Raw genomic sequence first — 230686 nt, forward strand, 5'->3', positions numbered from 1 at the left:
CTCGCTGAAATGGTGCCAATTCACACAAAGCGTCTGCTTTGAGAGATAAGAGACAGAACGGTAATCATTGCCTTTCTGTTCTCTTGAGCAGAAAGGCTTTCTTTTTGCGGCGAGCCGTCTTTTACATGAGGGAAGGTGGAAATGTGCATGATTACATTAGAAAACGTGACAAAAATATATGAAGCGGCCAATGGATCTGTAACAGCAGTGGATAATGTCTCTTTGCAAATTAAAGAAGGCGAAATTTTCGGAATCATCGGATATAGCGGGGCGGGAAAAAGTTCATTAATCCGTCTCCTTAACGGATTGGAAAAACCGACCAAAGGGAAAGTCATTGTCGCTGGACGGGATATTGCTAATATTAAAGGAAAGGAATTGCGAAAGGCCCGTCAGGAAATCGGAATGATTTTTCAGCATTTTAATTTATTATGGTCAAGAACGGTTCGCGAAAACATTGCGTTTCCATTAGAAATTGCCGGTGTACCGAAAGAACAGCGGAAAAAACGAGTAGACGAGTTGATTCAGCTTGTAGGTTTGCAAGGAAGAGAAAACGCCTATCCGTCACAGCTTAGCGGCGGGCAAAAGCAGCGCGTCGGCATCGCGCGCGCTTTGGCGAACAATCCAAAAGTGTTATTGTGCGATGAGGCGACATCCGCGCTAGACCCGCAGACAACCGACTCCATTTTGGAACTTTTGGTGGATATTAATAAGCGTTTAGGATTGACAATTGTATTAATTACCCATGAAATGCACGTGATTCGTAAAATTTGCAACCGCGTTGCAGTGATGGAAAACGGAAAAATTGTCGAACAAGGAGAAGTGCTGCAAGTGTTCCGGCAGCCAAAGCAGGAGATTACGAAACGATTTGTACAGCAGGTCATCGAACCGGAGGAAACGAAAGAAACGATTGCGCATTTACTCGATAAATATCCAAAAGGAACGGTTTTTCAATTGACGTTTGTTGGAGAGGTTACGGAACAGCCGCTGATTGCTAACGTTGTTCGCCAATTTCAAGTTGATGCGAATATTCTTCAAGGAAAAATTTCGCAAACTCATCAAGGCGCTTACGGTGTGCTGTTTGTTCATATGGATGGAGAGAAAGAGGAAGTTGCCCGCGCGATCGATTATATTCGAAAGCAGCAAGTAGCGGTGGAGGTGATTACGGATGCTCGCTAACCTCTTACCAAATGTAGAGTGGGATATGATTTGGGCAGCGACCGTTGAAACGCTTTATATGACAGGAATTTCTGTCGTTGCAACATTTATATTAGGAACGATTCTTGGACTGCTTTTATTTTTAACGTCAAAGGGAAACTTATGGGAAAACAGCTTGGCGAATATGATCATCGCCGCTATCGTTAACATTTTTCGTTCCATCCCATTTATCATATTAATTATTTTGTTAATCCCGTTTACGAAATTCGTTGTCGGAACGATTCTTGGCGCAAATGCGGCATTGCCAGCACTCATTATTGGAGCGGCGCCATTTTACGCGAGAATGGTGGAAATTGCGCTTCGCGAAATTGATAAAGGTGTCATCGAAGCGGCCAAAGCGATGGGAGCGACAACGGCCACGATTATTTGGAAAGTGCTTCTTCCAGAGTCATTGCCTGCTCTTGTATCTGGAATTACCGTCACTGCAATTGCTTTAGTTGGATATACAGCGATGGCAGGGGTCGTTGGCGCCGGCGGCCTTGGCAACTTAGCGTATCTTGAAGGATTTCAGCGCAATCATAACGATGTGACATTTGTCGCAACCGTGCTTGTATTAGTAATTGTGTTTGTGATTCAGTTTATCGGTGACTTTGTCACTTCCAAAATAGATAAACGATAAAAGGGGGAAGATCAATATGAAAAAATGGATTAGTGCATTATTTGCCATCGTTCTTGTGTTGGCTTTGGCAGCATGCGGAGGCAATAACAACGCTGATGGTGGCAAAAAAGAAGGGAAATTAACAAAATTAGTGGTTGGAGCTTCCAATGTCCCGCATGCAGAAATTTTAGAAAAAGCACAACCGATTTTAAAAGAAAAAGGCATTGACTTAAAAATTGTTAAATTCCAAGATTATGTTTTACCAAACAAAGCGTTAGCAGATAAAGAAATTGATGCCAATTATTTCCAACATATTCCATATTTAGAAGCACAGAAAAAAGAACATGGATATGACTTTGTCAACGCTGGCGGCATTCATATTGAGCCAATCGGTCTTTACTCGAAAAAATATAAAAGCCTCGAAGAATTGCCAGACGGTGCGACGATCATCATGAGCAACTCGGTTGCAGACCATGGTCGCATTTTATCGATGCTGCAAGAAAAAGGGTTAATTAAATTAAAAGAAGGTATCGATAAAACAAAAGCTACGGTCAAAGACATTGTGGAAAATCCAAAACATTTAAAATTTGAAGCAGATGTGGAAGCAGGATTGCTGCCGCAAATTTATAAAAACGGCGAAGGCGATGCTGTGCTCATCAACGCCAACTATGCGCTTGACGCGGGATTAGATCCTGCGAAAGATCCAATTGCTGTTGAGTCGCCGAAAGATAACCCATATGTCAATATTATCGCTGTACGCAAAGGCGATGAAAACCGCAAAGAAATTAAAACGCTTGTCGAAGTGTTACAGTCGAAAGAAATTCAAGACTTTATTAAAGAAAAATATAAAGGTGCTGTCATTCCAGCAGCGCAATAAAATAACGGAAGCGGTCCGCTTCCGTTATTTTTATAAAACAATCTTGATCAAAATATTTTTCACTATGAACATAGTGATATTCTCTTCAAAAGGTTGCTAATACTTTTCATTTGTTATAAGATTGTAATGAGAATAAAATGAGAATGGAAAGACAAGCAAGTCAATGATATACACAATTTTTAGTGAAAATTGGAGGTATTCTTCATGGCAGTGTTAACAATTAAAGATCTTCACGTATCCGTTGAAGGAAAAGAAATTTTAAAAGGTGTGAATTTAGAAGTAAAAGGCGGAGAAATTCACGCGATTATGGGTCCGAACGGAACGGGAAAATCAACGTTATCGTCGGCGATTATGGGACATCCAAAATATGAAGTAACAAAAGGAAGCATTACATTAGACGGGCAAAACGTGTTGGAGATGGAAGTGGATGAACGTGCACGCGCCGGTTTGTTTTTGGCGATGCAGTATCCAAGCGAAATCAGCGGGGTAACGAACGCCGATTTCCTTCGCGCCGCTATCAATGCCCGGCTTGGCGAAGGCAATGAAATCTCGCTAATGAAATTTATCCGCAAGCTGGATGAAAAAATGGCGTTTCTAGAAATGAACCCAGATATGGCGCATCGCTATCTAAATGAAGGATTCTCCGGCGGAGAGAAAAAACGCAACGAAATTCTTCAATTAATGATGCTTGAACCGAAAATCGCGATTTTGGACGAGATCGACTCCGGTCTTGATATTGATGCATTAAAAATTGTTTCAAAAGGAATTAATGAAATGCGCAGCAGCGAATTCGGCTGTTTGATCATTACGCACTATCAGCGTTTACTAAACTACATCACACCGGATTATGTGCATGTCATGATGCAAGGGCGTATCGTAAAATCCGGTGGTCCGGAGTTGGCACAACGTCTTGAAGCGGAAGGATACGATTGGATTAAAAAAGAACTTGGCATTGAAGATGAAACGGTTGAGCAAGAAGCGTAAGCGTTAGGAGGAGTATTATATTATGACGACAGGAACAAAAATACCATTCGACCAACAATATGTGCGCTCATTTTCCAGCGGACGCGGCGAACCGGACTGGCTTTTACAGCTTCGCTTACAAGCTCTTGCTAAAGCAGAAGAGTTGCCGCTGCCAAAGCCGGATAAAACAAAAATTGACAAATGGAATTTCACACAATTTGCTAATCATGTAGTGGAAAGCGCGCCGTTTGCTTCATTAGATGAATTGCCTGAAGCAGTAAAGGCGCTTATTGAAGCAGGAGAGGGAACGAAAAACTTATATGTCCAACGCGACCATACACCAGCATATTTATCTCTATCGGATGAGTTGAAAGCAAAAGGCGTCATTTTCACTGATATTTTCACAGCAGCACGTGAGCATGGGGATTTGTTGCAAAAATATTTGATGAAAGATGGCGTGAAAATTGACGAGCATCGTTTAACGGCGTTGCATGCTGCGCTACTTAACGGCGGTGTGTTCGTATATGTGCCGAAAAATGTTGTAGTGGATGTTCCGCTTCAAGCTGTTTATATTCAAGAAAATGATGATATCGCATTATTTAATCATGTCATCGTTGTAGCGGAAGATAATAGCCGGGTTGTTTATGTAGAAAACTATATTTCCGCAAAAGGAACTAGCAAAGCAGTTGTCAATATTGTCGCCGAAGTGTTTGCCAACACGAACGCTCGTGTGTTTTTTGCTGCGGTGGATAACTTGGCAAAAGGTATTACAACCTATGTAAACCGCCGCGGTATCGCTGCCCGTGATGGCCGCATTGAGTGGGCGCTCGGTTTAATGAACGATGGAGATACAGTTTCTGAAAACATTACCCGCTTAATGGGCGACGGTTCTTTCGGCGATACGAAAACGGTCGTTGTCGGTCGAGGAGAGCAAGTACAAAACTTTACGACAAGCGTTGTCCATTATGGTAAACATACAGAAGGCTACATTTTAAAACACGGTGTTGTGAGAGATAGCGCGACTTCGATTTTTAACGGAATTGGAAAAATTGAACATGGCGCTTCTAAATCGAACGCGCAGCAAGAATCGCGTGTTCTAATGCTAAGCGAAAAAGCGCGTGGAGATGCGAACCCTATTTTATTAATTGACGAAGACGATGTAATGGCGGGACATGCTGCATCGGTCGGCCGCGTTGATCCTACGCAGCTATATTATTTAATGAGTCGCGGTATTCCGAAACATGAGGCAGAACGTCTTATCATTCATGGATTTTTAGCTCCTGTTGTAGAGGCTATTCCGATTGAAAGTGTGAAAAAACAACTTATTGAAGTAATTGAAAGGAAAGTGCAGTCATGAATACGAAAGAGGTTCGGCAGCTGTTTCCGATTTTGGACCAAGAAGTAAACGGGAAGCCGCTTATATATCTTGACAACGCTGCGACATCACAGAAACCTCTTCCCGTCATTGAAGCGATTGATCACTATTATCGCCAGTATAATTCAAACGTCCATCGCGGCGTGCATACGCTTGGTACGAAAGCGACGGACGCATATGAAGGAGCACGTGAAAAGGTACGACGGTTTATTAATGCGAAGTCCACACAAGAAATCATTTTTACAAGAGGAACGACAACGGCGTTAAATATGGTTGCAGCGAGCTACGGCCGCGCTAATTTACAAGAAGGCGATGAAATTGTCATCACGTACATGGAGCACCATAGCAATATTATTCCATGGCAGCAAGTCGCTAAATATACGGGCGCCACATTAAAGTATATTCCGCTTCAGCCAGATGGAACGATCGACCTAAAAGATGTAGAAGCGACGGTCACATCCAATACAAAAATTGTCGCTATTGTACATGTGTCCAACGTTTTAGGAACGATTAACCCAGTAAAAGAAATTGCGAAAATCGCCCACAAACATGGCGCTGTCATCGTAGTGGACGCCGCGCAGAGCGCTCCTCATATGAAAATCGATGTTCAAGATCTAGATTGTGATTTTTTGGCGTTTTCTGGGCATAAAATGTGCGGTCCGACAGGAATTGGCGTATTATATGGTAAAAGGGAATTATTAGAGAAGATGGAACCGGTAGAGTTTGGCGGCGAAATGATTGATTTCGTCGGCTTGTACAAATCGACATGGAAAGAGCTTCCGTGGAAATTCGAGGGCGGTACGCCAATTATTGCGGGAGCCATCGGTTTAGGAGCGGCGATCGACTTCCTTGAAGAAATCGGATTAGATAATATCGCTGCACATGAGCAGGAACTTGCCCAGTACGCTTTAGAACAATTGTCCGCGATAGAAGGGATCACGATTTATGGTCCAAAACATCGCGGAGGATTAGTGACGTTTAACATAGAAGGAGTTCATCCGCATGATGTGGCAACCGTCCTTGACGCGGAAGGGATCGCCGTCCGCGCCGGTCACCATTGCGCCCAACCGTTAATGAAATGGTTAAACGTAACAGCTACAGCGCGTGCAAGTTTTTACCTCTATAATACAAAAGAAGAAATCGATCAACTCGTAGTCGCATTACAGAAAACAAAGGAGTATTTTGGCCATGTCTTCTAATAATCCTTTAGATCAGCTTTATCGCCAAGTGATTATGGATCATTATAAAAATCCAAGAAATCGTGGTGTTTTAGAGGGAAATAGTGTAGATATTGATATGAATAATCCGACTTGTGGTGACCGTATTCATCTAACGATGAAAGTCGAAGACGGGAAAATTGTGGATGTGAAGTTTGAGGGAGAAGGCTGCTCCATTTCGATGTCATCAGCCTCGATGATGACGCAGGCGATCAAAGGAAAAACGGTGGAAGAAGCGTTAAAGCTAGCCAATATCTTTTCCGATATGATGCAGGGGAAAGGACATGATGACTCTGTTGATTTAGGTGATATTGTGGCACTTCAAGGCGTTTCGAAGTTTCCGGCCCGTATTAAATGTGCGACATTGGCATGGAAAGCAATGGAAAAAGGGTTGCACCAGCGTCATTAATGGCAAGAAGAAAAAAGGAGGGTGAAACCGCATGGCGAAAAAAGCGCCAGAAATCGGCGAATATAAGTATGGTTTCGTCGATAAAGACGTATCGGTATTCCGCGCAAAACGCGGGTTGACACGGGAAGTGGTCGAAGAAATTTCCCGCATGAAAAATGAGCCGCAATGGATGCTTGAATTCCGTTTAAAAGCGTTAGATATTTTTTACAGCAAACCAATGCCACAATGGGGTGGCGATTTATCGAGTTTAGATTTCGATGAAATTACGTACTACGTAAAACCGACGGAAAAATCGGGCCGTTCTTGGGATGAAGTGCCAGCGGAGATTAAAGCGACATTCGATAAGCTCGGAATTCCTGAGGCGGAACAAAAATATTTAGCAGGAGTATCGGCACAGTACGAGTCAGAAGTTGTTTACCATAATATGAAAGAAGATTTGGAGAAACTTGGTGTTATCTTTAAAGATACGGACTCTGCGTTGAAAGAAAACGAAGACCTTTTCCGTGAGTATTTTGCAAAAGTTGTGCCGCCTACGGACAATAAATTTGCTGCGTTAAACTCGGCGGTGTGGTCGGGCGGTTCGTTCATCTATGTGCCAAAAGGCGTGAAAGTAGAAACGCCGTTGCAGGCATATTTCCGCATTAACTCGGAAAACATGGGACAATTTGAACGTACGTTAATTATTGTTGATGAAGGGGCGCACGTTCATTACGTAGAAGGATGTACCGCGCCAATTTATACAACTGCTTCGCTTCATAGTGCCGTTGTTGAAATTATCGTCAAAAAAGATGCGTACTGCCGTTATACGACCATTCAAAACTGGTCGAACAACGTGTTTAACCTTGTAACGAAACGCGCGGTTTGTGAAGAAAACGCAACAATGGAATGGATCGACGGAAACATTGGTTCCAAATTAACGATGAAATATCCAGCTGTTGTTTTAAAAGGAGAAGGTGCACGCGGCTTGACATTATCGATTGCGATTGCCGGAAAAGGGCAGCATCAAGACGCTGGTGCAAAAATGATTCATCTTGCGCCAAACACGTCATCGACCATCGTATCGAAGTCGATTTCTAAACAAGGTGGAAAAGTGACTTATCGCGGTATCGTTCACTTTGGCCGCAAAGCGTCAGGATCGCGTTCGAATATTGAATGCGATACGCTCATTATGGATAACCAATCTTCATCCGACACGATCCCGTATAATGAAATTTTAAATGACAACATTTCGCTCGAGCATGAAGCGAAAGTGTCAAAAGTATCCGAGGAGCAATTGTTCTATCTGATGAGCCGCGGCATCTCTGAACAAGAAGCGACAGAAATGATTGTCATGGGCTTTATCGAGCCATTTACAAGAGAGCTTCCAATGGAATATGCGGTGGAAATGAACCGGCTTATCAAATTCGAGATGGAAGGTAGTATTGGTTAATCCTATAAAATCAAAGGTGTGGCGCTTTTTCTTGAACGCCACACCCACAATTCACCCACAATTATATTTTTTCTGTGTACCGCTGATACAACTCCAGTGCCTCATCCTCGATTTTTTTGGTCACATGGAGGTAGGTGTCAGCGGTTGTTTTTATACTTGCATGTCCTAACCTTTCGGACACGTATTTAATATTTGCTCCGGCTTCGAGAAGATGAACAGCATGAGTATGCCGAAGAGCGTGGGGTGATAATATCGGAAGCCCAGCACGCTTACAAACCTCTTTAAAATATTCACGGACAACGTTTGTCCGTAACCAACGTCCGTCATGTTGATGAAACACAATGTTGGTTTCAGGTTTTTTATAGTTCTGGTATTTTAAATACATTTCATTCCGGTTGATACGATGCTTTTTCAACAGACGAACCGTCACATCGTCTAATTTGATTGTTCGTAAACTTGCTTTCGATTTTGGAGTCGAAAGATACGGCGTTGAGTTAGTCGGATACACTAGCGTTTTGTTCACCGTGAGTATCTTGTTTTCAAAGTCAATGTCATCCCACGTCAATGCCAATGCTTCTCCAATTCGCAAACCAGTCCGTGCCAAAAGAGTAAACAGCACATAGTACTGAATGGAATGCTGATATTTGGCATGCTTTTGTGTTTTTTTTACTTCGTTCAAAAATTTCTCCAGTTGTTTACGTGTAAAATACTTCAGTTCGTTATTTTTCTCTTTTTCCTTTGGAATGGTGATTTTAGCGATGGGATTCTCGCGTAAAATCCGGAATTCATGAACAGCGTCATTGAGCGCCGAATTCATGATACTGTGAATTCGTCTAACTGTTCCTTCGCTATATCGTTCCCTCAATTCATTAATACATTTCTGATATTCAACTCTGGTAATTTCTTTAAGCTTATAATTCCCCCAACGCGGAAGAATGTTTAGTCGGACGTTTCTTTCTTGGAGAGAATAAGTGATCGGCTTGACGTTTGGTTTTTTATACACTTCGAGCCACTTTTCAAAATACGCATCTACTCTTTCGTTCCCATCTTCAGAGAATCCGTAATACTCCAATTCCATTTCCGCCTGGGCGGCTGCCAATTGAGCTTTTTTTGTTTTAAATCCACGCTTAGATTTTTCTTTATACTTACCGGTCGACCGATCTTTATAGCGGATTCGATATTCCCATGTTCCGTTTGGGTGTTTACGGAAACTAGCCAATTTCACTCCTCCTTTTCTAAGTTTTGAATGATAACTTTTTGTCCATTCTCAAGCTCACCGATTAATTTGTTGTCCTCTACTGTAATTCGTGAAAATATAGGGATACTGACCATTGAACGGTCATTTCTTTTCTTTTTCTTCTTTTTCCGATAATCATCTAAATTAATGATCATAGCGAAACACCTCCTCAAATTAAACGAATATACGTTCTGTTTCATGGTTAAAATTTTTTAAATGAACAAGCTCTTGTGGCACACTGTACATTTTAGCTACGTCATATATGGTCAGATCGGTGCCTTGGTATTGAATGATAACGTCATCTGGAAGTAATAATTCAATAGCAAAAGTATTTGCTTCAATTTCGATTTTATCAACTGAAAAGAGAGTGTTTGCTCTCAAAAAAGGAGCATTCCTGTTAGAAGTTTTTTCGGGGACTTGAATAAAAAAAGCCCTCTTGGTATGATTCGGGGGGGTGTCAATCACACGAATTGACCCCTAATTTGGATACCAAGGAGGACTATACATGAATTCTATCTCAAACAAGAAGATTAATCAAGTCACCGATCAAACGCTGGTTGTTGGGATGGATATCGCAAAGAAAAAACATTATGCCTGCTTTGTGGATGAGCGAGGGAGGGGGTTAAAAAAGCCGTTTCCCGTTCTGCAATCGAAAGAAGGATTGGAATGGTTGTACCAGTGCATCGTGGAAGCCATGAAGGAATTTGGAAAAACCGAGGTGATTGTTGGCATCGAGCCAACGGGACATTATTGGCTGAATCTCGCCTATTTTCTTGATGAGAAAGGCATCCCTCTCGTCATGACAAACCCGATGCACGTGAAGCGATCCAAAGAGCTGGACGATAACCTTCCAACCAAGCATGATGCGAAAGATGCGCTCGTCATTGCCCGGTTAGTGAAAGACGGCCGATTCAGCTATCCGCGCATTCTGAAAGGGATGGAGGCGGATCTGCGCGTGGGAGCGACATTTCGCTCCAAATTGGTGGAAGAACAGGGAGCGATTCGAAATCAAATGATTCGCTGGCTTGATCGATATTTTCCGGAGTTTACGCAAGTCTTTCCGTCATTTGGGAAAATGGCGCTCGCGGTGCTGGAATATACGCCATTTCCGAGTGATCTGGCAGGAAAAGAACTAGAAGAGGTTCTCGCCCTTTACCGGCAAAGTGAGGGATTACAATCGCCACAAAAGCCGAAAGCGAAGAAGCTCATAGAACTGGCCCAACACTCCATTGGCGTAACGGAAGGACAACAGATGGCCCGTATCGAAATTGCCACGCTTGTCCGCCGGTACCGCCAACTGGAAGAAGAAATCGAGGCACTGACAGAGCAGCTGATCGAACTCGTACAGACATCTGTCGAGTACGATGGTTGAAGATCGTTCCGGGCTTAGGCGATGCGACCATCGTGGAACTGTTATCAGAGATCGGGAGTTTCTCCCATTATCAGGATCCGCGGCAGCTTATCCAATTAGCGGGCCTGACGCTGCGGGAACATTCCTCCGCCAACACAAAGGGCAAAAACGGATCTCGAAGCGTGGAAGAAGGCGGTTGCGCGCCCTTCTGTTCCGGGTGATGATGCCGATGATCCGCCACAACGAAGCGTTTCGGCAGCTGCACGACTATTACACGACACGTCCTGATAATCCGTTGCGGAAGAAGCAATCGATTGTGGCGTTATGCGGAAAATTATTGAAGGTATTGCACGCTGTATGTACGAAGCACCAAGCGTTCGATGCGAAGCGAATGATGCAGGACATCTTTGGTCTCGAAACGGCTGCTTGATACCTATAGTCTCGATTCTCTAGACAACAAGGATGACACGGAGAAGCTGGCGCGATATCATCCATTCGACCTTGAGTCCCTAAAGGAGCTTAGCCGGCCTCTGCCTGGTGAAGAGACCGAACGAAGGAATGTTGGCACAAGGATGCCCAGAGACATGGGAGGGTTCGTCCTCATCAGTTGTGCAGAGATCCAAGGTGCATCGCATACACATCCCCCCACTGGAGTGAAAAATACAAAAATATCCAGTGGCCGCGAAGCGCACCCATGGACTGTTAGATATCAACAAAAACTCAAAAGTATGTGATGAGTTTTGTCGAAAAATATTTTTTTGGCACCCCTAAGATGCCAAGAAACCTTGATATATCAACATTTCTAGAGGGAGGTGATATTAATGTTCAAATTGGTAAGAATGTTGAAATTGCGAGACCTAGAGTTGTTTCGTTTAGATAATCAAGATAATGAAACTGTCTGTATGCTATTGATTTTAGATTACAGAAGACCTAGTGTTTTAGATGATTTTCCTATTTTAAAGGAAATAGAGGATGAGGATTCATTTGAAGGCGCGGAGAATTATATCCACACGGTAATAATTTCAGAAAAAAAATTAGAAGAAAATATTGTGGACCAAATTGCTGAGGTAATCGAAGGGTTAGTTGAACATAAGCCAAATTGTGATAATAATAATTCTTTTTATATTAGTAAATTCCCTGATAATTTTGAGGCTGGCACACATTTAATAGAGTATATTAAACCTATCTTAGATAAGATGAATTTTGATATTGATTTAACATATATCACTGATAAACATTTTAATTACTTGACTCAAGAATAATCTTTAATTTAATTGTGGTTCTTGAGTGGTACAATGGGTAATGTAGCGGTGAACATTGATCCAATCGTTAACCTAAAAATAGCATTGAATGGCGCAGGAATTAGGGGTGGGAGGATTTTCGACAGCGATGGTAAAAAAGATTGCCATCGTTCGTCTTGTTGGTTCAAAAATTACTTTCGAAAAGTAAATAAAAAATCCTTTCTTCCCCGATTGACTCATGTATTTCTTTTCGTTTATCTAAAATGGTCTTCAAACTGTGTCGGGCTCAGGGTAAACGAAACAAAAAGGCGGAGTGAGGGTTTCGACTTTTAATATGGGTATTTATAATTGAATTTTTTATTGAGCCCCAAGTTTCGAAAACGAAACAAGGAGCGTGATAATATACACACATCATTATGCGCAGAGTGAAGGAGGTGAGTGAAAATGACACTTCCGATCGATCTTGATTTGCTTCAAAAGAGAAAGGCAATCCCGGTTAAACTTGCCTAGTTATCCTATACAAATCCAGAAAAAGCAATCGGGCTTTTACGAAAGTGGGGAGAGAAACAAGTCCCTATTACTCCCTTGGTATGCGGAAATTACCCAAGCATTAAATTCTGATGCGCAACGCAAAATAAAATCCCACGACACATCCGTGCCGCTTATTGAGAGAGACGAGCAAACAGTCGAAAGGATGGGTAACGTGAACAAAGTCTGGTGGTCCATGCAGGATCTCAAGGAGCGTACTGGATACAGCGAGGACTGGTTGAAAGAAAATATCCTTCTTCATCCTCGCTACCGACAAATGCTTGATTTAGAAAACGGCGGGTTTGTGTACTACCCGGAGAAAAAAGGGGAACGTTGGTGCTTCATCGCATCGCGGATGGAAGAGTTCCTTGAAAAGCATTTTCGCGACATATTCATGAAGAAACTCAGGCGATTCGAACGATAATTAAACCTACTCGATTTGAGTAGGCTATTTTGTGCATAAAAAAGAAGGCCAAGTAAGACTCCGGCCTTCTGATTAGATGCTTGTGGGTCACCCACAAAACACTTACAATTTTATAGTGGGTTACTTTTTTAATCAGGTTAAATAATTCGAAAAACCTTACAAAATCAATAATCGTAAAGTATTGTTTGCCCATGCTGTGAGCAAAAATAATCAAGTTCGAAATGGAAAGATCTATCGGTTAATGATTGTTGCAAAATCATCCATTTGCCTATGGTGAATGGATGGTTTTCACATTTTTATGTATTTCTCTACTTTTTGCTATACGTATTCTCCATTGTTCTCAAATTTTTTACAGTTGTGATATGATGAAGTTAGGTGATTGGTGTATGATTTATATCGGATTAACCGGCTGGGGAGATCACGATAGCTTATATCCTCCTGGTCTTGCAGCGAAAGATAAGCTGCAAGAATACGCCGCACATTTTCCCACTGTAGAAGTGGATTCGTATTTTTATGCGATTCAGCCGCGCCAAAATGTCGAGAAATGGATTCATGAAACACCGAATTCGTTCCGCTTTGTCGTGAAAGCGTACCAAGGAATGACGGGACATGAGCGGGGCCCGATTCCGTATTCGAGCAAGGAAGAGATGTTTGCTGCTTTTTTAGACTCGATTGAGCCGTTTATCCAGTCAGGAAAGCTAGCGATGGTGTTGTTTCAATTTCCGCCATGGTTTGATTGCCGCCGTGAGCATGTAATGTATTTGCGTTGGTGCAAGGCGCAAATGAAAGAAGTTCCGGTAGCGCTTGAGTTTCGCCATCGTTCATGGTTTTCCCCCCGCTTTTATGCAAAAACGCTGCAGTTTATGACAGAAGAAGGATGGATTCATAGCATTTGCGATGAGCCGCAAGCTGGGGAAGGTTCCATTCCGACCGTGTTATATCCTACAAATGCAGAAAAAACGCTCATTCGTTTGCATGGGCGTAATGTATATGGGTGGAATAAAGCGACAAGCGGAGAAAATTGGCGGGCCGTAAGATATTTATATCGGTATCGGGAAGACGAATTGCGCGAATGGGTGGCGCATATTAAAACATTAAAAACGAAGACAAAGGATATTTACGTATTGTTTAACAACAATTCCGGCGGGGATGCTGCGGATAATGCGAAGCAATTGATCCGTTTGCTTGGCATTGAATATACGGATTTAGCGCCGCGCCAGCTTGATTTATTTTAGTTATTGGAGATGAGAATATGGAGTATGTGCTGCTAGTCATTGTCGGCTTTTTAGCGGGAACGATCGGAAGTTTAGTCGGTTTAGGCGGCGGAGTGATCATCGTGCCATCTTTGCTGTTTTTAGGCTCTACACATTGGTTGCCGCATGTCACCCCGCAAGCGGCTGTCGGCACTTCGCTCGTCGTCATTATTTTTAACGGACTATCATCAACATTATCCTATATGAAAGAAAAAATGGTTGATTATCAAAGCGGCCTTTTATTTTTTATCGGAAGCGGCCCTGGAGCGATCATTGGCGCGTGGATGAATAATAAGTTGAGCCTTGAGCATTTTTCTTTCTATTTTGGGCTTTTTTTAATCGCTGTATCGTTTTTTTTATCTTTCAGCAAAAATGCTTCAGTACGTTCACAACGAAAAACATTTAAAATTACCCGCACTTACACAACGAATGAAGGGGAAACGGTGACATATGGATACAACCCGATCGTAGCTATTGTCATCTCTTTCATCGTTGGTTTTTTTGGGGGGATTTTTGGTATTGGCGGCGGTTCATTAATGGTGCCGGCGATGATGATTTTATTTTTCTTTCCGCCTCATGTTGCGGTAGCGACTTCGATGTTTATGATCTTTTTGTCGTCACTTGTCAGCTCGCTTACACATATTTTTATGGGGAATGTACAATGGCTATTTGCGCTTGCTCTAATTCCGGGTGTTTGGTTTGGAGCGAAAACAGGTGCTTTCATTAATAAACGGCTTCGCAGTAAAACAGTGGTCATCGTCTTGCGCCTAGTGCTTGTTCTTTTAGGAATCCGTCTTATTTACGAAAGCTTTTCATAAAGGGGGAGGCTCGTTGAAACGGACAGTATATGTATACCATACGAACGATGTGCATAGCCATTTTGAATATTGGCCGAAAATTTCCTATTTTTTATGTGAACAAAGACAAAAGCATGAAAAAAACAACGAAACGATGTTGTTGTTTGATATTGGGGATTTTATTGATCGCTTTCATCCGATTACGGAAGCAACAAGGGGAAAAGCAAATGTTGATTTATTAAATGAACTTCATTATGATGCGGTAACGATTGGGAACAATGAAGGAATTACCCTTGACCATGAGGAACTAAATGCATTATACAAAAACGCCCGCTTTCCAGTCATTGTCGCGAATTTATTTAAGAAAGACGGGACACGTCCTTCTTGGGCGCATCCGTACTATATTATTCCTATTTCTGATACGTTTCGTGTTGGCGTGATTGGACTAACGGCTTATTTCGCTAAATCTTACGAGTTATTAGGATGGAAAGTGACGCCGCCTCTTGAGATGTTGGAAAACATTGCGGCAGAAGTGAAAAAACAAGCGGATCTTGTCATTTTATTATCGCATTTGGGAATCAACGAGGACGAAAAAATTGCTCAGACGATACCAGAAATTGATATTATCCTCGGAGGGCATACCCATCATTTATTTCCAGAGGGAAAAAGGATTAATCAAACATTATTGTGTGGAGCCGGGAAATATGGAAAGTTTATTGGAGTAGTGAAGTTAGAAATCGGGGAAAGTGATCATACATATAAAGCATTAGCTACCGTTGTGGATGTAAAAAGTCTGCCGGATTTGGAGAAAACGAAGCGCACCTTATCGTTATTAGAACAGCAAAGTTTAGCAACATTGGAAGCGGAACAAGTCGCAGAATTGAAAGAAGACTTGCCGTTACAATGGTTTTCGCCGTCTCCGTTTGCCGAATTGCTCGCTTCAGCACTTAAAGAATGGTGTAAAGCGGAAATCGGCATGGTAAATGCAGGTGTCCTGTTAGAGCCGCTTTACAAAGGAGTAGTAACAAAAAAAGATTTACACCGTATTTGTCCGCATCCGATCAACCCGTGTAAAGTGCAGCTTCGGGGCGCAGAATTAAAGGAAATTATTTTACAAGCAAATACAGAAAGAATGAAATACTTAGAATTTAAAGGATTTGGTTTTCGCGGCAAGGTGATGGGGCAAATGGTATATGATGGAGTCGAACTGGAAACAGAAACAAGTAAAGATGGATCCGAACATATTCGCCACATTATGATTAACGGTGAGCCATTAAATCCAGATCAACTATATGATGTGGCGACGATTGATATGTTTGCGATCGGAAATTTTTATCCCCAAATCCAACGCGCTTCGAAAAAAGAATATTATATGCCGGAATTTTTACGGGATGTTTTGGCATGGAAATTAGCAAACCAAAAATAAGCACATTTCCTTCCCTATTTCATACATTAAAGTAGGGAAAGGAGTGTGGCTTTATCATGATCAACGTAACTCCTATTACGATCGATCATTATCCATTTATTGCTATTTCCGTTCAATTACCAAAGACGAATTTGCTTGCCGTAGCAAGTGAAAAAGGGTACATTATGTGCGGCGCGCTCGATGTGGCGCTATTGAATGAGAAACTGCGCGACCGCGGAATTGTCGCTGGAAGGGCGGTCGGGGTGCGCACGATTGAACAACTGCTTGAAGCGCCTTTAGAATCGGTGACAGTAGCTGCTGAAGAGTTGGGAATTACGGTCGGTATGAAAGGAAAAGATGCTTTGTTGAAGATGCGGTAAAAAATTATATAACAATTTGCGTTATCTCCCTCCTTTCAAGCATACATATAGCTTGTAAAGGAGGGATTTTATTTTGCCTAGATTTCCCGCACGCTTTCCGAGAAGAGGCCCGCTTCCCTTTCGATATGTATTTTTATTGACATTTGTTTTCTTTATGTTTTCCACAGCTCTCAGTCTTTGGATTGTGAATAAAAGGATCGAACCAGTTTTAATGGAAATTGCTGAAAAGGAAACGAAACGAATTGCCAATTTAGTCATTAATAATGCAATTGAACAACAGTTTTTAAAAGACAATCCGGAAATGAGTGATTTAATTACAGTACAGAAAGATGAAAATGGCAAAATTGCTTCGGTGGATTTTAATGCAGTCATTGTAAATCGAATTTTAGCAAATACGGACGACTATGTAATGCAAAGTTTAAAAGCGGCAACGGAAGGAAAGATTGAAGAACTCGAACTTCCTGACGCCGAACCGGAAAAAGGGAAAAATAGCGGAATTATTTATTATATTCCAATTGGCCAAGTCACCAATAATTCACTCCTTGGCAATCTCGGGCCGCATGTTCCTGTCCAATTTCAAATTATTGGTAATGTATTATCGGATGTAACAAAAGAAATTAAGCCGTTTGGGATTAATAACGTGTTAATTGAAGTGGATATTCACGTTTCCGTAGATATTCAAGTAGTAATCCCGTTTTCAGCAAAAGCTGCAACCGTCTCAACAAAAATTCCGATTGCGATGCATGTGATTCAAGGAGAGGTTCCGGAATTTTATAATAATGGCGGCAATGTCAACCCATCTTTTAAAGTGCCTTCTCATTAGCTTAACGTTTTTCGGTCGCCTGCCGGGTCGGTGAAGATTTTTTATATGTTCGCCGGCTCGGGTTACGGCGTAATAAGCATGTCATATCATGGGCGTTACTTATTTTATGTAAAGAAGAAAAAAAGTTTTGTAATATAGGACAAGTTGCCATTGTTTTTTCCTACATGGAAATAACAAACATAGAAGTCTAATATTGCTTTGACTTCTCGACTAATAGGAAGTATACTATACTTATAAAAGACAGATAAATCAGAAAATAAAAAATTATATTATTCTACAAAAAATGGGGGGACTGTAAATGGAGAATCGACAGCAATGGGGAACGCGCGCAGGGTTTATTTTAGCAGCAGCTGGCTCTGCGATCGGGCTCGGAAACATTTGGCGTTTCCCTGGGGTCGCTTATGAAAATGGCGGCGGAGCATTCTTTTTCCCGTATTTATTCGCTTTGCTTACTGCAGGGATTCCGTTGTTAGTGATGGAATTTGCCATCGGTCATAAATACCGAGGTTCTGCGCCCCTATCGCTTTCCCGCATTCATAAAAACGCGGAGTGGATTGGCTGGTGGCAAGTGCTTATTTCGTTTGTTATTTCTACGTATTATTCCGTTGTTATTGCATGGGCATTATCTTATACGGTATTTTCCTTTAATTTAAAGTGGGGAGAAGATACAGAAAGTTTTCTTTTTAAAAATTATTTGCATTTAGCGGATAAACCGGGTCAATTAGGAGGAATTTCGCTTAATGTACTTATTCCGCTGGTGATTGTCTGGATTGTTACGTTAGGTGTGCTCTATAAAGGCGTTAAAAAAGGAATTGAATTGGCAAACAAAATTTTCTTGCCAACGCTTGTTGTTCTTTTCCTTATCATTGTTATTCGCGCGGTTACGCTTGATGGGGCATTAGAAGGATTAAACGTGTTCTTTAAACCGGATTGGGACCAAATTATGAGCGGAAAAGTTTGGATTGCCGCGTATGGACAAATTTTCTTTAGCTTATCCATTGCTTTTGCTATTATGGTCACGTATGCCAGTTATCTTCCACAAAAATCAGATTTAACAAATAACGCGTTTATTACGGGATTTGCAAACTCTGGATTTGAATTGTTGGCTGGAATTGGAGTATTTAGTGCTCTTGGCTTTTTAGCGCAACAACAAGGGGTAGCGGTAGATGAAGTGGTAAGCAGCGGTGTCGGATTAGCATTTGTAGTGTTTCCGAAAATTATTAACGAGTTTCCGACGCTTAATGCCTTTTTCGGTGTTCTCTTTTTCTTATCGTTAACGCTTGCGGGACTAACATCTCTCATTTCGATTTGCGAAACGTATATTGCCGGGATTCAGGAAAAGTTTGGTGTTTCCCGTACGAAATCGGTATTGTTTGGAGGAGGCGTTGCGGCGTTATTATCTCTTTTCTTTGCGTCGCATGGCGGTTTATATTTGTTAGATGTCGTCGATTACTTTATTAACAACTTTGGCATTGCGTTGGCGGGACTTGTTGAGGTTGTTGTAATTGCTTGGGTTGTGCGCGAGCTTAATAACTTGCAAGAGCATGCGAACAGCGTTTCCGATATTATGCTCGGTGCCTGGTGGAAAGTTTGCTTAAGCGTCATCACGCCGCTTGTGTTAGGATATATGATGGTGGATAACATTCGGACAAATATTAAAGAAAATTACTCAGGATACGAAACTTGGTTTGTTACGTCGTTCGGCTGGGTTGTCGCGCTTGCTGTCATTGCAATCGGAATCTTGCTTTCATTCAAGCAATGGCACGGTTCTACTGTCAGAGAAACGCACCAGACGGAAAGCAAGGGGGTTTAAGATAGATGGAAACAAGTGCGGTTGTCATGATGGTTGTTGGTATCGTCGTCATTTGGGGAGGTTTAGCGGCAAGCATTATTCATGCGGTGAGAAAAGCAAAACAAAATGCATAATGATATGTAAAGGAAAAGGAGGTCGGTGTTTCATTCCGACCTCCTTATTTTTTCTTTTGTTTTTCCGCGCGTTCCCACGCTTTCAGGTGAGGATACGGATCGAAAGACCATTCCGTATATCCGTTATCTTTGTACATTCCATAATGAAGATGTGGCGGAAATTTTCCAGCCGTCCCTGGCGGTCCGTAGCCCGAACTGCCGACCGAGCCGATAATGGTTCCTGGTTCCACGATTTGTCCTTCACGTAAGTTAGGGGAAAATCCATTTAAATGAGCAAAATAGTGATAAGTGTTATTAATATCACGAATACCCACACGCCATCCCCCATATTTATTCCATCCTTTTAATTCTACAATTCCGTAGCAGGTCGACCGTACAGGGACACCGTAGCTGGCAAAAATATCTGTCCCTTCATGAATGCGGCGTCCTCCCCAACCTCTTTTGTCACCCCATGTATCCCGATAGCTGTAATTCGCATGAAGCGGAAGCGGGAATACATGATCATCTAACTTTAACGTCTGATACTTTTTGTAAATTTTTACTTTGCCTAAAATTAAATCAACCGTTTTGCTTCGCTGATAATAGTCCCAAAGGGCCATTTTTATATGTTTATGATCGATTCCATACGATTGAAGAAAGCGTGCCATAGCAAAAATAACATCTTCATCATCTGTCGGATCGGAGACACCGTCTCCGTTTCCATCCATACCAAAACCGCCAAATTGCGAAATCGTAAACGGATTGGTATCATGAGGGTTTTTATTTAAAGGCCCCGCCCAAATTTCCGGTTTGATATAGATGCCAAGTACGCCGGTAGGTTTAGGCAAATCACGGCGCACTTGACGGACGTTCCGTTCATATTGATCAATCGCCGCAAAATAATACCAAGGGATCAGCGAGGCTGCTTCTGCTTTTTTGTATAACTCCATTCGTTTCTGATAAATCTCTTCTTCATCGAATTTTTCTTGGCTAAATATGATTTTTGGTGTCGTGAATATAATTATCATCATTACAATGCCAAATATAAATCGGTACACATACTTCTACCCCTTTCCATTCATCTCCTTTATTTAGTTTGAGGAGATTCGCTTATTTCATAAATGTTAAAATGCGGAAAGTGAGGGGTGACTAATTTCTTTGTGTTTATTTGCTGTTTTTTTTATAATGAAAAATATAAATAAAACTATTGGAGTGAGAACAATGGCAACAAATGAAGAGCACCTTCGCAAACCGGAATGGTTAAAAATAAAGCTGAATACAAATGAAAATTATACTGGCTTAAAGAAATTGATGCGTGAAAACCGGTTACATACCGTATGCGAAGAAGCAAAATGCCCAAACATTCATGAATGTTGGGCGGTACGAAGAACGGCAACATTTATGATCTTAGGGAACGTATGTACTCGTGCGTGCCGCTTTTGCGCGGTAAAAACAGGATTACCGACGGAACTAGATTGGCAAGAGCCGGAACGTGTTGCCGAATCGGTTCGCCTTATGAACTTAAAACACGTTGTTGTCACTGCTGTCGCTCGCGATGACTTGAAAGATGGAGGAGCGGCTGTATTTGCGGAAACGGTCCGTGCCATCCGCCGCAAAAATCCATTTACGACGATTGAAGTGCTTCCTTCCGATATGGGTGGAGTATATGAGAACTTAAAAACATTAATGGATGCACGTCCAGATATTTTAAACCATAATATTGAAACGGTTCGCCGATTAACGCCAAGAGTGCGCGCACGCGCGACATATGAGCGCTCGCTTGAATTTTTGCGCCGCGCGAAAGAATTGCAGCCGGACATTCCAACCAAGTCGAGTATTATGGTCGGCCTTGGGGAAACAAAAGAAGAAATTATTGAGGCAATGGATGATTTGCGCGCCAATCATGTGGATATTTTAACGATCGGCCAATATTTACAGCCAACGAAAAAGCATTTGAAAGTAGTGAAATATTACCATCCAGACGAATTTAGAGAATTAAAAGAAATCGCATTAAGCAAAGGATTTACTCATTGCGAAGCTGGTCCGCTCGTTCGCTCTTCTTATCATGCAGACGAACAAGTAAATGCGGCTTCGGCAGCACGGCAGATGAAAGCGTAAAACGTGTGTAAAAAACGGTCTTGCCTTCATCGAGATGAAGACAGACCGTTTTTCTGTTCTCAGGTTATCGGTTCATTTTTGCAGGCTTTGGCGTACCATCATGGAAATCACGATCGAGACGGTCGTTTGTTTCGTTAATCATTTCCCCATTTTCGTTTTCCCCGTCACTTAGTTTGCGGCCTTGCGGATATTTCAGCATTCTTTGAATCGTTGCATCGATAATTTGATCGATATTTCGGCTGTTGGAATCTAAACGTCCAAAGCGCTCGATATCTTTCATGAGGCGTGGATCATCAGCCACATAGACATGATAATAGCGCGGAACGACAGAAAGAGCTGTCTTTTTTACTTGGTCTGCTGTTTCCTGACGATTTTTTGTATCTGTATCATAAACGATCAATACTTCTTCGTCTGTTACTAATGTGGCGACATCCTTAACGTTCGGCAGTTGTGTGCAAAGCTTGCTGATTAAATCAGCCGCGCGCTCGCGATTGAACGTTGGCATATTGTTATATAAGTTTGCATCACCGCGAACAGGGCTTTGTTGATGGCGGACATAGCCAAAATTGTTCATTCGTGCATCGTCGCCGTTTGGCACTCCTCTTTCATTATATAAATCGTTGCGATCGGTGACGTTCATCGTATTACCGCTTCGTTTATATACATCGGTATTGTTATCTTGTCCCATTTGCGCACAGCCTGCTAATGTTACAGCTGTACCTAATGTGACCGCAAGCAATGTTTTTCTCATTGCAAACACCCCCTTCACCTTCAGGATGTTCCTCTTTATGAACTTTGATAACAGTAATTGATTGGGAACGTTTCATCGTTTATGATGAAAGTGGAAAGGCAAGGTGAAAAGGATGATATGCATTAACAATATATGTTATGAATTAGTGGAAAACGTGAAAAATGCGTTTAATGAAGAGGCGTTTCGTGCGCGATATGCAGATATTTTAAGTAAGTATGACTATATTGTGGGAGACTGGGGATACAACCAACTTCGTTTGCGCGGATTTTTTGATGATCATAACCAAAAAGCAACATATGATACGAAAATTAGCACATTATCAGAATATTTGTATGAATATTGCAATTTTGGTTGTGCGTATTTTGTGCTTCGTAAGGTAAAACGATAAAACAAAACGCGGCTATCCTTTTTATGAGGATAGCCGCAACTATTATGCTTGACCGTATGGGAATTGTTCATTTTCCCGCGGGTCATCGTGCGGCGGATGCGCGCCAGGGTCTTGTCTTGGAATGTCTTGGTGGAATGATTTGTATTCGTAGTTAAAAGCACTATAGTAACGCTGTCCCTTTTTCCATGGGGTGCTTTTGTTTTGCACTGGTTCGTCTGCGCGGCGCGGAGAACCGTACGGTCCTTCTGGAAATTCTTCGGCCGTTAAAAAATTTTTCTGTTTTTCCACGGTGGAAAAATCGCTATACTTTTCCTTTTCCTGCATTTGTTTCACCTTCCTCAGGATGGGGATTATTTATAATGTCCCCTAATGAGAAGGCAGCTATGAAATGCATTCATATAAAAATGATCGTAAATCATTGGCATCTTCTTCACTCAAGCGGTAAGCATGTTCCAAATATCCCGGTTCTTCTAAATCGTCTTGTCCAATAATTGCAAAACGGTTGCTTTGCAAATCAAGGACTAAATATTTTCCGTAAAAACGATCTGTTTGGATAATGGCTAAATCAAATCGTTGCCGTTCTCCTAAAAAACTGACAAAACGCGTTTTCGTATCGACCGTATCGTCATATAAGTAAAAACGCTCGTTCATAAACTCCGCCCTCCAGTAAGAAATGTGCGTACTTCCATCATAACAAACGATATGTGAAATGTCTCGTATTCGTATAATTATGGTACAATGAAAAAGAGATGGAATATGGGAGGAAGTAATCATGTATTTTGTAGATCGTAATAAAATCGAAGAAACGTTGCGCTATATGGAAAAACTGTTGCATATTTATAAACAAAAGCCATCGTGGGATGATGAATTGTCTCAACTTGTTCTTGAGCGCATTGTTCATTTAGTGATTGAAGCAATTTTAGATGTCGGAAATGCGATGATCGATGGTTTTATTATGAGAGACCCAGGCAGTTACGAAGATATTATCGATATTTTAACGGATGAACGGGTTATAACGGCGGATGATGCAAAAGGATTAAAAGCGATCATTGGCTATCGGAAAATGCTTGTTCATCATTATACGAATGTCGACCACGCAAAATTGCTTGAGGAAGTGCAAAAACATTTTCCAGCACTGCAAGCATATCCATCCGCTATTCGCACGTATTTAGAAAACGAGCTTGGTCCCGTGTCCGCGTTCCGCAATTGATGGATCGTTTAGCAAACACGTCTCCAATGTTAACTTGTACCAAGGAGACTTCCACTCCATTTATCGGGTAGAAAGAGATATCCTCCTTCTGCGTGGAGACTTCTTTGTAAAGCCCCCCTCGCTTCTAAATGGAATACAGAAGGGAGGGGATTGGGGCGTGTTTGCTTTTTGACATTTTTCATTTCTTTTTATAAGTTTGTTACGTGATGATCAATAAAGAGGTGAAGATGTTGAAAAAGTATAAAGGATATTTGATCGACTTAGACGGAACAATGTATCGAGGAACAGAATGTATCGCGGAAGCTCGTGATTTTGTAAAAGAGCTGTATCGAAAAGGCATTCCGTATTTATTTGTCACGAATAACTCTTCACGCACACCGGCACAAGTGGCGGAGAAATTGCAGTCATTCGGCGTTCCAGCAACAGAAGAACATGTGTTTACAACAAGCCAGGCGACAGCAAACTATATTTTTGAAAAAAAAACGGATGCTTCTGTTTACGTGATTGGCGAAGAAGGAATTCGCACAGCTCTTGAAGAAAAAGGATTTACTTTTGCGAAAGAAGACGCTGAATTTGTCGTGATGGGAATTGACAGAAGCATTACATATGAAAAACTTGCCATCGCTTGTTTAGCCGTTCGCAATGGCGCGACGTTTATTTCGACAAATGCCGATATTGCGATTCCGACAGAACGAGGATTGTTGCCGGGAAACGGTTCTCTCACGGCTGTTGTTGCTGTGTCGACCCAAGTGCAGCCTATTTTTATTGGAAAACCGGAAAAAATTATTATGGAACAAGCGCTAAAAGTGTTGGGAGTGCCGAGAGAGGAAACATTAATGATCGGCGATTACTACGATACCGATATTATGGCAGGAATGAATGCGGGAATGGACACGCTTCTTGTCCATACGGGAGTAACGACAAAAGAACTGTTGCAACGATATGAAAAACAGCCAACATATACGGCCGATTCACTAAAAGAATGGATGGATCGCATTTAAAAAACGCCGCTCTAACGAAGAGCGGCGTTTTTTCTTTTCGCTAAAGCGCCGCTTACTCCACATTCGCCGCTCGATGGGCTAAGCGGCTTGAGGCAGCGGCAGCAATAGCGCCGACAATATCGTCTAAAAACGTATTGCACTTTCCTGTTGATTTATCATTTAAGTATTTCAAAATGCCTGGCTTTTGTTTATCAATATATCCATAATTGGTGAAACCGATGGAGCCGTATACGTTTACGATCGAAAGCGCTAAAATCTCGTCCACTCCATATAAACCTTCGTCACGCTGAATAATAGACTGCAACGGCTCATCTAATTTGCCTTCTTCTGCTAATTTATCAAGCTGGATGCCAGTGAGTATCGCGTTTTGTACTTCACGCTTGGCAATCACGCGGTTCACATTTTCAATACATTCTTCTAGTTTCAAATTTGGATGGTATTTCGATTGTAAATAATATACAAGTTCAGCGATGTCTTTGATTGTAACCCCGCGTTCTTCCAGCCATTGGCGGGCGGTTTGTTCAAGATTGTTCATAATTGGTTCTTTCATGGGCGTCACCTGTTTCTTTAAGGAGTTATTTTTTATTATATATGTTTATCATGGCATAAATGTGCCGTTTCTGTAAACTTTGATGCTTGCAAATATGGGAAAAAACAGATTTTTTTGCAAATGAATTCATATATTGCTTTTATAAGGAGGGAGAGAAGTGATGCAAGAATTTATTCGTCATGAATACGAAATTTCGGCAGAAAGAATGGGGAAAATTGGACGATATTATACATTTCTATACAAAAATCAATATTATACCGTTATTCCTGTACATGGGCGTACGGAAGCGGAAATAAAGGAATTGCAGAAAATGAGCCATTATTTGATATCGAAAGGAGATGTCACTGTCGCATCGTTTGTTCCAACCAAGTCAGGAGAGCTGGTTGCTTACAACGCCAGACAGCCCATTGTTATGGTTCGTACGTCCATTCCGCCATATGCAAGAAATATCTCGATTGGTCGGGAATTAGCGAAATTTCATCAGCGTGGCCGCACTTGTCCTATTTCGATTATTCATTGTCGGCGGATAGGCCAATGGAAAGAATTTTGGGGAACACGCCTTGATCAGATGGAGCAATTTTGGAGAAGAAAAATAGAGATGGGAATTACTACTATGTTTGATCGTCTTTTTATTGAATCATTTCCATATTATCTTGGCTTGGCGGAAAATGCGATTCAATATGTAGCGGATACGGAGTTAGATGAGGAGCCTGTCGGTATTGACTATGCAACTTTTTGCCATGAACGGTTGCCGGATGCAAAGTGGATAGAGGGAAAGGAGCATAAGTTAGCGACGGATTGGGTATATGATCATTGTGCAAGAGATTTGGCGGAGTGGGTTCGGCAAATATACACAAAAAGACAAAATGCTTCTGTGGAAAGAATCCGGCAATTTTTTCGAGACTATGAACAGGTCACCCCGTTATCGGCATTTGCCTGGCGCTTAATTTATGCACGGCTTCTTTTCCCGCTTCATTATTTTGAATGTGTGGAAGGGTATTATATATCAGAAGGAGAGAGAGAAAAACAAGCATATGAACAAACGTTACGTCATATTGTCAACCATTCCCGAGAGCATGAACAATTTCTCGCGTCATTTGTGGATATTGTCGGACTATCGAACCGCCAGCTTCATCTTCCGAAAATTGATTGGTTTTCTCACGTATCATAAGAGCGGTGATCACGGAATCATCGTTTTTTTTTTATGATAATGGCGCAATTATGATAAGATAGAAAAAAATACATAAAAGAAGGTGGGCGTTATGGGTCGACCATATGTGTTTATTACAAGAAAGCTTCCCGATGATATTATCGCTCCGATCAAAGATATCGCCGAAGTAGCGATGTGGCCGCATGACGATATACCAGTTTCTCGCGATGTGTTAATCAATGAGGCGAAAAAAGCAGATGCGTTATTAACAATGGTATCGGATGTCATCGATCAAGAGGTATTAAAAGCGGGAAAATCGTTAAAAGTTGTTGCAAACATGGGGGTCGGATTTGACAATATCGATGTCCCGGCCGCGACAAAATATGGAATTGCTGTTTGCAATACTCCTGATGTACTAACAGATACAACCGCTGACTTAACGTTTGCCTTGTTGTTGGCAACCGCCCGCCGTATAGTGGAGGCAGCGCAATTTATCAAAGAAGGAAAATGGAAAAGCTGGAGTCCATTTTTATTAGCTGGTGTGGATGTCCATCACAAAACGATCGGTATTGTCGGCATGGGGAAAATCGGGCAGGCTGTTGCAAAACGGGCAGCCGGTTTTGATATGAATATTTTGTACCACAATCGTTCCCGCAACATAGAAGCAGAAAAGCAGCTTGGCGCGACATATTGCTCGTTTCAAGAGTTATTGGCAACCGCTGATTTTGTTGTTTGCTTAACGCCGTTAACCAATGAGACACGTCATATGTTTAACAGGGAAGCATTTCGCAAAATGAAACAATCCGCGATATTTATCAATGCGTCAAGAGGGGCGGTCGTTGATGAACAAGCTTTATATGATGCGCTTGTAAGCGGAGAAATTGCCGGAGCAGGATTAGATGTATTTGAACATGAACCGATTGACGCTTCCCATCCGTTATTGACATTAAAAAACGTTGTTGCATTGCCGCACATTGGAAGTGCAACGGGAGAAACACGTACAAAGATGATGGAATTAGCTAGCCGAAATATTATTGCCGTGTTGCAAGGAAAACAGCCTGAAACGCTTGTAAACAAAGAGTGGAATTCACGATAAAGCGGTCCTATGAAGCAGGGCTGCCTATTTTTTGTAAAAAATTATCCGAATTTACTTGATATTAAACGTTTTCAATATTTATTATAAAAATTAGTCATTTTAGTCATTGTAAAACAAAGCAATATCTTTTATAATGTCTACTATAGAAAAACAAATGTTTATTCAGGAGATACAGAAAGGCGGGGGAATATGGAAAAGCCAATCTTAGTTGGTTTATTAGGATTAGGTACTGTTGGGAGCGGTGTTGTAAAAATTATTGAAAATCATCAAGAACGGCTGATGCATCAAGTAGGTTGTCCGGTGCAAATCAAAAAAATTCTTGTAAGAGATATATATAAAAAACGGGACGTGCGCGTGGAACCATCGTTGTTGACAACAAATGTTACAGACGTCATTGATGATCCAGAAATCAATGTCATTATCGAAGTAATGGGGGGAATCGAGGAAACTCGTCAATATTTGCTTCGCGCATTGCGGCAAGGCAAGCATGTGGTGACGGCAAATAAAGATTTAATGGCATTGTATGGGTCAGAGTTGTTGGCAGTGGCAGTGGAAAATCACTGTGATTTATTTTATGAAGCAAGTGTTGCTGGAGGAATTCCGATTTTGCGCAGCCTTGTTGATGGTCTTGCTTCGGACCGCATTACGAAAATGATGGGGATTGTAAATGGAACAACAAACTATATTTTAACAAAAATGTGTAAATACGGTGCATCCTATGAAGAAGTATTGGCAGAAGCACAAGCGCTTGGATATGCGGAAGCAGATCCAACCGCGGATGTAGAAGGATTAGACGCAGCAAGAAAAATGGCTATTTTAGCCCGTCTCGGATTTTCCATGAACATTGATTTAGATGATGTTCAAGTAAAAGGAATAACATCGATTACGGAAGAAGACCTTAACTACAGCAAACGTCTCGGTTACACGATGAAATTAATCGGCATTGCTAAGCGTGATGGAAACAAAGTAGAAGTAAGCGTCCAGCCGACATTGCTTCCTGATTCCCATCCGCTTGCGTCCGTTAATGATGAATACAACGCGGTATATGTGTATGGCGAAGCGGTCGGCGAGACGATGTTTTATGGACCTGGAGCGGGAAGTTTGCCAACAGCGACTGCTGTTGTTTCTGATTTAGTGGCCGTCATGAAAAATATGAGATTGGGAGTAAACGGATGCAATGCCGTTGCGCCGCAGTACGAAAAGCAGCTAAAATCCGCATCAGAAATTTTTTCGAAATACTTTTTGCGTATTCATGTGAAAGATCAAGTTGGTGCGTTTGCGAAAATTACGGCACTATTTTCTGAACGCGGTGTTAGCTTCGAAAAAATTTTACAATTGCCTTTAAAAGAAGATGGGCTTGCGGAAATCGTAATCGTTACTCATCGTGCGTCACAAAAAGATTACGAGGACATTTTACAGCAATTGCGTGATTTAGAAATTGTTCATGAAGTAAAGAGCTCGTATCGCGTTGAAGGAGAGGGAAAATAATGACATGGAAAGGGCTGTTGCAGGCGTACGGTGAATTTTTGCCAATCAATGAAAATACCCCGATGCTTTCTTTAAACGAAGGAAATACACCGCTTATTCCGCTGCCACGGCTATCGGAAAAGCTTGATGTGGAATTGTACGTAAAAGTGGAAGGCGCAAATCCGACGGGATCGTTTAAAGACCGTGGCATGGTGATGGCGGTCGCAAAGGCGAAAGAAGCGGGCAGCCATACGATTATTTGCGCTTCGACAGGCAATACGTCCGCTTCTGCTGCGGCTTACGCGGCAAGAGCAGGGTTGCGCTGTATTGTCGTGATTCCGAATGGCAAAATTGCAATGGGAAAACTAGCCCAGGCAGTTATGTACGGAGCAGAAATTTTTGCGATTGAGGGAAACTTTGATGAAGCGTTAAAAATGGTGCGCCGCCTTAGCGATATCGCCCCGATTACCCTTGTCAACTCGGTAAATCCATATCGTATCGAGGGGCAGAAAACAGCGGCATTCGAGGTTTGCGACCAGCTTGGCAAAGCGCCGGATGTGCTTGCGATTCCGGTCGGCAATGCGGGGAATATTACTGCTTATTGGAAGGGATTTAAAGAGTATCATGCGGCGAAACAAACTGGTCTTCCGCAAATGCGCGGATTCGAGGCGGAGGGAGCGGCGGCGATTGTCCGCAATCAAGTGATTGAGCATCCGGAAACGATCGCGACGGCGATTCGTATTGGCAATCCGGCAAGCTGGGAAAAAGCGGTGCAAGCGGCAACGGAATCAAATGGAAAAATTGATGAAGTATCGGATGCGGAAATTTTAGAAGCGTATAAACTGCTTGCGCGGGAGGAAGGAATTTTTGCTGAGCCTGCTTCTTGCGCATCCATTGCGGGAGTGATCAAGCAACGGAAGCGGAATGAAATTAGAAAGGGAAGCACCGTTGTGGCGGTGTTGACAGGAAATGGGCTGAAAGATCCGGCAATTGCGATGGAAACAGCGGAAATTGAACCAACCGTACTTCCGAATGATGAGGCGATTGTGTTTGAGCATATTCAAGGAGTTGTCCATCAATGAAAGAAGATGGGATGTTAAAAATCGTCGTCCCAGCAAGCACGGCGAATTTAGGACCTGGTTTTGATTCGATTGGTCTCGCAGTATCCCGTTATTTGACGTTAGAAGTCAGGTTGGCAGATGAATGGAAATTTATTCCCCGATCTCCTGAAGTGAAAGCAATTCCGCCGGGAACAGACAATTTAATTTATCAAGTGGCGGCGCAAGTCGCTCAAACATACGGGCGTACGTTGCCGAGCTGTGCGGTCGATGTATATAGTGATATTCCATTTACGCGCGGCTTAGGAAGCAGTGCAGCAGCAGTGGTAGCGGGAATTGAGCTGGCCAATGAGCTTGCAGGTCTATCGCTGACTTTAGAGCAAAAAATGAGGTTGGCCAGCTGTTATGAAGGGCATCCGGATAATGTCGGCGCTTCTTTATATGGAGGGCTTGTCATTGGCAGTCATCGCCAAGAAGAGACAAATATCGTTCATGTTCCAAACGTGCAATTCGATTTAGTCGCTGTCATCCCTTCGTATGAGTTAGAAACAAAAAAAGCCCGCAGCGTTTTGCCACAGCTGCTGGCGCGCGAAGAGGCCGTCGAGGCAAGTGCGGTCAGCAACGTATTAGTCGCGGCGTTATTAACGAAAAATTGGGAACTTGCCGGAAAAATGATGGCAGCTGATTTATTTCATCAGCCTTATCGTAAAGAACTTGTCCCGCAGCTATCGCTTGTAGAGACGTTGGCTGCGCGATACGGAGCGTTTGGGGCGGCATTAAGCGGGGCGGGTCCTACCGTTCTTGCTTTTGCCGAACCTGGAAAAGGAGAAAGCTTAAAAGAAAAATTGCTTCCGCACTTTCCAGATTGTGCGGTAGAATCCCTGAAGGTGGCACAAAAAGGCAGTCAAGTATATAAGCTGGCGCTTGAAAAATAACAGCGGTTTCCATTGGGAAACCGCTGTTATTTTTGGCATGAACCTCGTGATTAGAATACTTGTTCTACTTCGACAACGCCTGGTACTTCCTCTAAGAGTGCGCGTTCAATTCCGGCTTTTAATGTAATCGTTGAGCTTGGGCAGCTTCCGCATGCACCGAGCAAGCGTAATTTGACAACACCGTCTTCAACGTCGATTAATTCGCAGTCCCCGCCGTCACGAAGCAAAAACGGGCGCAGTTTATCCAAAACTTCTTGCACTTGTTCTTTGATTTCTTGATCCGTCATTTTTATCGACTCCTTTCTTTAAGTTTATTATAATCATGATAAAGAAAAAAATCTAATAATAAATTTTGTTTTTATGATATGAAAGGTGGAAATATATGACGCTGAAGCAAGTAGAAATATGCGTATATGGTGCCGATGTGATTTGTCCATCTTGTGTGCAATTGCCATCTTCCAAAGAAACATATGAATGGCTAGAAGCAGCTATTAAACGGAAATATCCAGACCAGCCGTTTTCCATTACGTATATTGATATTTTTAACCCACCAGAAGATGATGAGGAGAAAAAGGCGTTTGCCAAAAAAGTGATCGAAGAAGATTTATTTTACCCTGTTATTGTGATTGAGGGTGCCATTGTCGGAGAAGGAAACCCAAAGCTAAAGGCGATTTATGCAGAAATGGAGAAGTATGGTTATCGATGATAAAAAGGGGGATCTTGGAACGAAGATCTCCCTTTTTTCATTAATAACCGTTGTGATATTTATACATCCATAATACTCCTGATTTTAACAATCTAGGGACTCTCCCGGTGATTGGACGATCAGCGAGAAGGCCGAATCCATGTTTTCTGCCGAGCGACCCGAGAATACCTTTTAATTTAATTGGCGGGAATTCGCTCGGTGGCTCTTCTCCTTTCCAACGTTTTTGTAATACTTGAACGATTTGCTCCGCTTGCCCTTCTGCAAGCTGCGCGCTTGGAGAGTGCGGCAAACTTGCGCAATCACCAACTACGTATACATTTTCATATCCAGGAATGTGATGTTGTTTCGTTAAAATAACACGGCCTTGTTTGTCTTTCTCTACTGGCAAGTTTCTGACGACACGGTTTGGCTGTATTCCCGCTGTCCATACAATGACATCGCAATGAACCGGATGATCGTGATTATAAAGAGTATGTTCTTCTACTTTTGTAATGTTAGAACCGCGAACGATTTCAATATCGTGTTGTTTAAACCAACTTTCCACATAGTCGCTGAGCCGTTTTGGAAACATTGGCAAAATTCGTTCTCCGCGGTCAAACAGTTTGACGTGCAAATCAGGGCGGCTTTCGGCTAATTCACTTGCTAATTCAACGCCGCTTAGTCCCGCACCGACAATTCCGACAATAGCGCCAGGCGGTAAATTATTTAATGCTTCGTATGCCGCTCGCGCTTTCTCAATCGATTGAATGCTATGTGTAAATGTTTCAGCACCTGGGACGCCGTGGTATTTATCTTCACATCCTAACCCAATCACTAAATCATCATACTGGATACTGCTTCCATCTTGCAATTGTACGTTTTGATGGTTGAGATCAATGTTTACGACCTCACCGAAACGGTAGGTAAGACGCGGATGTTCTGGAAATGGAACGCGAATATGATGATCGCTAATCGTTCCTGCTGCGAGTGCATAATACTCTGTTTTTAAACAATGATATGGAATACGGTCGACGAGTGTAATATGAACATCTTCTGGTAAATGGTTTGGGAGGAGGCGAAGCAAAATTCGCATATTTCCGTATCCTCCACCGAGCAGCACAAGGTGTCTCATTGTAAAATACCCCTTTTATCGTTTTATAAAACGCAAAATGCCATAAAAAAGTATAACGAAATTGTGGCAAAATAACAACAATTTTTCGGAAAGCATTGACAAAGGAAGAAGATATAATGGCAAACGAAGTGTCTGAATTGACGTTTCTAAAAAAAACCGTTACGATGAAAAACAGTAGGAAGGTGAGAAAACGATGATTCAGCCAATGATTGAGTTTTGCATCAGCAATTTAGCGAGCGGATCGCAAAAAGCGTTAGAAATACTAGAAAAGGATCCTAATTTGGATATTATAGAATACAGCTGTTTAAGCTACTGCACTCGGTGTGCGGAAACTCTTTTCGCTTTAGTCAATGGCGAAATCGTAACCGGAGATACGCCTGAACAGCTAGTAGAAAATATTTATCGTTATTTAGAGGAAAATCCGATGTTTTGAACGAAAGGAAGCGGCTATATCAAGACGATTAGCCGCTGTTTTTATTAACTATTTTTACCGCACTTCGATCATTCTTGGAATATTATATGGATAGTATGTACTCGCTGTGACATAAAAAACGAGGATGTCCCATCAGACATCCTCTTTAAGGTGTATATTATGAAAAAACGGGGGATATTCTCATTGTGTCCCGTTTATTTTCGATTTATACTTATGTATAAAAAATTTTTTATTTCAAGGAGGAAATAATGAATAAATTTTCGTTTACAAAAATGCATGGGCTCGGCAATAGTTATATATATGTAAATATGTTTGAAGAAACAATTCCAGAATCATTATTATCGTCCTTAGCGGTGAAAGTATCCAACGTAAATACCGGAATCGGAGCGGATGGCATGATTCTCATTTGCCCGTCAGAAGTAGCTCCGGTAAAAATGCGGATTTTTAATAGCGACGGTTCTGAAGGGAAAAATTGCGGCAATGGCTTGCGTTGTGTCGCAAAATATGCATATGAGCATGGAATGGTAAAAGACCGATCCTTTTTTATTGAAACATTGTCCGGACTCGTGAAGGCAGAGGTTACCGTAGAAAATGGAGCCGTTACAAACGTTACCATTGATATGGGAAAGCCGCGTTTAAAGCGGAGCGAGATCCCGATGATTGGTCTGGATGCGGAACGAGTCGTTGCAGAACCGTTTGAAGTCGATGGAAAACAGTATGAAATTACAGCCGTTTCGATGGGAAACCCTCATGTCATTTTTTACGTGGATGATATCACAACAGCGCCGGTAACGACACTTGGTCCGATTGTGGAAAAGGACGAGCGGTTTCCTGAAGGGGTAAATGTCGAATTCGTCGAGGTGGTAAACGACCATGAACTCCATTTTCGCGTATGGGAGCGCGGCTCTGGAGTGACGCAAGCTTGCGGTACAGGGGCGTGTGCAGCTGTTGTTGCTTCCGTATTAAATGGAAAAACAGCGCGAAATAAAGAAACGGTCGTCCATTTGGCAGGCGGGGATTTAATCATTACATGGACAGATGAGGGAAATGTGCGGATGACAGGACCGGCGGAAACGATTTGTACAGGTGTGTATTACTATTAAATATTTGAGAAACATGTATGGAAAGCGATATACTATCCATAAGGAGGGATCGCAATGGCTGATATTATTACACTTACAGAAGCAGCTGCGCTTCAAATTAAAGATATGATGAAAGAACATGAGGAAGAAGGGGCATACCTTCGCATTGGAGTGAAAGGCGGCGGCTGCAGCGGTTTATCGTATGGAATGGGATTCGACCATGAGCGTCATGAAGACGATCATGAATTTGAACAGCATGGAATTAAAATTCTAGTCGATAAAGAAAGCGCGCCAATTTTACAAGGAACAGTGATTGACTATAAACAATCGTTAATGGGTGGCGGTTTTACGATTAACAATCCGAATGCGATCGCCACATGCGGTTGCGGTTCATCGTTTAGAACAGCAACGAATGCAGGCACGCCGGAACAGTGCTAATGATGCTCGCAAGCATTAGCGCAGGAAAATGTACAGTTAAGAGAACAAATCACGGCACGCAAACAGAAGGAAAATGGAAGTAATCTGTTCAAACTGGGCGCAACAAAGGGATGCTTTTTATACATAAAGCATCCCTTTCATTTTTGTGAACATAAAAGCAAATTAGAATAATGAAGTGGAGTGTGCCGGCTGCATTCTCGCTGTTGGGTCGATATACGTTTTTGCGCTGCTGATTGCGATCGGCGCTTCGCCGAATCCGCAAGCAATGAGTTTTATTTTTCCTTCATATGTGCATATATCGCCAGCAGCGTAAACGCCAGGAATATTTGTTTCCATTTTGGAGTTAACCTTTATGGAGTTTTTCTCAATTTCAAGTCCCCAGTTTTTAATTGGCCCAAGCGAGGAAATAAAGCCATAGTTCACAATCAGTGCATCGATTTCAATCGTTTCGCGCAGACCGTCTTTCACATGTTCGATGACAACTTGGCGAATGCCCTTTTCGTCACCGATTAACTCCACAGGGACAAATGGAGTTTTCACATTGACTGTGGAATTCATCAATGTTTCCACACTATGTTCATGAGCGCGGAATTTATCGCGTCGATGTACAATCGTCACTTTTTCAGCGATTGGTTCTAGCATAAGCGACCAGTCCACGGCGGAATCTCCGCCGCCGCAAACGAGTACTTTTTGCCCTTTAAATTGATTTAAATCATTAATGAAGTAGTATAAATTTTTTCCTTCATATTGCGTTGCATTTTCTAATTCAAGGCGTCGAGGCTGGAAGGCGCCGTTTCCTGCGGTAATAACAACAGTTTTGGAATAATGTATTTCTTTGTTTGTCGTTAATTTAAATGTTCCATCTTCCAATTTTTCTAACATTTCCACTGATTGATCAAGACAAACAGTTGGTGAAAATTTCTCCATTTGTTCTTTTAAATGATCAATCAATTCTTGAGCGCGTACTTTAGGAAATCCAGCAACATCATATATGTATTTTTCAGGATAAAGAGCAGACAGTTGTCCTCCTAATTGCGGCAAGCTTTCGATAATTTTTACGCTCATCTGCCTTAATCCCCCGTAAAAAGCGGCAAACAGCCCGACCGGTCCGCCTCCTATAATGGTAACATCATATATTTTTTGGTCTTCTTTCATTATCAAAGATTCCTCCCCCACAAATAAAATTACCCTCACCATCTTATCATACCATAAAAGCCATTTGTTATTTATGGGGATTTTTGTAGCTAATAAAAATATAAAAAACGCTTGAAAAGATTGAAAAAAAGGGCTAATATGTTTTGTGGATGCATTGTTAATTTTTTGTGACAATTGTTTAACATTTTTTTGACGATTAACGTGAATAATTTCACAAACTTTGCCCGATAAAAATGTGCATGGCGGCAAAATCTATAAACAAAATTACAAAAAAATTAAAAAGGATGGAAGTGATTTAATTGAAAAAACCAAATGTCGTCATTTTAGGTGCTGGTTATGGCGGTTTAATGACAACAGTACGTTTGCAAGAGCTTGTTGGGATCAATGAGGCGAGCATTACACTCGTGAACAAAAACGACTACCATTATGAAACAACATGGCTTCACGAAGCATCAGCCGGTACATTGCATCATGACCGAGTTCGTTATCCAATTAGCGATGTGATTGATCGTAATAAGGTAAAATTTGTGCAAGACACGGTTGTCAAAATACTTCCTGATGAAAAGAAAGTGTTAATGAAAAATGGCGAACTTACTTATGATTATTTAGTTATTGCTCTTGGATTTGAATCAGAGACGTTTGGAATTAAAGGGCTAAAAGAGTACGCTTTTTCTATTGCAAACGTGAATGCAGCGCGGCAAATTCGTGAACATATTGAGTATCAATTTGCTACGTATAATACAGAAGAAGAAAAACGGGATGAACGTCTAACGATTGTCGTTGGTGGTGCTGGATTTACAGGTATTGAGTTTTTAGGCGAATTGGTAAACCGTGTTCCTGAATTATGCCGCGAGTATGATATTGACCCGCATAAAGTTCGTATTATTTGTGTAGAGGCAGCGCCGACAGCGCTTCCAGGTTTTGATCCGGAACTGGTTGAATATGCGGTTAACCAATTAGAGCGTAAAGGCGTTGAATTTAAAATCGGCACTGCCATTAAAGAATGTACACCAGAAGGAATTATCGTAGCGAAAGGAGACGACATCGAAGAGATTAAAGCAGGCACAGTCGTATGGGCCGCTGGTGTACGCGGAAGCCATGTAATCGATGAGTCTGGCTTTGAAGCGATGCGCGGTCGTATTAAAGTGGACCCATTCTTGCGCGTTCCAGGACACGAAGATATTTTTGTCGTTGGTGACTGTTCGTTAATCATTAATGAAGAAACAAATCGCCCATATCCGCCAACGGCACAAATTGCTATGCAAGAAGGCGAAGTGTGCGCGAAAAACCTTGCTGTGCTAATTCGTCAGCAAGGAGAATTGCAGCCATTCCGTCCAGATATTAAAGGAACGGTTTGTTCGCTTGGCGAGGATGATGCGATTGGAGTTGTATTCGGCAAAAAAATTTGGGGAACAAAAGCAAGCTTTATGAAAAAAATGATCGACAATCGTGCTCTTTATTTAATTGGCGGTCCTTCGCTTGTAATGAAAAAAGGAAAATTCAAGTTCTTCTAATAGACGGGCAAACTTCAATGTTTGCCCTTTTTCAACATTTATATCATATTTATATACTGAAGCAACCTTTTCTTTTTTTAGCGAAAAATGGACGGTATTCGTACAAATGTAAATGTTTTTCGCATACGATTACTGTGCAAACCGATGAATTGTTCACGGCTGAATTTTTAAGCAAGCAAAGATTGCGAGAAGATCGACATACATCTCGGTTATTGCGATATTTATTGCAATTAGAACCATTTCACTATTTTCCGGCTCATGACGGACTCAATCCCGGGGAACCGTTTGGATACACAAAATATAGTTTATATTTCAAAAATTCGAAAGATTAAGGAATATGAAGAAAACAGAAGCATGCCACTGATGTATCCGTTTACATCACGATAAATGAGGAAAATCCCTCTTTTTCTTTTGAAAAAAATTTTGGTATATTATCAGAAAATTAGGGAAAATGGAGGGGCAAATATGAAACATACAGAACAAACGGTATGCCCATATTGCGAAGGGAACGGATACGTACAACTTTTGCTAGGTGGCTCGGAAACTTGTTATGGATGTTCAGGAAAAGGAACCGAACAAAAGAAGTAAGCCGTTTCTGAAAATTGACTCCCTTTATCCGATTCAGTACACTTAAAAAGGGTGTACTGGAGGTGATTAGGGATGCAAATGAGCTTGCCTGTTGTACTAATTTCCATGCTTTTATTTTTTGTTTTATTTTTCGGCATTGGCTTTTTATTAAATATGTTGTTGCGTATGACTTGGATTATGGCAATTTTATGCCCGTTTGTATTTATGTTTATTATCGATGATATTCCGTGGACGCAATATTTTACAGATCCACAAGCTTCTTTTATAGCGTTAAAGCGTAAAGTATTGTCGCTGGCTCCGGCTGATATTTTAATTTTATCTAGCGGATTTGCCGGTGCGCTTTGCGCTGGATTTGTCATTCGCACGTTGCGTGCGAAAGGATACCAGATGTTTTAAGGCTTTCATGGTGATATGAAAGTCTTTTTTTTTACCTCACTTTTCTCACAATGAATATTTCTATTTTTTTGTGGAGATAAATAGAAATGTGAGAGGAGTGAGGAAATGGTTCTTCTAAAAAATATAATAAGAAGAATAACCATGTCATTATTGTTTGTAATGGCGCTACTAGCGACATTACAATCGATTTCAGGTGTCGAAGCGAAAACGATTTCTAACAGTTTGTATGATGCATCATCATTTTTCTACACAGATGACCATTTTTTTGACATATGGAATAAAGGACAATATGTTGCGATAGATAAACAGTGGAAGCATTACGAGAAACAGAACAAACCGCAAATTTCTTCGAAAAAGGCCATTAATCAATCGCTTCGTCTTGAAGAAGCGTTTGATTGGTCAAAATATCCATCCATGGTTGTTGTGGCGACAGGATATACGGCAGGAGTAGAGTCAACAGGAAAAACACCAGATCATCCGGAATATGGGATTACCTATTCCGGGGTGCGTGTGAAACGAGACTTATATTCAACCATTGCTGCGGATTTAAATATATTCCCGATCGGTACGATTCTTTTTATCCCTGGATATGGATATGGGGTCGTAGCCGATAAAGGAGGAGCGATTAAAGGAAATCGCCTTGATTTATATTATGATACGGTCGAGGATGTATATAAATATTGGGGTAAAAAGAAGGTACAAGTGTATATCGTGAAAAAGGGTGATGGGACGCTTTCCGAAGAAGAGTTAATACGACTAAATGAGGACGAAACAATGCAAGTGTTTAGGCAACAGTATTTACAATCGAAAAGTTAAGGGCGGACAAGCACCGCCCTTTATTTTGTTAACAATGGGTCAATCCCGTCATCAGGTGGGAAAACAGACGGATGCAACAAGGCGGCAAGTTTTTTTAGACCAAGCAAAAGCCGCGGAGAAGGACGGCAATATAACGATTCTTCGAGCAAGTAAATTCTCTCTGTAAGGATAGCGTCCACTTTCTCTGCATCAAGTCTATTTTTGACAGCATCTTTATTCATTTTTTTTGTCTGCACGCCAACCCAGACGAGGCAAATATGAGAAGGATTTCGCTTGATCACCTCATCCCAGTTGGTTTGCACGTTTGCTTGCTCGATATCGGCAAAAATATTCGTTGCCCCGGCTAGTTGGCTAATTTCTGTTAGCCAATTTGTTTTACCAGGTGTAAAAATCGGCCTTGGCCACCACTCCCAATACAGCCGCGCAGGATGCTTAATATTCGCGGACAGCTGGCGATATTTCTCTATAAACGAGTGATAGCGGCGAACAACGGCTTGTGCCGTTTCTTTTTGGCCAAGTGTTTCACCGAGACGAAGCAAGTCATCCGCAATATCGTGCAATGAATTTGGCGCAAAAACGATGTAGGGAATGTTCCGTTTCTGCAGTTCTTGTACGTTTCGTTCCATACCTGGAACGCTTAAAGAAGCAAGCACTAAATCCGGTTTCATTGCTTCTACCTTTTCCATATCGATATTTAAGTCGGGACCGACTCTCGGGAGATGGCATACGGAAGATGGCCAATCGGAATGATTGTCTACGGCAATAAGGTGGTCGTGCATATCTAAATAAGCGAGCAATTCCGTGTTGCTTGGACAAAGCGAAATAAGTCTCATCGCACTTCTCCTTCCATTTGTCATTGGGGAACAATATGCTCCCTTCTTTTTTCATTCCACATGCGTATGCTGTTTCCTTGTGATATTTTGAAAAAAGGGAGAAGATAAGATTGTCAACATTATCTACTGGAATTATGATGAGTTTGGAATATCGAAATAGTCATTGTATTTCGATATAATGGAAAAAGAAACCGTATCGTAAGGAGAGATGATGAGATGTTTACCATTAAACAGCAGCTGTCCCTTGATACAACGCATGAAGTGCTAGTGGTTGGGATATTTGAAAAAAATCAGCCGTTAGACGGAATTGTTGCCGAATGTGACCGCCGCCTTGGCGGACAAGTATCGGTTTTGTTGAAAGAAGGGGATATTTCCGCTAAGAAAAAGCAAATTTCCAAAGTACATACTCTGAATCAAGCGGGAGCAAAACGTCTTTATTTTGTCGGATTAGGAAAAGAAGAAGAGTTGACATTTGACTTATTGCGTGAAGCGTTTGGTAAGCTGTTTAAAACATTAAAACAAGCGAAACGAACGGAAGCGGCAATCGCTTTAGATACGTTTGTCACAAAAGATATTGACGCAAATGATGCAGCACATGCGCTTTCGGAAGCTTATTACCTTGCGACATACGAATTTCCTGGATATAAACAAAAAAAGAATGAACCAGAAAAACGGATCGAATCCATTACGATTTACACAGAAGCGGACCAAGCAGAAATCGAAGCAAGCGTGTTTGTCGGTTCTGTATACGGAAAGGCAACGAATTCTGCGCGCACGTTGGTCAACACTCCAAGCAACTTATTAACTGCGGCAGATTTAGCGAATTATGCGGTGGAATTGGCAAACAAATATGAGTTTGAATGTGAAATTCTTGAAAAAGAAGATATCGAAAAGCTCGGAATGGGAGCATTTCTTGCTGTGAACCAAGGCTCAAAAAATCCGCCAAAAATGATCGTCCTCAAATATCAAGGAAAAGAAACGTGGGAAAATGTCATCGGTCTTGTCGGAAAAGGAGTGACGTTTGATACTGGAGGCTACTCCCTTAAACCGCGCGAAAGCATGGTCGATATGAAAACAGATATGGCTGGTGCGGCGGCAGTACTTGGCGCGATGGAAATTATCGGGGAGCTTCGGCCGGAACAAAATGTTGTTGCTGTCATTCCGGCTACTGATAACATGATCAGCGGTGAAGCGTTTAAACCGGATGATGTGATTACATCGATGAGCGGAAAAACGATTGAAGTAAAAAATACCGATGCAGAAGGCCGTCTTATTTTAGCAGATGCCATTACATATGCGAAACATCATGGCGCCAGCTATTTAATTGATGTCGCGACGCTAACGGGCGGTGTCATTGTAGCGCTTGGCGTTCATACAACGGGTGCGATGACCAATAACGAAGCGTTATTTGAGCAAGTGTTAGAAGCGTCTGCGGAAACAGGGGAGTTTATTTGGCGCTTGCCAATTACGGAAAAGGATAAGGAACGTGTACGCAGCAGTAAAATTGCAGACCTTAATAATTCACCAGGACGAGAAGGACATGCGATTATGGGCGGTGCGTTTCTCGGTGAATTTGCGGAAGATACACCGTGGGTTCATCTTGATATTGCGGGAACATCCGTTACTTCGAAAGAGCATGATCTCGGACCGTCTGGAGCTACTGGGGTAATGGTTCGCACGCTTGCGACGTTGGTGGAGCGATTCGAATAAGAATAATATGAAAAACGAAGCCGACTTGTATGGCTTCGTTTTCTTTTTGGAATGATATACTTAAAAAATATTTATAAAATGTTAAGGTAATGTAAATTTAGTGTAAATTTTTTATATGTTCATTGTAAATTCGACATTTATTGCTAAAATAGAACACAGTGGCCAAATTTCCATACGTTAAATAAATGGGGGTTTTCATATGATTTTTTCACCAAAAAAAGATGTCTTTTTTGATTTATTATTTACGATTTCCGAAAATGTGAAAGAAGCGGCGCAATATTTTGTCGAGTATAAAATCCATAATGTCAGCGATTTGAAAGAATTTGCGCGTGTGATGAAAGAATATGAGCGCAAGGGCGACTCCTATATTCATGAGCTTGTTGTCGAATTAAATAAAACGTTTATTACGCCAATTGAGCGCGAAGATATTCACCAATTAGCAATGAAGATGGACGATGTGTTAGATGGGCTAGAACAATGTTCCGCCCGCTTCGAAATGTTTTCATTTACGGAAATTGATGATCATATGGTGCAATTTTTTAATAATATTTATCAAAGCACGATTGAAATTGCCGATGCACTTAAACTGTTGTCTCATAAAAAGCTTCTCGATATGCGGACACATGCCATTAAAATTAAGGATTATGAGACAAAATGCGATGAAATTTTACGAGCTTCGATCAAAAATTTATTTGTAGAACAAAAGGATCCGATTAAGATCATTCAATATAAAGAACTATATGAAATGTTAGAGGAAATTGCGGATAGCTGCGAGGATGTGGCAAATACGATTGAAACAATCATCATGCGTAACGCATAAAAGGGGACGTTGTTTTTATGGATATGATATTTTTACTTACGGCTCTTATTGTCATTTTTGCGTTGGCATTTGATTTTATTAACGGGTTTCATGATACTGCCAATGCCATCGCAACATCGGTATCAACAAGAGCACTATCGCCACGACAAGCGATTATTTTAGCGGCGACAATGAACTTTATTGGCGCATTGACATTTACTGGGGTTGCAAAAACGATCACGAAAGATATTGTTGATCCATTCGCACTGGAGAACGGTTCCGTCGTCATTTTAGCGGCATTGACAGCAGCCATTGCGTGGAATTTAATTACGTGGTATTACGGAATTCCAAGCAGTTCTTCGCATGCGTTAATCGGTTCTATTGCGGGTGCCGCTGTTTCTGCAGCAGGGTTTGATGTTTTGCATTATAAAGGATTTTTCAAAATTTTAGAATCTCTTATTATCTCGCCATTTCTTGCTTTAGCAGTTGGTTTTATCATGATGAGTCTGTTTCGTGCCATTTTTAAAAACGCTAACTTGACGCGTACAACGAAAGGATTTCGCATGTTTCAAGTCGTAACTGCTGCTCTTCAAGCGTATACGCACGGAACAAACGATGCGCAAAAGACGATGGGGATCATCACGATGGCGCTTATTGCCGCAAATTATCATACATCGACAGATATTCCGGAATGGGTTAGAATCTCTGCAGCGACGGCCATGGGGCTTGGAACCGCAGTAGGTGGATGGAAAATTATTAAAACGGTTGGGGGAAAAATTATGAAAATCCGCCCAATCAACGGGGCGGCGGCAGATTTATCGTCCGCTCTGATCATTTTTGGCGCCACCACGATTCACTTGCCTGTTAGTACGACCCATGTTATTTCTTCCGCAATCATGGGGGTTGGTGCGGCACAACGAGTTAAAGGCGTTAAATGGGGTGTGGCGCAGCGCATTGTATTAACATGGATTATTACGTTGCCTGTTTCTGCACTTATTGCTGGATTTGTCTATCAAATCTTTAGATTGTTTTTTTAAAAAACGTGCATGTATTCACATGCACGTTTTTTTTATGAAAAGTTTTTATGGGAGCGCTACTCTATGCCACGCGTTGATGGTATGAGGCGGATTTACGGACAGACATATAAATTCGCGGTGAAAGGATGCCAGCGATCACGGATAAAATAATGTCTTTTGGAAGCGGGACGATCATCCAACTCCATGCCAAAGCATAGGAAAATCCTTTAGGCGCTTCCGCCCAAAATTTATAAGCGATATACATCCAGTTGGTGCCGATCAGATAGTTAATGGCCATACCAGCGAGCGTAGCAGCGATAAATCGAACAACGGACGGATTTCCGTTTCCCCGTTCAATCATCCATCCTGTTACATAAGCAGCAAAAATGAACGATATAATAAATCCAAACGTTGGTCTGGCAACGCTGCCAAATCCTCCGCCAAACTGTGCAAACACAGGAGCGCCGAATAGCCCAATGAGCATATAAACAATCATTGCTACTGCTCCCAATCTTCGCCCTAAAATTGCGCCAGCAAGCACGCAAAAAAACGTTTGTAATGTAATCGGAACACCGCCGATAACTAGAAATGGCGCCCACGACGTAATATTTGCTCCAATTGCCATTAATGCTGCAAACATGCCGACTAATGTTAAGTCAATAGCCCGCCATTTTGGGCGTGTTTCTTTCATATGTAAACCCCCTTTTATTTATCGGTTAACAAAATCGTACCGAACAATGTTTTTTATGTCAACTATAATATTTTTTCAGTATGCACATAACAAATCATCTCAATGGAGACTTTATACAAAAGTTGGATTAACAGGCGGATACTGCCTTATCGGATAGGATAAGGGAAATGAGGCATAAAACATGGTGGTGTTCCCCCTTATTAGTGAATAATCTATATTACTATATGTGCATTGCGGGAGAACGGAATGAAAAATGGAAGAGTTTTTTATTTTTTGCCAACCTTAGAGCAATGAAATGGGAGTTGTTTCGTCAATTATAACATGGTTAAGAGAAAATCGCGTCGCTTCATGAAGGGAAAAAAGGGGAAACGTGTATCGCTGTTGGACAACCCCCATTGGTTTAGTCAATGTGAGCAAGCTGAATTGAACAAAAAGACATTCAAATGTTATCATAAAATAAAACGCAATTCATTCATAAGGAAAAACGTAAATAATATAGACATGATAACGAACGACCATTTATGGAATGGGGAAAGATGAATGGTAGTGTATATCGACAACATGCAAGGCAGAATAGTAGTCAGAAGCACATTTCACTATTTCTTATAATTAAAATAGGCATGTTTGCTGCATTGGCCTCACTTCAAATAGTTAGCAAAAGGTTATTGTATATAAAATATGGCGGTGAGGCAGCTAAAGTAATATAAGTTAGGAGGATTAAGCGGTGTCGATGTTGCATTGGGCAATTATATCTCCATTTTTATTAGCTATTTTTGTTCCGTTTCTGTATAAGTATGTTCGCCCTATTCATACCGGTTTGTTTATTTTGCCTTTGCCTATCATCTTATTTATCTACTTTATTCAGTATATTTCGATTACAGAGAAATATGGCACACAAATAGAAACCGTACCTTGGATTCCCTCTCTAGGATTGGATTTTACTGCTTATGTAGACGGGTTAGGTTTATTATTCGCACTCTTAATTACAGGAATTGGTTCCCTTGTTATTTTATATTCGGTTTATTATTTATCAAAAGAAAAAGAAAAGCTTCATCATTTTTATGTATATTTGCTTTTATTTATGGGAGCGATGCTCGGCGTCGTTCTTTCCGATAATTTAATGGTGCTGTATTTGTTTTGGGAATTAACTTCGCTTTCTTCTTTCTTATTAATTGGCTATTGGAATGAGCGTGAACGCTCCCGTTACGGGGCGCAGAAATCGATGTTGATTACGATTTTTGGCGGACTTGCCTTGCTTGGGGGCTTTTTGCTGCTGTCCGTCATGGGAGGAACGTATAGCATACGCGAATTAGCTGCCCAATCTTCCGAGCTGGCAGGCCATTCGCTGTTTGTGCCGGCGTTATTGCTAATTTTGTTAGGGGCTTTTACAAAATCTGCGCAGTTTCCGTTTTATATTTGGCTTCCTGATGCCATGGAAGCGCCAACGCCAGTAAGTGCATACTTGCATTCCGCAACGATGGTGAAAGCAGGGATTTACTTAGTTGCGCGCTTAACGCCAATATTCGCCGTATCGCCGTTATGGATTTGGCTAGTTGGCGGAATAGGAATTTTGACACTGTTTTGGGCGTCGTTTCACGCTCCACGGCAGACGGATCTCAAAGGTATATTAGCGTATTCTACCGTTAGCCAGCTCGGCTTAATCATGTCGCTGCTTGGTGTTGGAGCGCTCTCGTTTCATTACGATACTATTGATGACAATATATATATAATCGCGACGGTGGCGGCAGTGTTCCATTTGATTAACCATGCGACGTTTAAAGGAAGCTTGTTTATGGTCGTAGGCATTGTTGACCATGAAACAGGGACGAGAGATGTTCGTCGTCTCGGCGGTTTAATGACGGTGATGCCAATCACATTTACAGTTGCGTTGATTGGTGCGCTATCGATGGCGGGAATGCCACCGTTTAATGGATTTTTAAGCAAAGAAATGTTTTTTACGGCAATGGTTCGGGTGCTGCAGGCGGACATTTTTTCGCTTGATACATGGGGAATTTTATTCCCGGTTATTGCATGGATTGCTAGCGTTTTTACGTTCTTGTACAGCTTTTTGTTACTCGGCAGAACGTTTTTCGGCTCCTATCAGCCTGAACAATTGCCGAAGAAACCGCACGAAGCGCCGTTAGGAATGCTTATTGCTCCGGTTGTTCTCGCGCTTCTCGTCATCGTATTTGGACTTTTCCCAAACATGTTGTCACATACGCTCATCGCTCCAGCTGCTGATGCGATTTTAACCGGTCCATTTCGCACGGAAGGATCGGCGCTGCACATTAGCCACTGGCACGGATGGACCATTGAGCTATGGATGACGATTGGCGTTATTGTACTTGGGACAATGTTGTACAAGACATTTCCAAGATGGAAAAGTCTATATCAAAAATTTCCGAAGCGTCTTTCTCTTAATCATCTGTATGACCGTATGGTAGATGGAATGGAGAGAGGATCGTACACGTTAACCGAAAGCTATATGACAGGCTATATCCGTACTTACTTTGTGTATATTCTCTCCGCTTTCATTGCGTTGCTCGCTTTCTCCATCTTGGTGAAAGGAAAATGGCATATTTCAACTGATCATTTGGCACCAGTAGGGGCTCATGAACTTGTATTATCACTAATTATCATCGCTGGAACCATCACTACTATCATGGCTAAATCACGTTTAACCGCCATTATTGCACTTGGTTCCGTCGGCTATACGGTCACTCTTTTCTTCGTATTGTTCCGTGCACCGGATTTAGCGTTGACGCAGTTAGTCATTGAAACGATTTCCGTCTCGCTATTTTTGCTTTGCTTTTATCACCTGCCACAGCTCAGCCGTCATGAAAAAGGGATTCGTTTTAGATTGGGAAATGCCCTCATTTCCATAGGGGTCGGAGTGATAGTTAGCTTGATCGCTTTACTTTCCTATAGCCAAAAAAATTTCGACACCATTGCCCAATATTATGTGGAAAATACGTATGAAAAAGCCGCGGGAAAAAATATGGTCAATGTCATTTTAGTTGATTTCCGGGGTTTTGATACGATGTTTGAAATATGTGTGCTCGGTATTGCAGCTTTGGGCATTTACGTGATGGTCAAACTACGAATGTCGAAAGGAGAGAAATAGTGAAAACGAACGACGTTATTTTGCGGACGTTGACCTGTGTCGTGACGTTTATTATCATCTTATTTTCCATTCATCTCTTTTTTGCGGGGCATTATCATCCAGGCGGGGGATTTATTGCCGGGCTAATGACTTCCGGCGCCATCGTGTTGTTGCTTTTGACGTTTGATATAAAGACAGTTCGATCAATGATTCCGGTTGATTATAAAATTTTAATCGGTGTTGGGCTTTTATTTGCTGTCGGTACGGGAATAGGGGGACTTGTTTTTAATGTCCCCTTTTTAACCCATGCTCACCATCACTTTCATCTCCCGCTGTTAGGCCAAACATCGCTGCATACCGCTGTTCTTTTCGACTTAGGCGTATATCTTGTCGTTATCGGAACTACGATGACCATTATTGAAACGATAGGAGAGAGCGATTAATGGAAATTGTCATGATCATTGTCATTGGCTGTTTGTTTGCCGGGGCTACTTATCTCATATTGAGTAAAAGTTTGCTCCGAATTATTATCGGAACCGGTTTACTAAGTCATGGAGCACATTTACTGTTGTTAACAATGGGGGGATTAAAGGCTGGGGCCCCGCCTCTATTAGAAGAACAGGCGAAACAATATGTGGATCCAATACCACAAGCGCTCATTTTGACAGCGATTGTGATCAGCTTTGGTGTAACTGCCTTTTTTCTAGTTCTCGCTTATCGTTCATATCAAGAAATTGGAACGGATAATATTGAAAAAATGAGGGGAAAGGAAGAAGATGATTAATTTACTGATATTGCCAATAATCATTCCATTAGTTACTGCTATTGTCCTAATTTTTTTCGCGAAGAATATTTCTGCTCAAAAAGCGATATCCGTTTTTGGAGCATTAGGAATGATATTCGCTAGCATCATGCTAGTACGCCGTGTTCATACGGAAGGAATACAAACGTTGGATATCGGAAACTGGCCTGCTCCATTCGGTATTACGCTTGTATCGGATATGCTGTCTGCCATGCTTGTATTGACGACAAGCATCATTGCGTTTGCCTGCTTGCTTTATTCTTTTGCCACCATTGGCCGCAGCCGCGAATCATTTTATTACTATTCGTTCTTCTATTTTTTGCTTGTTGGTATTAATGGTGCGTTTACAACCGGAGATATTTTTAACTTGTTTGTCTTTTACGAAGTGATGCTTATATCTTCGTATGTTCTTCTTGTATTGGGAGGAACGAAAATACAGTTGCGGGAAACGATTAAGTATATGCTCGTCAATGTTTTTTCATCCGCTCTATTCGTTATTGCTGTGGGATATTTATACGCTGTAACTGGAACGTTAAACATGGCCCACCTTTCTGTTCGTGTAGCCGAGGTGGAAAATCAGTCTATTTTAACGGTGATTGCTATTTTGTTTCTTATCGTTTTCGGGTTAAAAGGAGCGATTTTCCCGTTTTATTTCTGGCTTCCAGGGTCGTATTCCGCTCCGCCATCCGCTGTTTTGGCTCTTTTCGGCGGCCTTCTTACGAAAGTAGGAGTATATTCAATTTTACGTACATTTACTCTTATTTTTCATCATGATGTAGGTTATACGCACACTATTTTAGCATGGTTGTCCATTGGAACCATTGTTGTCGGAGTCATCGGGGCAATTGCTTATCGTGATTTGCGGCAAATCGTTATTTATAACATTATTGCGGCGGTCGGTGTCATGACGTTTGGGATTTCACTGATGACGAACGAAAGTTTGGAAGGTACTGTCTTTTATTTACTGCAAGATATGGTGATGAAAACAACGATGTTTTTGATTATTGGAGCGATTGCGTATGTTACGGGAACGAATCAGTTGAATCAATTTAGTGGATTAATGAAAACCTATCCGCTGTTAGGATGGATGGTGTTTCTTTCTGCTCTCGCGCTTGCAGGCATCCCGCCGTTCAGCGGCTTTATAGGAAAAGCGCTTATTGTTCGCTCCAGTTTTGCTGACGGCCAGCTTCTTTCTGCTCTCGTTATTTTGCTGTCGAGTTTGTTCGTGCTCTATTCTATTATGAAAATTTTTGTTTATGGATGTTGGGGCGAACAAAAAGGATATGAAGCAAAAGAAATTCGCACACTTTATATTCCTATCGCTATGTTGCTAGGATTGACGGTTTTATATGGAGTCGGAATTGAATTTGTTCGTCCGTTCGTGTCACAAGCCATATCGGTGCTAGCGGATCCAGCGATTTATATCGAGTCGGTGTTAAAGGAGTAGAGACGAATGGCATTACAAATATTGCTGAATGTTTTATTAGCATTTGTCTGGATGTTTCTTTCCGCTTCGTTTAATGCTTCCACCTTCATTGTCGGGTACATTCTTGGTTTACTGATTATTTTCATGTTAAGAAGATATTTTCACTCTCGTTTCTATGTCATCCCTTTTCTTGTGATATGCAAGCTTATTCTTATCTTTTTGAAAGAACTGTTGTTGTCGAATATTGCTGTCTTAAAAGTGATATTAGCCCCGTCAATGAATATTCAACCGTGTATTTTCGCGCTGCCGCTTGAGGTAAAAAAAGACTGGGAAATCACGGTGCTATCTAACTTAATTACGTTAACTCCCGGAACGCTCGTTGTAGATGTGTCGGAAGACGGTAATACGCTCTATGTCCACGCACTTGATGCTCCTAATGTCGAGGAGACGATTAAACAAATAAAAGAATCGTTTGAAAAGACGATTCTGGAGGTGAGCAAATGACGGTTATTTTTAATATTGCGCTCGTTATCCTGTCCATTGCCATGTTTTGTTTTCTTTATCGGGTTGTGAAAGGGCCGAGCGTTGCTGACCGAGTGATTGCACTTGATGCAATGGGAATTTGTTTGGCAGGAATTGTAGCGATTTTCTCCATCATATTAGAAACGAGTGAGTTTCTTGAAGTGATTTTGTTAATTGGTATTTTAGCTTTCCTTGGAACGGTGGCGTTCGCAAAATTTTTACAGAAAGGTGTGGTCATCGAACGTGAAAGGGATCGCTGATGCAGTTGTTATTTTCTTCGTGGTTGTTGGTGCTATTTTAGTGTTAATTTCAGCTATCGGCGCGATTCGGCTGCCAGATGTGTATACAAGAAGCCATGCTATCAGTAAAAGCACCACACTTGGGATTATGTTTATTTTACTTGGCACGTGTTTTCATTTTTTCATCCAGGAAGGTCATTTTAATTCCCGTCTTTTATTAGGAGTTGTCTTCATTTTTATGACCTCTCCAGTTGCAGCGCATTTTATCAGCCGTGCCGCTTATTATTCCGGGGTTGAACTATGGGAAAGAACCGTTCGGGACGATCTCCGCAATCAAAAGGAATAAAGGCGGCTCTCCCAATGGCAAGCGAATAGGCTTAATAAAGGCGCACTTGCACTGTTTCATCACAGGGGGCTGTAAAAAAGTCCCTTTTTTTCTTTTTGAAGAAATATCCGTTTCGTTGAAACGAATCAAGAAGAAGCCCTTTAATAAAAATCAATCAGCTAAGAAAAAAGTTTGCTCTTTAAAGGTCGCTTTTTTGGCGGATTTTTCGCTTGGTTTATGATAATATAATAATTGATGTATCATTTTATGCGTGAGAGGTTGTCGAACGATGATCATTCCATATATATTAAACTGGACTTTTTTATATTTTCCTGAAGATAAACGAGAGTACATTCCAGCTGCCATCACATGTACGATTTTTCTTATTGCCGCAATTTTAACGATGCGGCTGATCATAAAAATTTCGAAACGTCAGGAAGAAAAGGCAAAGGAATTAGAAGAACAATTAAAGAAAGACAATATTGTTCATAATGAAAAATGATGGTTTAATTGTTTTCCCCTTTGGCAATACTATATGTAAAAAGGTGTTGCTGGAGGGGTTTTGTGTTTCAAAAGTTAGGTTTGTTACTGGCGGTGTTTTTATTTGCCGCCGGTTGTAAAAAGGAAAACGTGACGAATTTAGAAGTTAATATGATTAATAGTGCCGGTGATTCGATCGGTACGATAAAACTATCAGAACAAGCGAAAGGCGTTAAATTGAAACTGGATTTGGAGGGACTTCCGCCTGGTGAGCACGCGATTCACATTCATGAAAAAGGAGTTTGCAAAAAGCCGGACTTTCAATCGGCTGGAAGCCACTACAATCCAGATGGAAAGAAACATGGATTGCTTCATCCAGAAGGGGCTCATGCCGGGGACTTGCCTAATATTATCGTAAAAGAGGACGGAACGGTAAACGTGGAATTGACAGCGCCAAATGTGACGCTGAAAGAAGGACAGAAAGGTTCGCTGTTGACAAAAGACGGGACGGCGATTGTCATCCATGAAAGAAAAGATGATGGGATGACACAGCCGGCTGGAGATGCTGGTGGACGAATTGCATGTGGTGAAATTAAAAAATAGATAAAAAGGCTCTACCTTGTGTAAAGGAAAGAGCCTTTTCTTATTTTTTAAAATCTCGTTCGTTGCTCGAAGATGAAAGCTATTGCAACGCAACTGATAGGCGGAAAAGAGCATCTTCTAACGTTTTTCGCGGGCAAGCAACATTCATGCGAATAAATCCTCTCCCTTCTTCTCCGAATTTGCTTCCAAATTCTACAGCAATCTTCCCTTTCTCTAAAAGCAGCTGCCTTAGTTGTTGTTCTGTCACATCTAGTTGCCGGCAATCGATCCACACGAGATATGTCGCTTCAGGGCGAATGACACGAAGTTTTGGCAAGTTTGCTTCTATGTAAGAACATAAGTAATCAATATTTTCTTGTAAATATCGCAATAATGCATCGAGCCATTCCTGACCGTGCCGGTAAGCTGCTTCGGTGCCGGCAACCGCGAAGGTGTTGAGTGTAAAAAAGCCTTGCCGTTGTTGTACTTTGTTAAATTGCCGTTTTAATGTTTCGTTTGGAATAATCGCAGCGGCCGCTTGCAGTCCGGCAAGGTTAAATGTTTTCGTCGGAGCGATGCATGTGACGCTGTTTTCCGCAAATGCCGGATCAATCGAAGCGAACGGAACATGTCGGTGCGGCAGAAATGTCAAATCGGCGTGAATTTCGTCGGAAACGACGATGACGTTATGTTTGATGCATAATTCCCCTATTTTTGTTAATTCCTCATATGTCCAAACACGGCCGCCAGGGTTATGAGGGCTGCATAACAGCAATAATTTGGCACCTTGAATTTTTTTCTCGAAATCTTCCCAATCGATTTCATAGCGGTTTTCTGCAAGTCGCAAAGGGCTTGTTACAAGCGTGCGCTGATGTTTTTTAACAAGCTGAAACAGTGGAGGATATACAGGCGTAAAGACGACGATGCGGTCATTTTGTTCCGTAAACGCTTCGATGGCATTGGCAATCTCCGGCACTACACCAGTAGAAAACGAAAGCCAGGATGGTTCAATCTCCCATTGATGCCGCAACTTGAGCCAATTCTTTATGGCGTCTTTTAGCGAATGGGGAATGACTGTATATCCGAAAATACCGTGTGCAATTCGTTCATGCAGCGCTTTTATGACGGCTTGAGGGGCTGGAAAATCCATATCCGCTACCCACAATGGCAGCACGTCTTTCGCTCCAAAAACGCGCTCTGTATCATCCCATTTCAAGGAGTGGGTATTGCGGCGGTCGATGACATCGTCAAACGAATACATAAAATGCGTCCTCTCCCTTCTTTTTTTAAGGATTATCGCTTATAATTTTTGTATGCTCAACATTTTTGCTTGGAAGGTGTGGGCAGACGATGGATGCGCAACAAATACAGAGCGTTTTTGTTCCATATTGTATGCTTCGTAATAAAGCTGAATATTATTTAACTGGATTGTTTGCGCACTTGGTTGCGATGTTGCCATCGTTCGCTACCTCTCATAATTTATTGTAGCATAGTTGTATTATTTGCCATTTTTTTCGTGCAAATTGATAGAATTTATGTGAAAATGTTTATCGGGGGGATGGAGAGTGAAACTGACCGAAAAAGAAATAGAAATTATCGAAATATTAGAAAAAGACGCGCGTATTCCGATCGAAACGCTGGCAAAAATGGTATCGTTATCCGTGGAAGAAACAGAAGCGATCATGAAAAAACTTGAGGAAATGAAAGTGATTGTGCAGTACGCGGCGCTTGTCGACTGGCGAAAAGTAGACGGACATGAAGGAGTTACGGCGATGATTGATGTCAAAGTAACGCCAAAACGAGGAGTAGGGTTTGATGAAGTGGCGGAGCGCATTTATCGTTTTCCAGAAGTAAAATCCGTTTATTTAATGTCAGGAGCGTATGATTTATCCGTTGTCATTGAAGGGCGTTCTATGTCGGAAGTGGCGCAATTCGTTTCTGAAAAATTATCAACGTTAGATTCCGTCATTTCGACGACGACTCATTTTATATTGAAAAAATATAAACATGACGGTACGGTGTTTGACCAAGGAGATCAAGATCGTCGCATCGTGATGGCGCCATGATGCAACGAACGAAGAAATCCTATTTGTCGGAAACAGTCGCTCGTCTGAAGCCGTCAGGAATTCGCCGTTTTTTTGATCTTGCTTCCAGCATGGAAGGAGTTATTTCTCTAGGGGTGGGCGAGCCTGACTTTGTCACATCATGGAACATACGTGAAGCATGTATTTTGTCGCTTGAGCAAGGATATACATCATATACGGCAAACGCTGGACTTTTAGAGCTTCGTCAAGAAATTGCCGCTTATTTAGCCCGAAAATTCCATATTGAATACGATCCCGAAACAGAAATTCTTGTCACGGTCGGCGCAAGCCAAGCCATTGATTTAGCACTGCGGGCAACGGTGAATCCTGGGGATGAAGTGATCGTTGTTGAGCCTAGCTTTGTTGCTTATGAATCGCTTGTTACGTTGGCAGGAGGAGTGCCTGTTCCGGTAGAAACAAATGGGGATGAACATTTCAAGCTTCGTGCAGATCAAATCGAGCGGGTTATTACCGATCGAACAAAAGCGCTCATCATCTGTTCACCAAACAATCCGACAGGGACGGTGCTCCATAAAGAAGAGCTAGAAGCAATTGCGCAAATCGCAAAAAAACATGATTTGCTTATTATTTCGGACGAAATTTATGCAGAGCTGACGTATGACGATTCATACATAAGCTTTGCGGCGGTAGATGGAATGCGGGAGCGGACCATTTTGATTTCTGGTTTTTCGAAAGGATTTGCCATGACGGGCTGGAGGCTTGGATTTACCGCGGCGCCTGCGGAAATTTTACAAGCGATGTTAAAAATTCATCAATATGCGATGATGTGTGCGCCGACGATGGTGCAATACGGTGCGATTGAAGCGTTAAGAAACGGAGAGCAAGATGTCGAATATATGAGAAAAAGCTATCGTCGCCGCCGCAACTATTTTGTGCAATCGTTAAATGAAATTGGGCTTAGCTGTCATATGCCTGGCGGAGCGTTTTATGCATTTCCGTCTATTCAATCGACTGGGCTGACATCCGAACAATTTGCAGAGAAATTGTTGTTGGAGGAAAAAGTTGCGGTCGTACCTGGAAACGTATTTGGCGCAAGCGGGGAAGGATATATTCGCTGTTCTTACGCTTCCTCAATGGAACAGCTGCAAGAAGCGATCAAACGAATGAAACGCTTTTTAGATCGATTGTAGCCATGAATGTTCTGCCATTCCATCATTGGGATGGCAGAACATATTTTTTCTATTGGACAAAAATTATGTTATAATATAAAAACACATATTCAATTAGGAAAATAGGAGTGTTTTGTTTGTCTCATATTGAAGTAGGGAGTATCGTGAAAGGAAAGGTTACTGGCATTCAACCGTACGGCGTCTTTGTGGAACTAGACGAAGAGACGCAAGGACTTGTTCACATTTCGGAAATTTCTCATGAGTTTGTCAAAAACATTAAAGATTACGTCAATGTTGGTGACGAAATAACCGTAAAAGTATTGTCCATCGATCCACAAACAAAACGGGTCAGCCTGTCCATGAGAGCGGTGGAAGAAAGACAAGGAAAAAGGAGAAAACGGCACGTGAAGGTGAAAATGTCGTTAAACCCAGGGTTTAACACATTAAAGGAAAAGCTGCAAGAATGGATCGAACAATCGAAAAAAGAAGACTTATCCAAGTAAAACACCCACCCTTTTCCAAGGTGAGTGTTTTACTTTTTTATGTCCGGGAAGTTTTTGGTTCTGTGCGCCCTAGCTCTTCTGCAGGCTTAAAAAGAAGCGCAAGGTTAATGAGTCCGGCAATACCAATGAGTCCATAAATGACGCGTGATAATGCGGAATCTTGTCCGCCGAATATAGCTGCTACTAAATCAAATTGAAAAAAACCGATTAATCCCCAGTTAATAGCGCCGATAATCGTAAGCAACAGTGCAATGCGCTGAAGTGCACTCATCGGTAAATTCCTCCTTGAAATTTTCAATCGTTCGCTTATAGAATGCATAATACTCACGGAAAATATGCATAGTTTGTGAAAAAAATTAATTACTTTACATCCAAAGGAAGCAGCCTCCATAATAGAAGCAAAGGAGGGATGGATACATATGCAAAATTTTACTTTTCGAAACCCGACGAAGTTGATTTTTGGAAAGGGGCAAATTGAGCAGCTGAAAGAGGAAATACCGCGTTATGGAAAAAAGATACTGCTTGTCTATGGTGGCGGCAGCATTAAACGGAACGGATTGTATGATGAAGTCATCCGTCTATTGAATGAGTTGAACGTGGAAGTGACAGAGCTTCCAGGAGTGGAGCCAAATCCGCGCTTGTCAACGGTGCGAAAAGGTGTAGACATTTGCAAAAAAGAAGGAATAGAATTTTTGCTTGCCGTTGGCGGCGGCAGTGTCATTGACTGTACGAAGGCGATCGCTGCGGGTGCAAAATACGATGGCGATCCATGGGATTTCATCACAAAGAAAGTAACGGTTTCAGAAGCGCTTCCGTTTGGAACTGTATTAACGCTTGCGGCAACCGGCTCGGAAATGAACTCTGGTTCAGTTATTACGAACTGGGAGACAAAAGAAAAATATGGATGGAGCAGCCCAGCAACGTTCCCGCAATTTTCGATTCTTGATCCGACATATACGCTAACTGTTCCGAAAGATCATACGGTTTACGGAATCGTCGATATGATGTCCCATGTGTTTGAACAATATTTCCATCATACAACGAATACCCCGCTTCAAGACCGGATGTGTGAAGCGGTGTTGCGTACAGTAATGGAAGCGGCGCCAAAGCTAGTTAATGATTTACAAAACTATGAGTTGCGGGAAACGATTTTATACTGCGGCACCATTGCCCTTAACGGCTTTTTGCAAATGGGAGTCCGCGGCGACTGGGCGACCCATAATATTGAACATGCGATTTCGGCTGTTTATGATATTCCGCACGCTGGGGGACTTGCAATTTTATTCCCGAACTGGATGAAACATGTGCTTGATGAAAATGCCAGCCGGTTTGCACAATTAGCCGTCCGCGTTTTTGATGTAAATCCAGAAGGAAAATCGGAGAGAGACGCAGCGTTAGAAGGAATTGAAAAATTGCGCGAATTTTGGTCGAGCATCGGAGCGCCATCGCGGCTTGCCGATTACGGAATTGGTGAAGAAAGTTTGGAATTAATTGCCGATAAAGCGATGGCGAATGGCGAGTTTGGAAAGTTCAAAAAGTTAAATCGCGATGATGTGCTTGCGATTTTACGTGCATCATTGTAATTGGGAAAAGAGGCAGCAGCGGCTGCCTCTTTTATTTTGTTTATGGCCATGAAATGTTCAAAATGAATTCGTTTACACGATAGGGTGTGACTTGATTCCTTCTGATTGTTTCGTTAAAGTGTAAAAAGGGAAAACATTTTTGTTTGGAGGATCGAGCGTATGACACATATTCGTTTTGATTATTCAAAAGCATTATCGTTCTTTGGTGAACATGAGCTTACATATTTGCGCGATGCGGTGAAAGTTGCTCACCATTCCCTTCATGAAAAAACCGGAGTGGGCAATGATTTTTTAGGCTGGCTTGATTTGCCGGTGAATTATGACAAAGAAGAATTTGCCCGCATTCAAAAAGCGGCCGCAAAAATTCAAGCGGATTCCGACGTATTATTAGTCATCGGAATCGGTGGTTCATATTTAGGAGCGCGTGCAGCGATCGAAATGCTTCATCATTCATTTTATAATGCGCTTCCGAAAGAAAAGCGAAATACGCCGCAAATCATTTTCGTCGGCAACAACATTAGTTCGACATACATGAAAGAAGTAATGGACTTACTTGAAGGAAAAGATTTCTCGATTAACGTTATTTCTAAATCGGGAACAACGACAGAACCAGCTATTGCGTTCCGTATTTTCCGTAAGCTTTTGGAAGAAAAATACGGAAAAGAAGAAGCACGCAAACGTATTTATGCGACAACAGATCGGGCGCGCGGCGCATTAAAAACACTTGCGACGGCGGAAGGATATGAAACGTTTATCATTCCGGACGATGTCGGCGGCCGTTATTCTGTATTAACTGCGGTAGGGCTTCTTCCGATCGCAGTAAGCGGCGCAAACATCGAAGAAATGATGAAAGGGGCGGCGCAAGCGCGCGAAGACTTTAGCAGCTCAGAACTCGAAGAAAACGCTGCTTATCAATATGCGGCGATTCGGAACATTTTATATAACAAAGGAAAAACGATTGAACTGCTCATTAACTATGAACCTGCGCTGCAATATTTTGCGGAATGGTGGAAACAGCTGTTTGGCGAAAGTGAAGGGAAAGATCAAAAAGGGATTTTCCCTGCATCGGCCAACTTCTCGACTGACCTTCATTCATTAGGGCAATATATCCAAGAAGGACGCCGCGATTTGTTTGAAACGGTATTGAAAGTCGAAAAACCGCGCCATGATTTAGTTATTGAAGCAGAAGAAAACGATTTAGATGGACTGAACTATTTGGCAGGAAAAACGGTTGATTTTGTCAATACGAAGGCGTTTGAAGGAACGCTTCTTGCCCATACGGATGGCGGAGTGCCGAATTTAGTGATTACCCTTCCGGAACTAAATGAATATACGTTTGGCTATCTCGTCTATTTCTTTGAAAAAGCGTGTGCGATGAGCGGTTACTTGTTAGGGGTAAATCCATTTGACCAGCCAGGGGTAGAAGCGTATAAAGTCAACATGTTTGCGCTTTTAGGCAAACCTGGATATGAAGAGAAAAAAGCAGAACTTGAAAAGCGATTAAAATAATAAGAAGGGCTTTCCTTATGGAGAGCCCTTTTTTCATGGCATAAATAATCGTTTTGGAAATATAAGGTTTTAATTCCTCTTTATTCTAGTTTTTGCGCTTTATTTTGGCAATCAGGAGCAATAATACAAGAAATACACGGTGTCATTAAGTAGTGTTTTCCATACATGAACTTGCTTCACTAACGCACATTAATAAATGCTCGAAAAGAAAATTTTTTCGAGCGCAAGGGAAATCCGAAAAGAGGAGTGTACAGATCATGAACCGTCTATTTAATTTTGGGAGTAATAGAGGAATGTGGAATCAGTTATTGCGCTTAACAGGACACCGAAGCAATAACAACGCCATATGGACTATATTGGGGCTGGGAATTGCCGCAGCTGCTTTCAGCATGAGAAGGAGACGCAACGCTTATTATATGACGCCAAATCCGATTCAGCGGGCGATGCGTGGCATAAACAGCTTTATGAATCAAAGAAGAATGCCAAATTTAGCGACTATGGAATTTTCTAAAGAAATAGCGGAAAAGCCAAAAAGCCTTCCAATGAATAGCCACTCCCAACAACAAAAATAACTTGGCGCGGTTCGTCATCCTCCCGATGTTTTATAATACCTCTGATGTGATCTCTTCTGTGCAGACAGCGGCAAAAACAACTGCACTGTCGAACAGTTTACAGAAATACCATGATATAGCCGCTGATCAACAACAGCCCTTCCCGCAAACGGAAGGGCTGTTGATTTTTTGTTTTTAGCATTTTGCAGATTAGCGGTCGATGACATTGGCAATCGGGAAACATTATTTTCGAAGGGATGAGTAGAATGAAATTTTTTTTAAATTATCGCTAAATAGGGAAACATAGATGAAAAAGGAGGGTGTTTGCGATGATTGAAATTCCTTCACGATTAGAAGGAAAGACGTTTCCGTTATATAAGCTGGAGCAGTTGTTAAAACCGCTTGGTTATACGATTGGTGGAAATTGGGATTATGATCATGGTTCGTTCGATTATAAAATTGACGATGAAGCAGGATATCAATTTTTGCGCGTTCCGTTTGAAGCAATTGACGGGCAGCTCGATTCCCATGGAACAACCGTCAAGCTCGGCAGGCCATTTTTATTGTCCCATAAGTATCAAATAGGGATTGATGACCACGCCGATGGCGGCAATCTTGGCGCAGCTTTTAACCAATTTGCGGAGCCGCAAGACCCTGATGCGACGTTTCCGGAAAAATATATTGACATTGGAAAAGCGCTTGTCAAAGATTTAGAAAGCCAACTGCTTGATTAAGTCATGATCACGAACAAACGGTCTCCCTTTTCGATCAAAAAATGTGGAGAAGGATTTATATATCCTTCTTCTCCCCTCATTATACCGATTAAAATTATTTGTTTGTCTAATAATATTTGGCTGATTTCAAAAAATGTTTTTCCGATGAATAATCCTTCCGCATCGATAAGCTGTAGTTTTCTATTATGAAGTTGATGAAGCAACTCTTCCGTCGCTTTCGATACCCCTGGCGACTGAAGGCTGTTTACCATCGCAAAGCTTGACAGCAAATTGGTCTGAATGACTTCATCGGCGCCAGCCCGCTTTGCGTTATTCACTTGCTGTTCTGTTAAAATTTCAACGATTGCATATATACAAGGATTAAGTCCTTTGGCCGCCAACAATGTTAAAATCGAATCTTTATCTGCTTCTGCTTCATTTTTATGCTGATCGGCTGTAATTAAAATCATTTGCGCTTCGGCAATGTTCGCTTTATGAAGCACATCATCGTAACTGGCATTTCCTTTAATAAAATGAACATTTTTATAGGAAACCGGAAGTTCCTGTAAAGTCGCATCGATAATCACGCATCGAAGCGATGAGTGATATTTCGTTAATTTTGTTATTACCTCGCGCGCCCGTTCATTCCAACCGACAATGATGATATGCCCTTTCTGCATGTAACGTAGCTGCCCGCTCGATAACATAGACTCTTTTGCCGCAGCGGCTGCGGATAATGTAGCGAAATAAGTGGTGATGACTCCCGTTCCTAACAAAATGAGGGAAATGGCGATGATTTTCCCGGCAAACGTCTTCGGCACCATATCGCCATAACCGATCGTCGCGGTTGTCACAATGGCCCACCATATTCCATCGAATACATTGCGAAATGTAGATGGTTCAACGAAATGAATCAATGTTCCGAAAAAGACGATCATTATACTTCCAACTAACAACAATCGTACCAAAACAGGAAGGCGTAAATACGATATTAGTACATCCCAGTTTTTCATTGGTTTCCTCCAAATATAGATCGTTTTACATAGCTAGTCTTTACCGTTTTGCACATTTTTTTGCATAAAAATTCCTCCCTGTTTCATACTACATCATGATAATTACAACAAGGAGTATGTCATTTTGAACGATAATTATGGTATTCTTTTCTGTAGAGGAATATTATTCCATAAGGTGGAGATACGATGATTCGAAATGCAAACAGAGAAGATTTACCAGCAATCGTTCAGATATACAATGAAACGATTCCGACAAGAATGGTAACAGCAGATCTCGAACCAGTGACTGTTGAGAGCAGGGAAGCATGGTTTTTCGCGCACGATCCGCATACGCGCCCGATCTGGGTTGTGGAGCTGGACGGTCATGTGTGCGCATGGCTTAGTTTTCAGTCGTTTTATGGGCGGCCGGCATATCGTCATACAGCGGAAATTAGCATTTATATTTCCGAGGCATATCGGGGAAGAGGAATTGGCACACAGCTTCTTCAAAAAGCGATTGAGGAAGCGCCTAGTTTGGAGATAAAAACCCTTTTAGGGTTTATTTTTGCGCATAATGAGCCAAGCTTGCGGCTTTTTGCCCGCTTTGGCTTTGAAACATGGGGGCATCTCCCGAAGGTTGCGGAGCTAGAAGGGATCGAACGGGATTTGATCATTGTTGGCAAAAGAATTGTATAGAATACGGTGGGATTGGACAATTGTAATAAAGAAAATACACCGTAGAAAGAGGGAAATATATGGACGTGATGCCGGTTCGCTTATTTACGATTCAAGACGGGGAAGGATTTGTCGCTGATGCGTTTCAATGTCCGGTAACAGGCAATTTAATTTATAAGTCATCAGGAACCCCTTCGGTGATTGCTTATAATGACTTGACGGAAGAGCAAATAGAGAGGTTAGAGAAATATGGCTTTAAGCGGCTAAATGGCGCTTCTTTCTCCACAGCGGCTCATTTGTCCGAGCAGTCGGTGATTGAAGAGTTGCTGCCGGAGCAGTAACAGGTCCCGGTAGTCATTATAAAACAAAAGGAGCTAGTTGTTAGCTCCTTTTGTTCGTTCGGGGCGGGATGCTGCATATAGCCGTATCATATTATTTGCGGGCGAAAGCGTAAATAATGATAATCGCAACTGCGCCAATGAGCAAGTAAAGGAATGAATTTGTTTTGTCGGACTCTGCATCGTGCTGTTTTTGCTGGTCATCGTGCTGCGCTTCATTTTCTTGTGCCGGTGAGTTTGGTGCGGGTGTTGTTTTTTTGCTTTCCGTTTTTTCTTCCGCTGTTTGCTGCTGACGGGAGGAATCAGGTTTTTGCGCGGATGAACGGCCATACATTCCCGCGCCGTTTCGTTTCGCCTCCGCCATGGCGTCGCGGATTCGACCTTCGTATTTATAATCCCCGTAATCGTAAAAGTCTTCGACCAGTCCTGCTTTGGTCACTTCTTCCTGAAGCAATTTGTCTCCTACCCACACCCAAGCGAGCAAGCGATGATACTTATCAAACAGCGTGCTGCCGTCAGTTTCCAATGTGATGTTTCCTTGTTTTAAGAGGGAACAAGTAAATCGGCTTGCTTCCTTTCCATACGGCTCGACTTCGATTGTACTTTCCGGCGTATCGATGAATAGAAAGCGGGTTGTATATTCGCGGCCATTGACGATAAACTTTGCTGTATCTCCATCAATGCACTCTACTAATGTTGCAGGATATTTTTTTCCTAATCGCAATGTGGCCGATGAACTTGATTTCGTTGCAGGGACTCCGCCCAGCGTATGCCCTTCTAGGTCAATTTTATCCACCGTCAGCTGTCGGGTGCACTTGGCATTGCTATTGTATTTTTTGACTAATTGGACAAGCTCTGCTTTATTTTTGGCCTGCATGGCAAGCGCTGTCGGTTCATGCAGCAAGTATACGCAGTCTGAATTGCGGAAATGTCCGCCTAGTTCGTCAAGAGTTCCTGGATGGGCGAAGCTGCTGGTTGGAAAAAAGAGAATGAATAAAGCTGCTGCCAGCAAATTTGCTAATTTTCTCATCTGCTTATACCTCCTTCAATATGAGTCAACGCGCAATTTTTATATATGATCGTCCTTTTGTAATGTAAAAAAGAAAGCCCTTGCCATGCAAGGGATCGGCTTGTCGATTTTGTCGACAAGTTGATTCATGATGTTTGCCGGGTGCTTTTTTATTGGCTGTTTTCTAAAAGATTATTGCTAAATAAAAATGCCCCCCCTATCTAGATAAAAAGGAAAAACCCTTGCCACGCAAGGGTTTCTCGAATGGAGCATACCGGGTTCGAACCGGTGACCTTCGCGCTGCCAGCACGACGCTCTCCCAACTGAGCTAATGCCCCATTTTCACGGAATATTATTGTCCGTTTTTATTATATATACGCCTTTTTTGAAATGCAATACAATTTTATCTAATTTTTGTTTAGAAGGATTAGGCGCTTTCTATATCGATATGGACGATCGAATCAATGGTGCGAATGGCATAGTAGACGTCGGCGGCGGCGCGTTTTTGGTCAACAGATGCTTTTAGTTTAATTAAATGATGGTTGTCGTCTAAGTCTTTAATACGCATTGTTTTAATGTCGATATTTTGTAGTTTAATTTTTTGGATCACCTCGGCAATATTTTTTGCATCGGCAACGGTGATTTGTAAAAGAATTTCTTTTTCGCGTAACTGTTTTGGACCAAAAATGCTCATTACAACAGGAATTAACTCGACACTTACGATTAATAAAGCGACGCCAAATGCAGACTCCCAATAAAATCCGGCACCGACTGCAACGCCGATACCAGCTGCTCCCCAAATGATCGCAGCAGTTGTCAACCCAGAAATACTATCGTTCCCGCGCCGTAAAATGACTCCTGCCCCGAGAAATCCGACTCCTGAGACAATTTGAGCGGCAAGGCGGAGCGGATCCATCGTAATATGATTTTTTAGAGGAAATACATAAGCAGATTCAATCGATACAATGGTTAATAAGCAACTAGAAATGGAAATTACTAGGCACGTCTTTAAACCAACGGGCTTACGTTTTAATTCTCTTTCTAGCCCGATAATTAATCCCAATATAGCTGATATACCTAGTTTGATAAAAGGATCAAAGCTCATATTGTAATCACCTCTTTCTATTGAATCGTGGTATAATCATGATAAAACGTTTGTAGGGGATGGACAATGAAGTCATCGAATTTATTAAAGCCATACTTAGCATTGTTTATCGAAGCGCTTTCCGTCTCTACTTCTGCCATTCTTGTAAAATGGGCCCATGCTCCGGCTCCGGTCATTGCATTTTATCGGTTGTTTTTTACTGTGCTATTCATGACGCCATTTTTTGTTAAATATGTCCGGGAGCTAAAAACGATCTCGAAGCGCGATTGGATATTTTCCATCATTTCGGGCATTTTATTGGCGTTTCATTTTATTCTTTGGTTTGAGTCATTGAATTATACTTCTGTAACCAGTTCTGTTGTGCTGGTAACATTACAGCCGCTGTTTGCATTTATTGGCGGATATGTCTTTTTTAAAGAGAAATTGACAGCAGGAGCGTTTTTTAGCGCGTTGCTAGCCATTGTTGGAAGCGCGATTATTAGCTGGGGAGACTTCCAGGTTAGCGGTAACGCGTTATTTGGAGATATGCTGGCGCTTTTAGCATGTGTGATGATAACAGGATATTGGATGTTTGGTCAAGAGTTACGAAAACGCCTGTCATTAATGACATATACATATATTGTATATGGGATTAGTTCTCTTACTCTTTTTCTTTATGTACTTGCTTTCCGCATTTCGTTATTTACATATAGAAAAATAGATTGGGCTTGTTTTATTTTGTTGGCGATTGTGCCAACGTTGCTTGGGCATTCGCTTATGAACTGGTCGGTAAAATGGGTAAGTGCAGCGACGGTTTCGATGAGTATTTTATTTGAACCAGTCGGTGCAGCGATATTAGCTTACTTTTTGCTTGGAGAGCTTATTCAACCGTCCCAATGGATCGGAGGCATTTTCATTTTAACAGGAATCGGAATATATTTGTGGGGAGAAAATCGAAAAGGGTCGCTACCAGTACAAAAAAGTAGCTGACCCAAGCGTCCCGGTAATGAAATATTGCTTGTTTATCGGAAGACGATAATGGTCTAAGTTGTGAGCAAACTGAGATAAATATATAAAATTGACTCTTGTTGTTTGCGAAAGCAAGTAGGCTGATTTTGTAGCATCTTTTTTCCTTTTTTTATTTAAAGCGGCGATGATTTCTTCTGACGTTTTAATCCCGATTCCATGCCCGTAATGCAAGTCGTTTCCTAAATAGATCGTATTTTCTCCCTGCCACTGCGGCGTTTGCGGATCGAATTCAGGGTTTTTAAAATAAAGACAGTCGCCTGGGAGATAGTCTTCTCCCTTTTTTGTTTTTACTCCTAAGTCTTGATCGACATGCCAATCGTATAATAAGAGATTGGAAAACAATCTATTAAATTCCTGTTTCTCAATAACATCTAATACTGCCTTGTAAAACACGATAACGATGGCAGTAGCGCACTCAAAAGCATACAAATGGCTGTTTGTGAAAATATCGTTTACCGCATCTGATGGAAGTTTGTCTTTTTTTAATTGAAAACCTCCTAACTCATTTTTTGTCCAAAATTGCTCATTGCATTTCGAAAAACGAAAAGTGGCAAACCTTACTTTGCTTTTTGCGAGTAAGATGGCCGCATCGATAATGCGGTCGCGTAAGATAATTTCAAACAAAAGTTGATGTTCGTTTTTATATACGTAGGTTTCTGGTGATTTTAATAATGCTTCAAATATTTTTTCTTGCTTTTTTGAAAGAGAAGAATGCGCGAGAAAGTCGTTATACACAATCGTATCTTGAATTTTAATCATATTTTCCTCCTTAACAACAAGTTATTCACATGTTATTCACGAATTATCCACATTATTAACATGAGAGGAGATCGGCTCATTTAGTAAATTCAAAGTAAGATGTTTTGTTTTTTATCGAACGAATCGATGAAAAACGGCAATATTATTTAATTTATATGTATGAGATATGTGTAATTATTATGTTTATAAAGCGGTGTATAGTTGATTTGTAATAAATAATTCGGTTAAAGTTGTAATCGTAAACAGTTGAAATGAGAATGTCCAATTCCGATTGTTGTGAAAAAGTTAATTGCGCCATTTAAATAAATTTGAAGGAACAAAAAAATATAAAAAAGGGGTTGCATTTTTTAGATTAAGGTGTTATATTAAATAGCGTCGCTAATGAATTAATTGAACAATCTTGATAACGAAAAAATTAGTTGACAATAAAAAAACGCTGTGATATTATTAAGAAGCTGTTTTGAGTAGCAAATGTTCTTTGAAAACTGAACAAAACGAAGCGTCCACATAGAAAAGCGAAGGCGACTTGACACCTTCGGTGTCAGTGCCGAATTAAATAAGCCAATCAACTTTCTTTTTGGAGAGTTTGATCCTGGCTCAGGACGAACGCTGGCGGCGTGCCTAATACATGCAAGTCGAGCGGACCGAACGGAAGCTTGCTTCTGTTCGGTTAGCGGCGGACGGGTGAGTAACACGTGGGTAACCTGCCCGTAAGACCGGGATAACTCCGGGAAACCGGGGCTAATACCGGATAACACCGAAGACCGCATGGTCTTTGGTTGAAAGGTGGCTTTTGCTACCACTTACGGATGGGCCCGCGGCGCATTAGCTAGTTGGTGAGGTAACGGCTCACCAAGGCGACGATGCGTAGCCGGCCTGAGAGGGTGACCGGCCACACTGGGACTGAGACACGGCCCAGACTCCTACGGGAGGCAGCAGTAGGGAATCTTCCGCAATGGACGAAAGTCTGACGGAGCGACGCCGCGTGAGCGAAGAAGGTCTTCGGATCGTAAAGCTCTGTTGTTAGGGAAGAAGAAGTACCGTTCGAATAGGGCGGTACGGTGACGGTACCTAACGAGAAAGCCCCGGCTAACTACGTGCCAGCAGCCGCGGTAATACGTAGGGGGCGAGCGTTGTCCGGAATTATTGGGCGTAAAGCGCGCGCAGGCGGTCCCTTAAGTCTGATGTGAAAGCCCACGGCTCAACCGTGGAGGGTCATTGGAAACTGGGGGACTTGAGTGCAGAAGAGGAGAGCGGAATTCCACGTGTAGCGGTGAAATGCGTAGAGATGTGGAGGAACACCAGTGGCGAAGGCGGCTCTCTGGTCTGTAACTGACGCTGAGGCGCGAAAGCGTGGGGAGCAAACAGGATTAGATACCCTGGTAGTCCACGCCGTAAACGATGAGTGCTAAGTGTTAGAGGGGTTTTCCCTTTAGTGCTGTAGCTAACGCGTTAAGCACTCCGCCTGGGGAGTACGGCCGCAAGGCTGAAACTCAAAGGAATTGACGGGGGCCCGCACAAGCGGTGGAGCATGTGGTTTAATTCGAAGCAACGCGAAGAACCTTACCAGGTCTTGACATCCCCTGACAACCCTGGAGACAGGGCGTTCCCCCTTCGGGGGACAGGGTGACAGGTGGTGCATGGTTGTCGTCAGCTCGTGTCGTGAGATGTTGGGTTAAGTCCCGCAACGAGCGCAACCCTCGCCCCTAGTTGCCAGCATTCAGTTGGGCACTCTAGGGGGACTGCCGGTGACAAACCGGAGGAAGGTGGGGATGACGTCAAATCATCATGCCCCTTATGACCTGGGCTACACACGTGCTACAATGGGCGGTACAAAGGGCTGCGAACCCGCGAGGGGGAGCGAATCCCAAAAAGCCGCTCTCAGTTCGGATTGCAGGCTGCAACTCGCCTGCATGAAGCCGGAATCGCTAGTAATCGCGGATCAGCATGCCGCGGTGAATACGTTCCCGGGCCTTGTACACACCGCCCGTCACACCACGAGAGCTTGCAACACCCGAAGTCGGTGAGGTAACCCTTTAAGGGAGCCAGCCGCCGAAGGTGGGGCAAGTGATTGGGGTGAAGTCGTAACAAGGTAGCCGTACCGGAAGGTGCGGCTGGATCACCTCCTTTCTAAGGATGATACGAAAAGCGAAGGACGCTTACGTTTTGTTCAGTTTTGAGGGAACATGTTTATGTTCTCTTCAATCAATCCGTTTTGCGCCTGCGTCTACCAGCGGATTCAAGGAAGCTAGATTCCTCGGCGCAAGGCAGCAGAGAAGTTGATTCAAGGTAGTAGCCTTGTTCAGTTTTGAGGGAACATTTATTCCTTCAATTGCTTTGCGTCTGCGTCTTCTAGCAGATTCGGGGAAGCTGGATTCCTCGACGCAAAACTGCAGGGAAGCAGACTCAAGAAGCCGTTTCGTTCCTTGAAAACTAGATAACCGAGAAGAAAAGCGGAGGCGCCGCGGTTAGCTCTCGAAGCCAAATGTTCTTCACCCACAGAAGTGCTTGCACTTCGAGGGGGAAGGTTATTTGGCACAAGAGAGCTAGGCGCCGAAGCTAGACAGTGGAAGAAGCCGAGAAGCGAAGGCGGCAAGCATGAAGCTGTTTTCGCATGGTTAAGTTAGAAAGGGCGCACGGTGGATGCCTTGGCACTAGGAGCCGATGAAGGACGGGGCAAACGCCGAAACGCTTCGGGGAGCTGTAAGCAAGCGTTGATCCGGAGATGTCCGAATGGGGAAACCCACTGCCCGTAATGGGGCAGTATCCATACCTGAATCCATAGGGTATGGAGGGCACACCCGGGGAACTGAAACATCTAAGTACCCGGAGGAGAAGAAAGCAACCGCGATTCCCTGAGTAGCGGCGAGCGAAACGGGAACAGCCCAAACCAAGAGGCTTGCCTCTTGGGGTTGTAGGACCACTCACATGGGAGTTACAAAGGAACGGGGTAGACGAAGCGGTCTGGAAAGGCCCGCCAGAGAAGGTGACAGCCCTGTAGTCGAAACTTCGTTCCCTCCCGAGTGGATCCTGAGTACGGCGGGACACGGGGAATCCCGTCGGAAGCAGGGAGGACCATCTCCCAAGGCTAAATACTCCCTAGTGACCGATAGTGAACCAGTACCGTGAGGGAAAGGTGAAAAGCACCCCGGAAGGGGAGTGAAAGAGAACCTGAAACCGTGTGCCTACAAGTAGTCAGAGCCCGTTCATGGGTGATGGCGTGCCTTTTGTAGAATGAACCGGCGAGTTACGATGACGTGCGAGGTTAAGTCGAAGAGACGGAGCCGCAGCGAAAGCGAGTCTGAATAGGGCGTTAAGTACGTCGTCGTAGACCCGAAACCAGGTGATCTACCCATGTCCAGGGTGAAGGTAGGGTAACACCTACTGGAGGCCCGAACCCACGCACGTTGAAAAGTGCGGGGATGAGGTGTGGGTAGGGGTGAAATGCCAATCGAACCTGGAGATAGCTGGTTCTCCCCGAAATAGCTTTAGGGCTAGCCTCAAGGGAAGAGTCTTGGAGGTAGAGCACTGATTGAGCTAGGGGCCCTCATCGGGTTACCGAACTCAGTCAAACTCCGAATGCCAACGACTTATCCTTGGGAGTCAGACTACGAGTGATAAGATCCGTGGTCGAGAGGGAAACAGCCCAGACCACCAGCTAAGGTCCCAAAGTGCACGTTAAGTGGAAAAGGATGTGGAGTTGCCCAGACAACCAGGATGTTGGCTTAGAAGCAGCCATCATTTAAAGAGTGCGTAATAGCTCACTGGTCGAGTGACTCTGCGCCGAAAATGTACCGGGGCTAAACGTGCCACCGAAGCTGTGGGATGACCATTGGTCATCGGTAGGGGAGCGTTCTAAGCGCGCCGAAGCGAGACCGGAAGGACTCGTGGAGCGCTTAGAAGTGAGAATGCCGGTGTGAGTAGCGAAAACAGAGGTGAGAATCCTCTGCACCGAAAGCCTAAGGTTTCCTGAGGAAGGTTCGTCCGCTCAGGGTTAGTCGGGACCTAAGCCGAGGCCGAAAGGCGTAGGTGATGGGCAACAGGTTGAGATTCCTGTACCACCTCCTCACCGTTTGAGCAATGGGGGGACGCAGGAAGGTAGGGCGAGCAGGCTGCTGGAATAGCCTGTCCAAGCGGTTAGGCTGCCAGATAGGCAAATCCGTCTGGCGCAAAGGCTGAGCCGTGATGGCGAAGGGACCATCGGTCCCGAAGTCCCCGATCCTACACTGCCAAGAAAAGCCTCTAGCGAGGTGAGAGGTGCCCGTACCGCAAACCGACACAGGTAGGCGAGGAGAGAATCCTAAGGTGCGCGGGAGAACTCTCGTTAAGGAACTCGGCAAAATGACCCCGTAACTTCGGGAGAAGGGGTGCTCTCTTGGGTGATGAGCCCGAGAGAGCCGCAGTGAAAAGGCCCAAGCGACTGTTTATCAAAAACACAGGTCTCTGCGAAGCCGAAAGGCGAAGTATAGGGGCTGACACCTGCCCGGTGCTGGAAGGTTAAGGGGAGCGCTTAAGCCGCAAGGCTGAAGGTGCGAACCGAAGCCCCAGTAAACGGCGGCCGTAACTATAACGGTCCTAAGGTAGCGAAATTCCTTGTCGGGTAAGTTCCGACCCGCACGAAAGGTGTAACGACTTGGGCACTGTCTCAACGAGAGACCCGGTGAAATCATACTACCTGTGAAGATGCAGGTTACCCGCGACAGGACGGAAAGACCCCGTGGAGCTTTACTGCAGCCTGATATGGAATTTTGGTATCGCTTGTACAGGATAGGTGGGAGCCTGAGAAGCCGGAGCGCCAGCTTCGGTGGAGGCGCCGGTGGGATACCACCCTGGCGGTATTGAAATTCTAACCCGCACCCCTTATCGGGGTGGGAGACAGTGTCAGGTGGGCAGTTTGACTGGGGCGGTCGCCTCCCAAAAGGTAACGGAGGCGCCCAAAGGTTCCCTCAGAATGGTTGGAAATCATTCGTAGAGTGCAAAGGCACAAGGGAGCTTGACTGCGAGACGGACAGGTCGAGCAGGGACGAAAGTCGGGCTTAGTGATCCGGTGGTTCCGTATGGAAGGGCCATCGCTCAACGGATAAAAGCTACCCCGGGGATAACAGGCTGATCTCCCCCAAGAGTCCACATCGACGGGGAGGTTTGGCACCTCGATGTCGGCTCATCGCATCCTGGGGCTGTAGTCGGTCCCAAGGGTTGGGCTGTTCGCCCATTAAAGCGGTACGCGAGCTGGGTTCAGAACGTCGTGAGACAGTTCGGTCCCTATCCGTCGCGGGCGCAGGAAATTTGAGAGGAGCTGTCCTTAGTACGAGAGGACCGGGATGGACGCACCGCTGGTGTACCAGTTGTCCCGCCAGGGGCACCGCTGGGTAGCTATGTGCGGAAGGGATAAGCGCTGAAAGCATCTAAGCGTGAAGCCCCCCTCAAGATGAGATTTCCCATCGCGTCAAGCGAGTAAGATCCCTCGAAGATGACGAGGTCGATAGGTCCGAGGTGGAAGCGTGGCGACACGTGGAGCTGACGGATACTAATCGATCGAGGACTTAACCAAGCGAAAAGCGGAGGTGCCGCGCTTAGCTCTCGAAGCCAAATGTTCTTCGCCCGTAGAGGTGCTTGCACCTCAAGGGAGAAGGTTATTTGGCACAAGAGAGCTAGGCACCGGAGCTAGACAACAGAAAGCGCAGGCCGCCTATGCAAAACGGCTTCTTCCAAACAGACGGTTATCTAGTTTTGAGGGAATGAAATAAATAAAAAAACTCTTGACATGGTAATATTGGTCATTATAATAATATTTGTCCAATCAATGAAAAAGTTTATAACAATTTATTATATAACTCCTTCATATTATTCCGCAGTAGCTCAGTGGTAGAGCAATCGGCTGTTAACCGATTGGTCGCAGGTTCGAATCCTGCCTGCGGAGCCATCTTGGAGAGCTGTCCGAGTGGTCGAAGGAGCACGATTGGAAATCGTGTAGGCGCGAATAGCGCCTCAAGGGTTCGAATCCCTTGCTCTCCGCCACTAATTTTGTTACTATGGCCCGTTGGTCAAGTGGTTAAGACACCGCCCTTTCACGGCGGTAACACGGGTTCGAATCCCGTACGGGTCACTTTCTTTTTGTGGAGGATTAGCTCAGCTGGGAGAGCACTTGCCTTACAAGCAAGGGGTCGGCGGTTCGATCCCGTCATCCTCCACCATGATCGTCGCGGGGTGGAGCAACGAGCCTAAGCTTCCATGAACTCGCTGCGAGTTGCCTCGACGCATCCAGCATCTTTGGATTGGCTAGTAGAGGAAGAGGCAATGAATTTAATTAAACCTTACTAATTCAACTATTTCTTTCTATCATCGCGGGGTGGAGCAGTCCGGTAGCTCGTCGGGCTCATAACCCGAAGGTCGCAGGTTCAAATCCTGCCCCCGCAACCAATATTGGTCCCGTAGTGTAGTGGTTAACATGCCTGCCTGTCACGCAGGAGATCGCGGGTTCGAGTCCCGTCGGGACCGCCACAATGGAATTAATGCTAATTAAAAAAATGGCTCGGTAGCGACGAGCGATACTTCCATGAATATGCTGCGAGTTGTCCCGACGCATCTAACATCGCTGAATGAGCTAGAAGAGGAAGGGACACGACAACACAGAATTTAAATTAGGATAATAAAATGGCTCGGTAGCTCAGTCGGTAGAGCAAAGGACTGAAAATCCTTGTGTCGGCGGTTCGATTCCGCCCCGAGCCACCACTTATTCTTTTAGGTTCATTTGCCGACTTAGCTCAATTGGTAGAGACGAGCATCCGCTTCATCGAATCGGCTGCGAGTTGTCCCGACGCATCCAGCTTCTTCGAGTTGGCTGGTAGAGGAAGGGACACAACAAATGAACAATGAGCCGCGATTTATATCATAATTATGCCGACTTAGCTCAATTGGTAGAGCAACTGAATCGTAATCAGTAGGTTGCGGGTTCAAGTCCTGCAGTCGGCACCATGGTTACGGAGGGGTAGCGAAGTGGCCAAACGCGGCGGACTGTAAATCCGCTCCCTTTGGGTTCGGCGGTTCGAATCCGTCCCCCTCCATTTTATACTAGGGGCATAGTTTAATGGTAGAACAGAGGTCTCCAAAACCTCCGGTGTGGGTTCGATTCCTACTGCCCCTGCCATAAAATAAATATGTATGGCGACTATGGCGAAGTGGTTAACGCACCAGATTGTGGCTCTGGCATGCGTGGGTTCGATTCCCACTAGTCGCCCTTCCTTCTATTTTTTTGGGGTATAGCCAAGCGGTAAGGCAACGGACTTTGACTCCGTGATGCGTTGGTTCGAATCCAGCTACCCCAGCCATGATCACGATGCGGAAGTAGTTCAGTGGTAGAACACCACCTTGCCAAGGTGGGGGTCGCGGGTTCGAGTCCCGTCTTCCGCTTCCCTGTGGCGGCATAGCCAAGTGGTAAGGCAGAGGTCTGCAAAACCTTTATCCCCGGTTCGAATCCGGGTGCCGCCTCCATATATGGCAGAGCCGGGGTGGCGGAATTGGCAGACGCACAGGACTTAAAATCCTGGGGTAGGTAACTACCGTGCCGGTTCGAGTCCGGCCCTCGGCATGAAATAAACAGTTGACTTTGTATTATTTGTAATGTAAAATTATATACGTCTTTACGCCGATGTGGCGGAATTGGCAGACGCGCACGACTCAAAATCGTGTGGGGTAGCCCCCCGTGTGGGTTCGACTCCCACCATCGGCATCGAAAATAGGGGAAAGGCTTTAGGGACAAGGGGTTTCACGTAAGTGAAATCCCTTGTTTTTTATTTACCGAATACGTTCGAGAAAAGAAAATCGTGTGCGTACAATCGTGTTCGGTGAGGTGAAATGGAAAGTGGGAAGAATGGAAAATGAGAGAGAATTGCAGAGAAAGAGCAAGAGAGGAAGAAGAGGAGAGCTGAGTCGTGAAGAGTTGTTGTTAATATCTGACGACATTGGAGAAATTGAATACACATTTGAGGAATTGTTAGAGATATTTATTGAGGATTGCGAATTGAGGAATTTAAGGGAACATACGATTAAATATTATCGCAGCGAGTTAAACGCATTTATAAAATTGCTGAAAGAGCAAGAAATCGAATTACGTGTAAGTGAATGGACAGGAGAAACCATTAAGCGAAACGTCATTATGTACATGAAAGAAAAAGGTCTTAAGACAGTCAGTATCAATTCCCGTTTGCGAGCCATGAGGGCGTTTTTTAACTTTTTGGAAGGACGAAATCTCATAAAAAGCAATCCGATGAAAGACATCAAATTGCTGAAGGATAGAAAAAGGATTGTAGAAACATTTGATAACCAGCAGATAAAGGCGTTATTTAAAGCGTGCGACCTTCGCACGTTTGTAGGTTTAAGGGATTATACGATTATGATGTTGCTGTTAGAAACGGGAGTTCGAGTAAATGAACTGGTGGGTATAAAAACAACAGATATCATTTGGGAGCAAAAAGTCATCCGCATTCGAAACACAAAAGGGGGCTTCGAACGTTTTGTTCCTATTCAAGATACACTGTTGTATTGTCACTACGATAGTGAACCATATTTAGGTAAATCCAGCTATAAAAATGACGTACAAACTGACATCAGTTTCAGTTTTGGTACGTCATTTATTACTTTTATAACAATATTTATCTGAATTTTTATTAAAATTTTGCTGCTTTTTAGAAGAATGATGTCTATCTAATGTAAATACATTTAATAACCCGTGGTGCTAGATAAACTCAAACAAGCATAAAAATAGCCCTTGCATGAGGATCCCCTTAAAATGAAAGTGCAACCAACCATTAAAAAGGAGCATTCCCGTTAGGAGCTTTTCCGGGGACTTGATCAAAAAAAGCCCTCTTGGTATGATGCAGGGGTGTCAAACAATACCTACCATCATGCCAAGGAGGACTTCAGATGAATTGTACACAAAACTATAAAATTGATCAAGTTACGGAACAAACGCTTGTCGTGGGCATCGATATCGCGAAACGAACCCACTACGCCTGCTTCGTGGATGACCGGGGGCGCGTGCTTCGCAAGTCGTTCCCGATCTTCCAGTCGAAAGAGGGGTTTCAGCAGCTGTATAAAGCGATTCAGGAGGCGATGCAAGCGTTTGGGAAGTCAGAGGTGATCGTCGCGGTGGAGCCGACCGGGCACTACTGGTTGAACCTGGCCTACTTCCTCGAGGAGCACGGGATCCCGTTGGTCATGGTCAACCCGGCGCATGTGTGCCGGTCGAAAGAACTCGATGACAACCTGCCGACGAAACACGACGCCAAAGACGCCCTGGTCATCGCCAGACTGGCGAAAGACGGACGATTCCTCGTCCCCCGGCTGCTGCACGAGATCGAAGCCGATTTGCGCGTCGGGAGCACGCTCAAAGAGAAGCTCCGCAAGGAACAGACGGCGGTGAAAAACGCGATCGTCCGCTGGACCGACCGATATTTTCCGGAGTTTTGGACGGTGTTTCGCGACCTGGGGAAAACGGCGCTTTCGGTGCTGGAGTGGACGCCGCTTCCAGCCGATATGGCCGGCCGGGCGGTGGAGGAGCTTCTTGAGGTGTACCGGCAAAGCGAAGGGCTGAAATGCCCGCAGAAGGCCAAAATTCAGGCGTTGATCGACGCCGCGAAGGACTCGATTGGGGTGACGGAAGGGACGACGATGGCCCGGTTTGAGATCGCCGCGCTCGTCCGCCGATACCGCCAATTGGAGGCTGAGATCGCCGCGTTGGACGCCGAGTTAAAGGCATTGGTTCAAACGACGATGGAGTATCAATGGCTGAAAACGGTCGACGGGTTGGGAGACGCCACGATTATCGATCTGTTGGCGGAGATCGGCAGCTTCGCCCATTATCGGGACCCGCGCCAATTGGTGAAGTTGGCGGGCCTGACGCTCAAGGAGAACTCCTCCGGCCAGCGCAAAGGGCAAAAGCACATCTCCAAACGGGGACGGAAACGGCTGCGCTCGGTGCTGTTTCGGGCGATGATTCCGCTGATCCGGCACAACGAGGCGTTTCGCGAGCTGCATGAATATTACACGACCCGATCCGTCAACCCGCTGACCGGAAAGCAATCCATCGTCGCCTTGTGCCGGAAGCTGTTGAATGTGCTGTTTGCGATTTGTACGAAGAAACAAGCCTTTGACGCGGAGCGAATGAAACAGGACGTCTTGTCCCAGGTGCAACGGGCGGCCTAAGGCCTCCCCCTGCGAACGGAAGAATCGTTGGACAACAGGATGACACCGGAGAAGCTGGCGTGATTTTATCCATTCGACCTTGAGTCCCCAAAGGAGCTTGGCCGGCCTCCGCCTGATGACGAGACCGAACGAGGGAATGTTGGCGCGAAGACGCCCGGAGACATGGGAGGGTTCGTCCTCATCAGCGACGCGGAGATCCAAAGGGTGCATCGAATACGCTTCCCCCCACGGAAGGAAAATATAACCAGCCGTGGCCGCGAAGCGCACCCTAGGTCTGTAAGATATCCACAAAACTGAAAAAGGATGTAAGGGATTTTGTCGAAAAATATTTTTTGGACACCCCTGAGAGGCCGAAAAGCCTTGATACATCAACATTTCTAGAGGGAGGATTCCTATGCAAGAGCACTTTCATTTTACTACAGATCGGGCCAAGATTCAAAAGCAATATGCCGCCAGGAGTCAGTCAAGACTTTGTGGGAACTTTTTTGATTCCTGAAAACAGATGTAAGTCATAGGTCAGCGAACCATTTTTTTGAATTTCATCCGTAAGCGCTTTCGGACTCTCATCCCTTGCCATGACAGACCGATATGTATACCTTTTTTTACCATCCCTTGAGTTCAGACAGGGCATGATAGATCGGTGTCCCGGACGATTGCTGTAAATATGGCACGTTATTCCGCGTTACCTCCGGAAGAAGACGGCGGACGCGTTGTTTCGCCTTGTTCACGATCGTCTGTTTGGTGGATGCCGTCGACGCCGTTTCCTCCGCCGGCTGCGACGATTCTTCTCCTAAACGACGTCCGAAAAGACGAATCCCATCCATCCGGGCAATCATTACCTTGAAAAACGCCCTGAGTCCCTTGTCTGTCCAACTGCGGCGGTATTTCACCCGATACGCCAACTGGCTCATCACGCTTTCAGCCCTCCCCATCGGATACATGCCCGTTGTGTCCACTCCTTGCTCCTTCAGCCATTCCCGGTAATCACGGATGCATCCCGGCATCGATTCGATCCGGTGGATCAAGGCAGCCAGCTGTTGTTCTTTCGCTTCGTCCCCCAGCGTGCCGAGGGCGCTGTTCAGTTCCACAAGCAACCCCTCTTCATCCTGCTTCGCCAGCTTTTGCCGAATCGCCTGCCACCGTGGATGGCCCGAGAGGCATTGGCGCAACTCACGCGCCACGTGGAATCGATCCAATTGGAAGCAGACCCGTCCCTTGAAATACTCCCGACACGCGGTAATCCATGGAGCGCCGTCCCCGTTGATGACAAGAAGATCCCGACACGGATCATAGGCATATTCATTCATCAAAAATTCCTCGAAGCCTTCCCACACCTCCCTCTTGCCCTCATGGACGTAATGGCGCTGGTTCACGAATTCGATCCGTGAGCCGTTGCGCTTCCACCCTTCGTGAACGGTCAGGATTTTGTCTTCCTTGGCCCGTTTTCCCTTCCCTTGGCGAGAAACAAACAGTCCATCGGCCTCCACAAACAGCACCCGTCCATATCGCTGGTCCACCGGGCAGTGCAGCGGAGCTTCAGCTTCGAGCACCAACTGGCGGATCGCCTCATGGCTCATCACCGGATACCCGACCATCTGGGCAAGCGTACGAGCCGCTTTGCGATAGGAAGAGCACTCCACAGCCAATCCCACCGCCGTTTCTTCTAGACAAGGGCTGATTGACTGCGATCCATCAAACGCTAAAAAGGAATCAAGCAAAAACGTGTAACGGTTTTGTTCTCGATCCAAATAGTAGTTCCGCTCAAAGGTGACTTCGCCAAACAGGGTTTGAATCGTGGTGCGTCGTTTGTCTTTCAAGTGGTATCGGCGCTTGTCTCGATTCTCTGCCAATTGCCGGTCGATGTCCTCCAACAGAGCCGTAAACAGCTCGGCGAAGGCGTTTTGCAAGGCTCGAAACAAAGCAAGTTCGATCTCTTTCCATGTCAACGAATTTGTGGTAAGATGTTGTTGAATATTCATAGGACTCTCTCCTCCTGTTTGTAGTGTGGTCAATGAACATCTTACCAGGGAGAGAGTCCTTTTTTCATGTTTCCTGCTTGGGATCCTACCGCGCTTCGCTTGGTGGCCCCGATGAGGGGGGATTGCGAACCTACGTTCCCAACCCCCTCATCGGGGAATTCTAAGAATTTCTCCCACAAACATTTTACTCACACTTTTTACTGCACTCGCTAATGATGCGTTTTAGCAAAAAGCCCTTCTCATTCTGATATTATCCCTCTAGTGTAGACAGTTGGGAAAATGCCCATACTGTCATTAAAAACACTGGAGGGATTTGTTTATGTTCGAGAACAAGCAAACACCGAAAGGGAAGACCACTTATTCCGTGGAGTTTAAATGGAGGGCTGTCCAGATGTACATCGAAGAAGGATGGGGATATAAGCGGATATGCCAAGAGTTAGGGATTCCCTGCACGAAAACGATCAGACTTTGGGTAAAACGTTACCATGAACATGGTCTAAAAGGACTCGAAGAACGGCGCGGGACATCCAAGTCTCCATTCAAGGGAAGGCCTCGAAAAAAAGAGTGCAGTTTAGAGGAAGAGAATCGAAGACTGAAAGCAGAGAATGATTATTTAAAAAAGTTACGAGAGCTGGCAAGGAGGTGAAACCGAAAGAGCGGTTCTCGATCATTCAGGAGTTATCCAACACCTATCCGATTGCCTGGCTATGCCAACTGGCCGGTGTGTCAAGAAGTGGATACTATCGATGGGTGAACCGGCAGGGAATCGTCACAGAGAAGCAAAAGGAAAATGAACAAATCAAACAAATGATCCTCGAATGCCATCAAAAGGTCAATGGGATCTATGGATACTACCGCGTGAAGGCATGGATCAAACGAAATTATGGGAAGACCGTGAATCATAAGCGAGTGTACCGACTGATGAAAGAGTTGGGGGTTCAGGCCAAAATCCGTCGAAAAAAGCCGAAGTATAAAGCGGGAAAGGAGAATATCGTAGCGTCGAACGTGTTAAACCGTGATTTTGCGGCCACTGCAGCCAACCAAAAATGGGTGACGGATATTACCTATGTGCCATTTCAAGGAACCTATTTGTATCTGTCTGCTATTAAAGATTTGTACAACAATGAAATCATTGCGTATCGCATCAGTCGTTCGAATGACTTAAAATTGGTGATCGAAACTGTCAAGGATGCCATCAAAAAACGGGATGCGCGAGGAGTCCTTCTCCATAGCGATCAAGGCTCCCAGTACACATCCCGCCAGTACCATCAACTGCTGAAGGCTCATCATATCATTCCTAGTATGTCCAGAAGAGGAAACTGTTTAGACAATGCCTGCATGGAAAATTTTTTCGGGCATTTGAAATCGGAAATGGTGGACCTTCCCACCTTTGAAACGGAAGAGGAAATGATCGAGGCGATCGATCAGTACATGTATTTTTATAATTATGAACGGTGCCAGAAAAAACTAGACTACCTCAGCCCAGTGGAATACCGAATTGCCCAAGCAGCGCAGACGAACGGCTGAGAATGTCTCCTTCTTCAGCTTGCCAACGATGAAGTGGAATGAAGGAGACGTTGTCAAGTGCTTTCCTTGACAACGTTTCCTCATTCCACTATCCTAACAAGCAGCTGAAGAAGGTGGGTATTTTTCACACTGTCTACTTGACAGGGATATGTTCATTCGAGAGGGGCTTTTTTAATTTAAATGTGACTCATTTTCCTTAACTGCACTGATATAACGAACCTCGACTCTTATTGTATTCTGTCATTTTCCCATTTCCTTCAATGCTTTATCCATCTGTCTTTCATTCGATTTTACGGCAGAACTATTCACAGTATCCACACCGCGATATGTATATTTTAAGTTTTGATGATAGTCAAAAGCAAAATCTTTTACAGCACCTTCACTGTTTCGTTCAACAATATAAGATTTAAAAATATTAGTTAACATGCGTTCATGATTATCCAATTCACTTAAATAATTTCCGGATTTGTAATCATTGATTATGTCATTCTTGAATTTTTCAATCTCATCCTTATTGAATTTTGTTTTATATTCCATCATTAATTTTTCAACTGCATAATATTTATCTGCCGGTTTATCATCATTTTCGGCAATTTCTTTAATTTTCGATTTCCAATCTACATCTTCTTTATTGGTTTGCTCTTCAGCTTCCTCTTTTGCTTTAGTATTTTCTTCGGCTGGTTTCGATGATTCTTTTTGGATTTCCTCTTTAGGTGTTTCTGCGGATTCTGTGTTTTTCTGTTCCTCAGTCGGCGGCATAGCTATTAATGCGATAATAAAAAGAACCAATGAAACAATTGTAATTACCCCACCGTAATATTTTTTCTTTTTAATTTTACCTACGATAAACAGTACAACACCAACAATTATCCCGACAAATCCCAGTGCGACAAGAAATTCCACTGTTTTATCATCCCCTTTGATAATTTTTTTAATAATATTATCATAGTTGGTGTTTATCTGCCATTACAGAGAAAATACAGTTAAAAGAGTGATATGTCATTTGGTACTTAAAATGAGGAAATGCGGATAAAATTCAATGGATTAAACTAAAATGGTCTGCACATGTTGGCGGTGCAGATGAGTTTGACGGAGAAACGAAAGAATACGAAGTTGAATTGAAATTGAAGTAATGAAGCCTACTCACTTTGAGTAGGCTCCAGCTTGTTGACAAAATTGACAAGATGGGCTCAGATCTGATTTAGATCCATTGATTAGGAGCTTTGTCATACATTTTCTCTAAATAAAAACCTCTTCGAGGAAATTTTTGTAATTTTTAACATATAATAGGTTCATCACCAAAAGATGTACTTGATTTTTACGTTAAAATGTGATAGAGGTCTCTAGACGGACACGCAAAGTAAAACGCTGGATATTTCGATACCCATATCCTCGCCTTTTGATCAATTTTATTTTGTTGTTGATTCCTTCCATTGGACCATTTGAGTAAGAAAAAACGATGCAAGAAAGCACTGCGTCTCTTCGGGTGATGAGTGCCTTGGCAATACTGCGTACGGCGGCACAGTCGCTAAAAAGGTACCGATCAAACCATTGGGTCAAACGAGTTTCGGCTTGCTTTCTTGTTTGGCTTTTGGATACGTAACGGAAATGTTGAAGTGCTTGATAGACATCACGTAAATAAGCACTTTCTTGGCACCATTGTCGAACTTCCTGTCTCTCTTCTTCTGTTAATTTTTCTGGACGTTGGCTTAACAATCGGCACACGCGGCGAACGCTTCCATGTTTGGTTCCGCCTTTGGCAAGGTATTTGCGACAACGTTCCAGTGCATCGGTGAATAACTGAATCACATGGAAGTGGTCAAGAACATGGATGGCTTTTGGACATACCTTTTCAATGGCTTTTCTCATGGCAGGAGCCAAGTCGCTGACAACATACTTCACTTTGGAGGCGACGGGTTGAAGCGCCTCCACAATGGCTTCTTCATTTTTTCCAGAAGCAATGGAAAGGACATTCCGAGTCTGTGTGTCCATCACCGCTACTCCGTAATCATGTCCCTTTCGGAAAGCGAATTCATCCACACATACTACTGTAGGATTCGATGTTGGTAAAAGAGCCGGGGCATATTGATAAAACCAGCGTTCTACTGTCGTATAGGCGAGTTGTAACAAGCGAGCGACTTCTTGAATCGTTTTTCCGATGCATAACTGGGCGACCCAATGTTGAAACGATTCCGTCGCGATACTGTGAGACGGAAGTCCCGGATAAGAAACGGTGAACGTCAGAAAACAGGCTTGGCAACGCCGTCTTTCTATGGGAAGTTCAATCCAAAATAAACCGACCGTATTGGTATAGCCATGAATCCATTGTTTTCGTTTCGATGATATTTTGGTTGTCCGTCCGAAGCAAGTCGGGCAGATCGGACAATGAGGAGGGAGGGAAAGTTCAAAAATCCATCGTTCTCCCTCTTTTCGTTCTCCATGAATAAGAAAGCCTGGTAAAGTGATCAAATCTTTGATAAACTGAGATTGCATGCGAAATTTCCTCCATGGTTGATGGTTTGGTCACCTTTACCATACAGGAAATTTCGCATTTTTTGTACCCTTGATCAGAAAACAACCTGATTGTCAAGTACATTTTGTGGTGAAGAGCCATATAATATAATTTTTGTTTTAAAATTACTTATTTCTATTACTAATTAACTAAATTTAAAAAACTGCTTAATTTTTTCGAATCGTTTCCGATATAACTATTGAAATTAAATTAAATTCTAAAAGGAGGATGTATAATGAAAAAAGTATTTGGATTTTTGTTTGCTATAGCTTTTGTGTTTACTCTTAATCATAATGAAGCAAAGGCTGCTCCTGCACCTCCTTTAACCGATCTACAAATTATTGGTGTTACTTCGGATGGTGCAAATTATAAATGGGAATACATTTCATTTGATCAAACAAGTGCATCCTATCCTATGTCAGGGGAAACTGGATATATAGCAGTTTATGTAGAAGGTACTGAATTATATGGTTGGTTTAGAATATATAATAAGGGACAAGACATAACAAGTATTGCAAAAGAAATTATTGATATGAGAGAACCAGTAACAGATTCAAGCGGAATGGTTATTGGATGGATTAAATATTATGAAATACCACTAGATAAAGTAGAAAGTGGACAATTTACTGTATCTGCAAGAGACTATTATCCACCTAATAATACTTTTTACGATAATCTTTATATAAATGTAGAGTAAAAGCAGAGGAGGAGGATTATGAATATCAATAAAGCTGCATTTGCCGCTTATACACAATTAACTTTAGGAGCTAAGTTTAGAAATCATATTCGAAACGGTGAGCCCTTTGGAGGAAGAGAAGGCCAAAATAAATCTATGGATTTCATAGAGTTTCAAAAAGCGCTTGAAGAGGATAAAGTTGTTAACAAAAATTTATCTAGAGAAACTTCAAAATATCATAAACAAATACTTGAAGACAAATTGAAGTATGGTACAAATGTCTTTTTCTCAACAGAGGTAGCTGAAATTGTCAATAAAGCGTTTAAGCTAGGACTAGTTGGAAACGATGAATATCTAATTTCAAAATATGAAGAAAGGGTGTAATACAACAAAATATCATAGAAGGTTCAGCTTGTCGGCTTTGTCGACAAACTGAAGCCTACTCACTTTGAGTAGGCTCCTTTTTTATCCATATCTCCTCAAGCGGTCTCTTCAGTTCTGTACAGATCGCATAGGCCAGATGGAACGAAATGTTGGAAAGAGAAAAGGCGGATCGCTCCGCCTTTTTTGCACGGGATAGCAGCCGAAAATAATTTTGCACAAATTTTGCACGGCAAGGAATTTGAAAGACTATAAACTTTGGAAAATCAAGGTTTGGAGGGTGATGGTTATACTCCCACCATCGGCATCGAAAATAGGGGAAAGGCTTTAGGATCAAGGGCTCTCACATTCGTGAGAGCCCTTGATTTATTTTTACCGAATACGATTCGAGAAGGAAAAATCGTGTGCGTACAATCGTGTTCGGTGAGGTGGAAGTGAGAAAAATGAGAAATTTTGTTTGCTTCGCTAACGTGACAAGATAGTTAAGACTAATGTTATAATGTTAAGAAAAAGGAAGGTAACGATGAATACTTTCGGAATTGGTGTGATTATGTTAGTAGTAGGTATAGGACTTTTCCCCTTTGGAGTAATATATTTCAAGCAAAGTTGGAATGAATATAAAAAATTACCATCAAACAAAAAGAAAGTAGCTATTTTTCTTGAAATATTAGACGTATTCTCATTATCATCTTCCCTATCAACGTGGTTAATTTTTATCTCACTCCTACTTATTATTGGAGGTTCTGGATTAATTTTTTTATACCTAACAAGGGCAATGTTTAAATAAGCCATTGCTTCTTTTATTCAAATATCTTAAAAATTTATGAATCCAAAAAGGCAGCACTCCCATACGAACTCGAAGTATCAGTTTGTAATCGACCTCTGACTTCAGCTGACATATATTTATTCTTCTGATGGTGAAGTATAGATGCGGCATGGTTGTTTCCTGTGGAAGAACGAATGTCCTTTCATCATATGTATTAAAGTTCACGAGAACATCCGCCGGAAGCCCACTGCTTTAGCTGTGGGAGGAAGGCGGGGTTTATATTTTCAGTATATATTGAATTTTTTCGTTCAATATAAGTACACTGGATTTAGAAAGGTAGGTGAATCAAGAATGCTCTGCACTCTCAAGATTAAATTAATGCCAACTCTTGAACAGTTTCATGCGCTGCTGGAAACAATGAAACGGTTTAACCAAGCATGCAACTATATTAGCGAGATTGCTTTTCGCTCCAGAACCTTTTCCAAAACGAAAATCCAGCGGCTTTGCTACTATGACGTCAGGGAAAAATTTGGCCTCTCTGCCCAAATGACCGTTCGTGCCATCGGCAAAGTGTCGGAAAGCTATCGTTTGGATAAAAAAACCTTGCATAACTTTAAAGAAACCGGTGCCATCGTGTATGATGAAAGAATCCTGTCCTTTAAAGGGTTAGAGTATGCTTCCATCCTTACCTTGCAAGGAAGAATGGAAATCCCTATGGTCATTAGCCGCTACCATCAAGGTTTGCTGTGCGGCAACCGTGTTCGGGGTCAAGCCGATTTAGTCCTTCAAAACGGTATTTTTTATTTACTGCTCGTGGTGGACGTTCCCGAAGGCCAGCCCAATTCCGAAAACGGATTTATCGGTATGGACCTTGGCATCATTAATATCGCCGTCGATAGCACCGGTGAGGTATTTTCCGGCTCGAAGGTCAACGGGCTGCGCCGCCGCCATGCGAAACTTCGCGCCAAACTCCAAAAGAAAGGCACCAAGTCAGCGAAACGCCTGCTTAAAAAGCGTTCCAAGAAGGAAAAACTATTTGCCCGTGATGTGAACCACTGCATTAGCAAGAAGATTGTTGAAAAGGCAAAGGCACTCGGATGCGGCATTGCCCTTGAAGATTTAAAGGGCATCCGCCAACGCACCGAGAAAACGGTTAAAAAGCAACAGCGTTGTCAACACTCTTCTTGGTCTTTTTATCAGTTGAGAAAGTTTATTGAGTATAAAGCGGTGATCGCTGGCGTGCCGGTGGTATTGGTTCATCCAAAAAATACTTCCCGCACCTGTCCGGTTTGCGGACAGGTGGCCAAAGAAAACAGACCGTCAAGGGATCAGTTTTGTTGTCGAGCTTGTGGGTACGCTGCCCCTGCCGACAACGTGGCTGCGGAAAACATCCGCAGGGCTGCTGTCAACCAGCCGAACGCGGCAGCCAATTAGGCTAGTTGCAAGCCCACGGCTTTAGCCATTGGGTAGTTGACCTCGTTATATTCATCGGTTCGATAGAAATTCCGGAACAACTCTTTCAGATAAATAAGCAAAGGAGAAGGAGTTTTTTATAGATGGATTTTTCTATATTTTGGTTTTATGGAATAGTAAGGATATACGTTCGGTTGGAGGAAATGAACGGATGATTATCAAAAATGAGAAAGATATCATTCAACTGATTAAAGAAGACGAGTGGATGATGGATATATTAAAAGCCGTGAAGTCGTTGAATTTACCTGATTGGTGGGTCTGTGCTGGATTTGTTCGTTCGAAAATATGGGATACGTTACATGGTTTTAAAGAAAGAACACCTATTCCAGATATTGACGTTATCTATTTTGATGATACCAATATGGACGAATTAGAAGAAAAGAAGTTCGAAATGAGGTTGAGAAATATCCTTCCTAACATTCCTTGGTCAGTGAAAAATGAAGCAAGGATGCACGTTGTCAATAACGTTCCTCCTTATTCATCTTCCGTAGATGCGATATCAAAGTTTCCAGAAACAGCAACATCTTTAGGTGTAAAATTAGATGAAAAAGATGACATCATCTTGGTTGCTCCTTGGGGAGTAGATGATGTGATTAACATGGAAGTAAAACCGACACCCTATTTTAAAGAATCAAAAGAACTATCACAGATTTACGAAGAACGGATAACGAAAAAGAATTGGAAAGATATTTGGTATAAGGTTAAAGTTTTTCATATTGAAAATTCTTATTAGAAGAACGAGTGCTATACTAAAAGAGTGACTGGGAGAGATAAATGTGAAAAGCAATCCGCCGATCCTAAAGGGAACGATGGTCACGTTACGCCCCGTTTCCCCGGAACATGACTGCATTCCATTCTACAATATAATGTTAGAGCCAGAAATGCATGTATGGACGGGAAATACTGTCCCTAAAAATATAGGCGAGATAAAGCAGCTGCTTCAACATTATGCACAGTTTGAAGAAGTGATTGCTTGGGCAGTTGTTAGAAATGATACAGAAGAGATGATAGGAACTTACTGGATAGCAGCACCAACAGATGTAGATGGAAAAAAGGTTATCTCGCCGAAGCACAGCGAATTGCAAAAGAATGCTGGAGGAAAGGGTATACTAAAGAAGCGCGTAAACTAGTTTATGATTTTGCTTTCAATCAATTAGGCGTTGACGAGATTCATGCACAAGCATGGGAGAAAAATGGAAATTCTTGCAAGTCTATGGAACGTGTAGGATTTAAGTTAGTAAGGCAAGAAGAAAGAGTATTTGAGAAATACGGCCGATTTTTTCAAGAAAATCATTATTGTTTAACGAAAGAAACATGGGAAATCATCAAAGATTCATATTGGATTCCCTTTCGGTACGTTATGGATGGTATGGCTTCCTTTTTTTGTTGTTAGTGTCATTCTATCTGTTACGTTTTTGGTCCGTTATAGAAGTGAGTCCAATGCTAACCTGTTTTTATCTCTTGCTGTTCTATTAAGTAGTCTTAGTTCTTTAGGCGTTTGGAGTTTTTATTATTATTTAGCTCGTATTATGGGAGGATAAGCACGCAATTTTGTAATGCTGATTATGGAGGAGATCTTTGGTGATAATGGAATTTCTTTATAATCATCTTTTAAGTACGGCAACAATACTTGGTATATTGTTCTTATTAGCCATTGCGTTAAAAAAAAGAATATTTTCGATATTTATTTCTCTAATAGTTATCTTACTGGGTATCTCTTTTTTTCTTTACGGATTAAACACAGTTAAAGGGTTTGAGGGAATGGGGGCTTCTTTAGGCGGTTTGATTTTCATAGGTATTGGACTAATCCTTTTCTTTGTTTCTATTTTGATTATTTTTTTTGAAGAAAGAAGGAAGAAATCTTCTTAGAAATTGATGCATATTTTAGTCGCTGAGGAGGATTTTTTTGCATTGAGTGAATTTATTTCAAGCTTTTTATTAATCGTAGGTTGGTTTGGTGTTGCGGTAGGGACATATTTCCTTGTTGCTTCTCTGTTTGCAGGTGGTCTGTTAATTGCTATAGCGATTCTCTTATTCAGCTTTGGCTGTATTTGGATTTCTAAGCTAATAAAATAAATAAAATTAGAATAAGTTATTCCACTAATGCGTGATTGATTTCAAAAAACTTACCGGGAATTTCGGCCTTTTTGTTTCTTTTAAAAATCAAAACTAAGGTTCAAAGTTATTTCTTGGTAGAAAATTTAAAAATGAAGGAGCGAGAGAATGAATGATTTTAATTTACTACGCAAACTTCTGTTAGTAATATTGCCATTGGTGGCAACATTGCTTTTATTTGGGTTAGCTTTAGGTTCAGGTATTGCAGAGAGAACGAAGATAAGTTTTGTAGTGTACGTTTTTAGTTTTAGTACGCTTTTAATGATTGAATTTGTACTTTTGCTAAAAAAGAAGTGGGTAAAACCAGTTTCTGTAATTTCAATTGCAACGGTTCTTTATTTGGTTGGGGAATACTTTGAAATATTTCATTTACCCGTGGTGCTAGATAAAATCAGACAAGCATAAAAATAGCCCTTGCATGAGGATCCCCTTAAAACTCACATTTCGCACCCTCTCGACGAAAATCGGGAGGATTTTTTCGTTCCGATGTCGAATGAATCCTTGACACACAAGAAACGTAAAGGAGTTTTTCTCTTATGAACGTTCAAGTCAAAAAGGTCTATCGCAATTCTTATTTGAATATAATAAGTGCCCTATTCAAGAAACTGGGTCTGCCTCAATTGATTGACCATCTCGTGCCCGTCGATCCGCAGTGCCAAACGCGAGTCAGCGATGCCGTTCAGGCCATCCTCTACAATGTGTTTGACGGCCGGCAAGCCCTTGTTCACTTGGAACATTGGGCTCAGGAGGTCGATTGTGAGAAACTCATCCGTCCCGATCTCCATCCTTCCTGGTTGAACGACGATGCGTTGGCCCGTCATCTCGATCGCCTGTATGAGGCTGGCATTCACAACGTCATCAGCACTTGCTTGATTCATATTTATCGAAAAGAAGGCCTTTCCCTCCGAGCCTTCCACGCCGATACGACGGACAAGACCGTTTACGGCGCGTATGAATCGGCCTCGTTAGAGGCCTTACAAATCACACATGGCTACAACCGCCATCATCGTTGGCAAAAACAGATCGGTTTCGGACTGGTCGGCAACGAGGACGGCATCCCGTTTTACGGCGATGTGCACGATGGCAACCTGCCCGATAAAACATGGAATCCCGAGGTGCTGTCTCGTGTCCATGAACAGCTGAAGCAGGCCAAAATCGAAGACGAATGGATTTACGTGGCCGATTCCGCCGCGATGACGAAAGAGACCCTGGCGCAAACCAAAGCGGCCAACGCCTTTTTGATCACCAGAGGCCCTTCGTCGCTCCGGATCGTGAAAACCGCGCTGGCCGAAGCGGATGCTGAGGACACGACGTGGAGCGATCCCTTTACGTTGGCGGAGAGAAACGGCGCCACGTACCGGGTATGGGAAACGGCCTCGACGTATGAAGGCCACCCCGTTCGGCTGATCGTTGTTGAATCGAGCGCGCTCGACCAGCGAAAAGGAAAGACGCTTGAAAAAGAACGAACCAAAGAAGCGGAGCTTCTTCGCGAGGAACAAGCCCGTTGGGAGCGTCACCCCTTCTCCTGCCGGGAAGATGCCGAACAAGCCTTGGCGTCCCTCAAGGCGTCCCTTCGCCCCCGGTTTCATCGGGTTGAGGCCGCGGTCGAAGAGATCGTACGCCTGAAAAAACGGCGCGGACGGCCGAAAAAAGGGGCGGAACCCGAGGTGGAGACGCTGTATTTCTTGCACCTTGACGTCGAATTCGACCAAGACGCGTGGGAACAGGCGAGACGGAAAGCGTCCCGGTTTGTCCTTGTCACGACCGTTCCGAAGGAATGGAAGGGCCAACCCATGGATGCCCAAGAGATCTTGAAGCTGTATAAAGGGCAGATCTCGGTGGAAATGAACTTCGCTTTTTTGAAAGATCCGTTTTTCACGGATGAGATTTACGTCAAAAAACCAGAACGGGTCGCAGTATTAGGCTATTTGTTTCTGTTGGCCTTGGCTATTTACCGCGTTTTTCAGCGCCGAGTGCGTCAGTTTATTACTCCAGAACACCCGTTGAAGGGTCCTGGAGGCCGCAAGCTGACCCGGCCGACGGGACAGGCGATTTTTCAGCTGTTTCAATATGTGAACGTCGTCCTGTTCAAGCTGCCGGATGGGCGCATCCAACGCTCACTGGATCGCTCCCTTACCCCTGATCAGCGAAGGATTCTGCAGGGATTGGGCATGGATGAGAGCATCTACGTGTAACGTGATACGGAACGACCAGCGATGGTAAAAAAAGGATTGCCATCGCTCGTTGTGTTGGTCAAAAAGTTATTCTGAAAAACTAAATAAAAAATCCTTTGTTTTGACCTTGTTAGGGTGCGAAATGTGAGTTAAAATGAAAGTGCAACCAACCATTAAAAAGGAGGGATTTTGTCGAAAAATATTTTTTGGACACCCCTGAGGGGCCGAAAAGCCTTGATAGATCAACATTTCTAGAGGGAGGAAGATGATGAAGAAACTGTTCTTGTCTATTATGTTGTTATTTTCATTCACTGTTCCTGCATTTGCCAAAACCACATCTCCTTCATTAGTTTTAAAAGTAAATAACGTTCAACTAAATGCAAAAGAAGGAACGCCGTTCGTATCGAATGGAACCACTTATGTTCCTGTTAATGTGATTGTTCAAAAAATGGGGGATAAGGTGACATGGATAAAGTCTCAAAAGAAATCCATCATTCAAAAGAAAAATAAAACGGTGATAAGCATTAAGGCGGATCAAACTTTTGCGGTGTTTAATGGGAAAGTGGTTCCGTTAGTGACCAAGAAGGTAAAAGGAAAAACCGTTAATGCCAATATCAAAGCGTTGTATAAAAATAATGTACTTTATGTTCCTGTACAGTTCGTTTCGGCTTCTCAAGGTCTTGGTTATCCAATAAAAATCGCTAAGGAAAGCAGTAAGACGGTTATCTATGTGGGAAAAATCCCTACATCCTCAAAACCTTCTAAACCTAATACGAATACTCAACAATCATCTGGCAAAAAGTATCCTGACGGTTGGGTAGCACCAGTGTTGAAATCTTCTTGGACTCCTAACAACGAAAAAAACCGTCAAATCCTTGAAAGAGAACTTGGATTTGAAAATGGAGTTTATTATCACATTTCTGGTCAACCTTTCGCAATTACGATTTATAACAATTGGAGTAATTGCGAAGTTATGATTGCATTTAGCATGTGGAGAGACGAAGCAATTCCACAATCCTATAGAATACCTATTGTTTCTAAAGAGTTGTTTAAATTCTATTTTGGAAAAGATGCAGATAAAGTGTGGAATTACTTCAACAGCGGATACGTTCCAGACCGATTCACTGCAAACGGTAGAACGGTAAAAGCAGAAAATAATCCTGTGGATGGTAGACTTTATCTTTATATAGGATATCCTAACAAACCATTTTAAAAAACAAGAGGAATCTCTTTTTTTGATTTTCTAACTGTAGATGAGCAATTTTCATAACAATAATTACCATGTAAAAAGAAACAAACAGGGTACCCCTTATGCCACATGAAGCTGTTTTTTAACGACATCAATGGGAATATCTTGTTTCGCTGCATCGTAAATAAACTCCACGAGGCTATGTCCTTTTCTCTTGCGCAAGAGATCGAGCCCATCAGAAAAATCGCTGTTCGACTCGAATAGGCTGTACACGTAAGCAAGCTGCACCAAGATCCAGTAGCGTTTCACCGCCCGACGTTGACGAACGCGGTACCCATCGAGCTTCAGCTGGTCTTTCGCTTGTCGAAAAAAGCATTCGATCGACCAACGCTGGGCATAGTAGCGCAAGATCTCTTCATCGCTTAGCTCCCGGTCGGTGCTCAAGACGCAGTGAAGATGTTCCGATGTCATCGGCTGATTGGCTTTCCAAGCGAGCAGCACCATCGCATGGTCGAGACCGTTGAGCGCTCCTTCGTAACGATAGACGCGATAATGCTCTTCTCCCACCGTGACGAGGTGAGTGTCATTCGGTTCGATGGAGCGGGCCAACTGCTTCGCTTGGACGGCAACGCCGTTCGGATAGAGAATCCGGTTCGTCTTGAGCATCGCGATGACGTGGAATCCTTTTTTCAGACAAGCTTCCACGAGCGCTTTCGATGGATACCACGAATCCATCAGCACATAAACGGGACGGCGTACATCCAACGAAGAAAGCATCTCGATCGCGAGTTCCCCTTTGCTTTTTCCCGCCGTCTTGTCATAGAGGCGGAAGGCAAAGGGAAACGCCTGGGTTGCAGTATGAACCATGAACCAAACAAGAGAATGGCCCCAAATCGATTTTTTCTCTGAGTGAGAGAGTAGTGCCAATCACATCCCTGAATCGCGTGTGTTGCCCGTGACGAAGGCTTGGTTTTTTGGCAAATCGTATCATCGATCGAAACAAACAAGGGTTGATTCTCCTGTTTGGCGATGCGTTCGACACGACGAAGGATCCACTGCTGGAGTTTGCGAAGCAGTGTCTCTTCCTCCCACGGACTTTTCGTGAAAAAATGGCTGAGTGTCGTGCGGTGGTTCGGATGAAAGCTCCCATGATGAAGATCGGTCAATGTTCCCGAAAAGCCCTTCGTGATCATCGCATCCACGATATGAACGAGATGCTTCATAACAGGTTTTGAAAAATAAAGGGTCAACCCCAACATCGTGAAAAACTTGTGAATTCCTTGATGATGTGCTAATCTATTCATGAGACATGAACCTCCTTGTGAATGGTTTGTTAGCACATCTATTCTAACCAAGGAATCGGGTTCATGTCTCCTTTTTTGTTTCGATGTAAATTTATGTTAGTGATTTTGCTCATCTACAGTTTCTAAATAAAAATCTAAATACTAGAAAAACTAAAGCGACAGAAACAAAAATAATAAGAACTGAAGAAGCCTGAAAAAAGAAATCACCAATTCCCATTTTCTATTCCCCCCATTTCTTGATTTAATTTACAATACATAAAGATTATAACATATTGAATTTAATTAATCGTTAATTTTTCTGATAAATCGATGATGTATAAAAGTTTGTGTAAAGCATTTTGCTAGAACAAAAGAAAAAAGGTAGGGTATTCTCTGATTTGGACCACAACACATTCCAGAGAAAGGAGAACCCTACCTATGTCTAAAAGTATATCGAATGTCGACTGGGCAAATCAACTGGAAAGTGTCATTCGTCAGTTTGTAAAGGAAAAATTAGAACTGATCATGCGGGAAGAAATCAAGAATTTCCTCGAAATAGAACACGATGTAATAAATTTAAAATATATTTCGAGTTGTTAACTCTCTGAACCTCCCGATGGCTAAAGCCACGGGGTTCTTGTGTACTATAGAGCTTCTTCCATACCTTCGCATGGATACTGACTCTAATTCCACAAGACTTTCATGGGCAAACACCTCACTGGTGCTTATCGCCCTGTGCGCCCGATTCAAGACGTTGGATTTTTCTTCTCTATAAGAGTAGTATACCATCTTTGACTACGTCAAAGCAATCGGTTCATCCCATGTCTAAAGACGGGCTACACCCTGCATGGGCTTTCTCCGATTGTACTTGTAAAAAAGAATAAGGACACAAGAATTATAGCCCCTATTTTCATATTTACGATTAAGTATCAAAATTGGTGCAATAAATATATGCTATCTCCCATGGGAGAACGGAAATTCTTCTTTAATCTGTGGTGCCGCGAAGCGATGGGCTAATGGGATAGTTTAGTTGAAAAAGGGGAGAATTGTACATGGAGACAGAATATTACAAGTAAAAAGCTTTCGGGGGAAGTGTGAAGATGAAAATTGAAGATATAGATAATGATTTACCAACACTCGAAACTGAAGGACTTTAGAAATTATTTGCAATTGACAATATAAACTGTAATCATTATTATTACAGTTAGGAGGAAGGTTCATTATGAATAGCGATTTTTCGATTGCCGTTCACTGCGTCGCTTACCTGGCCCAAAAGCAAAGCCAACGAGTGACCAGTGAAGACATTGCCCAAAGTGTTTCTGTCCACCCAGCAAGATTAAGGAAAATTTTGAGCATATTAAGGAAAGAAAATATTATTACTTCTAAAGAAGGGGCAAAAGGCGGATTCTCTTTAAACGATTCACCGGAACATATTACGTTAGACAAAATATTTAAAATCACTAGTGAGGAAACGCTTGTACCGAAATGCCCTGATTCCAATGAGAATTGTCCAATAGGCAGAAACCTATCAAATATACTCATTCGCGTTTTTCACAATGCGGAAGAACACTTTTTAAATTATTTAAAAGGTGTAACGATCAAAGATATCATTGATGAAATCAATAGTAGTTAGGTTTTCATGCCTGAAACAAAAGTACGACTAATGCTTTTATGTTAGTTGTGCTCCATCAATTTTTTTTAAACATAACTGTAACAAAAAATATTTCAGTTTAAGAAGGTGAATAAGGTTGAAGAAAAAACGGGTTGTCGTTGGAATGTCGGGTGGGGTTGATTCCTCTGTGGCAGCCTACCTTTTAAAACAAGAGGGGTATGACGTAATCGGTGTATTTATGAAAAATTGGGATGACACTAATGACGATGGTGTATGTACAGCAACGGAAGATTACGAAGATGTTAAGAGAGTTGCCAATCAACTCGGGATTCCTTATTACAGTGTGAACTTCGAAAAAGAATATTGGGATCGAGTATTTACGTACTTTATAGATGAGTTGAAACGGGGGCGAACACCAAATCCAGATGTTTTATGCAATACAGAAATTAAGTTTAAAGCGTTTGTTGACTACGCTCTTTCACTAGATGCTGATTATATCGCGACAGGCCATTACGCAAGAATCAGCAGAGAAAATGGCCAAATCGCCTTATTGCGTGGAAAAGATCCCAATAAAGATCAAACGTATTTTCTTAGCCAATTAACAGCAGAGCATTTGTCAAAAGTCCTGTTTCCTATTGGAGAATTAACGAAAGATGAAGTACGAAAAATCGCTCAAGAATTGAACCTTGTTAACGCCAATAAAAAAGATAGTACAGGAATCTGTTTTATTGGAGAAAGAAATTTCAAAAGCTTTTTAAAGAATTATTTACCGGCACAGCCCGGAGAAATTCGTTCTCTAGATGGAGAAGTGCTAGGTACTCATGATGGGTTGATGTACTATACGATTGGCCAACGAAAAGGACTTGGAATCGGTGGAAAAGGAACAGGGGAACCTTGGTATGTCGTCGATAAAGATTTAGAAAACAACGTTTTACTCGTCGCTCAAGGTAAAAATCATCCTGCTCTGTTTTCTACCGGTCTTATTGCATCGAACATTAGCTTTATTAACGGGGATGTTCGTCCACGTACATTTGCATGTACAGCTAAATTCAGATACCGTCAAGAAGATCAGAAAGTAACCGTTCATATTCGTCCGAATGGAACGGCTTTTGTGGAATTCGAAAAACCAGTTAAAGCCGTTACTCCAGGACAAGTAGCGGTATTTTATGACAATGATGTTTGTCTTGGCAGTGCGATTATTGACGAAGTGATAAAAATGGATGCTTCAACTGCCACTGCGGCATCTTAAAACAATACACTATTTGACTATAGAATGACACCCTGTATGCACGCTATCTTGTCAGGAATAATAAGTGCTGTGATAAGGAATAAATCTCGGGGAATTTTATCGGCTATCATACAAAGAGTAACTACAAAACATCATACTGAATCATCTTTAAGATATTTTATGTTTTGATGGAACGTTTTTCTAGATACAACGAAATTAAAAAATAATTGGAAGGTAGATGTGAAATGGAAAAATTTAAAAATCACAAAGGGTATTCACGCATGTATCAAGAAAACAAACTAACTTTAGGATTGTTCTTTCCGATTGAATCGTATATGGGCGATGTCCCTGAGATGAATATAGAAAAACAAATGAAGTTAGCCAAACGAGCAGAAGAACTCAATTTCGCTTCATTATTTGTGAGAGATGTACCGTTGCGCGATCCTAATTTCGGGGATGTCGGGCAAATATATGACCCGTTTACGTATTTAGGGTATGTTGCTGCCAACACAGAAAAGATTGCCTTGGGAACGGGAAGTATTATTTTAACATTGCGCCATCCTCTTCATGTCGCAAAAGCGGCGGCTTCTGTAGACAGATTATCTGGTGAAAGACTTATTCTCGGTGTCGCAACAGGTGACCGTCCAATCGAGTTTCCAGCATTCTCTGTGAATCCAGAAGATCGGAGCGAATTATTCCGAGAAGCAATTGGTGTCATGAAAAAAGCATGGAAAGAGCATTTTCCGACCATTGACTCTACACGAGTTCATCTAGCTAATGGAGATCTTTTACCAAAACCGAAATTGTCAGACATCCCATTAATGGTGACAGGTCACAGTGGACAGTCTCCTGAATGGATTGCTGAACATAGTGATGGATGGATTTACTATCCACGTGCACTCAAATTTCAAAGAGCATTAATCGAGAATTGGCGTTCGTTAACAGAGGAATTTAAGCCATTTACCCAATCGCTTTATGTTGATTTGGCGGAAGACCCATATCATGTACCAATACCGATTCATCTTGGATTCCGTACGGGCCGCGTTTTCCTTATCGAATTTCTTGAAGCTTTACGAGATGCAGGTGTGAACCATGTCATCATCAACTTAAAATATGGCCAACGCCCAGTAGAAGAAGTGATCGAAGAATTAGGTGAATTTGTGCTTCCACACTTTCCGGCTTTATCATGATGAGGACAATCCATTTGGTTGATAACCTTTAAAGACGTAAATATAAGAAAGGGAGGATGCGTATGAAAGTTTTGGTCATTGGCGCCAACGGAAAAGTAGGCCAACAAGTGGTGAGCATGCTTCATGCGCATGAGCGGCACACCGTTCGTGCAATGGTTCGAAAACAAGAGCAATTGGAGGCTTTTCAGAAAAAAGGAATTGAAGCGGTACTCGCTGATCTTGAAGGTACTGTCGATGAAATTGCCGAAGCAGCCAAAGGCTGTGACGCGATCGTATTCTCCGCCGGTTCAGGTGGACACACAGGAGCGGATAAGACATTGCTTGTCGATTTAGACGGTGCCGTAAAAGCGATGGAAGCTGCAGAAAAAGTCGGAATTAAACGATTTGTCATGGTGAGCTCATTCCAGGCCCACAACCGTGAGAACTGGCCAGAAAACCTCAAACCTTATTATGTCGCTAAACATTATGCTGACCGTATGTTAATGAATAGTGGTTTAAATTATACGATTATTCGTCCTGGATATCTTCTTAATGAAAAAGGCACAGGGTTGGTTGCTGTAGCAGAAAACTTAAATGTCGGGAGCATTCCACGTGAAGATGTAGCAAGAACAATCGTTCAATCTCTTGATGAACCAAATACGTATAAAAAAGCATTCGATTTAATGTCGGGGGATACAGAGATTGCGGAAGCATTGAAATCACTGTAATGAAGCATTCATCCGAAGGGAGAATTTAGAAACATGGCTTACAAATTTTATGCAATGGAAATAGATACGTATAAAAGAGTGAACCTTATGCGGCAAGAGTTCGGCATTCCACCGGACTCTTGCCGTATTTTGTTTATATTCGTTTTTCGTTATAGTTGGATAAAGATGAGATAAATAAGGGATACATAACAGATATCAGCTTCATCGAATTGAAGCTCCAATCATGCTTCTAATGATAAATTTTAGGTTCATCACCCAATTTTGTGATTTAGTGGCAAAAAAGAGAAAGCACTGACGAGATCCTGGCAATAATGTTAGCGGTGAAATAAACATTAGGGAGGTCTCGTAAGTGCTTTCTATATCACTAGGATTGCCAGAATTTAAAGTGATTAAACACGAACTTCTTTCCTATGGTTATGCGATTCATGTAGAGAAAACAGAGACACAGGAACGTTGCCCTCATTGTGGGTTTGCCACTTCCTCTGTCCACGACAGACGGACAAGAAAAGTACGGGATTTGGCGATTTTCCATCAACCGGTGTACTTGTTCGTATTCGTAAAGGTAAAGTGCTATCGGTGCTGGAATTGTTCCCAAGTGTTTTCCGCCTCTTTGGAATCGATTCCACCCAATCAACACTACACCAATCGATTTGGTGAGTACTTGCATGAACTTTGCGAAGGCTCCACCATTCAAGAGGTTAGCCGAAAGCACCGCATCCCATATACGACATTGGAACGCATTTATTACTCCATCGCATCGAAAAAAGCAAAAGAGCGTCAAACAGCGATAGAAGCATCTTCTCAAGAAGGAATGGTGCTTAGTTTAGATGAAATCGCGGTAAAAAAGGGACATCAGTATGAAACTGTATTGATGGATGCCAGAGCCGGATCGGTCATGGGAATGCATGCCGATCGCCAATGTAACTCCGCCGTTAACTTGTTGAGCCAAAATGGACTGTCGAAAGAAATGGTCCAAACGGTGATTCTTGACATGTGGGAACCTTATCATAAGGCGGTTCGCGCCCTGTTTCCATCTGCTTCGATTGTCATCGATAAGTACCATGTGGTTCAAAAAGTGACACAAGCCTTGGATCAAGCAAGAAAGGAATTTTCTCCATTGAAAAAGGCTCGATATCTTCTCTTAAAAGGCTGTGAAAAGCTTCGTAAGGACCAACGGCTTCGATTAGACGATATCTTGGAGGAGTATCCGGTACTTTCCATTGCTTATTATCTGAAAGAGTTGTTTCGGGATTTTTACCGAACCGATGGATATAACGAAGCAAAGGAACGCTTAGAAGAATGGATTGGGTTAGCCAAACAGAGCCCTTTTGCTTCTTTTCAGGAAGCAGCCAACACGCTTGAAAGGTGGAAGGAGCCTATTCTTTCCTACTTTTTGTGCCCATATACGAATGCCCGAATCGAGGGGACGAATCACAAGATCAAAAACATCAAACGCCGGGCATATGGCTATCGAAATCTAGAACGGTTTCGTTTGCGTGTATTTCTGGAGTGTACAGGGAACACTACAGGTAGTCAGGCTGCTTAAGCGCTCCATTCTACCAACTTCGTGGTCTGTATGCGGAAGAAGGATCCTGACTGATGGACCTATTTCATCCAGCTAACATGTCTCTAGGATTGAGTAGAAATCACAGAAAATGGTGAAGACCCAATATGTGTATATCTTACATTGACTGGGCACGCTTCGCGGCCACTACTGGTTAAATTTGGTTGTAGTGGGGGAAGCGTATGGGATGCACCGTGGATCTCTGCATCGCTGATGATGACGAACCCTCCCATGTCTCTTGGCATCCTTGTGCCTACATTCCTTCGTTCGGTCTAGTCATCAGGCAGAGGCCGGCTAAGCTCCTTTAGGGACTCAAGGTCGAATGGATGATATCGCGCCAGCTTCTCCGTGTCATCCTTGTTGTCTAGAGAATCGAGACTATAGGCATCAAGCAGCCGTTTCGAGGCCAAAGATGTCCTGCATCATTCGCTTCGCATCGAACGCTTGGTGCTTCGTACATACAGCGTGCAATACCTTCAATAATTTTCCGCATAACACCACAATCGATTGCTTCTTCCGCAACGGATTATCAGGACGTGTCGTGTAATAGTCGTGCAGCTGCCGAAACGCTTCGTTGTGGCGGATCATCGGCATCATCACCCGGAACAGAAGGGCGCGCAACCGCCTTCTTCCACGCTTCGAGATCCGTTTTTGCCCTTTGTGTTGGCCGGAGGAATGTTCCCGCAGCGTCAGGCCCGCTAATTTGATAAGCTGCCGCGGATCCTGATAATGGGAGAAACTCCCGATCTCTGATAACAGTTCTACGATGGTCGCATCGCCTAAGCCCGGAACGGTCTTCAACCATTCCATTCGTACTCGACCGATGTCTGTACGAGTTCGATCAGCTGCTCTGTCAGTGCCTCGATTTCTTCTTCCAGTTGGCGGTACCGGCGGACAAGCGTGGCAATTTCGATACGGGCCATCTGTTGTCCTTCCGTTACGCCAATGGAATGTTGGGCCAATTCCATCAACTTCTTCGCTTTCGGTTTTTGTGGCGATTGTAATCCCTCACTTTGCCGGTAAAGGGCCAGCACCTCTTCCAGCTCTTTTCCTGCCAGATCACTCGGAAATGGCGTATATTCCAGCACCGCGAGCGCCATTTTCCCAAATGACGGGAAGACTTGGGAAAACTCCGGAAAATATCGATCAAGCCAGCGAATCATTTGATTTCGAATCGCTCCCTGTTCTTCCACCAATTTGGAGCGAAATGTCGCTCCAACGCGCAGTTCGGCCTCCATCCCTTTCAGAATGCGCGGATAGCTGAATCGTCCGTCTTTCACTAACCGGGCAATGACGAGCGCGTCTTTCGCATCATGCTTGGTTGGAAGATTGTCGTCCAGCTCTTTGGAGCGCTTCGCGTGCATCGGGTTTGTCATGACGAGAGGAATGCCCTTCTTGTCAAGAAAGTAAGCGAGATTGAGCCAATAATGTCCCGTTGGCTCGATGCCAACGATCACTTCCGTTTTTTCAAATTCCTCCATCGCTTTCACGATGCACTGGTACAACCATTCCAACCCTTCTCTGGATTGCGGAACGGGAAACGATTTTTTCAGCACCCTCCCTCGCTCATCCACAAAGCAGGCGTAATGCTTCTTTTTCGCGATATCCATGCCAACGACGAGCGTTTGATCGGTGACTTGATTAATCTTCTTGTTTGAGATAGAATTCATGTATAGTCCTCCTTGGTATCCAAATTAGGGGTCAATTCATCCGATTGACACCCCCGAATCATACCAAGAGGGCTTTTTTTATTCAAGTCCCCGAAAAAACTTCTAACAGGAATGCTCCTTAAAAATTGTTCTATACATAACATACTTAGGTCTGTTATTTAACATATTTTATGTATCTTCAAAGAAAACAAAATATTTGGTGAACAGTACGACGAAAATGTTCAATAACGTTATTTCAAAATATAAAACTCAATAGATGTTCCACCATATAATCCGAATATCTTATTTTTTTATATAATTCCGAAATTAACGTTTCCACCACTTAATCCGAGGAACCGAATTAAATAAATAATAGGGTGGTATCTATGGGAGAGATACAAACAAAGCAATTTATGACTAAGAGCGGTAAAAAATTTGTAGTAAGAACTGCTTTGCCCAGAGATGCAGATAAAGTGGTAACATTTATCAAAACCGTTATCTGTGAAGCACCTTATTTACTTACTACCGAAGCAGAATTTAAGGTAACAAGTGAACAGCAAAAACAATTGTTGTAGCAAATGCTTGATGACAATGGAAAATTGGCTATTTTAGCTGAGTATGATGGAGAAATTATTGGATTTTTAGATTTTCATAATGGACATAGGCAGCGAATAAAACATCAAGGCTCTTTTGGTATGAGCGTTAAAAAAGATTTCAGAAACCAAGGAGTAGGCAAAGCATTGCTAACTGTGTTATTAGATTGGGCAAAGGAAAACCCTTTAATTGAAAAGGTTTGTCTTGAAGTATTTGCTAACAATACGAGTGCCCTTCGTTTATACAGAAATTTTGGGTTTGTGGAAGAAGGTCTTAAAACAAAAGCGATTAAGATAGATGAACAGACTTATTATGACTTGATCTTAATGGCTTATTTTGTGAATTAGTTTCAAGTGTTCTTCAACTCTTATGGAAGAGCGAATTAACTTCGTCATCTGTGGCGAAGCTCGCTTCATGGGTGGCTAAGGGGTAGGATGGTTGAAGGAGCAAGGAATTTAATCTTAAGTCAAATAATATTAGTCAAAACGTGAGATTAAACAAAAGGGGATGGGGAAATGATTGTTCTTGAGACACAAAGGTTGATATTAAGACAATATGAAGATGAAGATATAACTCCTCTACATAGTATTTTTTCTGACCCAGAAACCATGAAGTTTTATCCAGCTCCCTTTAGTATTGAGCAAACTCAAGACTGGATTAAACGAAATCAAGATAGATATCGGAATGATGGTTATGGATTATGGGCGGTTTGTTTGAAGGAAACGAATGAATTGATCGGGGATTGTGGTCTTGTTAAACAAAAAATAAATGAGGGTATAGAAGTGGAGATTGGATATCACATTAATAAAAAGTATTGGTCAAAGGGGTTCGCAACAGAAGCAGCTAAAGCGTGCAAGGAATATGCGTTTGATAAATTGGGTTTAAATAAGCTGATCAGTATTATTGATCCAAGAAATGTTCCATCCATTCGTGTGGCAGAGAAGATTGGTTTCATTAAGGAAAAAGAAGTATTTATTTTCGGTAAGAACCATTATATATACTCGGGATTTAAAGAAAGTAACGAAGGGTTATTGAACGAATGGTGCGATAGTTAAATAAAATATGTACAAAAAGCTGCCTTATCATCACAAGGTGGCTTTTTCATCGGTCGAAAATCAACCATTAACGATAATAGAGCCTTTTAGAAAAGGGATAATAACATGGATTGTTGAATTCTGTAAGATAGGGGGTGGATCTATGTTGCAAAAGTTGTCGCTGACAGGAAAAAGAATATTTCTGCGGACACCAACGCACGATGATTTGCCAATTCTGTATAACCTGATATATGGTGTGGAGAATCCAGAATGGAAAAAGTACGATGCTCCTTATTATCCGCTTGAATTTTGTACCTTTGAAAAGTTTTCTAAGAAAATGGAAGAAAGAATGAATGTTACGGATGTACCAAGTCAAATGATTATAGAATATCAAAGTCAAATTATAGGTATGGTTAGCTATTATTGGGAGGATAAACGTACACGATGGCTTGAAATGGGAATCGTCATATATTCTCCTGAACATTGGAATGGTAGATTTGGAACAGAAGCATTATCTCTATGGATTGACTATCTCTTTGAAAATCTACCCATTGAGAGAGTGGGTCTGACGACTTGGTCTGGAAACCCACGAATGATCAGATGTGCGGAAAAATTGGGAATGCGATTAGAAGGGAGAATGAGAAAATGCCGCTACTATAATGGCGAATACTATGATTCCATTCGGATGGGTATTCTTCGAGAGGAATGGGATGAGTTTAAAAAGAATAATCCCTTATTCAATTCCCATGGAAGAACAAATTAATTTCCATCATCTGTGGTGAAGCTTGCTTTATGGTTGGCTAACGGGTGCGATACTTCAACAAGAGGGTATCGCTTTTTTTATTGAACTAACAGGGTAGTTTATTTTAAGAAGGAAAACTATTTAGAAATGAGGAAATAATTCAATAATAACATTAAATGAAGGAGGAATCGTATGGAAATTAGAAAAGCTACTTCTAATGATATTCCTGAATTAGCATCTTTAATGGAGCAACTTGGTTATCCAACCTCTGTTGAACAGATGAGAATTAGATTTAGTAATATTGAATCAAACCCAAGCTATCATACTTTAGTTGCTGAATATGATGGAAAAGTTGTTGGAATGATTGGATTATGTACTGGGGTTTTTTATGAATTGGATGGTTCTTATGTTAGAATCGTAGCTTTAGTTGTAGATTCTAACTATCGTAGCAAAGGTATAGGAAGAAAGTTAATAGAAGAAGCAGAAAGTTGGGCAAAAAGACAAGGAGCTATCAGTATTGGAGTAAATAGTGGAAATCGTACAGAACGTTTAACTGCTCATCAATTTTATATTAATATGGGTTATGAACAAAAAAGCATTGGATTTGCAAAGAAGCTTATTTAACTATCCTGAAAATTAATATTTTCATTCTTTTGATGGTGCCGTATAGATACGGCATGGTTATCTCCCATGGAAGAACGAATTAACTTCCATAAATGTGGTGAAGATCGCTTCATGGGTGGTTAACGAGTGCTTTACTAAAAGTGCGTAAAAGAGAGAGAACTATAGAAGCGATTGTTGAAGAACAAAAAAACACTTGAGTCTAAAAATTTTCCGAGAGTTTTTGCTTGCTTACCACATGCTCAATTTTATTTAGTACAGAATAATTTATGAATTCCCAATAATGCAGAAAAAAGCAAGAAAAATTATTGACCTAAAATGAGATCATTTATATAATATCCATAGTCAGCACGATAGCTCGGGTCGTTTTCGGTAGTAATTGATCAAAGAGTGAGAAAATGAAAAGAACCCTTGATACACAAGTTTTTTCAATAATTGAGGGGAATGCACGGTTTCATAATCGACTCAAAATCGTGTGGGCTTTACCCGTGTGGGTTCGACTCCCACCATCGACACTGGAAATTAGGAAAAGGATTTAGGGACAAGGGATTCCACTTATGTGGAATTCCTTGTTTTTTTATTTGCCGAATACGATTCCATGTTAGAGATCTTTCACGAGAACATCCGCTGGAAGCCCACTGCTTTAGCTGTGGAAGGAAGGCGGGGGTTATATTTTCAATATATATTGAATTTTTCGTTCAGTATAAGTACACTGGATTTAGAAAGGTAGGTGAATCAAGAATGCTCTGCACTCTCAAGATTAAATTAATGCCAACTCTTGAACAGTTTCATGCGCTGCTGGAAACAATGAAACGGTTTAACCAAGCATGCAACTATATTAGCGAGATTGCTTTTCGCTCCAGAACCTTTTCCAAAACGAAAATCCAGCGGCTTTGCTACTATGACGTCAGGGAAAAATTTGGCCTCTCTGCCCAAATGACCGTTCGTGCCATCGGCAAAGTGTCGGAAAGCTATCGTTTGGATAAAAAAACCTTGCATAACTTTAAAGAAACCGGTGCCATCGTGTATGATGAAAGAATCCTGTCCTTTAAAGGGTTAGAGTATGCTTCCATCCTTACCTTGCAAGGAAGAATGGAAATCCCTATGGTTATTAGCCGCTACCATCAAGGTTTGCTGTGCGGCAACCGTGTTCGGGGTCAAGCCGATTTAGTCCTTCAAAACGGTATTTTTTATTTACTGCTCGTGGTGGACGTTCCCGAAGGCCAGCCCAATTCCGAAAACGGATTTATCGGTGTGGACCTTGGCATCATTAATATCGCCGTCGATAGCACCGGTGAGGTATTTTCCGGCTCGAAGGTCAACGGGCTGCGCCGCCGCCATGCGAAACTTCGCGCCAAACTCCAAAAGAAAGGCACCAAGTCAGCGAAACGCCTGCTTAAAAAGCGTTCCAAGAAGGAAAAACTATTTGCCCGTGATGTGAACCACTGCATTAGTAAGAAGATTGTTGAAAAGGCAAAGGCACTCGGATGCGGCATTGCCCTTGAAGATTTAAAGGGCATCCGCCAACGCACCGAGAAAACGGTTAAAAAGCAACAGCGTCGTCAACACTCTTCTTGGTCTTTTTATCAGTTGAGAAAGTTTATTGAGTATAAAGCGGCGATCGCTGGCGTGCCGGTGGTATTGGTTCATCCAAAAAATACTTCCCGCACCTGTCCGGTTTGCGGACATGTGGCCAAAGAAAACAGACCGTCAAGGGATCAGTTTTGTTGTCGAGCTTGTGGGTACGCTGCCCCTGCCGACAACGTGGCTGCGGAAAACATCCGCAGGGCTGCTGTCAACCAGCCGAACGCGGCAGCCAATTAGGCTAGTTGCAAGCCCACGGCTTTAGCCGTTGGGTAGTTGACTATGTCGTAAATAAAGGAAAAAATCAATCGCCGTGCTAGGTGGTCTTTTTGGGCCAGATCGTCCAGTTTCATCGAAGTTTCGGTATAGAGCCGAGGTGGGAGAGGTTCATGTATCGTATGCATTTCAAGGGACGATTTTTGCCGGATGGGATGGAAAAACAACCTTTTACCTTTATCATGAAGACAACAGCTAGCATAACGAATACAATTTAATAAAAAAGATGAATGTAAAGGAGGCGGGCAGAATGAAAGTGTCTTTGGATATTGACAGCGATTACGCTGAGACAATCGTGACCATTCACTGTAAGGAAGTAGATGACACGATTAAAGAAATTCTTGATTTTTTAAAAGGGATGGAGACGGAATTTATTGTCGGAAAAAATGGTGATATGCATTATATATTAAAGCCAAATGAGATCCATTTTTTTCGTGCTCATGGGGATAGCATCGAGGCGGTGACAGCCGAGGGAACATTTAAATTGAAGGAAAAGCTGTATGAGCTCGAAAAATTGCTTCCCTCTAACAAGTTTGTTCGCATTTCTAAGTCGGTCATTGTAAATCTCTATGAGTTGAGCCGGTTTGAAGCATCGTTCAATGGCACTTTATGCGTTTATTTTAAATCAGGAGTGAAAGAGTACGTTTCTCGACGTTATGTTCATGCCATCAAAAAAGCATTAAAAATGAATAGGGGGAAAAAAGAATGAAAAAATTCTTATACAGAAGCATCATCGGGATATTGATCGGTTCCTTTATCGCAGTAGTGGTAACTAGCTCTATCATCTATTTCGGTCATTTCCCTGTCATTAATGGTGAAGAATTTATAAAAAACTCATTTGGAAGCATATTTTGTGGATGGTTTTTTGCCGTATCTTCGCTTTATTTTGAATTAGAATCGCTCCGTCTGTCGCAACAAACGGCATTGCACTTTGTTACAGTAATTGTTTTATATTTTATCCTGTCCTTGGGAATTGGGTGGATCCCGTTTGATTTGAAAAACATCCTTATTTCAGCAGCTATATTTATTGTAGTCTATTTAGTTATATGGGGTTGCTACTATTTATATTTTAAAAACTTAGCAAATCAAATGAATGAAGATTTAGAGAAAATATAAATAAATATCCCCTTCAGTCAGGATCGGATTTTCACAGTTTGGTCCTTTGTTTGCTGATGCGGATAAAAAAACATTAATAATAAAAGTGAAATAGGAGAGGAGTTGAAATGAACAATGGCAAACAAGCAAATGACTGCAGATGAAATTTTGGAAGCGATCCAAAAAATGAGCAATGAAGAACGTTGGAAATTGCTTGATAAGATGTACGACCTGTATTATTCCAAAGAGCATTTGATAATAAAAGCAAAACGTAAATATTTAGAAGAGGACGACTATTGACGAGCAAGCCTAAGCTAATTGCCTAGGCTTTTCTTTTTTTGTTCATTATGAAATTTATTACATTAATGTTATATATTTTACAATATTAAATCATTTTGCTTTCATTTATACTAAACTCGTATATTTATATTATTTTACTATGGGGATTATTTTATGAAAAAATTGATTCCTTTTGCTGTTGCGGCATTCCTTGCCATCGCAACATTGCCTGCTTCTGCTTTTGCGATTGAATCCAATGATCCTGAGCTCCAAAGCTATCTAAACGAGATCGGTATGACCCAGGAAGAGCTGAAAGAATATTTAGACTACGATGGCTACACATTAGAAGATTTTCAAGATGTCGATGAGCTTGGCGATGTATTGACAGAAGAAAATTTACAACAATTGCTTGAAGATTATGGCTTAACGAAAGAGGAATTAAAACAACTTCTTATCGATAAAACGGTCGCTGGAGAGTTTACCTACAAAGTCCGTAAAGTGCGAATTGTAGACGCCGATGACAGAACCGTGATTGTGCCAAAGCCAAAAGCCATATTAACCGTATCCACGTGCTATCCATTCGGCTACATCGGCGCAGCACCGAAGCGGTATATCCTTGTCGCTAACTTAGTGGAGGCAAGGAATTGATGTCTTATCCCTTTATCTCTATCAAATGTGAGTCGAAAATCCTTTCACATGAAAAAACCCCACAGAGTTTCTGTGGGGTTTTTTAGTTGGTATCATTTGCCTCGAAGGTTTATTTGACTTACATTTTTGTTTTCGTTTTCTGAAGCAAAAACTCTTTTCCATAGCTGCCGTGATCGTGAATCATCGCATGCTCAACCTGGATGGTCGTATGTTTGATTCCGTATTTTTTGTTTAGCATCTCGTTAATGGCCAAGATGACACAAAACGGCTGGATATGCTCGCTGATAAATACGTGTGCGGTTAATGAATAGTGGTCGGTGGAAACGGCCCATAAGTGCATGTCGTGTACATCTTCGACTCCTTCGACTTGACGGATGTCCTCTCTAATCTGGTCGAGATGAAACTGATCAGGCACCGCTTCCATTAAAATGAGATACGATTCGCGAATAATTTTTGCCCCGCCTGTGAAGATGATGGCAGCAATAATAATGCTGATAAGCGGGTCGAAAAAATAAAAACCAGTAAAATAAATGAGTATTGCTGAAATAATGACACCGATGGAGCTAAGAAGATCTCCGATAAAATGCCATAAGGCGCTTTTAATATTTAAGTTTTCCTCTTCTTTTGTACTTCGGCTAAGGACAATGGTCAATATGAGATTCACAATGAAACCAATCGAGGAAATAGTCAGCATTAAGCGAAAATCGATTGGTTCGGGAGAAATGAATCGTTTAATCCCTTCCCAAAAAATCCAAATGGAAATAATAGCCAACGTAAGACCGTTTAAAAAGGACGTAATAATTTCAAATCGCAAATAGCCGAACGTAAATCGATGATTTGGCGGACGCGTGGCAAGGTAAAGAGCGATCATGCTAAGCCCAAGCGCCAATACGTCAGATGCCATATGGGCAGAGTCGGAAAGCAAAGCCAAGGAATTAGATAATAGTCCTCCAATAATTTCCACAATCGTAAAAAACAATGTTAAACCAAGAGTGATCCAAAGCGTTTTTTTGGATTGATTTTGCGTTTTTACATGAGGAAGATGGTGATAATCGTATTGGATTGGTGACATGGCACACCTCTACTTTATAATAATTATTAGTTTATATATATTATAATATAATCATCTAAAATTGTGCAAAAAAATTTTTCGGCTCGTTTTGTTGGAAAATATCAAAAAATAGAAAATTTTTTCTCAAGGAATTTATACACCGTTGTGGAATATAAGTATCAACAGCAAGAAAATTTAGGAAAGGACGCGATGCAGATTGATCTCCGTCAGTCCCACTGATTTAGAAATTTATTTATTTCATGAAGGCAGCTTATATAAAAGTTATGAATTGTTTGGTGCACATGTGATAAAGAAAAACGGCATGGTTGGAACTCGATTTTGTGTGTGGGCTCCGCATGCGCGGGAAGTGCGGTTAGTCGGCAGTTTTAATGAATGGAACGGAACTAATTTTAACCTGATGAAAGCAAATGATCAAGGCGTATGGATGATTTTTATTCCCGAAAACTTAGAAGGGCATTTATATAAATATGAGATTAAAACTAGCGATGGGAATGTCCTGCTCAAATCGGATCCATATGCGTTTTACTCCGAATTGCGCCCCCATACTGCCTCCATTGTCTACAACATAAAAGGATATCAATGGAATGACCAAGCATGGCGACGAAAGAAGCGGCAAAAACGAATTTATGATCAGCCTTTATTTATTTATGAGCTCCACTTTGGTTCATGGAAAAAGAAGGAGGATGGCAGTTTTTATACATATCAAGAGATGGCGGATGAGCTAATCCCTTATGTTCTTGAACATGGCTTTACTCATATTGAATTGCTTCCGCTTGTCGAGCATCCGCTCGACCGCTCTTGGGGATATCAGGGAATAGGTTATTATTCAGCAACAAGCCGTTACGGGACACCGCATGATTTGATGCATTTTATTGACCGCTGCCACCAAGCGGGAATCGGTGTGATTATCGATTGGGTCCCTGGCCACTTTTGTAAAGATTCCCATGGGTTATATATGTTTGATGGCGCACCGGCATATGAATATGCCAATATGCAAGACCGAGAAAATTACGTGTGGGGAACGGCGAATTTTGATCTTGGCAGGCCGGAAGTTCGCAGTTTTTTAATTTCCAATGCGTTATTTTGGATGGAATATTTCCATGTGGATGGATTTCGAGTGGACGCAGTAGCAAATATGCTATATTGGCCAAATAGTGATGTACTGCATAAGAATCCGTATGCTGTGCAGTTTCTGCAAAAATTAAATGAAACCGTATTTGCGTATGACCCAAGCATTTTAATGATTGCCGAAGATTCGACAGACTGGCCGCGCGTCACTGCCCCAACGTACGACGGAGGGTTGGGATTTAACTATAAATGGAACATGGGATGGATGAACGATATTTTAACTTATATGGAAACTGCCCCAGAGCAGCGAAAATACGTGCACAATAAAGTAACATTTTCCCTCTTGTACGCGTATTCAGAAAATTTCATTTTACCTTTTTCCCATGACGAGGTCGTACATGGAAAAAAATCGCTGTTAAATAAAATGCCGGGGACATATGAGGAAAAGTTTGCGCAATTAAGGTTGCTGTATGGATATTTGTTGACACATCCCGGTAAGAAGTTATTGTTTATGGGCGGTGAATTTGCTCAATTTGATGAATGGAAAGATTTAGAGCAGCTTGATTGGGTGCTTTTTAATTTTGATCTGCATCGGAATATGAATATTTATGTGAAACAATTATTGAAATGTTATAAGCGCCATAAACCTCTTTATGAGCTAGATCATTCTCCAGATGGGTTTGAGTGGATTGATGTTCATAATGCTGAACAATGCATTTTCTCATTTGTTCGCAGGGGAAAAAAAGAAAACGATTTACTTGTTATTGTTTGCAACTTCACCAATAAAGTGTACTACGATTATAAAGTTGGCGTACCGCTGTTTGCTGCATATCGAGAAATAATCAATAGCGATGCAGTCGAGTTCGGGGGATGGGGGAATATCAATGCGAAGCCGATTGCAGCGGTCAAAGAGCCGTTTCATGGAAAACCGTATCACATTCGGATGACGATTCCGCCGTTTGGCATTTCTATTTTAAGACCAGTAAAAAAACGAGGGGAGAGAAACATTAATGGTAAAGAAAAAGTGCATCGCCATGTTATTGGCAGGAGGGCAAGGTAGCCGTCTATGCTCATTGACGGAAAACATTGCAAAGCCAGCGGTTCCATTTGGCGGAAAATATCGAATTATTGATTTTACATTGAGCAACTGCACAAATTCCGGCATCGATGCGGTCGGGGTATTAACGCAATATCAGCCGCTTTTATTACACTCTTATATCGGTATTGGCAGCGCTTGGGATTTAGACAGGAAAAATGGCGGTGTCACCGTTCTCCCTCCTTATTCCGTATCGTCTGGTGTGAAATGGTATGAAGGAACGGCAAACGCCGTTTATCAAAATATCAATTACATTGAACAATATGATCCGGATTACGTGCTAGTGTTATCAGGCGACCATATTTATAAAATGGATTATCGAAAAATGTTGGATTATCATATTGCGAAACAAGCGGATGTAACCATTTCTGTTATTGAAGTGCCTTGGGCAGAGGCAAGCCGGTTCGGCATTATGAATACCAATGAACAAATGGAAATTATTGAATTTGAAGAAAAACCGGCGAATCCGAAAAACAACCTTGCTTCGATGGGTATTTATATGTTTAACTGGCCGCTTTTAAAAGAATATTTGCAAATAGACAACGAAAATCCATATTCCAGCCACGACTTTGGAAAAGATGTGATTCCGTTATTGCTTCGGGAGAAGAAGCGGCTTGTTGCCTATCCATTTAAAGGCTATTGGAAAGATGTTGGAACGGTACAAAGTTTATGGGAGGCCAATATGGATTTATTGGACGAAGAAAATGAATTAAATTTATTTGACCATTCATGGCGGATTTATTCTGTCAATCCGAATCAGCCGCCACAATACATTTCCGATGAGGCCGTCGTCATTAATTCGCTTGTGAACGAGGGATGCATGGTGGAAGGGAATGTCGAGCATTCCGTATTATTTCAAGGGGTTCATGTCGGGAAAGGAGCAATCGTGAAAGATTGCGTCATTATGCCAGATGCGGTGATTGGCGAGGGGGTATATATCGAAAGAGCGATCGTGCCGCCGGACGTAGAGATTCCGCCACATTCAGTTATTTGCTCCGATGATATTCTTCTTGTTACAAAGGAATGGTTAACAGAACGGAAAATGGAAGATATTCGGAAAGGATGAGCAACAGTGAATAATAAATGGATGCTGGGAGTTATTGACGCAACAACGTATATCGAGCCGCTTCAACCGTTAACATTGCACCGCTCTGTTGCAGCTGTGCCGTTTGCGGGGAGATATCGATTAATCGATTTTGTATTGTCGAGTATGGTTCATTCGGGAATTGAGAGTGTGGCGATTTTTCCAAAATATCAATACCGCTCATTAATGGATCATTTAGGGTCAGGGAAAAATTGGGATTTAAACCGAAAACGGGACGGACTGTTTTTCTTCCCATCTCCAGATTTATCGATTCCAATGCATCACGTTGGAGCATTCGCCCATTTTGAACAACATATTGACTATTTTTTGCGCAGCAGACAAAAATATGCCGTTATTTGCAATAGTTATACGATTTGCAATATCGATTATGAAGCGGTGTTAGAGCGCCATATTGCAAACGAATGTGATATTACCGAAGTTCGTTATAAAGGGCGTTCGCTTGAAATGTTTGTGTTAGAGACATCATTGTTGCTCGATTTAATCGCTAATCACCGAAATACCGGCTATTACAGTATTGTAGATGTTGTTCGCGACCATCGCCATTCCTTAAAAATTTGTGACTATGAACACGACGGATACGCAGCTGTTATTGATTCGATTGAAAGTTATTTTCGGCATAGTATGGAATTGCTAAATAAAGATGTTTGGCAGCAGTTGTTTATCCAGTCACGTCCGATTTATACGAAAGTGAAAGATGAACCGCCAACGAAATATACAGAAAAAGCGGTCGTGAAAAATTCGATGATTGCCAATGGATGCATTATCGAAGGCCATGTGGAAAACAGCATCATTTTTCGTTCCGTGAAAATTGGAAAAGGAACGGTCATAAAAAATAGCATTATTATGCAAAAAAGCCAAATTGGCGATCATTGTGAACTAGATTGCGTCATTGTTGATAAAGATGCGAAAGTAGAAAATAACGTTTCTTTACGTGGAACAAAGCGGGCGCCATTTGTGATTCGTAAAGGAATGGTACAAGGAGAGTTGATCAACCGGTGAATGTATTATTTGTCGTGTCGGAATGCGTACCGTTTGTAAAGTCTGGAGGATTAGCGGACGTTGCCGGAGCATTGCCGAAACAATTGCGAAAATTAGGCATAGACATTCGGGTAATCATGCCAAAATATGAAACAATTGCAGAAAAATATAAAAAAGAAATGAAAAAAATTGCCGAGTTTGTGGTAAGAGTTGGATGGAGACGGCAATATTGCGGAATTGAAAAGTTTGAATACGAAGGAGTTATTTATTATTTTGTGGACAATGAATACTACTTTAAGCGCCATCAGTTATACGGACATTATGATGATGGAGAACGGTTTTCGTATTTTTGCCGCGCTGTTTTAGACGCGCTTCCTGTGATTCCGTTTCGTCCAGATATTATTCATTGCCACGATTGGCATACCGGCATGATCCCTTTTTTATTGCGCGAAGAATATCGAAAAAATTCATTTTATGAACGAATCCGCACCGTGTTTACGATTCATAATTTACAGTTTCAAGGAATTTTTCCACGCGAAATTTTAGGAGATTTATTGAATTTAAGTGACCGTTATTTTACGATTGAGTATTTAGAGTTTTATGGGAATGTGAGCTTTATGAAGGGAGCGCTTGTTTCTGCCGATATTATTACAACGGTCAGTCCGACATACAAAGAAGAAATTCAGACGGAATATTACGGAGAGCGGCTCGATGGTCTATTACGGGCGCGCCAGCGTGATTTAATCGGAATTTTAAACGGTATCGACGATGAAATGTATAATCCGAAAAAGGATCCATTTATTGCGGTGCCATACGATATACATACTATTACTAGAAAACAAATGAATAAACGCGCACTTCAACAATATTTTGGTTTATCGATAAGGGAAGACGTCCCGGTCATTGCGATGGTAACCCGTTTGACAGAGCAAAAAGGGATGGATTTAGTCAAGTGCGTTTTCCATGAAATTATTGCCGAAGATGTTCAATTCATTTTGCTAGGGATGGGTGACAAAAAGTTTGAGCAATTTTTCTATGATATGGCGGCAACGTATCCAGATAAAGCAAAAGTGTGTATCGGCTTTAACGAAGAGTTAGCACATAAAATTTACGCGGGAGCTGATCTATTTTTAATGCCATCTAAATTTGAACCGTGCGGTCTCAGCCAAATGATTGCTCTTCGATACGGAACGATTCCGATTGTGCGGGAAACGGGAGGATTAAACGATACGGTACAATCGTATAATGAGTTTACGGGAGAAGGGAATGGGTTTAGTTTTACGAACTTCAATGCCCATGATATGTTATATACCATTCGCCGCGCGCTTACGTTTTATAAGGAAAAACAAATATGGGAAAAGCTAATGAAAGAAGCAATGAGCCGTGATTATAGCTGGCGGCAATCAGCGTTTAAGTATAACCGAGTATATGCAGATTTAATGGCTGGGAGTGAACATCATGTTCTCGAATAAAGAAGAATTTAAAAAAACGTTTTTAAAACGGCTTGAGATGCTGTGCGGCAAACGGTTTGAAGAATCAACACTGCGTGATCAATATAATACATTAGGAAACATGGTTCGTGAATATATTAGCCAAAACTGGATTCAGACGAATGAGCGAAATCGTGCGCGAAAGCAGAAGCAAGTATATTATTTGTCGATTGAATTTTTGTTAGGACGCCTCCTTGGCAGCAATTTGCTTAACCTTGGCATTCGCAATGTCGTGGAAGAAGGGCTGAACGATTTAGGAATTCGCTTGGATGATATGGAAGAAGTCGAGGCGGATGCGGGGCTAGGCAATGGCGGTCTTGGCCGCCTTGCTGCGTGTTTTTTAGATTCGCTTGCTTCTCTTGATTTGCCTGGTCACGGTTGTGGAATTCGCTATAAACATGGGCTTTTTGACCAAAAAATTGTTGATGGATATCAAGTCGAGCTGCCAGAACAATGGCTGCGCCACGGAAATGTATGGGAAATTAGAAAAGAGGAATTAGCGGTTGAAGTGAATTTTTTGGGAAAAGTGGAAATATCCAACCAAAACGGCCGTCTGACATTCCGCCATATTGACAGTGAGAAAGTAATGGCGGTTCCATATGATATGCCAGTCATCGGTTATGATACGAAAACAGTGAATACGCTGCGGCTTTGGAGCGCAGAACCAGCAAAAACCTTTCCGCCTCATAAAAGCGTGATGCAATACAAACGGGAAACAGAGGCGATTTCAGAATTTTTATATCCTGATGATACCCATGACGAAGGGAAAATTTTGCGATTAAAACAACAATATTTTCTTGTTGCTGCAAGCGTTGGCAGCATCGTTCGCGCCCATCGCCGCCAGCATGGGCACCTGTATGAGCTGCATAAGCATGTGGCGATTCATGTGAATGATACTCATCCGGTGTTAGCGATTCCCGAACTGATGAGGATTTTATTAGATGAAGAAGGAATGAGCTGGGAAGATGCCTGGCATATTACGACAAATACGATTTCTTATACGAACCATACGACATTATCGGAGGCGTTAGAGAAATGGCCGATTCGTATTTTCCAGCCGCTGTTGCCGCGCATTTACATGATTGTGGAGGAGATTAATGAGCGATTTTGCCGCGAACTTTGGAATCATTATCCCGGCGATTGGAAGCGAATTGAAGAGATGGCGATTATCGCACACGGTCTTGTGAAAATGGCGCATTTAGCGATTGTTGGCAGCCATAGTGTGAACGGAGTGGCAAAATTGCATTCGGAAATTTTAAAGAAGCGGGAAATGAAGCGGTTTTACGAGTTCCAGCCGCAAAAATTTAATAACAAGACGAATGGAGTGACGCACCGGCGTTGGCTGTTAAAGGCGAATCCAGAGCTTTCTTCGTTAATTACAAAGGCGATCGGCACCAGTTGGATAAAAGAACCGCAAGCATTAATTCATTTAAAGCCATATGCTTTTGATTCGTCGTTTCTGCAGGAACTCGCAAACGTCAAGCAGCAGCGCAAAGCGAAATTAGCGAAGCGCATTTATGAAAAGACGGGGATCGTCGTGAATGAATCATCGATTTTTGATGTACAAGTAAAACGGCTCCATGCTTATAAGCGGCAATTGTTAAATGTTCTCCACATTATGTATCTGTATAACCGCCTGAAAGAAGATTCGAGCTTTTCAATTTATCCGCGCACATTTATTTTTGGCGCCAAAGCTTCCCCTGGATACTATTATGCAAAACGGATTATTAAGCTTATTCATTCTGTCGCTGAAAAAGTGAATAATGATAAAAAGACAAACGAACAATTAAAAGTGATTTTTTTAGAAAACTATCGCGTTTCACTAGCGGAAGAAATTTTTCCAGCGGCGGATGTAAGCGAGCAAATTTCAACGGCCAGCAAAGAAGCATCCGGCACCGGTAATATGAAATTTATGATGAATGGAGCGATTACGCTTGGAACGCTCGATGGAGCGAATATTGAAATATTGGAGGCGGTCGGGGAAGAAAATATATTCATCTTTGGGCTTACTGCGGAAGAAGTGTTAAACTACTATCAAAATGGCGGATACCGCGCGCACGAATATTATCATCACGATAAACGGATTAAGCAGGTCGTCGATCAGTTAGTCAACGGATTTTTTCCAGATGTCCATGACCATTTTGAGCCGATTTATGATTCGCTTTTAACACAAAACGATGAATATTTTGTGCTGCGTGATTTTGCATCATATGTGGAAACACAAGAAAAAGTAGAAGAGGCGTATAGGCAGCGTGAACGATGGCTGAAAATGAGCGCGATTAACATTGCTCATTCTGGTTGTTTTTCCAGTGACCGGACGGTTCAGGAGTATGCAAATGAAATATGGAATATTCATCCGTTGAATAAATAAAAAAAGAGAGGTTTTTCGCCTCTCTCTTAATCATCTCCATCGAACCAATCGCCAATGCTGCCGAGAACGCTTCCTTCTCCGACAGAGCGGCCTCCCGAGCTTGGAGCGGCGGCAATAATTCGGTCGGCAAGCCGGCTGAATGGAAGCGACTGCACCCAAACGGTTCCCGGACCGGTTAATGTTGCAAAAAACAACCCTTCGCCGCTAAAAAAGGCGGTTTTAATTTTGCCTACATATTCGATGTCATAATCGACCTCTTTTGTCATGGCAACTAAACAGCCGGTATCGATGCGCAATTTCTCACCAGGCTCTAGCTGACGCTTGTAAATGGTTCCGCCTGCATGTAAAAAGGCAAGGCCGTCTCCTTCGAGTTTTTGCATAATAAATCCTTCTCCACCGAAAAAGCCAGTGCCAAGTTTACGTTGAAAATCGATGCCGACGGAAACGCCTTTCGCCGCACAAAGGAAGGAATCTTTTTGGCAAATCACTTTGCCGCCAAGTTCGCTCAAATCCACTGGAATAATTTTCCCTGGATATGGAGCGGCAAACGAGACGCGGCGTTTTTCTGCGCTGTTGTTTGTAAACACGGTCATAAATAAGCTTTCGCCTGTCAACAGTCGTTTTCCCGCTCCAACTAATTTGTTGAAAAACCCTTTTCCAGAATCAGTGCCATCTCCAAAGATCGTCTCCATCGTAATGCCATCTTCCATCATCATCATGCCGCCAGCTTCCGCGATGACGCTCTCTTGGGGATCTAATTCAATTTCAACAAATTGCATATCGTCTCCATATAGCCTGTAGTCGATTTCATGGGCATTCATTGTCTTCACCTCAATATCATTGTTTCTTTGGTACATATTCTCTATACGAGTTTAGATCCCTTTTTGTTTCAAAAAAAGACCATCATTGTCGATGGTCTTCTTTTTCTGTATAAGGGTCTTTTTCATATGCTGGCAAATCGCCGATATTGGACATGATTCCTTCATCGTCCAAAATATTTTCCAGCTGTTCGTGTTCTCTTGTTGGATATACTTTCACATTTTTTCCATATAAATCTACCGCCGCAAAATTTTCCAATTCCTCGACATAACCGACATGTTCTTCTGATTCAGCGTATACTTCCCCATAATAGTCGACATTTTTCCCTAAATCGGAAGGAGTATCGGATGAGCCATAGCGTGCTACTTCTTGCCAGGCATCTTCCGCATCATATGCTACTGATTCGTTGCGGTCATCGAAATCAAATTTTCCAAATGGAGGAATCAACACTCCTTCTTCGAGCGGCCGCTTTTGAGAAACCGTTTGATCAGAGCTATGTTCCTTACAAAACGTTGTTGTCGGCAATGCTTCGAGCCGTTCGTACGGAATTGGCTTTCCGCAAACTTCGCATGTGCCGTACGTGCCGTTTCGAATGGCCTCCAGTGCATGTTCAATTTCCTTTAATTCTCGTTCTGTATGTTCGTTTAGCGCCAAATCTTTTTCGCGTTCGTATAGCTCCGTTGCTTCATCCGCCGGATGGTTGTCAAAGCTAGAAAGCTCGCCGACTGAGTCATGGGCATGGCTTCGTTCTTTGCCAAAATGGTCATTATGACGTAAACGTTCTTCAATATCTTGTTTTGCCTTAAGAAGCTGCATCTGGAAGGCAGATAACTGTTTGTGTGTTAACATATTTCATAACTCCTTCCTAAAAATAAACCGTTTATCTTGTAGTATGAACGAAAAATAAAAAAAAACACGGTTCATTCAGACCGTGTTACAACCAATAGCTAATAAGCAAACCAATTGCCAATAGAAAGCCAAACTGTGTATTCGTTTGTGCTGTTGCTTTCATCGCCGGCATCATTTCAATCGGCTTTGTTTTGCCGATAAATCCTTTCGTCGCTGTAATCGCTTTTGGCACGCTGAAAAAGACGAGCAACGTCCAGACGGAAACAAGGTGGAAAAGGACTAAGCCAATCATCCAAATAAACGATATGGCAAACATGCCGGCAAGAATGCGAATCGCATTGTTTCGTCCGACTAAAATTGCTAATGTTTTTCGCCCGTTCTCTTTGTCTCCATCGAGATCGCGAATGTTGTTTGCCAGCAAAATCGCTCCGACTAAAATGGCAATCGGAACAGAAATCAAAATCGCTGTCTTTGTCACTTCTCCAGTTTGAATGAAAAAGGAAATTAAAATGATAACTAGTCCCATAAAAAATCCGGCAGCAAGCTCCCCAAACGGGGTATACGCAATTGGTACAGGACCGCCTGTATAGAAATATCCAGCCGCCATACAAATGGAACCGATCAGTGCAAGCCACCAGCTGCTATTCATGCAAATATAGACACCAATTAACATTGCGATGGCGAAAAAGGAAATAGCTAGATGTAAAACTGCTTTTGGATGAATTCCTTCGCGGACAATCGCCCCGCCAATCCCTACGGATTCTGGCGAGTCAAGCCCGCGTTTAAAGTCATAATATTCGTTAAACATATTTGTTGCGGCTTGAATGAATAAAGAAGCTACAAGCATTGCAATAAATAGCGAAAAGCGAATATTTGTTTCATGAACTGCTAATGCTGTGCCAATACAAACGGGAACAAAAGCGGCTGTCAATGTATGCGGACGCGTTAACCTCCACCAAACACGCCAATCGCGGCGGCGATTGACCGGCGGAAAACGACGATCTGTTTGCAATGACGAGTGCATAATCATACCTCTCATATCAGATAAAATAAAAGTAATGTTCAAAAAACGTTCACAATAAGTGTAGGAAAACGGTTATAAGGTGTCAACCCCTTTAGAATAGATAAATTATTTCCTATTATATATAATGGAAAATAGAAAATAAGTAATAAAACAAGAAAGCGGGATTACAGTGGCGATTTTATACCAGCATAAAATTCAAGAACAATTGCATTTCATCGGAAAAAAAGCGAATCGTCCGTTTATTAGCTGGAGCGAGGAAATTGATCATGTAGATCCGGTTTATTTTTTTGCATTAGGACAAGCGTGTTCCTTTCGTCAGCGGTTTTATTGGTCTGATCGCACGAATGAAACTGTCTATGTAGGACTGGGCTGCACATATATCATTGAAACCGAAGAAAAAGAACAACGGTTTCGCACAGTAGAGACAAAGTGGAATCGATGGATGGCACAAACCGCTTCCTATTCTAACGGAACAGATGCGACTCCTATTATATTTGGGGGTTTTTCATTTGATCCGTTCAAACCTAGGACAGAGAAATGGCGCGCTTTTCCTCATGCGAAAATGATTGTGCCAACGGTTCTTTTATCGATCAAAAAAGGAAAAGCAACATTAACGGTGACGATGCGTTCTGAACAGAATGAAGAAATGATGGAAAAAATAGGGGTGTTGATTCGGTTATTATATCAGGGACAGGAACAAAGACAGACAACATCTTCATTGCCGTCGTTAATAAAATATGAGGAAGTGCAAAAAGAAGAGTGGATGGGTGCGGTAACAAAAATAATCGAGAATATTCGCAATGGAAAATTCGATAAAGTAGTGCTGGCGAGAGAGGCGCGTTTATCGTTTGCTGATGCGATCGATCCAAGCGTCGTTTTGCAGCAATTGCGTGAACAACAGCCATTTAGCTATATTTTTGCATTTGAACAAGAAGGGCAATGTTTTATTGGCGCTTCTCCGGAACAGCTTGTGAAGAAGGAAAAAGATACATGTTATTCTATTTGTTTAGCTGGGTCAATACGCCGCGGAAAAACACTTCAAGAAGATGAACAGCTCGGGAAATGGCTAATGAATGATGAGAAAAACCTTCGTGAACATCAATTTGTTGTTCAGATGATTAAAGAAGCGATAGAAGCGGTTTGCAAGCGTGTACAAATCCCATCTTCACCGCAACTGTTAAAATTACAGCATATTCAACATTTATATACGCCTGTGATCGGGGAAAAGTGCCGCGCCGCTTCTGTTTTATCGATCGTAGAACAAATGCATCCGACGCCGGCGCTTGGCGGAACACCGCGAGAAAAGGCGATCAAAGAAATTCGGGAAGCCGAACCATTAGACAGGGGATGGTATGCGGCACCAATCGGATGGATGGATGCAGAAGGAAACGGAGAATTTGCCGTAGCCATTCGTTCGGGGCTTTTACAGGGAAAAGAAGCGTCCATTTTTGCAGGTTGCGGTGTAGTCGGCGATTCTGACCCGATGAGTGAATATGAAGAAACGAAAGTGAAATTTACCCCGATGTTATCGGCGCTGGGAGTGGAGCGAGATGAATGAAGCACTAACATTATATATAGCAGCTTTTGTGGATGAGTTAGCGAAAATCGGCGTGCAAGATGTGGTGGTTAGCCCAGGATCGCGTTCGACACCGCTTGCCATTATGATGGCAGAACATCCGGCGATGCGCGTACATATAAACATTGATGAGCGCTCCGCCGCATTTTTTGCTCTCGGCATGGCGAAAGCAAAACGGCATCCTATCGCTCTTCTTTGTACGTCAGGAACGGCGGTTGCGAACTATTTTCCAGCGGTGGTGGAAGCTTATTATTCGCGTGTGCCTCTTATCGTCATTACGGCAGATCGCCCGCATGAATTACGGGATGTCGGGGCGCCGCAAGCAATTGACCAGCTGAACATATATGGAAGATATGCCAAATGGTTTGTAGAAATGGCGCTGCCAGAAAAGTCGACAGACATGCTCCGCTATGCGCGGACGATGGCAGCAAGAGCGGCAGGGGTGGCAATCAGCGCCCCGGCAGGCCCTGTTCATCTAAATTTTCCGTTGCGTGAGCCGCTTGTGCCGATCGTTCATGAAGAAACGTGGGAACAAATCGAAGCGAAAGAGCCGTCTTATACGACGGTCATTCCGGGGAAAATGACGATCGGCATGGAACAAATTCAGGAGTTATACAATGAACTTTCTTCGGCTGAAAAAGGGCTGATCGTTTGCGGACAAATCGATCAGCCAGCGTTTGCTGAGGCGGTCACGAAGCTAGCGGAAATGCTCGATTTTCCTATTTTAGCGGATCCGCTTTCTCAACTGCGCAGCGGAACACATGCAAAAGAGTATATTATTGACAGTTATGACGCGATATTAAAAGATGAAACGATTGCAGCTTCATTAGTTCCGGATGTCGTTATTCGTTTCGGCGCCATGCCGGTTTCTAAGCCGCTATTTCTTTTGCTGAAACGATATCCATCCATTAAACAAATCGTTGTGGATGGAGAAGGCGGATGGCGGGAACCGACATTAATGGCATCGTACATGGTGTATTGCGATGAGGTTGAATTTTGCCGCCGACTTATCGATATTGGGGCGTCGAAGCAGAGCAAAAGTCAATGGTCAACGACGTGGAAAATGATCAACGATATCGCAAAATCTGTACTTCTTGAAGCAACGATGGAAGAGGAATTATTCGAAGGAAAAGTGTTTACGGAACTTTCGCAATTGCTTCCGGACGGTGCTACCTTATTTGTTGGCAATAGTATGCCGATTCGCGATACGGATACATTTTTCTTTACAAACGACAAGCAAATACGCATTTTGGCGAACCGTGGCGCAAATGGGATTGACGGCGTTGTGTCAAGCGCGCTAGGAGCTAGTGCTGTTACCGAACCGCTTGTGCTTGTCATTGGCGATCTTTCCTTTTATCATGATTTGAATGGGCTATTAGCCGCAAAAATGCATGGACTACACGCGACGATCATCGTTCTTAATAATAACGGCGGCGGAATTTTCTCGTTTTTGCCGCAAGCGAAACACAAAAAACATTTTGAAATGTTGTTTGGCACGCCAACAGATTTGCAATTTGAGCATGCTGTCCGCATGTATGAAGGAAATTACCAGAAAATCAAGACATGGGATGAATTTCGCCATTATGTTACACAATCATTGACAACAGATGGCCTTCACGTGATGGAAGTATGCACGTCAAGAGAAAATAATGTAAGAAAACATCGTCTTTTGTGGGAAAAGGTTTCCCAGGAAATAGCGGAATTTCTCGAAAAAGGGAGAATGGTATGAATATTTTCGTCAACGGGGTTTCCTATCATGTTGAACGATACGGAGATGGAGAACCGCTTTTACTGTTGCACGGATTTACTGGCAGCGTTGAAACGTGGAAACCTTTTCTCCCATATTGGCGTGATTATCAGCTCGTTCTTGTTGATATTATCGGGCACGGCCTTACCGATTCGCCAAATGATCCAGCTCGATATGAGATGGAAAAAGCAGCTGCTGATCTGGACGAAATATTGCGGTATTTTCATTTGCAAGATGCCCATGTGCTAGGATATTCCATGGGTGGGCGGCTTGCGTTAACGTTTGCGGTTCTTTACCCTCATCGTGTTCGGACACTGATATTAGAAAGCAGTTCTCCGGGATTAAAAACGATGCAGGAAAGACGAGAACGAATGAAAAGAGATGAAGCGTTAGCGGAAGAAATAGAGCAATATGGCGTTACAGCATTTGTCGAAAAGTGGGAAAACATGCCGCTTTTCGCATCCCAAAAGCGCTTGCCTCTTAGCGTGCAGCAGCAAATCCGTAATGAACGGCTAAACAATAATGCGCTTGGATTAGCAAATAGTTTGCGCGGGATGGGGACTGGAAGACAGCCTTCCTTTTGGAATCGTTTATCCAAAGTAAACGTACCGACTTTGCTTTTGTGTGGAGAATGGGATCAAAAATTTTGCCGTATCGCTGAAGAGATGAAAGAATATCTTCCTAATTGTGAAATGATAAAAGTTCCCGAAGCAGGTCATGCAATTCATGTGGAACAACGAGAAATTTTTGCTAAAATAGTAAGTAGGTTTATAACAAGGAGGAGAGTATAATGGCTATCGAATGGGTAAAGGAACGCGAGTATGAGGATATTATATACGAAACGTACAATGGGATTGCGAAAATTACGATTAACCGTCCAGAAGTACATAACGCGTTCCGTCCAAAAACTGTCGAGGAATTAATCGATGCATTTTCTTATGCGCGCGATGACGCAAATATCGGTGTTATTATTTTAACAGGTGCAGGCGGAAAAGCGTTTTGTTCCGGTGGGGATCAAAAAGTGCGCGGCCACGGAGGATACGTTGGTGAAGATCAAATCCCGCGGCTAAATGTGTTAGATTTGCAACGATTAATTCGTATCATTCCAAAACCTGTTATTGCCATGGTGGCCGGTTATGCCATTGGCGGCGGTCATGTATTGCATGTTGTTTGTGATTTAACGATTGCCGCAGATAACGCGATTTTTGGACAAACTGGTCCAAAAGTAGGAAGTTTCGATGGTGGATATGGCGCAGGCTATTTAGCGCGTATTGTTGGTCACAAAAAAGCGCGTGAAATTTGGTATTTATGCCGTCAATATACCGCGCAAGAAGCATTAGAAATGGGACTTGTCAATAAAGTGGTGCCATTAGAGCAATTGGAAGAAGAAACAGTAAAATGGGCGCAGGAAATTTTAGAGAAAAGCCCAACGGCGATTCGCTTCTTAAAAGCGGCATTTAACGCTGATTCTGACGGTTTAGCTGGTATTCAACAGCTTGCCGGTGATGCAACGTTGCTATTCTATACAACCGATGAGGCAAAAGAAGGACGAGATGCATTTAAAGAAAAACGCAAACCAAACTTTAAACAATTCCCACGTTTTCCATAAGAAAAGCGGAAGGCGGGTTTTTTCAAAGCAGCTTGGTGAGTTCCATCAAGCTGTTTCTTTTATTGGGAAAAGGAGAGTGTCATCATGCAAACATCGATTCCAAATTGGCTTATGCAGCGGGCGTTTTTAACTCCTGAACGTATTGCGGTTTACGACGGGCAAGGAAAAAAAACGTTTATGGAGCTCCATGAGTCTGTGATGAAGCGGGCACGTCAACTTGCAAACACCGGGGTGCGTAAAGGAGATATTGTCGCTGTTTTCATGAAAAACAGTGTGGCGATGATCGAATGCATTCATGCCCTTCATTATATTGGCGCGATTGCTTTGCTGCAAAATACACGTTTAACTTCGCATGAGCTTGCATGGCAATTAAAAGACAGCGGAGCGGTATACGTAATTGCCGATGATGAGTTGGCGGACCGTATAGAAGGAAACATTCGTGTTATTACCATGAGTGAATTGTCCGCATTGCCTGAGGAAAATGTTGAGTTTCAGCAATATTATCATTTCGATGACATCGCTACGATTATGTATACATCAGGGACAACAGGAAAGCCAAAAGGAGTGCTGCAAACATACGAAAATCATTGGTGGAGCGCTATTGGTTCGGCGTTAAATTTAGGATTGAATGAAAATGACTGCTGGCTTGCGGCTGTGCCGTTTTTTCACATCAGCGGTTTGTCGATTATGATGAGAAGCGTTATATATGGCATGAGCATGTATGTGATGCGCGCTTTCGATGCGAAAAAAGCAAATGAGCTCATTATCGGCGGAAAAGTTACGATTATGTCTGTTGTCAGTGCAATGTTGCAAAAAATGATCGCTGACCTTGGCGAAAGACGATATCCTGAGACATTTCGCTGCATGCTGCTTGGCGGCGGGCCTGCTCCGAAACCGCTGTTAGAAGTGTGTAAAGCAAAAGGAATTCCTGTCTATCAAACGTATGGCATGACGGAAACCGCATCGCAAATTGCCACCCTTGCGCCGGAATATAGTTTAACCAAACTCGGTTCTGCAGGAAAACCATTGTTTCCAGCACAGCTTCGCATTGAAAAGGACGGTCAAGTTGCTCGTCCGTATGAACCAGGAGAAATTGTTGTAAAAGGGCCAAATGTCACGAAGGGATATTTGCATCGTCCGGATGCAACGGCGAAAGCGATTCGCGGCGGCTGGTTTTATACGGGAGATATCGGATATATAGATGAAGATGGATTTCTTTATGTATTAGACCGTCGTTCTGACCTTATCATTTCCGGTGGAGAAAACGTTTATCCGGCTGAAATTGAAGCGGTGCTTCTTTCACATGAAGCGGTAGAGGAAGCAGGGGTAACAGGGATCGATGATGAAACATGGGGACAAGTGCCGTGTGCGTTTGTGAAACGAAAACGCGGTTATTCTGTCACCGTTGAACAGTTAAAACAGTTTTGCCAAGCCCATTTAGCGAAATATAAAATTCCAAAACAAATCTATTTTGTCGATGAACTGCCGCGCAACGCTTCACAGAAATTATTGCGCCATCAGTTGAAGCAGCTCATTCCAAACAATGAAAACGGGGCTTTATAATTAAGCCCCGTTTTTTAAATCTCATCGTCATCCATTAAACCTAATTCCATAATGCGATAGGAAATTAGTCTCTCCACTTCTGGCGGCAGGTCATCCAATGATCCAAATTCATATTGCCATAAATTTGTAAATGAGTCGACGCAGATCGGAAATGTTATTGGATTTGATCGTTTTACTTCTTCTTTCAATGCTTTAATTAAACTGTCCTTTTTCATCTCAGCACGTTGCCTCTCTTTGCTAAACTATGTAGGCGCTGCGCCTCTGGCGCTAAAACGCGCCAAAGGCTTCGGGTTTTTCTTCTTTACATTTCACTTGAAGGGACGAATGTTTTGCAATCGGTTTCAGTGGAATCAGACGCCATTTTCCCCGTATGGCTTACAACGTAAATCGATTCCGCGTTGCAGCGGTTTCCTTCTGCCCAATAATAGCAGTTTTTCACTTCACAAAGTACATCTTTTGCCATAATAAACTCCCCCCATTGTAAAAAATGAGTTACACGTTTAGTTTGGCTTTTTGAAAAAAAGTTATGAAGGAAACAATAAGTAATTTTTATTGAAAATATTTATCATTGACATAGAAAATCATTCTCAATTAGAATAAAAATAAGAAGAGACAAATGGAGGGAGAATGGCGATGACATCTTTATTAGTGGTAGGTGCAGATCATTTAGGAAATATTACAGATAAACTAATCGATTCAGGATTTCGAGAAATTATCCATCTTGATGGTCGAAAAGTGAATATGGTGAAACGCGACATTCCGGAACATGTGGATATTGTTTTCGTCATGACCGATTACGTTAATCATAATTTAGCAAAAACAATTAAGCAAAAAGCGAAAAGTAAAGAAAAGCCAATTTATTTTGTTAAGCGTTCCTGGAGCTCGATTCATTCTGTTATTCAAAAAATAGAAAAAACGAAATAACGGAGGTACATAGCGATGAAAGCGATCATTCGCCATGAAGGAGACCGAACATGGCAGCAAGACGTGAAAAATGTGATACGCAGCGTGATGATTGAATATTATCATGCCGCTCCATCATTACGATCTCCCTTTTACATGTTAAAACTTATGGAAACATATCGACAGCTGCTTCATCCCCATTTATTTGAGTCACCAATTCATTATTACACCGTTTTAGCAAAAATCACCGATCATTTACTTCAATTTTTTACCTCTTCCGAAGAAGTGCAACGGTCTCCATTTCTTTTGTTTGAACAAGCAGTCTATCGGCATTGGAAAAGATATCAAAAAACGCATGTGGATATTGATTTTGCTTATAAAGATGCCGGAACGTACACGGTCCGAAAGCTGTTGTTGGAAGACAATCAACGTCTTGTTCAGCATTATACACAAATGGCTCCGGTTGCTTGTCGACAAACGTTTGGTTTTTTCCCAAAAAGGATCGAGTTTTGGTCTGTTCTTACGGGGAAACGGACGGTTGAAATGATCGATATTCAACCACCTTATATTGGTTACAAAAAATAGTTTACGTTTAAAGCACACGAAGCCTGGAAATAAAATGAGAAGCCCTAACACACAATGAATGGATAAATCATCCATCAAAAAACGCCCCAAAAAAACCGTCTGTCTCACAGAATGGGACAGACGGTAACTTTCATTGAAGCGCTTTTTGAAGCACTCGAATATTTTCTTCCATAATGGAAAAATAATCTTTATTTGCTTTTATATCTTCGGAAGTTAGTGATTCTAAGTTGTGCAGCCGGAGTGAGTCAGCTCCAATCTCGTTTTTTACAATTTCAGTAATTTTGGACGTTGTATTTTGCTCAAAAATGACATATTTAATGTGATGTTGTTTGGCTGTTTTAACGATTTTAGCTAATTCTTTCTGAGAAGGCTCATTCGTTGGCGAAAGCCCGGAAACGCTCAGCTGTTTAATGCCATAGCGTTCTTCCCAGTATCCGTATGCAGCATGTGCAACGAGAATTTCTTTTTTCGGAGCTTTCTTTACGACTGTTTGAAATTGTTGGTCAAGATGTTCTAATTTTGCTTTCAATGATTCAAAGTTTTTTGTAAATGTTTCTTTCTTCTCTGGCTTTAGTTCGATGAGCAAATCGCGAATATGTTCAGCCATTGTAATAGAGCGTACTGGATCAAGCCATACGTGCGGGTCTTTATCGCTGTGATGCTCGTGTTCATGCTCGTGCGCATGCTCTTCATGTGCGGAGTCTAACAGTTTGATCCCTTCAGCAGCAGCGAGAAAATGAACCTGTTCATTCTCTAATGTTTCTTTTATTTTATCAGCAAAGCTTTCCATCCCTTGACCAATATAAATAAACGCATCCGCATCCGCCAACTGTTTCATCGTTTTTGTCGTTGGCTCAAAGGTATGTGCCTCAACGCCCGGAGGATAAATGCTTTTCACGTTAACATAGTCGCCCCCGATTTTTTTCGTAAAATCTTCAAGTGGATAAACGGTCGTATAAATCGTTAAAACGTCTTTTGCTTTTTCAGTCTGTTCGTGATTTTTTTCAGCATTGCAACCGTACAAAAAAGCAGAGACGACAAGTAAAAGGGATAAAATCAATGATTTTGTTTTCATGTTAAGCCCCTTCCTAGTAAATGTGTTTAACAAGCAAACTTCTTTGTTATTACATCGTAATAATTACGATTTAACAAAGCTAATCATACAAAAAAATATCCAAAACGGCAACGGTTATTTTGGCGTCATTAAAAATTTTTTAGAGGCCGAAAGTCTTGCGATGAAACGAGGAGGAAGCAGACAGGAGATATCACTAACATCGATGATAAGTGGTTAAAAATAGTTTTCACCCGTGGTGCTAGATAAAATCAGACAAGCTTTCACTACTTTCCATTCCTCTATATTAGCAGAGGAAACTTCAAATAACGAAATTATAGAAGAAGCGAAAGAATTGATAGAGGATACTGAAGTTGTGGAAATTAGGCAAGATGATCCACTCGTGAATGTTTTTAAAGAATATATCCTTAGTAAAGGAGAGACCATTGACATTTCAGGAGATGTATTTGTTGGTGTAAAAACAGGAGATATTATAACTGTGCAATTTAATTCTTCTGCTTCCGATACAAATGTTACAATTTTTGAAATGCAGTATGATTTAAATAATGAGAAGATCATATCAGTTTTTAAAATACATTATGATGGAACTTCAAAAGAGATAACTGATTATGAAACAGGCGAAACAGAAGTTATTACAGTACAGATTGCTCTGTTTCAAACGAGGAATTTAATGAAATACAAGATACATTACAAAACATAGAAGAAGTTGCTGTTTTACAAAACGAAATAGATGCTATTTTAGATACACAAAGTAATACAAATAATGAAAATAATGCGGAGAATATCATCTTTAGAGCAAGCGCTATTTGCCCAAAAGGTACTTATCCAAGTCAAATATGCAAAAATGTTCCGGCGTTTAGTATTTCGAAATATCTTGCTTGTATGTTGGTGATTAAAAAGCACAGAACATGCAGAGCAGTAGCATCCTATGTAAAGAAAGAATGTATATTGGAGTGTATGCCTTATACTTAAAATAAATTTTAGCAAGGGAGTGTTTGAGTGAAGTTTTTTCACGATATTAATGAGGATAAAGAGTATTCCCTAAGCCTTATTTGCTACTCAATATTAAACATAATCACTCTAGGAAAGATAAGGTTTTTTCGTATGAAAGTAGCTGAACTGAAAAGAATTTTAGAGGAAACCAAAAGACTTCGTTAATCTTTAAGGAAGAAATAGCTCCTTTAATTGATAAATGGAAGGTTATTCGTGGATAGGCTTTGAGTGAATGGCCATTATTTCTGGCTTCTGACGGTGTTATACCATGCAAGTTTTGAAAAGCCCTTGTAAAAGAATCTGGTGAGTTGTACCCGTATTTCATCGCAATGTCAATGACCTTTACATTGCTATCTTTCAGCTCAAATGCTGCAAGAGTAAGGCGTCTGCGGCGGATGTATTCCGATAGCGTAATGCCCGTAAGGAAGGAAAACATCCTTCTAAAATGATATTCTGAGCAAAATGCCCTCCTTGCCACTTCTTTAAAATCTATATCGTTTGTAAGATTTTCTTCAATATACTTTATTGCTTCATTCATATTTTTAAGAAAATCCATTTCGCTTCCCTCCTTTCTTTATCAATAGAATAGCAGAAGTCGAAAAAAAACTTCCGACATTTCATGCACACTTATGTAGGGTTTCATCTTAATATTCGTGCAAATTAGTATATAGTTTGCACCAAAACTATATTGATGTTTCAAAGGAATGATTTCATTGAGAAAGAGGTATATTCAGCAGTCTCTTATTAAAAGGGAAAGGGGCTGCTGGATGCAAATATCAAGGATAAAAAATATGCGGATTTCCTTAATAGGAATCCGCAACGTAAGAATTGAAAGAAGCGATTTGATTTAGGTCCATCTGAAAATCGGATGTTTTTCTAATTTGGAGAATCAGCGCAGGCATTGATTTAGTAGAAAAAGACAATCTCCTCCGCTGTTTCAATATGTTCCAAGTTCATGACTTCCACGGTCTGATAGGCGAAATTTACTTGTTCGCCCCGTTGTTTCAGTTCTTCTTCCGAATGAAGTTGTTGTTTTGGGTCGTCGGGGACATAAACATGGTCAATGGCTATTTTCTCGATAGGAAGATCCACCGCGCGAATGAGCTGGATGGCTGCGAAAATTTTTTCTTTATCTTCAGTGCGGTCATAGCGCAGTTGCATGCCATTGCCATATTGGTCTTCGGTCAAAAGGGTCATGGAATAGGCATGGCACCGGTTGTACTGGATCATTTCCACACATTCGAGTTCCGGTTTGCTGCTTTCCGGGTTGAACCCGAGGCTTTTTAGGGCCGGCAGGATGTTGGCTGCTTTCGCTATGTCTTGTTCGATGAAAGAATCATCAAACAGGTCGATGTTGTCCGCTGCCCATTGATTGCCGAGATCTTCGGGTGATTCATAGTCTCCATATAAGGATAAAGCGGCCCCATTTACAGAAATGGTGTCAATATAGTAATCGGTCCCGTTTTCGGATAAATCATTCTGCAGGTTTTTCAAAACGGGAAACGCTTCGTAAAGCATGCGGAATGTATCCGAATCCGCCAGTTTCCGATCTTCGGGAAGCTCCAAGTACAACGGAGGATCTTCCGGTTTATGACCGAATGTGATTTGAGTAAACCCCAATTCCCGCAGCTCCTTAAAAAATCTGGAATCCGCATACTTCTGATCGAGTTCATATCGCTTTTTGACATTCTCATAATTGTCGCCGGATATTTTCCCAAACATGTTGATGTTTACATCGAATTCCAGATCCGTGCCGTCCGTGGTCCGAACCCGCGCGTCTTCAAAACCTGGAACGCCTTTGTTAGGTTCTGCTTCCCGGATGACTGTCACTTCTATTCCGTGTTTTTCCTTTATGTATGTTAGAATTTTTTCGTTGGAATAGCCAAAGTCGTCCCCGATTTCCTGAATGCCTTTTATCAAAAGAAAGACAAGGGCGAGAAACAAGAGAAGAAGCGCTACGAGAAACCCTCCGACCGCGCTTGATACAGCAATCAATGTTTTCTTCTTTTTCTCCAAATCGGTTCACCGCCATTCTTTTGGATTCGGAAGCCATGCAGCTGGTTTAATTTTTTTCGCTAGTTAAATATATATGTAAAAAGAAAAGGGAGAATAAGGATGGACTTTCCGATAAACTCAAGGAACCATTCACATACTGTCAACGTTCTTCATCATTTTTTCAATTTTTATTTTTAATATAATTCTCTCTTATGATGACATAATATGATGGTGTTGTAAAACCTGACTATTTATGAATAAACAAAAAGGAAATAGGGATGCCCTTGTTAACAGGGCTATTCCCCATTTCCTCTTTGTTTATTTTTTCGTCTACAACTTTATAAGCTAAAATCTTGCTTGTCCTACTAATCCCGCAATGACAATTCCTATAATTAGTGGGATAATGATTTCCACACTATCTAGCACAATATGTTTGGCATTGTATCATAATCCGTAAGTTAGCAGGGAATTCATGTCCTACGTTTTTTTATAAATTATCTTTGCACCAGAACCAAAAAAATTCCCACATGCCCGTGACAGTGTTTTACCAACACCTTATCGGGCAGGGGGAAATCCAACCCAAACAAGGGACGGTCCCAAGGTTGTTTTTAGATATTTTCTTTTCGCTGGGTTGTTTTTAGATATTTTCTTTTCGCTGGAAATACAACAGACCGCCAAAGAAGAAAATGAGAAAGCTGCCACCGACCACTGTTAAGACTTGCTCCCATGGGACAAAGAATATATCATTTTCCGCATTCCCAGATACATACATCATCAAGAATGGCTGTGCCCAAGGGTATAACGGTCCGAATTTTTCCGAATTTACCGCCAAAATGGCCGGCAAAGTGAAAACGACGTTCACGGCAAAGGGCGCGGCGAAACTTTTAAAAAGCATCGACATCCACAATTGCAAAGCAAGAAGAGGGAACATCGCGATCCAGCCGCCAAAAATGCTTTTCCAAAGGAGCATCATAGGAAACGGCCCCTCCGCCTCCTTCAGCACTCCAGAAGTCCAAATAGCAAGAAAATAGAGCAGTTGGATGGCTAATGCGATGAGGATGAGGATCGTATATTTGGCGAGAAATACCCGGTTTCTTGTCACCGGTGTGGCCAACAGTTGCTTCCACCCTCCGTTTTGATGTTCATACCGGCAGATGAGGCCAGCCAAGATGCCGGTCGTGAGCGGCAAAAAATGCAAGGCGTAAAGAAGCGTGGTAAACGTGATCAAAAATTCCCATAAAAATGTTTTTTCGAATCCGAATTTGTCCGGCTGGAGCGTCAGTGCATAGAAAAACGTAATGAATGGACCAAGCAAAATGGCGGCGAAGACGAATTTGGATTTTCTTAACTTAAACCACTCCGACTGCAAAAGAGAAATCATTTATTTCACATCCCTTCGAGCAAAATCCAGCATCCCGGCGATATAAAGGATGACACCGACACAAATGCCCAAAGCGACATTGACGAGCGGTTCATCCCATTGGTTTTGCAACGATGGCCACTTCCATGGCAGCCAATCCGGCAACTTAAAACTGTATGTGGCAAACAAAAATCCAACCACTCCGAGGGAGATCGGAATTCCCTGGTTATTGCTTACGGTTGCTACCCAAAGGTGCAAAGCCAACAAAGGAAGCGATGCAAAATACGGGTAGAAACTGAATTTGGCGATTTCCGCGTACGGTATGGCAGAACCGAGATCCAAATAAATACCTAGAAGCCATGTGAAAAAGAATAATAGAACCGAAGCGACAGCCAACAAGAATGCCAATACCGTGAATTTGGCCAAAAACACTCCCATTTTCGATACCGGCAAGGCGACAAGTTGCTTCCAGGCATTCGTTTCATTTTCGATACTGACTGCAAGGGATGTCAAAATGGTGATCCCAAGCACCAGTGCCGGCGGTGTGAAACTGTTGACATTGTGCAAATAAAACAGCCAGTCATCATTGCTTCTTTGAAGGAGCCATTCTCTCCTGCCGGGGACGAGCTCGTAATTGAACCACTGCAGCAGAACGACACCAAATGGACCTAGGACGGTCAAAAACCATAATCCTTTCCGTTTGATTTTCAAAAAATCGGTCGCAAGCAGTTTCGCGATCATCTGTCGTCACCACCTGCGGTCATCTTCAGGAAAATGTCTTCCAGTGATTGATGTTCTTCTTCCACCCGGTAAACCGAGTATCCTTCATCCACGAGGATTTCGACCACTGCGGCGACCGCTTCATCTGACTGTTCATACAAATAAATGATGTTATCCTTATAGTCCGTTTTTATTCCTTTTGCCAGCAAATAACGATATGCATTGTTGGTGTCACTCACCTTTAATCGGATTTTCAGTTGGGCTTTTTTGCGCATTGCTTTAATGGAATCTTGGAAAATCAGCTTCCCCTTCGAAATGACACCGACATAGGTCGCGACTTGATCGACTTCAGAAAGCAAGTGGCTTGAAATCAGCACGGTCATGTCTTTTTCTTTCGGTAGACGCTTAATTAAATTCCGCATTTCAATGATTCCCGAAGGGTCGAGGCCGTTTGTCGGCTCATCCAGAATCAGCAATTTTGGATCGTTCAACAATGCCATCGCAATCCCCAACCGTTGTTTCATCCCGAGAGAAAAGCCTTTTACCTTTTTGTCGGCTGCTTTACTCAGGCGGACAAGTTCCAGGACTTCGTCAATTTTTTCCTTGGGAGAGCCCAAGATTTTCCGCATGGCTTCCAAATTTTCATAGGCGGTCAAGTGGGAGTAATAAGACGGGCTTTCCACCAATGACCCAACATTCCGAAGAATCGAAATCCGATCTTTTTTCAAGTCTCTGCCAAAAATCCGGACCGATCCAGCCGTCGGTCTCATGAGGCCTAAAAGCATCCGGAGAGTCGTCGATTTCCCCGCTCCGTTCGGACCCAAAAACCCGTATACTTCCCCTTTGGGAATTTTCAGGTTCAGGGCGTTTACGGCGATCTCCTTTCCAAATCGTTTCGTCAGATTATGAGTTTCGACGATATATTCCATCTTCCATCACCTCGCAACACCATCATAAGAATAGAAGGTTAAAATGAGGTGTCGAGACAGTTTAAAATTTGTTTAAAAAACAAAAAAGGAAAGGAAATGGATTCCTTTCCCAGCTTTATCGATAATGAATGATTTTTATGATTGTCCCAGTTTCTGATGATTCGATTTTCCAGTCCAGCCCCATCTTCTTCACCATCAAATCCACGATGGCAAGCCCGACTCCCGCCCCTTTTTCGGAGCTTTTGTGCCGGAACCCTTTGCCGCGGTCAAGCACGACCAACGCGTCATAAGAATCGGTTTTTTTCGTTTTCAGCCCGATATATTTTCCGTCCTTGGCGTGGCGGATGACATTTTGAAACAAATTGTCAAAAATCCGTTCCATCCAAAGCGGATCGACGTTCCAATGCTTTTGTTCCAAATTATCCAGCTGCACATCTATAGAAAAACCTTCTTTTTCAAAAACTGGATACCAGGCGGCGATGAAGGAACGGACAAGCCGGACCACATCCGTCGGAGCCGGTTCATATTTCAATTTTTTAGCGTTTAAAAGCGTATACGCCATCAAATTCTCGATCAATCGGTCCATTTTCGAAACCGACTGTTCGATCGAGTCCACCGCTTGTCTTGCCACTGGAGTTAAAGCCTCTTTCCCCAACGTATAGGCATGCGCCCGGATTTTGGTAAGCGGCGTGCGCAAATCATGGGACAGATTGGCGATCAGTTCTTTCCGCAGCTGTTCCTCTGCTTCTTCCCGTTTTCGGCTTTCCCGGAGTTCATCCACCATTTGGTTGAAGGCCATCTCCAGTTGGCCGATTTCATCCTGTTTTCTCACCGTGATGGACACCGGCAATCCGTCCACGTCCCGTATCTCCATGGCATGTTGCAAATAAAGGAGACGTTTGCGGATCCCCAAGAAAAACAAATACGATACGGTCACAAATAACACGATTCCCGCGGGAACGATAAAATACATAAATTCGGTGTTCACTTCGGTAAATGCGGGTTGAAGCAGCTTCCTCTCGATTTCAAAAACGACGAATCCATAAGATGCGTCATTTTGCGGAAAGGCAATGACCGTAAAGGGGTCATTGTCATAACGCGACTTGATGAAGTTGGCGGTATAGGCGGCATTCCAATGTTTCGGAATATCCGCAGCAAGGTTTCTCCCGGAGGCGAGCCGGCCTTTGCTGTCTACCCAAAACAAGCGCGCTTTCGGATAACGGTTTTGCCATTCTTCAAACATCCGGTTGATGTCTTCGCTTCCGGGGTTTTTGAGACTACGGGCATCCTCGTGCCAGGCTTTTTCGATCTGCAACGTTTCCGGGTCTTTATGGCCATAGACATTGTAGACCAAGAGGCTAGTTCCAATGATAAGGAGGTTGATGAAAATCAGGGCGGTTAAAATAATGGCCATATACTTTGCCGTAAGCGACCGCAATCTTTTTACTCTTTTCATTTTCTCACCCGATAACCGATTCCCCGGATTGTTTCAATGATTTCCGGATTTTTTGGATCTTTTTCTAGTTTTTCGCGAAGATAACGGATGTGCACCATCAATGTTTTATCCCCTTCAATATAAGGTTCACCCCAAACTCCCTCATATAACTGCTCCTTTGTCAAAATTTGATTGAGATGACGAAGGAAGTATTGAAAAATTTGATATTGTTTTCCTGTCAACAGGATTTCTTCCCCCGTTTCATGATTGACGATGCGCATATCCTTTGTATGGATGGTCAAATGCTTCAGTTTCAGGATTTCATCATTTTTGTTGAAGCGCCGGAGCAAAACCTCCATACGGGCGGCCAACTCATCGGGGTGGAACGGCTTGGTCAGATAATCATCGGCGAAACTCAATCCTTCCACTTTGTCCTCGATGGCAGTCCGCGCTGAAAGCATCAAAATCGGCAGATCTGGATGCTCCTTTTTAATCCGTTTGCCGATGGAAAAGCCGTCCAGACCCGGCAGCATCACATCCAAAATGACAAGGTCGCAATGGGCAAGGTGCTTTTCGACCTCTTCTCCGGACCGGAGCCAAGTCACATGATGCCCACGTTCCGTAAGGCTCATGGTCACCCAACGGCCGATTTCCTGTTCATCTTCTATGTATAAAACTCGTGCCAACGTTCTCCCTCACTTTCTTTCATAATCTTAACTCTATATTAACCAATACTTGTTTGACGTGGTTAATCCCTTTCTATTTGTTTGTGGCATTGTTGTAGAATAAGGGATTAAACGCTCTTATTTTTTTGTCGTTGTTATTTTAATGCTTTGTAATTCTTTACTAAGTAGAGAGGTAATGAGATTATGCAAGGATTAGTTTTAGTTGGTAGTGCTATTAAGCCAGAAAGTGTTAAAGTACAAACACCTTTGGAAAACCCTGCTTTAACCAATATAGTGAACAAGATTAAACAATATCGTGACTTTGCAGACCATAAATTAGAAGTAGTAGAGTGAAATTTTATAAAAATTCGTTTGATAGGACAATTACTAATGCGACCTATTAATTTTTACTAGACATATAATATACATTATATGTATTCCAATCCCATCTCGTTTATGTTATACTCGTCATATAATATTATTTTTTAAATTAATTATCCTCTTTTTGAACCTTTCCAAACTAGACGTATAAGTGAAAGGGTGGAACGATGCTCAACGAATATGTGGACTATCTTCGGGAAAAAGGGGCTTCCCCAAACACAATCATCTCTTACACGAATGACTTGAATATCTTTTTTAACGACTTACATATCCGCCCAAGCGATTACGTCACGTCGGCTGACATCCGCAAATGGATCCAGCAAATGTTGAATCCAATAGAAGGGAAACCGTTGGCCATATCCACGATCAATCGCCGGCTCAATTCGCTGCGAAGCTTTTATGCGTGGGCGGTCGAACATCATAAGATCGAACAAAACCCAATGAAAGACATACAGGATTTAAAATCGGCTGATGAAGACAACGAAAGAATTATGTGGCTCACAGAAGAAGAATTTGAGGACCTGTTGCATCGGATGCGGAAAAAACCGGTCCGCAGCAGAGGGGTCGATCCAGAAGAAAAGTATCGCCGCGACCGTGCGGTGGTGTATCTGCTTACCTATGCAGGATTGCGGGTAGAAGAGTTATCCAACTTAAAATTAACGGACCTAGATTTAGAGATGAAACGAATTCGGATCGTGGGAAAAGGGATGAAGGTAAGAACGGTGCCTATCTCCAATATCTTGCTGGCAGAACTCGAGGATTGGCTTAAGTTTCGTGCGGAAATGGCGAAAAAGAAACCACATGTCGCTCAATCGCCATACGTCTTTTACAGCCAGCGCTCGCCGAAGTTTTCGGTACGGGGCATTCAGCGAATGATCGAAAGCTACAGCCTGCCGAATAAAAAACTTACGCCTCATATGTTCCGACATACGTTTTGTAAGTGGATGCTAAAGGCTACGAACAATGACATCGAGAAAGTGCGGCGGCTTGCCGGCCACAGCAATATCGCCACGACATCACGATACTTAAAAGATAGCTACAGTGATTTGGCGGATGCCGTGGAGGCGTTGCCGAAATTCTAACATCAAGATAGATGACAGTTTTGGCATCGGAGCTGTCCAAGTACATTTAGAGACTATATAGAAAAAATGCCCTGGAGGGTAGAATTTCAGGGCATTTTTTTGTTCCCTTTCCGAGAAGAGTCAATTAAACTACGAAACCTTCAAAATTTACCTACCTTGTTAAAAAACCTCTTAGTAAGGTTTACAATCACTAAGATCTTCCTTGCTGGTCAATTAATAAATAGCTAGGAGAAATTTTTAATTTAGCATTGCTGCTCTAATAAAATCATATACGGGTTTAATCATTTTTGGTCCTCCATTGTAAGTGGTACCATTGACACTAAAACTGCCTCTATGAACAGCAATGATTTCATTTGATGAATTTAATAAAGAAGAACCGGATTGCCCATTGTAAGTATCAATTTGATAAAATGCAAGTTCATTGGTTTCTTTTGAAATAGAGCCAGTCATTCCCCATTGAGAAACTTCGTTATACTGTTCGATTTTATCCCCTGGGTATCCATAAAGTTTTGCTGATGTACCTTGAATGCTAGATACTTGTCTTAATGGAAGGTATCCAACTACATCACCAATATTTTTTCCTAAGTATGTGCTAAGCTTAAGTACTGCAAAGTCTTGAGTTGGATCGCCTGTTTGAACATAGTTGCTTGTAATATAATAATCTACTATTTGATATACCCCATATGAATACGTATTATTATTGACAGCGGGATATACATAACCGTTTATCGCACCAGACTGATTTGTAACATCCATAACACAATGTGCATTTGTAAGGACTTTATCTTTCCCAATAACAGTTCCTGTGCAAGTATACCAACCATCTCTAAATTCTAATTCAATGTACGCGATTTGTCTGTGAGGAGTGACTGAAGTATTGGAAACCTTTGTACGACCATCAGCACCAATAACGACCTGAGGGAAATATTCATTTGGAGATTTACCACCTATATATGTTGTTTCAGGGGTTAAATTATATTTGTAAGGTTTATTTTTTTTGAAATCCGTATTTATCTCTGTTTTTGGAAGAACTTCACCGGTACCTTCCGAGCCTTCTGTGACTAAAGATTTGGAATTCTTTAACTTTTTTATGTAGTCTTCATACTTAATGACTTCACCTTTTGAATTAATCATGTCATAAGCATTATTACTATTTTTTTGAGCGTTGACGGTTTCTGGAGCATTAATTATGGGCGAAATGATAAACCCAACCATTACTAAAATGATAAATCCAATTTTTTTCATAAAGTAGCCCCCCTTTATGAATTTTTCAAAGTTATTATAACCAAATAGTTCATATATTTCAATTATTTTGAAAATTATAATTACATAGGTTCAATCTTTATAACTTCGACTTTGCCCGGATACGATTCTAAAATCTCTGAATACCACACTTTTACTTTTTGTCCATTTTCTATTCCCCTCAAAGTACCAAACCCCTTAATTAATAACTTACTCATATTATATTTTCTTCTTAATTCCTGTATTGTTAATTTGTTTGCGTCTTCCTGAACAAAATCTGGATCTTCAACTAAATATACTTCCCCTTCTTTCATAATTATAAAACCTTCCAAAGTAGCTTCTTGATTAAGAGATTGGTTAGTTCTATATTCGCTAAAGAAAAATAATAATAATATAAGACCTAAAATAGTACTCACTAAAATATATCTTTCCATACGCTTGCCTCCTAGCTTTTATATGGTATTGTCAAAAGTTTATCCTCCACATTCACTGTTTTTCATTGAGTTTCAACGGTTAGAATAAAAAAAGCTTGCCACCCCCGTTGTTTTAGGCCATCATTGAGGTAACCCCACACCCAACACCCAAAACAAAGGAGTGACAAGCTTGTTACCTCAATTATTAGCCTATTTGCTCGAAATAATCAAGTCCCAACATCAAATCATTGTCTATTTAATTGGTGCCTTATTAGGAAAATCCTTAAGCCGCAAAGACATGGACGAACCGGTTCGAAAACCGTACCGAAAACTTCAAGTCGATGACCTTCCCATCATCGTTGTCCCAGAAACACTCGACTACCGGCAGCTTTTAGCCGACTACGAAGCCCGGCACGGCCGTCCGTTGCCGCCGATCCAACGCCGGGACAACGCTAAACACCGTGTTCCGGATTCGTTGACGTGTCCCCGTTGCCAGGCGCCGTCATCCTACCTGTACGCCAACAACGGCGGAAAAGGGCAGTACCAATGCAAAGTGTGCCAATGCCGGTTCAACCATCGAAATCGGTTCAAAAAGCAAGCGGTCTTTCGTTGCCCGCACTGCTTCCAAACGCTTGAGAAAATCAAAGAACGCAAGGACTACTACATCTACAAATGCAAGAACAACGACTGCCCGTTTTACCAAAAGAACCTTCGCCGGATGAGCCAAAAAGAACGCCAACAATTCCAGCAGAACCCTCAAGCCTTCAAGGTGCGGTATCTGTTCCGTGAGTTTTTGTTTGACTTTCAACCATTGGCCCCATCGTCGCCGAAAAAGCCAAAAGTCGATTTGTCCCGTCTGGCGGTGTCGTCGCACACCCTCGGACTCGTGTTGACGTACTACGTTAACTATGGGATGTCCTCCAGACAGACAGCCGGAATCATGAAGGATGTGCATGGCGTGTCGATCTCCCATCAGACGGTACTCAACTACGCCAATAGCGTCGCGCTCATGATTCAGCCGTTTGTCGACCAGTTCCCGTACGAGCTGTCCGGCTCGTTCTGTGGGGACGAGACGTATATTCGCGTGAAAGGACGCTGGCATTACCTGTTTTTTATGTTTGATGCCGTGAAAAAAGTGGTGTTGTCGTATCGCGTCTCGCCCCACCGGGATACGTTGTCGGCCATCCGCGCCATCGATGACGTCCTGCGAAAGCTGCCGTCCATCCCGGACGATTTGTCGTTCGTCGTCGACGGCAATCCCATTTACCTGCTGGCGCAGCACTTTTTTGCCCAGCACGGGATTCCGTTTGACGTCCGCCAAGTGATCGGACTGACCAATGAGGATCCGGTGTCCGAAGAGTTCCGCGCGCTCAAACAAATCATCGAGCGATTCAACCGGACGTTTAAAGGCAACTATCGGCCGACTCACGGATTTGGCGCGGAAGAAGGCTCGGTCTCCTTTGTCACGCTGTTTGTGGCGTATTTCAACTTCCTGCGCCCGCACGGTGCACTCGAAGGCCGGGTTCCTGTCGTCATCCCGGAGCTCGCCGACCTGCCCCATATGCCGGCCCGGTGGACGAAGCTGATCGCCATGGCTCAAGATTTCCTCCAACAAGAGGCAGCCTAACTTTTTTGTCCACCGGAGCCCATGGATCAGAAGAACAGCCGGATTCGGCGAAGCGAACCCTTGACCAACCGAACCTCGTCAAAGGTAAAATTCGGTAAGGGCAAGGGCGGCTTTCCTATGCCCTCTTTTTTGTCCCCGTCGCCCTTGACGTCCCTTTCACACCTTTGGCGGGTGTTGGTCAAGGGCGAATCCGGCTCCAAGGATGCCTTACGATGCTCCATGGGATGGCGGATGTGGAGTTTTCATAAAACTTTTGACGCTACCTTTTATATTTTGTGTTATATAATGGTCTATCTTCTATAGATCCATAGTTTTCCCTTCCCAAGATAACAGAGCATTTTATACTGAACCTCTGCACGACTAAAGTCGGCAGGTTCTTGTGTACTAAAGAGCTTCGTCTATACCTTCGTATAGACACTCACTCTCATTCCACAAGACTTTCATGGGCAAACACCTCAATGGTGCTTAGCGCCCTGTGCGCCCGGTTCAAGACGCTTTTCATCATTTAAATTCCCATACTGCTTAATAATTTATTACCACTATTTTTTAAACGTTCTACTTCTTTATCATGCAGTCGCTTAAATCTTTCCCATGTCGCAAAACATTTTTCTCTATCGATTTCTTTTAAGTGATCTTTCGCATTCATGATGAGGAACGCACTATATAAATCTCGTTGAATTTTACAGCCATTCATATCGTTCCATCGTTCGGATAACCTCTTTTTTACATATTCACCCGTGATATGATTATATTGGCTGGCTTTCGCAGAGAATGTATCTATTTTTTTGAGCGTTTTTCCGTCATACCGTAATTTTCTGTCTAATATGGCTAAAAACATGCTTGGAGCTTTATTCGCTATACTTTTACCAAATCGTTTCTTTCTATTATACCTTCCTGTTTTCTCATTCATCGTTGTTTCTTTCGCTCTTGCTTGCAATGCTTTATAATTCATTGTTTCCACTTTAATATCATTGCCTAACGATAATATCCAATTTGCCAGCTTATTATGATCTTGCTTGCGTTTTTCCGCTAACTTCCTTTGCAGTTCCGCTAATTGATTTTTTGTTTTGATATAATTTTTGCTCCACATCCACTTTTCTTTGTTTCCTCGCTGGATGGTTCCATCTTCGTTGTACTTATTTGGATTATTTGCTCTCCGCTGCCGGTCTAGTTTTCGCTGCAGCCGCCTTTTTTCCGGATGGATGTCATCCACACTTGGAGCGAGTTCCAACAATTTTACTTCGTTCGGAGCGCAAATGGCGATCGTTTGCGTGCCAATGTCAATGCCGACCACTCCTTCACCACGGGGATGCTTGGCTTTGCCGGTTTGCCGATTGATTTTTTGCGGCGGAACCCCTTCCAAAATGAGTTGGGCATAATACTTTACTTTCCCCCGAATCCGTTTACGTACAATGCGGCAATACTTGATTCGGTCTTGCAAGGCGAGATGGGCATACACATCATTTGGTTGGATGATGACAGGGATCATCAGCCCATTCCAATGGATGGCATGGCTTTTGAAGCGAATCCCTGCGGAATTCGATTTTCCCTCTAACGAACCCATTTCGCCGAACCGTTTAAAATACACCCGTTTGGTAGCGCCAAACAAGAACCTTTCTACCGCTTTCCACGCTCTGGTGGCGATTTTTTGCGCCGTATGCGCGTCCATGTGTTTGCGGAAGTGGCGCTGCATTGGCTGAACGAAAGCGTGCATCGCATATTCGGAGAGTCCGTACTCGGTTCGCAGGTCGGAAAGTTGGCGATTTTTTTCTTTGGAGGGCTTCTGTTGAGCAAGGTCTTGATAGCGGGAATCATGTTGGAGTTTTTTGTACCGCTTCAAACATTCCTCTAAACAGGCGTTATACAAACAGCGGCCGATTTCAAACCGCTTTTCGAGGATATGTTTTTGCCATGATTCTGTCTGGAGCCGCAACGTCAATACATAGCTTGGTGTTTTCGCTCCCGCCAATGCAACCCACCTCCTTTACACATGTTTTTGATTTTCAATGTATTTCCTAACGGTTTCTTCTGAAACACATCCAACTGTACAGCAAAAATAGCCGCGAGTCCAAAGGGAAGGCAGTCGACTTTTCAAGGGCGGATATTTTTCACGAAAAATACGACTGCTTCGACCTTTCAATTTCTGGATTAACGCATGAATATGAATTCTTGGATCATAAGGAAATAAACCAATGAACATGGTCAGGCATGATTTCTAACGATTGGATTTCAACATCCTTTTCTTTCACCACTTGATAAAAAATTTTTCTTAAATCTTTTTCCATCTCACCGACTAACACTTTTCGTCTGTATTTTGGGTAGAAAATCACATGATATGGATGAAGATAAACCATTCCTTCTTTATGTAATATTGATCATAGAGATTTAATAAATCACCCCTATCTAATATCATGATAACCAAACATTAGATAGGTTAAAATTATAATAATAAAGAATATTCTAATAATTTTATTATTCAGCCACTTCATCCCGATGACTAAAGTCACGGGCTTTCGTAGCAGTTATTCTTGTGAAGGCTGTACTTTGGAAACCTCGCAACCACCTCTAGGTATCGTTGAAACTCTCCATTCTTGAAAATGCGCTCAATGGCTCGATCAACTTCTTTTTGGATTTTGTTCAGCTTTTCTTTGTATTCATTCGATTGTTGGTAATAACTCATGATTCATCCCTCACTATGGCGTACAGTGGCTCATACAGTTTTTTCCCGTTCTCTTCATATTCCAGATACCCTACTATCTCATAATCAATGAGAAATTCTCCTGAAGGAATCTCAGAAATGGTCTTAAGACCCGGCGGCTTAGTGCGATAAATCGGCTTTTCGCTGCCCAGGATTTCATGGTACTCGTACATAATTGGTCATCCTTTCTTCAAATGGTCTTGGTTTATTGGAATGTCAACTACCCAACGGCTAAAGTCGTGGGCTTGCAACTAGCCTAATTGGCTGCCGCGTTCGGCTGGTTGACAGCAGCCCTGCGGATGTTTTCCGCAGCCACGTTGTCGGCAGGGGCAGCGTACCCACAAGCTCGACAACAAAACTGATCCCTTGACGGTCTGTTTTCTTTGGCCACATGTCCGCAAACCGGACAGGTGCGGGAAGTATTTTTTGGATGAACCAATACCACCGGCACGCCAGCGATCGCCGCTTTATACTCAATAAACTTTCTCAACTGATAAAAAGACCAAGAAGAGTGTTGACGACGCTGTTGCTTTTTAACCGTTTTCTCGGTGCGTTGGCGGATGCCCTTTAAATCTTCAAGGGCAATGCCGCATCCGAGTGCCTTTGCCTTTTCAACAATCTTCTTGCTAATGCAGTGGTTCACATCACGGGCAAATAGTTTTTCCTTCTTGGAACGCTTTTTAAGCAGGCGTTTCGCTGACTTGGTGCCTTTCTTTTGGAGTTTGGCGCGAAGTTTCGCATGGCGGCGGCGCAGCCCGTTGACCTTCGAGCCGGAAAATACCTCACCGGTGCTATCGACGGCGATATTAATGATGCCAAGGTCCACACCGATAAATCCGTTTTCGGAATTGGGCTGGCCTTCGGGAACGTCCACCACGAGCAGTAAATAAAAAATACCGTTTTGAAGGACTAAATCGGCTTGACCCCGAACACGGTTGCCGCACAGCAAACCTTGATGGTAGCGGCTAATGACCATAGGGATTTCCATTCTTCCTTGCAAGGTAAGGATGGAAGCATACTCTAACCCTTTAAAGGACAGGATTCTTTCATCATACACGATGGCACCGGTTTCTTTAAAGTTATGCAAGGTTTTTTTATCCAAACGATAGCTTTCCGACACTTTGCCGATGGCACGAACGGTCATTTGGGCAGAGAGGCCAAATTTTTCCCTGACGTCATAGTAGCAAAGCCGCTGGATTTTCGTTTTGGAAAAGGTTCTGGAGCGAAAAGCAATCTCGCTAATATAGTTGCATGCTTGGTTAAACCGTTTCATTGTTTCCAGCAGCGCATGAAACTGTTCAAGAGTTGGCATTAATTTAATCTTGAGAGTGCAGAGCATTCTTGATTCACCTACCTTTCTAAATCCAGTGTACTTATATTGAACGAAAAATTCAATATATACTGAAAATATAAACCCCGCCTTCCTCCCACAGCTAAAGCAGTGGGAGGAAGGCGGATGTTCTCGTTGAGCGTTAAGACTCAACTAGCACCACGAGTATAGTTTTCATTAGAACCGAACGAGAAAGGTTCAGGCATACTAATGCTGCCCGATAGCTTTCTCGTTCGAGTATATTGCTGACAAAAAATCGCTGCTTACGATTTGCCGTTTTCCTGCTTCTCGGGAACGGGGTCGAATCCACCGGGATGAAACGGGTGGCACTTTAAAATTCGCTTTATTGTCAGCCATCCGCCTTTAATGGCGCCAAACCGTTTCACCGCTTCTAGACCATAGTGCGAGCAGGTTGGATAAAACCGGCATGTCGGCGGCTTTAACGGAGAAATGAAAATTTGGTAAAAACGGATGAAGGAAATCAATAATTTTTTCACCACTTCCCATACACCCAATCAATAAATGATTTCGTTAATAATGTATCATAAATGTAAAAAAGATGAAAAAAATCGAATTTCAGTGTATAATGAAAAGAGAAAATAAAGTAGGAGTGATTTGTATGCCTTCGGTAGAAAGCTTTGAATTGGACCACTGCGCTGTGAAAGCGCCGTATGTGAGACATTGTGGTGTTCATAAAGTCGGAAGCGATGGAGTTGTGAATAAATTCGATATTCGTTTTTGCCAGCCGAACAAACAGGCGATGAAGCCAGATGCGATTCATACGCTGGAACATTTATTAGCTTACACCATTCGTAAACATGCGGAAAAGTATGATCACTTTGATATTATTGATATTTCGCCGATGGGCTGCCAAACAGGATTTTATCTTGTTGTGAGCGGATCGCCGACAGTGGATGAAATCATTGATTTGCTTGAGGAAACGATGAAAGATGCGCTAAACGCGACTGAAGTCCCAGCAGCGACAGAGCGGCAATGCGGGCAAGCGAAGCTGCACGACCTCGAAGGGGCAAAGCGGCTCATGCGTTTCTGGCTAGAGCATGATAAAGAGGAGTTAAAGAAAGTATTTGGATAAAGTGGAAAGGCTATCATTATATTGATGATAACCTTATTCATTTTGCGAATGATCCTTTTCAGAAGGCGGGTCGATTGTGTGTTTGTACTTATATGCTTTTGATGTAGCAATCAAGGTTAAAGCAAGAATGAGCGCAGCAATGATCAGTGATGCCACTAAAGTCAAATACATCGCTAATTCACCTTTTTTCTTTCCATTGTAACACATTATCATCGTATTGGTGAGATGACACTTTGCACGAATGGATAAATAACAGGCACAATTTTAGTGATTATTGGTAATGAATATGTGTTAGGTAATAGCAAATAATATAGTTTGATTATGAATATATCTCAAGGTTATCCAATTGTACACATTCATATTAGAGGAGGAATGAGGATATGTCCAAACAATTAACAGACATTGTAAACAAGCAAATTGCCAACTGGAGTGTTCTTTACATTAAGCTCCATAATTATCATTGGTATGTCAAAGGTCCGCAATTTTTTACGCTTCATGAGAAATTTGAACAATTGTACAATGAGGCAGCGTTACATATTGACGAGTTGGCGGAACGTCTTCTCGCGCTTGGCGGAGCGCCGATCGCTACGATGAAAGAATGTCTTGAACAATCATCCGTAAAAGAAGCGACTGGGCAAGAAACAGCGGAACAAATGGTCGCAACCATTGTGAGCGATTTTGAAACAATGATCGGAGAATTAAAAGAAGGAATGCAAGTTGCCGAGGAAGTCGGGGATGAAACAACAGGCGATATGTTGCTTGGGATTCATCAAAGCTTAGAAAAACATGTATGGATGTTAAAATCGTTTCTTGACCGATAAAATGAATCACTCCTTCGATGATGAAGGAGTGATTTTTTTGTAGGAGGTTGTCTATGCCTCTTTCCTCCTTTGCGCATATCATAATAATGCTTATTCACAGGAGGAGAGAGGATGCAAAAGTATGCGTCGATGTTTGGCATTTCGTTAGTTGGGTCGTTCGTTTCATTTCTAATTGGAAGCATGGACTCATTGGTAATGATTTTACTTTGTTTTGTGATAGCAGACTATGTAACAGGACTGATCGCTAGCGCTATTGAAGGAAGATTGTCAAGTCAAGTCGGATTTCGCGGCATTGTCCGTAAGCTGCTTATTTTTGTTTTAGTGGCTGTTTCCCATTTATTAGAGATCGCGATTGGCTGGAACAATCATTTTATTCGTGATGCGATTATCTTTTTTTATATCACAAATGAATTCATCTCCATTGTTGAAAATGCAGGAAGAGCAGGTGTTCCGATTCCATCCTTTTTAAGGAAAGCGATCGAACTTTTTAAAGACGAGATGAACTAATTTTTAGCATAATTTTTTTCCATTCACCCACACTAAACATAAAGAAAGTGATCATAAGGAGATGACAAGTGTGGCAAAGCAGCAAAAAAAAACCTATTATGTGTCGATCGCGACGGGAGAAATTTCGCAAGTAAAAACCGCTTCCCCTTGGGATTTTCAAATTGAAGCTACAGATGACGAAATTATTCAATTGCGTGAGTACTTTGATCAAAACTATTCTACAGATTGGCAAGCGTTTTGGCGCGCTCACGTTCCATATGTTCAATATCATTATGATCGTCAAAACGATGCTTATGATGAAACGCTAACGAAAATTTATCAACTCATTTATAAGCTTGGCAACGAAGAAGCAAAGGAACATATTCGTTCGCTTGGCATTCTCTCGGAGGAGACAAAAGATAAATGAGCTGCCAACCATGTTGGCGGCTTTTTTTGTTATGTCATTTGTCAGTATAATAAATAGAGAGAAAAATGGAATGAGGGTATGGAATCATGTATACGTTTTTGGATTACTACGGGAATCGTGTTTGGTTATCGTTTGCTGATCATCCATTTTCCCCATCCCCCGGCCATGTGTGGATGGTCTGCCGCTATCAAGGGCAATGGTTGTTGACGAATCATTCACAGCGAGGATTAGAGTTCCCAGGCGGGAAAGTGGAAAAGGGAGAAACGCCGGAACAAGCTGCGGTTCGTGAAGTGAAAGAAGAAACGGGGGGAATTGTCGGTTCGTTAACGTATATTGGCCAATATAAAGTAGAACCGTCCATCATAAAAAATATATACTTTGCGGAAATTGCAGCGATGGTTAAGCAGCCTTCTTATTTAGAAACAAACGGTCCGGTGTTGTTTCCGGAGTTGCCGGAACATATTCGGTCGGACGATCGGTTCAGCTTTATTATGAAAGATGATGTGCTGCGCTTAGTGTTAGAAGAAATAAAGAGACGTTCTTTATAACGCGGTGAACGTCTCTAGCGATGTTTCATTAATTTTTTTTCAATGATGCTGACAGCTTGATACATAATGGTCGATAAAAGCGCAATGACAAGCAGGCTCATTAAGACAAGCGTAAAGTTAAAAACTTGGAACCCGTAAATAATCATATAGCCAAGCCCTTGTTTCGAGACAAGAAATTCGCCGGTAATGACTCCGACCCACGATAAACCGACATTGACTTTTAACGTAGAAATAATGGTAGGAAACGATGACGGCAATACCGCTTCTTTGAAGCATTGGTAGCGGGTAGCGCCGAATGTTTTTAGCACTTTGAGATAGTTGGCATCCACTTCTTGAAAGGCAGAATAAACGACGATCGTTGTGATGATGACAGAGATAATGACTCCCATTGCGATAATCGAAGTAAATCCCGGACCGAGCGCGACGATGAGAATGGGAGCGAGCGCTACTTTTGGCATGGCATTAAATACGACTAAATATGGATCGAGCGTTTTCGATAGGCGCGGAAACCACCATAGGAGAGCGCCCAAGCATGCGCCTGCCAACGTGCCGATAATAAATCCTAATACGGTTTCAAACAACGTGACGAGCGTATGGGTAATAAGAGAGTGATCCGCAATCTTTTGAGCAAATAAGTTCCAAATCGCTGACGGAGAGCTGAACAAAAGCGGGTCGACCCAGTTATATCTGCTTGCCGCCTCCCATAGCAGGAAAAAGGAGACAAAGATAATGAACTGAAAAAAGCGGATGAGCCGCTTTTCTTTTTTCAATGTGGCGATGTACTGCTGATGAAGAGAACGAACGTGTTCATTTGTTTGTTTCAAGTTGATCAAGCTCCTTCCAAATGGATTGGAATAGCGAGGAAAATTGCGGGTGCTGACGTGCCGCAAATGGAGATAAACGGCGCAATTCATCGGGAACAATAAAGATGCGCGCGATTCGCCCTGGTTTTGCGGAAAACAGAAAAATACGGTCGCTCATCGCAATCGCTTCACTGATATCATGCGTAACAAGAAGCGCAGTTTTTCCGTAATCCTTTAGTGTTTGCCACACTAACTCTTCCAGTTTTAATTTCGTTTGGTGATCGAGAGCGGAAAACGGTTCATCCAAAAGTAACATTTTTGGGTCTGTCGCAAGAGTTCTTACGAGTGCGACGCGCTGACGCATACCGCCTGAGAGCTGATTTGGATAATGTGTTTCGACCCCTTTTAAACCGATGTAGGCAAGCAAATCCAGCGCCCGTTTTTTTGTTTCTTCCGTCAATGTCCCCATGATTTTTAAGCCAAGCAAAATGTTTTCCTCAATCGTTTTCCAAGGAAATAAATAGTCTTGCTGCAACATGTATCCAGCTGTTGGATGAGCGCGGTCCAATTCTTTTCCTTCGACGAAAACCGCTCCTTCTGTCGGCTGGATTAATGCGGCGATAATCGAAAGCAGCGTTGTTTTGCCACAGCCGCTAGGGCCGAGAAAGGAGACAAATTCCCCTTTCTCTACTGTAAACGATATATTTTCAAGGGCGATAACGGCTGTTTTTTCCGTAAAATATGTGTGGGAAACGCGGTCAACGGCTAAAAAACTCATATTTTCACCCGCTTTCGTTATTTGGACATCACTTTTTCCGCGAATGAATTGTCGACAAGTGTTTCATGATCGATGCGTTTTGGCAATTCACCCGCTTCGTCCATAATGTTTTGCAAATTATTCCATTCTTCTTTGTCAAGAACCGGATTTGTCGCATATGTCCCTTGGCTTTTATAACGATCGACGACTTTTTCGATAATTTGAATATCCGTATCTTTAAAGTAAGGATGAATTGCTTTTGCCACTTCTGCTGCGCTATGTGTTTCCACCCATTGTTCGGCTTTATAAAGTGCGCGTGTGAATTTTTCGATCGTATCTTTGTTGTTTTTAATAAAGCTTTGTTTTGCCATAAAAGTCGTATACGGGACGTGGCCGGATTCCGTGCCAAATGATGCGACAATATACCCTTTGCCTTCCTGTTCGAAAATGCTTGCTGTTGGTTCAAATAGTTGGACGAAATCACCTGTACCGCTGGCAAATGCGTTCGCGATATTAGCAAAATCGACGTTTTGAATTAGTTTTAAATCTTTATGTGGATCGATGCCATGCTTTTTCAAGACAAACTCTCCGACCATTTGCGGCATACCGCCTTTGCGCTGGCCAAGAAATGTGCTACCTTTAAGTTGGTCCCAAGTAAAGTTTTCAATTTTATTGCGGGAGACAAGAAAAGTTCCATCCGTTTGCGTCAACTGCGCGAAGTTAATGACTGGATCATTTGTTCCTTGGCTGTAGACATAAATGGATGTTTCTGAACCGACGAGGGCGATATCGGCTCCTCCCGAAAGAAGAGTTGTCATCGTTTTATCGCCGCCCCATGTTGTGGTGAGTTCGACCTTTAATCCTTCGTTTTTAAAAAATCCTTTCGATAGGGCAACATATTGCGGGGCATAGAAAATCGAACGAGTTACTTCCGCAACACGTACTGTCTTTATTTCTTCCTTCGTTTGCTTGTTGCAAGCAGCTAGCGGAATAATAAGAAGGAAGAGAAAAAGCGATATCATAGCAATCTTTTTCATGCAGGGAACCTCCTTGGAAAGGTGAAATGAAACTTACTTCACCTTATCGTATGCGCAAGACAAAAATGTGTGAATGCCTAATGGAAAGGAAGAAATATATGGAGATGGACGGATATATCGTGGATCAATATAGATTTCCTTCCCCCAACCCGCATGTGGATGTATTTCTCGTCACGTATTTATGTCAAGGGCTGAAAATTAAAGGTTTTTTGGCCCAGCCGAAAACACCTGGAATATACGATGGTTTTTTATACTTGCGCGGCGGAATTAAAAACGTCGGGCAAGTGCGCCTATCTCGCATTACACAGTTTGCTTCGTACGGATTTGTTGTCATGGCGCCATTTTATCGAGGAAATCAAGGGGGAGAAGGAAATGAAGATTTTGTGGGGGAAGATCGGTATGACGCCCTCGCAAGTTTCCGCCTTTTGCAGCAGCATCCCTGGGTGAATACAAAACGCATTCACGTATTTGGCTTTTCTCGCGGCGGAGCGATGGCGCTTCATACAGCGATTTTGGAGCCTGCGGTTTGTTCTGTCGTTGTCTGGGGCGGAGTATCTGATATTGCATTGACATATTGGGAGCGAGAAGATTTGCGGAGAATGATGAAACGGGTAATAGGCGGAACGCCAACGAAATATCCAGAGCGCTACCGGTGGCGAACCCCATTGTATGAGATCGAAAAGATTCAAGCCCCTGTGTTAATCATTCATGGGGAGAAAGATCGAAACGTTTCGATTGAACACGCGTATCGCCTTGAAAAAAGACTAAAAGAGGCAAATAAACAAGTGACGGCATGGTATTTTCCAAACTTTACTCATTACTTTCCACCGAAAGATAACCGCGAAACAGTTCGTCGGTTAACGGAATGGATGAAACGACAACCAAATGTATGATACGATAAAAAGAAAAGGGGTGTGTTTCAATGGGCATGCCGCTGGAATTTCAAACACTCATTGTGACAAAAGGCAAGGAAAAGCGAGTGAAAGACAATCTATTTATTCTAGAAAAGGAAGGGTATCGTATTTATCCGATCGATATTCCGCTTGAAGTGAGAAGAACGTTGCAAAGCGAAGCGAGCGGCCAAGCAGTGGTAAAAAAGTTGGAACTTGCCAACAATCAGACGATTGTAACGTATGAGCTGATTTCGTTGCATTCGATAAACTAAAAAAGGAGGGAATGATTCCCTCCTTGGAAGTTATACGATTGGACCGCCCAGCGCTTCGATTTCCGGAGCGATATGTTTAAACTTTTGAAAGTTTTCCCGGAATTTTGCGGCAAGTTCTTTTGCTTTTTGTTCATATGCTTGCTTATCGGCCCATGTATTTTTTGGCTGCAGCACTTCATCTGGTACACCAGGAATATGAATCGGAATTTCTAAACCGAAAATAGGGTCCTTCACTGTTTCGACATTGTCGAGTTCTCCTTCGACAGCTGCTTGCACCATTGCACGGGTATAGGCAAGCTTTATGCGGCTGCCGACTCCGTATTCTCCACCTGTCCATCCTGTGTTAACGAGGAACACTCGCACGTTATGTTCAACGATTTTTTTACCGAGCATTTCCGCATATTGCACAGCTGGAAGCGGTAAAAACGGAGCTCCAAAGCAAGTAGAGAATGTCGCTTGCGGAGAAGTGATGCCGCGTTCTGTACCCGCCAGCTTGCTCGTATAGCCGCTTAAGAAATGATACATCGCTTGTTCGCGCGTTAGCTTGCTAATCGGCGGCAATACTCCGAATGCGTCTGCCGTTAAGAAAATAATCGTCGACGGATGACCAGCGATGCTCGGATCAACGATATTGCTAATCGCTTGAATAGGGTAAGCAGCGCGGGTATTTTCCGTTAACGTAGCGTCATCATAATTAGGCAGTCTTGTATGCTCATCGATAATAACGTTTTCGAGCACCGCACCGAATCCGATCGCATCAAAAATTTGCGGTTCTTTTTCCCGTGATAAATTGATGCATTTTGCATAGCAACCGCCTTCGATATTAAAGATGCCGCGGTTGGACCAGCCGTGTTCGTCATCACCAATAAGACGGCGGTTTGGATCGGCGGAAAGCGTCGTTTTTCCCGTGCCGGATAGACCAAAGAATAATGCGACATCCCCTTCTTTACCGACGTTTGCCGAACAATGCATCGATAAAATTCCTTGTTCTGGGAGCAGATAATTCATCACAGTGAAAATCGATTTTTTCATTTCGCCAGCATATTCTGTGCCACCGATTAGCACGATCCGCCGTTCAAAAGAAATAATGATAAATGTTTCCGATCTTGTTCCATCAACAGCAGGATCTGCTTTAAAGTTTGGTGCGCAAATAACGGTGAATTCCGCTTTGTGTGTTTGCAGTTCTTCCGCTGTTGGGCGAATAAATAGTTGATGTGCAAATAAATTTTGCCACGCAAATTCATTAATGACTTGGATAGGTAAGCGGTATTTGGGATCAGCGCCGGCAAATCCTTTAAAAACAAATATTTCATCTTTTTTCATTAAATAGTCAATTACCTTATTGTATAAGTTTTCGAAAACTTCTTCAGAAATCGGCTGGTTCGTCGTCCCCCAATCGATTTTTGATTTCGTCGAAGCTTCTTCTACAATGTATTTATCTTTTGGAGAGCGACCTGTATATTTTCCTGTCGTTACCGCAACTGCTCCGGTAGCTGTCAACCGACCTTCATTTCGTTGCAACACTTTTTCTACAAGCTGTGCTACCGATAAATTATGAAACACATTTGGCTGTTGTAATAATGTGGTAAGTTTACTTGTCATATTAGCGACTCCCATGTACAAAACCTTCCTTTTTATTGAAATGGTCTCCTTAAAATAGTATAACACATTTTTATTATTAGTCCATACTATTTGTGACAATTTCTTTTCTTTTATTTTTCTCATTTTTGTTCATAAAAAAATTGTCTAATTTTGTTGACTTTCTTTATTTAATTACGATATGATAACTCATTGAACGGATACTCTTATCCCGAGCCGGTGGAGGGACAGGCCCGATGAAACCCAGCAACCGTCACAACTGGAAATGTGTGAAATGGTGCTAACCTGTGGCAAGGCAACGTCCTTGAGCGATAAGAGTGAAAGGAGCAATATGATTGCAATGACCTTTCCTCAAAATTACAGGAAAGGTTTTTTTATATGTCTATGTGTCAAGATATATAAAAGCTATAATAAAAGGGAATGAGTACCGTATCATCTGCAGTTTGCAGGAATACAATATTTAGACGTTCGATTATGAAAAGAGGAGGAAACTGACGAATGTCAAAAAAAAGACGTTTATTTACTTCGGAATCTGTAACGGAAGGTCATCCTGACAAAATTTGTGACCAAATTTCCGATGCCATTTTAGATGCCATTTTAGAGAAGGATCCGAATGCTCGCGTCGCATGCGAAACGAGCGTTACAACAGGGCTTGTGCTCGTAAGTGGAGAAATTACGACATCAACATATGTAGATATCCCGAAAATCGTCCGCGATACGGTTCGCGAAATTGGCTATACTCGTGCGAAATATGGTTTTGATGCCGATACTTGTGCTGTATTGACATCGATTGACGAACAGTCTCCAGATATCGCAATGGGAGTCGATAAGGCGTTAGAAGCCCGCGAAGGTCAGATGACTGACGAGGAAATTGAAGCGATCGGTGCTGGAGACCAAGGGTTAATGTTTGGATTTGCTTGCAATGAAACGAAAGAATTAATGCCGCTTCCGATTTCGTTAGCGCATCGTTTGGCACGCCGTTTGTCAGAAGTGCGGAAAGAAGCCATTTTGCCATATTTGCGTCCAGATGGCAAAACACAAGTAACAGTAGAATACGATGAAAATGGAAAACCAGTGCGTATTGATACGATCGTTGTATCAGCGCAACATCATCCGGAAATTACACAAGAACAAATTGAGCGCGATATTAAAGAACATGTCATTAAGCCGGTTGTACCAGCAGAACTGATCGATGAAAACACAAAATATTTTATTAACCCGACAGGCCGTTTCGTCATCGGCGGACCTCAAGGCGACGCTGGCTTAACAGGACGGAAAATTATCGTTGACACATATGGCGGTTATGCTCGCCATGGCGGCGGTGCGTTTTCTGGTAAAGATCCGACAAAAGTAGACCGCTCCGCAGCCTATGCAGCGCGTTATGTAGCGAAAAACATTGTTGCTTCAGGACTTGCGGATAAATGTGAAGTGCAGTTGGCATATGCGATCGGTGTTGCAAGACCGGTTTCCATTTCCATTGATACGTTCGGAACCGGAAAAGTATCCGAAGATATTTTAATTGAAGTGGTGCGCAACAACTTTGATCTTCGCCCAGCTGGCATTATTAAAATGTTAGATTTGCGCCGCCCAATTTATAAACAAACAGCGGCTTATGGCCATTTCGGACGCACGGACATCGATCTTCCATGGGAGCGCACTGATAAAGCGGAAACATTGAAAGAGCAAGCTCTTGCGTTAGCAAAGCAATAACAAACAGAAAAGGGAGTTACGTTATGTAGCTCTCTTTTTTTGGCAAAATCAAGGGCAAACGCAACGAAAAAGCATCTGCTTTGACTGCTCTGCAGAAAAGATTGGCAACAATTTGTTTCAAAAGAGTAAACGAAATGCTATATTCCTATTATGTATGGTATAACCAATAGGGTAAATATAAGAGGACAGGTGAAACAAAACATGTGTGGGTTTATCGGATGCGTTCATGATGAGCCGAAAATGCCAGACGAACAATGGCAGAAAACGTTCGAAGAGATGAATGATATGATTACACATCGTGGTCCGGACGATCATGGATACTATTTTGATGAATATGTCCATTTCGGGTTCCGCCGCTTAAGCATCATTGATTTAGAAGCAGGTCATCAGCCGCTTTCTTACGAAAATGAGCGGTATTGGATTATTTTTAATGGCGAAATTTACAATTACCTTGAGCTGCGGGATGAATTAGTGGAAAAAGGATATGAATTTGCAACCAACTCGGATACGGAAGTCATTATCGCTCTTTACAGCGCTGAAAAAGAAAAAGCGGTAGAAAAGCTTCGCGGCATGTTTGCGTTTGTCATTTGGGATAAAGAAGAAAAAACGATTTTTGCCGCGCGCGACCCATTCGGCATTAAGCCGTTTTTCTACTTAGAAGAAGCGGGTCGTACGTTTTTTGCATCGGAAAAGAAAAGCATTTTGCATGCGATGGAAAACGACGTTCTTGATTATAATGCACTGCAGCACTATTTAACATTCCAATATGTGCCTGAGCCAATGACCATGTCCGCTGGGATTAAAAAATTGGAGCCGGGCCACTATATCAAAAAGAAAGTCGGTGAAAAATTAACGGTACACCGCTATTGGAAAGCGCGGTTCCAGCCTGTATGGAAATCGGAAGACGAATTTGTGAAAGAAATTCGCGATGTTTTATTCGATTCTGTACGCGTACATATGCGCAGTGATGTGCCGGTTGGTTCATTTTTATCGGGCGGAATCGATTCTTCGCTGATTGCTTCGATTGCGAAGCAGTTTCATCCGAACATCAAAACTTTTTCGGTTGGTTTTGAATGGGAAGGGTTTAGCGAAATTACTGTTGCGGAAGAAACAGCGGAAAAATTAGGTGTCGAAAACATTAGCTACGTCATTTCACCAGAAGAGTACATGGAAGAATTGCCGAAAATTATGTGGCATATGGATGATCCGCTTGCCGATCCAGCAGCTGTTCCGCTTTATTTCGTCGCCCGTGAAGCGAGAAAGCATGTAACGGTTGTTCTTTCCGGAGAAGGAGCGGATGAGCTGTTTGGAGGATATAACATTTATCGTGAACCACAGTCATTAAAACTGTTTGATTGGATGCCTGGCGCGGTAAAATGGGTATTGCGCATCATTGCTCGCATTCTTCCAGAAGGGGTGAAAGGGAAAAGCTTTATCGAGCGCGGTCTAACGCCAATGGAAGAACGCTATATAGGGAACGCGAAAATGTATAGTGAAGAAGAAAAGCAAGGTTTGTTGAAATCTTACAAACATGGGTTGGAATATACGAAGATTACTCGTCCGTTTTATGAAGAGACAACCCATTATCCACCGATGAATCGGATGCAATATATTGATATTCACACATGGTTGCGCGGGGATATTTTGCTAAAAGCCGATAAAATGACGATGGCACATTCTTTGGAATTGCGCGTTCCGTTTTTAGATAAAGCGGTCTTTGAAGTAGCGGCAAAAATTCCGCCAGAAATGAAAACGGCTCATAATACAACCAAATACATTTTACGCAAAGCGGCAGAGGGCATTGTTCCCGATCATGTTCTTCACCGCAAAAAGCTTGGCTTCCCAGTGCCGATTCGCCATTGGCTGAAAAATGAAATGCACGATTGGGCGAAAACAATTATCAAAGAAAGTGAAACGGATCATTTATTCCATAAAGATGTGTTATATCGCTTGTTAGAAGAGCATTGTGCCAATAAAGCGGATCATAGCCGCAAAATTTGGACGGTGCTAGTATTTATGATTTGGCATCAAGTGTATATCGAAAGAAAGTACGATTTTTCCCATCTATATAAAAAAGACAGACAACCCCTATCCATCTAATCAGGTTGATAGGTGATTGCCTGTCTGCCCATTTGCGCCCAGGCGTCTAAAAAATCGGCCCTGGGTGCTTTTTTATTTTTTTCGCCTGTAAGCGGGTCATTGAAATAAATATAATCTTGGTCGTATCCCGTAATAACGACGGAATGTTCGTAATACGTAATTTTAATGGGCCCTCTTGGCGTTTCCCATTCACGGAAGGCGGATTCAGGAAGTTTTTTATACGTGCTGTTGGTAATAATCCAAATCGGTACTCCTTTCGAAAGATATTGCTGCAACACGGAAAAGTCGCTTCCTGTTAAGTCAATGATTCTATCGGGCAGATACATTTCAGCAAGCTGTTTAATCGGCTTATGGTACACACCTAAGCCTGGCGTGGTAAGCGAGTACATATCCCCGACAAAACCATCATTTGGATGGCCAAAATACACTTTGCCATTTTTTCGCTGAAACGGAGTAGGATCTTTTTTTATTTGTTTAGCAAGCGTCAGTTTGTCGGCTTGTACGCCGGCATCCTCAAGAAGCATCGCCAGGCTCGTGACTTCACAACCGCGAGGCAACTCGGGAAGTTGGCGAATGGCTGGCACATCAAGCAGCACAGAAGGTTTGATTTTCTTCTCAACAGCGGAAGAAATCACATTCTCTATCAGTGCTTCTTCTTTTGTTAAATAAGATTGTGTTAAACGCACGATCGTTGTTTCTATTTTTTGGTTGAACAACAGTGCCGCGAGAAGACAAAACATCAAAAGAGAAACAAGTGCTGATTTCGATAATGCTTTCGTTAGGAAAAATATAATCAACAATGCGACAGCAATGATGAAAAGAAGCAAGACGATAGGCATAATGCTACTCCTTAATTGATCGGAATGACTTTAAATTACTGAAAATAAGGAACGATGATCACGGTTTTAGCTGCAACGCCTTATAGTATTGTCCCTTTTCCACATACTCGCGGCGAATTCGCTCCATCTCGCGGACATCTTCGTCAGTTAATTCACGAATGACTTTAGCGGGACAGCCAAATGCGAGCGTGTGCGGCGGAATTTTTTTTCCTTGTGGGACAAGGCTTCCGGCACCGATAAACGCTCCTTCGCCAATTTCCGCACCATCGAGAATAATCGAGCCCATGCCGATTAAAGCGTTTTTTCGGATGATGGCGCTATGTAAAATGACTTGATGGCCGACGGTTACACCATCTTCAATGATAAGCGGATTGTTTGGACTTTGATGTAAAATTGAGTTATCTTGGATATTGACGCGATTGCCGATAATCGTTGGAGCGACATCTCCGCGAATAACAGTATTAAACCAAATGCTTGTTTCTTCCCCGATAACCACATCACCGGTAATGGTGACATAATCGGCAATGAAGGCAGATTCAGCGATCTTTGGAGACTTTCCTTTGTACGGATAAATCATACGCTTCTTTCCTTTCATTTTATAAAATGGTTCAGTATTATTTATTATTGTACAGATAGTGGCACGATTCGTAAACGGAGGAGATTGACGATGTGGAAATGGGAGGCAAATGAAGGAAAAGGAACGGTTGTGATTGTCCACGGAGCCGCGGAGCACCACGGGCGCTATCAATGGTTGATCGAGCAGTGGGTGAAAAGCGGTTATCATGTTGTAGCAGGAGATTTGCCTGGACAAGGGCGGACAACGAGAAGAAAACGTGGACATATCCAATCGTTTGATGAATATATTAATGAGGTGGCCGATTGGATCACGGAAGCCAAACAATTTCATGTACCGGTATTCCTTCTTGGACATAGCATGGGAGGGCTTGTTGTTATCCGTACATTGCAAGAAAAACGCCCTTCTGTACAAGGGGTTATTTTATCTTCGCCATGTTTAGGACTTGTATCGTACCCATCGAAAGGGCTTGATATGTTATCAAGAGTATTAAATTATATCGCGCCATCCCTTTTGATCGATTCAGGATTGTCTGTCGAACTGGCAACAAGAAATAAAGAAGTATATGAGGCCGATAAACATGATGAGCTTTATGTGACGAAAGTATCTGTCCGCTGGTATCGTGAATTAGTAAAGGCGATGGAATTGGCTTTTCGCCGTATTCAGAAATTCCCTGATATCCCATTGCTGCTCATGCAAGGCGGGGACGATAAAATTGTCGATAAAACAGCTGTAAAAGAATGGTTTGACCGTTTGCCGATATCGGAAAAAATGTATAAAGAATGGAACAAATTATATCATGAAATTTTTAATGAACCGGAGCGGGAAGATGTTTTCTTATATGCAAAATCGTTTTTAGATACACAATGCCGACTATATCGCTAGACAATGTAAACATATCTGAGGTGAGCCTGTTGAAAATCCCGACACATCCGATCACTCTTATGAAAAAAGTCTATCGCGACGTCTTTCCGGTAGTGCATCGCGAATTAGCCTATTGGAAACAAAGAGCACAAAATATTCCAGACCCGGAACTTCGAAAACAAGCGTTGGCAAGTATTGAAACAAAAACGTTTCACTGTGAAGGAGGCTCCATTTTATCGTTATTAGCAGGAGAGAAAATGGAAGAGTGTATTCGTTTTATTGTCGCTTATCAAACGATCAGCGATTATCTTGATAATTTATGTGATCGAAGCACTTCATTAGATCCGCATGATTTTCGAGCCCTTCATGAATCGATGCCTGACGCGTTATCGATTGATGCCGAAGTTTCGAATTATTACCGCCATCGTCAAGAACAAGATGACGGTGGCTATTTGCATGACCTTGTACGAACATGTCAAAGTGTTTTAAAGAAAGTGACACATTACGATAAAATTGTTCCGTTTTTGCATGAATTAGCTGGATATTATTGTGATTTACAAGTACATAAACATGTGCATGTAGACGAGCGAGTACCGCGTCTTGAGAAATGGTTTAAACAATATAAAGATCAGCTTCCACCAATGGAATGGTATGAGTTTTCTGCTTGTTCCGGTTCTACGCTGGGCATTTTTTGCTTAGTTGCCTATGCGTTTACCGAAACATTTCATGAGGAAATGGCAAAACAAATACGCGACGGTTATTTTCCTTATATTCAAGGGCTGCATATTTTGCTTGATTATTTTATTGACCAAGAAGAAGATCGTCTAGGAGGAGATTTGAATTTTTGTTTTTACTATCCAAATCAATCTGTTTTGTTAGAGCGGCTTTGCCATTTTATTGAAGAGGCGGACCGCCATGTGAATCAATTGCCGCATGGGGAGTTTCATCGTCTCATTCATCGAGGACTTCTTGGTTTATATTTATCGGATGAAAAAGTAAAGAAACAAAAAGAACTCCGCCGCCTTGCGAAAAAGCTTGTTCGATCAGGCGGGATGATTGCTTGGTTTTTCTATTGGAATGGAAAAGCATATCGGTTATGGCAAAAAAAGTTCTCTGTAATAGCAAAATGAAGGAGGCTGTCCTGATTAGAAGGGCAGCCTCATGATCGTTTTTCGATCGCGATAATAAAAGGGGGATTGTTTATTTGGTTGATGAATTCATATTTTAATACGTGGGCTCGCTTTTGGTCTATCGTCTTCACGTAGTTAAGAAGCTCGTCACGTTCGATGATGCCTTCCGGATGGCCATGATAGACGACGAGAACGATAAGCCCTTCTTTCGCCATAATTTGTAGCAATTGCTCAATGGCGCGGATCGTTGAATCAGGTTTTGTTACAATTCGTTTATCGCCGCCCGGCAAGTAGCCGAGATTAAACATTGCTCCGGTGATGCGGCCATGATAAATAGAGGGAATTTTTTCGATCAGTTGATCGTGGCTTGCTTGAAATAACGTTACTCGGTTTAGCACGTTATGTTCTTGGAGGCGGGCGGATGTTGCCGCAATCGCCTCTTTTTGAATATCGAAGCCAAATACGCGGCCGGATTCTCCAACGCGCTGTGCTAAATAAAGCGTATCATGTCCGTTTCCGACCGTAGCGTCGACGGCGATATCCCCTTCGTTCACAGCGAGGTCCATCAATGTTCGTGTAAAAGGGAGAATTTTCGCTAATTTCATTGTTTGACCACTTCTTTTTTGTAATACTTTCCTTGATAGCTATCGCGGCGTTCGAGTTCCGCATCAATCGCGTTTAACACTTCCCATTTATTTACACTCCACATTGGACCGATCATTAAGTCGATTGGACCGTCCCCTGTAATTCGGTGCACAATCATTTCTGGAGGCAAAATTTCCAGCTGATCACAGACAAGGTTTACGTATTCTTCAAATGACAAAAATTTGACTAGCCCTTTTTCATATTGCTTTACCATCGGTGTTCCCTTCAATAAATGGAGCAAATGAATTTTAATTCCTTGAATGTCCATGCTTGCCACTGTTTTCGCTGTTTCCATCATCATGTCGTAATCCTCAAGCGGAAGCCCGTTAATAATATGTGCACAAACGCGAATGCCATGTTTGCGGAGTTTTTCGACCCCTTTTACAAAACATTCAAAATCATGGGCACGGTTAATAAGCATGGCTGTCTGTTCATGAACGGTTTGCAAGCCCAGTTCGACCCATAAATATGTGCGCTCGTTCAGTTCGGCTAAATACTCTACCACATCATCAGGGAGACAATCTGGACGAGTCGCAATCGACAATCCTACAACCCCGTCCAAGTTTAAGACGGTTTCGTATTTTTCCCGCAGTACGTCTACGGGAGCGTGTGTATTCGTGAATGCCTGAAAATAAGCTAAATATTTTCCGTCTTTCCATTTTTTATGCATTTTTTCTTTAATTTTATTAAATTGGGTAACAAGATCATCGGCGCGATTGCCGGCAAAGTCGCCAGAACCTGCCGCGCTGCAAAACGTACATCCGCCGTAAGCAACTGTCCCATCGCGATTCGGACAATCAAAACCGCCATCAAGAGCGACTTTAAATACTTTATAGCCAAACGTTTGTCGTAAATGATAATTCCATGTATGGTAACGTTTATGATCGTTTGTATATGGAAATGGGTTGGGCTGTTTCAAAACAGCTTCCTCCTTTTTGAAAATAATATCATTTTAGCATTGTAACATGATTAGCGGGAAAAATCGATGATTACCAATCATTAACGTGATATTCGCAAAATGAAATGTGCACATTAAAAGATGAAACAAACGATTATACGCTTGGAGGGAACATAATGGCAACGCGGCAATCGGTCGATGAATTTTTGCAGCATTGCGAAGATGTCATTCGCTATGCAAAAGAGCAATATACAGAGGCGCAAAAGCAAGAGCATTATAATGACCTTGAATATACACAAGCACAGCAAATGTTAGAGAGCGCAATCAATGATTTGGCGCATTTAGCGCTTAGCTGTAATGCGCAACAGCGCGAGCAGCTGCATCGGATGCGTTTGCAGCTTCAGCAATTGCAAAACGAAATGATTTTGCTTAATCATTAAGGAAGGGTGGGCGCTGTGAAAAAACGTTCTAAACAGAACAATCCTGAACAAAAAACGAGAAATGGCCTTAACAACAATGATATCGAACTTGGAAAAGATTTTGATCCAGTGAAACAAGCGAAAAAAGCATATGAACAAACAGGCGGGCAGCCGCAAAAATCAAAGCAGCACGTCGAAGAGTAAAAAAGCTTGTCGACAAAGTCGACAAGCTTTTTTATTGCCTTTTTTCATCCATCTACATACAATTTACTTTGTTACTCAAATATTGAAGGAGGATTACATATGCCCCGTGCGCTTTGGATATTAATGATCGGCATGGCCATCAACGTGACAGGGGCTTCTTTTTTATGGCCGATGAACACGATTTACGTTCATGAACAGTTAGGAAAATCGCTTTCTGTCGCTGGAATGGTGCTTATGCTCAATTCCGGAGCAAGCGTGGTTGGAAACTTAGCCGGAGGGCTATTGTTTGATAAAATTGGCGGTTTTAAGTCGATGATGATCGGAATTGTCGCGACGATGTCCGCGCTTGTCGGCCTTGTTTTCTTTCATGGCTGGCCGCATTATGCCATCTTTTTAACGATCATCGGGATGGGAAGCGGGATTGTATTTCCAGTAGCGGCTGCGTATGCGGGAGCAATTTGGCCAGAGGGCGGAAGACGGGCATTTAACGGGCTTTACGTTGCACAAAACATTGGTGTGGCGATCGGTTCAGCGCTTGGCGGGGTCGTCGCGTCATATTCGTTTACGCTCATTTTTGCCGCTAATTTGTTGCTGTACGTTATGTTTTTCTTGTTGATTGCGTTTGGATTGCGTCATGTTCAGGTTGCAAAATCAATCAAGGCTTCAGCAAAACCGGCGGAAGCTATCAACATGGAAAGCCGTGCAAACTGGTATGCGCTCGTGACGCTTTGTACCGGTTATTTTTTATGTTGGATTAGCTATGTGCAATGGGCAACGACAATTGCTGCATATACGCAAGAGCTCCACATTACGCTGAAACAATATAGCCTTCTTTGGACGATTAATGGTGCGCTTATTGTATTCGCGCAACCTTTCTTGTCAGCAGTTGTGCAACGATGGATGCGGCATGTAAAACGGCAAATGCTTGTTGGATTTGCTATTTTTGTCGTTTCTTTTTCTCTTTTGCTTCAAGCGAATTCGTTTTTTGAATTTGCGCTGGCAATGGTTGTATTAACGATTGCGGAAATGCTTGTATGGCCGGCTATTCCAACGGTGGCGAGCGAACTCGCGCCACAAGGAAAAGAAGGATTTTATCAAGGATTTGTCAACAGCACGGCAACGGCAGGGAGAATGATCGGACCTGTGCTAGGCGGCTTTATCGCTGATTACGCTGGCATGAAACCACTGTTTGCCGCGCTTGTTTTCTTTTGCGCGCTTTCGCTTGTCACGACGTTCTTTTATGATCGGAACTTGCCAAAGAAGCAAAACAAGGGGAAACAAACGCTTACAGTAGGGTAGACATGTTCTCTGCTTCATTTTTTATCTGAAAAAATATGGAGGTTGACAACAAACATCTAATTTGATACAAATCTAATTAGATAATCATCAAATATAGGGGTGTAGTCATGCAGCTTCATCGTTTAGTAACATTTTTTAAGACGATTGGTGACCCAACGCGTCTTCGTATTATAAAACTGCTTTCGCAAGGACCGCTGCACGGTCAAGCAATTGCTGGGAAGCTTGGATTGACCCCGGCAACGATTACCCACCATCTGAAAAAACTTCGCGACACGAACGTTGTTTATGAACGTCGCGATGGAAACATCATTTATTTTTATTTACAGCCGTCTGTAGTAAAGCATTACGCGTGCGCATTGCTTGATTTGGCTGAACAAAACGAGGTGAAAAAAGAGATGAAAGAGAAAGCTGCAGAGCGTCAAAAAGTCATCGAAAACTTTTTTACAAGCGATGGTCGTTTAAAAAATATTCCAGCGCAAAGAAAGAAAAAGCTGATTGTGCTTGAGCATATGCTAAAAGGGCTTCAGCCGGGAAAACAGTATACAGAAAAAGAAATCAATGAGTACATTAAAAAGTTCCATGAGGATTACGCAACCATTCGCCGCGAATTTATCATGAATAACTATATGTATCGTGAAAACGGCATATATGAACTGAATCCGCGGGAAATGTGGCATAGAATAGATGAATAACACAAGCAACGCGCGGATATTGACAATCTCTATTTTCCCTACTTGCAATAAAACGACAAATTTTTTAAAATATTATACACGAACAATATCGGTAAATAACGGTGAAAAGGAGTAGTAGTGAACAAAACGGACTGCAGAGAGTTGACGGCTGGTGCGAGTCAACCGAAGTTTGTTCACGAACTCGCCTTGGAGTTGCGAACATGAGCGGCTGTGTGGTTGCCTCGTAATGTTCGCCGTGAATCTGCGTTAACGATATTGAGTGAGCATGCGCCGATGCATGCTAAGAAGGGTGGTACCGCGGGAATTTTCACCTCTCGTCCCTTTTGGGATGGGGGGTTTTTTCATACGTATTTTCGTTAACAATGATGGATATGAAAAAAGAATAGGAGGAAAGACAATGAGCTTTAATCATCGGGAAATCGAAAAAAAATGGCAAGAATACTGGGAAAAAAATAAAACGTTTAAAACGGTCGATGACGATGACAAACCGAAATTTTATGTGCTAGATATGTTCCCGTATCCTTCGGGAGCTGGGCTTCACGTCGGACATCCGGAAGGCTACACAGCAACGGATATTTTAGCACGGATGAAACGAATGCAAGGATATAATGTGCTTCACCCGATGGGGTGGGACGCTTTCGGGCTGCCTGCGGAGCAATACGCCCTTGATACAGGAAATGACCCTGCGGAATTTACGGAGAAAAACATTAATACATTCCGCCGCCAAATTAAATCATTAGGATTTTCGTACGATTGGGACCGGGAAATTAATACGACCGATCCGAATTACTATAAATGGACGCAATGGATTTTCTTAAAGCTATATGAAAAAGGATTAGCTTATATGGATGAAGTTCCGGTCAACTGGTGCCCGGCGCTGGGAACGGTACTGGCAAATGAAGAAGTGATTGATGGTAAAAGCGAACGCGGCGGCCATCCAGTCATCCGCAAACCGATGAAACAGTGGCTGCTTCGCATTACAGCGTATGCGGATCGCCTTTTGGAAGACTTAGAAGAGTTAGATTGGCCGGAAAGCGTTAAAGAAATGCAGCGAAACTGGATTGGGCGCTCAGAAGGTGCAGAAATTCGTTTTGAAGTCGATGGCCACGATGAAACGTTCACTGTCTTTACAACTCGCCCAGATACGCTATTTGGCGCAACATATACCGTGTTAGCGCCTGAACATCCTCTTGTCGAAAAAATTACAACTCCGGAACAAAAAGCGGCAGTAGAGGCATATTTAGATACAATTAAAAGCAAAAGCGACCTTGAGCGTACGGATTTGGCGAAAGAAAAAACAGGAGTATTCACCGGTGCATACGCGATTCATCCGGTCACTGGCGAGAAGCTGCCAATTTGGATTGCTGATTATGTGTTAATGAGCTACGGTACGGGCGCGATTATGGCCGTGCCAGCGCACGATGAGCGCGACTATGAATTTGCGAAAAAATTTAATTTGCCAATCAAAGAAGTCGTCGCCGGCGGCGATATTACAAAAGAAGCGTATACGGGCGACGGAGAACATATTAACTCCGATTTCTTAAATGGTCTTAACAAAGAAGAAGCCATTAAGAAGATGATTGAATGGCTAGAAGCCAATGGAAAAGGACAAAAGAAAGTTACATACCGCCTTCGCGACTGGCTGTTCAGCCGTCAGCGCTACTGGGGCGAACCGATTCCGATCATCCACTGGGAAGACGGTACAATGACACCGGTGCCGGAAGAAGAGCTCCCGTTAAAGCTTCCAAAAACAGATAAAATTAAACCAACGGGTACAGGAGAATCACCGCTTGCGAACATCGAAGAATGGGTGAATGTCGTCGATCCGAAAACCGGCAAAAAAGGGCGCCGTGAAACGAATACGATGCCGCAATGGGCAGGAAGCTGCTGGTATTATTTGCGCTATATTGACCCGCATAACGATAAACAGCTTGCAGATCCGGAAAAATTGAAAAAATGGCTTCCGGTTGACGTTTACATCGGCGGGGCGGAGCATGCTGTACTCCACTTATTGTACGCACGTTTCTGGCATAAATTTTTATACGATATTGGCGTTGTACCGACAAAAGAGCCGTTTAGAAAACTATTTAACCAAGGAATGATTCTTGGGGAAAACAATGAAAAAATGAGTAAATCAAGAGGAAATGTCGTCAACCCGGACGATATTATCGAAAGCCACGGCGCTGATACGCTGCGGTTATACGAGATGTTTATGGGACCGCTCGAAGCGTCGATCGCCTGGTCGACAAAAGGGCTGGACGGAGCGCGCCGCTTCTTGGACCGCGTCTGGCGCTTGTTTGTCGGTGAAAATGGCAATTTGAATCCGAAAATTGTTGACAACCCAGAAACAGATACACTTGAGCGCGTATATCATCAAACGGTAAAAAAAGTAACGGAAGATTATGAAGCGCTTCGTTTTAATACAGCGATTTCGCAATTGATGGTGTTCATTAATGAAGCATATAAAGCACCGGTATTGCCGAAAGAATACATGGAAGGATTTGTGAAGCTATTATCGCCAGTTTGCCCGCATATCGGGGAAGAATTATGGGAAAAACTCGGCCATAACAATACGATCGCGTACGAACCATGGCCAACATATGATGAGTCAAAATTAGTCGAAGAGGAAGTTGAAATTGTTGTTCAAGTAAATGGAAAAGTGCGAGCTAAATTACGGGTGCCTGCGGATATATCGAAAGAGAAGCTCGAACAGCTTGCGATGGAAGATGAGAAAATTAAAGAGCATATTGCAGGAAAAACGGTGCGTAAAGTGATTACCGTACCAGGAAAATTAATCAATATCGTGGCAAACTAATAAAAAATGCCCCTCTTTTTACGAGGGGCAAATGATTGAAGGGAGATTCGAGGATGGAAGAAATTAAAGAAATTACCGCGGCAGAAGTAAAAGAAAAACTCGAACGCGGTGAAAAGCTAAATTTAGTCGATGTGCGCGAAGATGAGGAAGTGGCGCTCGGCATGATCCCTGGCGCCAAACATATCAAAATGGGGGAAATTCCAAGCCGGCTCGATGAATTCAATAAAGAGGAAGAGTATATTTTCGTCTGCCGTTCCGGCCGGCGCAGCGAAAACGTTTGCCGCTATTTGCAGGAGCTAGGCTACCATGTCCGCAATATGGTGGATGGGATGCTGGCATGGGAAGGAGATACCGTTCCGAAAAAATATTAAAGGTCATTGATTATTTGTGAAGATATAAAAAAAGCGTTTGGCTATTTGGTCTGGAAATAGCTGAACGCTTTTTTCTTTAATTGTTTACGTGAAATATAACGATATAACAAATCTTAATGCGGCAGAATGTATGAAAGGTTAGGGAGAGTTCTTTCGCTGATATTCTATTTTTAGGAAAGTGAAGGAATTTCTCTTTGTAAATGGAATGAGTAAATGAGGGGAAACCATAATGGGGGAGGAAGGGAAATAAAAAAATGTATAAAGTAAAATTATTTGATGAAGAGCATGAAAAAGATTTAGAACGCGCGGTGAATGCGTTTTTGGCAGGATTAAAAGAAGGGCAGCTGATGGATGTGAAATATAATGTTGCGATGATGGAATCCGAAGGAGAGCAAATTTATTGCTTTTCGGCAATGGTTATTTATCGGACCTAACGCCATCCGTTAGGTCCGTAAAGAGATTGCGTGGTTGGCTGCGTTCACTCCGGCAAGCCTTCCAGTGACAAGGGCTGCTGTGATGTTATATCCTCCTGTATAACCATGAATATCTAAAATTTCTCCGCAAAAATAAAGTCCCTCCATCAATTTCGAAGCCATTTTTTTCGGGTGAATTTCTTTGACGGAAACACCTCCGCCGGTGACGAATGCTTTTTCTAGCGGCAACGTGCCGTGAACGTGAAACGTAAATTGTTTACAATGATGAACGAACGTTTGAATTTTTTCGTGTGAGAGCATTCCAGCCGGTGTTTGCGGATCGATATGGCTTTGTTCGAGTAAAAATAATATATATCGCTCCGGTAGCAAGCCTTTCAACACGTTTTTGATCGCTTTTTTAGGCTCTTCCTTGCATAGATGGGTAATGTGCTGAAACAGCTCTTCCTTATTTTGATCAGGAAGTGCGTCAATGCTCATCATAACCGCGTCTTTGCCATGCTTTTTCAGCTCTTTTACGACAAATTGGCTGCAGCGAAGGGCGGCGGGACCGGAAATGCCGAAATGGGTAAACAGCATGTCCATTCGATGGGTAATGATCGGTTTTCCGTTTGGTTTCAGGACGCTTAAAGCGACATCGCGCAATGACAATCCTTGCAGTGTCCGCTCTTGAATAAACGGTTCGTTTGATGTAATCGGAACTTCAGTTGGAAAAAGTTCGGTGATCGTATGTCCTGCCTTTTCCGCCCAAGCATAGCCATCGCCGGTGGAACCTGTTTGCGGAACCGATTTGCCGCCAACGGCGACAACAACTGCTTTTGCGCCAATAAATTCGCCTGTTTTTAGCGTTACGCCGATCGTTTTTCCATGCTCGTATTCGACGTCGGCAACCGGTGTGTTGAGCCGAATGTCTACATGCAGCCGTTTTAATTCGTTTACTAACGCTTGTACAACAGATTGCGCGTTATCGGTCACCGGAAACATGCGGCCATGATCCTCTTCTTTTAACTGTACGCCTAACCGTTCGAAAAAGCGGATAATATCTTCATTATTAAATTCAGAAAAAGCGCTGTATAAAAACCGTCCATTTCCTGGAATATGTTTAATAATTTCCTCCACTGGAAGGCGGTTTGTTACATTGCATCGCCCACCGCCGGAAATGGCAAGCTTCCGCCCGAGCTTGTTCCCTTTTTCAATAAGAAGCACTTTTGCGCCCTGTTCCGCAGCGCCAATTGCCGCCATTAATCCCGATAGCCCTCCCCCAATAACAACAACTTCATATGTCATCTTCTTCACTATCCTTTCCTTCTGGATTATAATGGAGCGGGGGAAATTTTCTCGACCTGACCAAAAATATGATAAAATAACATAGTTATTATTTTCAATGTGATCAAATTAGGGAAGGGATGGTATGTCTACCTCAAAATTATTGCGCGGGACGTTTATTCTGACAGCTGGTGTTATGATTTCCCGGATTCTCGGTTTAATTTATGTCATTCCTTTTTATCATCTTGTAGGGGAAGAAGGCGGTGCGCTTTACGGATATGGATATGTGCCGTACCAAATTTTTCTCAGCCTTGCTACAGCAGGACTGCCACTGGCGGTTTCCAAGTTTGTGTCCAAATATAACGCTTTAGAAGAGTATCGTGTCGGTTATGTGCTATTTCGATCGGGATTACGATTAATGATCGTTACCGGCATCGTTTCTTGTGTTGTTTTATATACCATTGCCCCATGGATTGCTCCGTTTGTGATTGATGAACGTGCGAACGTCAATTCTACTGATGACGTCGTAACTGTTATTCGCGCGGTAAGTTTTGCGCTTATTATCGTTCCTGTCATGAGCTTAATCCGCGGTTTTTTCCAAGGCCATGAATCGATGGGGCCGACAGCGCTATCACAAGTAGTTGAACAAATCGTCCGCATCACCTTTTTGTTAATCGGTTGTTACGTTGTGTTGCGCGTATTTGAAGGTTCTCTCGTTACGGCAGTCAGTGTGGCAACGTTTGCTGCATTTGTCGGCGCACTCGGTGGGCTCGCTATTCTTATTTGGTATTGGTGGAAACGAAAGAAGTATCTGGATGATTTATTAGAGAGAGATCGTGGACAAGTCACGCTTTCCTTGAAAGAAATGTACAAAGAATTGTTTCTGTATGCAGCGCCGTTCGTTTTTGTTGGGCTGGCGATGCCGCTTTACCAGTTAATTGATCAGTTTACCTTTAACCATGCGATGGCGAACATAGGGCTTGGGAAAATTTCTGAGCATGCTTATTCTATTTTTAATATATGGGCGCAGAAACTTGTCATTATTCCGGTAACGCTCGCGACATCGTTTAGTTTGACGCTGATTCCAACGATTACAAAGGCGTATGTAGAAAAAGACCGGAAATCATTGCGAAAATATTTAAACCAAACGTTTCAAGTCGTCATGTTTTTAACATTGCCTGCCGTTGTCGGCATGGCACTTCTTGCAGAACCAGTTTATGCCGCGTTTTATAGCTATGATCCGCTTGGAGAGCAAGTGTTGCGCTGGTATGCGCCAACCGCCATTTTGTTCGCATTGTTTTCCGTGACAGCGGCGATGCTGCAAGGCATTAATCAACAACGTTTTTCGGTCGTCAGCTTAACGATGGGACTTTTTGTGAAACTGTTACTCAATACGTTTCTTATCACAAAATTGGCGACGATTGGCGCGATACTTGCGACGATGTCTGGTTATTTTGTTTCGGTTGTATTTAATTTATGGATTATTAAAAAATACACCAACTACCAATATCAGTTTGTCATGCGCCGCACGATTTTTATTGGAATATTAACGGCGCTTATGTCAGGATTTGTTGCGATTGTGCAGCTGCTTTTGAAATCAATGCTGCATTATCATGGCGGAAGAGTGGAATCGATCGTGATTGTTGCGATTAGTGCGCTTATCGGCGCTGGGGTGTATTTCTTTTTCAGCGAACGGTCTGGGCTGCTTGCCTCGCTGTTTGGAAATCGATTTGCGTTTTTGCAGCGCAGAAAGGAAAAGAAGGCGATCTCTTAGCCGCCTTCTTTTCTAAAAGATTAAAATTGTTCAAAAGGAAGCCCAAGTCGGCGCTCGACGCGTTGCAAACGGCGGTTAAGGAGATTGAGACGATCTTCATGACGCTGTAACGTCCGTTCGATCCGATTCAGTTGCTGTTGAATGTTTCCGAAACCTCCTGGGAAGCCTGGGCCAAAAGGTTGAGTAGGTTGTTGACGATAATCATCTGTCACTGGAAGATAATAATAATTCATTATGGGCAAATCTCCTTTCTTCTTTTTTCTTTCATAGTGTATGGAAATTAGGGAGAATGCGGACTAGACAAACGCCTAATCGAACGAAAATTTTTTAAAAAGGTGGTGAAAACAATGGGGTTGCGCATTGATAAAATGCTGGCCAACATGGGATATGGAACAAGAAGAGAAGTAAAAAAATTGCTAAAATCAGGTGTCGTAAAAATTGACGGCAGGATCGTAAAAGATCCGAAAACACAAGTCAACCCGACGGAGCAGGTCGTGACAGTGCGGGGAAAAGAAGTGGAGTATAAAGAATTTATTTATTTAATGATGAACAAGCCGCCGGGAGTCGTTTCGGCGACGGAAGATGTGGTGGAAGAAACGGTTGTTGACCTGCTAGAAGAGGAAGATCGCGTGTTTTCGCCATTCCCAGTTGGGCGTCTGGATAAAGATACAGAGGGGCTTTTATTGTTGACGAATGATGGGCAATTAGCTCATCAGCTGCTTTCCCCGAAAAAGCATGTGCCGAAAACGTATTTTGCCGTTATTGACGGGGAAGTGACGGAAGAAGATATTGCGTCATTTCGCCGCGGCATTGTTTTGGACGATGGATATGAAACAAAGCCAGCGGAACTGGTGGTTTTAAAATCGGGACTTCGTTCGGATGTGGAGGTAACGATCACAGAAGGAAAGTTTCACCAAGTGAAGCGAATGTTCCGGGCGGTAGGTAAACGGGTCATTTACTTAAAACGGATTCAAATGGGGCCTCTTGTGCTTGATCCGTCGCTAGATCTTGGTGAATATCGAGAATTGACGGATGAGGAAGTGGAGATGTTAAAACAATTTCGCCCATGAACCTTCCTCCCTTCACTCCGTTTAGAGGAGGAGAGACTTCTCTGGGATTAAAGCTGAAAAAAAAGGAACCGCACTTAGGTTCCTTTTATATGCAAACTAATACGTATTCTTTTTTGGCATGTTGAGGCTTATTCTTATCTCGCTATAACCTCTCACCTTTCTCTCTCTTCTTCGCACCCATTAAGAAGATATTCGTACCTTCTTATTGGTTGTCGTCCATTTGCCTTTGCTAGGGCTGCGAACTAGGTCGTTATACGCTAACACGTTTAAATCACGCTGAATCGTTCTTGGGGTGGTGCCAAACTCATCAACAAGCTCTTGTGTCGTTACGGTTCCTTTCTCACTAATGTACATGTATACGGATTTAATTCGTGTTAGCATACGATGTGTTGAAGGTTTCAAAAAACCACTCCCTATCATTGCATAATTCGCATGGCACAACATCGCTGCTTCTGAGATGAGAGATTATATCTTGCTGTGATTTACTATCATTTTACACGAAAATAGATGAAAAATGCTACCTATTTACCGACATTAACAAAATATTTCAATATTTTTTAATAAGATATTAATATTATCGTAAAAAAGAAAACTTTGACTTCATTTCTTCGTTTATGTTACGGTTGCAGCAAGAAAAAAATGAAAAAAGAAAGGAAGAATGGCGATGAATATCGATTGGATGGAAGAGGTATTGAAGCGAAAAGAGGCGCTTATTCAAGATACGCAGGCGCTATTGCGCATTCCGAGCGTTCTCGATGAAGAGAATGCAACAGAAGAAGCCCCGCTTGGACAAGGAGTATACGAGGCGTTGCAGTTTTTATTGCAGAGGGGCCAAGAAGAAGGGTTTGCGGTAAAAAACGTCGATGGCCTCGCGGGACATCTTGAAATCGGACAAGGAGAGGAACTCATCGGCGTATTATGCCATGTGGATGTTGTACCACCGGGAGATGGCTGGTCAAGTGACCCGTTTGCTGCAGAAATCCGTGATGGGAAATTATATGCTCGCGGCGCGATTGACGATAAAGGACCGACAATGGCTGCATTTTATGCTATGAAAATTGTGAAAGAACTCGGGTTGCCATTGCAAAAACGGGTGCGTATGATTGTTGGAACAGATGAAGAAAGCAAGTGGCGTTGTGTCGAACATTATTTTAAACATGAGGAAATGCCGACAATGGGATTTGCTCCGGATGCGGATTTTCCGATTATTTACGCGGAAAAAGGAATTGTCGATATGGATTTGCGCAAGCCATCAATAGGAACACAGGAAGAAAGTGAAATTCAGCTGCAGTCGTTCCAGGCAGGACGACGTTATAATATGGTTCCTGACTTTGCTAAAGCGGTATTGCTCGTTCGTGCAGACCGGCAACAAGAAATCGAACAGCAGTATCGCCAGTTTCTTCATGAAACGAGCATGAATGGAAATGTTGTTATGGAAGGCAATACCGTTACTCTTCAATTAGAAGGAATTTCCGCTCATGCGATGGAACCAGAAAACGGGAAAAATGCAGGTTTATGGCTGGCGAAGTGGCTATCAGATGTTGCGTTGGATACGCAGGCGCAATCGTTTATCCGTTTTGTGACGGACTATTTCTTTGCCGATTCTCGCGGAAAAGCGTTAGGCATTGCTTACAACGATGAGATTACCGGCGATTTAACAGTCAATGTTGGAATATTATCATATGATGCGCAAGCTGGAGGAAAGCTTGGCATTAACATACGCTATCCGGTCACCAATGATATAGAACAAACGAAGCAAAAACTACAGAACATCGCAGCGCAGCATGGTTTTGCGTTGGAACATTTTAGCGATTCAAAACCGCACTATGTTGATCCAAATCATGTACTTATAAAGACGCTTCAACGCGTATACGAAGAACAAACAGGAGAACGCGCTTCCTTGCTTTCCATCGGCGGCGGTACATATGCCCGTTCGCTGAAAGCGGGAGTAGCGTTTGGACCGCTGTTTCCGGGACGGCCGGATGTGGCGCATCAAAAGGATGAATATATCATGATCGATGATTTATTGAAAGCAACGGCGATTTACGCTCAGGCAATTTATGAATTAGCAAAATGAAAAAATTCTAAACATATGTTACGATAAAGAAAAACCGCTCTTTTTAGGGCGGTGCTTTTTCATGAAAGGATGCGGAATCAAGTATGGAGGCAGCGTTAAAACGAGGGGAATCGACTGGTAAGTCCACATTTTCGTTATTTTATTTCTTTGTATTTTTTGCATTCGGAGCATTATTTCCGCTTTTATCCGTATATTTACAAGAAGTGGTCGGTCTTTCGGGAACAGAAATTGGAGTCATTATGTCCATAAGTCCAGTCACAATGATTTTTGTACAGCCGATTTGGGGGATGATTACCGATTATACACGTAAACCGGTTTTCGTTCTGACAATCGCACTATTAGCTACTTCATTCATTGGACTAATGTATTCATTTGTGCATGAATATCATTGGCTTATTGTCATGGCTGTTTTACTGGCATCCGCCCAAAGTGCGATCGTTCCGATTTCCGACAGCATTACGCTTCATTATGCGCAAAAGAATGGCGAAAAGTATGGATCTATTCGTTTATGGGGATCGATCGGCTTTGCTGTTGCCGTACTGATTGGCGGGTGGCTATCAGACCGCATTGCGCTTGTTGTCATTTTTTATTTGTTTTCGTTTATGCTAATACTGTCCGGCTTGCTCGCCAGCCGGCTTCCAAAAGAAAGCCAAACGATGAAAGCGGAAGCGCTGCGCGGTATGGCACAGCTGTTTCGAATTCCTCATTTTGTATTATTGTTGCTCGCTACTTTCTTTATTTTTGGTCCTATTTTAGCGAATAACTTTTATTTTGGGATATTCATTAAACAGCTTGGTGGTACGTTGACGGGAATAGGCTTGGCGTTTTTATTGGCGGCGGGAAGTGAAGCCCCATTTATGAAAATGACAGATGGACTTATTCATCGGTTTGGGATGGTTCCACTTTTAATGTTTGCTACTGCTGTATCATGTTTACGTTGGCTGTTTTATTTTTTCGAGCCGCCGCTCTTTTTCGTATATATGACAACGATTGTTCAAGGTCTTTCCGTCGGCTTATCTATTCCCGCGGCGCTTCAATACGTACGTGATGTTGCGCCAAAACAAGTAAGGGCGACAGCAGTATCCCTTTATTCCGCCGTAGGCAATGGGTTAGGCGTTTGGTTTTGTACATTTATCGGTGGATATATGCTTGAACGTTATCATATTGGGGCTATATATTTATTTTTCAGCATTTGCACGTTTGTCGGCATGCTTTCATTAGTGTGCATTCATTTGCTGAATAAGAAAAAAGCTTCGGCATAAGAAAAGGTGGAGAACGATGAAAAAAACGCATTATTTTATCGCTATCCCTATCGCTAGCGAAGTAAAAAAACAGATTTCACAATGGAGAGATGGAATCGTTTCCCATTTTCCATTTCGTTCATGGGTGCATGAAGAAGATTACCATATTACATTAGCATTTTTAGGATACGTTCCACCCGCAAAATTGGACGCGATATGCAAAACAATGACGCAAGTGGCAAAGCGCCACGCTCCATTCTCATTATCCTTATCAGAAATACATACATTTGGAAATCGAACAGCGCCGCGAATTTTATGGCAAGGGGTGGAAAAAGAAGAAAAACTATTTGCCCTGCAACGCGATGTGTATACCGCCTGTATCGATATCGGATTTTCTTTAGACAAACGGCCGTTTACCCCGCATATTACGATTGCTCGCAAATGGCAAGGAAATGAAGAGTTTCGCTTAGATGCGCTTAAGCAGAAATCAAGAGTAACGGCGACCTTTTCCGTTCATGAAATAGTGTTATATCAAACCCATTTAGAGCGAACACCAAAATATGAAGCGCGCGCTTTGTTCCCGCTTTTCTAAAAGTAAACTTCTTATTTGAAGGAAGTGTTGTGAGTGTGGGCCAATTAATAAAGCTTCAAGACTATATTTCCAGGTATGAAACGGATGTGTACCGCTACACAAGTGAATTTATTCGTCTAAAGAAAAAACAATGGGAGCAGACGAAAGAACAATGGGAAAACAATAGAAGAAATAATGATGCTCCTCAACCGGATGAAACGTGGGAATGGCTAGTAGAAAAACCGTCATTGTTGGAGCGGATGAAAAAATGGTTTTGCCGTTCTTCCGTATTGGAAGAAGCAACAGAATCGCAAATAAATGATTGGAACGAAGAAGAGAGCTTGTCGACCATGATTGCGGAAGCAAAAAATATAGATGAATTAAAAATTTTATTTTTGGAAAATATGTTCGAATTGCAATTAAAATGGGCAAGCTCTACGATATGGTATGAATCGAAGGTAAATAAAAAGTTTTACTATGAAGAAAGGTTGAAATATTTTTTACAGCGTTTTCCCGACACATATTTATGTTTATACAAACCCGTATTTTTGGTCAAAAGCGCTCCGGTCGAATTAGATGTCATTTTATTAAGTCCGACCACAACATGGTGTATTACGTTTGCCGAAGGGGAAAAAGATAATATTATCATAGCGGCTTCAGACCGTTTTTGGACGGAAATAACGAAGCGGGAAGAAAAGAAAAAAATCAATCCGGTTATCGCTTTGCAACGAATGGAAAAAATCGTGGCAGATATATATAAACAGTACCATATTGATTTTCCTATCAAAAAAGCAGTGGTGAATCGTTATGGCTATATCGATGATCACCGTACTTTTAGCAATGTGCAGTTTATTGACAAACGAAATTATGAACGTTGGTTTTCGTCTTTGCGGGAATTAACGATTCCGTTGAAGCATGTGCAATTAAAAGCGGCATCTTTTTTGTTGCGTCATTGCTATAGTCACTATGATATACGAACAAATTGGAATACGGATGAAGAAAAGGTGTAAAGCTAATTACACCTTTTTTATCTTAATTAGGCGAGAAGACTCCCACTTCAACGAAGCGAAGCGGAGTAAGTGGGAGATGAATCGCCTTAACTATATTTTGCTGAAAATAGGATAGATTCAGTAAAATATAGTATCATATAGTTAGATGGGAGGTGAAAAAATGTATTTTTGTATCAAACAACAGCTAAATGGTTTGACCAAAGAAGAATACTTGACTCTTCGAGAACTGTGCCATATTGCCAAGAACATGTACAACGTCGGATTGTACAATGTCAGACAATACTATTTTGAACACAAGGAATTTCTTAATTATGAGAAAAACTATCATCTTGCAAAAACGAACGAAAACTATAAGCTGTTGAACAGCAACATGGCACAGCAAATTTTAAAAAAGGTTAATGAGGCTTTTAAATCTTTCTTTGGCTTAGTAAAACTAGCCAAACAAGGCAAATATGACTACAAGGCTATCAGTATCCCAAAATATCTTAAAAAAGATGGCTTTCATTCACTAATCATTGGTCAAATTCGTATAGACGGCAACAAATTCACGATACCGTATTCGAATCTGTATAAAAAGACTCATAAGCCTATCACGATAACGATTCCGCCTGTGTTACTGGACAAAAAGATTAAGCAGATTGAAATCATTCCTAAACATCATGCCAGGTTCTTTGAGATTCAGTACAAATATGAAATGCCTGAAGATCAAAGAGAATTAAATGACCAAAAAGCACTGGCGATTGATTTAGGAGTGAATAATCTTGCCACTTGTGTCACATCAGACGGCAGATCGTTCATCATTGATGGGCGGAGATTAAAAAGTATTAATCAATGGTTTAACAAAGAAAATGCCAGACTTCAAAGCATGAAAGATAAGCAAAAAATCAAAGGTACAACCCGTAAACAAGCTTTGCTTGCTATGAATCGCAATAATAAAGTGAATGATTATATCAACAAGACTTGCCGTTACATCATAAACTACTGTATTGAAAATCAAATTGGCAAACTTGTCATTGGCTATGCGGAAACATGGCAGCGCAATATGAATCTAGGAAAAAAGACAAATCAAAACTTTGTCAATATTCCTCTCGGTAATATAAAAGAAAAACTAGAGTATCTTTGTAAATTTTACGGCATTAAATTCTTCAAACAGGAAGAGTCATATACGTCTAAAGCCAGCTTTTTTGACGGGGATGAGATTCCTGAATATAATGCCGACAATCCAAAAGAATATAAGTTCAGTGGCAAACGTATTAAGCGAGGTTTGTATCGAACAAAGTCCGGCAAACTAATCAATGCTGATGTCAATGGCGCATTAAACATCTTAAAGAAAAGTAAAGCTGTAGACCTGAGTGTCTTATGCTCTAGCGGCGAAGTGGACACGCCTCAAAGAATAAGGATTGCTTAAAGCAGTCAAACTTCTTTGGAAGCCCCCACTTCAAATTTTCGCTAGAAATTAAGTGGGGTAGTTCACCGGACAAAGCAAGGAGTAGAAAATAGCTATAATGCTCCCGATTCGATTAATCAAATCGACTGGAAACGAAAGAGCGAGCATGAAGACGATGTCCGCTATGTTCAAGGGCTTATTCAGCTCCGAAAGTCCCACCGTGCTTTCCGATTTACTACCGAAGCAGAAATAAACAATCACCTTTTTTTCCTTGAGACACCAGCATTCATCATCGCATACCATCTTCGCGATGTACAGCAATATGGACCTTGGCGCGATATTATTGTTATTCACCATAATCAAGAAGAAAAACAATCTGTTTTTCTACCTGATGAAGAAGAATGGCATGTCATTTGTGACGGGATTCACAGTGGAACGGTTCTATTGTTTTCCGTGCATAAACAAATAAACTTGGCTGGAATTGGAACATGGGTGCTTGTGAAACAAACATAAACATATCTTTCCTATTTTTTACAAAACACACAAAACATTTGCAAGATGTGGCGATATTTCAGTATAATACAAGTAAAATAAACGAGCAAGAACGGAAACTTGGATGTCTTTTTGTTTGCGGAAAATAAAAATGTGAATTGACGAAAAAAAGCTCTTCCATATAAAATCTAGTAAGACAGCTATTGTCTGAAAATACGAAATCAGGTGATGCTGTCTCTTATTTTTTTAAGTCGAAGGTGAACTTGCTTTGGAACAGTTACTAGGAAAGGAGTGGGACATCACTCCTGCTGGCGGCACAACTGGAGATGCGTATTTTGCGGAATATGAGGGGAGAAAGTTGTTTTTAAAACGGAATTCTTCGCCATTTCTTGCGGTTTTATCAGCGGAAGGCATCGTCCCAAAACTGATTTGGACGAAGCGAATGGAAAATGGCGATGTGTTTACCGCTCAACAGTGGTTGAACGCAAGGGAATTGAAGCCACAAGATATGGGAAGTGAACAAGTGGCGAACTTATTGCGGAAAATTCATCGTTCCAAAGATTTAGTAACAATGCTGAGAAGGTTAGGAAAAACGCCATTACTGCCAGAGATGATGATGGAAAAACTAAAAGAGCAATTCACTCTCCATTCATTTGAGGAGCCGTTAGTGGAACAGGCTCTCGATTGGCTCGAACAGCATATGTCTTCACTTCAATGTGATGAGTATGTCGTCTGCCACTGTGATATTAACCATAACAACTGGCTGCTTGATGAAGATGGAAAATTGTACTTAATTGATTGGGATGGTGCGATGATTGCCGATCCGGCCATTGATATCGGGATGTTGCTTTATTCCTATATTCCTGAAGAAAAATGGGAAGATTGGCTCGAACTTTACGGCCTTAAGTTAACCGATGATTTGCGTTTTCGCATGAAATGGTATACTATAGCGCAAACCCTTCACTCGCTTATATGGCAAAAAGAAAAAAATGCAAAAAAGGAAATGCAACAGTCGCTGCATTTCCTACGTAAGCTGATTGACCCACTCCGATAATTGCTGTTGATGGGATAAAATGTGAGAGTTTAAATCAGCGCTATACTTTCCGTTTTGTCCGTATGTGTAAATGTTTGGAAGCACGCTTTTTATTTTCGGATGCACTTGTTCATTTCCCATCAATGATTTTACGAGCCGTTCGATTTGTTCACATTCGGAGACGGTGCCGCAGCAGTCAGCTTGATGTTCCGATAAAATATCTTTTAATATGGTGATTTGATGCTCGTGATTTAGTGGCAACACTACCACCATCCTTTGAAAAAGTATGCTATACATTTATAATATGCGCAGATATAGGGGATTTTATCATTCGTTTTTCGCAGTCGTACGCACGGCTGTGTTTTTTTATGGCGAAAAAGTTTTGTCCCAGGCGTTGATAAATGAGCTTGCATATTTGTGCTTATTCATGATATCGTTGACAACGATGAACAAAGAAACAGAGGTGTCCGTATGCGTCTACGTAATAAACCATGGGCAAAAGAAAAAATTGCTGCATATCCGCAATATGTTATTCCAAATCCAGAAGAACATAAAGGAAGATGGAATGAGCTATTTGGCAATGATCACCCAATTCATATCGAAATTGGTACAGGAAAAGGAAAATTTATTACAGAAATGGCGAAAGCAAATCCAAACATTAACTATATTGGTATTGAACTGTACCCAAGTGTACTTGTCTCTGCATTAGATAAACTCATTGAAAATGAATTGCCGAATTTGCGTTTATTAAATGTGAATGCGAAAGATTTAACGAATTTTTTTGCGGAGGGAGAAATCGAACGCATTTATTTAAACTTCTCCGACCCATGGCCGAAAAAACGGCATGAAAAGCGGCGATTAACGTATCGTGCGTTTCTTGAGTTGTATGAGAAAGTGTTAGTGGATGAAGGAGAAATTCATTTTAAAACCGATAATCAAGCCTTTTTTGAATATTCGCTTGTTAGTTTTTCACAATATGGATTAGTGCTGACATACGTAAGTTTGGATTTACACAATAGTGATTTTGAAGGAAATGTGATGACGGAATATGAAGAAAAGTTTTCAGCAAAAGGAAATCGCATTTACCGATGTGAAGTAAAATATCCGCCAAAGCATCAAAAGGCTGGTCTTTGAAGAAAAGACAGCCCTTTATTTTTTTGTTTTCGAAATATTTGCAGAAATGATACACTAAAATAGCGAGGTGATGGGGAAATGGAACAATTGCAAATTGGAAAAATTAAAATGACATGGTTAAACGGAGGGGTAACACATTTAGATGGCGGAGCAATGTTCGGAGTTGTGCCGAAGCCGCTTTGGTCGAAAAAGTATCCGTCTAATGACAACAATCAAATTGAATTGCGTACCGATCCTATTCTCGTACAAGTGAACGGAAAAAATATCTTGATTGAATCAGGGATTGGCAATGGAAAATTATCGGATAAACAAAAACGGAATTTCGGTGTAACGGAGGAATCAAAACTCGAACAGTCTCTCAACGAGCTGGGGCTGTCGATGGATGATATTGACATCATTCTAATGACACATATGCATTTTGATCACGCTTGCGGCTTGACAAAATGGGAAGGAGATCGGCTTGTTTCTGCTTTTCCGCGCGCGGAAATTATTACGTCACAGAGAGAATGGGACGAAATGAGACATCCAAACATTCGCTCGCGTAATACATATTGGAAGGAAAATTGGAAGCCGATCGCCGAGCAAGTCATCCCATTTGAAAAAGAAAGAGAAGTAGCAAATGGGATCAAAATGGTACATACCGGAGGACATAGTGACGGGCATTCGATTATTTTGATCGAATCAGATGGAGAAATGGCGATTCATATGGGTGATTTATTAGCGACGCATGCCCATCAAAATGTATTATGGGTAATGGCATATGATGATTATCCAATGACATCGATTTTCGAAAAACAAAAATGGATCCCATACGCGATCGAAAAACAGGCGTGGTTTACGTTTTATCACGATGCGTATTATCGTGCGCTAAAGTGGGACGAGGACGGAAACATCATCGCCCATGTTGATCGAAACCGCCTGTGATTTTGATCCATGTTGAAAATGGAAAGGGATGCCTCCTGTTGGGATGGGGGCACCCGTACGGTCTTAAAGCGGTTTCGTTTCGATGATGGTTCCCGTATAGGCGTCGATGACAAATTCGTATTGTTCATGATCACGGCAGACGCCTCCTTTGTACACCGTGTAGATGATATTGTTTTTTTCGTATGTTTCCGGATTTGTTTGAATCCATGAGCCGCTGATTGGCGCTTGTTGCAAAAAGGCTGCTTTGGCTAGTGAAAGTGCTTTTTCCGAAGAAATCATTCGCTGTTTTCGCTTCGTTTCAACGACGTATGCCGCGATAAATCCAACGGCCATACCAGCTATAAATTTTTTCCAGTTCATTAGTAGAGACCTCCGCAGTTTCTTGTCTACCGTTTAGTATATCCGATTTTACCAAAGAATGTAAGGAAAGTGGAAAAACGTTTACTTGTTCGTTACAATAAAAATGATTAGAAAAAAGGAGTTAAGAACGATGAATGTAGAAACGCTTCGACTGTTTCAAACATTGACCGAATTGCCGGGAGCACCAGGCAATGAACATGCGGTGCGGAATTTCATGCGCAAAGAGCTGGAAAAGTACGCGGATGAAGTCGTACAAGACCGGCTTGGCAGCATCTTTGGCGTCAAACGCGGCGATGAAAACGGTCCGACTGTGATGGTCGCGGGGCATATGGACGAAGTCGGCTTTATGGTCACCGCTATTACCAATAACGGTATGATTCGTTTTCAGCCGCTTGGCGGCTGGTGGAATCAAGTATTGTTAGCACAGCGCGTACAAATCATTACCGATCATGGTCCAGTTGTTGGAGTGATCAGCTCGATTCCGCCGCATTTGTTGAGCGAAGAACAACGAAACAAGCCGATGGAGATCAAAAACATGCTCATCGACATCGGTGCTGATGACCGTGAAGACGCGAAAAAAATGGGGATTAAACCAGGACAACAAATTGTACCGATTTGCCCATTTACCCCAATGGCCAATCCGAAAAAAATTTTGGCAAAAGCGTGGGACAATCGTTATGGCTGTGGATTGGCGATTGAATTGTTGAAAGAGTTGAAGGATGAGAAACTGCCAAACGTGCTATATTCAGGTGCTACTGTCCAAGAAGAAGTCGGGTTGCGCGGGGCGCAAACCGCCGCAACCATGATTCAGCCTGATATCTTTTTCGCGTTAGACGCAAGCCCGGCGAACGATATGACCGGAGACGCGAAAGAATTTGGGCATCTTGGAAAAGGGGCGCTTGTCCGCATTTATGACCGTTCGATGGTGACTCATCGCGGTATGCGTGAATTTGTATTAGATACGGCGGAAACGCACGGCATTCCATATCAATTTTTCGTTTCACCGGGTGGAGGAACGGATGCCGGAAGAGTGCATATCGCCAACAGTGGAGTGCCTTCTGCCGTGATCGGTATTTGTTCCCGTTATATTCATACACATGCGTCGATCATTCACGTCGATGATTATCAGGCAGCAAAGCAACTGCTTATTGAACTTGTAAAGCGGTGCGATAAAGCAACAGTCGATGCAATTAAGAAAAACAGCTAATCAATATGAGAAGTCTTGTTTGACAAGACTTCTCTTTTTCCGTAAAAAGGAGTGGGAAGCATTGAAAATCATTGCCATTGGCACAACGAATCAAGCAAAGGTGGCGGCCGTCCGCAGCATTTTTTCTTCGGAACATTATACCCTTGTACCGACGGATGTTCCATCAGATGTTTCCGCCCAGCCGATTTCCGACCACGAAACGCGTCAAGGAGCGATAAATCGAGCTAAACACGCGCTACAAAAAGAGAACGCGGACATCGGCATCGGTTTGGAAGGCGGTGTGATGGAGATAGACGGAGAGTTATGGCTTTGCAATTGGGGAGCGCTTGCCGACCGTGATGGCACCGTTATTACCGCCGGCGGAGCGCGCATTCCGCTTCCTTTTGAAGTGGCAAAAGGAATTCGTGCTGGCAGAGAACTCGGAGATGTGATGGCGGAATATACAGGAGAAAGAAACATCCGCCATAAAGAAGGAGCGATCGGTGTTTTTACAAACGGTTATGTCGATCGTGCCGGCATGTTTCGACATATTGTTCAGTTATTAGTCGGTCAGTATGAATTTTTTTGTCAAAATCACTGATTCGCGATATCATAAAAAAGACATAGAAAGGAGTTTTTATCAATGAAAACGATTGAAACAGCAGCACAATATGAGGAAGTGAAAAAAACAAAAAAAGCAATATTCGTTTTTTCTGCCGATTGGTGCCCGGACTGCCGATTTATTCAACCATTTTTGCCGGAAATCGAGCAGGCTTTTTCCGAATATGAGTTTTATTACGTTGATCGCGACCAATTGCTCGAAGTATGTCAGCAAGAAAACGTTTTTGGCATTCCAAGCTTTATTGCTTATGACAACGGCAAAGAGTTAGGCAGATTTGTCAGCAAAGATCGCAAAACGAAAGAGGAAGTTGAACGGTTTATCCAGAGCTTGTCATAATATAGGGGGCATATCCATGGATAGTAAACAAATGTGTGAGGAAATAAAAAAAAGGCTTGCCCGCGATGATTGGACGTTTCAATTTGACCGAAAAAAGGATACGCTCCGCATTGAAGATAAAGAAACGAAAAAAGGGGTAACGATTTCGCTTCCGGGTGTCATTGCGAAATGGCACGAACAAAAAGACGAAGCCGTTGACGAAATTGTATATTACGTTGAACAAGCGCTAAATACCATGCATGAAAAACATACGCTTTCCGGCAAAGAAAAAGATATTTACCCGGTTATTCGCTCGACATCGTTCCCGACGGAGACAAAAGAAGGCATTCCGCTTCTTTATGATGAACATACGGCGGAAACCCGCATTTATTATGCGCTTGACTTGGGCAATACGTATCGGCTGATCGATAAAAAGATGATGGAACAAGAACAATGGAATGAAGAACGAATAAAAGAAATTGCTCGTTTTAATGTCCGTTCGTTGGATGTTCATGTCAAAGAAGACAAAGTAGCCGGAAATACGTTTTATTTTGTGAATACAAATGATGGCTATGACGCAAGCCGCATTTTAAACGAGCCATTTTTAGCGAAAATGAAAAAGAAAATAACGGGAACGATGGCGCTTGCTGTGCCACATCAAGATGTGCTGATTATTGCTGATTTGCAAAATGAAGTTGGATACGATGTGCTCGCGCAAATGACGATGAGCTTTTTTGCGAGTGGACGAGTGCCGATCACCGCTTTATCATTTTTATATGAAGATGGAGAACTCGAACCGATTTTTATTTTAGGAAAAAATTATCGCAAAAAATGAAGAAAGGATGAGTGGGGATGAACGTATTTTATAACCGTCAAGGAGTCGGCGATGTACTTCTCGTTTCATTAAAACCGATTCAGCCAGATCAGCGGGCGTTTGAAAAAAAAGGAGACGTTGTCCGCATCTTTGATGAAAAAACAGGAGAAACAGCAGGATATAATATTTTTCAAGCTTCTACTTATCATCATTTTGACGGTAACGGCTTATTGGAGCTGAACGAGGAGCTTGTTTCTGCCATTAACAATATATTAGAGAAAAACGGCTGGAACGAAACGATTGAAGCCGATCTTTCTCCAAAATTTGTAGTTGGTTATGTAAAAGAGAAAAAGAAACATCCGAATGCGGATAAATTGAGCGTATGCCAAGTGGACGTCGGAACAGAAGTATTGCAGATTGTATGTGGCGCACCAAATGTGGAAGCAGGGCAAAAGGTCGTTGTCGCCAAAATCGGTGCGGTGATGCCAAGCGGACTTATTATTCAGGAGGCAGAATTGCGCGGTGTTCCTTCGTACGGGATGATTTGTTCCGCGCGCGAATTGGAATTGCCAAACGCTCCGCAAGAAAAAGGCATTTTAGTATTATCCGATGAATATGAAGTGGGTCAGCCATTTACTTGGTAATGCGATGATAGTCACTAGATGGATTCTAGTGACTTTTTTTCCGAAACGAATTTAACAGAAAGAGTGATTGAGCGATGAAATGGTTAAAACGATTCGTTCGTTATTTGCTGGAAACAGAGGAAGAAGAACAATACGTTTCGTCGCAGAAAAAACAGAGGGAGAAACTTTCTTCTTCCCAATTGGACGTAAAGGTGGCATATCAATATCCAAAAGGAAACTTCCGGTTTCCGCTTATTCCAGATGAACCAACATCGAAACGCCGTCATTCATCATTTCGGCAAGAACATCATGAACACGTTTCTTCTGTATGGAATTCCGATCATTTGCCAAGGCGTGTAAAGGAAAGCCAACAAGATCATTCGGCAGATTCAGAAAAAAAACGGTTCCGGCCTTCTGATGTGCTGTCTCCTATTTATGGATATAAAAGAGTAACGAAAAAGAACGAACCTGTAATAGAATGGGAGCTGCCATCTAGCTCCATAGAACGTGCAACAGATCTATTGCCATCTGTACCGGAAGAAAAAGTAGATGACATCAATGATCCGATACCAACGCCGTCGGAACGATTAGAAACAAGCGAAAAAGAATCAGTGGACAACGCTCCTCAAGAAAAAGAAGATGGATTCCAATCACCAAAAGGAAAAGAGGAAGAACAAATCGAAACAATCGCGGCGGAAAAGGAGACGAATTTACAAGAAACGGAAGCAGCAAAAAAAGAAGAGACAAAGACGGATATGCCCGAAAACGACCATCATACGAGCAAACAATCATCCCATTCGACACGTTCTCGCATTCCATACAATGTTATTATGCTAAAACAAGATCGGAAAAAGTGGGAAGAAAAAAGACAATCTGCCGCAAGCGGGTATCAATTCCCGTCCTTATCGCTGCTAGAGAGTCCCAAACGAAGCCAAGAAAGCGATGAGCAATGGATTCGCGATCAATGTGAACGTCTGAATCGAACATTTGCCAGCTTCCATATTGGCGCCAAAGTGGTCAACACAACACAAGGGCCAACGGTAACGCGGTTTGAAGTACAGCCGGACCTAGGGGTAAAAGTAAGCAAAATTACGAATTTAGCAGATGATATTAAGCTAAATTTAGCAGCAAAAGATATTCGGATTGAAGCGCCGATTCCGGGAAAACGCACCATCGGTATTGAAGTTCCAAACTTGAAAAGCCGGCCTGTATGGATTCGGGAAATTTTAGAAAGCGATGCGTTTCGAAACAATCCATCCCCGTTAACGGTCGCGCTTGGACTTGACATATCGGGAGCGCCAGTAGTAACAGATTTAAAAAAGATGCCGCATGGATTAATTGCCGGAGCGACCGGTTCAGGAAAAAGCGTGTGTATTAATGCAATGCTTGTCAGTTTGTTGTACAAAGCTGCTCCACATGAAGTAAAATTGCTCCTGATTGACCCAAAAATGGTGGAACTCGCTCCATATAATGATATTCCGCATCTTGTCAGCCCGGTCATTACGGATGTGAAGGCAGCAACGGGAGCGCTAAAATGGGCGGTGGAAGAAATGGAGCGGCGGTATGAACTTTTCGCCCATGCAGGTGTCCGTGATATTCAAAAATACAATGAGCTCGTGAAACAGAAAAACAGTCCAGAACATCATCTCCCGTATATTGTTATTATCATCGATGAGCTCGCGGATTTAATGATGGTAGCGCCGGCGGATGTCGAAGAAGCGATTTGCCGCATTGCGCAAAAGGCAAGGGCGTGCGGAATTCATTTAGTTGTTGCGACACAACGCCCATCCGTTGATGTGATCACCGGGTTAATCAAAGCGAATATCCCGACAAGAATCGCTTTTTCTGTCTCATCCCAAGTCGATTCACGGACGATTATCGATACGAATGGTGCGGAAAAACTGCTCGGACGCGGCGACATGTTGTTTTTAGAAAATGGATCATCGAAAACGGTACGTGTTCAAGGAAATTACGTATCTGATGAAGAAATTGAGCGGGTAGTGGCCCATGTGAAAACGCAGATGGCGCCGTCTTATTTGTTTCAGCAGGACGATTTTGCCAAAAAGACGGTTGCTCATCATGAGGAAGATGAGCTTTTTTATGAAGCTTGTGCATTCGTTGTGCAACAAGGAGGAGCTTCTACGTCGAGCTTGCAACGTCATTTTCGCATCGGCTATAATCGCGCAGCCCGCTTAATAGAGATGATGGAAGAACAAGGAATCATTTCTGAAGCACGAGGCAGCAAACCGCGAGATGTATTAATTACTGAAGAGGAATTGGCGAATTTGCAAGAAAATAGTATGATATGATAGAAATGTGTTATACATCACATGAAGACATAGGCGAGGGAGCAGCGATGAAGGAAATCGAATTAAAATTACAAGGGAAAATTAAACGATTAACGAATAAAACGTTTAAATTTGATGAGCGGATTCGCGACGGCTGGTTTTCCGCCGTTTATTTTTTAAAAACGCGTGAAATTGTCAAAGAGTTTTGTCCAAATAATATTGTTACGATGCAATTTTTTCAAAAGGAACATGCTGTATTATGTGGAACAGATGAGGTGATCGCACTCATCAAAACATTTGCTGACGAACCTGAGAAGTTAGAAATTTATTCATTAAAAGACGGGGATAAGATCAGTCCATTTGAAACCGTATTGACCATTACTGGCCCGTATCAAAATTTCGGGTTTTTAGAAGGGGTTATTGACGGCATTTTAGCCCGGCGTACGTCAGTGGCGACGAACGTTTACAATGTCGTGAAAGCGGCGGCGTTATCGGGTGTGCAAAAACCAATTATTTTTATGGGTGACCGCGACGATCATTACACTCAACAAGCCGGCGATGGCTATGCGGCGTTTATTGGCGGTTCAACGGCGCAAGCGACTCATGCGATGAATGAATGGTGGGGGAAACAAGGAATGGGAACAATGCCGCATGCGCTCATCCAGTTATTTGACGGCGATGTTGTTGCGGCGGCAAAGGCGTATTACCAAAAATATCCGGAAGATGACTTAATTGTGCTTGTCGATTACAATAATGACTGTATTACCGATGCGCTTCGCGTTGCCCGTGAGTTTGGCGATAAATTAAAAGGGGTTCGCGTCGATACATCGAGAACGATGATTGACCAATATTTTATTCGGCATCCGGAAGTGCTCGGAACGTTTGATCCCCGCGGCGTCAATCCACCGCTTATTTTTGCGCTCCGTGAAGCGTTAGATCGTGAAGGATTCCACCATGTGAAAATTGTCGTCAGCGGCGGATTTAATGAGGAACGCATTATCGAATTTGAAAAGCAAGGCGTGCCTGTTGATATGTATGGCGTCGGCAGAAGCCTTCTTAAAATTCATATCGGCTTTACCGGCGATAATGTATTGTTAAACGGAAAGCATCAGGCGAAAGCAGGAAGAAGATATCGGCCAAATCCACGCTTAGAAAGAGTCGATTTGTCGGAAATATAAAGGTTGCTGATAGAAAGACCGTCCCATTCGTTTTCTTTTTGGACGTACTCATAGTTTTTAGAAGCAAACAATGTTATAATGATGAAATATGAGAATACATATGCCAAATGAAATAAATGGCAAAACTAGATGAACGTCATATACTGTCTTACAGATAGACGATTGTTGGAGGGCTTAATTATGACAGTTTACCATTTTGTTGGCATTAAAGGAACAGGAATGAGCGCTTTAGCGCAAGTTCTTCATGATATGAACTATACGGTCCAAGGTTCAGATGTCGAGAAGCGTTTTTTTACCCAAAAAGCATTAGAGGAGCGGGGAATTCCCATTTTGCCCTTTAACAAAGAAAATATTAAACCGGGCTATACGGTGATTGCAGGCAATGCTTTTCCTGAAACGCATGAAGAAATACAAGCTGCTCATGAATTAGGAGTGCCTGTGATCCGGTATCATCGCTTTTTAGGGGAATTTTTGCAAAAGTTTACAAGCATTGCGGTTACGGGATCGCACGGAAAAACATCGACGACTGGCTTGCTTGCACATGTGATGCAAGGGGTGCATCCAACATCATATTTAATTGGTGATGGAACGGGAAAAGGGATAGAAGGAAGTAAATATTTTGTATTTGAGGCATGCGAATACCGCCGCCACTTCTTATCCTACTTTCCAGATTATGCAATCATGACAAATATTGATTTTGATCACCCTGATTATTTTGCCAATATCGATGATGTATTTTCAGCGTTTCAAGAAATGGCGTTGCAAGTGAAAAAAGGGATTATCGCTTGTGGGGATGATGAATACTTACAAAAAATTCAAGCAAAAGTGCCGGTGTTGTTTTACGGATTTGGGGATGATAATGATTTCCAAGCGCGCAATGTGGTGAAAACAACAGAAGGAACAGCGTTTGACGTGTTTGTCCGCAATACGTTTTTTGCTTCGTTCGAAATTCCGCGCTCTGGCGACCATAACGTATTAAATGCGCTTGCCGTCATTGCGCTTTGCCATTATGAAGAGATGGATGTCCGCATTATTCAAGAACGATTAAAAACGTTCCAAGGCGTAAAACGCCGTTTTAGCGAAAAAGTGCTTGGCAATCAAATTTTGATTGATGACTATGCGCATCATCCGCGGGAAATTATCGCAACGATTGATGCGGCGAGACAAAAATATCCGGGGCGCGAAATTGTTGCGATTTTTCAGCCGCATACGTATACGCGAACACAAACGTTTTTGCGGGAATTTGCGGAAAGCTTGCAGCAAGCTGACCAAGTATATTTATGTGATATATTTGGCTCTGCTCGCGAGCATCATGGCAAATTATCTATTCATGACCTGCAGGCGCAAATTCCGAATTCCCGTCTCATTCAAGAAGATAATACATCTATATTAAAACAGCATGAAAACGCGGTATTAATTTTTATGGGCGCAGGAGATATTCAAAAGTTTCAAGAAGCATACGAGCGGACGGTTCACTCATAATTTGGTGCTTTTTAGTAAAAAGAAAAACGAGCTAGGCATCCACTTGCCGGCTCGTTTTTTATCGCCAAATTTATCAGCTCACATTGTGAATAAATAAGCATGTCTCGTAGGAAATTTCACCGCCTCGATATCCTGAAGGCTGCTTATTATGACCATGCCGCGATGAATGAGCGTTATGCAATGCCCTTGTTGGAAATGGAAACATTGATTTCGCATCATTTTTTGAATGAATATACTTGCAGGAATTTGTCGGATGGATGTCGAACATTTGAAAAGGGAAAAATGTGGAGAACCCAAAACGGCTGCTAGCAAGGAGGAAATTAAGTGGAAATCATTTTATATGCCAGCATCGCGTTGATTGCCATCTCTTTTTTCATATTAGTCATTTATATCGCAAGGACATTAACGGTATTGCAGGAAACGATCCGACGCTTAACGGCGACCATTGACCATTTAGACAAAGAAGTGCAGAGCATTACGACGGAAACGGCACAGCTGTTAAAGAAAGCGAATGCGCTTGCTGATGATGTTCAGAAAAAAGTGGAAGGATTGAATTCGCTTGTCCATGCCGTAAGTGATGTCAGTTCTACCGTTCAGTCGTTCAACCATTCGCTGCAACAATTTTCTTCCTCTGTGACAAAGAAAGTAGATGCATACCAAGAAAAAGTAGTAAAAGTAATGCAATGGGGAAATGCTTTTATGGAAATATGGGAAAAATGGAAGGAAAGGAAGCAAAAAAAGACGAAGGGGGCTATATTTGATGGCAAAAAATAATGGAGGATTTTTGTTAGGAGCGATTGTCGGCGGAATTGCTGGTGCGGTGACGGTGATGCTATTGACAAGCGAAAAAGGAAAACAATGGCTCGCTGAAATCAATGAAACAGGAAAATTAGAGCCGATGAAAACAACAGCAACAGAATGGTTAGAAGTCGCCAAAGAAAAAACGAAAGAAGTAACGAAATTTATTCCAATTGGAAAAACGGACGAGAAGCTATCTTCTTCTGAATCTACAACAACGTCGGAAACATCGGTCATCCCGATTTCGGTGCCGGCGAGCGAAAAGGATAAAGAAAATGAAAAGGATAAAGAAAATATAGAAAAATTGTTGAAAGAAGCAGAAGAAGCGTTCCATGATGCGGAGCAAAAACTGCAAAAACAAAATGAAACGGAGTGAGCAAAGTGGGAAAGAAGAAACTGGAGACGATTGAACAATTTCAAGAAGTGTTAAAAGAGGGGAAACGGTTTTTATTCATCAAACATAGTCTTACATGCCCAATTAGTCAAGCAGCGTTTCAAGAGTATGAAAAATTCTCAGCCGACTATCCGGAAGTGGATACATATTATTTGTTTGTGCAAGAGGCGCGTCCACTTTCGAACTATATCGCTGAAACGTTTGGTGTGAAACATGAATCTCCGCAAGCACTTTTGTTTGAAAATGGATCTGTCGTGTGGCATACATCGCACTGGAATATCACATATGACTCTCTAAAAAAAGAAGTAATACAAGCATGAATGGCGTCTTTGGCCGAAGACTCCATTTCTAACATATAGCTGTAAAAGACATGCACCTCCAAGCGTTTACGAAAGGATGATGCATGTCCTTTTTTTATTGTCCATTGGCGTTTGTTTCCGAGTGATTCAGACACTTTTTATGCAATTCTCATAAAATATCTTATGCAATTTCTTATAAAATACTTTATTGCTTAAAAGCGTTTAATAAATAAAGTATTTTTTGATGACAACTGCTTCTGTTTCCATTATAATAATGACTAATTAAAAAATAATAACCACAAAGTCCGTGACTGGAGTCATCCGGATAAGGTGGAAAATGGTTTTGAACTAAACTGCACGAAAGAAAGGATGGGAAAGCATGAGCAATAAGAGATTAGATGAGCTACGGGCAAAGGTGGATGAGATTAACTTACAAATTTTAAAATTAATTAATGAACGAGGGAGACTTGTTCAAGAAATTGGAAAAATCAAGGAAACGCAAGGAACATATCGTTATGACCCAGTGCGTGAACGGAAAATGCTTGATTTAATTTCTGAGCACAACGATGGACCATTTGAAACATCGACATTGCAGCATATTTTTAAAGAAATTTTTAAAGCTGGTCTTGAACTGCAAGAAGATGATCATCGTAAAGCATTGCTTGTATCGCGCAAGAAGCATCCGGAAAATACGATTGTTGATGTAAAAGGCGAAAAAATTGGCGACGGCAACCAATATTTTGTGATGGGACCGTGTGCGGTCGAAAGTTATGAACAAGTTGCGGCTGTTGCAAAAGCGGTGAAGAAACAAGGATTAAAACTTCTTCGCGGCGGTGCGTACAAACCGAGAACATCGCCATATGATTTCCAAGGACTAGGCGTGGAAGGATTAAAAATTTTAAAACGAATTGCCGATGAGTTTGACTTAGCTGTGATTAGTGAAATTGTCACCCCTGCGGATATTGAAATAGCGCTAGACTATATTGATGTGATTCAAATTGGTGCGCGCAACATGCAAAACTTTGAGCTTTTAAAAGCGGCAGGCCAAGTGAACAAGCCAATTTTGTTAAAACGCGGGCTAGCGGCAACGATTGAAGAATTCATTAATGCGGCAGAGTACATTATGTCGCAAGGAAACGGTCAAATTATTCTTTGTGAACGCGGTATTCGCACATATGAGCGCGCGACAAGAAATACGTTGGATATTTCTGCGGTGCCAATTTTAAAGAAAGAAACACACTTGCCTGTATTGGTTGATGTTACTCATTCAACAGGCCGTCGTGACTTATTAATTCCTTGTGCGAAAGCAGCGTTAGCAATTGGCGCGGATGGAGTAATGGCAGAGGTACATCCAGATCCAGCGGTTGCATTATCGGATTCGGCACAACAAATGGATATTGCTCAATTTAATGAATTTATGGAAGAAATAAGAGCGTTCCAGCGGCAAATGGTAAAAGCATAATGGAATTCAACGTCCCCCTTCAGCAATTCTCTGAAGGGGGAATTTTCTGTTTACTGCCATTTGGGTTGTGATGTTTTTTGGAATGTACGTTTCTCTTTCCAAGATGTAGCGCGGATTTCCTGAACTAATCTTCGTGAATGCATTATTTTATGAGAATTTGTGTTCGGTTGCAAAATATATCGGAAACGGAATGGAAATGGACCATAAAGTTATCATTGTTCATAGGTTGGGTATGATATACATAGAAAGTTTTCCTCAATATTAGTGAATTGTTTGTGAAAACATTTGCAAAATAGTTGCCAATTCGTTGCGATTCAGCCATAATGTATCATAATGATATTTTTGCATAAACGGATATTTGTGGTTATGAAAATAACAATCGATGTTTATTTATAAAAAAGAGGAGTGAAATCAATGAATGTAACGATTTACGATGTGGCACGAGAGGCAAACGTGTCGATGGCGACCGTGTCTCGTGTCGTGAATGGAAACCCAAATGTGAAGCCATCAACAAGAAAAAAGGTGTTGGAAGCGATTGAACGTCTAGGCTACCGGCCAAATGCGGTTGCACGGGGACTTGCTAGCAAAAAAACAACGACCGTTGGGGTTATTATTCCTGATATTTCTAGCATCTTTTTCGCGGAATTGGCACGTGGAATTGAAGATATTGCCACGATGTACAAATATAATATCATTTTAAGCAACTCTGACCAAAATAAAGAAAAAGAATTGCATTTGCTCAATACGATGCTCGCTAAACAAGTGGACGGCATTTTGTTTATGGGTGGAAACATTACCGAAGAGCATGTCAATGAGTTTCAGAAATCACCTGTGCCAATCGTGTTAGCCGCAACGATTGAACCAAATAATACCATTCCATCAGTCAACATTGATTATGAACAAGCTTCCTTTGAAGCGGTTGCTTATCTTGTAGAAAAAGGAAACAAGCGGGTCGCCTATGTGACGGGACCGACGGATGATCCAATCAATCAAAAGAAATTGGCGGGCTACCGCCGCGCTTTAGAAACGCATGGAATAGCCTATGACGAAGAGCTTGTAATTGAAGGAGATAACTCCTATGATTCCGGCATTGAGGCATACGAAAAAATCGCTGAATTAGCCGAGAAGCCAACCGCTGTTTTTGCTGGAACTGATGAAATGGCGCTTGGCATTATCCATAGCGCGCAAGATCATGGCGTTCGCATTCCGGATCAATTAGAAGTGGTCGGTTTTGACAATACACGGCTTGCGACAATGGTTCGTCCTCGTTTAACGACGGTAGTGCAGCCGATGTATGACATCGGTGCGGTTGCGATGCGTTTATTAACTAAATATATGAATAAGGAAAACGTCGAAAACCATATCGTTGTGCTGCCGCACCGTATTGAATATCGTGACTCAACGAAATAACGAAAAGGGGCTATCGTTTTTGCTAAGCCCCTTTTTGTTTTTTATGAAGATGATAAAATATCATTTATTAGAAATAGTTTGATCGGTTGATTTTTGTCGCTGACTGCGAATTGGATATAACGCTTTTTCTACCGTTTGAGCATTTTTTTCGGTAATTTCCGCTTTTCGTGGAATCGGTGGATATAGTGGTTCCGGATCATCCCATTCTTGCGGCAATGGGACAGGAGAACGCGATTGCCATTTATCAAGCCATGGCTTCGGTAATTTTCCGGAAATATTCGATTGTTCTGTCATTTCTAGCCAAATAAGCGCCCATGCCCGCGGAACAACGCGCCAAATATCGTAACCGCCGCCGCCAACTGCGATCCAACGCCCGTCACAATATTCGTGAGCGATTTGATGGGCGAGTTTCGGGATTTCACGGTATGTTTTCATCGTTACGGACAAATGAGTAAGCGGATCGTAATAATGAGCGTCCGCTCCGTTTTGCGTGAAAATCACATCGGGCCGGAAAAATTCCGCAATTTCTCGAAGCGCTTGTGTATAAGCGTCAAGCCATGATTCATCTTCTGTAAACGCATCTACTGGAATGTTAAATGAGTACCCATATCCTGCCCCGTGTCCGCGTTCATTCACACCTCCTGTTCCGGGAAATAGGTAGCGGCCTGTTTCATGAATGGAAAACGTACATACATTTGGATCATCATAAAATGCCCATTGGACGCCGTCTCCATGATGGGCATCCGTATCGACGTAAAGAACGCGGAGTCCGTATTTTTCTCGAATATACTTAATGGCGACAGCGCTATCATTGTAAACGCAAAAACCGGATGCTTTGCCGCGAAAGCCGTGGTGAAGCCCTCCGCCTAAACTTAACGCATGCTTTGCTTTTCCGGATAGCACATAATCGACTGCAGTTAATGTGCTTCCTACCAACAAAGCGCTTGCCTCGTGCATATTTGGGAAAATTGGCGTATCTTCTGTCCCTAGTCCGTAGTTTAAGGCTACCTGTTCAGGCAACTGGCCTTTTCCGGCTGCTTTGACCGCTTCAATATATGATTGATCATGAATTAAGGCAAGTTCTTCGTCCGTTGCGACTCTTGGTGTGACAATTTGTTCATCTTCTAATGCATTCATCGCGCGCAATAAATCGTATGTGAGTTTAACGCGAAGTTGGTTAAACGGGTGCTCATCATGAAATTTATACCGAAGGAAATCATCACTGTAAATAAATACACAATCTTTTTTCATGACGAAACCCCCGGCAAGTTTGGCCATAACACCGTATAGCCAGCATTTTTTAAATCGTTAATAATCCCAATTGGATTCATGGTTTGCACGCGGAAAACAAGAATTTTGTAATTTTCATCTTTATCAGGATATAAAAGAACGCTGGAAATATTCGTATGTCTTTTGGCAATAATAGCGGCGACATTGCTCAGCATCCCGCTTTCGTTTGGAACTTTGACTTCAATTTGCGAGCCCGGCTGATGTGCGCCTGTCAGCTGAATGAGCGTATATAATAAATCTGTCTCCGTCACGATGCCGACAAGTTTGCCGTCTTGGACGATAGGTAAACAGCTGATTTTATGCTCGTAAAACAGCGCTGCTACTTCTTCCACAAAATCGAGCGGATGTCCGACGATGACGTCTGTTTTCATAATCGTGCTGAGCGGTTTTTGTAAATCTTCGAGATGTTCGTGAAGACGAAAAATAGAAGGGCTTGCATCGCGAAGATCTCGATCTGTTACAATGCCGATAACATGGTTTTCGGCATCAACAATCGGAATATGGCGAATGCGCAGTTGTCGTACTAACTGAATCGCTTCTGCAATCGTATTTGTCGGCTGGAGTGTAACGACAGGAGTTTTCATAATTTGTTCGACAATCACTGATTCCTCTCCCCTTTGTTGTCAAGAAAGATTTTTAATACATGTACCGATTCATAAAGCGAAGGCGATCGAATTTTTGGATAGATTCTTGATCGACCCGTTTGCCGATGCGAACCATTAAGCAGTTAGCCGGATGGGAACAAATTTCAGGATCATCCGTTGCATACCAAACAAGCCCGCCGGCGTTCATCATTTTCTCCATTAATTTCCGGTATTCCCATACATTTAACCCCGTCCCTTTTAAATCCCAATGCCAGTAATATTCTGTTGTAATAATAATGTAATCTTCCATTGCATCATCCATCATCGATACAATCAATAAATTTTTTCCTACCCCATAGCCGCGAAACTCCGGGATGACTTCAATCGCGCCTAACTCGATTAAATTTTCCATGTTTCCTTGTGACCAACGTTCAAGCGGGTCGGGATAAAGAAACGTAACATAACCAACAATGGTTTGGTTATGACGGGCGATAATAATTCTTCCTTCTGGCAGCTTTGCGATTTCAATGAGTGCTTTATGTTGCTGCGGCGGCTGGCGGAATGATGTCAAATCGTGATGAAATTCGTAACTTGCTAGTTTTTCAGCAGATACTGGGCCCTCAATAATTAATGTCCCTTTTGGGGTTTTTAGTTCTTTCGCATTATACGTTTTTTTATGTTCCATAGAGCACCACCTAGATTTGTCTTTCTGCTAACATTATACATGAAAAAACGACTGGAAGACCGGTTTCAAAAAAAGTTCATAAAAAATAAAAAGGAAATTTTAAAAAAATTGAGAATTCGAAAGAGATATACTATAATAGGACTGTAACCACTTACATAAGGGGGAGTCGGAGAATGAAAACGGAAGTACTACCGGTCATACAAGGGGACTATAATTTAAAAAATTATGAAGAAACATATAAAAATTTTGATTGGAAAGAAGTAGAAAAGGAATTTTCGTGGTTTGAAACAGGCCGGGTCAATATGGCGTATGAAGCGATCGACCGCCATGCGGAAACGTTTCGAAAAAATAAAGTAGCTCTCTATTACCGTGATGCATCGAGAAATGAAAAGTATACATTCAAAGAAATGAAAGAAATGTCCAACAAAGTTGCAAACGTGCTAAAACAAGTAGCAGAGATTGAAAAAGGAGACCGCGTATTTATTTTTATGCCGCGCTCTCCGGAATTGTATTTTTCTGTATTAGGAATCATTAAAACAGGCGCGATTGTTGGTCCGCTGTTTGAAGCATTTATGGAAGGAGCGGTGCGCGATCGGCTTGAGGATAGTGGAGCGAAGGCAATCATCACGACACCGGAACTGTTGCCGCGGGTTCCAGTCAATGATCTGCCTGAGCTGAAATACGTTTTTCTTGTCGGGGATAACATTGTGGAAGAAGGTCCGTATATTGACTTAAAGAAACGAATGAACGAAGCGAGCAAACATTTTGACATTGAATGGGTAGACCGCCAAGATGGACTTATTTTGCATTATACATCTGGTTCTACCGGCAAACCAAAAGGGGTTTTGCACGTTCACAACGCAATGATTCAACATTATCAAACAGCAAAATGGGTGCTTGATTTAAAAGAAGATGATATTTATTGGTGTACAGCTGACCCTGGTTGGGTAACGGGAACATCATACGGCATTTTCGGCCCTTGGTTGTGCGGCGCTTCAAGCGTCATTATTGGAGGACGTTTTAGCCCGGATGCATGGTATCAAGCGATTCAAGATTTCGGCGTAACCGTGTGGTATAGTGCGCCAACGGCATTTCGCATGTTGATGGGGGCCGGCGATGAAATTGTCAAAAAATACGATTTAAGCTCACTTCGCCATATTCTCAGTGTTGGAGAACCATTGAATCCAGAAGTCATTCGCTGGGGGATGAAAGTATTCGGGCGACGCATTCATGATACATGGTGGATGACAGAAACAGGCGCTCATCTTATTTGTAACTATCCTTGCATGGAAATTAAGCCGGGGTCGATGGGGAAACCGATTCCTGGTGTAAAAGCAGCTATCATCGATGATCAAGGAAACGAGCTGCCGCCATACCGTATGGGGAACTTGGCGATTAAAAAAGGCTGGCCGTCGATGATGAAAACGATTTGGAATAACCCACAAAAATATGAGTCGTACTTCATCGGCGATTGGTACGTTTCCGGCGATTCCGCTTATATGGATGAAGACGGATATTTCTGGTTCCAAGGTCGTGTCGATGATGTGATTAATACATCTGGGGAACGTGTTGGTCCGTTTGAAGTTGAAAGCAAGCTAGTCGAACATCCAGCAGTAGCGGAAGCAGGCGTTATTGGCAAACCTGACCCAGTTCGCGGGGAAATTATTAAAGCATTTATTTCGCTTCGGGAAGGATATGAACCATCAGAGGAATTGAAAGAAGATATTCGCCAGTTTGTCAAAAAAGGATTGGCGGCACATGCGGCGCCGCGGGAAATCGAATTCCGTGACAAACTGCCAAAAACGCGAAGCGGAAAGATTATGCGCCGCGTCTTAAAAGCGTGGGAACTCAACTTGCCGACAGGGGATTTATCGACAATGGAAGACTAAGAAAAAAGCTGATCGATATGATCAGCTTTTTTTAATGGTTCTTTGAAGGGCTATCTGATGTTTTCTTTTTTCCTTGATTTGGTACAGCGACATTTTGTTCAGAAATGATGTTCGATGGTGGGGATTCATTGCCGCTTATATCTACTGCTGTCACATAATATGTTGCTTTTGGCTGTAGATTGGAAAATGTTAAAGATTTTCCAGCTTTAACGATAGAGACAACACGAAACGGCGCTCCTTTTTGTTCCGCACAATATACACGATAGCCAATGACGTCGTTTTCGTGGTGCGGCTTCCAAGTTATTGTTTCATTGGTTAGTTGGACGGTAGGCGGGTCTGGACGTTTTCCGTTTTCTTTCATTTCGCTAACCAATAATGTTCCGTTCCACTCGGCGGAGTTTATATGGTAGATTCCTAGTTCTTTGAGCAATTTTTTATTAAGTATGACCCCGCTTGAAACAAACTCGCTCGGCGTTGTATTAAGCGCGATGTACCGTTTGCCGTTGACTTCAACAAAGCGTCCTTCGATTAAATATTGGTCCTTACTTTGCTTTGGGGTGAATTTTGTATTATATAAATCATAGTTGACTAATCCAGCTTTTTCGCATAAATCAGATGGAACGAACCCTGAAACTGTACAATATGCACGACGGACGATGCCGCCTGGCATATTGAATCGCGTTTTTGGAGCGATTAGCTGCGGCTTTACATCATAAGCCGCATTCATTAGTTGTGCCCATAATAGCTGGGTTCGTTTGCTATAGGATAACCCTTTATATTTTAGCTGCAGCGGTGCCGGAGTATCATATCCCATCCAAACGCCAAATGTAACGTTCGGATTTGTTGCAACAAACCAGGAGTCTTTATTATTTTGTCCTGTTCCCGTTTTCCCAGCCCAATCCGCTTGGAATTTTAAATAATACGGAAGAGAGGACGCTGTGCCTCGGCGAATAACGTCTCTCATCATATCAATCATTAAATAGGATGTCTGCGGAGAAAAGACAGGAACAGGTTTGCTTTGATGTTCGTAAATGACTTGTCCATCTTTCGATACAATTTTTTCAATTAAATACGCATCGATAAATGTTCCGTAATTCGCAAATGTGGCATAGGCGTTGACATTTTCTTCTACTGTCACTCCTTTATCCGTTCCTCCGATCGCCAAGGCGACGTGATTTTCTTCTGTTTTTGCCACACTGGTAATGCCCATTTTATGCAAATATTGTACTGGATGTTGGTTCATGATCTTCATATATGTTCGAATCGCAGGAATGTTATAAGAATACTGCAAGGCGCGTCGAGCGGTGACTAAACCGTGTGTTTTTCGGTCCGCATTTTTTGGAGTGTAATAACCTTTACCTGTCTTGATGTGTAATTCTGTGTCTGGGATGATGGAACCGGGCTGAATAATGCCCATTTCCATTGCTGGCGCATATACGAGCAGCGGTTTCATTGTCGAACCGTTTGATCGATATGCTTGTGTGGCGTGATTGAGCTGCTCTCGCCCGTAATCTCTGCCGCCGACAAAGCTAATAATTCTCCCTGTCTTATTTTCAATAAGGATTGCACCGACTTCGACAGGTTCCCGCTTTGCAACCGTTTTGCCCGTCTGTTGATCTTTTACGTATTGAATAATGTCGTCGCCGTAATATTGATAATTTGCAACTACTTTTTGCATGCGATCGTAAATATTTTTGTCAATCGTTGTGTAAATGTTATACCCGTTTTGGCGAAGCTGTTTTTCTGCTTTTGCTAAATAGCGTTTATAAAGAGATGCGTCTTGCCATAACTGCTGTTTCTCATACCCATCTTTTTTGGCTAAAACTTCCGCTAGCGCTTCTTTCGCACGCTTTTCAATTTCCATCGTGAGCCACGGATATTTCTCAAACGGTGATGGCTTCGGTGGTGCAAAATGTTTGGCGATATCATATTGCAGCGCTTCTCTATATTGCTTTTCGGAAATATAGCCTTCCTGTTTCATGCGTGTTAACACCGTTTTCATGCGATGCAATGCTGGGGATAAATCTTTTTTCACTTTTCCATCGCTTGTAAATGGCGTATAAACGAAAGGGCTTTGCGGAAGGCCGGCTAAAAATGCTGCTTGGGCTAGATTTAAATCTTTCGCATTTACTCCAAAAACGCCTTGGGCCGCTGCTTGGATGCCGGCAATGTTGCGCCCGGATGAGTTTCTGCCGAATGGAACGACATTTAAATATGCCTCTAAAATTTCATTTTTGCTAAAAAATTTTTCGAGGCGAAGCGCAAGCAATATTTCTTTCGCTTTCCGTTCAAACGACGCTTCATTGGTTAATATTTGATTTTTCACAAGCTGTTGCGTTAGCGTGCTTCCGCCTGTTTGCATTGCAGAGTTGGTAGCTTCTTGAAAAAGCGCCCGGATAATTGCTTTTGGAACAATACCGTGATGTTCGTAAAAATATTCGTCTTCTGTTGCGATCAGTGCTTTTATGACGTAAGGGGAAACATCTTTCAATTTTACTCCTTCTCTCTCTAAATCCGTGCGGAAATTTCCAAGATAAACGTTATTGGCGAAGTAAATATGCGTTGTTTCCTCATAGTTGTAAATATCTGTTTTCATTTCTTGATACGAAGGAAGCGGCATATCTTTTACTAAAAAAGCAAAATATCCGGCGCCAAGACCGACCGCAAAGCAAATGGCGCATAGCGCGAAAATAAGAAAAATAAGAAAAAGATTCCAACATACTTCATATGTAATGAGAAAATAGCGCCATGCTTTCTTTAGGGAAAACGTTTGTTTTATATGCTCCATGGGTATTCCCCCTATATAAACAACAAATAAATGTAAACACAGTATATCATATTTTTTGTTGAATATTGCGGCTTTTTGTCATTTTTCTTTCATTATAAATGCGATCTGATTCGGTTTGACAAATTTATGAGAGTATGATAAAAATATGTATATCAAAAACGATATACATAAAAGCGATGACAGGAACGAGTAGTGTTTATCTCCCTGTTTCAGAGAGCTAGTGGTTGGTGTGAACTAGCACATAGATAAACACGAATTACCTCCTCGAGCAGCTTTTGCGAACGGATTGTCCAAGTAGCAAAAGACGGCATTTGCCGTTATCGAAATGAAGTGAGAAAGCGCTATGCTTTCTAAGTAGGGTGGTACCGCGACGTCAATCGTCCCTTCAGTTTAAGGGGCGATTTTTTTATGAAAAAATAAAAAAGGGGTGGATCAAATGGACTTGTTGCAAGAGTTGGAATGGCGCGGATTAATTAACCAAGTCACGGATAAGGAAGGGCTTCAGAAATTACTAAATGAGGAAAAAGTGACGCTATATTCCGGATTTGACCCTACGGCGGACAGTTTGCACATCGGACATTTATTGCCGATTTTAACGCTGCGCCGATTTCAGCTAGCTGGCCATCGTCCAATTGCGCTTGTTGGCGGTGCGACCGGGCTAATCGGAGACCCAAGCGGAAAAAAAAGCGAGCGTACATTAAATGCAAAAGAAACGGTGCAACAATGGAGTGAACGCATTAAAGAGCAATTGTCAAGATTTTTAGATTTTGACGCGAAAGAAAATCCGGCGAAAATCGCCAACAACTATGATTGGATTGGTTCGCTTGATGTGATTACTTTTTTGCGCGATGTTGGAAAAAACTTCGGGCTAAACTACATGCTGGCGAAAGAATCGGTGCAATCGCGCATCGAGACAGGCCTTTCGTTTACGGAGTTTAGCTATATGATTTTACAATCATTGGACTTCTTAAAACTTTATCAAAACGAACAATGTCGTTTGCAAATTGGCGGCAGTGACCAATGGGGAAATATCACAGCAGGATTAGAGTTAATCCGAAAAACGGAAGGAGATGCAAAAGCGTTTGGATTAACCGTTCCGCTTGTTACCAAAGCAGATGGAACAAAATTCGGGAAAACAGAGAGCGGAGCCATTTGGCTTGATCGGAAAAAAACATCTCCATATGAGTTTTACCAATTTTGGATTAACACAGACGACCGTGATGTCATTAAATATTTAAAATACTTTACGTTCTTATCGAAAGAAGAAATTGAAGAGCTAGAAAAACAATTGCAGAAAGCTCCGGAACAGCGTGCGGCGCAAAAAGCGTTAGCCGAAGAAATGACGAAACTTGTCCATGGAGAAGAAGCCTTGAAGCAAGCGATTCGCATTTCGGAGGCGCTCTTTAGTGGAAGTGTGTCACAATTAACAGCAGAGGAAATTGAACAAGGGTTTAAAGACGTTCCTTCTTTTGAATATAAGGGAGAGGAAGTTCCGCTAGTGGAACTCCTTGTCATGGCGAAGATTGTGCCATCGAAACGGCAGGCGAGGGAAGATATTACAAACGGAGCGATTTACATCAATGGCGAGCGCATACAAGACGTCAATGCAGTGATTACAAAAGAAAACCGCATCGAAGGACGTTTTACCATCATTCGCCGCGGAAAGAAAAAATATTATTTAATTCGCTACCAATAAAAAAACCCGGGAAGACCGGGTTTTTTTATTGGTAGATGATCACAAGAAAAAAATCCCTCCAGAACCATATCTGAAGGGATGCAGCGCATTAACGAGAGTAGAACTCAACGATTAATGCTTCGTTAATTTCCGCTGGCAACTCGGAACGCTCAGGTAAACGAGTATACGTGCCTTCCATTTTGTCTGCATCTAATGTTAAATAATCAGGAACAAAGTTGTTTGCTTCCAATGCTTCTTTAATGACTTGAAGGTTGCGAGATTTTTCGCGGACAGAAATCGTTTGGCCAGGTTTCACACGGTAAGATGGAATGTTTACACGGTTTCCGTCAACTAAAATATGGCCGTGCGTTACAAGCTGACGAGCTTGGCGGCGAGTACGCGCAAAGCCTAAACGGTAAACAAGGTTGTCTAAACGTGATTCTAAAAGAATCATAAAGTTTTCCCCGTGTTTACCAGGCATTTTGCCAGCTTCTTCAAACGTTTTGCGGAATTGACGTTCGTTTACGCCGTACATATGGCGAAGTTTTTGTTTTTCTTGCAATTGCAGACCATATTCCGAAAGTTTTCTGCGTTGACTTGGACCATGTTGACCTGGTGGGTAAGGACGTTTTTGCAACTCTTTACCTGTACCGCTTAAGGAGATTCCTAGGCGGCGAGAAATTTTCCACGTTGGACCTGTATAACGAGCCATTCAATGCTCCTCCTTTTGCTTTTATTTCGGGTAAAATAAAAGCAGGCGTGCATCAACAATTATGGCCATTTTGTTTTCATGTATCCTCGCTCTAGCAGCTAAGAGTTACACGATACACCTCGTTATCGAGGAACAAAATGGAACCATAAAGGTGAGCACTAAGGCTGCTATATTTTACACAAAGGCTATTATATGACTTTTATAGGGCAAAGTCAATATTTTTATTTTCCTTATTTCAAGATAATATGATATAATAAAAGATGTAATTTTTTGAAAAGTTTTGTATATACTCCATTCTAAAACTAACTGGAATGAGAACATCAGTTTAGGTGAAAAGGGCGATGAAATTAGAAGAAGAAAAGGTGTACGGAGCCTTTAAACAAAAATTTTTTCATTGGTTTTTATCGTATGATGATTATGAGAATTTTTCCAATGTGATCACAGAATTGCTGTTACTACTCAAACAGGAGCTTATGATAAAGCAAGCTGCTTTTTTTGTGTTTGATCCTTTAAATAAATCGTTTTATCCGGAAGCAATCACGAAATCAGAAGAAAGTCACTCTCCTTTCTGTCATCAAATTCTGCCTGACAATATAAAAGCAATGGTAGATGATGAGCAGCAGACGATACAAATTCATGAAGATGAAAAGTATATAACCGCGCAAATTTTCCTTCGTCTTTCCGAGGAGTTAATCGGGATGTTGCAGCTAGTGTATGATCGCCAGCTTTTCATAAGCAGAAAGCTGCTAAAAAAAATCAAACAAGATTTTTCAACGCTTTTCCGAAAGTTCAGGATGATATCCCAAGGGCTTAGCGATGAAAAACGTTATGAACAGCTTCATCGGTTTGCCGCGAAAATTCATTCATCGATGAAGATTGATGATGTGCTCGAGGAAATTATTAACACTCTTAAGCAAGTATATCCGTCCTTTACATACCATTTGCTTTTGTCGCACGATAATCAGCATCACGGGCATTTGCCAATCAAACCGCTTGTTTTTGATGAAAGCGGCGAAAATATGGCAGCGATGCAGGCTTTTTTGACGGGGAGAATTCAGTTTGAAGACTCCATTTCGCTGCGTCGTTCCGTTTTGTATGCGCCGATTAAAGGAGCGCAGGGCATTTACGGTGTTATTGAAATTATGGCCCCTTACATTATGGAGTTTCCAAAAAGAGAAATAAATTTTATTTCTTTGCTTGCCAATACGGCGGGAAGCGCGTTGGAAAATGCGAAATTGTATGAGCAATCGCGCCGTCTCATTGCTGATTTACAGCTAATTAATGAAACGATACACCAGTTGAATGCAAATTTGCGTCTTCAAGATGCCATTGAATTTATGGTAAAGCAAATTAAGCAATCGTTTTGTGCGGATGAAGTCGGTTTTTTCTGGTTTGAAGGGAGGAAACGAAAGCTATTACCTGGGAGCACACCATTTTTTCAATCCTGTAAATCCAAAAAGTATATTGAATTTGTGGAAAAGAAAATGAAAACGGAAAAGGATATCGTCTTTGTTGGAGATGCAAAAATTCATGCTTCTCTTTCCGTTCCTGTCTATCACTCTCTAATGGCTGCTCCTATGGTTCAAAATGGGGAGCTAAAAGGAGTTACGATTGTTTTACATCGCGAACCATACCATTTTACGTTTGAAATGTTTAAACTGTTGCAGTCACTGATTCAACATTCCACCCTCGCATTTACGAATGCGATGTTAAGAGAAGAGCTTGAAAAGCACGTTGTTACGGACTATTTGACGAAATTGTATACAAGACGCTATTTAGATGAACAAATCAAAACATCGATGCTTCATGACGAATTTGGAACGTTTATTTTAGTCGATATTGATAATTTTAAACAAGTAAATGATACATATGGACATCAAATCGGGGATCATGTGCTCGTTCAGGTTGCCAATATCATTCGTTCCAATATTCGCGCTAGTGACATCGGCGCTCGTTGGGGCGGGGAGGAACTTGCCGTCTATTTGCCGAAAGTGTCATTAGCCGTAGGAATTTCGATTGCGCATCGTCTTGCTGAAAAAGTAAGAAAGGAAACACATCCTCCTGTAACGATTTCATGCGGCATTTCGTATTGGAAAAAAAATCGTCCCGAAGAAGCGAAAGATTTATTTAAACGGGCTGATGAGGCGCTTTATGCGGCGAAAAGAACAGGAAAGAATTGTATTTTTGTGAAAGATTATGTTCGTCAATATAAAGTGTAAAAAGGAATCCGTTCATTCGGATTCCTTTCTTCTCGATTATTGTTTTCTATCCTATAATATCGCTATAATGACGTCAACGAACTTTTCCAAATATTTTTGATCTGTTTCATCAAAACGATTTTTGATCGGACTATCAATGTCTAGTACACCGATTACATTCCCATCTTTTATCATAGGTACGACAATTTCTGATTGCGATGCAGCATCACATGCAATGTGCCCTGGAAACAGATGAACGTCAGGAACGATGATGGTTTTTTTGTTTTTTGCGGCGGTGCCGCATACACCTTTGCCAAACGGAATGCGTACACAGGCCGGAAGCCCTTGAAACGGACCTAACACAAGCTCATCGTTTTCCGTTAAGTAGAAACCAACCCAATTGATTTGTTCGAAAAAATGATTTAATAAAGCGGAAGCGTTGGCTAAATTAGCGATGAAGTTTGATTCTCCTTCAATTAACGCGCGCAGCTGTTGAATGACAAGTTCGTAGTTTTCTTCCCGTGTTCCGTTATAAGCGACAGCATGAAACAATGTTTTTCCGCCTCCTTTGTCCATATGAGGATATTCTATGGTGGTTATAGAAACTTTGTCAATCGAAAAACGCTTCTTTTAGCATAACGTCCGTTCCTTGATGTAAATCGTTTGCGCTATGTGCGTCTGAACCATATATAATACGGATGTTTCGCTTCATTGCCTCGCGGATTACCCAGTTTGGCGGATACGGCTGCAAACAAAGCGGTTTTCTAGCACCTGCACCGTTATAGTCAAGCTCATAATCGCGGAGTTTTATTTCATCGAGAATCTGTAACAGCGGCTCCGTCATCGGTGAAGAACAAGGGAAGCGTTTTTGAAATTTATGGATAAGCGTCATATGGCCAATGCGTTTCGGTTTATACGGGCCAAGATTTGCGCGAATCGATTGCAAAACTGTGTCGTAATACGTATTGTACACATTGTCGATCGAGCCGAATAATGTTATGATATCGGCGAACATTTCAGGGCTGTAATCGATACAGACGTACTGTCCTTTGCAATAGAGAAAATGTACAGATAAAATGCCGTCATCTAACAACGGTCCGACATCTTCTAAAAATCGTGCTGTTTTTTCTTCGAAACCGAGAATAAAATCGACTTCAAGACCGATGTGGATGATAATATCATTTTGATAACGTGCTTTCAAATCGGTTAATGATGCGAAATAATGATCGATTTGTTCGCGACGCATTGCGCTATCTTGATATGGTGTCGGATCGGTAAATCCTTCCGGAAGCGGGGCATGCTCTGTAAAAGAAATTTCTTTATAGCCAAGCATAATGGCCCGTTCAACGTATTGTTCTAGTGAATCGCCGCTTCCGTGCGGACAAAACGGGGTATGGATATGCCCGTCACGCAAAATGACTCACTCCTTCCTTAATATAAGAAAAATGAAGATTTCTGTGAAAAAAATAAAAAATTTGGTCAAAAAATGTCGTTAACATGGTATCATAAAAACATTGAAAAAACATTACGCAAATTTGCCTTCTCGGTTAACCTCATTTTCTTTTGTGACTAACTCGGGTGCAAGGGGGCTATTTCTTGATGGAAATCGCAGTTATCGTTCTACTCCTTCTTGGCGGAGTAATGATATATAATCATGTGTACCGAAAAAAAATGTATAGCGAAATTGATCGACTGGAAGCGTGGAAAATTTCGATTATGAATCGACCGGTGCCCGATGAGCTTTCGAAAGTAAAACAATTGAATATGACGGGAGAAACGGAACAATTGTTTGAGAAGTGGCGGCAAAAGTGGGACGATCTCGTAGCTGTTAAGTTGCCTGACGTGGAAGAAAAATTATTTGATACAGAAGAATTGCTTGATAAATATCGTTATGCAAAAGCAAAAGCGGTGTTGCGTGAAATCGATCAGCTGCTGCGTCAAGCGGAAGAGGAAGTTCAACTCATTATTGATGAAGTGCATGAATTGATCGGCAGTGAGGAGCAAAACCGTACTGAAATAGAAGAGTTAAGAACAATGTATCGTGAAGCGAAAAAAACGTTGTTGGCTTATCGGTATACGTTCGGAGTTGCAGCGGCAAAGCTAGATGAAAAATTAGAAGAGATCGAATCAAAATTTAAACAGTTTGAGGAATTAACAGCATCAGGAAACTACTTGGCTGCGCGGGAAATCGTTCTTTCATCAAAAGGGGAACTAAACAAAGTTACAGAGATGATGAGCGATATTCCAGAATTATTAACAGAGTGTCAAACAACGATTCCAGCCCAGCTGGAAGAGCTTTACGATGGATATAAAGAAATGAAGCAGGAAGGCTATATCCTTGATCATTTACAAATAGATCGGGAAATAGTGCAAAAGCGGGAAAAAATTGAACAGTGTATGCAAATGATTGGCGATTTGCAAATAGAAGAAGCAAAACAAGGGATTACTGAAATAAAAGAAGAGATTGATACATTATACGATTTATTGGAAAAAGAAGTAATTTCCCATCACTACATAAAAACAGAAATGTCTCGTATTGAAGAAATGTTGAACGAGCTCAACGAAGAAGCGAAAGAAACAAGTGAAGAAACATTGTTTGTACAGCAAAGCTATCGGTTATCGACAAAAGATCTTGAAAAATATCGCAGCATTGAAAAACAAATCCATCAGTTAATGAAGCGTTTTGAAATCATTCAAGCCCGCATTTTAGAAGCGAAAACCGCTCATTCGCTTTTAAAAGAAGAATTAGAGCAGCTGTTGGCGCAAATAGAAATGATGAAAGAAGAGCATGAGGAGTTTCGCAAGATGTTGCAAACATTGCGAAAAGACGAGCTAGTTGCCCGCGAAAAACTAGATGAGATGAAGAAAAAGCTGTCGGAAGCAATGCGGCTTGTGCAAAAAAGCCGGTTGCCAGGGCTTCCAAAATCTTACGAATTGCAATTGTCGGAAGCAAAAGATAGTTTGATGAAAGTCGCGGTGCGTTTGGAGGAAAAACCGCTTAATATGTCTGCTGTCCATCAAGCGTTGGAGGAATCCGGAAACATGGTTCAGCGCGTATATGAACGGACGGTGGAAATGATTGAGCAAGCATCTCTTGTCGAAAAAGTGATTCAATATGGGAACCGCTACCGCCGTCGCTATCCTAGCGTAAAAGAAGGATTGGAAGAAGCCGAATTTCTATTTCGCCATTACGATTATGAACAGGCGCTGGAGCAAGCGGTAGCTGCTTTAGAAAAAGTGGAGCCTGGTGCGCTTCAACGCATTCAACAAATTTTTCGTGATGAACGTTCCAAGGAAGAATAAACGATTCGCAAGACCGATAAATATCAATGGATAGATAGAGATATTTATCGGTTTTTTTGCGAATAATGTAAGTATAATATGTTTCGGTTGATGTTTAACGGCTTTCTTTATTATAATTACTTACTAGTGTACAATTTGTTAACGATAATCGGAGGATGGACGTGATGATTTATTTAGATAACAGCGCAACAACAAAACCGTTTCCTGAAGTGGTGGATTCGTTTGTCACTGTGGCTACAAAGTATTTCGGAAATCCGTCCTCTCTTCACGAATTAGGAATGAAAGCGGAGCGGCTATTAACGCAAGCTCGTGAACAAATTGCCGCGTCATTGCAAGTCAAACCGAGCGAAATTATTTTTACATCTGGAGGAACGGAAGCAAATAATTTTGCCATAAAAGGAGTTGCCTTTCAATATCGCCATCGCGGCAATCATATTATCACGACGGCGATTGAGCATCCATCTGTATCAGAGGCTTGCCATCAATTGGAACAATTAGGATTTGAAGTGACATATTTACCGGTGAATGAAAATGGTGTCGTTACAGTTGAGCAAGTAAAAAAAGCGCTGCGCGATGATACGATTCTCGTTTCGATTATGCATGTCAATAATGAAGTTGGCGCTATTCAACCTGTAGAAGAGATTGGTGAGCTGCTTTCGAGCTATCCGAAAACGATTTTCCATGTCGACCGAGTGCAAGGAATCAGTAAAGTACCGCTTGATATGAAAAAAGCGCATATTGATTTATGTACAATGTCGGCTCATAAGTTTCATGGGCTGCGTGGTGCGGGAATTTTATACGTTCGCCAAGGAATTCAGCTTTCGCCGTTGTTAGCGGGCGGAGGGCAGGAAATGCAGCTCCGTTCTGGGACCGAAAATGTTCCGGCAATTGTAGCAATGGCAAAAGCGTTGCGGATGTCGTTAGAAAAATACGACAAACAAATCGATTATTTACTTGAAGTCAAGCAAGCTTGGCTCAATGAATTAAAAGAGATTCCCTTTATTCAAATAAATACGCCATTAGAGCATTCCGCCCCGCATATTATTAACTTTTCTTTAGATGGCATTAAACCGGAAGTGTTTGTTCATGAATTGGAAAAAAACGATATTTTTGTTTCCACTACATCGGCGTGTTCTTCGAAAAAGAAGGCGCCAAGTAAAACATTATTGGCGATGGGAATGGGGGACAAACGGGCGGAAAGCGGCATTCGCATTAGCCTTTCCTTTGAAAATACGCTCGAAGAAATTCCGATTGCTATCGCCGTGATGAAAAAGGCAATCGAAAAATTAAGAGAGGTAACGAGGTAATTGCTATGAAATATGACCGTATTTTAATTCGCTATGGAGAAATGACGACAAAAGGTCGAAATCGAAACTTGTTTGTTCGCCGTTTAAAAGATAATGTCGCTAAAAAACTTCATGCGTTTCCGAATATTAAAATCGAATATATGCGTGATCGCATGTACATTTTACTAAACGGAGAACCGCATGAACCGATTATTGACAAATTAAAAAATGTATTTGGCATTCATTCATTTAGTTTAGCAATGAAATGTCATAATGAATTGAACGAAATAAAAGAAACAGCATTGGCAGCTGTTAAGCAGCTTCCTCATGAAGGAAAAACGTTTAAAATAAGCGCTCGAAGAGTGGACAAGCAATTTCCGTATGGAAGCAGCGAGTTAAATTATGAAATTGGCGCTCATATTTTGCGCAATACAGACGGGTTAACGGTAAATGTACATGATCCTGATATCGATGTCCGCGTGGAAGTTCGCCAAGAAGGCACATATATCACGTGTCACGATATTCCAGGTCCCGGAGGCTTGCCGGTGGGATCGAGCGGCAAAGCAATGCTCATGCTTTCCGGTGGAATCGATAGCCCAGTTGCCGGGTATTTGGCAATGAAGCGCGGATTGGAAATAGAAGCGGTTCACTTTTTTAGTCCGCCGTTTACAAGCGATCGGGCAAAACAAAAAGTGATTGATTTAGTGAAAAAATTAACCACGTACGGAGGAAAAATAAAACTTCACATTGTTCCTTTTACAGAAGTGCAGCAAGCCATTTATACACAAGTGCCAAACGAATACTCGCTTATTTCAACAAGAAGAGCAATGCTAAAAATTACTGATGCATTGCGTCAGCGGCATCGAGCACTTGCGATTGTGACAGGGGAAAGCCTTGGACAAGTTGCCAGCCAAACTCTAGAAAGCATGTTTGTCATTAATGATGTCACCACAACGCCGATTTTGCGGCCGCTTGTATCGATGGATAAAATAGAAATTATCGACATTGCTAAAAAAATTGACACACACGATATTTCGATTCTTCCATATGAAGATTGTTGTACCATTTTTACGCCAAGATCGCCAAAAACAAAACCAAAAAAAGAAAAAGTGGTTCATTATGAAAGTTTTGTTGATTTACAACCATTAATAGAGAAGGCGATCGCAAATACGGAAACGATGGTCATCGACGAACATTCCGCAACGGAAGATGAGTTTGAACAGTTATTCTAAATCCCGAAATTTACCAATGAGATAAATGCATGAAGCCATATGTTTTCACACATTCTATAGGTACAAGGAGGTGAAAACATATGGCACGCAACAACAATTCGAATCAATTGCTTGTTCCAGGAGCACAACAAGCTCTTGAACAAATGAAATACGAAATCGCTCAAGAATTTGGCGTAAAATTAGGCGCTGATACTACTTCTCGCGCTAACGGTTCTGTTGGGGGAGAAATCACAAAACGCCTTGTTGCTATGGCGCAACAACAATTAGGCGGTACTCAACAACAATTTTAATTGAATATATATGGCTACGAAGGCGGGTTTATCCCGCCTTTTATTATTTTTTAAAAATATTCAAAATATATAAATTATTTTGTATAATGTAAGTAGCATGCGCTAAATTGGCACCTATCATATTGTAAAGGGGAGTTGGAGAAAATGAAGCGGGAAAATTTCATCGCGCCGGAACGCTATAATTTAACGTCTGAGATCGAAAAACATGCGATGGCTAATCCGAATAAGCTTGCTTTAAAATGGGAAAATGAACAAGGGGAAACACGGGAGATTACATATGGCGATTTAATCAAACACGCCAATCAAATTGGAAACGCTTTATTAAAACGTGGGCTTGAAAAAGGGGATAAAGTGCTTGTTATGGTGCCCCGCTTAATTGAAGCGTATGAAGTATATTTAGGAACATTAAAAGCGGGACTGGTAGTCATTCCGAGTTCGGAAATGCTCCGCACAAAAGATCTGCAATACCGTATTTCCCATGGTGAGGTAAAAGCGATTATTGCGTATGAGCCATATGTGGATCAATTTGAACCGATCGGAAACATTGACCATATTATGAAATTCGTTGTCGGAAAGACGAAACCGAGCGGTTGGATCAATTTAGAGGAAGCGATGAAGGCAGAAAGCGATGAGCTTGTTGCTGCTGACACATCCCGTGATGATATGGCATTTTTATCCTATACATCGGGAACGACCGGAAATCCGAAAGGGGTCGTTCATTCGCACGGGTGGGGGTATGCGCATTTGCGCATCGCTGCGAAAAATTGGTTATGCATCGAAGAAAATGATCTTGTCTGGGCGACTGCCGGTCCAGGATGGCAAAAATGGATTTGGAGCCCGTTTTTATCGACGCTCGGTTCAGGCGCCACTGGGTTTGTGTATTATGGCCGGTTTGATCCAGAAAAATATTTACAGCTTTTAAGCAAGTACGAAGTAAATGTGCTTTGCTGCACGCCGACGGAGTATCGGCTAATGGCAAAAGTGCCAAATATCGGCGATTATAAGCTTCCGCATCTCCGCAGCGCCGTATCAGCCGGAGAGCCGCTTAACAGGGAAGTGATTGATACGTTTGAAAAATATTTCAACATTCAAGTCCGGGATGGATATGGACAAACGGAAAATACATTGCTTGTCGGCGTTATGAAAGGTATGAAGATCAAACCAGGATCCATGGGCAAACCGACGCCGGGAAACATCGTTGAGATTATCAATGAAAACGGGGAACCTTGCTCCGTCGGCGAAGTTGGCGATATCGCCGTCCACGTCGACACTCCAACGCTGTTTAAGTATTACTATAAAGATCCAGAAAGAACGGCGATGCAATTCCGCGGTGATTATTATATTACAGGGGATAAAGCGAGAAAAGATGAAGATGGATATTTTTGGTTTGAAGGGCGTGGAGATGATATTATCATTAGCTCCGGTTATACAATCGGACCGTTTGAAGTAGAAGACGCCCTTGTCAAGCACCCTGCGGTAAAAGAGTGTGCTGTCGTCGCTAGTCCAGATGAAATACGCGGTTATGTTGTGAAAGCGTTTGTTGTTCTTCGCGAAGGAGTAGATAAAAATGATCCGGCGCTGATTCCAAAGCTGCAGGAGCATGTCAAACAGCTGACCGCACCGTATAAATACCCGCGTAAAATTGAATTTGTCGATGATTTGCCGAAAACGCCGTCAGGAAAAATCCGTCGCGTGGAGCTGCGCGAACGCGAGATGCGCCTTGCAAAGCAGCAATAAAAAAGTAAAAAAAGGACTGTTTCAAACAGGAAACAGTCCTTTTTTGCTCTTAAACGGCATTGTGGGCGAAAGACTGTCTCCAGACTGACTTGTCTTATCAAAAAGCTAAATCACAACAAAAGCAAGAACACCCCAGCGGGCGAAGAACGGTTTACTTCCAGAGAGAGAGTTTTCTTATAAAAACACTCGTTTTACTTTGTCCCAGAAAGAATTGTCTTTTAAACGGACGGTTTTAATCACTCTGTCGCTTAAGATGACATCAATTTTTTCAATATGTTGAATGCTTAATGCTTCATTATCTAAACCAATGATTGGAAAATAGCTTGTTTCATCGGACATTTTTAAAGTTAATTTTCGCTCTCCGCTTAAAATAAACGATGAACCGAGCGTCCGGTAACGGTTATTATTGAGTGAAGCTAACTCGCTTACTTGAAAGCAAGGAAGAAGCGGATCAACGACAGCGCCGTTTACCGATTTATTATATGCCGTACTTCCTGTCGGTGTCGAAATGATGATTCCATCTCCACGAAACGTTTCAAAGTGCAGGTCGTCAATAAATACGTCCATCGTTAATGTTTTAATAATTTGCGAGCGAATGGAACATTCGTTTAAACAGAAAAATGAAGCGGTGCCATCAATGGTAACTTGAATAATTGGATATTTTCTTACTTCCAGCTGTAAATTTTTTATTGCTTCTGCCATATGATCAATGTCATCAATTTGAAAGTCGCAGTAAAACCCGCGTGACGGAAGTGTGGAAATCCCGACATATAAGCAATCGTTGCGAAATCCTGTTTGACGCACCGCTTGTAAAAACGAGCCATCGTCCCCGATGCTGACGATGATATTCGCTTTTTTATGATCATCGACTACCACAAACGGACCTTGTTTTGCAAGCGTGATCAGCGGTTCTACACGTTTCATCAGTTGTTCATCACGCTTATAAAAAAAATAAAGATGATTGCGCTCGTCTGCCATTTTGAAGCCCTCCCATGATCGTATTTTAGTTAATCTGTAATTATGGTACAATAAATGAAGTATACATAATTAAGTGTAACACGTTTACACGAAATCTAAAAATAGTCGTTTTCATAGGAGGAAGAATGATGAATCGAAAGCGCTGGATAGCGTTATCTATCGCCGCTGCATTATTTGTTATTTCTGTGTTAGTGAACATCATTACTGCACTATTAACAAGCGATGCGGAAAAATGGTCGGAAAGCTGGCTTGCATTAGCGGAGCAAGAGTTCAGCGAAGAGGTGCTTGAAGATGGCGATGAATTGCAAAAAATCGTTGTTCTTGAAGTAAATGGAGTCATTCAAGATGGAGAAGATACGGGGGCGTTGTTGGCTGCATCAGGATATAATCATCAATCATTTTTGCGAATGATTGAGCAAACGAAAAATGATGATACGGTAAAAGCAATTGTCCTAAGAGTAAATTCGCCTGGGGGCGGTGTCGTAGAAAGCGCGGAAATTCACGACCAACTGCTGGAACTAAAAAAAGAAACGAAGAAACCAATTTATGTTTCCATGGGATCGATGGCAGCTTCGGGAGGATACTACATTTCGACGGCAGGGGATAAAATTTTCGCGAGTCCAGAAACGATTACCGGTTCGCTGGGGGTGATTATGCAAAGTTTAAACTATGAAGGACTTGCTAAAAAGTATGGAGTAAAGCTTGTCACGATCAAAAGCGGACCGTATAAAGACATTATGAATCCGACAAGGGAAATGACGGAAGAAGAAAAGAAAATATTGCAGCAACTAATTCAAAATTCTTATGAGGGATTTGTGAAAGTGATTTCCGAAGGCAGACATCTTCCGGAAAGCGAAGTTCGAAAAATTGCCGATGGGCGAATTTATGATGGAAGACAGGCAAAACAATTGCATTTGATTGACGAATTTGGTTATTTGGACGATACGATCGCCGCATTAAAAAAAGACCATCATTTGGCGGACGCGCAAGTGGTGAAATATACAAATGAATTTTCATTTAGTTCCCTATTTCAAATGGCGTTCAATCGAAACGCAACGCCAAAGCATGAAGCAACTGAATTAATAAAATTGCTTTCTAAACCTTCTTCACCGCGCTTAATGTATTTATATGCTGAATAAAGGAAGTGGAAAAATGACCGGAGAGTATCTGCCAGTTCCAGTAGAGGCAAGAAACGAAACTGGCGCAAATGTATCTTCTCATGTACGATATGCTGGGTTTTGGATGCGCTTTTGGGCATATTTGCTCGATTTGCTTGTTGTCGGCAGCTTAAACCGTTTGCTTATTTTTCCGCTCTTTCATCTGTTGGATATTTCTGTCGATCGGACGAATATGTTTGCGCCAGCAACGATTGCTACGACCTTGACATTTTATGCATATTTTGTATTGATGACAAAATTCTTTCAACAAACATTAGGAAAAATGGTATTTGGATTAAAAGTGATTGATGAGTCAGGAAAGCCATTAACATGGACGACCGTCTTATTTCGTGAAGTGATCGGAAAGTTTATCGCGAAAACGATTTTATTTATCGGATTTCTTTTTGTCGCTTTTTCAGAAAAGAAAAAAGGGATGCACGACCAGTTTGCTGATACACTTGTCATTCATGAATAAACCTGTCATATTGGCAGGTTTATTTTTTTGCGCATATGGTGACAATGGTATGTTGAAGGGGAGTGCTGATGTTGAAAATTGCGGTAAGTATAGTTGTCGCTCTTTTTCTATTGATTTTTGTTTTATCGGTGATGAAGTTGTCGATTACAATTTTTTTTCAACATGCACAAGATGATGATGAATGGAAAATTACGTTTCGAACATTATTTGGGATTATTCGATATACGATACATATACCATTAGTAAAAATAGAAACAGAATCGCCGGGCATTGTCGTTGATCATAAAGAAACAGTAAAAAATATTTCTGAAAGCAAGCCAAAACGGAGCAAATATACGCCGAAGGAAATGATCGATATCTTTCAGAAAGTAAAGGAATTTGCCCAACATGTCATACGACTGAATGAAATTATAAAAAAATTCCTTCGTCATATATCCATTACAAAGCTCGAATGGCAGACGAAAATCGGAACAGGAGATGCAGCGGCAACAGGGATGATTGTCGGATTAGGATGGTCGTTGAAATATAGTTTGGTTGCATTATTTAGCAAATATATGAAACTACAAACGTCACCTTGTTTAATGATTACTCCATCTTTTCATGAAGCAATTTCCGAAACGAAATTCGTATGTATGATTCATTTTCGAATCGGGCATGCTATGTTAGCAGGAATACGAGTTGTGAAATATTGGCGTGACTATCATTTGTCAGAAATAAAAACATTTGTCACCCAGCAAACAAATGAAAGCTACTAGGAGGAATCTTGCATGAGCAATCATCCAATTCAAGGGCTTATGACAACAGCGATGGAAAATTTAAAACAAATGATTGATGTCAATACAATTATCGGTGATCCGGTCGAAACGCCAGACGGAAGTATCATTTTAACGGTTTCCAAAGTAGGTTTTGGATTTGCGGCGGGTGGTAGTGAATTTATGATGGATGGCAATGGCGCTAGTCAACAACAAGCTAGTGAGCATCCATTTGGCGGCGGAAGCGGCGGCGGTGTTTCCATTACGCCTATTGCCTTTTTGATCGTTAACTCTTCGGGAGTAAAACTGCTTCATCTTGACGAAAGCACTCATTTATATGAAAAGATATTGGATGTGGCACCGCAGGCGATTGAGAAAATTCAAGAGATGTTAAAGAAAAATAAAAAGGATTCGCCAACAGAAAAACACGATTTTGATATTTGATAAGTTGAAACCATTGAAATTTTTTTGTATTCCCTTTATGATGACAGTAGTACATATTTTAAGGGGGGAAGACCAATGGCGCAAGTTACATTTAAAGGACAACCGGTAACATTAGTTGGTAATGAAGTGAAAGTGGGAGACAAAGCACCTGATTTTAAAGTATTGGCTAACGATTTATCGGAAGTCACGCTCGCTGATACGAAAGGCCACGTCCGCTTGATCAGTGTTGTTCCGTCGCTGGATACAGGCGTTTGTGATGCGCAAACACGCCGGTTTAATGAAGAAGCAGCAAAATTGGATAATGTGAAAGTATTGACGATTAGCGTTGATTTGCCGTTTGCGCAAAAACGCTGGTGCGGGGCGGCAGGTGTGGAAAACGTACAAGTTCTTTCTGACCATCGCGATGTTTCCTTTGGGCAAGCGTACGGCGTGCTGATTAAAGAATTGCGTTTACTGGCACGCGCGGTGTTTGTCATTGACAGCAACGATATTGTAACATATGTGGAATATGTGCCGGAAGTAACAAATCATCCGAACTACGAAGCGGCCATCGAAGCGGCAAAAGCAGCAAAATAACCGAAAAGACCTCGACTTGTTCGAGGTCTTTCCTATTTTATCGACACAGGCTTGCGATCGGCAAATGTTCGTTTATCCTTCTTGCTATTGGATTGTGCACATCGTACAATAAAATATTGGACACTTACGGAAAGGTGGAGGAACAATGGCAACTCCAGTAGAACGTTTGTTTACATTATTTGATGAAACAGCCAAAATTTTGCAAGATGAATTACAATGCACCTATTTAGAAGCGGTGGCAGAAACGGGAGAAAATGTGTTTCACGGCGATGTCCTTCAAGAAGAAGTGAGCGAAGTCAACGCGAAACGTCTCAAAAAACAATATGCCGACATTCAACTCGAACGGTTTACGAATGAAGAAATAAGAAAAGCATTTCAGCTTGCGGTGTTAAAAGGAATGAAGGAATATACACAACCGCATCATCAAATGACCCCGGATGCGGTTAGTTTATTTATAAGCTATTTAGTCAATCAATTTACTCGCCAACATCTGGCGCTTACCATTCTTGATCCTGCCGTCGGTACCGCGAATTTGCTGACAACGGTGCTTAACCATCTTAAAGGGAAGCAAACGAAAAGTTACGGTGTGGATGTGGACGATGTATTAATCAAGCTGGCATATGTGAACGCGAATTTGCAAAAACACGCGATTCAGCTTTTTAATCAAGATGGGCTGCAGCCGCTATTTGTAGAGCTTGCAGATGTAGTCGTGTGCGATTTGCCTGTCGGTTATTATCCACATAAAGAAAATGCTTCTCGCTTTGCATTAAAGGCGGAAGAAGGACATTCATACGCCCATCATTTGTTCATTGAGCAAAGCTTGTATTATACAAAAGAAGGCGGCTACTTGTTTTTCTTAATTCCAAATACATTATTTTCAAGTGACCAAGCGGCAAAATTGCATGAATTTATTAAAGAGCATGCGGTTATTCAAGGATTGTTGCAACTGCCGCTATCGATGTTTAAAACAGAACAAGCAGCAAAAAGCATTTTTATTTTGCAAAAGAAAGGAGAAAACGTAAAAGCACCGAAAAAAGCGTTGTTAGCGGAACTTCCCCGTTTCTCCAATAAACAGGCGATGCAGGCGATGATGAGAAAAATTGATGAATGGGTTACAGAAGAAAAAGGGAAGTAAAACAGTTCCCGTGATAAGTGGGAACTGTTTTTATTTTCAGAAGATAGCAACTATTTTTATTTTCAAAAGATAAAAACATAAGTTTGTAACCGATTACCGGCAAAGAACTTGCTTGAAAAGGGAGGAGGAACAATCATACAATGAAAAAGTATAGTGGGATAATTAAAAATCGAACAAAATAACGATAGCGATAAATGTTAAAAGATTAAAGGAGTTGTTTGAAATATGTCCAAAATTTTAGCGATTAACGCGGGTAGTTCATCCTTAAAGTTTCAATTATTTGAAATGCCGAGCGAAACGGTGCTAACCAAAGGGGTCGTGGAACGAATCGGTTTTGACGATGCGATTTTTACGATTACCGTGAACGGTGAAAAAATTCAAGAAGTGACAGCGATTCCAAACCACTCGGTAGCTGTTAAAATGCTGCTTGACAAGCTAATTAGCCACGGTATTATCCGTTCGTTTGATGAAATTGACGGAATCGGCCATCGCGTGGTGCATGGCGGCGAAAAATTCAGTGATTCCGTGCTGATTACCGATGAAGTATTAAAACAAATCGAAGAAGTATCCGAGCTTGCCCCGCTTCATAACCCGGCAAACATCATCGGTATTAAAGCATTTCAAGAAGTGCTGCCAAATGTGCCGGCTGTGGCGGTATTCGATACGGCGTTTCATCAAACGATGCCGGAGCAGTCGTTTTTATACAGTCTTCCATATGAGTACTATACGAAATTTGGCATTCGCAAATATGGTTTCCATGGTACGTCTCATAAGTATGTGACACAACGCGCCGCCGAATTGCTTGGCCGTCCGATTGAACAGCTTCGTCTCATTTCTTGCCATCTTGGCAATGGTGCCAGCATCGCGGCAGTAGAAGGAGGAAAATCGATCGATACGTCCATGGGCTTTACGCCGCTCGCTGGTGTCGCAATGGGAACGCGTTCAGGGAACATTGACCCAGCCCTTATCCCTTACATTATGCAAAAAACGGGAATGACTGCGGATGAAGTGCTTGAAGTATTAAATAAGAAAAGCGGAATGCTTGGAATTTCCGGTATTTCCAGCGATTTGCGTGACCTTGAAAAAGCTGCGGCAGAAGGAAATAAACGTGCTGAGCTAGCGCTTGAAGTATTTGCTAATCGCATTCATAAATATATCGGTTCTTATGCGGCGCGCATGTGCGGTGTAGATGCGATCATTTTCACGGCTGGAATTGGCGAAAACAGTGAAGTAATCCGTGCGAAAGTCTTGCGCGGCCTTGAATTTATGGGAGTATACTGGGACCCTGCATTAAATAAAGTGCGCGGCAAAGAAGCGTTCATCAGCTATCCGCATTCTCCGGTAAAAGTGTTAGTCATTCCGACGAACGAAGAAGTCATGATTGCGCGGGATGTTGTCAGACTGGCGAATATTGGTTAATATGGAATAAAAGCAGCCTTTTATGAAGGCTGCTTTTTTATAAAAAATTTTAATCAAATAGGTGATCGATATGAGCGTTACAGAACATAAAAAAGAAGCACCGCACATCGTCCGCTGTAAAGTCATTACGATTAGTGACACAAGGACAAAAGACACGGATAAGAGCGGAAAATTAATGATGGATTTATTAAAAGAAGCTGGTCATGAAGTTGTCAGTTATGAAATCGTAAAAGATGAAAAAGAAGCGATTCGAGAGGCGATTTTGCACGGATGCGAACAGACAAATATTGATGTGGTGCTAACAAACGGCGGCACAGGCATCGCTAAACGGGATGTGACCATTGAAACAGTAAAAGAAATCATCGAAAAAGAAATCGTTGGCTTTGGCGAGTTGTTTCGCATGTTAAGCTACACGGAAGATATCGGTTCAGCCGCGATATTATCGAGGGCGATTGCCGGCGTAGCGAACGATACAGCGATTTTTTCCACCCCAGGGTCGTCGGGAGCGGTGCGCCTTGCGATGACAAAATTGATTTTGCCGGAGCTTGGCCATGTGGTGCGGGAAATAAGGAAAGATTTACGATGAAAGCAAAAAAGTGTCCGTTCAAGGAATCGGACACTTTTTTACCTGATTAGGTGTTTTTTTGTTTTTCGACTTCTTGATTGCGTAGGATAAATCGCTGGATTTTTCCACTAGGCGTCTTAGGCAGTTCCGTTACGAATTCCACTTCGCGAGGGTATTCGTGTTTTGATAAACGGTTTTTCACGAATAATGATAATTCTTGCGCTAATTCGTCTGATGGAGTAAATCCATCTGCCAATACGACGAAGGCTTTGACGATTTCCCCTTTTAATGGATCTGGCTTTCCAACGGCCGCTGCTTCCACTACCGCTGGATGTTCAATGAGGCAGCTTTCGATTTCAAAAGGCCCGATGCGGTATCCGGCGCTGGAGATAATATCATCGGCCCTGCCTTGGAACCAAAAGTATCCGTCCGCGTCTTTCGTTGCCAAGTCTCCAGTGAGAAACCAATTTCCCATCAATCTCTCCGCCGTTTTTTCAGGATCTTTCCAATAACCTTTGAACACGTTTGGAATGGAATTCGTGTTAAAAGCAATTTGTCCAACATTTCCGTCCTCTACCGGAACGCCTTCTTCGCTGAGCAGCGCGACTTCAAATCCCGGCAGCACCCATCCCATCGAACCAGGGCGTATCTCCATGTCAACCGCGTTGAAATTGCCGATCAGCATTAACGTTTCCGATAGCCCATATTGGTCGTGGACAGTAACCCCTAAATGTTTTTGGAAAAAGCGGATCACTTCCGGATTAAGCGGTTCTCCCGCGGAACTCATTGCCCGCACGCGGATATTGTATTTATTGATTAATTCTGCTCCTGCTGCGACCATCGCGCGATAAGCGGTCGGTGCGTAAGCGAAATTCGTTACATGATATTTTTCCATAAGAGAATAGTACGTTTCTGGTTTAAACGGTCCTTCGTAAAAGACGATTGGCACGCCAAAGCACATTGGCGCAAATGTGCAAAAGATCAGCCCGTAAGCCCATCCCGGATCGGCTCCTCCTAAAAATACATCATCATCCCGTAAATCGATGGCGTATCGCATATAAGGATATATGTTAATGAGCAAGTTGTGCGACCACATGGCTCCTTTAGGCATCCCCGTCGATCCGGATGTGTATTGGATAGCTAGTAAATCGTCCACAGTTGTTTCTTCGGTCTGATGATCGACAGACTCTTTTGAAAGCGTTTCCCAAAATGATAAATCGTTATGGTCATTTGTTTCATCAATGACAAAAATATGCTCTAATGTTGGCATTTTTTCTCTTGGAGGTAATTTTGAACGTTGTTCTTTATTCGATTCAATATATTATTTAAAAATAAAATAGTATATTGTATCCAGAGGCAAAAAAAGAAGGAGCATTTTTCTGCCATCTTTTCGCTCCTTCATTGTTTTATTGATGAGCGCGCATCGATACCGTTTGATTCATCCGATACCAAATCCATAAATCGTTGATGATCGAGGCGAGTTCGGCTATTTCCGAATTTAACCGGCATGATCGCTCAAAATCGTTTTCATCACTCAACTGATCTTGTTTTTCGTTAATAATTTTTTCTAATTCGGCAATACGGTCGGGAATGGTTCCACGAATATTTTCCCATCGCAGCAAAATTGCGTGTTGTTCGTCTTCGCTATAATCCTCCCAGTCTTTTTCAAGTTTCGGTAATGGAATGCCAAGACGTTGATCATAAATGAAATATTGCTCCATGCTTCTCCCTCGCTTTCCCTTATTTTCTATTTTATAAAAAAGAACAGAAAGAACCAACTTTCAGTATTTTTATACTTTTTCATGAATAACTATTGAAAAACCTTATAAAAACTGATAAAGTGATAATATACTTGGTGAATATTTATTTATGCGTAAGTATATTTATGTGAAAGGGAAGGGGAATACAATATGACGAATCCGAAACTTGTGCTGGCGTATTCCGGTGGTTTAGATACATCTGTTGCGATTAAGTGGCTGCAAGAGCGAGGTTATGATGTCATTGCTTGCTGTTTAGACCTTGGAGAAGGAAAAGATCTTGATTTCGTGAAAGAAAAAGCGTTAAAAGTCGGAGCGATTAAGTCATATGTTATTGATGTCAAGGAAGAATTTGCTGATGAATATGCGCTTATTGCATTGCAGGCACATGCGCTTTATGAAGGAAAATATCCGCTTGTCTCCGCCTTATCGCGCCCGCTTATTGCGAAAAAATTAGTGGAAATTGCGGAATTGGAAGGGGCGGTTGCTGTTGCGCATGGATGTACAGGAAAAGGAAACGACCAAGTTCGCTTTGAAGTATCCATTAAAGCGCTAAATCCAAATTTGGAAGTGATCGCGCCGGTTCGCGAATGGAGCTGGTCGCGTGAAGAGGAAATCGAGTATGCGAAAAAACATGGCATTCCGATTCCAGTCGATCTAGACAGTCCGTTTTCGATTGACCAAAACTTATGGGGCAGAAGCAACGAGTGCGGTATTTTAGAAGACCCTTGGGCGGCTCCGCCGGAAGAAGCATACGAATTAACGGCAGCGTTGGAGAATACACCGGATGTGCCGGAAATCATTGAAATCGGTTTTGAACAAGGCGTGCCGAAGACATTAAACGGCAAGCCGTATTCGCTCGCTTCGCTAATTTTGGAGTTAAACGCCATTGCCGGAAAACATGGGGTTGGACGCATCGACCATGTCGAAAACCGCCTAGTCGGCATTAAATCGCGCGAAGTGTATGAATGTCCTGGAGCGATGACGTTAATTAAGGCGCATAAAGAATTAGAAGACTTAACACTTGTAAAGGAAGTAGCGCATTTTAAACCGATTATCGAGCAAAAATTAGCGGAAGTCATTTACAACGGTTTGTGGTTCTCACCAATTAAAGACGCGCTTGTCGCTTTCTTAAAAGAAACGCAAAAGAACGTAACTGGCGTGGTGCGTGTGAAGCTGTTTAAAGGGCATGCGATTATCGAAGGGCGCAAATCAGAGTTCTCCTTATACGACGAAAAGCTTGCGACATATACGGCGGATGACCAATTTGATCATCAAGCGGCCGTTGGCTTTATTTCCTTGTACGGATTGCCAACGAAAGTATACAGCATCGTCAACAATCAAAAGAAGGTGAACGTGTGAAAAAGCTTTGGGGAGGACGTTTTAAGAAAACAGCGGAAGAGTGGGTCGACGAGTTTGGAGCGTCGATCCCATTCGACCAAGAGTTAGTCGAAGAAGACATAGAGGGCAGCATCGCTCATGCAACGATGCTTGGCAAATGCGGAATTTTGCCAAGTGAGGATGTGGAGAAAATCAAGGCCGGACTGTTTACGCTGCTAGAAAAAGCGAAACAAGGCAAGCTCGAATTTTCTGTTGCCTACGAGGATATTCATTTAAATATTGAAAAAATGCTTATTGATGAAATTGGCCCTGTCGGTGGGAAACTGCACACAGGAAGAAGCCGCAACGACCAAGTGGCAACCGATATGCATTTATATTTGCGCAAACGCGTAACGGAAATCATCGCGCTTATTCAAGAATTGCAAAAGGTGCTTGTCGAAAAAGCGGAGGAGCACGTGGAAACAATTGTACCGGGATATACACATTTGCAGCGGGCGCAGCCGATTTCGTTTGCCCATCATTTGCTTGCGTATTTTTGGATGCTTGAACGCGACCGCGAGCGATTCCGTGAATCATTAAAGCGCATTAATAAATCACCGCTCGGGGCGGGAGCGCTCGCTGGAACAACGTTTCCAATTGACCGTCATTTGACCGCGGAACTTCTTGGCTTTGACGGCATCTACGAAAACAGTATCGATGCGGTGAGCGACCGTGATTTTATCATTGAATTTTTAAGCAACAGCTCCATGCTGATGATGCATTTATCACGTTTTTGCGAGGAGCTTATTCTTTGGTCAAGCCAAGAGTTTCAATTTATTGAAATTGACGATGCGTTCGCCACAGGAAGCAGCATTATGCCGCAAAAGAAAAATCCGGACATGGCAGAATTAATTCGCGGAAAAACGGGACGGGTATACGGAAATTTATTAGCGCTTTTGACAGTGATGAAAGGAACGCCGCTTGCGTACAACAAAGATATGCAAGAAGACAAAGAAGGCATGTTCGATACGGTGAAAACGGTCACTGGATCGCTGAAAATTTTCGCTGGTATGATTAAAACGATGAAAGTAAACGTCGATGTTATGGAAAAAGCGACAAAACAAGATTTTTCGAATGCAACGGAGCTTGCCGACTACTTAGCCAACAAAGGGGTACCATTCCGCGAGGCGCATGAGATTGTTGGCAAACTCGTGCTAATTTGTATTGAAAAAGGCGTATTTTTAGCCGATTTGCCGCTGGATGTCTATAAGGAAGCGTCACCGTTGTTTGAAGAAGATATATATGAAGCGCTTAAGCCATACACCGCTGTTAACCGCCGCAATAGCGCGGGCGGAACAGGTTTTTCCGAAGTAAGAAAAGCGTTGGAAAAAGCTAAAAAAATAGTGAACACTCCGTAGCGGATGCTGCGGAGTGTTTTTCTTTATTCTTTTTCGGTTCGCACGACAAGCACATCGCACTTCGCATAGCGGGTGATATGTTCAGAAACGCTTCCAATTAACAGGCGTTCGACTGCGTTTAATCCTGTTGCTCCACAGATGATCAAATCAGCTTTATATTTTTGCGCTACATCTTTAGCGATTTTTACTTTTGGGGAGCCAAATTCAATGTCGATGACCACATCGTTTAATCCAGCGTCCAACGCTTGTTGTTGGTAACCGTTTAAAAGCTCTTTTGCGTATTCTTCAGACCGTTTAACGGCGGTGCTGTCATATAATTCAAATGGGGCGGCAAAGCTCCGTAAATCAATGACGTGAGAAAGAATAAGTTTCGCATTATTACGTTTAGCAATTTGGATCGCTTTTTTGAATGCCCATTCCGCTTCTTTGGAACCATCAATAGCAACAACAATCGTCTTATACGTCATTGTCATTGTTCTCCACTCCCTTTGGATAAAAGTGCTATCTCTATTATTAGTATACCTGCTACAAGTAATGAGAAACTACCATATGTATGATATTTCTATGAACGAGGAGGGATATAATTATGGAAAAAAACTATAGAAAAGATTTCGATTATGATGAAGATGCAGTAAAAATGGTTAGCGAGCAAATTATGGATGCATATCATAGCGGGGTTGTTGATCGTGATGAACTTCACTATAATCCAAAGCGTGAAGTTGGTGAATAATTTCCACTACATCATGGTGTTTATGCGCCATGATGATTTTTTTTAAGCGAGATGGATGCGTTTAGACATATCTTTATAGTAAAGTAAAGACAGGAAGTTGTTAAGGTGAGGAGGAGTAGATGTGCGACATGCCCTCATCACAGCCGGAGCGAAAGGGCTGGGGAGAAAAGTAACGGAACTGTTGTTAGAAAAAGGATATTCGGTAACCGTCAATTATCGAAGTGATGAAACAGCGGTACAATCACTGCAAGAAAAGTATGCCCATCTAAAAGAGCGGCTTCAATTTGTTCGCGGTGACGTCACAAAAAAAGAGGATTTATCTGCGCTTGTGGACGCGGCGTTAGATCGGTTTGGGCGGATTGATTTTTTAATTAATAACGCAGGGCCGTATATTTTTGAGCGAAAAAAATTAGCTGATTATACAGAAGATGAGTGGTACGAAATGATTGAAGGAAATTTAAGTGCGGTATTTCATTTATTGAAAAAAACGATTCCAGTGATGAGAAAACAACGATTTGGTCGCATTATTACATATGGTTTTCAAGGTGCGGCAGGAGCGCCGGGATGGCCGAACCGATCCGCGTTCAGTGCCGCAAAAGTCGGGTTAGTGTCATTAACGAAAACAATCGCGCTAGAAGAAGCGGAATATGGCATTACAGCTAATATGGTTTGCCCAGGCAATATTGTTGGAGAGATGAAAGAAGCGACGATCGCCTATTCGCGTACAATAAAAGACAATGAGACACCAATTGGGCGCTCGGGAACAGGGGAAGATATCGCTCGTGTTGTTGCTTTCTTATGCGAAGAAGATTCAGACATGATTACAGGAGCGATCATCGATGTGACAGGAGGAGTAAATGTTATTCATCGATACTGGACATAAGCGCATTTTTCCAAAAATCACCTTGCTCGATGCAGTGGGGTGATTTTTCTGTTTTTCTATGTTCCATTGGATGTGAAAAAAACATTTGATAGATAAAAGTGATCGTTTATTTAAGTGAAAATAGGAGAAAGATAAGTAATGATGATCTCACCTTTTATTAACAAAATAATATGTTATAGTAAGCAAATGATTTTGAAACGACCGATCGCGTTACAACCCATGATGATCCAATCTATGTGAAACATGGAGTTGTTCATTACGCAGTAGCGAATATGCCTGGTGCGGTGCCAAGAACGTCAACATTTGCGCTGACAAACGTTACCGTACCTTACGCGCTGCAAATCGCTAATAAAGGATATCGAGAAGCTTGTTTGCAAAACGAAGCGTTGTTGAAAGGAATTAATACGTTGAACGGTTATATTACGTATGAGGCGGTAGCGCAGGCACATGGATTGCCTTATAAAGATGCGAAAACATTGTTACAACAATCATAATCTTGTTTTCGGCAAAAAGAGCGGCCTTTTCGGCAACATCCCGAAAGACCGCTTCTTTTATTTATCTGTCTTTAAACGATTATAAGCTCTTTTGGATATTTCGTTAAAATTTCTGCACCGTTATCGGTGATGAACACATCGTCTTCAATACGCACCCCGCCGACAGAAGGAACATAAATGCCCGGTTCAATGGTAAACGTCATACCGCGCTCTAGCGGCATCGTATTTGTTGCATTCATAGATGGATATTCATGTAATTCGATGCCTAAACCATGGCCGACGCGATGTGTAAAATATGGACCATATCCTGCCTGTTCAATAATCGATCTTGCGGCTCGGTCGACATTGCCGATTTCCACGCCTGGTTTAGAGGCATCAATCGCCGCAAGCTGCGCGCGCAGAACCGTATCATAAATCATTTGCTGTTCCTCTGTCGCTTCGCCGAAGACGACCGTTCTTGTAATATCAGAGCAGTAGCCGTCCACAATGACGCCTAAATCAAATAGAACAAAATCACCACGTTGAATGGCTGTCAGTCCCGGCACACCGTGTGGGTTAGCGGTGTTTTTGCCGGTCAGTACCATCGTGGCAAACGACATTTCCCGTACGCCTTTTTTCTTCATTTCGTATTCGATGGTTGCGATAATATCTAGTTCTGTTTTCCCTTCGGCAATTGCGTTTACTCCTACTTCGACGGCATAGTCTGCAAGTTCTGCCGCCTGGCGCAATACGGCAATTTCTTTCTCCTCTTTGATCATTCGCAATTGCCGCAGCTTTTCTTCCGCGTTTATCCATGAACGCGCTTGGAAATAGGTATGAAGCAGTTCGTATCGTTCGAGAGAAAGATGGCTTTTTTCGACAGCAATTCGCTCTACAGCAATATTTCTTGAGCGAACATGATGCTCAAGCAGCTGCCATGGATTGTCTGTATCGGTGTAATCAATAATTTCGTATGTCCATCCAGCTTGTTTTACGCGTGCCGTTTCCATTTGCGGGCAAATTAATGCCGGCTCTTCTTGCGGAAAGATGAGCAACGCTAAAAGCCGCTCGTGAGGGTCGCAATAAAACCCGCTTAAATAAAAGACGTTCGGACTTGACGTAATAAGCGCAAATGAAATATGTTGTTCTTGAAGCCACTCGGAAAATAATTGAAGTCGTTTGTTCATTCTGCACCCTTCCTTTCTATATACTTTGAGAGTAGC

233 protein-coding genes, 17 tRNA genes, 2 rRNA genes, 9 pseudogenes, 2 riboswitches and 2 other annotated features (1 of these 265 only partly in view) are annotated in these 230686 nt (G+C 42.2%); of the genes and pseudogenes, 187 read left to right on the top strand and 74 right to left on the bottom strand.

Going from position 1 to position 230686, the window contains the following annotated elements; genetic code table 11:
• Window positions 1–52: riboswitch (SAM riboswitch) on the top strand (it extends 57 nt beyond the left edge of the window).
• 95 nt (window positions 53–147) lie between these two features.
• From FNL97_RS02580 to sufB, 8 genes are all read left to right on the top strand, one after another.
• A complete protein-coding gene (locus FNL97_RS02580) occupies window positions 148–1176 on the top strand; it encodes a methionine ABC transporter ATP-binding protein (RefSeq protein ID WP_015864996.1) in 1029 nt (342 codons plus the stop codon).
• The gene (locus FNL97_RS02585; protein WP_143414996.1) at window positions 1166–1834 is read left to right on the top strand and encodes a methionine ABC transporter permease; all 669 of its coding nucleotides are present in this window, start codon (window positions 1166–1168) and stop codon (window positions 1832–1834) included. Before FNL97_RS02580 ends, FNL97_RS02585 begins: the two co-directional genes overlap by 11 nt.
• 16 nt (window positions 1835–1850) lie before the next feature.
• On the top strand, window positions 1851–2690 hold the full coding sequence (locus tag FNL97_RS02590) for a MetQ/NlpA family ABC transporter substrate-binding protein (protein WP_015864994.1): 840 nt from the start codon (window positions 1851–1853) through the stop codon (window positions 2688–2690).
• A 204-nt stretch (window positions 2691–2894) separates the two neighbouring features.
• The gene (sufC, locus tag FNL97_RS02595) at window positions 2895–3674 is read left to right on the top strand and encodes a Fe-S cluster assembly ATPase SufC (RefSeq protein WP_062678340.1); all 780 of its coding nucleotides are present in this window, start codon (window positions 2895–2897) and stop codon (window positions 3672–3674) included.
• Window positions 3675–3696: 22 nt separating this feature from the next.
• Window positions 3697–5010 carry a Fe-S cluster assembly protein SufD gene (sufD, locus tag FNL97_RS02600; RefSeq protein ID WP_143414997.1) on the top strand — a complete coding sequence of 438 codons (1314 nt, stop codon included), beginning with the start codon at window positions 3697–3699 and terminating at the stop codon, window positions 5008–5010.
• Window positions 5007–6227, top strand: coding sequence for a cysteine desulfurase (locus FNL97_RS02605; RefSeq protein ID WP_143414998.1), 1221 nt, complete (start codon window positions 5007–5009; stop codon window positions 6225–6227). Before sufD ends, FNL97_RS02605 begins: the two co-directional genes overlap by 4 nt.
• Complete coding sequence (gene sufU / locus FNL97_RS02610; RefSeq protein WP_143414999.1) at window positions 6217–6654, top strand: Fe-S cluster assembly sulfur transfer protein SufU; 438 nt, start codon at window positions 6217–6219, stop codon at window positions 6652–6654. Before FNL97_RS02605 ends, sufU begins: the two co-directional genes overlap by 11 nt.
• Before the next feature lie 31 nt (window positions 6655–6685).
• Window positions 6686–8083 (top strand): Fe-S cluster assembly protein SufB, encoded by a 1398-nt coding sequence (gene sufB / locus FNL97_RS02615; protein ID WP_143415000.1) that lies wholly within the window; start codon window positions 6686–6688, stop codon window positions 8081–8083.
• Between the two features lie 61 nt (window positions 8084–8144).
• Here the strand turns inward: sufB and FNL97_RS02620 are convergent, their stop codons facing one another.
• The 3 genes from FNL97_RS02620 to FNL97_RS02625 are packed head-to-tail and all read right to left on the bottom strand — an operon-like array spanning window position 8145 to window position 9785.
• Window positions 8145–9302, bottom strand: coding sequence for a site-specific integrase (locus FNL97_RS02620; protein WP_062755807.1), 1158 nt, complete (start codon window positions 9300–9302; stop codon window positions 8145–8147).
• Between the two features lie 2 nt (window positions 9303–9304).
• A complete protein-coding gene (locus FNL97_RS17860) occupies window positions 9305–9475 on the bottom strand; it encodes a hypothetical protein (RefSeq protein ID WP_167317815.1) in 171 nt (56 codons plus the stop codon).
• A 19-nt stretch (window positions 9476–9494) separates the two neighbouring features.
• The gene (locus FNL97_RS02625) at window positions 9495–9785 is read right to left on the bottom strand and encodes an ImmA/IrrE family metallo-endopeptidase (RefSeq protein ID WP_286173463.1); all 291 of its coding nucleotides are present in this window, start codon (window positions 9783–9785) and stop codon (window positions 9495–9497) included.
• A 40-nt stretch (window positions 9786–9825) separates the two neighbouring features.
• Between FNL97_RS02625 and FNL97_RS02630 the strand changes: the two are divergent.
• The 10 genes and pseudogenes from FNL97_RS02630 to FNL97_RS02675 all read left to right on the top strand — a co-directional run bounded on the left by FNL97_RS02630 (window position 9826) and on the right by FNL97_RS02675 (window position 19448).
• Window positions 9826–11101: pseudogene (locus tag FNL97_RS02630) on the top strand (IS110 family RNA-guided transposase).
• Window positions 11102–11492: 391 nt separating this feature from the next.
• Complete coding sequence (locus tag FNL97_RS02635) at window positions 11493–11933, top strand: hypothetical protein (protein ID WP_003354865.1); 441 nt, start codon at window positions 11493–11495, stop codon at window positions 11931–11933.
• A 673-nt stretch (window positions 11934–12606) separates the two neighbouring features.
• A complete protein-coding gene (locus FNL97_RS02640) occupies window positions 12607–12864 on the top strand; it encodes a DUF771 domain-containing protein (protein ID WP_062678359.1) in 258 nt (85 codons plus the stop codon).
• Between the two features lie 386 nt (window positions 12865–13250).
• The gene (locus tag FNL97_RS02645) at window positions 13251–14099 is read left to right on the top strand and encodes a DUF72 domain-containing protein (RefSeq protein ID WP_062678338.1); all 849 of its coding nucleotides are present in this window, start codon (window positions 13251–13253) and stop codon (window positions 14097–14099) included.
• Window positions 14100–14116: 17 nt separating this feature from the next.
• Window positions 14117–14935 (top strand): sulfite exporter TauE/SafE family protein, encoded by an 819-nt coding sequence (locus tag FNL97_RS02650; protein ID WP_143415002.1) that lies wholly within the window; start codon window positions 14117–14119, stop codon window positions 14933–14935.
• Window positions 14936–14948: 13 nt separating this feature from the next.
• A complete protein-coding gene (locus FNL97_RS02655) occupies window positions 14949–16340 on the top strand; it encodes a bifunctional metallophosphatase/5'-nucleotidase (RefSeq protein ID WP_143415003.1) in 1392 nt (463 codons plus the stop codon).
• A gap of 56 nt (window positions 16341–16396) precedes the next feature.
• On the top strand, window positions 16397–16699 hold the full coding sequence (locus tag FNL97_RS02660) for a YunC family protein (RefSeq protein WP_015864982.1): 303 nt from the start codon (window positions 16397–16399) through the stop codon (window positions 16697–16699).
• Between the two features lie 73 nt (window positions 16700–16772).
• Window positions 16773–17522, top strand: coding sequence for a sporulation protein YunB (yunB, locus tag FNL97_RS02665; RefSeq protein ID WP_062755817.1), 750 nt, complete (start codon window positions 16773–16775; stop codon window positions 17520–17522).
• Between the two features lie 298 nt (window positions 17523–17820).
• Window positions 17821–19335 (top strand): sodium-dependent transporter, encoded by a 1515-nt coding sequence (locus tag FNL97_RS02670; RefSeq protein WP_143415004.1) that lies wholly within the window; start codon window positions 17821–17823, stop codon window positions 19333–19335.
• 5 nt (window positions 19336–19340) lie between these two features.
• Complete coding sequence (locus tag FNL97_RS02675) at window positions 19341–19448, top strand: methionine/alanine import family NSS transporter small subunit (protein WP_143415005.1); 108 nt, start codon at window positions 19341–19343, stop codon at window positions 19446–19448.
• 44 nt (window positions 19449–19492) lie between these two features.
• Here FNL97_RS02675 and FNL97_RS02680 read toward each other — a convergent pair whose 3' ends face one another.
• A complete protein-coding gene (locus tag FNL97_RS02680) occupies window positions 19493–20455 on the bottom strand; it encodes a M23 family metallopeptidase (RefSeq protein WP_286173549.1) in 963 nt (320 codons plus the stop codon).
• A gap of 193 nt (window positions 20456–20648) precedes the next feature.
• On the opposite strand from FNL97_RS02680, the gene lipA reads away from it, so the two are divergent.
• Window positions 20649–21545: a lipoyl synthase gene (lipA, locus tag FNL97_RS02685; RefSeq protein ID WP_015864977.1), complete on the top strand. Its 897-nt coding sequence runs from the start codon at window positions 20649–20651 to the stop codon at window positions 21543–21545.
• 64 nt (window positions 21546–21609) lie between these two features.
• On the opposite strand, the gene FNL97_RS02690 is transcribed toward lipA, so the two are convergent.
• Window positions 21610–22296, bottom strand: coding sequence for a YhcN/YlaJ family sporulation lipoprotein (locus FNL97_RS02690; protein WP_062755823.1), 687 nt, complete (start codon window positions 22294–22296; stop codon window positions 21610–21612).
• 112 nt (window positions 22297–22408) lie between these two features.
• Between FNL97_RS02690 and FNL97_RS02695 the strand changes: the two genes are divergently transcribed.
• Window positions 22409–22684: a YutD family protein gene (locus FNL97_RS02695; protein ID WP_015864975.1), complete on the top strand. Its 276-nt coding sequence runs from the start codon at window positions 22409–22411 to the stop codon at window positions 22682–22684.
• 42 nt (window positions 22685–22726) lie between these two features.
• Here FNL97_RS02695 and FNL97_RS02700 read toward each other — a convergent pair whose 3' ends face one another.
• Both FNL97_RS02700 and FNL97_RS02705 read right to left on the bottom strand, forming a co-directional pair.
• Complete coding sequence (locus tag FNL97_RS02700; RefSeq protein ID WP_062678330.1) at window positions 22727–23008, bottom strand: hypothetical protein; 282 nt, start codon at window positions 23006–23008, stop codon at window positions 22727–22729.
• Window positions 23009–23065: 57 nt separating this feature from the next.
• Complete coding sequence (locus tag FNL97_RS02705) at window positions 23066–23335, bottom strand: DUF3055 domain-containing protein (protein ID WP_062678329.1); 270 nt, start codon at window positions 23333–23335, stop codon at window positions 23066–23068.
• Window positions 23336–23456: 121 nt separating this feature from the next.
• Here FNL97_RS02705 and hepT point away from each other — a divergent pair, with 121 nt between their 5' ends.
• Together hepT and nucF are read left to right on the top strand one after the other, a co-directional pair.
• Window positions 23457–23894, top strand: a complete 438-nt coding sequence (gene hepT, locus FNL97_RS02710) for a type VII toxin-antitoxin system HepT family RNase toxin (RefSeq protein WP_015864973.1) — start codon at window positions 23457–23459, stop codon at window positions 23892–23894.
• Between the two features lie 230 nt (window positions 23895–24124).
• Window positions 24125–24895, top strand: a complete 771-nt coding sequence (gene nucF, locus FNL97_RS02715; protein ID WP_143416280.1) for a 5' nucleotidase NucF — start codon at window positions 24125–24127, stop codon at window positions 24893–24895.
• A 52-nt stretch (window positions 24896–24947) separates the two neighbouring features.
• Here the strand turns inward: nucF and FNL97_RS02720 are convergent, their stop codons facing one another.
• Window positions 24948–25445, bottom strand: a complete 498-nt coding sequence (locus FNL97_RS02720) for a phosphatidylglycerophosphatase A family protein (protein ID WP_015864971.1) — start codon at window positions 25443–25445, stop codon at window positions 24948–24950.
• A 160-nt stretch (window positions 25446–25605) separates the two neighbouring features.
• Between FNL97_RS02720 and yutH the strand changes: the two genes are divergently transcribed.
• From yutH to thrB, 5 genes are all read left to right on the top strand, one after another.
• Window positions 25606–26616 carry a spore coat putative kinase YutH gene (yutH, locus tag FNL97_RS02725; RefSeq protein ID WP_015864970.1) on the top strand — a complete coding sequence of 337 codons (1011 nt, stop codon included), beginning with the start codon at window positions 25606–25608 and terminating at the stop codon, window positions 26614–26616.
• Between the two features lie 91 nt (window positions 26617–26707).
• Complete coding sequence (locus FNL97_RS02730; RefSeq protein ID WP_015864969.1) at window positions 26708–27691, top strand: 2-hydroxyacid dehydrogenase; 984 nt, start codon at window positions 26708–26710, stop codon at window positions 27689–27691.
• A gap of 189 nt (window positions 27692–27880) precedes the next feature.
• On the top strand, window positions 27881–29179 hold the full coding sequence (locus FNL97_RS02735; protein ID WP_143415007.1) for a homoserine dehydrogenase: 1299 nt from the start codon (window positions 27881–27883) through the stop codon (window positions 29177–29179).
• Window positions 29179–30240: a threonine synthase gene (gene thrC / locus FNL97_RS02740; RefSeq protein ID WP_062678092.1), complete on the top strand. Its 1062-nt coding sequence runs from the start codon at window positions 29179–29181 to the stop codon at window positions 30238–30240. Before FNL97_RS02735 ends, thrC begins: the two co-directional genes overlap by 1 nt.
• Complete coding sequence (gene thrB, locus FNL97_RS02745) at window positions 30237–31151, top strand: homoserine kinase (protein ID WP_143415008.1); 915 nt, start codon at window positions 30237–30239, stop codon at window positions 31149–31151. Before thrC ends, thrB begins: the two co-directional genes overlap by 4 nt.
• 50 nt (window positions 31152–31201) lie before the next feature.
• On the opposite strand, the pseudogene FNL97_RS02750 reads toward thrB, so the two are convergent.
• A pseudogene (locus FNL97_RS02750) lies at window positions 31202–31503 on the bottom strand (NifU family protein); the annotation flags it as partial.
• Between the two features lie 30 nt (window positions 31504–31533).
• Here FNL97_RS02750 and FNL97_RS02755 point away from each other — a divergent pair.
• Window positions 31534–31857: a YuzD family protein gene (locus FNL97_RS02755; protein ID WP_015864964.1), complete on the top strand. Its 324-nt coding sequence runs from the start codon at window positions 31534–31536 to the stop codon at window positions 31855–31857.
• A 40-nt stretch (window positions 31858–31897) separates the two neighbouring features.
• On the opposite strand, the gene FNL97_RS02760 is transcribed toward FNL97_RS02755, so the two are convergent.
• Window positions 31898–32968 (bottom strand): NAD(P)/FAD-dependent oxidoreductase, encoded by a 1071-nt coding sequence (locus FNL97_RS02760; RefSeq protein WP_062678094.1) that lies wholly within the window; start codon window positions 32966–32968, stop codon window positions 31898–31900.
• Window positions 32969–33161: 193 nt separating this feature from the next.
• Between FNL97_RS02760 and FNL97_RS02765 the strand changes: the two genes are divergently transcribed.
• From FNL97_RS02765 to erpA, 3 genes are all read left to right on the top strand, one after another.
• Window positions 33162–33401 (top strand): YuzB family protein, encoded by a 240-nt coding sequence (locus tag FNL97_RS02765; protein WP_015864962.1) that lies wholly within the window; start codon window positions 33162–33164, stop codon window positions 33399–33401.
• A gap of 248 nt (window positions 33402–33649) precedes the next feature.
• On the top strand, window positions 33650–34504 hold the full coding sequence (gene dapF / locus FNL97_RS02770; protein WP_015864961.1) for a diaminopimelate epimerase: 855 nt from the start codon (window positions 33650–33652) through the stop codon (window positions 34502–34504).
• A 54-nt stretch (window positions 34505–34558) separates the two neighbouring features.
• Window positions 34559–34921, top strand: a complete 363-nt coding sequence (erpA, locus tag FNL97_RS02775) for an iron-sulfur cluster insertion protein ErpA (protein WP_062678096.1) — start codon at window positions 34559–34561, stop codon at window positions 34919–34921.
• 162 nt (window positions 34922–35083) lie between these two features.
• On the opposite strand, the gene FNL97_RS02780 is transcribed toward erpA, so the two are convergent.
• On the bottom strand, window positions 35084–36076 hold the full coding sequence (locus FNL97_RS02780) for an NAD(P)/FAD-dependent oxidoreductase (RefSeq protein ID WP_062755834.1): 993 nt from the start codon (window positions 36074–36076) through the stop codon (window positions 35084–35086).
• A 299-nt stretch (window positions 36077–36375) separates the two neighbouring features.
• Here FNL97_RS02780 and FNL97_RS02785 point away from each other — a divergent pair, with 299 nt between their 5' ends.
• The 5 genes and pseudogenes from FNL97_RS02785 (at window position 36376) to spsC (ending at window position 39390) form a co-directional block, all read left to right on the top strand.
• Window positions 36376–37590 (top strand): NAD(P)/FAD-dependent oxidoreductase, encoded by a 1215-nt coding sequence (locus FNL97_RS02785; protein WP_015864958.1) that lies wholly within the window; start codon window positions 36376–36378, stop codon window positions 37588–37590.
• A gap of 119 nt (window positions 37591–37709) precedes the next feature.
• Window positions 37710–37922, top strand: a pseudogene (locus FNL97_RS18265) (NUDIX hydrolase); the annotation flags it as partial.
• A 133-nt stretch (window positions 37923–38055) separates the two neighbouring features.
• Entirely contained in the window at window positions 38056–38178 is a 123-nt protein-coding gene (locus tag FNL97_RS17865; protein ID WP_015864957.1) for a YuiA family protein, read from the top strand.
• A gap of 72 nt (window positions 38179–38250) precedes the next feature.
• Window positions 38251–38574, top strand: a complete 324-nt coding sequence (locus tag FNL97_RS02795) for a YuiB family protein (protein ID WP_143415009.1) — start codon at window positions 38251–38253, stop codon at window positions 38572–38574.
• Between the two features lie 105 nt (window positions 38575–38679).
• Window positions 38680–39390 carry a stationary phase survival protein SpsC gene (spsC, locus tag FNL97_RS02800; protein ID WP_143415010.1) on the top strand — a complete coding sequence of 237 codons (711 nt, stop codon included), beginning with the start codon at window positions 38680–38682 and terminating at the stop codon, window positions 39388–39390.
• A gap of 20 nt (window positions 39391–39410) precedes the next feature.
• Here spsC and FNL97_RS02805 read toward each other — a convergent pair whose 3' ends face one another.
• A complete protein-coding gene (locus tag FNL97_RS02805) occupies window positions 39411–40223 on the bottom strand; it encodes a cobalamin-binding protein (protein WP_097353801.1) in 813 nt (270 codons plus the stop codon).
• A gap of 216 nt (window positions 40224–40439) precedes the next feature.
• Between FNL97_RS02805 and FNL97_RS02810 the strand changes: the two genes are divergently transcribed.
• The 3 genes from FNL97_RS02810 to FNL97_RS02820 all read left to right on the top strand — a co-directional run bounded on the left by FNL97_RS02810 (window position 40440) and on the right by FNL97_RS02820 (window position 43769).
• Window positions 40440–41933: a leucyl aminopeptidase gene (locus FNL97_RS02810; RefSeq protein ID WP_143415011.1), complete on the top strand. Its 1494-nt coding sequence runs from the start codon at window positions 40440–40442 to the stop codon at window positions 41931–41933.
• A 199-nt stretch (window positions 41934–42132) separates the two neighbouring features.
• Window positions 42133–42753 (top strand): DUF47 domain-containing protein, encoded by a 621-nt coding sequence (locus FNL97_RS02815; RefSeq protein WP_062678378.1) that lies wholly within the window; start codon window positions 42133–42135, stop codon window positions 42751–42753.
• Between the two features lie 17 nt (window positions 42754–42770).
• Window positions 42771–43769 carry an inorganic phosphate transporter gene (locus tag FNL97_RS02820; protein ID WP_143415012.1) on the top strand — a complete coding sequence of 333 codons (999 nt, stop codon included), beginning with the start codon at window positions 42771–42773 and terminating at the stop codon, window positions 43767–43769.
• A gap of 61 nt (window positions 43770–43830) precedes the next feature.
• Here the strand turns inward: FNL97_RS02820 and FNL97_RS02825 are convergent, their stop codons facing one another.
• On the bottom strand, window positions 43831–44439 hold the full coding sequence (locus FNL97_RS02825; RefSeq protein WP_089098058.1) for a biotin transporter BioY: 609 nt from the start codon (window positions 44437–44439) through the stop codon (window positions 43831–43833).
• 724 nt (window positions 44440–45163) lie between these two features.
• Between FNL97_RS02825 and FNL97_RS02830 the strand changes: the two genes are divergently transcribed.
• From FNL97_RS02830 to FNL97_RS02870, 9 genes are all read left to right on the top strand, one after another.
• On the top strand, window positions 45164–47563 hold the full coding sequence (locus FNL97_RS02830; protein ID WP_015864949.1) for a Na+/H+ antiporter subunit A: 2400 nt from the start codon (window positions 45164–45166) through the stop codon (window positions 47561–47563).
• Window positions 47563–47985 carry a Na(+)/H(+) antiporter subunit B gene (locus FNL97_RS02835; protein WP_015864948.1) on the top strand — a complete coding sequence of 141 codons (423 nt, stop codon included), beginning with the start codon at window positions 47563–47565 and terminating at the stop codon, window positions 47983–47985. The genes FNL97_RS02830 and FNL97_RS02835 overlap by 1 nt, the downstream gene beginning before the upstream one ends.
• Window positions 47985–48326 (top strand): Na(+)/H(+) antiporter subunit C, encoded by a 342-nt coding sequence (locus FNL97_RS02840; protein WP_015864947.1) that lies wholly within the window; start codon window positions 47985–47987, stop codon window positions 48324–48326. The genes FNL97_RS02835 and FNL97_RS02840 overlap by 1 nt, the downstream gene beginning before the upstream one ends.
• On the top strand, window positions 48319–49791 hold the full coding sequence (locus FNL97_RS02845) for a Na+/H+ antiporter subunit D (RefSeq protein WP_015864946.1): 1473 nt from the start codon (window positions 48319–48321) through the stop codon (window positions 49789–49791). Before FNL97_RS02840 ends, FNL97_RS02845 begins: the two co-directional genes overlap by 8 nt.
• Before the next feature lie 6 nt (window positions 49792–49797).
• Window positions 49798–50274, top strand: coding sequence for a Na+/H+ antiporter subunit E (locus tag FNL97_RS02850; RefSeq protein ID WP_015864945.1), 477 nt, complete (start codon window positions 49798–49800; stop codon window positions 50272–50274).
• Window positions 50271–50552, top strand: a complete 282-nt coding sequence (locus FNL97_RS02855) for a Na(+)/H(+) antiporter subunit F1 (RefSeq protein WP_062678373.1) — start codon at window positions 50271–50273, stop codon at window positions 50550–50552. Before FNL97_RS02850 ends, FNL97_RS02855 begins: the two co-directional genes overlap by 4 nt.
• Window positions 50536–50877, top strand: a complete 342-nt coding sequence (mnhG, locus tag FNL97_RS02860; protein WP_062755858.1) for a monovalent cation/H(+) antiporter subunit G — start codon at window positions 50536–50538, stop codon at window positions 50875–50877. Before FNL97_RS02855 ends, mnhG begins: the two co-directional genes overlap by 17 nt.
• Window positions 50878–51145: 268 nt before the next feature.
• Window positions 51146–51358 carry a hypothetical protein gene (locus FNL97_RS02865; protein ID WP_015864941.1) on the top strand — a complete coding sequence of 71 codons (213 nt, stop codon included), beginning with the start codon at window positions 51146–51148 and terminating at the stop codon, window positions 51356–51358.
• A gap of 62 nt (window positions 51359–51420) precedes the next feature.
• Entirely contained in the window at window positions 51421–51939 is a 519-nt protein-coding gene (locus FNL97_RS02870) for a superoxide dismutase family protein (protein WP_015864940.1), read from the top strand.
• A 79-nt stretch (window positions 51940–52018) separates the two neighbouring features.
• Here FNL97_RS02870 and FNL97_RS02875 read toward each other — a convergent pair whose 3' ends face one another.
• A complete protein-coding gene (locus FNL97_RS02875) occupies window positions 52019–53179 on the bottom strand; it encodes a MalY/PatB family protein (protein ID WP_062677749.1) in 1161 nt (386 codons plus the stop codon).
• Between the two features lie 39 nt (window positions 53180–53218).
• Window positions 53219–53377: a hypothetical protein gene (locus tag FNL97_RS17870; RefSeq protein ID WP_160331304.1), complete on the bottom strand. Its 159-nt coding sequence runs from the start codon at window positions 53375–53377 to the stop codon at window positions 53219–53221.
• 106 nt (window positions 53378–53483) lie between these two features.
• Here FNL97_RS17870 and FNL97_RS02880 point away from each other — a divergent pair, with 106 nt between their 5' ends.
• The 3 genes from FNL97_RS02880 to yugI all read left to right on the top strand — a co-directional run bounded on the left by FNL97_RS02880 (window position 53484) and on the right by yugI (window position 55635).
• Window positions 53484–53984 (top strand): Lrp/AsnC family transcriptional regulator, encoded by a 501-nt coding sequence (locus FNL97_RS02880; RefSeq protein ID WP_015864937.1) that lies wholly within the window; start codon window positions 53484–53486, stop codon window positions 53982–53984.
• The gene (locus tag FNL97_RS02885; RefSeq protein ID WP_502707806.1) at window positions 53984–55153 is read left to right on the top strand and encodes an aminotransferase; all 1170 of its coding nucleotides are present in this window, start codon (window positions 53984–53986) and stop codon (window positions 55151–55153) included. The genes FNL97_RS02880 and FNL97_RS02885 overlap by 1 nt, the downstream gene beginning before the upstream one ends.
• Window positions 55154–55269: 116 nt before the next feature.
• Window positions 55270–55635: a S1 domain-containing post-transcriptional regulator GSP13 gene (yugI, locus tag FNL97_RS02890; RefSeq protein WP_143415014.1), complete on the top strand. Its 366-nt coding sequence runs from the start codon at window positions 55270–55272 to the stop codon at window positions 55633–55635.
• 37 nt (window positions 55636–55672) lie between these two features.
• On the opposite strand, the gene FNL97_RS02895 is transcribed toward yugI, so the two are convergent.
• Window positions 55673–55906: a DUF378 domain-containing protein gene (locus tag FNL97_RS02895; RefSeq protein ID WP_143415015.1), complete on the bottom strand. Its 234-nt coding sequence runs from the start codon at window positions 55904–55906 to the stop codon at window positions 55673–55675.
• Between the two features lie 148 nt (window positions 55907–56054).
• On the opposite strand from FNL97_RS02895, the gene FNL97_RS02900 reads away from it, so the two are divergent.
• The 4 genes from FNL97_RS02900 to FNL97_RS02915 all read left to right on the top strand — a co-directional run bounded on the left by FNL97_RS02900 (window position 56055) and on the right by FNL97_RS02915 (window position 60012).
• Window positions 56055–57218, top strand: a complete 1164-nt coding sequence (locus FNL97_RS02900) for an iron-containing alcohol dehydrogenase (RefSeq protein WP_143415016.1) — start codon at window positions 56055–56057, stop codon at window positions 57216–57218.
• Between the two features lie 159 nt (window positions 57219–57377).
• Window positions 57378–58727, top strand: a complete 1350-nt coding sequence (locus FNL97_RS02905) for a glucose-6-phosphate isomerase (protein WP_015864932.1) — start codon at window positions 57378–57380, stop codon at window positions 58725–58727.
• Window positions 58728–59020: 293 nt separating this feature from the next.
• Window positions 59021–59299, top strand: coding sequence for a hypothetical protein (locus tag FNL97_RS02910; protein WP_286173465.1), 279 nt, complete (start codon window positions 59021–59023; stop codon window positions 59297–59299).
• Between the two features lie 308 nt (window positions 59300–59607).
• Window positions 59608–60012, top strand: coding sequence for a YugN-like family protein (locus tag FNL97_RS02915; protein ID WP_062677756.1), 405 nt, complete (start codon window positions 59608–59610; stop codon window positions 60010–60012).
• Here the strand turns inward: FNL97_RS02915 and FNL97_RS02920 are convergent.
• Window positions 60009–61004 carry a potassium channel family protein gene (locus FNL97_RS02920; protein ID WP_143415018.1) on the bottom strand — a complete coding sequence of 332 codons (996 nt, stop codon included), beginning with the start codon at window positions 61002–61004 and terminating at the stop codon, window positions 60009–60011. The genes FNL97_RS02915 and FNL97_RS02920 overlap by 4 nt on opposite strands.
• Before the next feature lie 186 nt (window positions 61005–61190).
• On the opposite strand from FNL97_RS02920, the gene FNL97_RS02925 reads away from it, so the two are divergent.
• Window positions 61191–61679, top strand: a complete 489-nt coding sequence (locus tag FNL97_RS02925) for a GNAT family N-acetyltransferase (protein ID WP_089098054.1) — start codon at window positions 61191–61193, stop codon at window positions 61677–61679.
• 59 nt (window positions 61680–61738) lie between these two features.
• Window positions 61739–61999 carry a hypothetical protein gene (locus FNL97_RS02930; protein WP_015864926.1) on the top strand — a complete coding sequence of 87 codons (261 nt, stop codon included), beginning with the start codon at window positions 61739–61741 and terminating at the stop codon, window positions 61997–61999.
• A gap of 91 nt (window positions 62000–62090) precedes the next feature.
• Here FNL97_RS02930 and FNL97_RS02935 read toward each other — a convergent pair whose 3' ends face one another.
• The 3 genes from FNL97_RS02935 to FNL97_RS02945 form a co-directional block, all read right to left on the bottom strand.
• A complete protein-coding gene (locus FNL97_RS02935) occupies window positions 62091–63026 on the bottom strand; it encodes a thermonuclease family protein (RefSeq protein ID WP_015864925.1) in 936 nt (311 codons plus the stop codon).
• 244 nt (window positions 63027–63270) lie between these two features.
• A tRNA-Ala gene (locus tag FNL97_RS02940) sits at window positions 63271–63343 on the bottom strand.
• Window positions 63344–63432: 89 nt separating this feature from the next.
• Complete coding sequence (locus FNL97_RS02945; RefSeq protein WP_143415019.1) at window positions 63433–64110, bottom strand: MgtC/SapB family protein; 678 nt, start codon at window positions 64108–64110, stop codon at window positions 63433–63435.
• Window positions 64111–64176: 66 nt separating this feature from the next.
• Between FNL97_RS02945 and FNL97_RS02950 the strand changes: the two genes are divergently transcribed.
• Entirely contained in the window at window positions 64177–65079 is a 903-nt protein-coding gene (locus FNL97_RS02950; protein ID WP_143415020.1) for a DMT family transporter, read from the top strand.
• Here the strand turns inward: FNL97_RS02950 and FNL97_RS02955 are convergent.
• Window positions 65056–65877 carry a protein-glutamine gamma-glutamyltransferase gene (locus FNL97_RS02955; protein WP_143415021.1) on the bottom strand — a complete coding sequence of 274 codons (822 nt, stop codon included), beginning with the start codon at window positions 65875–65877 and terminating at the stop codon, window positions 65056–65058. The genes FNL97_RS02950 and FNL97_RS02955 overlap by 24 nt on opposite strands.
• A gap of 574 nt (window positions 65878–66451) precedes the next feature.
• Here FNL97_RS02955 and FNL97_RS02960 point away from each other — a divergent pair.
• The 20 genes from FNL97_RS02960 (at window position 66452) to FNL97_RS03055 (ending at window position 76080) form a co-directional block, all read left to right on the top strand.
• Window positions 66452–68007, top strand: a 16S ribosomal RNA gene (locus FNL97_RS02960).
• 486 nt (window positions 68008–68493) lie between these two features.
• A 23S ribosomal RNA gene (locus FNL97_RS02965) occupies window positions 68494–71428 on the top strand.
• Together the 16S and 23S rRNA genes with 16 tRNA genes alongside form the textbook arrangement of a ribosomal RNA operon.
• A 297-nt stretch (window positions 71429–71725) precedes the next feature.
• Window positions 71726–71800 (top strand) — tRNA-Asn (locus FNL97_RS02970).
• Between the two features lie 4 nt (window positions 71801–71804).
• Window positions 71805–71895, top strand: a tRNA-Ser gene (locus tag FNL97_RS02975).
• Between the two features lie 16 nt (window positions 71896–71911).
• Window positions 71912–71983: transfer RNA gene (locus FNL97_RS02980), tRNA-Glu, on the top strand.
• 12 nt (window positions 71984–71995) lie between these two features.
• Window positions 71996–72071 (top strand) — tRNA-Val (locus FNL97_RS02985).
• 149 nt (window positions 72072–72220) lie between these two features.
• Window positions 72221–72297 (top strand) — tRNA-Met (locus FNL97_RS02990).
• 5 nt (window positions 72298–72302) lie between these two features.
• Window positions 72303–72378 (top strand) — tRNA-Asp (locus FNL97_RS02995).
• Window positions 72379–72533: 155 nt separating this feature from the next.
• Window positions 72534–72609: transfer RNA gene (locus FNL97_RS03000), tRNA-Phe, on the top strand.
• A gap of 167 nt (window positions 72610–72776) precedes the next feature.
• Window positions 72777–72852 (top strand) — tRNA-Thr (locus tag FNL97_RS03005).
• Between the two features lie 7 nt (window positions 72853–72859).
• A tRNA-Tyr gene (locus tag FNL97_RS03010) sits at window positions 72860–72941 on the top strand.
• A gap of 9 nt (window positions 72942–72950) precedes the next feature.
• Window positions 72951–73024: transfer RNA gene (locus FNL97_RS03015), tRNA-Trp, on the top strand.
• A gap of 17 nt (window positions 73025–73041) precedes the next feature.
• Window positions 73042–73114 (top strand) — tRNA-His (locus tag FNL97_RS03020).
• Between the two features lie 16 nt (window positions 73115–73130).
• Window positions 73131–73205: transfer RNA gene (locus tag FNL97_RS03025), tRNA-Gln, on the top strand.
• Between the two features lie 10 nt (window positions 73206–73215).
• A tRNA-Gly gene (locus tag FNL97_RS03030) sits at window positions 73216–73287 on the top strand.
• A 7-nt stretch (window positions 73288–73294) separates the two neighbouring features.
• A tRNA-Cys gene (locus FNL97_RS03035) sits at window positions 73295–73368 on the top strand.
• An 11-nt stretch (window positions 73369–73379) separates the two neighbouring features.
• A tRNA-Leu gene (locus FNL97_RS03040) sits at window positions 73380–73465 on the top strand.
• Between the two features lie 56 nt (window positions 73466–73521).
• Window positions 73522–73606: transfer RNA gene (locus tag FNL97_RS03045), tRNA-Leu, on the top strand.
• Window positions 73607–73747: 141 nt separating this feature from the next.
• Complete coding sequence (locus FNL97_RS17875) at window positions 73748–74536, top strand: tyrosine-type recombinase/integrase (RefSeq protein ID WP_286173550.1); 789 nt, start codon at window positions 73748–73750, stop codon at window positions 74534–74536.
• Window positions 74537–74799: 263 nt separating this feature from the next.
• On the top strand, window positions 74800–76080 hold the full coding sequence (locus FNL97_RS03055; RefSeq protein WP_143414851.1) for an IS110 family RNA-guided transposase: 1281 nt from the start codon (window positions 74800–74802) through the stop codon (window positions 76078–76080).
• Between the two features lie 602 nt (window positions 76081–76682).
• On the opposite strand, the gene FNL97_RS03065 is transcribed toward FNL97_RS03055, so the two are convergent.
• A complete protein-coding gene (locus tag FNL97_RS03065; protein ID WP_143415022.1) occupies window positions 76683–78059 on the bottom strand; it encodes an ISLre2-like element ISGsp4 family transposase in 1377 nt (458 codons plus the stop codon).
• 319 nt (window positions 78060–78378) lie between these two features.
• Between FNL97_RS03065 and FNL97_RS03070 the strand changes: the two genes are divergently transcribed.
• Together FNL97_RS03070 and FNL97_RS03075 are read left to right on the top strand one after the other, a co-directional pair.
• A complete protein-coding gene (locus tag FNL97_RS03070) occupies window positions 78379–78705 on the top strand; it encodes a transposase (RefSeq protein WP_050497511.1) in 327 nt (108 codons plus the stop codon).
• On the top strand, window positions 78702–79586 hold the full coding sequence (locus FNL97_RS03075; RefSeq protein WP_090952427.1) for an IS3 family transposase: 885 nt from the start codon (window positions 78702–78704) through the stop codon (window positions 79584–79586). The genes FNL97_RS03070 and FNL97_RS03075 overlap by 4 nt, the downstream gene beginning before the upstream one ends.
• 240 nt (window positions 79587–79826) lie before the next feature.
• Here the strand turns inward: FNL97_RS03075 and FNL97_RS03080 are convergent, their stop codons facing one another.
• Window positions 79827–80489 carry a hypothetical protein gene (locus FNL97_RS03080; RefSeq protein WP_008881007.1) on the bottom strand — a complete coding sequence of 221 codons (663 nt, stop codon included), beginning with the start codon at window positions 80487–80489 and terminating at the stop codon, window positions 79827–79829.
• 420 nt (window positions 80490–80909) lie between these two features.
• Window positions 80910–82079, bottom strand: coding sequence for an ISL3 family transposase (locus tag FNL97_RS03085; RefSeq protein ID WP_021292746.1), 1170 nt, complete (start codon window positions 82077–82079; stop codon window positions 80910–80912).
• 254 nt (window positions 82080–82333) lie between these two features.
• Here FNL97_RS03085 and FNL97_RS03090 point away from each other — a divergent pair, with 254 nt between their 5' ends.
• From FNL97_RS03090 to FNL97_RS03145, 12 genes are all read left to right on the top strand, one after another.
• Window positions 82334–82795 (top strand): DUF4879 domain-containing protein, encoded by a 462-nt coding sequence (locus FNL97_RS03090; RefSeq protein ID WP_011888041.1) that lies wholly within the window; start codon window positions 82334–82336, stop codon window positions 82793–82795.
• An 18-nt stretch (window positions 82796–82813) separates the two neighbouring features.
• The gene (locus FNL97_RS03095; RefSeq protein ID WP_011888040.1) at window positions 82814–83158 is read left to right on the top strand and encodes a YolB family phage-derived protein; all 345 of its coding nucleotides are present in this window, start codon (window positions 82814–82816) and stop codon (window positions 83156–83158) included.
• Between the two features lie 520 nt (window positions 83159–83678).
• A complete protein-coding gene (locus FNL97_RS03105) occupies window positions 83679–83942 on the top strand; it encodes a hypothetical protein (RefSeq protein WP_090950162.1) in 264 nt (87 codons plus the stop codon).
• Between the two features lie 330 nt (window positions 83943–84272).
• Window positions 84273–85355 (top strand): RNA-guided endonuclease InsQ/TnpB family protein, encoded by a 1083-nt coding sequence (locus tag FNL97_RS03110; protein ID WP_143415023.1) that lies wholly within the window; start codon window positions 84273–84275, stop codon window positions 85353–85355.
• Window positions 85356–85545: 190 nt separating this feature from the next.
• Window positions 85546–86127, top strand: a complete 582-nt coding sequence (locus FNL97_RS03115; RefSeq protein WP_143415024.1) for a nucleotidyltransferase family protein — start codon at window positions 85546–85548, stop codon at window positions 86125–86127.
• Between the two features lie 43 nt (window positions 86128–86170).
• Entirely contained in the window at window positions 86171–86524 is a 354-nt protein-coding gene (locus FNL97_RS18270; RefSeq protein ID WP_286173470.1) for a GNAT family N-acetyltransferase, read from the top strand.
• Window positions 86473–86787 (top strand): GNAT family N-acetyltransferase, encoded by a 315-nt coding sequence (locus FNL97_RS18275; RefSeq protein WP_286173551.1) that lies wholly within the window; start codon window positions 86473–86475, stop codon window positions 86785–86787. Before FNL97_RS18270 ends, FNL97_RS18275 begins: the two co-directional genes overlap by 52 nt.
• A 194-nt stretch (window positions 86788–86981) precedes the next feature.
• Window positions 86982–87263 carry a hypothetical protein gene (locus FNL97_RS03125; RefSeq protein WP_062679015.1) on the top strand — a complete coding sequence of 94 codons (282 nt, stop codon included), beginning with the start codon at window positions 86982–86984 and terminating at the stop codon, window positions 87261–87263.
• A 42-nt stretch (window positions 87264–87305) separates the two neighbouring features.
• Window positions 87306–87470, top strand: a complete 165-nt coding sequence (locus FNL97_RS17880) for a hypothetical protein (protein WP_160331327.1) — start codon at window positions 87306–87308, stop codon at window positions 87468–87470.
• A 147-nt stretch (window positions 87471–87617) separates the two neighbouring features.
• Window positions 87618–87914, top strand: coding sequence for a hypothetical protein (locus FNL97_RS03130; protein WP_143415025.1), 297 nt, complete (start codon window positions 87618–87620; stop codon window positions 87912–87914).
• Window positions 87915–88045: 131 nt separating this feature from the next.
• A complete protein-coding gene (locus tag FNL97_RS03135; RefSeq protein ID WP_015863777.1) occupies window positions 88046–89704 on the top strand; it encodes an IS1634 family transposase in 1659 nt (552 codons plus the stop codon).
• Window positions 89705–89948: 244 nt separating this feature from the next.
• Window positions 89949–90896, top strand: coding sequence for a copper amine oxidase N-terminal domain-containing protein (locus tag FNL97_RS03145; protein ID WP_143415026.1), 948 nt, complete (start codon window positions 89949–89951; stop codon window positions 90894–90896).
• Window positions 90897–90992: 96 nt separating this feature from the next.
• Here FNL97_RS03145 and FNL97_RS03150 read toward each other — a convergent pair.
• Window positions 90993–92176, bottom strand: a pseudogene (locus FNL97_RS03150) (IS701 family transposase).
• Between the two features lie 417 nt (window positions 92177–92593).
• Here FNL97_RS03150 and FNL97_RS03155 point away from each other — a divergent pair.
• The 6 genes and pseudogenes from FNL97_RS03155 to FNL97_RS03180 form a co-directional block, all read left to right on the top strand.
• A pseudogene (locus FNL97_RS03155) lies at window positions 92594–92716 on the top strand (IS256 family transposase); the annotation flags it as partial.
• A gap of 661 nt (window positions 92717–93377) precedes the next feature.
• Window positions 93378–93788: an RrF2 family transcriptional regulator gene (locus FNL97_RS03160; RefSeq protein WP_015374305.1), complete on the top strand. Its 411-nt coding sequence runs from the start codon at window positions 93378–93380 to the stop codon at window positions 93786–93788.
• Window positions 93789–93903: 115 nt separating this feature from the next.
• Window positions 93904–95016: a tRNA 2-thiouridine(34) synthase MnmA gene (gene mnmA / locus FNL97_RS03165; protein ID WP_089098047.1), complete on the top strand. Its 1113-nt coding sequence runs from the start codon at window positions 93904–93906 to the stop codon at window positions 95014–95016.
• 224 nt (window positions 95017–95240) lie between these two features.
• On the top strand, window positions 95241–96185 hold the full coding sequence (locus tag FNL97_RS03170; RefSeq protein ID WP_062678782.1) for an LLM class oxidoreductase: 945 nt from the start codon (window positions 95241–95243) through the stop codon (window positions 96183–96185).
• A gap of 62 nt (window positions 96186–96247) precedes the next feature.
• The gene (locus tag FNL97_RS03175; RefSeq protein ID WP_015864901.1) at window positions 96248–96892 is read left to right on the top strand and encodes an SDR family oxidoreductase; all 645 of its coding nucleotides are present in this window, start codon (window positions 96248–96250) and stop codon (window positions 96890–96892) included.
• A 349-nt stretch (window positions 96893–97241) separates the two neighbouring features.
• Window positions 97242–98438 carry an ISL3 family transposase gene (locus tag FNL97_RS03180; protein ID WP_143415027.1) on the top strand — a complete coding sequence of 399 codons (1197 nt, stop codon included), beginning with the start codon at window positions 97242–97244 and terminating at the stop codon, window positions 98436–98438.
• Between the two features lie 405 nt (window positions 98439–98843).
• Here FNL97_RS03180 and FNL97_RS03185 read toward each other — a convergent pair.
• A pseudogene (locus FNL97_RS03185) lies at window positions 98844–100126 on the bottom strand (IS110 family RNA-guided transposase).
• A 365-nt stretch (window positions 100127–100491) separates the two neighbouring features.
• Here FNL97_RS03185 and FNL97_RS18280 point away from each other — a divergent pair.
• The 10 genes from FNL97_RS18280 to FNL97_RS18285 all read left to right on the top strand — a co-directional run bounded on the left by FNL97_RS18280 (window position 100492) and on the right by FNL97_RS18285 (window position 106978).
• The gene (locus tag FNL97_RS18280) at window positions 100492–100680 is read left to right on the top strand and encodes a hypothetical protein (RefSeq protein ID WP_286173471.1); all 189 of its coding nucleotides are present in this window, start codon (window positions 100492–100494) and stop codon (window positions 100678–100680) included.
• A 3-nt stretch (window positions 100681–100683) separates the two neighbouring features.
• Window positions 100684–101046 (top strand): GNAT family N-acetyltransferase, encoded by a 363-nt coding sequence (locus tag FNL97_RS03190; RefSeq protein WP_286173472.1) that lies wholly within the window; start codon window positions 100684–100686, stop codon window positions 101044–101046.
• A 168-nt stretch (window positions 101047–101214) separates the two neighbouring features.
• Complete coding sequence (locus tag FNL97_RS03195; RefSeq protein ID WP_042382828.1) at window positions 101215–101754, top strand: GNAT family N-acetyltransferase; 540 nt, start codon at window positions 101215–101217, stop codon at window positions 101752–101754.
• Between the two features lie 142 nt (window positions 101755–101896).
• The gene (locus FNL97_RS03200; RefSeq protein ID WP_023633402.1) at window positions 101897–102496 is read left to right on the top strand and encodes a GNAT family N-acetyltransferase; all 600 of its coding nucleotides are present in this window, start codon (window positions 101897–101899) and stop codon (window positions 102494–102496) included.
• 171 nt (window positions 102497–102667) lie between these two features.
• Complete coding sequence (locus FNL97_RS03205) at window positions 102668–103099, top strand: GNAT family N-acetyltransferase (RefSeq protein WP_023633403.1); 432 nt, start codon at window positions 102668–102670, stop codon at window positions 103097–103099.
• Between the two features lie 738 nt (window positions 103100–103837).
• A complete protein-coding gene (locus tag FNL97_RS03210; RefSeq protein ID WP_015863580.1) occupies window positions 103838–104920 on the top strand; it encodes an RNA-guided endonuclease InsQ/TnpB family protein in 1083 nt (360 codons plus the stop codon).
• Window positions 104921–105206: 286 nt separating this feature from the next.
• Entirely contained in the window at window positions 105207–105665 is a 459-nt protein-coding gene (locus FNL97_RS03215; protein WP_047818056.1) for a LytTR family DNA-binding domain-containing protein, read from the top strand.
• On the top strand, window positions 105662–106072 hold the full coding sequence (locus FNL97_RS03220) for a DUF3021 domain-containing protein (protein ID WP_015864898.1): 411 nt from the start codon (window positions 105662–105664) through the stop codon (window positions 106070–106072). Before FNL97_RS03215 ends, FNL97_RS03220 begins: the two co-directional genes overlap by 4 nt.
• A gap of 114 nt (window positions 106073–106186) precedes the next feature.
• The gene (locus tag FNL97_RS17885) at window positions 106187–106351 is read left to right on the top strand and encodes a hypothetical protein (RefSeq protein ID WP_015864897.1); all 165 of its coding nucleotides are present in this window, start codon (window positions 106187–106189) and stop codon (window positions 106349–106351) included.
• Between the two features lie 153 nt (window positions 106352–106504).
• Window positions 106505–106978 (top strand): processed acidic surface protein, encoded by a 474-nt coding sequence (locus FNL97_RS18285; protein ID WP_143415028.1) that lies wholly within the window; start codon window positions 106505–106507, stop codon window positions 106976–106978.
• Window positions 106979–107096: 118 nt separating this feature from the next.
• Here FNL97_RS18285 and FNL97_RS03230 read toward each other — a convergent pair whose 3' ends face one another.
• Entirely contained in the window at window positions 107097–108050 is a 954-nt protein-coding gene (locus tag FNL97_RS03230; RefSeq protein ID WP_062677567.1) for a cation diffusion facilitator family transporter, read from the bottom strand.
• Window positions 108051–108246: 196 nt separating this feature from the next.
• Between FNL97_RS03230 and glgB the strand changes: the two genes are divergently transcribed.
• From glgB to FNL97_RS03255, 5 genes are read left to right on the top strand one after another with little or no spacing between them, the layout of a single operon-like run.
• Window positions 108247–110178 (top strand): 1,4-alpha-glucan branching enzyme, encoded by a 1932-nt coding sequence (gene glgB / locus FNL97_RS03235; RefSeq protein ID WP_143415029.1) that lies wholly within the window; start codon window positions 108247–108249, stop codon window positions 110176–110178.
• Complete coding sequence (locus tag FNL97_RS03240) at window positions 110129–111280, top strand: glucose-1-phosphate adenylyltransferase (protein WP_143415030.1); 1152 nt, start codon at window positions 110129–110131, stop codon at window positions 111278–111280. Before glgB ends, FNL97_RS03240 begins: the two co-directional genes overlap by 50 nt.
• Window positions 111281–111286: 6 nt before the next feature.
• Window positions 111287–112318 carry a glucose-1-phosphate adenylyltransferase subunit GlgD gene (gene glgD, locus FNL97_RS03245; RefSeq protein ID WP_143415031.1) on the top strand — a complete coding sequence of 344 codons (1032 nt, stop codon included), beginning with the start codon at window positions 111287–111289 and terminating at the stop codon, window positions 112316–112318.
• A complete protein-coding gene (glgA, locus tag FNL97_RS03250) occupies window positions 112315–113769 on the top strand; it encodes a glycogen synthase GlgA (RefSeq protein ID WP_143415032.1) in 1455 nt (484 codons plus the stop codon). Before glgD ends, glgA begins: the two co-directional genes overlap by 4 nt.
• Window positions 113756–116158: a glycogen/starch/alpha-glucan phosphorylase gene (locus tag FNL97_RS03255; RefSeq protein ID WP_143415033.1), complete on the top strand. Its 2403-nt coding sequence runs from the start codon at window positions 113756–113758 to the stop codon at window positions 116156–116158. Before glgA ends, FNL97_RS03255 begins: the two co-directional genes overlap by 14 nt.
• Before the next feature lie 26 nt (window positions 116159–116184).
• Here FNL97_RS03255 and FNL97_RS03260 read toward each other — a convergent pair whose 3' ends face one another.
• From FNL97_RS03260 to FNL97_RS03270, 3 genes are all read right to left on the bottom strand, one after another.
• The gene (locus FNL97_RS03260) at window positions 116185–116979 is read right to left on the bottom strand and encodes a TIGR00266 family protein (RefSeq protein ID WP_143415034.1); all 795 of its coding nucleotides are present in this window, start codon (window positions 116977–116979) and stop codon (window positions 116185–116187) included.
• Between the two features lie 82 nt (window positions 116980–117061).
• Complete coding sequence (locus FNL97_RS03265; RefSeq protein ID WP_143415035.1) at window positions 117062–117826, bottom strand: yteA family sporulation protein; 765 nt, start codon at window positions 117824–117826, stop codon at window positions 117062–117064.
• Window positions 117827–117911: 85 nt separating this feature from the next.
• Window positions 117912–118850 (bottom strand): 1,4-dihydroxy-2-naphthoate polyprenyltransferase, encoded by a 939-nt coding sequence (locus FNL97_RS03270; protein WP_143415036.1) that lies wholly within the window; start codon window positions 118848–118850, stop codon window positions 117912–117914.
• A gap of 169 nt (window positions 118851–119019) precedes the next feature.
• On the opposite strand from FNL97_RS03270, the gene FNL97_RS03275 reads away from it, so the two are divergent.
• The 5 genes from FNL97_RS03275 to FNL97_RS03295 all read left to right on the top strand — a co-directional run bounded on the left by FNL97_RS03275 (window position 119020) and on the right by FNL97_RS03295 (window position 125345).
• Window positions 119020–120408, top strand: a complete 1389-nt coding sequence (locus FNL97_RS03275; protein WP_143415037.1) for an isochorismate synthase — start codon at window positions 119020–119022, stop codon at window positions 120406–120408.
• Window positions 120401–122155, top strand: a complete 1755-nt coding sequence (gene menD / locus FNL97_RS03280) for a 2-succinyl-5-enolpyruvyl-6-hydroxy-3-cyclohexene-1-carboxylic-acid synthase (RefSeq protein ID WP_143415038.1) — start codon at window positions 120401–120403, stop codon at window positions 122153–122155. The genes FNL97_RS03275 and menD overlap by 8 nt, the downstream gene beginning before the upstream one ends.
• The gene (gene menH, locus FNL97_RS03285) at window positions 122152–122964 is read left to right on the top strand and encodes a 2-succinyl-6-hydroxy-2,4-cyclohexadiene-1-carboxylate synthase (RefSeq protein ID WP_143415039.1); all 813 of its coding nucleotides are present in this window, start codon (window positions 122152–122154) and stop codon (window positions 122962–122964) included. The genes menD and menH overlap by 4 nt, the downstream gene beginning before the upstream one ends.
• Complete coding sequence (gene menB / locus FNL97_RS03290) at window positions 122964–123782, top strand: 1,4-dihydroxy-2-naphthoyl-CoA synthase (RefSeq protein ID WP_015864889.1); 819 nt, start codon at window positions 122964–122966, stop codon at window positions 123780–123782. The genes menH and menB overlap by 1 nt, the downstream gene beginning before the upstream one ends.
• A gap of 84 nt (window positions 123783–123866) precedes the next feature.
• On the top strand, window positions 123867–125345 hold the full coding sequence (locus FNL97_RS03295; protein ID WP_143415040.1) for an o-succinylbenzoate--CoA ligase: 1479 nt from the start codon (window positions 123867–123869) through the stop codon (window positions 125343–125345).
• A 14-nt stretch (window positions 125346–125359) separates the two neighbouring features.
• On the opposite strand, the gene FNL97_RS03300 is transcribed toward FNL97_RS03295, so the two are convergent.
• Complete coding sequence (locus FNL97_RS03300) at window positions 125360–125560, bottom strand: hypothetical protein (RefSeq protein WP_062677555.1); 201 nt, start codon at window positions 125558–125560, stop codon at window positions 125360–125362.
• Window positions 125561–125646: 86 nt separating this feature from the next.
• Window positions 125647–125808, bottom strand: a complete 162-nt coding sequence (locus FNL97_RS03305) for a DUF1540 domain-containing protein (RefSeq protein ID WP_015864886.1) — start codon at window positions 125806–125808, stop codon at window positions 125647–125649.
• Between the two features lie 170 nt (window positions 125809–125978).
• Between FNL97_RS03305 and FNL97_RS03310 the strand changes: the two genes are divergently transcribed.
• Window positions 125979–126269 (top strand): DUF2325 domain-containing protein, encoded by a 291-nt coding sequence (locus FNL97_RS03310; RefSeq protein ID WP_062755071.1) that lies wholly within the window; start codon window positions 125979–125981, stop codon window positions 126267–126269.
• A 15-nt stretch (window positions 126270–126284) separates the two neighbouring features.
• Complete coding sequence (locus FNL97_RS03315) at window positions 126285–126833, top strand: hypothetical protein (protein ID WP_015864884.1); 549 nt, start codon at window positions 126285–126287, stop codon at window positions 126831–126833.
• Window positions 126834–126963: 130 nt separating this feature from the next.
• Here the strand turns inward: FNL97_RS03315 and FNL97_RS03320 are convergent, their stop codons facing one another.
• Window positions 126964–127908 carry a metal ABC transporter substrate-binding protein gene (locus FNL97_RS03320; RefSeq protein WP_062677554.1) on the bottom strand — a complete coding sequence of 315 codons (945 nt, stop codon included), beginning with the start codon at window positions 127906–127908 and terminating at the stop codon, window positions 126964–126966.
• A 232-nt stretch (window positions 127909–128140) separates the two neighbouring features.
• On the opposite strand from FNL97_RS03320, the gene FNL97_RS03325 reads away from it, so the two are divergent.
• On the top strand, window positions 128141–128605 hold the full coding sequence (locus FNL97_RS03325; RefSeq protein WP_062677553.1) for a hypothetical protein: 465 nt from the start codon (window positions 128141–128143) through the stop codon (window positions 128603–128605).
• 477 nt (window positions 128606–129082) lie between these two features.
• Here FNL97_RS03325 and FNL97_RS03330 read toward each other — a convergent pair.
• The 7 genes and pseudogenes from FNL97_RS03330 to FNL97_RS03360 all read right to left on the bottom strand — a co-directional run.
• Window positions 129083–129454: pseudogene (locus FNL97_RS03330) on the bottom strand (helix-turn-helix transcriptional regulator); the annotation flags it as partial.
• Between the two features lie 350 nt (window positions 129455–129804).
• A complete protein-coding gene (locus FNL97_RS03335) occupies window positions 129805–130893 on the bottom strand; it encodes a hypothetical protein (protein ID WP_286173474.1) in 1089 nt (362 codons plus the stop codon).
• Between the two features lie 637 nt (window positions 130894–131530).
• Entirely contained in the window at window positions 131531–132274 is a 744-nt protein-coding gene (locus tag FNL97_RS03340; RefSeq protein ID WP_143415042.1) for an ABC transporter permease, read from the bottom strand.
• On the bottom strand, window positions 132275–132994 hold the full coding sequence (locus tag FNL97_RS03345; protein WP_062677632.1) for an ABC transporter permease: 720 nt from the start codon (window positions 132992–132994) through the stop codon (window positions 132275–132277).
• Window positions 132991–133902 carry an ABC transporter ATP-binding protein gene (locus FNL97_RS03350; protein WP_062677633.1) on the bottom strand — a complete coding sequence of 304 codons (912 nt, stop codon included), beginning with the start codon at window positions 133900–133902 and terminating at the stop codon, window positions 132991–132993. Before FNL97_RS03350 ends, FNL97_RS03345 begins: the two co-directional genes overlap by 4 nt.
• 115 nt (window positions 133903–134017) lie before the next feature.
• The gene (locus FNL97_RS03355) at window positions 134018–135358 is read right to left on the bottom strand and encodes a sensor histidine kinase (protein ID WP_062677634.1); all 1341 of its coding nucleotides are present in this window, start codon (window positions 135356–135358) and stop codon (window positions 134018–134020) included.
• On the bottom strand, window positions 135355–136023 hold the full coding sequence (locus FNL97_RS03360) for a response regulator transcription factor (RefSeq protein WP_143415043.1): 669 nt from the start codon (window positions 136021–136023) through the stop codon (window positions 135355–135357). Before FNL97_RS03360 ends, FNL97_RS03355 begins: the two co-directional genes overlap by 4 nt.
• A gap of 183 nt (window positions 136024–136206) precedes the next feature.
• On the opposite strand from FNL97_RS03360, the gene FNL97_RS17890 reads away from it, so the two are divergent.
• Window positions 136207–136356, top strand: coding sequence for a hypothetical protein (locus FNL97_RS17890; RefSeq protein ID WP_160331301.1), 150 nt, complete (start codon window positions 136207–136209; stop codon window positions 136354–136356).
• 194 nt (window positions 136357–136550) lie between these two features.
• Window positions 136551–137465, top strand: coding sequence for a tyrosine-type recombinase/integrase (locus FNL97_RS03365; protein ID WP_143415044.1), 915 nt, complete (start codon window positions 136551–136553; stop codon window positions 137463–137465).
• 237 nt (window positions 137466–137702) lie between these two features.
• Here the strand turns inward: FNL97_RS03365 and FNL97_RS03370 are convergent, their stop codons facing one another.
• Together FNL97_RS03370 and FNL97_RS03375 are read right to left on the bottom strand one after the other, a co-directional pair.
• Window positions 137703–138710, bottom strand: coding sequence for a trypsin-like serine peptidase (locus tag FNL97_RS03370; RefSeq protein WP_008881770.1), 1008 nt, complete (start codon window positions 138708–138710; stop codon window positions 137703–137705).
• A gap of 80 nt (window positions 138711–138790) precedes the next feature.
• Entirely contained in the window at window positions 138791–139141 is a 351-nt protein-coding gene (locus FNL97_RS03375) for a DUF3221 domain-containing protein (protein WP_008881771.1), read from the bottom strand.
• A gap of 169 nt (window positions 139142–139310) precedes the next feature.
• On the opposite strand from FNL97_RS03375, the gene FNL97_RS03380 reads away from it, so the two are divergent.
• A complete protein-coding gene (locus FNL97_RS03380; protein ID WP_143415045.1) occupies window positions 139311–140747 on the top strand; it encodes a DDE-type integrase/transposase/recombinase in 1437 nt (478 codons plus the stop codon).
• Between the two features lie 505 nt (window positions 140748–141252).
• On the opposite strand, the gene FNL97_RS03385 is transcribed toward FNL97_RS03380, so the two are convergent.
• From FNL97_RS03385 to yidD, 6 genes are all read right to left on the bottom strand, one after another.
• Window positions 141253–142716 (bottom strand): RNA-guided endonuclease TnpB family protein, encoded by a 1464-nt coding sequence (locus FNL97_RS03385; RefSeq protein WP_143415046.1) that lies wholly within the window; start codon window positions 142714–142716, stop codon window positions 141253–141255.
• Between the two features lie 15 nt (window positions 142717–142731).
• Window positions 142732–142947 carry an IS200/IS605 family transposase gene (gene tnpA / locus FNL97_RS18690; RefSeq protein WP_205729486.1) on the bottom strand — a complete coding sequence of 72 codons (216 nt, stop codon included), beginning with the start codon at window positions 142945–142947 and terminating at the stop codon, window positions 142732–142734.
• Window positions 142922–143101 carry an IS200/IS605 family transposase gene (tnpA, locus tag FNL97_RS18290; protein WP_233252989.1) on the bottom strand — a complete coding sequence of 60 codons (180 nt, stop codon included), beginning with the start codon at window positions 143099–143101 and terminating at the stop codon, window positions 142922–142924. Before tnpA (FNL97_RS18290) ends, tnpA (FNL97_RS18690) begins: the two co-directional genes overlap by 26 nt.
• A 322-nt stretch (window positions 143102–143423) precedes the next feature.
• Window positions 143424–143618 carry a hypothetical protein gene (locus tag FNL97_RS03400; protein WP_041265042.1) on the bottom strand — a complete coding sequence of 65 codons (195 nt, stop codon included), beginning with the start codon at window positions 143616–143618 and terminating at the stop codon, window positions 143424–143426.
• 83 nt (window positions 143619–143701) lie between these two features.
• Window positions 143702–144784 carry an RNA-guided endonuclease InsQ/TnpB family protein gene (locus FNL97_RS03405; protein ID WP_015863580.1) on the bottom strand — a complete coding sequence of 361 codons (1083 nt, stop codon included), beginning with the start codon at window positions 144782–144784 and terminating at the stop codon, window positions 143702–143704.
• Window positions 144785–145038: 254 nt separating this feature from the next.
• Window positions 145039–145275, bottom strand: coding sequence for a membrane protein insertion efficiency factor YidD (gene yidD / locus FNL97_RS03410; protein ID WP_041269731.1), 237 nt, complete (start codon window positions 145273–145275; stop codon window positions 145039–145041).
• Window positions 145276–145394: 119 nt separating this feature from the next.
• Between yidD and FNL97_RS03415 the strand changes: the two genes are divergently transcribed.
• Window positions 145395–145868, top strand: coding sequence for an S-ribosylhomocysteine lyase (locus FNL97_RS03415; RefSeq protein ID WP_062755068.1), 474 nt, complete (start codon window positions 145395–145397; stop codon window positions 145866–145868).
• Window positions 145869–145901: 33 nt separating this feature from the next.
• Here the strand turns inward: FNL97_RS03415 and ytzI are convergent, their stop codons facing one another.
• A complete protein-coding gene (gene ytzI / locus FNL97_RS03420; RefSeq protein WP_073967992.1) occupies window positions 145902–146039 on the bottom strand; it encodes a YtzI protein in 138 nt (45 codons plus the stop codon).
• Window positions 146040–146248: 209 nt separating this feature from the next.
• On the opposite strand from ytzI, the gene FNL97_RS03425 reads away from it, so the two are divergent.
• The 4 genes from FNL97_RS03425 (at window position 146249) to ytkD (ending at window position 148150) form a co-directional block, all read left to right on the top strand.
• Window positions 146249–146689 carry a Dps family protein gene (locus tag FNL97_RS03425; RefSeq protein WP_143415047.1) on the top strand — a complete coding sequence of 147 codons (441 nt, stop codon included), beginning with the start codon at window positions 146249–146251 and terminating at the stop codon, window positions 146687–146689.
• 111 nt (window positions 146690–146800) lie between these two features.
• Window positions 146801–147196, top strand: coding sequence for a phage holin family protein (locus FNL97_RS03430; RefSeq protein ID WP_089098035.1), 396 nt, complete (start codon window positions 146801–146803; stop codon window positions 147194–147196).
• A gap of 70 nt (window positions 147197–147266) precedes the next feature.
• Window positions 147267–147602, top strand: a complete 336-nt coding sequence (locus FNL97_RS03435; RefSeq protein ID WP_015864878.1) for a hypothetical protein — start codon at window positions 147267–147269, stop codon at window positions 147600–147602.
• Window positions 147603–147688: 86 nt separating this feature from the next.
• A complete protein-coding gene (gene ytkD / locus FNL97_RS03440; protein ID WP_015864877.1) occupies window positions 147689–148150 on the top strand; it encodes an RNA deprotection pyrophosphohydrolase in 462 nt (153 codons plus the stop codon).
• A 14-nt stretch (window positions 148151–148164) separates the two neighbouring features.
• Here the strand turns inward: ytkD and FNL97_RS03445 are convergent, their stop codons facing one another.
• From FNL97_RS03445 to FNL97_RS03455, 3 genes are read right to left on the bottom strand one after another with little or no spacing between them, the layout of a single operon-like run.
• Window positions 148165–148974, bottom strand: a complete 810-nt coding sequence (locus FNL97_RS03445) for an ABC transporter permease (RefSeq protein ID WP_089098034.1) — start codon at window positions 148972–148974, stop codon at window positions 148165–148167.
• Window positions 148958–149731: an ABC transporter ATP-binding protein gene (locus FNL97_RS03450; protein WP_015864875.1), complete on the bottom strand. Its 774-nt coding sequence runs from the start codon at window positions 149729–149731 to the stop codon at window positions 148958–148960. The genes FNL97_RS03445 and FNL97_RS03450 overlap by 17 nt, the downstream gene beginning before the upstream one ends.
• Before the next feature lie 17 nt (window positions 149732–149748).
• Window positions 149749–150747, bottom strand: coding sequence for an ABC transporter substrate-binding protein (locus FNL97_RS03455; protein ID WP_062678033.1), 999 nt, complete (start codon window positions 150745–150747; stop codon window positions 149749–149751).
• A 104-nt stretch (window positions 150748–150851) separates the two neighbouring features.
• On the opposite strand from FNL97_RS03455, the gene FNL97_RS03460 reads away from it, so the two are divergent.
• A complete protein-coding gene (locus FNL97_RS03460) occupies window positions 150852–151640 on the top strand; it encodes an alpha/beta hydrolase family protein (RefSeq protein WP_062755103.1) in 789 nt (262 codons plus the stop codon).
• Between the two features lie 29 nt (window positions 151641–151669).
• Window positions 151670–151912 carry a DUF2584 domain-containing protein gene (locus FNL97_RS03465; RefSeq protein WP_015864872.1) on the top strand — a complete coding sequence of 81 codons (243 nt, stop codon included), beginning with the start codon at window positions 151670–151672 and terminating at the stop codon, window positions 151910–151912.
• Between the two features lie 30 nt (window positions 151913–151942).
• On the opposite strand, the gene pckA is transcribed toward FNL97_RS03465, so the two are convergent.
• A complete protein-coding gene (gene pckA / locus FNL97_RS03470) occupies window positions 151943–153529 on the bottom strand; it encodes a phosphoenolpyruvate carboxykinase (ATP) (protein ID WP_062755056.1) in 1587 nt (528 codons plus the stop codon).
• Between the two features lie 185 nt (window positions 153530–153714).
• A riboswitch (SAM riboswitch) is annotated at window positions 153715–153829 on the top strand.
• A 180-nt stretch (window positions 153830–154009) separates the two neighbouring features.
• On the opposite strand from pckA, the gene metK reads away from it, so the two are divergent.
• Together metK and asnB are read left to right on the top strand one after the other, a co-directional pair.
• Entirely contained in the window at window positions 154010–155221 is a 1212-nt protein-coding gene (metK, locus tag FNL97_RS03475; protein ID WP_143415048.1) for a methionine adenosyltransferase, read from the top strand.
• 201 nt (window positions 155222–155422) lie between these two features.
• Window positions 155423–157321 carry an asparagine synthase (glutamine-hydrolyzing) gene (gene asnB, locus FNL97_RS03480; protein ID WP_143416281.1) on the top strand — a complete coding sequence of 633 codons (1899 nt, stop codon included), beginning with the start codon at window positions 155423–155425 and terminating at the stop codon, window positions 157319–157321.
• On the opposite strand, the gene FNL97_RS03485 is transcribed toward asnB, so the two are convergent.
• Both FNL97_RS03485 and FNL97_RS03490 read right to left on the bottom strand, forming a co-directional pair.
• Window positions 157318–158160, bottom strand: a complete 843-nt coding sequence (locus FNL97_RS03485) for a C39 family peptidase (RefSeq protein WP_143415049.1) — start codon at window positions 158158–158160, stop codon at window positions 157318–157320. The two genes, asnB and FNL97_RS03485, sit on opposite strands and share 4 nt — an antisense overlap.
• Window positions 158161–158218: 58 nt before the next feature.
• Window positions 158219–158737: a gamma carbonic anhydrase gene (locus FNL97_RS03490; protein WP_143415050.1), complete on the bottom strand. Its 519-nt coding sequence runs from the start codon at window positions 158735–158737 to the stop codon at window positions 158219–158221.
• A gap of 90 nt (window positions 158738–158827) precedes the next feature.
• Here FNL97_RS03490 and FNL97_RS03495 point away from each other — a divergent pair, with 90 nt between their 5' ends.
• Together FNL97_RS03495 and tbcS are read left to right on the top strand one after the other, a co-directional pair.
• Window positions 158828–159619 carry an alpha/beta hydrolase gene (locus FNL97_RS03495; protein WP_143415051.1) on the top strand — a complete coding sequence of 264 codons (792 nt, stop codon included), beginning with the start codon at window positions 158828–158830 and terminating at the stop codon, window positions 159617–159619.
• Between the two features lie 29 nt (window positions 159620–159648).
• Window positions 159649–160728, top strand: a complete 1080-nt coding sequence (tbcS, locus tag FNL97_RS03500; protein WP_143415052.1) for a tetraprenyl-beta-curcumene synthase — start codon at window positions 159649–159651, stop codon at window positions 160726–160728.
• A 29-nt stretch (window positions 160729–160757) separates the two neighbouring features.
• Here tbcS and mnmM read toward each other — a convergent pair whose 3' ends face one another.
• Both mnmM and mnmL read right to left on the bottom strand, forming a co-directional pair.
• Complete coding sequence (mnmM, locus tag FNL97_RS03505) at window positions 160758–161333, bottom strand: tRNA 5-(aminomethyl)-2-thiouridylate-methyltransferase MnmM (protein WP_143415053.1); 576 nt, start codon at window positions 161331–161333, stop codon at window positions 160758–160760.
• Entirely contained in the window at window positions 161330–162292 is a 963-nt protein-coding gene (mnmL, locus tag FNL97_RS03510; protein WP_143415054.1) for a tRNA modification radical SAM protein MnmL/YtqA, read from the bottom strand. The genes mnmM and mnmL overlap by 4 nt, the downstream gene beginning before the upstream one ends.
• 155 nt (window positions 162293–162447) lie before the next feature.
• On the opposite strand from mnmL, the gene FNL97_RS03515 reads away from it, so the two are divergent.
• From FNL97_RS03515 to FNL97_RS03545, 7 genes are all read left to right on the top strand, one after another.
• On the top strand, window positions 162448–162711 hold the full coding sequence (locus tag FNL97_RS03515; protein ID WP_143415055.1) for a YtzC family protein: 264 nt from the start codon (window positions 162448–162450) through the stop codon (window positions 162709–162711).
• A 15-nt stretch (window positions 162712–162726) separates the two neighbouring features.
• Window positions 162727–162894, top strand: coding sequence for a glycogen biosynthesis protein GlgD (locus FNL97_RS03520; RefSeq protein WP_143415056.1), 168 nt, complete (start codon window positions 162727–162729; stop codon window positions 162892–162894).
• 99 nt (window positions 162895–162993) lie between these two features.
• On the top strand, window positions 162994–164193 hold the full coding sequence (locus FNL97_RS03525; protein WP_143415057.1) for an MDR family MFS transporter: 1200 nt from the start codon (window positions 162994–162996) through the stop codon (window positions 164191–164193).
• 107 nt (window positions 164194–164300) lie between these two features.
• Complete coding sequence (locus FNL97_RS03530) at window positions 164301–164885, top strand: DUF2087 domain-containing protein (RefSeq protein WP_143415058.1); 585 nt, start codon at window positions 164301–164303, stop codon at window positions 164883–164885.
• Between the two features lie 92 nt (window positions 164886–164977).
• Window positions 164978–165210, top strand: a binding site (T-box leader).
• Between the two features lie 72 nt (window positions 165211–165282).
• Window positions 165283–167700, top strand: coding sequence for a leucine--tRNA ligase (leuS, locus tag FNL97_RS03535; RefSeq protein ID WP_143415059.1), 2418 nt, complete (start codon window positions 165283–165285; stop codon window positions 167698–167700).
• Window positions 167701–167753: 53 nt separating this feature from the next.
• Complete coding sequence (locus tag FNL97_RS03540) at window positions 167754–168071, top strand: rhodanese-like domain-containing protein (RefSeq protein WP_143415060.1); 318 nt, start codon at window positions 167754–167756, stop codon at window positions 168069–168071.
• A 254-nt stretch (window positions 168072–168325) separates the two neighbouring features.
• Window positions 168326–168505, top strand: coding sequence for a sporulation protein Cse60 (locus tag FNL97_RS03545; RefSeq protein ID WP_143415061.1), 180 nt, complete (start codon window positions 168326–168328; stop codon window positions 168503–168505).
• A 9-nt stretch (window positions 168506–168514) separates the two neighbouring features.
• Here FNL97_RS03545 and FNL97_RS03550 read toward each other — a convergent pair whose 3' ends face one another.
• Window positions 168515–169789, bottom strand: a complete 1275-nt coding sequence (locus tag FNL97_RS03550) for a BaiN/RdsA family NAD(P)/FAD-dependent oxidoreductase (RefSeq protein WP_143416282.1) — start codon at window positions 169787–169789, stop codon at window positions 168515–168517.
• 124 nt (window positions 169790–169913) lie between these two features.
• Between FNL97_RS03550 and FNL97_RS03555 the strand changes: the two genes are divergently transcribed.
• Complete coding sequence (locus FNL97_RS03555; RefSeq protein ID WP_062678541.1) at window positions 169914–171542, top strand: putative polysaccharide biosynthesis protein; 1629 nt, start codon at window positions 169914–169916, stop codon at window positions 171540–171542.
• A gap of 20 nt (window positions 171543–171562) precedes the next feature.
• Here FNL97_RS03555 and FNL97_RS03560 read toward each other — a convergent pair whose 3' ends face one another.
• Window positions 171563–171775 carry a hypothetical protein gene (locus FNL97_RS03560; RefSeq protein WP_143415062.1) on the bottom strand — a complete coding sequence of 71 codons (213 nt, stop codon included), beginning with the start codon at window positions 171773–171775 and terminating at the stop codon, window positions 171563–171565.
• 114 nt (window positions 171776–171889) lie between these two features.
• Between FNL97_RS03560 and FNL97_RS03565 the strand changes: the two genes are divergently transcribed.
• Window positions 171890–172612, top strand: coding sequence for a pseudouridine synthase (locus FNL97_RS03565; RefSeq protein WP_143415063.1), 723 nt, complete (start codon window positions 171890–171892; stop codon window positions 172610–172612).
• A 180-nt stretch (window positions 172613–172792) separates the two neighbouring features.
• Here FNL97_RS03565 and FNL97_RS03570 read toward each other — a convergent pair whose 3' ends face one another.
• The gene (locus FNL97_RS03570; protein WP_015864852.1) at window positions 172793–173014 is read right to left on the bottom strand and encodes a DeoR family transcriptional regulator; all 222 of its coding nucleotides are present in this window, start codon (window positions 173012–173014) and stop codon (window positions 172793–172795) included.
• A gap of 262 nt (window positions 173015–173276) precedes the next feature.
• Here FNL97_RS03570 and pepV point away from each other — a divergent pair, with 262 nt between their 5' ends.
• The 7 genes from pepV (at window position 173277) to FNL97_RS03605 (ending at window position 180444) form a co-directional block, all read left to right on the top strand.
• On the top strand, window positions 173277–174689 hold the full coding sequence (gene pepV, locus FNL97_RS03575; protein ID WP_143415064.1) for a dipeptidase PepV: 1413 nt from the start codon (window positions 173277–173279) through the stop codon (window positions 174687–174689).
• Window positions 174690–174772: 83 nt separating this feature from the next.
• Window positions 174773–175951, top strand: a complete 1179-nt coding sequence (locus FNL97_RS03580; protein ID WP_015864850.1) for an MFS transporter — start codon at window positions 174773–174775, stop codon at window positions 175949–175951.
• 16 nt (window positions 175952–175967) lie between these two features.
• Window positions 175968–176522, top strand: a complete 555-nt coding sequence (gene thpR / locus FNL97_RS03585; protein WP_015864849.1) for an RNA 2',3'-cyclic phosphodiesterase — start codon at window positions 175968–175970, stop codon at window positions 176520–176522.
• A gap of 35 nt (window positions 176523–176557) precedes the next feature.
• A complete protein-coding gene (locus FNL97_RS03590) occupies window positions 176558–177511 on the top strand; it encodes a nuclease-related domain-containing protein (RefSeq protein WP_143415065.1) in 954 nt (317 codons plus the stop codon).
• Window positions 177512–177671: 160 nt separating this feature from the next.
• Window positions 177672–178919 carry an RNA-guided endonuclease InsQ/TnpB family protein gene (locus FNL97_RS03595; protein WP_143415066.1) on the top strand — a complete coding sequence of 416 codons (1248 nt, stop codon included), beginning with the start codon at window positions 177672–177674 and terminating at the stop codon, window positions 178917–178919.
• Window positions 178920–179147: 228 nt separating this feature from the next.
• Complete coding sequence (locus FNL97_RS18695) at window positions 179148–179411, top strand: hypothetical protein (RefSeq protein WP_353652913.1); 264 nt, start codon at window positions 179148–179150, stop codon at window positions 179409–179411.
• Window positions 179412–179658: 247 nt separating this feature from the next.
• A complete protein-coding gene (locus FNL97_RS03605; RefSeq protein ID WP_015864846.1) occupies window positions 179659–180444 on the top strand; it encodes a phosphotransferase family protein in 786 nt (261 codons plus the stop codon).
• Here FNL97_RS03605 and FNL97_RS03610 read toward each other — a convergent pair.
• Window positions 180415–180684, bottom strand: a complete 270-nt coding sequence (locus FNL97_RS03610) for a YtzH-like family protein (protein WP_041269962.1) — start codon at window positions 180682–180684, stop codon at window positions 180415–180417. The two genes, FNL97_RS03605 and FNL97_RS03610, sit on opposite strands and share 30 nt — an antisense overlap.
• A 210-nt stretch (window positions 180685–180894) precedes the next feature.
• Here FNL97_RS03610 and trmB point away from each other — a divergent pair, with 210 nt between their 5' ends.
• Window positions 180895–181557 (top strand): tRNA (guanosine(46)-N7)-methyltransferase TrmB, encoded by a 663-nt coding sequence (gene trmB / locus FNL97_RS03615; protein ID WP_015864844.1) that lies wholly within the window; start codon window positions 180895–180897, stop codon window positions 181555–181557.
• Between the two features lie 78 nt (window positions 181558–181635).
• Entirely contained in the window at window positions 181636–182481 is an 846-nt protein-coding gene (locus FNL97_RS03620; RefSeq protein ID WP_143415067.1) for a YtnP family quorum-quenching lactonase, read from the top strand.
• A 63-nt stretch (window positions 182482–182544) separates the two neighbouring features.
• On the opposite strand, the gene FNL97_RS03625 is transcribed toward FNL97_RS03620, so the two are convergent.
• Window positions 182545–182841, bottom strand: coding sequence for a PepSY domain-containing protein (locus FNL97_RS03625; RefSeq protein ID WP_015864842.1), 297 nt, complete (start codon window positions 182839–182841; stop codon window positions 182545–182547).
• A gap of 130 nt (window positions 182842–182971) precedes the next feature.
• Here FNL97_RS03625 and FNL97_RS03630 point away from each other — a divergent pair, with 130 nt between their 5' ends.
• The 13 genes from FNL97_RS03630 (at window position 182972) to ccpA (ending at window position 195712) form a co-directional block, all read left to right on the top strand.
• Window positions 182972–184048, top strand: coding sequence for a M42 family metallopeptidase (locus FNL97_RS03630; RefSeq protein WP_089098024.1), 1077 nt, complete (start codon window positions 182972–182974; stop codon window positions 184046–184048).
• 61 nt (window positions 184049–184109) lie between these two features.
• Window positions 184110–184628, top strand: a complete 519-nt coding sequence (locus tag FNL97_RS03635) for a DUF84 family protein (RefSeq protein ID WP_015864840.1) — start codon at window positions 184110–184112, stop codon at window positions 184626–184628.
• Window positions 184629–184670: 42 nt separating this feature from the next.
• Window positions 184671–184985 (top strand): thioredoxin family protein, encoded by a 315-nt coding sequence (locus tag FNL97_RS03640; protein WP_015864839.1) that lies wholly within the window; start codon window positions 184671–184673, stop codon window positions 184983–184985.
• Window positions 184986–185001: 16 nt separating this feature from the next.
• Window positions 185002–185799 (top strand): DUF1444 domain-containing protein, encoded by a 798-nt coding sequence (locus FNL97_RS03645; RefSeq protein WP_081188740.1) that lies wholly within the window; start codon window positions 185002–185004, stop codon window positions 185797–185799.
• Window positions 185800–185816: 17 nt separating this feature from the next.
• Window positions 185817–186422 carry a YtpR family tRNA-binding protein gene (gene ytpR, locus FNL97_RS03650; protein WP_015864837.1) on the top strand — a complete coding sequence of 202 codons (606 nt, stop codon included), beginning with the start codon at window positions 185817–185819 and terminating at the stop codon, window positions 186420–186422.
• Between the two features lie 74 nt (window positions 186423–186496).
• On the top strand, window positions 186497–188710 hold the full coding sequence (locus FNL97_RS03655; protein WP_143415068.1) for a DNA translocase FtsK: 2214 nt from the start codon (window positions 186497–186499) through the stop codon (window positions 188708–188710).
• A gap of 47 nt (window positions 188711–188757) precedes the next feature.
• Window positions 188758–189867: a nicotinate phosphoribosyltransferase gene (locus FNL97_RS03660; protein ID WP_015864835.1), complete on the top strand. Its 1110-nt coding sequence runs from the start codon at window positions 188758–188760 to the stop codon at window positions 189865–189867.
• Between the two features lie 180 nt (window positions 189868–190047).
• On the top strand, window positions 190048–191349 hold the full coding sequence (gene murC, locus FNL97_RS03665; RefSeq protein WP_143415069.1) for a UDP-N-acetylmuramate--L-alanine ligase: 1302 nt from the start codon (window positions 190048–190050) through the stop codon (window positions 191347–191349).
• A gap of 324 nt (window positions 191350–191673) precedes the next feature.
• Window positions 191674–192123, top strand: coding sequence for a DUF948 domain-containing protein (locus tag FNL97_RS03670; protein WP_143415070.1), 450 nt, complete (start codon window positions 191674–191676; stop codon window positions 192121–192123).
• Window positions 192110–192523 carry a YtxH domain-containing protein gene (locus FNL97_RS03675; RefSeq protein WP_062755002.1) on the top strand — a complete coding sequence of 138 codons (414 nt, stop codon included), beginning with the start codon at window positions 192110–192112 and terminating at the stop codon, window positions 192521–192523. The genes FNL97_RS03670 and FNL97_RS03675 overlap by 14 nt, the downstream gene beginning before the upstream one ends.
• Before the next feature lie 5 nt (window positions 192524–192528).
• On the top strand, window positions 192529–192861 hold the full coding sequence (gene ytxJ, locus FNL97_RS03680) for a bacillithiol system redox-active protein YtxJ (RefSeq protein ID WP_062755000.1): 333 nt from the start codon (window positions 192529–192531) through the stop codon (window positions 192859–192861).
• Between the two features lie 358 nt (window positions 192862–193219).
• On the top strand, window positions 193220–194302 hold the full coding sequence (locus tag FNL97_RS03685) for a bifunctional 3-deoxy-7-phosphoheptulonate synthase/chorismate mutase (protein WP_015864830.1): 1083 nt from the start codon (window positions 193220–193222) through the stop codon (window positions 194300–194302).
• A 414-nt stretch (window positions 194303–194716) separates the two neighbouring features.
• On the top strand, window positions 194717–195712 hold the full coding sequence (gene ccpA, locus FNL97_RS03690; RefSeq protein ID WP_015864829.1) for a catabolite control protein A: 996 nt from the start codon (window positions 194717–194719) through the stop codon (window positions 195710–195712).
• 60 nt (window positions 195713–195772) lie between these two features.
• Here ccpA and FNL97_RS03695 read toward each other — a convergent pair whose 3' ends face one another.
• From FNL97_RS03695 to FNL97_RS03705, 3 genes are read right to left on the bottom strand one after another with little or no spacing between them, the layout of a single operon-like run.
• Window positions 195773–196963 (bottom strand): acetoin utilization protein AcuC, encoded by a 1191-nt coding sequence (locus FNL97_RS03695; RefSeq protein ID WP_015864828.1) that lies wholly within the window; start codon window positions 196961–196963, stop codon window positions 195773–195775.
• Entirely contained in the window at window positions 196960–197604 is a 645-nt protein-coding gene (locus tag FNL97_RS03700; protein WP_143415071.1) for an acetoin utilization AcuB family protein, read from the bottom strand. The genes FNL97_RS03695 and FNL97_RS03700 overlap by 4 nt, the downstream gene beginning before the upstream one ends.
• Window positions 197605–197638: 34 nt before the next feature.
• Window positions 197639–198271: a GNAT family N-acetyltransferase gene (locus tag FNL97_RS03705; RefSeq protein WP_015864826.1), complete on the bottom strand. Its 633-nt coding sequence runs from the start codon at window positions 198269–198271 to the stop codon at window positions 197639–197641.
• 173 nt (window positions 198272–198444) lie between these two features.
• Here FNL97_RS03705 and acsA point away from each other — a divergent pair, with 173 nt between their 5' ends.
• Window positions 198445–200160, top strand: coding sequence for an acetate--CoA ligase (gene acsA, locus FNL97_RS03710; RefSeq protein WP_143415072.1), 1716 nt, complete (start codon window positions 198445–198447; stop codon window positions 200158–200160).
• 31 nt (window positions 200161–200191) lie between these two features.
• Here the strand turns inward: acsA and FNL97_RS03715 are convergent, their stop codons facing one another.
• A complete protein-coding gene (locus FNL97_RS03715; RefSeq protein ID WP_143415073.1) occupies window positions 200192–202948 on the bottom strand; it encodes a transglycosylase domain-containing protein in 2757 nt (918 codons plus the stop codon).
• Window positions 202949–203115: 167 nt separating this feature from the next.
• Window positions 203116–203336: a binding site (T-box leader), on the top strand.
• Window positions 203337–203384: 48 nt separating this feature from the next.
• Between FNL97_RS03715 and tyrS the strand changes: the two genes are divergently transcribed.
• Window positions 203385–204644 carry a tyrosine--tRNA ligase gene (gene tyrS / locus FNL97_RS03720; protein WP_143415074.1) on the top strand — a complete coding sequence of 420 codons (1260 nt, stop codon included), beginning with the start codon at window positions 203385–203387 and terminating at the stop codon, window positions 204642–204644.
• A gap of 88 nt (window positions 204645–204732) precedes the next feature.
• Here the strand turns inward: tyrS and rpsD are convergent, their stop codons facing one another.
• The gene (gene rpsD, locus FNL97_RS03725; protein WP_062679251.1) at window positions 204733–205335 is read right to left on the bottom strand and encodes a 30S ribosomal protein S4; all 603 of its coding nucleotides are present in this window, start codon (window positions 205333–205335) and stop codon (window positions 204733–204735) included.
• A 341-nt stretch (window positions 205336–205676) separates the two neighbouring features.
• Between rpsD and FNL97_RS03730 the strand changes: the two genes are divergently transcribed.
• On the top strand, window positions 205677–207554 hold the full coding sequence (locus tag FNL97_RS03730; RefSeq protein ID WP_143415075.1) for a sensor domain-containing diguanylate cyclase: 1878 nt from the start codon (window positions 205677–205679) through the stop codon (window positions 207552–207554).
• Between the two features lie 51 nt (window positions 207555–207605).
• Here FNL97_RS03730 and msrC read toward each other — a convergent pair whose 3' ends face one another.
• Window positions 207606–208085: a free L-methionine (R)-S-oxide reductase MsrC gene (msrC, locus tag FNL97_RS03735; protein WP_143416283.1), complete on the bottom strand. Its 480-nt coding sequence runs from the start codon at window positions 208083–208085 to the stop codon at window positions 207606–207608.
• A gap of 58 nt (window positions 208086–208143) precedes the next feature.
• Window positions 208144–208947, bottom strand: coding sequence for a histidinol-phosphatase HisJ (gene hisJ, locus FNL97_RS03740; RefSeq protein ID WP_143415076.1), 804 nt, complete (start codon window positions 208945–208947; stop codon window positions 208144–208146).
• Between the two features lie 185 nt (window positions 208948–209132).
• Here hisJ and ezrA point away from each other — a divergent pair, with 185 nt between their 5' ends.
• The 5 genes from ezrA (at window position 209133) to mbcS (ending at window position 215381) form a co-directional block, all read left to right on the top strand.
• A complete protein-coding gene (ezrA, locus tag FNL97_RS03745) occupies window positions 209133–210836 on the top strand; it encodes a septation ring formation regulator EzrA (RefSeq protein ID WP_015864817.1) in 1704 nt (567 codons plus the stop codon).
• 164 nt (window positions 210837–211000) lie between these two features.
• Window positions 211001–212143 (top strand): cysteine desulfurase family protein, encoded by a 1143-nt coding sequence (locus FNL97_RS03750; protein ID WP_015864816.1) that lies wholly within the window; start codon window positions 211001–211003, stop codon window positions 212141–212143.
• A 5-nt stretch (window positions 212144–212148) separates the two neighbouring features.
• On the top strand, window positions 212149–213354 hold the full coding sequence (gene thiI, locus FNL97_RS03755; RefSeq protein WP_062679247.1) for a tRNA uracil 4-sulfurtransferase ThiI: 1206 nt from the start codon (window positions 212149–212151) through the stop codon (window positions 213352–213354).
• Between the two features lie 80 nt (window positions 213355–213434).
• Window positions 213435–213644 carry an alpha/beta-type small acid-soluble spore protein gene (locus tag FNL97_RS03760; protein ID WP_015864814.1) on the top strand — a complete coding sequence of 70 codons (210 nt, stop codon included), beginning with the start codon at window positions 213435–213437 and terminating at the stop codon, window positions 213642–213644.
• Window positions 213645–213788: 144 nt separating this feature from the next.
• Complete coding sequence (gene mbcS, locus FNL97_RS03765) at window positions 213789–215381, top strand: acyl-CoA synthetase MbcS (RefSeq protein ID WP_062679246.1); 1593 nt, start codon at window positions 213789–213791, stop codon at window positions 215379–215381.
• A gap of 174 nt (window positions 215382–215555) precedes the next feature.
• On the opposite strand, the gene FNL97_RS03770 is transcribed toward mbcS, so the two are convergent.
• Window positions 215556–216359 carry an NAD kinase gene (locus FNL97_RS03770; protein WP_097354871.1) on the bottom strand — a complete coding sequence of 268 codons (804 nt, stop codon included), beginning with the start codon at window positions 216357–216359 and terminating at the stop codon, window positions 215556–215558.
• A 128-nt stretch (window positions 216360–216487) separates the two neighbouring features.
• Between FNL97_RS03770 and sppA the strand changes: the two genes are divergently transcribed.
• From sppA to FNL97_RS03810, 8 genes are all read left to right on the top strand, one after another.
• Window positions 216488–217498: a signal peptide peptidase SppA gene (gene sppA / locus FNL97_RS03775; RefSeq protein ID WP_143416284.1), complete on the top strand. Its 1011-nt coding sequence runs from the start codon at window positions 216488–216490 to the stop codon at window positions 217496–217498.
• Between the two features lie 13 nt (window positions 217499–217511).
• On the top strand, window positions 217512–217991 hold the full coding sequence (locus FNL97_RS03780; RefSeq protein ID WP_143415077.1) for an RDD family protein: 480 nt from the start codon (window positions 217512–217514) through the stop codon (window positions 217989–217991).
• Window positions 217992–218059: 68 nt separating this feature from the next.
• Window positions 218060–218746 carry a DUF2953 domain-containing protein gene (locus tag FNL97_RS03785; protein WP_062679242.1) on the top strand — a complete coding sequence of 229 codons (687 nt, stop codon included), beginning with the start codon at window positions 218060–218062 and terminating at the stop codon, window positions 218744–218746.
• Between the two features lie 12 nt (window positions 218747–218758).
• On the top strand, window positions 218759–219187 hold the full coding sequence (gene ytfJ, locus FNL97_RS03790) for a GerW family sporulation protein (protein WP_015864808.1): 429 nt from the start codon (window positions 218759–218761) through the stop codon (window positions 219185–219187).
• Between the two features lie 75 nt (window positions 219188–219262).
• The gene (tpx, locus tag FNL97_RS03795) at window positions 219263–219763 is read left to right on the top strand and encodes a thiol peroxidase (RefSeq protein WP_015864807.1); all 501 of its coding nucleotides are present in this window, start codon (window positions 219263–219265) and stop codon (window positions 219761–219763) included.
• A gap of 145 nt (window positions 219764–219908) precedes the next feature.
• The gene (locus FNL97_RS03800; protein ID WP_015864806.1) at window positions 219909–220898 is read left to right on the top strand and encodes a class I SAM-dependent methyltransferase; all 990 of its coding nucleotides are present in this window, start codon (window positions 219909–219911) and stop codon (window positions 220896–220898) included.
• A 225-nt stretch (window positions 220899–221123) separates the two neighbouring features.
• Window positions 221124–222317, top strand: a complete 1194-nt coding sequence (locus FNL97_RS03805) for an acetate kinase (protein ID WP_062679241.1) — start codon at window positions 221124–221126, stop codon at window positions 222315–222317.
• Between the two features lie 70 nt (window positions 222318–222387).
• Window positions 222388–222903, top strand: coding sequence for a MogA/MoaB family molybdenum cofactor biosynthesis protein (locus FNL97_RS03810; protein ID WP_062679240.1), 516 nt, complete (start codon window positions 222388–222390; stop codon window positions 222901–222903).
• Window positions 222904–222949: 46 nt separating this feature from the next.
• Here FNL97_RS03810 and FNL97_RS03815 read toward each other — a convergent pair.
• Together FNL97_RS03815 and FNL97_RS03820 are read right to left on the bottom strand one after the other, a co-directional pair.
• Window positions 222950–224194: pseudogene (locus tag FNL97_RS03815) on the bottom strand (acetate--CoA ligase); the annotation flags it as partial.
• Between the two features lie 94 nt (window positions 224195–224288).
• Window positions 224289–224603, bottom strand: a complete 315-nt coding sequence (locus FNL97_RS03820) for a hypothetical protein (RefSeq protein ID WP_015864803.1) — start codon at window positions 224601–224603, stop codon at window positions 224289–224291.
• Between the two features lie 189 nt (window positions 224604–224792).
• Here FNL97_RS03820 and FNL97_RS03825 point away from each other — a divergent pair, with 189 nt between their 5' ends.
• Together FNL97_RS03825 and argH are read left to right on the top strand one after the other, a co-directional pair.
• The gene (locus FNL97_RS03825; protein ID WP_015864802.1) at window positions 224793–226001 is read left to right on the top strand and encodes an argininosuccinate synthase; all 1209 of its coding nucleotides are present in this window, start codon (window positions 224793–224795) and stop codon (window positions 225999–226001) included.
• The gene (gene argH / locus FNL97_RS03830) at window positions 225998–227377 is read left to right on the top strand and encodes an argininosuccinate lyase (protein WP_015864801.1); all 1380 of its coding nucleotides are present in this window, start codon (window positions 225998–226000) and stop codon (window positions 227375–227377) included. Before FNL97_RS03825 ends, argH begins: the two co-directional genes overlap by 4 nt.
• A 23-nt stretch (window positions 227378–227400) precedes the next feature.
• Here argH and FNL97_RS03835 read toward each other — a convergent pair whose 3' ends face one another.
• The gene (locus tag FNL97_RS03835; protein WP_015864800.1) at window positions 227401–227850 is read right to left on the bottom strand and encodes a universal stress protein; all 450 of its coding nucleotides are present in this window, start codon (window positions 227848–227850) and stop codon (window positions 227401–227403) included.
• A 113-nt stretch (window positions 227851–227963) separates the two neighbouring features.
• Here FNL97_RS03835 and FNL97_RS17895 point away from each other — a divergent pair, with 113 nt between their 5' ends.
• From FNL97_RS17895 to FNL97_RS03845, 3 genes and pseudogenes are all read left to right on the top strand, one after another.
• Window positions 227964–228107 carry a hypothetical protein gene (locus FNL97_RS17895; protein WP_015864799.1) on the top strand — a complete coding sequence of 48 codons (144 nt, stop codon included), beginning with the start codon at window positions 227964–227966 and terminating at the stop codon, window positions 228105–228107.
• Window positions 228108–228228: 121 nt separating this feature from the next.
• A complete protein-coding gene (locus FNL97_RS03840; RefSeq protein ID WP_015864798.1) occupies window positions 228229–228990 on the top strand; it encodes an SDR family oxidoreductase in 762 nt (253 codons plus the stop codon).
• 191 nt (window positions 228991–229181) lie between these two features.
• Window positions 229182–229484 (top strand): annotated as a pseudogene (locus FNL97_RS03845) (alanine dehydrogenase); the annotation flags it as partial.
• 71 nt (window positions 229485–229555) lie between these two features.
• Here the strand turns inward: FNL97_RS03845 and FNL97_RS03850 are convergent.
• On the bottom strand, window positions 229556–230650 hold the full coding sequence (locus FNL97_RS03850; RefSeq protein WP_062754962.1) for a M24 family metallopeptidase: 1095 nt from the start codon (window positions 230648–230650) through the stop codon (window positions 229556–229558).
• Window positions 230651–230686: the final 36 nt, after the last annotated feature.

The organism is Geobacillus sp. E263 (assembly GCF_007197795.1).
Classification (GTDB): Bacteria; Bacillota; Bacilli; order Bacillales; family Anoxybacillaceae; genus Parageobacillus_B; species Parageobacillus_B toebii.

Coding starts and splice junctions, on each gene's coding strand:
- FNL97_RS02580 (WP_015864996.1), top strand. CDS start 148: ATGATTACATTAGAAAACGTGACAAAAATATATGAAGCGGCCAATGGA.
- FNL97_RS02585 (WP_143414996.1), top strand. CDS start 1,166: ATGCTCGCTAACCTCTTACCAAATGTAGAGTGGGATATGATTTGGGCA.
- FNL97_RS02590 (WP_015864994.1), top strand. CDS start 1,851: ATGAAAAAATGGATTAGTGCATTATTTGCCATCGTTCTTGTGTTGGCT.
- sufC (WP_062678340.1), top strand. CDS start 2,895: ATGGCAGTGTTAACAATTAAAGATCTTCACGTATCCGTTGAAGGAAAA.
- sufD (WP_143414997.1), top strand. CDS start 3,697: ATGACGACAGGAACAAAAATACCATTCGACCAACAATATGTGCGCTCA.
- FNL97_RS02605 (WP_143414998.1), top strand. CDS start 5,007: ATGAATACGAAAGAGGTTCGGCAGCTGTTTCCGATTTTGGACCAAGAA.
- sufU (WP_143414999.1), top strand. CDS start 6,217: ATGTCTTCTAATAATCCTTTAGATCAGCTTTATCGCCAAGTGATTATG.
- sufB (WP_143415000.1), top strand. CDS start 6,686: ATGGCGAAAAAAGCGCCAGAAATCGGCGAATATAAGTATGGTTTCGTC.
- FNL97_RS17860 (WP_167317815.1), bottom strand. CDS start 9,475: ATGATCATTAATTTAGATGATTATCGGAAAAAGAAGAAAAAGAAAAGA.
- FNL97_RS02635 (WP_003354865.1), top strand. CDS start 11,493: ATGTTCAAATTGGTAAGAATGTTGAAATTGCGAGACCTAGAGTTGTTT.
- FNL97_RS02640 (WP_062678359.1), top strand. CDS start 12,607: ATGGGTAACGTGAACAAAGTCTGGTGGTCCATGCAGGATCTCAAGGAG.
- FNL97_RS02645 (WP_062678338.1), top strand. CDS start 13,251: ATGATTTATATCGGATTAACCGGCTGGGGAGATCACGATAGCTTATAT.
- FNL97_RS02650 (WP_143415002.1), top strand. CDS start 14,117: ATGGAGTATGTGCTGCTAGTCATTGTCGGCTTTTTAGCGGGAACGATC.
- FNL97_RS02660 (WP_015864982.1), top strand. CDS start 16,397: ATGATCAACGTAACTCCTATTACGATCGATCATTATCCATTTATTGCT.
- FNL97_RS02670 (WP_143415004.1), top strand. CDS start 17,821: ATGGAGAATCGACAGCAATGGGGAACGCGCGCAGGGTTTATTTTAGCA.
- FNL97_RS02675 (WP_143415005.1), top strand. CDS start 19,341: ATGGAAACAAGTGCGGTTGTCATGATGGTTGTTGGTATCGTCGTCATT.
- FNL97_RS02680 (WP_286173549.1), bottom strand. CDS start 20,455: ATGATAATTATATTCACGACACCAAAAATCATATTTAGCCAAGAAAAA.
- lipA (WP_015864977.1), top strand. CDS start 20,649: ATGGCAACAAATGAAGAGCACCTTCGCAAACCGGAATGGTTAAAAATA.
- FNL97_RS02690 (WP_062755823.1), bottom strand. CDS start 22,296: ATGAGAAAAACATTGCTTGCGGTCACATTAGGTACAGCTGTAACATTA.
- FNL97_RS02695 (WP_015864975.1), top strand. CDS start 22,409: ATGATATGCATTAACAATATATGTTATGAATTAGTGGAAAACGTGAAA.
- FNL97_RS02700 (WP_062678330.1), bottom strand. CDS start 23,008: ATGCAGGAAAAGGAAAAGTATAGCGATTTTTCCACCGTGGAAAAACAG.
- FNL97_RS02705 (WP_062678329.1), bottom strand. CDS start 23,335: ATGAACGAGCGTTTTTACTTATATGACGATACGGTCGATACGAAAACG.
- hepT (WP_015864973.1), top strand. CDS start 23,457: ATGTATTTTGTAGATCGTAATAAAATCGAAGAAACGTTGCGCTATATG.
- FNL97_RS02720 (WP_015864971.1), bottom strand. CDS start 25,445: ATGAAAGAACCAATTATGAACAATCTTGAACAAACCGCCCGCCAATGG.
- yutH (WP_015864970.1), top strand. CDS start 25,606: ATGCAAGAATTTATTCGTCATGAATACGAAATTTCGGCAGAAAGAATG.
- FNL97_RS02730 (WP_015864969.1), top strand. CDS start 26,708: ATGGGTCGACCATATGTGTTTATTACAAGAAAGCTTCCCGATGATATT.
- FNL97_RS02735 (WP_143415007.1), top strand. CDS start 27,881: ATGGAAAAGCCAATCTTAGTTGGTTTATTAGGATTAGGTACTGTTGGG.
- thrC (WP_062678092.1), top strand. CDS start 29,179: ATGACATGGAAAGGGCTGTTGCAGGCGTACGGTGAATTTTTGCCAATC.
- thrB (WP_143415008.1), top strand. CDS start 30,237: ATGAAAGAAGATGGGATGTTAAAAATCGTCGTCCCAGCAAGCACGGCG.
- FNL97_RS02755 (WP_015864964.1), top strand. CDS start 31,534: ATGACGCTGAAGCAAGTAGAAATATGCGTATATGGTGCCGATGTGATT.
- FNL97_RS02760 (WP_062678094.1), bottom strand. CDS start 32,968: ATGAGACACCTTGTGCTGCTCGGTGGAGGATACGGAAATATGCGAATT.
- FNL97_RS02765 (WP_015864962.1), top strand. CDS start 33,162: ATGATTCAGCCAATGATTGAGTTTTGCATCAGCAATTTAGCGAGCGGA.
- dapF (WP_015864961.1), top strand. CDS start 33,650: ATGAATAAATTTTCGTTTACAAAAATGCATGGGCTCGGCAATAGTTAT.
- erpA (WP_062678096.1), top strand. CDS start 34,559: ATGGCTGATATTATTACACTTACAGAAGCAGCTGCGCTTCAAATTAAA.
- FNL97_RS02780 (WP_062755834.1), bottom strand. CDS start 36,076: ATGAAAGAAGACCAAAAAATATATGATGTTACCATTATAGGAGGCGGA.
- FNL97_RS17865 (WP_015864957.1), top strand. CDS start 38,056: ATGAAACATACAGAACAAACGGTATGCCCATATTGCGAAGGGAACGGA.
- FNL97_RS02795 (WP_143415009.1), top strand. CDS start 38,251: ATGCAAATGAGCTTGCCTGTTGTACTAATTTCCATGCTTTTATTTTTT.
- spsC (WP_143415010.1), top strand. CDS start 38,680: ATGGTTCTTCTAAAAAATATAATAAGAAGAATAACCATGTCATTATTG.
- FNL97_RS02805 (WP_097353801.1), bottom strand. CDS start 40,223: ATGAGACTTATTTCGCTTTGTCCAAGCAACACGGAATTGCTCGCTTAT.
- FNL97_RS02810 (WP_143415011.1), top strand. CDS start 40,440: ATGTTTACCATTAAACAGCAGCTGTCCCTTGATACAACGCATGAAGTG.
- FNL97_RS02815 (WP_062678378.1), top strand. CDS start 42,133: ATGATTTTTTCACCAAAAAAAGATGTCTTTTTTGATTTATTATTTACG.
- FNL97_RS02820 (WP_143415012.1), top strand. CDS start 42,771: ATGGATATGATATTTTTACTTACGGCTCTTATTGTCATTTTTGCGTTG.
- FNL97_RS02825 (WP_089098058.1), bottom strand. CDS start 44,439: ATGAAAGAAACACGCCCAAAATGGCGGGCTATTGACTTAACATTAGTC.
- FNL97_RS02840 (WP_015864947.1), top strand. CDS start 47,985: ATGGAAATTGTCATGATCATTGTCATTGGCTGTTTGTTTGCCGGGGCT.
- FNL97_RS02845 (WP_015864946.1), top strand. CDS start 48,319: ATGATTAATTTACTGATATTGCCAATAATCATTCCATTAGTTACTGCT.
- FNL97_RS02850 (WP_015864945.1), top strand. CDS start 49,798: ATGGCATTACAAATATTGCTGAATGTTTTATTAGCATTTGTCTGGATG.
- FNL97_RS02855 (WP_062678373.1), top strand. CDS start 50,271: ATGACGGTTATTTTTAATATTGCGCTCGTTATCCTGTCCATTGCCATG.
- FNL97_RS02865 (WP_015864941.1), top strand. CDS start 51,146: ATGATCATTCCATATATATTAAACTGGACTTTTTTATATTTTCCTGAA.
- FNL97_RS02875 (WP_062677749.1), bottom strand. CDS start 53,179: ATGTATTCGTTTGACGATGTCATCGACCGCCGCAATACCCACTCCTTG.
- FNL97_RS17870 (WP_160331304.1), bottom strand. CDS start 53,377: ATGGCAACATCGCAACCAAGTGCGCAAACAATCCAGTTAAATAATATT.
- FNL97_RS02885 (WP_502707806.1), top strand. CDS start 53,984: ATGCAACGAACGAAGAAATCCTATTTGTCGGAAACAGTCGCTCGTCTG.
- FNL97_RS02895 (WP_143415015.1), bottom strand. CDS start 55,906: ATGAGTGCACTTCAGCGCATTGCACTGTTGCTTACGATTATCGGCGCT.
- FNL97_RS02900 (WP_143415016.1), top strand. CDS start 56,055: ATGCAAAATTTTACTTTTCGAAACCCGACGAAGTTGATTTTTGGAAAG.
- FNL97_RS02905 (WP_015864932.1), top strand. CDS start 57,378: ATGACACATATTCGTTTTGATTATTCAAAAGCATTATCGTTCTTTGGT.
- FNL97_RS02910 (WP_286173465.1), top strand. CDS start 59,021: ATGTGGAATCAGTTATTGCGCTTAACAGGACACCGAAGCAATAACAAC.
- FNL97_RS02915 (WP_062677756.1), top strand. CDS start 59,608: ATGATTGAAATTCCTTCACGATTAGAAGGAAAGACGTTTCCGTTATAT.
- FNL97_RS02920 (WP_143415018.1), bottom strand. CDS start 61,004: ATGAAAAACTGGGATGTACTAATATCGTATTTACGCCTTCCTGTTTTG.
- FNL97_RS02925 (WP_089098054.1), top strand. CDS start 61,191: ATGATTCGAAATGCAAACAGAGAAGATTTACCAGCAATCGTTCAGATA.
- FNL97_RS02930 (WP_015864926.1), top strand. CDS start 61,739: ATGGACGTGATGCCGGTTCGCTTATTTACGATTCAAGACGGGGAAGGA.
- FNL97_RS02935 (WP_015864925.1), bottom strand. CDS start 63,026: ATGAGAAAATTAGCAAATTTGCTGGCAGCAGCTTTATTCATTCTCTTT.
- FNL97_RS02945 (WP_143415019.1), bottom strand. CDS start 64,110: ATGAGCTTTGATCCTTTTATCAAACTAGGTATATCAGCTATATTGGGA.
- FNL97_RS02950 (WP_143415020.1), top strand. CDS start 64,177: ATGAAGTCATCGAATTTATTAAAGCCATACTTAGCATTGTTTATCGAA.
- FNL97_RS02955 (WP_143415021.1), bottom strand. CDS start 65,877: ATGATTAAAATTCAAGATACGATTGTGTATAACGACTTTCTCGCGCAT.
- FNL97_RS17875 (WP_286173550.1), top strand. CDS start 73,748: ATGGAAAATGAGAGAGAATTGCAGAGAAAGAGCAAGAGAGGAAGAAGA.
- FNL97_RS03055 (WP_143414851.1), top strand. CDS start 74,800: ATGAATTGTACACAAAACTATAAAATTGATCAAGTTACGGAACAAACG.
- FNL97_RS03065 (WP_143415022.1), bottom strand. CDS start 78,059: ATGAATATTCAACAACATCTTACCACAAATTCGTTGACATGGAAAGAG.
- FNL97_RS03070 (WP_050497511.1), top strand. CDS start 78,379: ATGTTCGAGAACAAGCAAACACCGAAAGGGAAGACCACTTATTCCGTG.
- FNL97_RS03085 (WP_021292746.1), bottom strand. CDS start 82,079: ATGCAATCTCAGTTTATCAAAGATTTGATCACTTTACCAGGCTTTCTT.
- FNL97_RS03090 (WP_011888041.1), top strand. CDS start 82,334: ATGAAAAAAGTATTTGGATTTTTGTTTGCTATAGCTTTTGTGTTTACT.
- FNL97_RS03095 (WP_011888040.1), top strand. CDS start 82,814: ATGAATATCAATAAAGCTGCATTTGCCGCTTATACACAATTAACTTTA.
- FNL97_RS03105 (WP_090950162.1), top strand. CDS start 83,679: ATGAATACTTTCGGAATTGGTGTGATTATGTTAGTAGTAGGTATAGGA.
- FNL97_RS03110 (WP_143415023.1), top strand. CDS start 84,273: ATGCTCTGCACTCTCAAGATTAAATTAATGCCAACTCTTGAACAGTTT.
- FNL97_RS03115 (WP_143415024.1), top strand. CDS start 85,546: ATGATTATCAAAAATGAGAAAGATATCATTCAACTGATTAAAGAAGAC.
- FNL97_RS03125 (WP_062679015.1), top strand. CDS start 86,982: ATGGAATTTCTTTATAATCATCTTTTAAGTACGGCAACAATACTTGGT.
- FNL97_RS03130 (WP_143415025.1), top strand. CDS start 87,618: ATGAATGATTTTAATTTACTACGCAAACTTCTGTTAGTAATATTGCCA.
- FNL97_RS03135 (WP_015863777.1), top strand. CDS start 88,046: ATGAACGTTCAAGTCAAAAAGGTCTATCGCAATTCTTATTTGAATATA.
- FNL97_RS03145 (WP_143415026.1), top strand. CDS start 89,949: ATGATGAAGAAACTGTTCTTGTCTATTATGTTGTTATTTTCATTCACT.
- FNL97_RS03160 (WP_015374305.1), top strand. CDS start 93,378: ATGAATAGCGATTTTTCGATTGCCGTTCACTGCGTCGCTTACCTGGCC.
- FNL97_RS03170 (WP_062678782.1), top strand. CDS start 95,241: ATGGAAAAATTTAAAAATCACAAAGGGTATTCACGCATGTATCAAGAA.
- FNL97_RS03175 (WP_015864901.1), top strand. CDS start 96,248: ATGAAAGTTTTGGTCATTGGCGCCAACGGAAAAGTAGGCCAACAAGTG.
- FNL97_RS18280 (WP_286173471.1), top strand. CDS start 100,492: ATGGGAGAGATACAAACAAAGCAATTTATGACTAAGAGCGGTAAAAAA.
- FNL97_RS03190 (WP_286173472.1), top strand. CDS start 100,684: ATGCTTGATGACAATGGAAAATTGGCTATTTTAGCTGAGTATGATGGA.
- FNL97_RS03195 (WP_042382828.1), top strand. CDS start 101,215: ATGATTGTTCTTGAGACACAAAGGTTGATATTAAGACAATATGAAGAT.
- FNL97_RS03200 (WP_023633402.1), top strand. CDS start 101,897: ATGTTGCAAAAGTTGTCGCTGACAGGAAAAAGAATATTTCTGCGGACA.
- FNL97_RS03205 (WP_023633403.1), top strand. CDS start 102,668: ATGGAAATTAGAAAAGCTACTTCTAATGATATTCCTGAATTAGCATCT.
- FNL97_RS03210 (WP_015863580.1), top strand. CDS start 103,838: ATGCTCTGCACTCTCAAGATTAAATTAATGCCAACTCTTGAACAGTTT.
- FNL97_RS03215 (WP_047818056.1), top strand. CDS start 105,207: ATGAAAGTGTCTTTGGATATTGACAGCGATTACGCTGAGACAATCGTG.
- FNL97_RS03220 (WP_015864898.1), top strand. CDS start 105,662: ATGAAAAAATTCTTATACAGAAGCATCATCGGGATATTGATCGGTTCC.
- FNL97_RS17885 (WP_015864897.1), top strand. CDS start 106,187: ATGGCAAACAAGCAAATGACTGCAGATGAAATTTTGGAAGCGATCCAA.
- FNL97_RS18285 (WP_143415028.1), top strand. CDS start 106,505: ATGAAAAAATTGATTCCTTTTGCTGTTGCGGCATTCCTTGCCATCGCA.
- FNL97_RS03230 (WP_062677567.1), bottom strand. CDS start 108,050: ATGTCACCAATCCAATACGATTATCACCATCTTCCTCATGTAAAAACG.
- FNL97_RS03240 (WP_143415030.1), top strand. CDS start 110,129: ATGGTAAAGAAAAAGTGCATCGCCATGTTATTGGCAGGAGGGCAAGGT.
- FNL97_RS03255 (WP_143415033.1), top strand. CDS start 113,756: ATGTTCTCGAATAAAGAAGAATTTAAAAAAACGTTTTTAAAACGGCTT.
- FNL97_RS03260 (WP_143415034.1), bottom strand. CDS start 116,979: ATGAATGCCCATGAAATCGACTACAGGCTATATGGAGACGATATGCAA.
- FNL97_RS03265 (WP_143415035.1), bottom strand. CDS start 117,826: ATGTTAACACACAAACAGTTATCTGCCTTCCAGATGCAGCTTCTTAAG.
- FNL97_RS03270 (WP_143415036.1), bottom strand. CDS start 118,850: ATGCACTCGTCATTGCAAACAGATCGTCGTTTTCCGCCGGTCAATCGC.
- menD (WP_143415038.1), top strand. CDS start 120,401: ATGAATGAAGCACTAACATTATATATAGCAGCTTTTGTGGATGAGTTA.
- menH (WP_143415039.1), top strand. CDS start 122,152: ATGAATATTTTCGTCAACGGGGTTTCCTATCATGTTGAACGATACGGA.
- menB (WP_015864889.1), top strand. CDS start 122,964: ATGGCTATCGAATGGGTAAAGGAACGCGAGTATGAGGATATTATATAC.
- FNL97_RS03295 (WP_143415040.1), top strand. CDS start 123,867: ATGCAAACATCGATTCCAAATTGGCTTATGCAGCGGGCGTTTTTAACT.
- FNL97_RS03300 (WP_062677555.1), bottom strand. CDS start 125,560: ATGAAAAAGGACAGTTTAATTAAAGCATTGAAAGAAGAAGTAAAACGA.
- FNL97_RS03305 (WP_015864886.1), bottom strand. CDS start 125,808: ATGGCAAAAGATGTACTTTGTGAAGTGAAAAACTGCTATTATTGGGCA.
- FNL97_RS03310 (WP_062755071.1), top strand. CDS start 125,979: ATGACATCTTTATTAGTGGTAGGTGCAGATCATTTAGGAAATATTACA.
- FNL97_RS03315 (WP_015864884.1), top strand. CDS start 126,285: ATGAAAGCGATCATTCGCCATGAAGGAGACCGAACATGGCAGCAAGAC.
- FNL97_RS03320 (WP_062677554.1), bottom strand. CDS start 127,908: ATGAAAACAAAATCATTGATTTTATCCCTTTTACTTGTCGTCTCTGCT.
- FNL97_RS03340 (WP_143415042.1), bottom strand. CDS start 132,274: ATGATTTCTCTTTTGCAGTCGGAGTGGTTTAAGTTAAGAAAATCCAAA.
- FNL97_RS03345 (WP_062677632.1), bottom strand. CDS start 132,994: ATGATCGCGAAACTGCTTGCGACCGATTTTTTGAAAATCAAACGGAAA.
- FNL97_RS03350 (WP_062677633.1), bottom strand. CDS start 133,902: ATGGAATATATCGTCGAAACTCATAATCTGACGAAACGATTTGGAAAG.
- FNL97_RS03355 (WP_062677634.1), bottom strand. CDS start 135,358: ATGAAAAGAGTAAAAAGATTGCGGTCGCTTACGGCAAAGTATATGGCC.
- FNL97_RS17890 (WP_160331301.1), top strand. CDS start 136,207: ATGCAAGGATTAGTTTTAGTTGGTAGTGCTATTAAGCCAGAAAGTGTT.
- FNL97_RS03365 (WP_143415044.1), top strand. CDS start 136,551: ATGCTCAACGAATATGTGGACTATCTTCGGGAAAAAGGGGCTTCCCCA.
- FNL97_RS03370 (WP_008881770.1), bottom strand. CDS start 138,710: ATGAAAAAAATTGGATTTATCATTTTAGTAATGGTTGGGTTTATCATT.
- FNL97_RS03375 (WP_008881771.1), bottom strand. CDS start 139,141: ATGGAAAGATATATTTTAGTGAGTACTATTTTAGGTCTTATATTATTA.
- tnpA (WP_205729486.1), bottom strand. CDS start 142,947: ATGTTCATTGGTTTATTTCCTTATGATCCAAGAATTCATATTCATGCG.
- tnpA (WP_233252989.1), bottom strand. CDS start 143,101: ATGGTTTATCTTCATCCATATCATGTGATTTTCTACCCAAAATACAGA.
- FNL97_RS03400 (WP_041265042.1), bottom strand. CDS start 143,618: ATGTACGAGTACCATGAAATCCTGGGCAGCGAAAAGCCGATTTATCGC.
- FNL97_RS03405 (WP_015863580.1), bottom strand. CDS start 144,784: ATGCTCTGCACTCTCAAGATTAAATTAATGCCAACTCTTGAACAGTTT.
- FNL97_RS03415 (WP_062755068.1), top strand. CDS start 145,395: ATGCCTTCGGTAGAAAGCTTTGAATTGGACCACTGCGCTGTGAAAGCG.
- ytzI (WP_073967992.1), bottom strand. CDS start 146,039: ATGTATTTGACTTTAGTGGCATCACTGATCATTGCTGCGCTCATTCTT.
- FNL97_RS03425 (WP_143415047.1), top strand. CDS start 146,249: ATGTCCAAACAATTAACAGACATTGTAAACAAGCAAATTGCCAACTGG.
- FNL97_RS03430 (WP_089098035.1), top strand. CDS start 146,801: ATGCAAAAGTATGCGTCGATGTTTGGCATTTCGTTAGTTGGGTCGTTC.
- ytkD (WP_015864877.1), top strand. CDS start 147,689: ATGTATACGTTTTTGGATTACTACGGGAATCGTGTTTGGTTATCGTTT.
- FNL97_RS03450 (WP_015864875.1), bottom strand. CDS start 149,731: ATGAGTTTTTTAGCCGTTGACCGCGTTTCCCACACATATTTTACGGAA.
- FNL97_RS03455 (WP_062678033.1), bottom strand. CDS start 150,747: ATGAAAAAGATTGCTATGATATCGCTTTTTCTCTTCCTTCTTATTATT.
- FNL97_RS03460 (WP_062755103.1), top strand. CDS start 150,852: ATGGACGGATATATCGTGGATCAATATAGATTTCCTTCCCCCAACCCG.
- FNL97_RS03465 (WP_015864872.1), top strand. CDS start 151,670: ATGGGCATGCCGCTGGAATTTCAAACACTCATTGTGACAAAAGGCAAG.
- pckA (WP_062755056.1), bottom strand. CDS start 153,529: ATGGGAGTCGCTAATATGACAAGTAAACTTACCACATTATTACAACAG.
- metK (WP_143415048.1), top strand. CDS start 154,010: ATGTCAAAAAAAAGACGTTTATTTACTTCGGAATCTGTAACGGAAGGT.
- asnB (WP_143416281.1), top strand. CDS start 155,423: ATGTGTGGGTTTATCGGATGCGTTCATGATGAGCCGAAAATGCCAGAC.
- FNL97_RS03485 (WP_143415049.1), bottom strand. CDS start 158,160: ATGCCTATCGTCTTGCTTCTTTTCATCATTGCTGTCGCATTGTTGATT.
- FNL97_RS03490 (WP_143415050.1), bottom strand. CDS start 158,737: ATGATTTATCCGTACAAAGGAAAGTCTCCAAAGATCGCTGAATCTGCC.
- FNL97_RS03495 (WP_143415051.1), top strand. CDS start 158,828: ATGTGGAAATGGGAGGCAAATGAAGGAAAAGGAACGGTTGTGATTGTC.
- mnmM (WP_143415053.1), bottom strand. CDS start 161,333: ATGAAATTAGCGAAAATTCTCCCTTTTACACGAACATTGATGGACCTC.
- FNL97_RS03515 (WP_143415055.1), top strand. CDS start 162,448: ATGGCAACGCGGCAATCGGTCGATGAATTTTTGCAGCATTGCGAAGAT.
- FNL97_RS03525 (WP_143415057.1), top strand. CDS start 162,994: ATGCCCCGTGCGCTTTGGATATTAATGATCGGCATGGCCATCAACGTG.
- FNL97_RS03530 (WP_143415058.1), top strand. CDS start 164,301: ATGCAGCTTCATCGTTTAGTAACATTTTTTAAGACGATTGGTGACCCA.
- leuS (WP_143415059.1), top strand. CDS start 165,283: ATGAGCTTTAATCATCGGGAAATCGAAAAAAAATGGCAAGAATACTGG.
- FNL97_RS03540 (WP_143415060.1), top strand. CDS start 167,754: ATGGAAGAAATTAAAGAAATTACCGCGGCAGAAGTAAAAGAAAAACTC.
- FNL97_RS03545 (WP_143415061.1), top strand. CDS start 168,326: ATGTATAAAGTAAAATTATTTGATGAAGAGCATGAAAAAGATTTAGAA.
- FNL97_RS03550 (WP_143416282.1), bottom strand. CDS start 169,789: ATGACATATGAAGTTGTTGTTATTGGGGGAGGGCTATCGGGATTAATG.
- FNL97_RS03555 (WP_062678541.1), top strand. CDS start 169,914: ATGTCTACCTCAAAATTATTGCGCGGGACGTTTATTCTGACAGCTGGT.
- FNL97_RS03560 (WP_143415062.1), bottom strand. CDS start 171,775: ATGAATTATTATTATCTTCCAGTGACAGATGATTATCGTCAACAACCT.
- FNL97_RS03565 (WP_143415063.1), top strand. CDS start 171,890: ATGGGGTTGCGCATTGATAAAATGCTGGCCAACATGGGATATGGAACA.
- pepV (WP_143415064.1), top strand. CDS start 173,277: ATGAATATCGATTGGATGGAAGAGGTATTGAAGCGAAAAGAGGCGCTT.
- FNL97_RS03580 (WP_015864850.1), top strand. CDS start 174,773: ATGGAGGCAGCGTTAAAACGAGGGGAATCGACTGGTAAGTCCACATTT.
- thpR (WP_015864849.1), top strand. CDS start 175,968: ATGAAAAAAACGCATTATTTTATCGCTATCCCTATCGCTAGCGAAGTA.
- FNL97_RS03595 (WP_143415066.1), top strand. CDS start 177,672: ATGTATTTTTGTATCAAACAACAGCTAAATGGTTTGACCAAAGAAGAA.
- trmB (WP_015864844.1), top strand. CDS start 180,895: ATGCGTCTACGTAATAAACCATGGGCAAAAGAAAAAATTGCTGCATAT.
- FNL97_RS03620 (WP_143415067.1), top strand. CDS start 181,636: ATGGAACAATTGCAAATTGGAAAAATTAAAATGACATGGTTAAACGGA.
- FNL97_RS03625 (WP_015864842.1), bottom strand. CDS start 182,841: ATGAACTGGAAAAAATTTATAGCTGGTATGGCCGTTGGATTTATCGCG.
- FNL97_RS03630 (WP_089098024.1), top strand. CDS start 182,972: ATGAATGTAGAAACGCTTCGACTGTTTCAAACATTGACCGAATTGCCG.
- FNL97_RS03640 (WP_015864839.1), top strand. CDS start 184,671: ATGAAAACGATTGAAACAGCAGCACAATATGAGGAAGTGAAAAAAACA.
- FNL97_RS03645 (WP_081188740.1), top strand. CDS start 185,002: ATGGATAGTAAACAAATGTGTGAGGAAATAAAAAAAAGGCTTGCCCGC.
- ytpR (WP_015864837.1), top strand. CDS start 185,817: ATGAACGTATTTTATAACCGTCAAGGAGTCGGCGATGTACTTCTCGTT.
- FNL97_RS03655 (WP_143415068.1), top strand. CDS start 186,497: ATGAAATGGTTAAAACGATTCGTTCGTTATTTGCTGGAAACAGAGGAA.
- FNL97_RS03660 (WP_015864835.1), top strand. CDS start 188,758: ATGAAGGAAATCGAATTAAAATTACAAGGGAAAATTAAACGATTAACG.
- murC (WP_143415069.1), top strand. CDS start 190,048: ATGACAGTTTACCATTTTGTTGGCATTAAAGGAACAGGAATGAGCGCT.
- FNL97_RS03675 (WP_062755002.1), top strand. CDS start 192,110: ATGGCAAAAAATAATGGAGGATTTTTGTTAGGAGCGATTGTCGGCGGA.
- FNL97_RS03685 (WP_015864830.1), top strand. CDS start 193,220: ATGAGCAATAAGAGATTAGATGAGCTACGGGCAAAGGTGGATGAGATT.
- ccpA (WP_015864829.1), top strand. CDS start 194,717: ATGAATGTAACGATTTACGATGTGGCACGAGAGGCAAACGTGTCGATG.
- FNL97_RS03695 (WP_015864828.1), bottom strand. CDS start 196,963: ATGAAAAAAGATTGTGTATTTATTTACAGTGATGATTTCCTTCGGTAT.
- FNL97_RS03705 (WP_015864826.1), bottom strand. CDS start 198,271: ATGGAACATAAAAAAACGTATAATGCGAAAGAACTAAAAACCCCAAAA.
- acsA (WP_143415072.1), top strand. CDS start 198,445: ATGAAAACGGAAGTACTACCGGTCATACAAGGGGACTATAATTTAAAA.
- FNL97_RS03715 (WP_143415073.1), bottom strand. CDS start 202,948: ATGGAGCATATAAAACAAACGTTTTCCCTAAAGAAAGCATGGCGCTAT.
- tyrS (WP_143415074.1), top strand. CDS start 203,385: ATGGACTTGTTGCAAGAGTTGGAATGGCGCGGATTAATTAACCAAGTC.
- rpsD (WP_062679251.1), bottom strand. CDS start 205,335: ATGGCTCGTTATACAGGTCCAACGTGGAAAATTTCTCGCCGCCTAGGA.
- FNL97_RS03730 (WP_143415075.1), top strand. CDS start 205,677: ATGAAATTAGAAGAAGAAAAGGTGTACGGAGCCTTTAAACAAAAATTT.
- ezrA (WP_015864817.1), top strand. CDS start 209,133: ATGGAAATCGCAGTTATCGTTCTACTCCTTCTTGGCGGAGTAATGATA.
- FNL97_RS03750 (WP_015864816.1), top strand. CDS start 211,001: ATGATTTATTTAGATAACAGCGCAACAACAAAACCGTTTCCTGAAGTG.
- thiI (WP_062679247.1), top strand. CDS start 212,149: ATGAAATATGACCGTATTTTAATTCGCTATGGAGAAATGACGACAAAA.
- FNL97_RS03760 (WP_015864814.1), top strand. CDS start 213,435: ATGGCACGCAACAACAATTCGAATCAATTGCTTGTTCCAGGAGCACAA.
- mbcS (WP_062679246.1), top strand. CDS start 213,789: ATGAAGCGGGAAAATTTCATCGCGCCGGAACGCTATAATTTAACGTCT.
- FNL97_RS03770 (WP_097354871.1), bottom strand. CDS start 216,359: ATGGCAGACGAGCGCAATCATCTTTATTTTTTTTATAAGCGTGATGAA.
- sppA (WP_143416284.1), top strand. CDS start 216,488: ATGAATCGAAAGCGCTGGATAGCGTTATCTATCGCCGCTGCATTATTT.
- FNL97_RS03780 (WP_143415077.1), top strand. CDS start 217,512: ATGACCGGAGAGTATCTGCCAGTTCCAGTAGAGGCAAGAAACGAAACT.
- FNL97_RS03785 (WP_062679242.1), top strand. CDS start 218,060: ATGTTGAAAATTGCGGTAAGTATAGTTGTCGCTCTTTTTCTATTGATT.
- ytfJ (WP_015864808.1), top strand. CDS start 218,759: ATGAGCAATCATCCAATTCAAGGGCTTATGACAACAGCGATGGAAAAT.
- tpx (WP_015864807.1), top strand. CDS start 219,263: ATGGCGCAAGTTACATTTAAAGGACAACCGGTAACATTAGTTGGTAAT.
- FNL97_RS03800 (WP_015864806.1), top strand. CDS start 219,909: ATGGCAACTCCAGTAGAACGTTTGTTTACATTATTTGATGAAACAGCC.
- FNL97_RS03805 (WP_062679241.1), top strand. CDS start 221,124: ATGTCCAAAATTTTAGCGATTAACGCGGGTAGTTCATCCTTAAAGTTT.
- FNL97_RS03810 (WP_062679240.1), top strand. CDS start 222,388: ATGAGCGTTACAGAACATAAAAAAGAAGCACCGCACATCGTCCGCTGT.
- FNL97_RS03820 (WP_015864803.1), bottom strand. CDS start 224,603: ATGGAGCAATATTTCATTTATGATCAACGTCTTGGCATTCCATTACCG.
- FNL97_RS03825 (WP_015864802.1), top strand. CDS start 224,793: ATGACGAATCCGAAACTTGTGCTGGCGTATTCCGGTGGTTTAGATACA.
- FNL97_RS03835 (WP_015864800.1), bottom strand. CDS start 227,850: ATGACAATGACGTATAAGACGATTGTTGTTGCTATTGATGGTTCCAAA.
- FNL97_RS17895 (WP_015864799.1), top strand. CDS start 227,964: ATGGAAAAAAACTATAGAAAAGATTTCGATTATGATGAAGATGCAGTA.
- FNL97_RS03850 (WP_062754962.1), bottom strand. CDS start 230,650: ATGAACAAACGACTTCAATTATTTTCCGAGTGGCTTCAAGAACAACAT.